204 protein-coding genes, 3 tRNA genes, 1 other RNA gene and 2 riboswitches (2 of these 210 only partly in view) are annotated in these 230,038 nt (G+C 65.1%); of the genes, 81 read left to right on the top strand and 127 right to left on the bottom strand.

The annotated features are described in order from the left end of the window. The 12 genes from FB478_RS05630 to FB478_RS05685 all read right to left on the bottom strand — a co-directional run. Positions 1–205, bottom strand: the 5' end (the start) of a protein-coding gene (locus tag FB478_RS05630) for a DUF2550 domain-containing protein (RefSeq protein ID WP_018768399.1). 227 nt of this gene lie to the left of the window's left edge; only the first 205 of its 432 coding nucleotides appear in the window; the start codon lies at positions 203–205; the stop codon falls past the left edge of the window. 10 nt (positions 206–215) lie between these two features. Continuing rightward, the gene (locus tag FB478_RS05635; RefSeq protein WP_018760117.1) at positions 216–500 is read right to left on the bottom strand and encodes a F0F1 ATP synthase subunit epsilon; all 285 of its coding nucleotides are present in this window, start codon (positions 498–500) and stop codon (positions 216–218) included. 1 nt (position 501) lies between these two features. Next, positions 502–1,956, bottom strand: a complete 1,455-nt coding sequence (gene atpD, locus FB478_RS05640) for a F0F1 ATP synthase subunit beta (protein WP_056387986.1) — start codon at positions 1,954–1,956, stop codon at positions 502–504. 83 nt (positions 1,957–2,039) lie between these two features. Further along, positions 2,040–2,930 carry a F0F1 ATP synthase subunit gamma gene (locus FB478_RS05645; protein ID WP_056387988.1) on the bottom strand — a complete coding sequence of 297 codons (891 nt, stop codon included), beginning with the start codon at positions 2,928–2,930 and terminating at the stop codon, positions 2,040–2,042. Between the two features lie 72 nt (positions 2,931–3,002). Then, positions 3,003–4,640, bottom strand: coding sequence for a F0F1 ATP synthase subunit alpha (atpA, locus tag FB478_RS05650; RefSeq protein WP_056387990.1), 1,638 nt, complete (start codon positions 4,638–4,640; stop codon positions 3,003–3,005). A gap of 78 nt (positions 4,641–4,718) precedes the next feature. Beyond that, positions 4,719–5,546 carry a F0F1 ATP synthase subunit delta gene (locus FB478_RS05655; protein ID WP_056387991.1) on the bottom strand — a complete coding sequence of 276 codons (828 nt, stop codon included), beginning with the start codon at positions 5,544–5,546 and terminating at the stop codon, positions 4,719–4,721. Continuing rightward, the gene (locus FB478_RS05660; protein ID WP_018768405.1) at positions 5,546–6,097 is read right to left on the bottom strand and encodes a F0F1 ATP synthase subunit B; all 552 of its coding nucleotides are present in this window, start codon (positions 6,095–6,097) and stop codon (positions 5,546–5,548) included. Before FB478_RS05660 ends, FB478_RS05655 begins: the two co-directional genes overlap by 1 nt. A 54-nt stretch (positions 6,098–6,151) precedes the next feature. After that, positions 6,152–6,370 (bottom strand): ATP synthase F0 subunit C, encoded by a 219-nt coding sequence (gene atpE / locus FB478_RS05665; protein WP_003804776.1) that lies wholly within the window; start codon positions 6,368–6,370, stop codon positions 6,152–6,154. A gap of 109 nt (positions 6,371–6,479) precedes the next feature. Next, complete coding sequence (gene atpB / locus FB478_RS05670; RefSeq protein ID WP_026265641.1) at positions 6,480–7,280, bottom strand: F0F1 ATP synthase subunit A; 801 nt, start codon at positions 7,278–7,280, stop codon at positions 6,480–6,482. 81 nt (positions 7,281–7,361) lie between these two features. Further along, a complete protein-coding gene (locus FB478_RS05675) occupies positions 7,362–7,700 on the bottom strand; it encodes an AtpZ/AtpI family protein (RefSeq protein WP_018768407.1) in 339 nt (112 codons plus the stop codon). Next, positions 7,693–8,175: a hypothetical protein gene (locus tag FB478_RS05680; RefSeq protein WP_144599863.1), complete on the bottom strand. Its 483-nt coding sequence runs from the start codon at positions 8,173–8,175 to the stop codon at positions 7,693–7,695. Before FB478_RS05680 ends, FB478_RS05675 begins: the two co-directional genes overlap by 8 nt. A gap of 111 nt (positions 8,176–8,286) precedes the next feature. Continuing rightward, positions 8,287–9,399 carry an MraY family glycosyltransferase gene (locus FB478_RS05685; protein WP_018768409.1) on the bottom strand — a complete coding sequence of 371 codons (1,113 nt, stop codon included), beginning with the start codon at positions 9,397–9,399 and terminating at the stop codon, positions 8,287–8,289. Positions 9,400–9,674: 275 nt separating this feature from the next. Here FB478_RS05685 and FB478_RS05690 point away from each other — a divergent pair, with 275 nt between their 5' ends. Then, the gene (locus tag FB478_RS05690; protein ID WP_144599865.1) at positions 9,675–10,571 is read left to right on the top strand and encodes a glycosyltransferase; all 897 of its coding nucleotides are present in this window, start codon (positions 9,675–9,677) and stop codon (positions 10,569–10,571) included. 40 nt (positions 10,572–10,611) lie between these two features. Here FB478_RS05690 and FB478_RS05695 read toward each other — a convergent pair whose 3' ends face one another. From FB478_RS05695 to argS, 10 genes are all read right to left on the bottom strand, one after another. Next, positions 10,612–11,370 (bottom strand): WecB/TagA/CpsF family glycosyltransferase, encoded by a 759-nt coding sequence (locus tag FB478_RS05695; RefSeq protein WP_144599867.1) that lies wholly within the window; start codon positions 11,368–11,370, stop codon positions 10,612–10,614. After that, positions 11,370–12,182, bottom strand: coding sequence for an L-threonylcarbamoyladenylate synthase (locus FB478_RS05700; RefSeq protein ID WP_144599868.1), 813 nt, complete (start codon positions 12,180–12,182; stop codon positions 11,370–11,372). Before FB478_RS05700 ends, FB478_RS05695 begins: the two co-directional genes overlap by 1 nt. Next, positions 12,179–13,066, bottom strand: coding sequence for a peptide chain release factor N(5)-glutamine methyltransferase (prmC, locus tag FB478_RS05705; RefSeq protein ID WP_144599869.1), 888 nt, complete (start codon positions 13,064–13,066; stop codon positions 12,179–12,181). The genes FB478_RS05700 and prmC overlap by 4 nt, the downstream gene beginning before the upstream one ends. A gap of 37 nt (positions 13,067–13,103) precedes the next feature. Further along, positions 13,104–14,177, bottom strand: a complete 1,074-nt coding sequence (gene prfA / locus FB478_RS05710; RefSeq protein WP_018768414.1) for a peptide chain release factor 1 — start codon at positions 14,175–14,177, stop codon at positions 13,104–13,106. Between the two features lie 106 nt (positions 14,178–14,283). Next, a complete protein-coding gene (rho, locus tag FB478_RS05715) occupies positions 14,284–16,455 on the bottom strand; it encodes a transcription termination factor Rho (RefSeq protein ID WP_144599871.1) in 2,172 nt (723 codons plus the stop codon). 293 nt (positions 16,456–16,748) lie between these two features. Then, a complete protein-coding gene (thrB, locus tag FB478_RS05720; RefSeq protein ID WP_018768416.1) occupies positions 16,749–17,723 on the bottom strand; it encodes a homoserine kinase in 975 nt (324 codons plus the stop codon). A 2-nt stretch (positions 17,724–17,725) separates the two neighbouring features. Then, positions 17,726–18,832 carry a threonine synthase gene (gene thrC, locus FB478_RS05725; RefSeq protein ID WP_144599872.1) on the bottom strand — a complete coding sequence of 369 codons (1,107 nt, stop codon included), beginning with the start codon at positions 18,830–18,832 and terminating at the stop codon, positions 17,726–17,728. Next, complete coding sequence (locus tag FB478_RS05730; protein WP_144599873.1) at positions 18,833–20,149, bottom strand: homoserine dehydrogenase; 1,317 nt, start codon at positions 20,147–20,149, stop codon at positions 18,833–18,835. It abuts the gene before it with no gap. Continuing rightward, a complete protein-coding gene (gene lysA / locus FB478_RS05735) occupies positions 20,150–21,622 on the bottom strand; it encodes a diaminopimelate decarboxylase (protein ID WP_144599874.1) in 1,473 nt (490 codons plus the stop codon). A gap of 4 nt (positions 21,623–21,626) precedes the next feature. Continuing rightward, complete coding sequence (gene argS, locus FB478_RS05740; protein WP_018768420.1) at positions 21,627–23,276, bottom strand: arginine--tRNA ligase; 1,650 nt, start codon at positions 23,274–23,276, stop codon at positions 21,627–21,629. A gap of 210 nt (positions 23,277–23,486) precedes the next feature. Here argS and FB478_RS05745 point away from each other — a divergent pair, with 210 nt between their 5' ends. From FB478_RS05745 to FB478_RS05760, 4 genes are all read left to right on the top strand, one after another. Further along, on the top strand, positions 23,487–23,978 hold the full coding sequence (locus FB478_RS05745) for an FMN-binding protein (RefSeq protein WP_051081309.1): 492 nt from the start codon (positions 23,487–23,489) through the stop codon (positions 23,976–23,978). A gap of 3 nt (positions 23,979–23,981) precedes the next feature. After that, positions 23,982–24,854, top strand: coding sequence for an FAD:protein FMN transferase (locus FB478_RS05750; RefSeq protein ID WP_144599875.1), 873 nt, complete (start codon positions 23,982–23,984; stop codon positions 24,852–24,854). Then, on the top strand, positions 24,851–26,401 hold the full coding sequence (locus tag FB478_RS05755; protein WP_144599876.1) for an FAD-dependent oxidoreductase: 1,551 nt from the start codon (positions 24,851–24,853) through the stop codon (positions 26,399–26,401). Before FB478_RS05750 ends, FB478_RS05755 begins: the two co-directional genes overlap by 4 nt. A 110-nt stretch (positions 26,402–26,511) precedes the next feature. Then, positions 26,512–26,584 (top strand) — tRNA-Arg (locus FB478_RS05760). A gap of 83 nt (positions 26,585–26,667) precedes the next feature. On the opposite strand, the gene FB478_RS05765 is transcribed toward FB478_RS05760, so the two are convergent. After that, positions 26,668–27,618, bottom strand: coding sequence for a cation diffusion facilitator family transporter (locus FB478_RS05765; RefSeq protein WP_056388010.1), 951 nt, complete (start codon positions 27,616–27,618; stop codon positions 26,668–26,670). 125 nt (positions 27,619–27,743) lie between these two features. Here FB478_RS05765 and FB478_RS05770 point away from each other — a divergent pair, with 125 nt between their 5' ends. After that, complete coding sequence (locus tag FB478_RS05770; protein ID WP_144599877.1) at positions 27,744–28,796, top strand: M4 family metallopeptidase; 1,053 nt, start codon at positions 27,744–27,746, stop codon at positions 28,794–28,796. A 57-nt stretch (positions 28,797–28,853) separates the two neighbouring features. Beyond that, the gene (locus tag FB478_RS05775) at positions 28,854–29,186 is read left to right on the top strand and encodes a protealysin inhibitor emfourin (protein WP_018768426.1); all 333 of its coding nucleotides are present in this window, start codon (positions 28,854–28,856) and stop codon (positions 29,184–29,186) included. 13 nt (positions 29,187–29,199) lie between these two features. On the opposite strand, the gene FB478_RS05780 is transcribed toward FB478_RS05775, so the two are convergent. Further along, positions 29,200–30,168 (bottom strand): GlxA family transcriptional regulator, encoded by a 969-nt coding sequence (locus FB478_RS05780; protein ID WP_018768427.1) that lies wholly within the window; start codon positions 30,166–30,168, stop codon positions 29,200–29,202. A gap of 81 nt (positions 30,169–30,249) precedes the next feature. Between FB478_RS05780 and FB478_RS21080 the strand changes: the two genes are divergently transcribed. The 3 genes from FB478_RS21080 (at position 30,250) to FB478_RS05790 (ending at position 35,466) form a co-directional block, all read left to right on the top strand. Continuing rightward, positions 30,250–30,405 carry a hypothetical protein gene (locus FB478_RS21080; protein ID WP_186447732.1) on the top strand — a complete coding sequence of 52 codons (156 nt, stop codon included), beginning with the start codon at positions 30,250–30,252 and terminating at the stop codon, positions 30,403–30,405. A gap of 78 nt (positions 30,406–30,483) precedes the next feature. Beyond that, on the top strand, positions 30,484–34,452 hold the full coding sequence (hrpA, locus tag FB478_RS05785; protein ID WP_144599878.1) for an ATP-dependent RNA helicase HrpA: 3,969 nt from the start codon (positions 30,484–30,486) through the stop codon (positions 34,450–34,452). A gap of 30 nt (positions 34,453–34,482) precedes the next feature. Then, the gene (locus tag FB478_RS05790) at positions 34,483–35,466 is read left to right on the top strand and encodes a beta-ketoacyl-ACP synthase III (RefSeq protein ID WP_134163838.1); all 984 of its coding nucleotides are present in this window, start codon (positions 34,483–34,485) and stop codon (positions 35,464–35,466) included. A gap of 25 nt (positions 35,467–35,491) precedes the next feature. Here FB478_RS05790 and FB478_RS05795 read toward each other — a convergent pair whose 3' ends face one another. From FB478_RS05795 to FB478_RS05805, 3 genes are read right to left on the bottom strand one after another with little or no spacing between them, the layout of a single operon-like run. Further along, positions 35,492–35,920, bottom strand: coding sequence for an HIT family protein (locus FB478_RS05795; protein ID WP_144599879.1), 429 nt, complete (start codon positions 35,918–35,920; stop codon positions 35,492–35,494). Further along, positions 35,917–37,110 (bottom strand): NAD(P)-dependent alcohol dehydrogenase, encoded by a 1,194-nt coding sequence (locus FB478_RS05800; protein WP_144599881.1) that lies wholly within the window; start codon positions 37,108–37,110, stop codon positions 35,917–35,919. Before FB478_RS05800 ends, FB478_RS05795 begins: the two co-directional genes overlap by 4 nt. Next, positions 37,107–38,021 carry a sulfurtransferase gene (locus tag FB478_RS05805; protein ID WP_144599883.1) on the bottom strand — a complete coding sequence of 305 codons (915 nt, stop codon included), beginning with the start codon at positions 38,019–38,021 and terminating at the stop codon, positions 37,107–37,109. The genes FB478_RS05800 and FB478_RS05805 overlap by 4 nt, the downstream gene beginning before the upstream one ends. 108 nt (positions 38,022–38,129) lie before the next feature. Between FB478_RS05805 and FB478_RS05810 the strand changes: the two genes are divergently transcribed. Continuing rightward, a complete protein-coding gene (locus tag FB478_RS05810; RefSeq protein ID WP_134163835.1) occupies positions 38,130–39,242 on the top strand; it encodes a PLP-dependent cysteine synthase family protein in 1,113 nt (370 codons plus the stop codon). Here FB478_RS05810 and FB478_RS05815 read toward each other — a convergent pair. After that, positions 39,239–39,895, bottom strand: a complete 657-nt coding sequence (locus FB478_RS05815) for an MBL fold metallo-hydrolase (RefSeq protein WP_018768435.1) — start codon at positions 39,893–39,895, stop codon at positions 39,239–39,241. The two genes, FB478_RS05810 and FB478_RS05815, sit on opposite strands and share 4 nt — an antisense overlap. 116 nt (positions 39,896–40,011) lie before the next feature. Between FB478_RS05815 and FB478_RS05820 the strand changes: the two genes are divergently transcribed. Continuing rightward, positions 40,012–40,473 (top strand): Fur family transcriptional regulator, encoded by a 462-nt coding sequence (locus FB478_RS05820; RefSeq protein WP_018768436.1) that lies wholly within the window; start codon positions 40,012–40,014, stop codon positions 40,471–40,473. Here the strand turns inward: FB478_RS05820 and FB478_RS05825 are convergent. The 5 genes from FB478_RS05825 to FB478_RS05845 all read right to left on the bottom strand — a co-directional run bounded on the left by FB478_RS05825 (position 40,451) and on the right by FB478_RS05845 (position 45,602). Further along, the gene (locus tag FB478_RS05825; protein ID WP_056388024.1) at positions 40,451–41,335 is read right to left on the bottom strand and encodes a metal ABC transporter permease; all 885 of its coding nucleotides are present in this window, start codon (positions 41,333–41,335) and stop codon (positions 40,451–40,453) included. The two genes, FB478_RS05820 and FB478_RS05825, sit on opposite strands and share 23 nt — an antisense overlap. Continuing rightward, entirely contained in the window at positions 41,335–42,150 is an 816-nt protein-coding gene (locus tag FB478_RS05830; protein ID WP_056388027.1) for a metal ABC transporter ATP-binding protein, read from the bottom strand. Before FB478_RS05830 ends, FB478_RS05825 begins: the two co-directional genes overlap by 1 nt. Beyond that, a complete protein-coding gene (locus FB478_RS05835; RefSeq protein ID WP_056388029.1) occupies positions 42,147–43,124 on the bottom strand; it encodes a metal ABC transporter solute-binding protein, Zn/Mn family in 978 nt (325 codons plus the stop codon). Before FB478_RS05835 ends, FB478_RS05830 begins: the two co-directional genes overlap by 4 nt. A 76-nt stretch (positions 43,125–43,200) precedes the next feature. Next, complete coding sequence (locus FB478_RS05840) at positions 43,201–44,271, bottom strand: hemolysin family protein (protein WP_056388031.1); 1,071 nt, start codon at positions 44,269–44,271, stop codon at positions 43,201–43,203. Beyond that, positions 44,268–45,602, bottom strand: coding sequence for a hemolysin family protein (locus tag FB478_RS05845; protein ID WP_144599885.1), 1,335 nt, complete (start codon positions 45,600–45,602; stop codon positions 44,268–44,270). The genes FB478_RS05840 and FB478_RS05845 overlap by 4 nt, the downstream gene beginning before the upstream one ends. 593 nt (positions 45,603–46,195) lie before the next feature. Between FB478_RS05845 and FB478_RS05850 the strand changes: the two genes are divergently transcribed. The 5 genes from FB478_RS05850 to FB478_RS21520 all read left to right on the top strand — a co-directional run bounded on the left by FB478_RS05850 (position 46,196) and on the right by FB478_RS21520 (position 52,345). After that, positions 46,196–50,014 carry a multifunctional oxoglutarate decarboxylase/oxoglutarate dehydrogenase thiamine pyrophosphate-binding subunit/dihydrolipoyllysine-residue succinyltransferase subunit gene (locus FB478_RS05850; RefSeq protein ID WP_056388033.1) on the top strand — a complete coding sequence of 1,273 codons (3,819 nt, stop codon included), beginning with the start codon at positions 46,196–46,198 and terminating at the stop codon, positions 50,012–50,014. Positions 50,015–50,169: 155 nt separating this feature from the next. Continuing rightward, on the top strand, positions 50,170–50,769 hold the full coding sequence (locus FB478_RS05855) for a GDSL-type esterase/lipase family protein (protein ID WP_056388034.1): 600 nt from the start codon (positions 50,170–50,172) through the stop codon (positions 50,767–50,769). 87 nt (positions 50,770–50,856) lie between these two features. Continuing rightward, positions 50,857–51,690 carry a DUF4097 family beta strand repeat-containing protein gene (locus tag FB478_RS05860; RefSeq protein WP_056388036.1) on the top strand — a complete coding sequence of 278 codons (834 nt, stop codon included), beginning with the start codon at positions 50,857–50,859 and terminating at the stop codon, positions 51,688–51,690. Beyond that, complete coding sequence (locus FB478_RS05865) at positions 51,690–52,151, top strand: PadR family transcriptional regulator (RefSeq protein WP_018768445.1); 462 nt, start codon at positions 51,690–51,692, stop codon at positions 52,149–52,151. Before FB478_RS05860 ends, FB478_RS05865 begins: the two co-directional genes overlap by 1 nt. 119 nt (positions 52,152–52,270) lie before the next feature. After that, the gene (locus FB478_RS21520) at positions 52,271–52,345 is read left to right on the top strand and encodes a 50S ribosomal protein bL37 (RefSeq protein ID WP_369299106.1); all 75 of its coding nucleotides are present in this window, start codon (positions 52,271–52,273) and stop codon (positions 52,343–52,345) included. A gap of 104 nt (positions 52,346–52,449) precedes the next feature. Here FB478_RS21520 and rsrA read toward each other — a convergent pair whose 3' ends face one another. Together rsrA and FB478_RS05875 are read right to left on the bottom strand one after the other, a co-directional pair. Further along, positions 52,450–52,710: a mycothiol system anti-sigma-R factor gene (gene rsrA / locus FB478_RS05870; RefSeq protein ID WP_018768446.1), complete on the bottom strand. Its 261-nt coding sequence runs from the start codon at positions 52,708–52,710 to the stop codon at positions 52,450–52,452. Then, a complete protein-coding gene (locus FB478_RS05875) occupies positions 52,707–53,480 on the bottom strand; it encodes a sigma-70 family RNA polymerase sigma factor (protein ID WP_235509705.1) in 774 nt (257 codons plus the stop codon). Before FB478_RS05875 ends, rsrA begins: the two co-directional genes overlap by 4 nt. 275 nt (positions 53,481–53,755) lie before the next feature. Here FB478_RS05875 and FB478_RS05880 point away from each other — a divergent pair, with 275 nt between their 5' ends. The 10 genes from FB478_RS05880 (at position 53,756) to FB478_RS05925 (ending at position 62,240) form a co-directional block, all read left to right on the top strand. Next, positions 53,756–54,304, top strand: a complete 549-nt coding sequence (locus FB478_RS05880; protein WP_018768448.1) for a DoxX family protein — start codon at positions 53,756–53,758, stop codon at positions 54,302–54,304. A 6-nt stretch (positions 54,305–54,310) separates the two neighbouring features. Then, positions 54,311–55,699: a 3-phosphoshikimate 1-carboxyvinyltransferase gene (gene aroA / locus FB478_RS05885; RefSeq protein WP_056388038.1), complete on the top strand. Its 1,389-nt coding sequence runs from the start codon at positions 54,311–54,313 to the stop codon at positions 55,697–55,699. Then, positions 55,683–56,798: a ribosome small subunit-dependent GTPase A gene (gene rsgA / locus FB478_RS05890; RefSeq protein WP_018768450.1), complete on the top strand. Its 1,116-nt coding sequence runs from the start codon at positions 55,683–55,685 to the stop codon at positions 56,796–56,798. Before aroA ends, rsgA begins: the two co-directional genes overlap by 17 nt. Positions 56,799–56,842: 44 nt before the next feature. After that, positions 56,843–57,655 (top strand): histidinol-phosphatase, encoded by an 813-nt coding sequence (gene hisN, locus FB478_RS05895; RefSeq protein WP_018768451.1) that lies wholly within the window; start codon positions 56,843–56,845, stop codon positions 57,653–57,655. 152 nt (positions 57,656–57,807) lie between these two features. After that, positions 57,808–57,921, top strand: a riboswitch (SAM riboswitch). 36 nt (positions 57,922–57,957) lie between these two features. Next, positions 57,958–59,376: an aminotransferase class V-fold PLP-dependent enzyme gene (locus tag FB478_RS05900; protein ID WP_056388039.1), complete on the top strand. Its 1,419-nt coding sequence runs from the start codon at positions 57,958–57,960 to the stop codon at positions 59,374–59,376. A 102-nt stretch (positions 59,377–59,478) separates the two neighbouring features. Next, entirely contained in the window at positions 59,479–60,237 is a 759-nt protein-coding gene (locus FB478_RS05905; RefSeq protein WP_018768453.1) for a class I SAM-dependent methyltransferase, read from the top strand. Positions 60,238–60,282: 45 nt separating this feature from the next. Continuing rightward, the gene (locus FB478_RS05910) at positions 60,283–60,996 is read left to right on the top strand and encodes a metal-dependent transcriptional regulator (RefSeq protein ID WP_018768454.1); all 714 of its coding nucleotides are present in this window, start codon (positions 60,283–60,285) and stop codon (positions 60,994–60,996) included. After that, the gene (locus FB478_RS05915) at positions 60,968–61,405 is read left to right on the top strand and encodes a CrcB family protein (protein WP_134163824.1); all 438 of its coding nucleotides are present in this window, start codon (positions 60,968–60,970) and stop codon (positions 61,403–61,405) included. The genes FB478_RS05910 and FB478_RS05915 overlap by 29 nt, the downstream gene beginning before the upstream one ends. Then, entirely contained in the window at positions 61,402–61,800 is a 399-nt protein-coding gene (locus tag FB478_RS05920; protein ID WP_144599887.1) for a CrcB family protein, read from the top strand. Before FB478_RS05915 ends, FB478_RS05920 begins: the two co-directional genes overlap by 4 nt. A gap of 62 nt (positions 61,801–61,862) precedes the next feature. After that, positions 61,863–62,240, top strand: coding sequence for a hypothetical protein (locus tag FB478_RS05925; RefSeq protein ID WP_018768457.1), 378 nt, complete (start codon positions 61,863–61,865; stop codon positions 62,238–62,240). Positions 62,241–62,288: 48 nt separating this feature from the next. Here FB478_RS05925 and FB478_RS05930 read toward each other — a convergent pair whose 3' ends face one another. Next, positions 62,289–63,272, bottom strand: coding sequence for a S1C family serine protease (locus tag FB478_RS05930; protein WP_056388045.1), 984 nt, complete (start codon positions 63,270–63,272; stop codon positions 62,289–62,291). Between the two features lie 162 nt (positions 63,273–63,434). Between FB478_RS05930 and FB478_RS05935 the strand changes: the two genes are divergently transcribed. Further along, a complete protein-coding gene (locus FB478_RS05935) occupies positions 63,435–63,899 on the top strand; it encodes a pyridoxamine 5'-phosphate oxidase family protein (RefSeq protein WP_018768459.1) in 465 nt (154 codons plus the stop codon). 12 nt (positions 63,900–63,911) lie between these two features. Here FB478_RS05935 and FB478_RS05940 read toward each other — a convergent pair whose 3' ends face one another. Both FB478_RS05940 and FB478_RS05945 read right to left on the bottom strand, forming a co-directional pair. Further along, a complete protein-coding gene (locus tag FB478_RS05940) occupies positions 63,912–64,967 on the bottom strand; it encodes a zinc-dependent alcohol dehydrogenase family protein (protein WP_134163822.1) in 1,056 nt (351 codons plus the stop codon). Between the two features lie 10 nt (positions 64,968–64,977). Continuing rightward, positions 64,978–65,856, bottom strand: a complete 879-nt coding sequence (locus tag FB478_RS05945; RefSeq protein ID WP_144599889.1) for a hypothetical protein — start codon at positions 65,854–65,856, stop codon at positions 64,978–64,980. A gap of 168 nt (positions 65,857–66,024) precedes the next feature. Between FB478_RS05945 and FB478_RS05950 the strand changes: the two genes are divergently transcribed. Both FB478_RS05950 and FB478_RS05955 read left to right on the top strand, forming a co-directional pair. Next, complete coding sequence (locus tag FB478_RS05950) at positions 66,025–66,495, top strand: pyridoxamine 5'-phosphate oxidase family protein (protein ID WP_018768462.1); 471 nt, start codon at positions 66,025–66,027, stop codon at positions 66,493–66,495. A gap of 21 nt (positions 66,496–66,516) precedes the next feature. Next, a complete protein-coding gene (locus FB478_RS05955; protein WP_144599891.1) occupies positions 66,517–67,527 on the top strand; it encodes a zinc-dependent alcohol dehydrogenase family protein in 1,011 nt (336 codons plus the stop codon). Between the two features lie 4 nt (positions 67,528–67,531). Here FB478_RS05955 and FB478_RS05960 read toward each other — a convergent pair whose 3' ends face one another. From FB478_RS05960 to FB478_RS06040, 17 genes are all read right to left on the bottom strand, one after another. Further along, positions 67,532–68,557: an ATP-dependent 6-phosphofructokinase gene (locus tag FB478_RS05960; RefSeq protein ID WP_018768464.1), complete on the bottom strand. Its 1,026-nt coding sequence runs from the start codon at positions 68,555–68,557 to the stop codon at positions 67,532–67,534. Next, on the bottom strand, positions 68,554–71,739 hold the full coding sequence (locus FB478_RS05965) for an HAD-IA family hydrolase (RefSeq protein ID WP_144599905.1): 3,186 nt from the start codon (positions 71,737–71,739) through the stop codon (positions 68,554–68,556). Before FB478_RS05965 ends, FB478_RS05960 begins: the two co-directional genes overlap by 4 nt. 87 nt (positions 71,740–71,826) lie before the next feature. Next, positions 71,827–72,288, bottom strand: a complete 462-nt coding sequence (locus FB478_RS05970) for a pyridoxamine 5'-phosphate oxidase family protein (RefSeq protein ID WP_144599907.1) — start codon at positions 72,286–72,288, stop codon at positions 71,827–71,829. A 116-nt stretch (positions 72,289–72,404) separates the two neighbouring features. Continuing rightward, positions 72,405–72,773: a transfer-messenger RNA gene (ssrA, locus tag FB478_RS05975) on the bottom strand. A 73-nt stretch (positions 72,774–72,846) separates the two neighbouring features. Next, entirely contained in the window at positions 72,847–73,320 is a 474-nt protein-coding gene (gene smpB, locus FB478_RS05980) for an SsrA-binding protein SmpB (RefSeq protein ID WP_009356865.1), read from the bottom strand. Positions 73,321–73,403: 83 nt separating this feature from the next. Beyond that, entirely contained in the window at positions 73,404–74,834 is a 1,431-nt protein-coding gene (locus tag FB478_RS05985; protein WP_018768468.1) for a M23 family metallopeptidase, read from the bottom strand. A 29-nt stretch (positions 74,835–74,863) separates the two neighbouring features. Then, positions 74,864–75,778 carry a permease-like cell division protein FtsX gene (ftsX, locus tag FB478_RS05990; RefSeq protein WP_018768469.1) on the bottom strand — a complete coding sequence of 305 codons (915 nt, stop codon included), beginning with the start codon at positions 75,776–75,778 and terminating at the stop codon, positions 74,864–74,866. Further along, positions 75,775–76,563, bottom strand: a complete 789-nt coding sequence (gene ftsE / locus FB478_RS05995; protein WP_018768470.1) for a cell division ATP-binding protein FtsE — start codon at positions 76,561–76,563, stop codon at positions 75,775–75,777. Before ftsE ends, ftsX begins: the two co-directional genes overlap by 4 nt. A 187-nt stretch (positions 76,564–76,750) precedes the next feature. Further along, positions 76,751–77,866: a peptide chain release factor 2 gene (gene prfB, locus FB478_RS06000; RefSeq protein ID WP_018768471.1), complete on the bottom strand. Its 1,116-nt coding sequence runs from the start codon at positions 77,864–77,866 to the stop codon at positions 76,751–76,753. A gap of 73 nt (positions 77,867–77,939) precedes the next feature. Next, on the bottom strand, positions 77,940–78,386 hold the full coding sequence (locus FB478_RS06005) for a pilus assembly protein TadG-related protein (RefSeq protein ID WP_018768472.1): 447 nt from the start codon (positions 78,384–78,386) through the stop codon (positions 77,940–77,942). Beyond that, positions 78,383–79,060, bottom strand: coding sequence for a hypothetical protein (locus FB478_RS21470; protein WP_056388055.1), 678 nt, complete (start codon positions 79,058–79,060; stop codon positions 78,383–78,385). Before FB478_RS21470 ends, FB478_RS06005 begins: the two co-directional genes overlap by 4 nt. After that, positions 79,041–79,454, bottom strand: a complete 414-nt coding sequence (locus tag FB478_RS06015; protein ID WP_018768474.1) for a TadE family protein — start codon at positions 79,452–79,454, stop codon at positions 79,041–79,043. The genes FB478_RS21470 and FB478_RS06015 overlap by 20 nt, the downstream gene beginning before the upstream one ends. Positions 79,455–79,457: 3 nt before the next feature. After that, a complete protein-coding gene (locus FB478_RS06020) occupies positions 79,458–79,754 on the bottom strand; it encodes a hypothetical protein (RefSeq protein ID WP_144599909.1) in 297 nt (98 codons plus the stop codon). Positions 79,755–79,830: 76 nt separating this feature from the next. After that, positions 79,831–80,772 (bottom strand): type II secretion system F family protein, encoded by a 942-nt coding sequence (locus FB478_RS06025; RefSeq protein ID WP_144599911.1) that lies wholly within the window; start codon positions 80,770–80,772, stop codon positions 79,831–79,833. Next, positions 80,769–81,626, bottom strand: coding sequence for a type II secretion system F family protein (locus FB478_RS06030; RefSeq protein WP_082581635.1), 858 nt, complete (start codon positions 81,624–81,626; stop codon positions 80,769–80,771). The genes FB478_RS06025 and FB478_RS06030 overlap by 4 nt, the downstream gene beginning before the upstream one ends. Then, positions 81,623–82,846 carry a CpaF family protein gene (locus FB478_RS06035; RefSeq protein WP_144599913.1) on the bottom strand — a complete coding sequence of 408 codons (1,224 nt, stop codon included), beginning with the start codon at positions 82,844–82,846 and terminating at the stop codon, positions 81,623–81,625. Before FB478_RS06035 ends, FB478_RS06030 begins: the two co-directional genes overlap by 4 nt. Before the next feature lie 346 nt (positions 82,847–83,192). Next, on the bottom strand, positions 83,193–83,549 hold the full coding sequence (locus tag FB478_RS06040) for a hypothetical protein (RefSeq protein ID WP_144599915.1): 357 nt from the start codon (positions 83,547–83,549) through the stop codon (positions 83,193–83,195). A gap of 4 nt (positions 83,550–83,553) precedes the next feature. Between FB478_RS06040 and FB478_RS06045 the strand changes: the two genes are divergently transcribed. Continuing rightward, positions 83,554–86,052: a GH25 family lysozyme gene (locus tag FB478_RS06045; RefSeq protein WP_144599916.1), complete on the top strand. Its 2,499-nt coding sequence runs from the start codon at positions 83,554–83,556 to the stop codon at positions 86,050–86,052. Between the two features lie 109 nt (positions 86,053–86,161). Here the strand turns inward: FB478_RS06045 and rfbA are convergent, their stop codons facing one another. After that, on the bottom strand, positions 86,162–87,028 hold the full coding sequence (gene rfbA / locus FB478_RS06050; protein ID WP_018768481.1) for a glucose-1-phosphate thymidylyltransferase RfbA: 867 nt from the start codon (positions 87,026–87,028) through the stop codon (positions 86,162–86,164). 55 nt (positions 87,029–87,083) lie between these two features. Here rfbA and rfbB point away from each other — a divergent pair, with 55 nt between their 5' ends. Genes rfbB through FB478_RS06070 form a run of 4 tightly spaced genes read left to right on the top strand, consistent with a single transcriptional unit; the run spans position 87,084 to position 90,657 of the window. Continuing rightward, the gene (gene rfbB / locus FB478_RS06055) at positions 87,084–88,082 is read left to right on the top strand and encodes a dTDP-glucose 4,6-dehydratase (RefSeq protein ID WP_134163811.1); all 999 of its coding nucleotides are present in this window, start codon (positions 87,084–87,086) and stop codon (positions 88,080–88,082) included. Positions 88,083–88,085: 3 nt separating this feature from the next. After that, the gene (locus tag FB478_RS06060) at positions 88,086–89,510 is read left to right on the top strand and encodes a bifunctional dTDP-4-dehydrorhamnose 3,5-epimerase family protein/NAD(P)-dependent oxidoreductase (RefSeq protein WP_018768483.1); all 1,425 of its coding nucleotides are present in this window, start codon (positions 88,086–88,088) and stop codon (positions 89,508–89,510) included. Continuing rightward, entirely contained in the window at positions 89,507–90,238 is a 732-nt protein-coding gene (locus FB478_RS06065) for a glycosyltransferase family 2 protein (RefSeq protein ID WP_144599918.1), read from the top strand. The genes FB478_RS06060 and FB478_RS06065 overlap by 4 nt, the downstream gene beginning before the upstream one ends. Positions 90,239–90,246: 8 nt before the next feature. Then, positions 90,247–90,657, top strand: a complete 411-nt coding sequence (locus FB478_RS06070; protein ID WP_144599921.1) for a DUF2304 domain-containing protein — start codon at positions 90,247–90,249, stop codon at positions 90,655–90,657. Positions 90,658–90,712: 55 nt separating this feature from the next. Here FB478_RS06070 and FB478_RS06075 read toward each other — a convergent pair whose 3' ends face one another. Further along, positions 90,713–91,594, bottom strand: coding sequence for a glycosyltransferase (locus FB478_RS06075; protein WP_018768486.1), 882 nt, complete (start codon positions 91,592–91,594; stop codon positions 90,713–90,715). A gap of 86 nt (positions 91,595–91,680) precedes the next feature. Further along, the gene (locus tag FB478_RS06080) at positions 91,681–92,151 is read right to left on the bottom strand and encodes a GtrA family protein (protein ID WP_223992078.1); all 471 of its coding nucleotides are present in this window, start codon (positions 92,149–92,151) and stop codon (positions 91,681–91,683) included. Positions 92,152–92,584: 433 nt separating this feature from the next. Here FB478_RS06080 and FB478_RS06085 point away from each other — a divergent pair, with 433 nt between their 5' ends. Further along, a complete protein-coding gene (locus tag FB478_RS06085; protein ID WP_144599923.1) occupies positions 92,585–94,540 on the top strand; it encodes a hypothetical protein in 1,956 nt (651 codons plus the stop codon). Between the two features lie 185 nt (positions 94,541–94,725). Here FB478_RS06085 and FB478_RS06090 read toward each other — a convergent pair whose 3' ends face one another. Then, positions 94,726–95,661 (bottom strand): glycosyltransferase family 2 protein, encoded by a 936-nt coding sequence (locus FB478_RS06090; protein WP_144599925.1) that lies wholly within the window; start codon positions 95,659–95,661, stop codon positions 94,726–94,728. A gap of 324 nt (positions 95,662–95,985) precedes the next feature. Between FB478_RS06090 and FB478_RS06095 the strand changes: the two genes are divergently transcribed. Both FB478_RS06095 and FB478_RS06100 read left to right on the top strand, forming a co-directional pair. Then, positions 95,986–96,747, top strand: coding sequence for a glycosyltransferase (locus FB478_RS06095; RefSeq protein ID WP_144599927.1), 762 nt, complete (start codon positions 95,986–95,988; stop codon positions 96,745–96,747). A gap of 45 nt (positions 96,748–96,792) precedes the next feature. Then, positions 96,793–97,719, top strand: a complete 927-nt coding sequence (locus FB478_RS06100) for a glycosyltransferase (RefSeq protein WP_144599930.1) — start codon at positions 96,793–96,795, stop codon at positions 97,717–97,719. A 22-nt stretch (positions 97,720–97,741) separates the two neighbouring features. Here FB478_RS06100 and FB478_RS06105 read toward each other — a convergent pair whose 3' ends face one another. Both FB478_RS06105 and FB478_RS06110 read right to left on the bottom strand, forming a co-directional pair. Then, positions 97,742–98,725, bottom strand: a complete 984-nt coding sequence (locus FB478_RS06105) for a glycosyltransferase (protein WP_186447733.1) — start codon at positions 98,723–98,725, stop codon at positions 97,742–97,744. A gap of 33 nt (positions 98,726–98,758) precedes the next feature. Further along, complete coding sequence (locus FB478_RS06110; protein WP_144599934.1) at positions 98,759–99,667, bottom strand: glycosyltransferase; 909 nt, start codon at positions 99,665–99,667, stop codon at positions 98,759–98,761. A gap of 594 nt (positions 99,668–100,261) precedes the next feature. Between FB478_RS06110 and FB478_RS06115 the strand changes: the two genes are divergently transcribed. Next, positions 100,262–101,479: a hypothetical protein gene (locus FB478_RS06115; protein WP_144599937.1), complete on the top strand. Its 1,218-nt coding sequence runs from the start codon at positions 100,262–100,264 to the stop codon at positions 101,477–101,479. A gap of 1,505 nt (positions 101,480–102,984) precedes the next feature. Then, the gene (locus FB478_RS21525; RefSeq protein ID WP_395858340.1) at positions 102,985–103,257 is read left to right on the top strand and encodes an integrase core domain-containing protein; all 273 of its coding nucleotides are present in this window, start codon (positions 102,985–102,987) and stop codon (positions 103,255–103,257) included. Here FB478_RS21525 and FB478_RS06125 read toward each other — a convergent pair. From FB478_RS06125 to glf, 5 genes are all read right to left on the bottom strand, one after another. Continuing rightward, the gene (locus FB478_RS06125; RefSeq protein ID WP_144599939.1) at positions 103,227–105,242 is read right to left on the bottom strand and encodes a DUF6541 family protein; all 2,016 of its coding nucleotides are present in this window, start codon (positions 105,240–105,242) and stop codon (positions 103,227–103,229) included. The two genes, FB478_RS21525 and FB478_RS06125, sit on opposite strands and share 31 nt — an antisense overlap. Positions 105,243–105,348: 106 nt before the next feature. Beyond that, positions 105,349–106,074 (bottom strand): ABC transporter ATP-binding protein, encoded by a 726-nt coding sequence (locus FB478_RS06130; RefSeq protein ID WP_144599941.1) that lies wholly within the window; start codon positions 106,072–106,074, stop codon positions 105,349–105,351. Further along, the gene (locus FB478_RS06135) at positions 106,075–106,956 is read right to left on the bottom strand and encodes an ABC transporter permease (protein WP_144599943.1); all 882 of its coding nucleotides are present in this window, start codon (positions 106,954–106,956) and stop codon (positions 106,075–106,077) included. Next, positions 106,953–108,977 (bottom strand): glycosyltransferase, encoded by a 2,025-nt coding sequence (locus tag FB478_RS06140; protein WP_144599945.1) that lies wholly within the window; start codon positions 108,975–108,977, stop codon positions 106,953–106,955. Before FB478_RS06140 ends, FB478_RS06135 begins: the two co-directional genes overlap by 4 nt. Beyond that, positions 108,974–110,161, bottom strand: coding sequence for a UDP-galactopyranose mutase (glf, locus tag FB478_RS06145; RefSeq protein WP_018768498.1), 1,188 nt, complete (start codon positions 110,159–110,161; stop codon positions 108,974–108,976). Before glf ends, FB478_RS06140 begins: the two co-directional genes overlap by 4 nt. Positions 110,162–110,403: 242 nt before the next feature. Between glf and FB478_RS06150 the strand changes: the two genes are divergently transcribed. Then, positions 110,404–114,489, top strand: coding sequence for an FtsK/SpoIIIE domain-containing protein (locus tag FB478_RS06150; protein ID WP_144599947.1), 4,086 nt, complete (start codon positions 110,404–110,406; stop codon positions 114,487–114,489). Between the two features lie 60 nt (positions 114,490–114,549). Here the strand turns inward: FB478_RS06150 and FB478_RS06155 are convergent, their stop codons facing one another. Further along, on the bottom strand, positions 114,550–114,942 hold the full coding sequence (locus FB478_RS06155) for a hypothetical protein (RefSeq protein WP_144600056.1): 393 nt from the start codon (positions 114,940–114,942) through the stop codon (positions 114,550–114,552). 325 nt (positions 114,943–115,267) lie between these two features. Between FB478_RS06155 and FB478_RS06160 the strand changes: the two genes are divergently transcribed. Continuing rightward, entirely contained in the window at positions 115,268–115,516 is a 249-nt protein-coding gene (locus FB478_RS06160; RefSeq protein ID WP_003804966.1) for a WhiB family transcriptional regulator, read from the top strand. Positions 115,517–115,673: 157 nt separating this feature from the next. Here FB478_RS06160 and FB478_RS06165 read toward each other — a convergent pair whose 3' ends face one another. Genes FB478_RS06165 through FB478_RS06180 form a run of 4 tightly spaced genes read right to left on the bottom strand, consistent with a single transcriptional unit; the run spans position 115,674 to position 124,019 of the window. Next, the gene (locus FB478_RS06165) at positions 115,674–117,140 is read right to left on the bottom strand and encodes a sensor histidine kinase (protein ID WP_018768501.1); all 1,467 of its coding nucleotides are present in this window, start codon (positions 117,138–117,140) and stop codon (positions 115,674–115,676) included. Positions 117,141–117,167: 27 nt separating this feature from the next. After that, a complete protein-coding gene (locus FB478_RS06170) occupies positions 117,168–122,021 on the bottom strand; it encodes an NAD-glutamate dehydrogenase (RefSeq protein ID WP_144599949.1) in 4,854 nt (1,617 codons plus the stop codon). Positions 122,022–122,076: 55 nt separating this feature from the next. Further along, positions 122,077–123,381: a P-loop NTPase gene (locus FB478_RS06175; protein ID WP_144599951.1), complete on the bottom strand. Its 1,305-nt coding sequence runs from the start codon at positions 123,379–123,381 to the stop codon at positions 122,077–122,079. Next, on the bottom strand, positions 123,378–124,019 hold the full coding sequence (locus FB478_RS06180; protein ID WP_018768504.1) for a hypothetical protein: 642 nt from the start codon (positions 124,017–124,019) through the stop codon (positions 123,378–123,380). Before FB478_RS06180 ends, FB478_RS06175 begins: the two co-directional genes overlap by 4 nt. Positions 124,020–124,171: 152 nt before the next feature. Between FB478_RS06180 and FB478_RS06185 the strand changes: the two genes are divergently transcribed. Further along, a complete protein-coding gene (locus FB478_RS06185) occupies positions 124,172–124,387 on the top strand; it encodes a helix-turn-helix domain-containing protein (RefSeq protein ID WP_018768505.1) in 216 nt (71 codons plus the stop codon). Between the two features lie 5 nt (positions 124,388–124,392). On the opposite strand, the gene FB478_RS06190 is transcribed toward FB478_RS06185, so the two are convergent. After that, the gene (locus tag FB478_RS06190) at positions 124,393–124,962 is read right to left on the bottom strand and encodes a hypothetical protein (protein ID WP_018768506.1); all 570 of its coding nucleotides are present in this window, start codon (positions 124,960–124,962) and stop codon (positions 124,393–124,395) included. A gap of 139 nt (positions 124,963–125,101) precedes the next feature. Here FB478_RS06190 and FB478_RS06195 point away from each other — a divergent pair, with 139 nt between their 5' ends. Together FB478_RS06195 and FB478_RS06200 are read left to right on the top strand one after the other, a co-directional pair. Next, entirely contained in the window at positions 125,102–126,004 is a 903-nt protein-coding gene (locus tag FB478_RS06195; protein ID WP_144599953.1) for a LysM peptidoglycan-binding domain-containing protein, read from the top strand. A 104-nt stretch (positions 126,005–126,108) separates the two neighbouring features. Next, a complete protein-coding gene (locus tag FB478_RS06200) occupies positions 126,109–126,612 on the top strand; it encodes an Rv3235 family protein (protein ID WP_144599955.1) in 504 nt (167 codons plus the stop codon). A gap of 116 nt (positions 126,613–126,728) precedes the next feature. Here the strand turns inward: FB478_RS06200 and secA are convergent, their stop codons facing one another. The 7 genes from secA to mtrA all read right to left on the bottom strand — a co-directional run bounded on the left by secA (position 126,729) and on the right by mtrA (position 137,057). Next, complete coding sequence (secA, locus tag FB478_RS06205) at positions 126,729–129,470, bottom strand: preprotein translocase subunit SecA (RefSeq protein ID WP_018768509.1); 2,742 nt, start codon at positions 129,468–129,470, stop codon at positions 126,729–126,731. Positions 129,471–129,570: 100 nt separating this feature from the next. Further along, positions 129,571–130,782, bottom strand: coding sequence for a winged helix-turn-helix domain-containing protein (locus tag FB478_RS06210; RefSeq protein WP_144599956.1), 1,212 nt, complete (start codon positions 130,780–130,782; stop codon positions 129,571–129,573). 32 nt (positions 130,783–130,814) lie between these two features. Continuing rightward, positions 130,815–131,540: a ribosome hibernation-promoting factor, HPF/YfiA family gene (gene hpf / locus FB478_RS06215; protein ID WP_144599958.1), complete on the bottom strand. Its 726-nt coding sequence runs from the start codon at positions 131,538–131,540 to the stop codon at positions 130,815–130,817. Between the two features lie 144 nt (positions 131,541–131,684). Then, complete coding sequence (locus FB478_RS06220) at positions 131,685–132,653, bottom strand: ComF family protein (RefSeq protein ID WP_144599960.1); 969 nt, start codon at positions 132,651–132,653, stop codon at positions 131,685–131,687. Between the two features lie 117 nt (positions 132,654–132,770). Continuing rightward, entirely contained in the window at positions 132,771–134,486 is a 1,716-nt protein-coding gene (locus FB478_RS06225; RefSeq protein ID WP_056388097.1) for an LpqB family beta-propeller domain-containing protein, read from the bottom strand. Continuing rightward, positions 134,483–136,255 (bottom strand): MtrAB system histidine kinase MtrB, encoded by a 1,773-nt coding sequence (gene mtrB, locus FB478_RS06230; protein ID WP_235509711.1) that lies wholly within the window; start codon positions 136,253–136,255, stop codon positions 134,483–134,485. Before mtrB ends, FB478_RS06225 begins: the two co-directional genes overlap by 4 nt. 127 nt (positions 136,256–136,382) lie before the next feature. Continuing rightward, positions 136,383–137,057 carry an MtrAB system response regulator MtrA gene (mtrA, locus tag FB478_RS06235; protein ID WP_018768515.1) on the bottom strand — a complete coding sequence of 225 codons (675 nt, stop codon included), beginning with the start codon at positions 137,055–137,057 and terminating at the stop codon, positions 136,383–136,385. Positions 137,058–137,683: 626 nt separating this feature from the next. Between mtrA and FB478_RS06240 the strand changes: the two genes are divergently transcribed. Genes FB478_RS06240 through FB478_RS06265 form a run of 6 tightly spaced genes read left to right on the top strand, consistent with a single transcriptional unit; the run spans position 137,684 to position 143,598 of the window. Then, entirely contained in the window at positions 137,684–138,706 is a 1,023-nt protein-coding gene (locus FB478_RS06240; protein ID WP_144599961.1) for a glycerophosphoryl diester phosphodiesterase membrane domain-containing protein, read from the top strand. Further along, positions 138,696–139,334: a DUF4129 domain-containing protein gene (locus FB478_RS06245; RefSeq protein WP_018768517.1), complete on the top strand. Its 639-nt coding sequence runs from the start codon at positions 138,696–138,698 to the stop codon at positions 139,332–139,334. Before FB478_RS06240 ends, FB478_RS06245 begins: the two co-directional genes overlap by 11 nt. After that, positions 139,331–140,557 carry a DUF4350 domain-containing protein gene (locus tag FB478_RS06250; RefSeq protein ID WP_144599962.1) on the top strand — a complete coding sequence of 409 codons (1,227 nt, stop codon included), beginning with the start codon at positions 139,331–139,333 and terminating at the stop codon, positions 140,555–140,557. The genes FB478_RS06245 and FB478_RS06250 overlap by 4 nt, the downstream gene beginning before the upstream one ends. Beyond that, on the top strand, positions 140,554–141,549 hold the full coding sequence (locus FB478_RS06255; protein WP_144599963.1) for a MoxR family ATPase: 996 nt from the start codon (positions 140,554–140,556) through the stop codon (positions 141,547–141,549). Before FB478_RS06250 ends, FB478_RS06255 begins: the two co-directional genes overlap by 4 nt. Further along, positions 141,549–142,841 (top strand): DUF58 domain-containing protein, encoded by a 1,293-nt coding sequence (locus FB478_RS06260; RefSeq protein WP_144599964.1) that lies wholly within the window; start codon positions 141,549–141,551, stop codon positions 142,839–142,841. The genes FB478_RS06255 and FB478_RS06260 overlap by 1 nt, the downstream gene beginning before the upstream one ends. 43 nt (positions 142,842–142,884) lie before the next feature. After that, positions 142,885–143,598 (top strand): DUF4166 domain-containing protein, encoded by a 714-nt coding sequence (locus FB478_RS06265; protein WP_056388107.1) that lies wholly within the window; start codon positions 142,885–142,887, stop codon positions 143,596–143,598. A 2-nt stretch (positions 143,599–143,600) separates the two neighbouring features. On the opposite strand, the gene FB478_RS06270 is transcribed toward FB478_RS06265, so the two are convergent. The 9 genes from FB478_RS06270 to FB478_RS06310 form a co-directional block, all read right to left on the bottom strand. After that, entirely contained in the window at positions 143,601–144,608 is a 1,008-nt protein-coding gene (locus FB478_RS06270) for a hypothetical protein (RefSeq protein ID WP_018768522.1), read from the bottom strand. A 74-nt stretch (positions 144,609–144,682) separates the two neighbouring features. Next, positions 144,683–145,090, bottom strand: a complete 408-nt coding sequence (locus tag FB478_RS06275; RefSeq protein WP_056388109.1) for a chorismate mutase — start codon at positions 145,088–145,090, stop codon at positions 144,683–144,685. 97 nt (positions 145,091–145,187) lie between these two features. Continuing rightward, positions 145,188–146,903, bottom strand: coding sequence for an ABC transporter ATP-binding protein (locus FB478_RS06280; protein ID WP_144599965.1), 1,716 nt, complete (start codon positions 146,901–146,903; stop codon positions 145,188–145,190). Continuing rightward, on the bottom strand, positions 146,900–147,901 hold the full coding sequence (locus FB478_RS06285) for an ABC transporter permease (protein WP_018768525.1): 1,002 nt from the start codon (positions 147,899–147,901) through the stop codon (positions 146,900–146,902). The genes FB478_RS06280 and FB478_RS06285 overlap by 4 nt, the downstream gene beginning before the upstream one ends. Next, complete coding sequence (locus FB478_RS06290; protein WP_018768526.1) at positions 147,901–148,983, bottom strand: ABC transporter permease; 1,083 nt, start codon at positions 148,981–148,983, stop codon at positions 147,901–147,903. Before FB478_RS06290 ends, FB478_RS06285 begins: the two co-directional genes overlap by 1 nt. A gap of 95 nt (positions 148,984–149,078) precedes the next feature. Further along, the gene (locus FB478_RS06295; RefSeq protein WP_056388114.1) at positions 149,079–150,713 is read right to left on the bottom strand and encodes an ABC transporter substrate-binding protein; all 1,635 of its coding nucleotides are present in this window, start codon (positions 150,711–150,713) and stop codon (positions 149,079–149,081) included. 268 nt (positions 150,714–150,981) lie between these two features. After that, positions 150,982–152,112 (bottom strand): tRNA 2-thiouridine(34) synthase MnmA, encoded by a 1,131-nt coding sequence (gene mnmA / locus FB478_RS06300; protein ID WP_056388115.1) that lies wholly within the window; start codon positions 152,110–152,112, stop codon positions 150,982–150,984. A 151-nt stretch (positions 152,113–152,263) separates the two neighbouring features. Further along, complete coding sequence (locus FB478_RS06305; protein WP_144599966.1) at positions 152,264–153,493, bottom strand: cysteine desulfurase family protein; 1,230 nt, start codon at positions 153,491–153,493, stop codon at positions 152,264–152,266. A 45-nt stretch (positions 153,494–153,538) separates the two neighbouring features. Then, on the bottom strand, positions 153,539–154,204 hold the full coding sequence (locus FB478_RS06310; RefSeq protein ID WP_056388119.1) for a metalloregulator ArsR/SmtB family transcription factor: 666 nt from the start codon (positions 154,202–154,204) through the stop codon (positions 153,539–153,541). Positions 154,205–154,292: 88 nt separating this feature from the next. Here FB478_RS06310 and FB478_RS06315 point away from each other — a divergent pair, with 88 nt between their 5' ends. Continuing rightward, positions 154,293–154,715, top strand: a complete 423-nt coding sequence (locus FB478_RS06315) for a hypothetical protein (protein WP_134163790.1) — start codon at positions 154,293–154,295, stop codon at positions 154,713–154,715. A 179-nt stretch (positions 154,716–154,894) separates the two neighbouring features. On the opposite strand, the gene FB478_RS06320 is transcribed toward FB478_RS06315, so the two are convergent. Further along, on the bottom strand, positions 154,895–155,584 hold the full coding sequence (locus tag FB478_RS06320; protein WP_261377349.1) for a hypothetical protein: 690 nt from the start codon (positions 155,582–155,584) through the stop codon (positions 154,895–154,897). Positions 155,585–155,783: 199 nt separating this feature from the next. Here FB478_RS06320 and FB478_RS06325 point away from each other — a divergent pair, with 199 nt between their 5' ends. The 4 genes from FB478_RS06325 to FB478_RS06340 all read left to right on the top strand — a co-directional run bounded on the left by FB478_RS06325 (position 155,784) and on the right by FB478_RS06340 (position 158,926). Then, on the top strand, positions 155,784–156,728 hold the full coding sequence (locus tag FB478_RS06325) for a DnaJ domain-containing protein (RefSeq protein WP_144599967.1): 945 nt from the start codon (positions 155,784–155,786) through the stop codon (positions 156,726–156,728). A gap of 23 nt (positions 156,729–156,751) precedes the next feature. Continuing rightward, entirely contained in the window at positions 156,752–157,219 is a 468-nt protein-coding gene (locus tag FB478_RS06330) for a tRNA (cytidine(34)-2'-O)-methyltransferase (RefSeq protein ID WP_134163788.1), read from the top strand. A gap of 215 nt (positions 157,220–157,434) precedes the next feature. After that, the gene (locus tag FB478_RS06335; protein WP_018768535.1) at positions 157,435–158,043 is read left to right on the top strand and encodes a sigma-70 family RNA polymerase sigma factor; all 609 of its coding nucleotides are present in this window, start codon (positions 157,435–157,437) and stop codon (positions 158,041–158,043) included. Positions 158,044–158,053: 10 nt separating this feature from the next. After that, positions 158,054–158,926 (top strand): anti-sigma factor, encoded by an 873-nt coding sequence (locus FB478_RS06340; RefSeq protein WP_134163902.1) that lies wholly within the window; start codon positions 158,054–158,056, stop codon positions 158,924–158,926. 81 nt (positions 158,927–159,007) lie between these two features. Here the strand turns inward: FB478_RS06340 and FB478_RS06345 are convergent, their stop codons facing one another. The 4 genes from FB478_RS06345 to FB478_RS06360 form a co-directional block, all read right to left on the bottom strand. After that, complete coding sequence (locus FB478_RS06345; RefSeq protein WP_134163787.1) at positions 159,008–159,787, bottom strand: PIG-L deacetylase family protein; 780 nt, start codon at positions 159,785–159,787, stop codon at positions 159,008–159,010. A gap of 4 nt (positions 159,788–159,791) precedes the next feature. Next, the gene (locus tag FB478_RS06350; RefSeq protein ID WP_018768538.1) at positions 159,792–160,739 is read right to left on the bottom strand and encodes an electron transfer flavoprotein subunit alpha/FixB family protein; all 948 of its coding nucleotides are present in this window, start codon (positions 160,737–160,739) and stop codon (positions 159,792–159,794) included. A gap of 13 nt (positions 160,740–160,752) precedes the next feature. Further along, complete coding sequence (locus FB478_RS06355; protein ID WP_018768539.1) at positions 160,753–161,544, bottom strand: electron transfer flavoprotein subunit beta/FixA family protein; 792 nt, start codon at positions 161,542–161,544, stop codon at positions 160,753–160,755. A gap of 239 nt (positions 161,545–161,783) precedes the next feature. Beyond that, positions 161,784–163,355, bottom strand: a complete 1,572-nt coding sequence (locus tag FB478_RS06360; RefSeq protein WP_056388129.1) for a S1C family serine protease — start codon at positions 163,353–163,355, stop codon at positions 161,784–161,786. Between the two features lie 283 nt (positions 163,356–163,638). On the opposite strand from FB478_RS06360, the gene FB478_RS06365 reads away from it, so the two are divergent. The 3 genes from FB478_RS06365 (at position 163,639) to FB478_RS06375 (ending at position 168,099) form a co-directional block, all read left to right on the top strand. After that, positions 163,639–165,687 (top strand): TPM domain-containing protein, encoded by a 2,049-nt coding sequence (locus FB478_RS06365; RefSeq protein ID WP_056388131.1) that lies wholly within the window; start codon positions 163,639–163,641, stop codon positions 165,685–165,687. 107 nt (positions 165,688–165,794) lie between these two features. Then, positions 165,795–166,583 carry a PspA/IM30 family protein gene (locus FB478_RS06370; protein WP_018768543.1) on the top strand — a complete coding sequence of 263 codons (789 nt, stop codon included), beginning with the start codon at positions 165,795–165,797 and terminating at the stop codon, positions 166,581–166,583. Positions 166,584–166,674: 91 nt separating this feature from the next. Beyond that, the gene (locus tag FB478_RS06375) at positions 166,675–168,099 is read left to right on the top strand and encodes a deoxyribodipyrimidine photo-lyase (RefSeq protein ID WP_144599968.1); all 1,425 of its coding nucleotides are present in this window, start codon (positions 166,675–166,677) and stop codon (positions 168,097–168,099) included. Positions 168,100–168,129: 30 nt separating this feature from the next. Here FB478_RS06375 and FB478_RS06380 read toward each other — a convergent pair whose 3' ends face one another. The 5 genes from FB478_RS06380 to FB478_RS06400 all read right to left on the bottom strand — a co-directional run bounded on the left by FB478_RS06380 (position 168,130) and on the right by FB478_RS06400 (position 173,988). Then, complete coding sequence (locus tag FB478_RS06380; protein WP_056388136.1) at positions 168,130–169,062, bottom strand: cytochrome b/b6 domain-containing protein; 933 nt, start codon at positions 169,060–169,062, stop codon at positions 168,130–168,132. Positions 169,063–169,200: 138 nt separating this feature from the next. Continuing rightward, positions 169,201–169,274, bottom strand: a tRNA-Met gene (locus FB478_RS06385). A gap of 146 nt (positions 169,275–169,420) precedes the next feature. Next, a tRNA-Met gene (locus FB478_RS06390) sits at positions 169,421–169,494 on the bottom strand. Between the two features lie 138 nt (positions 169,495–169,632). Beyond that, complete coding sequence (locus FB478_RS06395; protein ID WP_186447752.1) at positions 169,633–172,611, bottom strand: UPF0182 family protein; 2,979 nt, start codon at positions 172,609–172,611, stop codon at positions 169,633–169,635. A 162-nt stretch (positions 172,612–172,773) separates the two neighbouring features. Then, positions 172,774–173,988 carry a PDZ domain-containing protein gene (locus FB478_RS06400; RefSeq protein WP_144599969.1) on the bottom strand — a complete coding sequence of 405 codons (1,215 nt, stop codon included), beginning with the start codon at positions 173,986–173,988 and terminating at the stop codon, positions 172,774–172,776. A gap of 136 nt (positions 173,989–174,124) precedes the next feature. On the opposite strand from FB478_RS06400, the gene FB478_RS06405 reads away from it, so the two are divergent. Then, entirely contained in the window at positions 174,125–175,549 is a 1,425-nt protein-coding gene (locus FB478_RS06405) for a zinc-dependent metalloprotease (RefSeq protein ID WP_144599970.1), read from the top strand. A 64-nt stretch (positions 175,550–175,613) separates the two neighbouring features. Here FB478_RS06405 and FB478_RS21475 read toward each other — a convergent pair whose 3' ends face one another. Genes FB478_RS21475 through nudC form a run of 3 tightly spaced genes read right to left on the bottom strand, consistent with a single transcriptional unit; the run spans position 175,614 to position 179,456 of the window. Next, positions 175,614–176,246: a M48 family metallopeptidase gene (locus tag FB478_RS21475; protein ID WP_018768549.1), complete on the bottom strand. Its 633-nt coding sequence runs from the start codon at positions 176,244–176,246 to the stop codon at positions 175,614–175,616. Continuing rightward, entirely contained in the window at positions 176,243–178,378 is a 2,136-nt protein-coding gene (locus FB478_RS06415) for an ATP-dependent helicase (RefSeq protein WP_018768550.1), read from the bottom strand. Before FB478_RS06415 ends, FB478_RS21475 begins: the two co-directional genes overlap by 4 nt. A 55-nt stretch (positions 178,379–178,433) precedes the next feature. Beyond that, the gene (nudC, locus tag FB478_RS06420) at positions 178,434–179,456 is read right to left on the bottom strand and encodes an NAD(+) diphosphatase (protein ID WP_144599971.1); all 1,023 of its coding nucleotides are present in this window, start codon (positions 179,454–179,456) and stop codon (positions 178,434–178,436) included. Positions 179,457–179,599: 143 nt separating this feature from the next. On the opposite strand from nudC, the gene FB478_RS06425 reads away from it, so the two are divergent. Next, positions 179,600–180,859, top strand: coding sequence for a macrolide 2'-phosphotransferase (locus FB478_RS06425; RefSeq protein WP_144599972.1), 1,260 nt, complete (start codon positions 179,600–179,602; stop codon positions 180,857–180,859). A gap of 33 nt (positions 180,860–180,892) precedes the next feature. Here FB478_RS06425 and FB478_RS06430 read toward each other — a convergent pair whose 3' ends face one another. The 3 genes from FB478_RS06430 to FB478_RS06440 all read right to left on the bottom strand — a co-directional run bounded on the left by FB478_RS06430 (position 180,893) and on the right by FB478_RS06440 (position 188,159). Further along, a complete protein-coding gene (locus FB478_RS06430; RefSeq protein ID WP_144599973.1) occupies positions 180,893–184,372 on the bottom strand; it encodes an ATP-dependent DNA helicase in 3,480 nt (1,159 codons plus the stop codon). Next, the gene (locus FB478_RS06435; protein WP_134163901.1) at positions 184,369–187,620 is read right to left on the bottom strand and encodes an ATP-dependent DNA helicase; all 3,252 of its coding nucleotides are present in this window, start codon (positions 187,618–187,620) and stop codon (positions 184,369–184,371) included. Before FB478_RS06435 ends, FB478_RS06430 begins: the two co-directional genes overlap by 4 nt. Positions 187,621–187,742: 122 nt before the next feature. After that, positions 187,743–188,159 (bottom strand): MGMT family protein, encoded by a 417-nt coding sequence (locus tag FB478_RS06440; protein WP_144599974.1) that lies wholly within the window; start codon positions 188,157–188,159, stop codon positions 187,743–187,745. Positions 188,160–188,222: 63 nt separating this feature from the next. Between FB478_RS06440 and FB478_RS06445 the strand changes: the two genes are divergently transcribed. The 4 genes from FB478_RS06445 (at position 188,223) to FB478_RS06460 (ending at position 191,727) form a co-directional block, all read left to right on the top strand. Continuing rightward, a complete protein-coding gene (locus FB478_RS06445; protein WP_018768556.1) occupies positions 188,223–188,933 on the top strand; it encodes a 3'-5' exonuclease in 711 nt (236 codons plus the stop codon). Between the two features lie 329 nt (positions 188,934–189,262). Further along, positions 189,263–190,216, top strand: a complete 954-nt coding sequence (locus FB478_RS06450; protein WP_144599975.1) for an ABC transporter substrate-binding protein — start codon at positions 189,263–189,265, stop codon at positions 190,214–190,216. Positions 190,217–190,228: 12 nt separating this feature from the next. Further along, the gene (locus FB478_RS06455) at positions 190,229–190,993 is read left to right on the top strand and encodes an amino acid ABC transporter permease (protein ID WP_018768558.1); all 765 of its coding nucleotides are present in this window, start codon (positions 190,229–190,231) and stop codon (positions 190,991–190,993) included. Continuing rightward, positions 190,990–191,727: an amino acid ABC transporter ATP-binding protein gene (locus FB478_RS06460; RefSeq protein ID WP_134163775.1), complete on the top strand. Its 738-nt coding sequence runs from the start codon at positions 190,990–190,992 to the stop codon at positions 191,725–191,727. Before FB478_RS06455 ends, FB478_RS06460 begins: the two co-directional genes overlap by 4 nt. Before the next feature lie 136 nt (positions 191,728–191,863). Here FB478_RS06460 and hemL read toward each other — a convergent pair whose 3' ends face one another. From hemL to hemE, 10 genes are all read right to left on the bottom strand, one after another. Then, the gene (gene hemL / locus FB478_RS06465; RefSeq protein WP_144599976.1) at positions 191,864–193,195 is read right to left on the bottom strand and encodes a glutamate-1-semialdehyde 2,1-aminomutase; all 1,332 of its coding nucleotides are present in this window, start codon (positions 193,193–193,195) and stop codon (positions 191,864–191,866) included. Positions 193,196–193,228: 33 nt separating this feature from the next. Beyond that, a complete protein-coding gene (locus FB478_RS06470; RefSeq protein WP_144599977.1) occupies positions 193,229–194,305 on the bottom strand; it encodes an LLM class flavin-dependent oxidoreductase in 1,077 nt (358 codons plus the stop codon). Next, a complete protein-coding gene (hemB, locus tag FB478_RS06475; protein ID WP_018768562.1) occupies positions 194,302–195,285 on the bottom strand; it encodes a porphobilinogen synthase in 984 nt (327 codons plus the stop codon). Before hemB ends, FB478_RS06470 begins: the two co-directional genes overlap by 4 nt. A 57-nt stretch (positions 195,286–195,342) precedes the next feature. After that, positions 195,343–196,224: a uroporphyrinogen-III synthase gene (locus tag FB478_RS06480; protein ID WP_144599978.1), complete on the bottom strand. Its 882-nt coding sequence runs from the start codon at positions 196,222–196,224 to the stop codon at positions 195,343–195,345. A gap of 7 nt (positions 196,225–196,231) precedes the next feature. After that, positions 196,232–197,230: a hydroxymethylbilane synthase gene (hemC, locus tag FB478_RS06485; protein ID WP_144599979.1), complete on the bottom strand. Its 999-nt coding sequence runs from the start codon at positions 197,228–197,230 to the stop codon at positions 196,232–196,234. Beyond that, positions 197,227–198,474, bottom strand: a complete 1,248-nt coding sequence (locus tag FB478_RS06490) for a ferrochelatase (protein WP_144599980.1) — start codon at positions 198,472–198,474, stop codon at positions 197,227–197,229. Before FB478_RS06490 ends, hemC begins: the two co-directional genes overlap by 4 nt. After that, positions 198,471–199,172 (bottom strand): hydrogen peroxide-dependent heme synthase, encoded by a 702-nt coding sequence (gene hemQ, locus FB478_RS06495; protein ID WP_018768566.1) that lies wholly within the window; start codon positions 199,170–199,172, stop codon positions 198,471–198,473. The genes FB478_RS06490 and hemQ overlap by 4 nt, the downstream gene beginning before the upstream one ends. Positions 199,173–199,285: 113 nt before the next feature. Then, positions 199,286–200,212: a hypothetical protein gene (locus FB478_RS06500; protein ID WP_144599981.1), complete on the bottom strand. Its 927-nt coding sequence runs from the start codon at positions 200,210–200,212 to the stop codon at positions 199,286–199,288. Between the two features lie 112 nt (positions 200,213–200,324). After that, positions 200,325–201,806 carry a protoporphyrinogen oxidase gene (gene hemG / locus FB478_RS06505; protein ID WP_144599982.1) on the bottom strand — a complete coding sequence of 494 codons (1,482 nt, stop codon included), beginning with the start codon at positions 201,804–201,806 and terminating at the stop codon, positions 200,325–200,327. Positions 201,807–201,810: 4 nt separating this feature from the next. Continuing rightward, positions 201,811–202,905, bottom strand: a complete 1,095-nt coding sequence (gene hemE, locus FB478_RS06510; protein ID WP_043424792.1) for a uroporphyrinogen decarboxylase — start codon at positions 202,903–202,905, stop codon at positions 201,811–201,813. Between the two features lie 158 nt (positions 202,906–203,063). On the opposite strand from hemE, the gene FB478_RS06515 reads away from it, so the two are divergent. Then, positions 203,064–204,389: a glutamyl-tRNA reductase gene (locus FB478_RS06515; protein WP_144599983.1), complete on the top strand. Its 1,326-nt coding sequence runs from the start codon at positions 203,064–203,066 to the stop codon at positions 204,387–204,389. A 171-nt stretch (positions 204,390–204,560) separates the two neighbouring features. On the opposite strand, the gene moeB is transcribed toward FB478_RS06515, so the two are convergent. Beyond that, on the bottom strand, positions 204,561–205,760 hold the full coding sequence (gene moeB, locus FB478_RS06520) for a molybdopterin-synthase adenylyltransferase MoeB (RefSeq protein ID WP_144599984.1): 1,200 nt from the start codon (positions 205,758–205,760) through the stop codon (positions 204,561–204,563). Between the two features lie 84 nt (positions 205,761–205,844). Here moeB and FB478_RS06525 point away from each other — a divergent pair, with 84 nt between their 5' ends. Genes FB478_RS06525 through FB478_RS06535 form a run of 3 tightly spaced genes read left to right on the top strand, consistent with a single transcriptional unit; the run spans position 205,845 to position 207,107 of the window. Beyond that, on the top strand, positions 205,845–206,510 hold the full coding sequence (locus FB478_RS06525) for a TetR/AcrR family transcriptional regulator (protein WP_018768572.1): 666 nt from the start codon (positions 205,845–205,847) through the stop codon (positions 206,508–206,510). Between the two features lie 48 nt (positions 206,511–206,558). After that, positions 206,559–206,783, top strand: a complete 225-nt coding sequence (locus tag FB478_RS06530; protein WP_018768573.1) for a DUF3107 domain-containing protein — start codon at positions 206,559–206,561, stop codon at positions 206,781–206,783. A gap of 21 nt (positions 206,784–206,804) precedes the next feature. Further along, positions 206,805–207,107 carry a hypothetical protein gene (locus FB478_RS06535; RefSeq protein ID WP_018768574.1) on the top strand — a complete coding sequence of 101 codons (303 nt, stop codon included), beginning with the start codon at positions 206,805–206,807 and terminating at the stop codon, positions 207,105–207,107. Positions 207,108–207,194: 87 nt separating this feature from the next. Here the strand turns inward: FB478_RS06535 and FB478_RS06540 are convergent, their stop codons facing one another. The 3 genes from FB478_RS06540 to thiO all read right to left on the bottom strand — a co-directional run bounded on the left by FB478_RS06540 (position 207,195) and on the right by thiO (position 209,549). Then, complete coding sequence (locus FB478_RS06540) at positions 207,195–208,010, bottom strand: thiazole synthase (RefSeq protein WP_056394063.1); 816 nt, start codon at positions 208,008–208,010, stop codon at positions 207,195–207,197. 4 nt (positions 208,011–208,014) lie between these two features. Further along, positions 208,015–208,251, bottom strand: a complete 237-nt coding sequence (gene thiS / locus FB478_RS06545) for a sulfur carrier protein ThiS (RefSeq protein WP_056394066.1) — start codon at positions 208,249–208,251, stop codon at positions 208,015–208,017. Next, on the bottom strand, positions 208,248–209,549 hold the full coding sequence (gene thiO, locus FB478_RS06550) for a glycine oxidase ThiO (protein WP_134163765.1): 1,302 nt from the start codon (positions 209,547–209,549) through the stop codon (positions 208,248–208,250). Before thiO ends, thiS begins: the two co-directional genes overlap by 4 nt. After that, positions 209,542–209,661: riboswitch (TPP riboswitch) on the bottom strand. Its footprint overlaps the gene before it by 8 nt. 27 nt (positions 209,662–209,688) lie before the next feature. Between thiO and thiE the strand changes: the two genes are divergently transcribed. The 4 genes from thiE to FB478_RS06570 all read left to right on the top strand — a co-directional run bounded on the left by thiE (position 209,689) and on the right by FB478_RS06570 (position 214,833). Then, positions 209,689–210,420: a thiamine phosphate synthase gene (gene thiE / locus FB478_RS06555; protein WP_134163764.1), complete on the top strand. Its 732-nt coding sequence runs from the start codon at positions 209,689–209,691 to the stop codon at positions 210,418–210,420. A 36-nt stretch (positions 210,421–210,456) separates the two neighbouring features. Then, positions 210,457–211,962 (top strand): RNB domain-containing ribonuclease, encoded by a 1,506-nt coding sequence (locus tag FB478_RS06560; RefSeq protein WP_144599985.1) that lies wholly within the window; start codon positions 210,457–210,459, stop codon positions 211,960–211,962. Positions 211,963–212,251: 289 nt separating this feature from the next. Continuing rightward, positions 212,252–213,952, top strand: a complete 1,701-nt coding sequence (locus FB478_RS06565) for a DEAD/DEAH box helicase (protein WP_018768580.1) — start codon at positions 212,252–212,254, stop codon at positions 213,950–213,952. 8 nt (positions 213,953–213,960) lie between these two features. Further along, positions 213,961–214,833, top strand: coding sequence for a site-specific DNA-methyltransferase (locus FB478_RS06570; RefSeq protein WP_018768581.1), 873 nt, complete (start codon positions 213,961–213,963; stop codon positions 214,831–214,833). Here FB478_RS06570 and FB478_RS06575 read toward each other — a convergent pair. Then, a complete protein-coding gene (locus FB478_RS06575; RefSeq protein WP_018768582.1) occupies positions 214,830–215,678 on the bottom strand; it encodes a PHP domain-containing protein in 849 nt (282 codons plus the stop codon). The genes FB478_RS06570 and FB478_RS06575 overlap by 4 nt on opposite strands. Before the next feature lie 80 nt (positions 215,679–215,758). Here FB478_RS06575 and FB478_RS06580 point away from each other — a divergent pair, with 80 nt between their 5' ends. Further along, positions 215,759–217,333 carry an aminopeptidase P family protein gene (locus FB478_RS06580; RefSeq protein WP_056394082.1) on the top strand — a complete coding sequence of 525 codons (1,575 nt, stop codon included), beginning with the start codon at positions 215,759–215,761 and terminating at the stop codon, positions 217,331–217,333. A gap of 140 nt (positions 217,334–217,473) precedes the next feature. On the opposite strand, the gene FB478_RS06585 is transcribed toward FB478_RS06580, so the two are convergent. Next, positions 217,474–218,475, bottom strand: a complete 1,002-nt coding sequence (locus FB478_RS06585) for a general stress protein (RefSeq protein WP_144599986.1) — start codon at positions 218,473–218,475, stop codon at positions 217,474–217,476. Positions 218,476–218,552: 77 nt separating this feature from the next. On the opposite strand from FB478_RS06585, the gene FB478_RS06590 reads away from it, so the two are divergent. The 3 genes from FB478_RS06590 (at position 218,553) to FB478_RS06600 (ending at position 221,731) form a co-directional block, all read left to right on the top strand. Then, positions 218,553–219,836: a magnesium transporter MgtE N-terminal domain-containing protein gene (locus FB478_RS06590; protein ID WP_026265667.1), complete on the top strand. Its 1,284-nt coding sequence runs from the start codon at positions 218,553–218,555 to the stop codon at positions 219,834–219,836. Continuing rightward, on the top strand, positions 219,820–220,512 hold the full coding sequence (locus FB478_RS06595; RefSeq protein ID WP_018768586.1) for a DUF1003 domain-containing protein: 693 nt from the start codon (positions 219,820–219,822) through the stop codon (positions 220,510–220,512). Before FB478_RS06590 ends, FB478_RS06595 begins: the two co-directional genes overlap by 17 nt. Before the next feature lie 61 nt (positions 220,513–220,573). After that, entirely contained in the window at positions 220,574–221,731 is a 1,158-nt protein-coding gene (locus FB478_RS06600; RefSeq protein ID WP_144599987.1) for an Mrp/NBP35 family ATP-binding protein, read from the top strand. A 30-nt stretch (positions 221,732–221,761) separates the two neighbouring features. Here FB478_RS06600 and FB478_RS06605 read toward each other — a convergent pair whose 3' ends face one another. The 3 genes from FB478_RS06605 to sigE form a co-directional block, all read right to left on the bottom strand. Next, positions 221,762–222,166 carry a twin-arginine translocation protein subunit TatB gene (locus FB478_RS06605; RefSeq protein WP_018768588.1) on the bottom strand — a complete coding sequence of 135 codons (405 nt, stop codon included), beginning with the start codon at positions 222,164–222,166 and terminating at the stop codon, positions 221,762–221,764. Positions 222,167–222,235: 69 nt separating this feature from the next. After that, positions 222,236–223,135: an anti-sigma factor gene (locus FB478_RS06610; protein ID WP_144599988.1), complete on the bottom strand. Its 900-nt coding sequence runs from the start codon at positions 223,133–223,135 to the stop codon at positions 222,236–222,238. Between the two features lie 7 nt (positions 223,136–223,142). Continuing rightward, positions 223,143–223,757, bottom strand: coding sequence for an RNA polymerase sigma factor SigE (gene sigE, locus FB478_RS06615; RefSeq protein ID WP_026265669.1), 615 nt, complete (start codon positions 223,755–223,757; stop codon positions 223,143–223,145). Between the two features lie 229 nt (positions 223,758–223,986). Here sigE and FB478_RS06620 point away from each other — a divergent pair, with 229 nt between their 5' ends. After that, positions 223,987–224,619: an O-methyltransferase gene (locus FB478_RS06620; RefSeq protein WP_018768591.1), complete on the top strand. Its 633-nt coding sequence runs from the start codon at positions 223,987–223,989 to the stop codon at positions 224,617–224,619. 58 nt (positions 224,620–224,677) lie between these two features. On the opposite strand, the gene FB478_RS06625 is transcribed toward FB478_RS06620, so the two are convergent. The 4 genes from FB478_RS06625 to FB478_RS06640 form a co-directional block, all read right to left on the bottom strand. Further along, positions 224,678–224,845, bottom strand: a complete 168-nt coding sequence (locus tag FB478_RS06625; protein ID WP_009357720.1) for a DUF3117 domain-containing protein — start codon at positions 224,843–224,845, stop codon at positions 224,678–224,680. Positions 224,846–225,078: 233 nt separating this feature from the next. After that, complete coding sequence (locus FB478_RS06630) at positions 225,079–226,335, bottom strand: hypothetical protein (protein ID WP_144599989.1); 1,257 nt, start codon at positions 226,333–226,335, stop codon at positions 225,079–225,081. Further along, the gene (locus tag FB478_RS06635; RefSeq protein ID WP_056394094.1) at positions 226,332–226,787 is read right to left on the bottom strand and encodes a DivIVA domain-containing protein; all 456 of its coding nucleotides are present in this window, start codon (positions 226,785–226,787) and stop codon (positions 226,332–226,334) included. The genes FB478_RS06630 and FB478_RS06635 overlap by 4 nt, the downstream gene beginning before the upstream one ends. A 43-nt stretch (positions 226,788–226,830) precedes the next feature. Next, positions 226,831–227,613 (bottom strand): TIGR00730 family Rossman fold protein, encoded by a 783-nt coding sequence (locus FB478_RS06640; RefSeq protein ID WP_018768594.1) that lies wholly within the window; start codon positions 227,611–227,613, stop codon positions 226,831–226,833. Between the two features lie 104 nt (positions 227,614–227,717). Here FB478_RS06640 and FB478_RS06645 point away from each other — a divergent pair, with 104 nt between their 5' ends. From FB478_RS06645 to FB478_RS06655, 3 genes are all read left to right on the top strand, one after another. Then, complete coding sequence (locus FB478_RS06645; protein ID WP_026265670.1) at positions 227,718–228,473, top strand: amino acid ABC transporter ATP-binding protein; 756 nt, start codon at positions 227,718–227,720, stop codon at positions 228,471–228,473. Between the two features lie 70 nt (positions 228,474–228,543). Continuing rightward, positions 228,544–229,431 (top strand): glutamate ABC transporter substrate-binding protein, encoded by an 888-nt coding sequence (locus FB478_RS06650; RefSeq protein ID WP_144599990.1) that lies wholly within the window; start codon positions 228,544–228,546, stop codon positions 229,429–229,431. A gap of 85 nt (positions 229,432–229,516) precedes the next feature. After that, a protein-coding gene (locus FB478_RS06655; protein ID WP_018768597.1) for an amino acid ABC transporter permease crosses the window boundary here: on the top strand, positions 229,517–230,038 show its 5' portion. 129 nt of this gene lie beyond the right edge of the window; only the first 522 of its 651 coding nucleotides appear in the window; it begins with the start codon at positions 229,517–229,519; the stop codon falls past the right edge of the window.

Here is a 230,038-nt window from a genome sequence, read left to right on the forward strand (position 1 = left end):
AGATGAGCCTGAACCATTCAAGGTCGTTGTCCTGATAACGACAAACCCCCATCTGCCAGCTGTTTCCAGCAACGCAAATGGAGGCGTCCACCGTGCCGAGGGCACGCCGCAGGTTGAAGCGGCGCACCCCCGAAAGGCACAGTGCAATGATCAGCAATCCGAAGGCGATTGCCAGTGCGATGAACGGAATACCCGGTGCGTCCATCAAGGTCGTGCTAGCGGATCCCAGCGGTAGCCGAGCCGCCCAGCTGGGCGTTGTCAGCAACGATAACCACGCGGTTGTTGTCGACCGAGAAGAACCCGCCGTCGACGTCTACCGCAATACGGTCCCCGGACACCGGCTGGATGGCCAGTTCACCCTCGGCCAGGATCGCCAGCAGGGGCGAGTGGCCGGGCAGGATTCCGATTTCACCATCGCTGGTGCGGGCCTTGACCATCTTGGCCGCTCCGGACCACACGAAGTGGTCCGCTGCGACAATCTCAACCTCAAGCTCAGCCATATTACTTGGTCTGTTCCTGGATCTTGGCCCACTGGCGCTCGACGTCGTCGAGGCCGCCGACGTTGAAGAACGCCTGCTCCGCGACGTGGTCCAGCTCGCCGTCGCAGATGGCCGAGAAGCCTTCAACGGTGTCCTTGATGGAAACCGTGGAGCCCTCAACGCCGGTGAACTGCTTGGCGGTGTAGGTGTTCTGCGAGAGGAACTGCTGGATGCGGCGTGCACGGGAGACGACGATCTTGTCCTCTTCGGAGAGTTCATCGACACCGAGGATGGCGATGATGTCCTGGAGTTCCTTGTTCTTCTGCAGGATCTGCTTCACGCGGACTGCCGTGTTGTAGTGGTCCTTGCCGATGTACTGGGGATCCAGGATGCGGGACGTGGACGTCAGCGGGTCAACGGCCGGGTACAGACCACGGGAGGCGATTTCACGGGAAAGTTCCGTGGTCGCGTCGAGGTGTGCGAAGGTCGTGGCCGGAGCCGGGTCGGTGTAGTCATCTGCGGGGACGTAGATGGCCTGCATCGAGGTGATGGAGTGGCCCTTCGTGGAGGTGATGCGCTCCTGAAGGAGGCCCATCTCATCCGCCAGGTTGGGCTGGTAGCCCACGGCGGAAGGCATGCGGCCCAGCAGGGTCGATACCTCGGAGCCGGCCTGGGTGAAGCGGAAGATGTTGTCGATGAAGAGCAGCACGTCCTGGTTCTGCACATCGCGGAAGTACTCCGCCATGGTCAGCGCGGACAGGGCCACACGCAGACGCGTTCCCGGCGGCTCGTCCATCTGGCCGAATACAAGGGCAGTGTCCTTGAGGACCCCTGCCTCTTCCATTTCAACCCAGAGGTCGTTGCCCTCACGGGTACGCTCGCCAACACCGGCGAAGACCGAGGTACCACCGAAGTTGCGGGCAACACGGGTGATCATTTCCTGGATCAGCACGGTCTTGCCCACGCCGGCGCCGCCGAAGAGGCCGATCTTTCCACCCTTGATGTATGGGGTGAGGAGGTCGATGACCTTGATGCCGGTTTCCAGCATCTCGGTGGAACCTTCGAGGGAGGCGAAGCTGGGGGCCTTGCGGTGGATTGGCCAGCGCTCGGTGATCTCCAGTTCCGACTCGGCAACGTCCAGGGGCTGGCCCAGCACGTTGAAGATGTGTCCCTTGACGCCGTCACCGACGGGAACGGAGATCGGGGCGCCGGTGTCCACCACGGACGTGCCGCGGACGAGTCCATCGGTGGCCTGGAGGGAGATGGCGCGGACGAGGTTGTCACCCAGGTGCAGCGCAACTTCGAAGGTGATGGTCTTGGTTTCACCGTTGAGAGTGATCTCGGTGGTGAGGGCGTTGTAAATCGACGGGATTGCGTCAGCCGGGAATTCGACGTCGACAACCGGGCCGATTACGCGCGCAATACGGCCGGTTGCACCGGACGTTGCGGCTACGTGTTCGGTAGCAGTGGCAGTCATCTCTCTCACTTCATTCAGTAGATGGCGTGGGGTTAAGTCTATCTGTGGTGGTGCTGGTTACGCGGGAACCGAGGTGGTGGAGGCTAGGACGCAAGAGCGTCGGCACCGGCAACAATCTCGGAGAGTTCCTGCGTGATCTCGGCCTGGCGGGCCGTGTTGCGCAGACGCGTGTACTTCTTGATCAGGTCTGTCGCGTTGTCGCCTGCGGACTTCATCGCCCGCTGGCGGGCGGCGAGCTCGGAAGCTGCTGCCTGCAGCATGGCTGCGAAGATACGGGATTCGATGTAGCGCGGCAGCAGCGCGTCAAGAACCCGCTCGGCTTCCGGCTCAAACTCGTACAGCGGCAAGAGGTCCGATTCAGATGCAGCCTGTTCTTCCACAACTTCAAGCGGGAGCAGCCGGATGACCGTCGGCTCCTGGGTGACCATGGACTTGAAGCGGGTGTAGACGACGTGGATTTCCTCTACGCCGCCCTCTTCGAACTCCGTTGCGAATTCCGACAGCAGAGCTTCGCCGATCTCACGTGCGGTCGCGAACTCGGGCGCGTCGGTCCCCCCGGTCCAGACCCGCGCATACTCGCGGTTCCGGAAATCGAAGTAGGCCTGGGCCTTGCGTCCGACGACGTAGGTCTTGACTTCCTTGCCTTCTTCGTGAAGAAGCTCGACGAGGCCTTCCGCCTGCTTCAGCACGCTGGCAGAGTAAGAACCGGCCAGGCCGCGGTCCGAGGTGATTACCAGGACGGCGGCACGGCGGATCTGCTCCGGCTCGGTGGTCAGCGGGTGGTCGATCTCGCTCTGGCTGGCGACAGCAGAAACGGCGCGCGTAATCGCGTTCGCGTAAGGCAGTGAAGCTGCTACGCGCGCACGGGCCTTGCCGATGCGCGAGGTAGCGATCAGTTCCATCGCCTTGAAGATCTTGCGCATCGACGTGGTCGAGCTGATCTTCTGGCGGTAGACCCGGATCTGGGCTCCCATACTTATCCTTTCCTAGCGTTCCCTGCAGCGGGTGCGCCGGACCCGTGGGCCCGGCACACCCGGTCAGTGGAACTAGCGCTTCTGCCTGACGATTTTTTCCTGGTCAACCTGGGCCTCGTCGATGGGGGCGTGCTCTTCATGCCCGGCACCAACCAGCAGGTTGTCGCCCTCGCCGAAGAACCCCTTCTTGAAGTCGACAATCGAGGACTTCAGGGCCGCAACGGTGTCGTCGTCCAGCACGTTGGTCTGGGCCAGCGTGGTCAGGATCGAGGACTTGTGGCGCAGGTGCTCCAAGAACTCCGACTCAAAGCGGCTGATGTCTTCAACCGGAACGTCGTCCAGGTAGCCGTTGGTGCCGGCCCAGATGGACACAACCTGGTCCTCGACCGGGAACGGTGAGTACTGGCCCTGCTTCAGCAGTTCCATCAGGCGTGCACCACGGGTCAACTGCTGGCGGGATGCTGCGTCCAGGTCGGATGCGAACATCGCGAAGGCCTGCATATCGCGGTACTGGGCCAGGTCCAGCTTCAAGGTGCCGGATACCTTCTTCATGGATTTCACCTGGGCGGCACCGCCAACGCGGGACACCGAGACACCCACGTCAACAGCGGGACGCTGGTTGGCGTTGAAGAGGTCCGACTGCAGGAAGATCTGGCCGTCGGTGATGGAGATGACGTTGGTCGGGATGTAGGCGGACACGTCGTTCGCCTTCGTCTCGATCAGCGGCAGGCCCGTCATGGAACCGGCACCGAGCTCGTCGGAAAGCTTGGCACAACGTTCCAGCAGGCGGGAGTGCAGGTAGAAGACGTCGCCCGGGTAGGCTTCGCGTCCCGGCGGACGGCGGAGCAGCAGCGACACGGCGCGGTAGGCTTCGGCCTGCTTGGACAGGTCATCGAACACGATGAGGACGTGCTTGCCACCGTACATCCAGTGCTGGCCAATGGCCGAGCCTGCATACGGTGCCAGGTACTTGAAGCCTGCGGGGTCCGAAGCGGGAGAAGCCACAATGGTGGTGTATTCCAGCGCACCGTTGTCCTCGAGCGTCTGGCGGATGGCGGCGATGGTGGACGCCTTCTGCCCGATCGCCACATAGATGCAGCGGACCTGCTTGGTCACATCGCCGGAAGCCCAGTTGGCCTTCTGGTTGATGATCGTGTCGATGGCAATGGCAGACTTGCCGGTCTGGCGGTCACCAATGATGAGCTGGCGCTGGCCGCGGCCGATCGGGATCATGGCGTCGATCGCCTTGAGGCCGGTCTGCATCGGCTCGTGCACCGACTTGCGCTGGGTCACGCCGGGAGCCTGGAGCTCCAGGGCGCGGGTGGTCTCGGCCTTGATCTCGCCGAGGTCGTCGATGGGCATGCCCAGCGGGTCGACAACGCGGCCCAGGAAGGCGTCGCCCACGGGAACGGACAGAACCTGTCCGGTGCGGTGTACTTCCTGGCCTTCTTCGATGCCGGTGAAGTCACCGAGGATGATGACGCCGATTTCGCGGACGTCGAGGTTCTGGGCAAGGCCCAGGGTGCCGTCCTCAAAGCGCAGCAGCTCGTTCGCCATGACCGAGGGAAGGCCCTCAACACGGGCGATGCCGTCACCAGCGGTGGTTACGCGGCCGACCTCTACGCGCTCTGCGTTTCCGGGTTCGTAGGACGCCGCGAACTCGTTCAGCGCATTACGGACGTCGTCGGCGTTGATGGTCAATTCGGCCATCTGCAGTCCCTGCTCTCCTGTTTGTGATCACCGCAAGCGGTGACCGGGGTTTCTATCAGTTAGGTTGTGCTTGTCCGGCTAGCCGGCCAGCTGGCGCTGCAGCTCGCCCAGCTTGGTGAGGACCGAAGCGTCAAGCACTTCGTCACCAACCTGGACGCGGATGCCGCCAATGAGTGCCGGGTCAACATTGAGGTTGACCTTCAGTTCCCGCCCGTACATGGCATTCAGGCCAGCCTGCAGGCGGGCAAGCTGCGTCTGCGTCAAAGGACGGGTCACGCTGACCGTTGCAATCCAGCGCTGCTGCCGCTTGGCCGCAAGCTCGGCGAACCGCTGCACCAGCCGGGTGGGCTTGATGCCGCGGGGCTGGGTTACAGCCTGGACAATGAGGACTTTCGCTTCCTCACTGGCGCCGGGCACAAGCTTCTCCGCAAGTACAACCTTGGCTGCACCGCTGGCCTGTGGTTCGGACAGAGCACGTTGTACCTCATGGCTGGAGGCAACAGCCTGGTTGAAGGAGAACAGGTCGTTCTCCAGCTCTTCCAGGCCAGTGATTCCGGAGGCAGAAACGGCCGACTTGTTTTCAGCAACGGAAATGACCACCGTTGCGGCAAGAGTCTCGAGTGCATCGCCGATATCACGGGCGTTTGCCCAGCGTGAGCTGGCCAGTCCGCCTGCAATGTCTGCAGCATCAGCGGAGACTTTCCCGCCAACCAGCTGCTTGACCAGCGCCGACTTTTCGTCACCGTTGCGGGACGGGTCAGTCAGGGCGCGGCGCAAGCCAGCCGAGCTGTCCACCATTCCCAGAATTCCGAAGAGTTCCTTTGCCAGCTGCAGCGACGCGGTGGGAAGCTTTGCTTCCAACTCTGCCAGCGCTGTTGCCAGCGATTCGCTCGATACGCCTGCCATTACTTAGCTGCACCTGCGTTCTGGGACTCCAGATCTGCCAGGAAGCGGTCCACAACCCGCGCTGCACGCTCATCATCGTTGAGCGATTCGCCCACGATGCGGCCTGCCAGGGTGGTGGCCAGGGTGCCTACCTCAGAGCGCAGGGACACAACGGCCGCCTGGCGCTCGGATTCGATCTGTGCGTGGGCCTGCGCGGTGATGCGGGCAGACTCTGCTGCCGCCTTCTCCTTGAGATCCGCGAGGATCTGGGCACCTTCGGCGCGGGCTTCCTCACGGATGCGGTTGGCTTCGGTGCGGGCGTCGGTCAGCTGCTGCTTGTACTCTTCGAGTGCAGCAGACGCCTCAGCCTGGGCCTTTTCAGCCTTGGCGATACCGCCTTCGATGGCCTCGGCACGCTCTGCGAAGGTCTTCTCGAACATCGGGACAACAAACTTGACCACGATGAAGAAGAGGATGGCAAAGCCCACGAAGACAACCAGCATTTCCCAGGCATTGGGAATAAGTGGGTTGACGTCGCCTTCAGCGGCGGCTGAGATGATCAGCTGATGCATATTTCACCCGTCCTTATCTACTCGGTTCTGAATGTTCGCTGAAGTTCTGAAGGTTTACTTGAGAACGAAAGCGAAGACCAGGCCCAGGATGGCGAGTGCTTCGGTCAGCGCCAGGCCAAGGAATGCGATCGGCTGCAGGACGCGCTGGGCTTCCGGCTGACGTGCAACGCCGTTGATGTAGGCAGCGAACACGAGACCCACACCGATACCACCGCCGATAGCCGAGAGGCCATAGCCGATGAGGTTGAGGGAGCCGTTGATGGAGCCTTCCATTTTTTTTCCTTTCAAGATGCCACTTTGTGTGGCAGGTTGTTTGGGTTGCTTCATCCCCGCGAGGGGAAGACTGTGGTGGGCCGGCGGAGCGTCGCTCCCGGCAGGGTGCCTAGTGGCTGTCGGCGTGAAGGGCGCCTTCGATGTAGATCGCGGTCAGCAGCGTGAAGACGTAGGCCTGCAGGACCATGATCAGGGCTTCGAGCATGTACATGGCGATGGCACCTGCCAGCACCAGGACGGACGTTCCCTTCAGCAGCACGTTCTCCTGCATGATGAGGTATTCGATGCCGGAACCGGCGATCATCACGATCAGGTGGCCGGCCAGCATGGTCGCGAACAGACGGAGGCTGTGCGTGACGGGCCGGACAACGAAGTTGGAGATGATTTCGATCGGGATGACGATCGGCAGGATGTACCACGGCACGCCCGAGGGGACGGTGGCCAGCTTGAAGTAGCGCAGGCCGTTCTTCTTCACGCCGATGGCGATCCAGGTGACATAGACCAGGCCGGCCAGCACGTACGCTCCACCCACGTGCGAGAACGTGGGGAGCTGGAACACCGGGATGGCGCCGTAGATGTTGTTGACCAGGATGAAGAAGAACAGGCTGAACAGCAGGGGGACGTACTTCATGAAGTCCCTGCCGCCGATGATGTCCTTGGCAATGCCGTTGCGGACAAAGCCGTAGGCGGCCTCTCCGGCGAACTGGAGCTTGCCGGGTACCAGCTGCTGCTTGCGTGCGGCGAGCACGAAGAAGACGGCGATAAAGACGACAGAGAGGAGGACCAGCAGCATCTGCTTGGAGAATCCTTCTGCGGCACCCCACGGCAGGATTGCCGGCAAATGCATTTCGTTAATACCAGGAGGAGTGAACTCTCCTGAATCTTGGGCCGGGAGCGCAAGCGCGATCAACGCGTTTCCTCTCTGCAGTGTCCATCATTGGGCGTTGGGCGGGGTCCGGCAGCCTGACAGCCTGCTGTTCCCCCTGTGAAATTATTTGGCACTATCTTTTCCGTCCTGGGACGGTGCGCTGGGAGCATGGCGCTCATCAGCAATTTTTCGGGAACTGGTGAGGCCGTGCATGTGGGAAAGGTAGAAACCTCCGACGGCTCCGAGCAGAGCGCCTGCGAGCACAATCCAGCGCGTTCCCCACAGATAATCCAGTCCCCACCCTATCAAACTCCAGACGATGATTCCGCCAATGATGTAGCTGAATACAGCCATTCCAGCGTTGTAGCCGCCATCGGTGGAGGCGTCGGAATCGGTTGCTGCGGAGCCGTTGGATCCGCGTTTGCCATGTGCGGCAGCCGCGGGCTTCTTCTGGTCACGCATGGGTTGCTCCCTTGTCATCTGGATCGTTGTAGATCTGGAGGCGGGCCCTGCTGAATCCGTGGATCTCAGCGGCCTGCCACAGGACGACCGCCACCACGGCGCCGATGATGAACCAGCGGCCGTGGAGCCATTCAGGGGCGCCGAGGACGAACAGGACGACGGCGAAGCCAACTACCTTGATGAAATAGGTGGCTACGAACATCCCTATCGCGCCGGACGGGTTCCCGCGTCCCACGAAGTGGCCGATCAACAGGCTGATGCCGAAGAACAGCATGACCAGCAGGCCACCGAGCACGCTGGAGACCGCGCCGCTTGCTCCGTTGAGGAGTCCGGCGGGAATGGCACACAGGGCGAGCCCTGCACCGGCGGCGATCGAGCTGCGCTTAAGCAGGTTCAGCCACAGCGAGCGGGTGGGACCAGAGGCGCCAACGTGTCCGTTGCCGGAGGCAGGTCCGGACTCGGCGTTGGAGGTCATTCGATCCCAATCGTCGGCACCACATGGCAAATGGCCAGGAGGCAGGGGGTGGAGTGGCAGCTTGGGCTGCCCCTAAATTCTACATGAGATAGAAATAATTCAGAACCGGCGTTACGCCGCAGTTTCCCCGTTGCCGCGGGAAAGGTATGGCCATGCGGTCACCAGTCCCATCACCAGGGTGGCGAAGATGTCGACGGCGAGAACGACCTGCCAGGGGAAGACGGCAAAGGCCAGGCCGCCGAAGGACAGCACGGCGGTCCAGAGATACATCAGGATCACGGCGGTGCGGTGGGAGTAGCCGATGTCCAGCAGTTTGTGGTGCAGATGCCCGCGGTCGGCGGACCAGGGCGAACGCCCGCGGGCCGTGCGGCGGACCACTGCGAGGCCCAGGTCCAGCAGCGGAAGGAAGAGCACGGCGAAGGGAAGCAGGATGGGAATCACGGTGGAAATACCGTTGGCACGGTCATACAGGCCTGAGGAGATCTGTCCTGTGGACACGACGCCGGCCGAGGCCATGAGCAGCCCGATCAGCATGGCGCCGGAATCGCCCATGAAGATCTTCGACGGAAAGAAATTGTGTGGCAGGAACCCCAGGCACCCGCCCACCAGGACGGCCGTAATGAGGGTTGCCAGGTCCGAGTAGTCCAGCAGCACAGCGTTCCGGTGCACCCAGTAGGCGGTGAAGAAGAACGCCGTTCCGCCGATGATGGCCACGCCTGCAGCAAGGCCGTCCAGTCCGTCAATGAAGTTGAAGGCATTCATGGTGGTGACGATGAGTCCCGCCGTCAGCACCACGCGGAGTGTCCCGTCCTGGAGGTAGATGGGGTCGGGCACCCACGGGACGATGGTCATTTGGACACCCCAGATGGCCACGGTGAGTCCGGCGGCGCTTTGACCGATCAGCTTCACCCACCAGCGGATGTCCAGCAGGTCGTCCGCCACGCCCACCAGGACGATCACCGCTGCACCGGCGAGGACCCCCCAGGGGGAGAAATTGTTCCGGTAGATGTCCTTGACGAAGAAGGACTGGCTGGCGAGGACCAGTGCCACCATGACACCGAGGAAGATCGCCACGCCGCCAAGCCTGGAAACGGGGGTGGAATGCATGTCACGGCTGCGGATGGGCAGGTGCAGTTCAAGCCGGTGCCCCACGATGCGGGCGCCCCACGTGGCAGCGTAGGACACAATGGCAGCCACCAGCCCCATGAGCATGTACATGATCATGGGACTGGAGCCGTTTCAGGATTGGTGGTGTCGAAGCCGCTCGGCTGCCCTGGCAGCCGGTCCGTGGTCGGTGGGCTCACTGGCCGGGAATCTGTTCTTCGATAAATGAAACTTCTCCGTCGCCGAGCGCGCAGCAGGCAGTGTTCGGTGCCGTACAGGGCTGTATTACAGTGGACTCTAGTCAAAGATACTAGTGCCACCGGCACCATGGCTCCGCGCCACACGGGCGCATATCAGGCGGGGAACTCCCTGGCGGCCATGCTGAAAGGACCTCCATGACCCCCCGCATTGCGGTTGCCGCCGTGACGTTCGACCGGCCCAAGGAACTGTCTGTGCTGCTGGATTCGATCAACGCGCAGAGCCTGCGCGTGGACACCATTTGCCTGGTGGACAGTGGCACCACGCCTGCACGCGAGGTGGCCGAAAACCACCGCAATGTGGACTACGTCCGGTCCGAAGCCAACCTCGGGGGCGCGGGCGGGTTTGCGCTGGCCGCCCTCAAGGCAGTCGCCAGCGGTGCCCGCTGGATTTGGATGATGGACGACGACGCCGAGCCGGCTGATCCCGAATGCCTCGCCACGCTGCTGCGCGAGGCCGAGGCGCGCGACCTGGAGGCTGTGGTTCCCCTTGTCACGGCGCCGGGCCATCCCGACCGGCTGTCCTTTTTCTTCCGCCTGGACGGCAAGGTGACGCACGACCGGGCAGAGGTGGAGAAGCTCGGTTTCCTTCCGGACGACGGCCACTTCTTCAACGGCGCGCTGATCCGCTCGGACGTGTTCTTCAAAGTGGGCTTGCCGGATATGCGGCTGTTCATCCGCGGCGACGAGGTCGATTTCACCATCCGGCTCCGCAAGGCCGGTATACGGTTTGGGACGGTCACCACCACGGCCATCACGCATCCGCACGCCTTCACGGAAACGCAGCATGTCTACGGCGCCCGCTGGCATGTCATCGTCCCCGACTCCGCCTTCAAGCGCTATTACTACTACCGGAACCGCGGTTACCTCATCCGCCGGTACTTCCGGGTGCGCTCTTTTGTGGCCGACGCCGGCGGGTACCTGGGCTACTTCCTGCAGCGCCGCGACCTGCCGGGCTTTGTGGCCTGGGCGCGCGCCTTTGGCACGGGTCTGCGGGGCAAGGGCTTTGGCCCCCTGGAGGACCAGAAGTTCTAGCCAGCGCCCCTCTCCCGGTTTCAGACCAGCCGCGGCCGGTTCAGGCCCTGGTCCGCAGCCGGCGCGCGGCCAGGAGCCACAGCAGCACCCACGGCTCGCCCAGGACCCGGTACGCCACGCGGCGGGGATGCAGGAGCAGGCGCCAGGCCCACTCCAGCCCCATCCTGCCAAGCCACCGCGGCGCCAGCTTCTGGACCCCGGCCAACTGCTCGATGGCGCCGCCCACGGCACAGTAGACGGCCGGGGGCATGTCGCGCAGCCGCCGCTGCAGCACGTCCTCCTGCAGCGGCATTCCCAGGCCAAGCAGGACCATCTGGGGCTGTTCACGGTGCAGCCAAGCGACGGCGGCTTCCTCCAGGGCAGGACCCCAGCCTTCGCCGGGCAGGCCGGACACGCGGGCGCCCGGAACCATCGACTTCAGCCGGCTGACAGCTCCGGCGTTCGCGTCCGGACCGGCCCCGATCACGGCGATCCGTTCCAGTCCCCGGACCTGGTCCAGGGCCGGCAGCCAGTCGGTGGAGCCCAGCCGGTAGTCCATGACCGGGCCGTCGGCGTTGCCGGTCCTCCCCCAGAGCCACAGCACCGGCGCCCCGTCCAGGAGCACCACATCGCTTTCCTCGTAGAGGCGGCGGAACCCGGCGTCGGACAAGGCCAGCGTGACGCTGTGCAGGTTATGGCCCAGGACGGTGCGCGTGGAACCTTCCGCCACGTAGCTGCTCAGTTCCGCAACGAGCTCGGGCACGCGCAGCGGAGTGGCATGGACGTCCAGGACGGGAATGCGCTGGCGCTCCAGCGTCATCAAGGCTGCGGGTCTCCGGCCGGCGTGGCGGGTTCCGCTGCTGTACCCGTGACCGCGGAGGAGCCGGACGCAGCAGGCACGGACCCGGCGTCGTTCCCTTCCTCCCCTGCCGCGGGCTGCGCCGGTGCCGTTTCCTCCTCCGCCATGGGGATTTCACCCAGGCCCAGGACGCCCGGGACGTGCTCGCGCAACCGGTCCAGGCTCACAGCCCCGTTGCGCACCACGCGCAGGATGGGGCCGGTGGCATCCACGATGGTTGACGGCACGCCGGCTTCGCCTTCCAGTGGGCGCGGGCCGCCCTCCAGGTAAACCTCCACCGAGTCCGCCAGCTGTTCCCGCGCCGCTGCGGCAGTCTGCGCAGGGGCCTGGCCGGTGCGGTTGGCAGAGGAAACGGCCAGCGGGCCCGTCAGGGTCAGCAGTTCCAGGGCGACCTCGTCGGCGGGCATCCGGAGCGCCACCGTTCCCTTGGTTTCGCCCAGGTCCCAGTCAAGGGACGGCTGGGCGTGCAGGATCAGGGTCAGGCCGCCGGGCCAGAAGGCTTCTGCCAGCTTGCGGGCTTCGGCCGAAACCTCGGTGGCCAGGCCGTCCAGGGCGTTGATGCGGGGAATCAGGACAGGCGGGGGCATGGTGCGGCTGCGCCCCTTGGACACCAGCAGCATGGTGACGGCCTGCGGCGAGAACGCGTCTGCGCCGATGCCGTAGACGGTGTCCGTGGGCAGCACGACGCACTTCTTTTCGCTGATGGCGCGCTGGGCATGTTCCAGGCCGCGTGCCCGTTCGTCGTCAATGGTGCAGTCATAAGTAGTGGTCACTGGCCCATTCTTTCATTCCGTATGGCCTGGTCCGCGAGCACGGCACTTGTGGCGCGCTCCCTGCCGTTGAGGTCCAGGTGCGTCGTGATGGCTGTCCAGGATCCGGTCCTGGCAAGCATGGCGGCTATCCAGCCGGACTGGACTTCCGCGTGTTCCATGACGAAGTAGCCGCCGGGACGCAGCAGCCGGGCGGCGGAGGCGGCCGCCGCCGTCGGAAGTTCCATGCCGTCCGCTCCCCCGCCGTACAACGCCTCGGGCGGGTCGTGCAGGGCCACTTCCGGTTCGTTGGGGATGGCCTCGGCGGGGATGTAGGGCGGGTTGGAAACCACGACGTCGACTGTCCCGTTGAGTTCCGGAAAGGCGTCGCGCAGGTCCCCCAGGACCAGGTTGACGCCCAACGGTGCCAGGTTCTTGGCCGCCCAGGCGTGCGCAAACGGGCTGAATTCGACGGCGTGGACCTCGGCGCCCGGTACCTCGTGCGCAATGGATCCGGCAATGGCGCCGGAACCGGTCCCCAGGTCCACGATCCGGGGCCGTTGCATGTCCTTGACGTGGTCGATGGCCAGCTGGACCACGGATTCGGTCTCCGGCCTCGGGATGAACACCCCGGGCCCCACGGCCAGTTCAAGGTAGCGGAAGTGGGCGACGCCGGTGATGTGCTGCAGCGGAGTCCTGCCGGCGCGTTCGGCCACGAGGGCTTCGTAGCCTTCCGGTGCCGGCACATCGCCGAGCATCATGGCGCGAAGCCGGCCGAGCCCTACGTTCAGCAGGTGGTCCGCAAGCAGCTCCGCGTCCACGCGCGGACTGGGAACGCCGGCGTCCCGCAGGATGGCGGTGGCCTCGCTGACGGCATCAGCGAGCGACTGGCCTGGCCCGAATGTCATGTCCTGTATTTCGTGTCCTGATGGTGCGCCGGGCGGACTAGTCGCCGATGGCGTCCAGCCGCGCCTGCTCGTCCATCTCGATGGCGGACTGGATGACCGGCTCCAGGTCCCCGTTCATGACCTGGTCAAGGTTGTAGGCCTTATAGCCGGTGCGGTGGTCCGCGATCCGGTTTTCCGGGTAGTTGTAGGTGCGGATGCGCTCCGAACGGTCCATGGTGCGGATCTGCGACTTCCGCTGGGCCGAGTTCTCGGCGTCGATCTGCTCCTGCTGGTGCGCCAGGATGCGTGCCCGCAGGACGCGCATGCCGGCCTCGCGGTTCTGCAGTTGTGATTTCTCGTTCTGCATGGCCACCACAATGCCGGTGGGAAGGTGCGTGATGCGGACGGCGGAGTCGGTGGTGTTGACGGACTGCCCGCCGGGGCCCGAGGAACGGTAGACGTCGATCTTGAGGTCGTTGGGGCTGATCTCGAGTTCTTCGGGCTCGTCAACCTCGGGCAGGACCAGCACGCCGGCAGCGGAGGTGTGGATGCGGCCCTGGGATTCGGTGACGGGCACGCGCTGGACGCGGTGCACGCCGCCTTCGAACTTCAGCCGTGCGTACACGCCCTCGGCGGGGTCGTTGGAGTTGCCCTTGACCGCCACCTGGACGTCCTTGTACCCGCCGAGGTCCGATTCGGTGGCGGAGATGATTTCGGTCTTCCAGCCGCGCGACTCGGCGTACCGGGTGTACATGCGCAGCAGGTCGCCGGCGAACAGCGCGGCCTCGTCGCCGCCTTCACCGCCCTTGACCTCAAGGATCACGTTGCGGGCATCGTCAGGATCCCGGGGAATCAGCAGGCGGCGCAGCTTGGCCGCGGCAGTCTCCATCGCGGCTTCGAGTTCAGGCACCTCGGCGGCGAACTCGGGGTCCTCGGACGCCATCTCCTTGGCGGCGGCAAGGTCATCACGGATGCCTTCCCACTTGTGGTAGGCCTCGACAATGCCATTGAGCTGAGCCGACCGCCGCCCCAGTTTCCGGGCAAGCCGCTGGTCAGCATAGACAGCAGGATCCCCCAGCTGCGCCTGGATGGCATCATGCTCATCAAGCAGGCCCTGTACGGACTCAAACATTTAAAACCTCTTTCGACTTGTACAAGTCTAGTTTCGCCGGGTGGCTGGTAGGACACGCCAAAGGGCGGGGCCCGCAGATTATGCGACGGCCCCGCCCCTGACTCAGCTACTTGTCGTTATCCGACTTCGCACCAAGCGTCGTCTTCTGGACCTGCATGAGGAACTCGACGTTGCTCTGGGTTTCCCGGATCTTGTTGGTGAGCAGTTCAAGGCTCTGCTGGGTCTCGAGTCCGGAGAGGACGCGGCGCAGCTTCCACATGATCTTGACTTCCTCGGGGGAAAGCAGGTTTTCCTCGCGGCGGGTGCCGGACGCGTTGACGTCCACGGCGGGGAAGATGCGCTTGTCGGCCAGCTGGCGGGACAGGCGGAGCTCCATGTTGCCGGTGCCCTTGAACTCTTCGAAGATGACCTCGTCCATCTTGGATCCGGTCTCCACGAGGGCGGTGGCCAGGATGGTGAGCGAGCCGCCGTTTTCGATGTTGCGGGCGGCACCGAAGAAGCGCTTGGGCGGGTAGAGGGCTGCGGAGTCCACACCACCGGACAGGATGCGGCCGGAGGCCGGTGCTGCCAGGTTGTAGGCGCGGCCCAGGCGGGTCATGGAGTCCAGGAGGACCACCACGTCCATGCCCATCTCCACGAGGCGCTTGGCGCGTTCGATGGAGAGTTCGGCCACGGTGGTGTGGTCGTCGGCGGGACGGTCGAAGGTGGAGGCGATGACCTCACCCTTGACGGTGCGCTGCATGTCCGTGACTTCTTCGGGACGTTCGTCCACCAGCACCATCATGAGGTGGACCTCAGGGTTGTTGGTGGTGATGGCGTTGGCGATGGACTGCAGGATGAGCGTCTTGCCGGCCTTGGGCGGCGAAACAATCAGGCCGCGCTGGCCCTTGCCGATCGGGGCCACCAGGTCAATGACGCGGGGGCCGATCTTCTTGGGGTCCGTCTCGAGGCGCAGGCGCTCGGAGGGGTACAGCGGGACGAGCTTGGCGAATTCGACGCGGTCCTTGAGTTCCTCAGGCGTCTTGCCATTGACGGAAGTGACGCGGACAAGGGCGTTGAACTTCTGGCGGGCGGACTGCTGGCTGCGGTCCTCGCCGTCACGTGGTGCACGGATGGCGCCGACCACGGCGTCGCCCTTGCGCAGGTTGTACTTCTTGACCTGGGCGAGGGAGACGTAGACGTCGTTCGGGCCCGGCAGGTAGCCGGAGGTGCGGATGAACGCGTAGTTCTCCAGGACGTCCAGGATGCCGGCGACGGGCAGCAGCACGTCGTCTTCGGTGATTTCGACGTCGTCCACGTCCGGGCCCTGGTTGCGGCCACGGCGGCGGTCGTTGCGGTCGCGGAAGCGGTCGTTGCGGGAGTTGTCCCGGTCCTGGCCACCGGAGCGGTCGTTGCGGTCGTTTCGGTCGCGGCGGTTACGGCGGTTGCGGCGGCTTCCGCCGTCGCTGTCATCGTTGTCGCGGTTGTCCCGGGCACCTTCACGCTGGGCACCTTCACGCTGGCCGGCGTCGCGGCTGCCGCTGTTGTCACGGCCGCCGTCCGAGTCGCGGGAGGCGTTGTCACGGCCGCGGGTGCGGCCGCCTTCACGGCGTTCGGTGCGCTGGCCGGCGTCGCCTGCTTCGGTTGCGGGGGCTTCGGTGCGCTGCTCGGTTGAACGCTGCTCCGTGGTTGAACGCTGTTCCGTGGCGGGCTGTTCTGCCGGGGTTTCGGCCGGGGCTTCCTGGACGGCGGCAGCGGCTTCGCTGCGGCGGCGGTTGCGGGTGCGCGGCTGGCGGCGCTCAGGGGCGCCTTCAGTGGCCTCCGCAGTTTCCGCAGGGGCGGCCGACGGCGCCTCGACGGTGGCGCCGGCAGGTGCGGCGGGGGTTTCCACAAGGGGAGCTTCGGTTGCCGGGGAAACCACGCCGTCACTGACGGCGCGGCGGCTGCGGCCGCGTCCACGGGCACGGGTGCCTTCCGCGGCGGGAGCTTCGGCGGCCGGGGCCTCCGGAGCGGAAGCCGGTGCAGCTGCGGCCGGGGCCACGGCGGATTCCGTAGCCTTTGCCGCAGCCTTTGCGGGGGCCTTGGCAGTGAGTGTTCCGGCACGGTGGGCGGAAATGGCCGAGACCAGGTCCCCCTTGCGCATGCGGGATCCACCCGAGATACCGAGCTGGCTGGCGAGAGCCTGCAGCTGGGCGAGCTTCAGGCCGGCAAGGCCGCTGCTCTTGGCGGTTGCGGCCGGTGATTCGGCAGCAGAAGTTGAGTGTTCCACAGCTGGCGACAGCTCAGTGGTTTCGGTCACGAAGGATCCTTCCCCCTCGACGGCGTCCAGACTGGGAGCTGGGCGCGATGATTTGATCTGGGCTGCAGTTCAGATCTGCAGCCGGGATTTCGGCCTTGCCGGTTGGATTTCGGCCAGCAGGGCCGGATACTGATTCACCTTGCACTGCGCCCATGGCGCAACGCCGGACTGACGGTTCAGGGGCAGTTGAATGCTGCAGATTCCTGCGACAGACCAAGCAGGCGGCACCGGAATACATTCACAGTCGTAGATCAAATAGCAACTGAATGCAGGAGCAGATCAGATAGGCGGAATTACCGCCGGTGCAGTTCAACCTTAGCACCTTCAACGTCCACTGCGAGCTTCAGGACGCGCCAGCCGATGTCCGGCGTGTTCTCCGCCGTGTAGGCCTTGATGAAGGCGAGGGCCTTGCCTGCCTGGTCTTCACCGTTTGCCAGCACCAGGACGGTGGGCCCGGCACCGGAAACCACGGCCGCGTAGCCCGCTTTGCGGAGTGCGCCGATCAACGCGGCACTGGGCCGCATGGCGTCCGCGCGGTAGCTCTGGTGCAGGTAGTCCTCGGTGCCCGGCAGCAGGAATTCGGGGTTCTGCGTCAGCGCGTGGATCAGCAGCGCCGCCCGGCCGGAGTTCATGGCGGCAGCGTGGTGTCCCACAGATGCCGGCAACAGGGCGCGGGCTGCCTCGGTGGAGAGTTCGTAGTCAGGTACCGCCACGATGGGGATGACGGATGTGGCCACCGTGGCACTGGTGCTGCTGTACTGCTCACTGTCCTGCCATGACAGCGCCAGGCCGCCGAAGATGGCGGGTGCCACGTTGTCCGGATGGCCCTCCAGTTCACTGGTGAGCTGGAGGATCCAATCCTTTCCGCGCTGGTCCCCGGCCGGCACCATGGCATTTGCAGCCGAAACTGCGGCCACCACTGCTGACGCGGATGAGCCCAGCCCCCGGCCGTGCGGGTTGACGTTGTCCGCAACCACCCGCAGTCCGCCGTGCCGGTAGCCCAGCCGCTCGAAGGCCGCGTCCATGGCGCGGACCACCAGGTGGCTGGCATCCCGCGGCAAAGTGTCCGCGCCCTCGCCGCGGAGCTCAAACACGAGTTCATCCGTGTCGAGGCTTTCCACGGTGAGGGTGTCATGCAGGGCCAGAGCGAGCCCCAGGCTGTCGTAGCCCGGACCGAGGTTGGCGCTGGTGGCGGGCACCCGGACGCTGACGCGCTGCCCGGGCTCGATCAGGTGCAGTCCGACAGTGGCCTGCGAGGTGGTGTCCAAGGCTATTTTTCTTCCAGTCCCAGCTCAGCGGCGACAGTAACCACGTCATTCGGTACCTTGACGGGCTGGACTTCGCTGCCGTCTTCCGTGCGCAGGGCCCACTGGGGGTCCTTCAGGCCGTGCCCGGTGACGGTGATGACGATGGTCTTGCCGCTGGGAACCTCGCCGGCGGCGTGCTTCTTGAGCAGGCCCGCCACGCCGGCAGCGGAGCCGGGCTCCACGAACACGCCTTCCCTGGCCGACAGCCAGCGGTGGGCGTTCAGGATTTCCTCGTCGGTGACGGCATCGATGAGTCCACCGGATTCGTCACGTGCCCCTACGGCCCCGTCCCAGGAAGCGGGGTTTCCGATGCGGATGGCCGTGGCGATGGTGTCCGGCTCGGTGATCGGGTGGCCCGCCACGAACGGTGCTGCCCCGGCTGCCTGGAAGCCCCACATGGCGGGCGTCCTGGTGGCGACGGCGGGCAGGGTGCCGGCCGTGTCGGATTCGAAGGGGGCTGAATACTCCTTGTAGCCCTTCCAGTATGCCGTGATGTTGCCGGCATTGCCCACGGGCAGGACGTGGATGTCCGGTGCGTCGCCCAGGGCATCGACCACTTCGAAGGCGCCGGTCTTCTGGCCCTGGATGCGGGCAGGGTTGACGGAGTTGACCAGGAAGACGGGGTACGACTCCCCCAGCTTGCGGGCGATGTCCAGGCAGTTGTCGAAGTTGCCGTCCACCTGCAGGAGGGTGGCGCCATGGGCGATCGCCTGGCTCAGCTTGCCCATGGAGATCTTGCCCTCGGGCACCAGGACGGCGCACTTCAGGCCGGCGGCGGTTGCGTAGGCGGCGGCTGAAGCGGACGTGTTGCCGGTGGACGCACACACAACGGCCTTCGCACCGGAGGCTACCGCCGCGGTCATGGCCATGGTCATGCCCCGGTCCTTGAAGGACCCGGTGGGGTTCATCCCCTCCACTTTCAGGTAGACCGCGGAACCGGTGAGTTCTGAGAGCTTCTGCGCGTGGACCAGCGGGGTGCCGCCCTCCCCCAGGGTGATCACCCGGGTGGACTCCGTCACGGGCAGACGGTCAGCGTATTCGCGGATGACGCCGCGCCATTGGTGAGCCACTTAGACTCCTTCTACCCGCAGAACGGATGTAACTGAATTGATGACGTCCAGGCCCTTTACGGCCTGGACGGTGGCTGCAAGGGCAGCCTCTGATGCGCGGTGGGTGACAATCCGCAGTTCGGCCGACTCCACGTTGGATTCCGCATCCCGGTGGATGGTCTGCCGCATGATTTCGATGGAGACGCCGTGCTCGGCGAACAGCTGGGCGATCCGGGCAAGCACACCGGGCTGGTCTGCAACATCCAGGCCGATGTAGTAGCTGGTGGTGGCCGCTTCGATGGGCAGCGCCGGGACGTGGCCGGTGGTGGTTTCCGTGCGCTGGGGTCCACCCAGGACCAGCCGGCGGCCGGCCGACACGAGATCGCCCATAACGGCAGACGCCGTGGGGGTTCCCCCGGCGCCCTGGCCGTAGAACATCAGCTCGCCGGCGTTTTCCGCTTCGATGAACACGGCGTTGAAGGCTCCGCGGACCGCGGCCAGCGGGTGTTCGCGCGGCAGGAGGGTGGGGTGGACACGGACGGACACGCCTTCCTCACCATTGGCGTCGGTCAGCTTCTCCGCGATGGCCAGCAGCTTGATCACGAAGCCGGCGTCCTTCGCCGCGGCGATGTCGGCAGCGCTGACGTTGGTGATTCCCTCGCAGTGGACGTTCTCCAGGGCGAAGCGGGTGTGGAAGGAGAGCGAGGCCAGGATGGCGGCCTTGGCGGCGGCGTCGTGGCCTTCGACGTCGGCCGTGGGGTCGGCTTCCGCGTAGCCAAGGCGCTGGGCCTCGGCGAGGGCGTCCGCGAACTGGGCACCGGTGGAATCCATCTGGTCAAGGATGAAGTTGGTGGTGCCGTTGACGATGCCCAGCACCCGGGTGATCCGGTCGCCCGAGAGGCTGTCGCGGATGGGGCCGAGGATGGGAATGGCACCGGCCACGGCAGCTTCGTAGGAGAGCTGGACGTGGGCCTTGTCAGCCTCTTCGTAGAGGGTGGGGCCGTCCTGGGCCAGGAGCGCCTTGTTGCCCGTCACGACGCACGCGCCGTTGCGCAGCGCGGAGAGGATCAGGGTGCGGGCAGGTTCGATGCCGCCCATCAGTTCGATGACCAGGTCGGCGTCCTTGACCAGGGTGTCGGCGTCGGTGGTGAAGAGCTCCTGCGGCAGGTCAACGTCGCGCGGGGCGTTGACGTTGCGCACGGCGATGCCGCTGAGCTGCAGGCGGGCACCTGTCCGGGCGGCAAGGGCATCGGCGTCCTCAAGGAGGATCCGCGCAACCTGGGCCCCAACGTTGCCACAGCCCAGCAGGGCTACTTTCAGCGTTCGCATTTCCGTCATTCAGGCTCCCATGTCGCGGTTCAGCAGGTCTTCTTCGGTTTCCCCGCGGACAATCAGCCGGGAAGATCCGTCGCGCACCGCGACAACGCCCGGCCGGGCCAGATAGTTGTAGTTGCTCGAGAGGGCCCAGCAGTAGGCGCCGGTTCCCGGTACAGCAAGCAGATCACCGGCTGCCACGTCCTCGGGCAGATATACATCTCTAACAACTATGTCGCCGCTCTCGCAATGTTTGCCCACCACGCGGGACAGCTGCGGCGCCGCGCCGGACGTCCGCGAGGCCAGAACGGCCGAATAATCCGCGTCGTACAGCACTGGCCGGGCGTTATCGCTCATGCCACCGTCAACCGAAACATACCGGCGGGGATACGTAACGTTGTTGCCCGCGTCACCGTCCGCGGAAGCCGCAGGGGCATCCACGCGGACCGTCTTCACGGTGCCCACCTCGTAAAGGGTGAACGTGGTGCTGCCCACGATGGCGCGCCCGGGCTCGATGGAGATGCGGGGCGCGTCAATGCCCAGCTCGGCGCAGGTGGAACGCACGACGGCGGCCATCGCCGTGGCGATTTCAGCGGCGGGGCGCGGGGTGTCCACCGGGGTGTAGGCAATCCCGTATCCGCCCCCGAGGTCCAGTTCCGGCAGGGTGATGGAGTATTTTTCCTGCATGGCGGCCAGGAAGCGAAGGAGCTTCTCGGCGGCCAGCGCAAAACCGTCCGGTTCGAAGATCTGCGACCCAATGTGGCAGTGCAGGCCCAGCAGTTCGATGCCGGGATGGGCTGTGGCCGCCGCCACTGCTTCCTCGGCGGCCGAGATCCCGGCCTCGTCAGTGGTGTCGGCTGCCATGGAGAGGCCGAACTTCTGGTCCTCGTGGGCAGTGGCGATGAACTCGTGGGTGTGGGCGTGCACGCCGGGAGTCAGCCGAAGCATGACCTTGGCCTGTTCACCGCGGGCCTCGGCGATGGTGCCCACCCTGTGGAGTTCGGCCAGGCTGTCCACCACGATCCGGCCCAGTCCCATGTCCAGGGCCCGGTGGATTTCGCCGTCGGACTTGTTGTTGCCGTGCAGCGCGACGTCCGCGCCGGGAATTCCGGCCCGGTGGGCCACGGCGAGTTCGCCGCCCGAGGCGGTGTCCAGGCGCAGCCCTTCCTCCTCCACCCAGCGGACCACCGCGGTGCAGAGGAACGACTTTCCGGCGTAGTAGACGTCCACTCCCCCGCAAATATCGGCAAAGGCATCGTTAAAGGCGTCGCTGAATGCCCTGGCCCGGGCACGGAAGTCATTCTCGCTCATCACGAAAAGCGGGGTGCCGTACTGCCGCTGCAGCTCGCTGACGGGGATGCCGCCAATGCTGAGTTCGCCGTCCCCGTTGCGTGCCACGTCGCGGGCCCACATCGGTTCGTGGAGGGCATTGAGGTCGTCCGGAACAGTGAGCCACTCCGGGGCAAGCGGAGAAGCCTGGGCTGCTGTGTGCGTCACCGGGTCACATCCGTTCCGGCGCCGAAACGCCCAGCAGGTCGAGTCCGTTCGCCAGCACCTGGCTGGTGGCGTCGTTGAGCCACAGGCGGGTGCGGTTTAGGTCGGTCACGGGTTCGTCGCCCATGGGGGCAATGCGGCAGGCGTCGTACCAGCGGTGGTAGGCCCCGGCGATGGCCTCAAGGTGCCGTGCCACGCGGTGCGGTTCGCGCAGCTCTGCTGCCTTGGCCACGATGGACGGGTAGCTGCCCAGGTAGGACAGCAGCTCGTTTTCCGTGGCGTGGTCCAGCAGCGAGGCGTCGAACGCGGAACGGTCCACGCCCGCAGCAACGGCATTGCGTGCGGCGCCGCGCGAGCGGGCATGGGCGTACTGCACGTAGAACACCGGGTTCTCGTTGCTGTGCTTCTTCAACAGGTCCGGGTCAAGGGTCAGCGGTGAATCGGCGGGGAACCGGGCCAGCGAGTAGCGGACGGCGTCCTTGCCCAGCCACTCGATCAGGTCCTTGAGTTCGATGATGTTGCCGGCGCGCTTGGACAGCTTGGCACCGTTGACGGACACCAACTGGCCGATCAGGACCTCGATGTTGACCTCGGGGTCGTCACCGGCAGCGGCGGCAATGGCCTTGAGCCGGTTGATGTAGCCGTGGTGGTCGGCGCCCAGGAGGTAGATCTTCTCGGTGAAGCCGCGGTCCTTTTTGGACAGGTAGTAGGCGGCGTCAGCGGCAAAGTAGGTGGGCTCGCCGTTCGCCCGGACCATCACGCGGTCCTTGTCGTCGCCAAAGTCCGTGGTCCGCAGCCAGACCGCCCCGCCGTCGTCGAACACGTGGCCCTGTTCGCGAAGGCGGGCCACGGCACTTTCAATGGCGCCGGCGTCGTGCAGTTCCTGTTCGGAGAAGAAGACGTCGAACTCGACGCCGAAGTCCGCCAGGGTGGCCTTGATGTCCTTCATCTGCGCTTCATAGGCGGCGGCGCGGATGACCGGCAGGGCTGCCACTTCAGTGAGCTCGCGGATGTCCGGGTGGGCAGTGAGCACTTCGTGGCCCAGGTCCGCGATGTACTGTCCCGGGTAGCCGCCGTCCGGCACGGGAAGGCCGTGCAGCCGGTTGTAGACGGAGGTGGCGAAGGTGTTCATCTGCGAGCCGGCGTCATTGATGTAGTACTCGGCCGTGACGTCGGCGCCGGACGCCCGCAGCACGCGGGCGATGGAATCGCCCAGGGCGGCCCAGCGGGTGTGCCCGATGTGCAGCGGCCCGGTGGGGTTTGCGGACACGAACTCCATGTTGACGGTGTGCCCGGCGAGCGCCGTGTTGGTGCCGTAGTCCCCGCCGGCCTCGACAATGACCTTTGCCAGGGCGCCGGCGGCCGCGGCGTCCACCGTGATGTTCAGGAAGCCAGGGCCGGCGATGTCGACGGCGGAGACGCCGTCGATGGTCTTCAACCGGCTGCTGAGGAGGGTGGCGAATTCGCGCGGGTTGGTACCCGCCTGCTTGGCGAGTTGGAGGGCAATGTTGGTGGCCCAGTCGCCGTGGTCCCGGTTCTTGGGCCGCTCCACGCGCACCTCAGCCGGAATGGCTGACGCCGCAAGGTCAATATCACCGGCGGCGACGGCGTCTTTGAGGCAGGCGGATATGGCGAGGGAAAGTTCTTCGGGAGTCACCCCTCTAGACTACCGGGGGCCAGTGACAGCAAAGAATTTGGCGGCCTGGGCCGCCCTTCCGGCTCCATGGACGGGTGGGCCCGGCTCCGCGGTGAACCATTCCGGCCCATCCGGCGTTGACTAGACCGTAACCACTGCCGCACGGGATTGCGCAAAGACGGCATTGCGCAAAGAGACCGGTACAGCCCCAACAGTGAAACGAGAGCCTTCATGAGACCCTCCACCCCTCAAAGCCCCGCCATATCCAGCGCCGCGCTCCGCAAGGGTATCTTCGCCGGCCTTGCAGGCCTGTCCCTCGCAGGAACCGTGGCCGGCTGTGCACCATCCACGGCGGACAGCACCCCGGGCGCTGCGGGAAGCCCGTCCACTCCTTCTGCGGGTTCTTCCGCCCTGGCCGGCAGCGGCGGCAATTACAGAGACGGCACCTACAGCGCGGACGGGAACTACGTGTCACCCAACGGCACGGAAACGGTGGGCGTTCAGCTGACGCTCGCGGCGGGAAAGGTCACGGACGTGCAGATCACCCAGCACCCGTCCAATCCGAACACCCGCAAGTTCCAGGGCCAGTTCGCCGGTGGCATCGCTGCCCAGGTGGTGGGCAGGAACATCGATGAACTGAACGTTTCCAAGGTTGCAGGCTCCTCCCTGACCAGCGGAGGCTTCAACCAGGCCGTGGACAAGATCAAGGCGGAGGCGCAGTAGGCGGTGTCCGTCACGGACTGGGATGACTTCCTGTTCCAGGGGATCGGAACCGGCTGGGACATCACCACTCCCCTGCCGTTGCCCGCGTCCCTGCGCGCACGCGTGCTTAACACGGTCGAGAAGTTCGACGCCGACTGGTCCCGTTTCCGGGCCGACTCGCTGGTGTCGGACCTGGCACGGGAGCCGGGGCGTTATCAGTTTCCGGACGAGGCTGCTCCGCTGGGCGAGCTGTATAGCCTGCTCTACCGGGTGACCGGCGGCGCCATGACGCCGCTGATTGGCGGCAGCCTGGAGCGCCTGGGGTATGACGCAGCGTATTCGCTCCGGCCGGCCGGTCCGCCGCTGCCTGCGCCGGCCTGGGAATCGGTGCTCACGTGGTCCGGAACCGTCCTGACGGCCAGCGCCCCCGTGCTGCTGGACATCGGCGCCGCAGGCAAGGGCCTGCTGGTGGACCTCCTGGCCGCGGACCTGGCGGCCGCCGGCATCGGCGCCTTCGTCATCGACGCCAGTGGCGACCTGCTGGCCCGCGGGGCAGGACCCGTCAGCGTGGCGCTTGAACACCCCTACAACCCTGCACAGGCGATTGGGACGATCCACCTGGACGGCCGCGCCCTGTGTGCGTCGGCTGCCAACCGCCGCGCCTGGGGGGACGGACTCCACCACGTCCTGGACGGGACCACCGGGCAGCCGGTGCGGACCGCCGTCGCCACCTGGGCCTTGGCGGGGACTGCCATGGTGGCCGACGCACTCGCCACGGCCCTGTTCCTTGTTCCCGGCGCCACGCTTCAGGAAAGCTTTGATTTTTCGTGGCTGACCGTCTTTTCCGACGGCAGCGCCGCCTACTCCGCCGAATTCGAAGGGATGCTGTTCCCATGAGCCCCGTGGAAACACCGCACCCCCCGGCGCCGTCCCTGGCCGGCCGGATGGGGACCGCCGTGGGCAGGTTCACCATGTACCGGGTTGTCCTAACAGTCCTGGCGGTCCTGGCCGCCTACAGCATCCTGCTCAACATCCTGGGCTGGCTGACGTTCGGTATCCCGGAAATGCTCGCGCACCTGGCGCTGTGCCTGGGCTTGACCTACGCCTCCAACCGGGCGCTGGCGGCGCTTTTCCGGGTCAACCCCCACACGGAGTCCTCCCTCATCACGGGGCTGCTGCTGTATTTCCTGTTCTGGCCGTCCCTGCAGCCGCTGGACCTGGCCGGGGTGGCACTGGCATGCGTCCTGGCCTCCGCCTCCAAATATGCCTTGGCGTGGCGCGGCCGGCACATCTTCAATCCTGCCGCCGCCGGCGCCTTCGCCACCGGCCTCACCGGGCTGAATATCGCTACGTGGTGGGCGGCCACTCCTGCCATGCTGTGGCTGCTGGTGCCGGGCGTGCTGCTGGTCCTGTACCGGACCCGCAAAGTGCTGATGGCATCCATGTTCACGCTGGTGGCCACCGCCATCATCACCCTTGAACTGCTTCGATCGGGCATGACGGCGGGCATGGGCATCTACCAGGCCCTGGCGCAGCGGCCGGTCCTGTTCTTCGTGGGATTCATGCTGACCGAGCCCCTGACCCTGCCGCCCCGCCGCAGGCACCAGCTGGCGCTGGCCACCGTGGTGGGAGTGCTCTTCGCCGTCCCCTGGAACGTGGGCCTGTTCGCCAACTCGCCCGAGGCAGCCCTGCTGGCAGGCAACCTGCTGGCCTTCCTGGCAGGGCAGCGCGGGGCCGTGAAGCTCCGGTTCACCGGCACCCGGCAGCTGACGCCCGCCACCACCGAGTTCACGTTCAACCCGGCCCGGCCGGTGCGCTTCCTTCCGGGCCAGTACATGGAACTGGACCTGCCGCACGCCAGGCCGGACGGCAAGGGCCGACGCCGGGTGTTCAGCCTGACAAGCCCACCGCGGGAGCGGCTGGTGAAGTTCGCCGTGCGGACGGCCGGTCCCTTGTCTGCGGCAAAGGAGGCGCTGCTGGCCCTGCGGCCGGGCGACGAAGTGGCAGCCACGGCGGTGGGCGGCGACTTTATCCTGCCGCGCGATCCGCACCGGCCGGTCTTGCTCATCGCGGCGGGAATCGGCATCACGCCCTTCGTTTCATACCTGTCCTCCGGGGGCCTGCGGGAGCGGGACGCCGTGCTCCTGCTCCTGGCCCAAAGCGCAGGGGAAGTGGCCTACGCGGAGGAACTCCGGGACGCCGGCATCCGGGTGCTGGTGCGGTTGGCGGACGGTTCCCGGCCGCCAACCGGCCTGGCCTCCGCTGCCGCAAACACCGGCCCGGGAGCCCGGCTGGACGGAGGGGCCCTCGCGGCGCTCGTGCCGGACATCGCCGCCCGTGACGTCTATGTTTCGGGGTCCCCGGCAAGCGTTGCATCGCTCCGCCGGGCGGCGAAGAGCGCCGGTGCCCGCCGGGTCCGGACGGACTCCTTCGCCGGCTATTGAAAGCGCTTCTTTGCCTGTCCATTCCTGGCCGTGGTGTCGGTTTTCCCTTGCGGGCCACCTTCCTGCTAAGCTCTAGGACGTCCCGCCGGGAACGGCAGGAAATACGGATTGCCCTCGTAGCTCAGGGGATAGAGCGTCTGCCTCCGGAGCAGAAGGTCGTAGGTTCGAATCCTATCGAGGGCACAGAAAACCCCCGCCGCTTCACTGAAGCGGCGGGGGTTCTTTCGTTTTCCGGCCTTTCCTGCTGCGCTGCGGAAGCCGCAGGATCAAAAATGCAGGGCAACCTCGTCAAGCGTGGCCAGGGTCAGCACGGCTTCCTCGACAGTTTCATGGTCTTCCAGCTCACGCTCGATCCGGCGCAGGACCACCGCCACTTCATGTTCGGGATGGTCCCCCTGCAGGTCCACGGCCGCAACCAGGTACAGCTTGCGGGGACCGACGAATTCCAGGTGCAGGTACGTGAGCCGCGCGATCTCGGGGTGCGCCAGCACCCGTTGCGCCATGGACCGTTCAATGTCGGGGGTGACGCCCTGGCCCACCAGGAAGCGCCTGTTGCGGTCGATCAGGACGACGGCGACGACGGCCAGCAGCACGCCGACCGCGATCGAACCGATTGCATCGGGCAACGGCGATCCGGTGACCTGGTGCAGGAACACGCCCACGAAGGCTATGACAAGGCCGATCAGCGCGGCAGCGTCCTCGGCGAAGACGGCGCGCAGGGTGGGATCGGAGCTGATGAGCACCTGCTCCAGCGTGTGCCGGTCCAGCTCATGGGCCGCCTTCCTGGTCTGGCGGAAAGCCTGGACAAAGGAGATGCCTTCGAAGACGAAAGACACCGCCAGGACCACATAGGCCACCATGAAATCTGCGGCCGGCTCCGGCTCGATGATCTCCTGGATGCCATGCATGATGGACACCACCGCGCCGGCGGTAAAAAGTCCGAACGCGGCGAACATGGACCACACGTAGGCTTCACGGCCGTAGCCCATGGGATGGCTCTTGTCCCTGGGCCTGCCTGAACGGCGCTCGGCGAAGAACAGGAACACCTGGTTTCCTGTGTCCGCCCAGGAGTGGGCTGCCTCCGCTGCCATGGAGGCCGAGCCCGAAAGGACTGCGGCCACCGACTTCGCCACTGCCACGAGCGTATTGGCTACGAAGGCGATGATGACCGTGAGGAGGGTGGAGCCGGGCTTGTTGCGCTTTTCGGTGTCAGCCATGCGCCTACCGTACCCATCTGGGCCTGCTGCAGCACCCGGAAGCCAACCGAATTCGCGGCGGCCGCCTGCAGTCAATTGTCGGAGGCTCCTCTTAGGCTGAAACCACCTAGCTGAGGGAGTACGCCATGCAAGTTCAGTTCTGTTCCATCGTTCCGCCCTACCTGTTGCGCCGGCTGGCCCAACAGGACGCACCGGGATTCTCTTCGGCGGCAAGCGCGGCCCGGAAGGCCCTTGGCCACATCGAATCATTCCAGGCAGCACGTGCACAGGCCGTCCCGGTCCTCCCGCCCGGGCTGCGCCAGGTCAAGCCGGGCCCGGTGGACCGCACCATCTACGATGCCGGCGGCGAAGAAACGCTCCCCGGCAGGCTGGTCCGGGAAGAAGGCGGGCGCGCCACCGGCGACGCCGCCACCGATGAAGCCTACGACGGCCTGGGTCACACGCACCGGCTGTATGCCGACGCCTTCGGCCGGGATTCGGTTGACGGACGCGGCATGAAGCTCGATGCCACGGTGCACTTCGGCAACCTGTACGACAACGCTTTCTGGAACGGCACCCAGATGGTGTTCGGTGACGGCGACGGCGACGTCTTTGACCGGTTCACCAAGTCCCTCAGCGTTATTGGACACGAACTGGCGCACGGGGTCACCCAGTACTCGGCCGGGCTTGCGTACCGGAACCAGGCGGGCGCCCTTAATGAGTCGATGTCAGATGTCTTCGGCGCCCTCGTTGAGCAGTACGTCAAGAACCAGTCCGCTGCCCAGGCCAGCTGGCTGATCGGTGAAGGCCTCTTTACATCCAAGGTCCAGGGGCAGGCCCTTCGGTCCATGAAGGCGCCCGGAACGGCGTACGACGACGACGTGCTGGGCAAGGACCCGCAACCCGACTCCATGGACTCGTATGTCCGGACCAGCGCAGACAACGGCGGTGTCCACATCAACTCCGGCATCCCCAACCGCGCGTTCTACCTGGTGGCGGACGCCCTCGGCGGCAATGCCTGGGAGGCGCCCGGCCGCATCTGGTACGAGACCCTTACCAGCGGTTCGATGCCGCCGTCCGCAACCTTCACCGTCTTTGCCCGCGCCACGGCACGGGCCGCCGCAGACCTGTTCGGTTCGGGGTCCAAAGAGCATGACGCCGTAACGGGGGCGTGGGAAACTGTGAAGGTCAAGGTTTAACCACCCCGGCTGACCGTCACTGGCCGCCGGGCCGCAGGGAAGCCCAGGGGCCAGGCCATGAAGATCAAGGTGGAACGGAGCGGCGGGATAGCTGCGGTTACGCGGGTGTGGACGGTCGATGCGCAATCGGACAGCGACCTCAGCCAATGGCAGCCCCTGGTCGAGGCCTGCCCGTGGGATTCGGTACCCAAGACGCCAAGGGCAGCTGCCGAACAATTTGCGGAAGCCCAACCGGACAGGTTCATCTACTCGATCCGGGCAGGGCAACGCAGGGCAGCACTTCCCGAGCAGGCCGTCACCGGACCCTGGCGGATTCTTGTGGACAGCGCACGGGAAGCGGCCGAGGAACTCCGCGACCAGGAACGCCGCGACGAGCCCGCCCCGGGCTAGGGTGCAAAGGGTGCTACCCCGCCACAGCCAGTTGGCCGCGGAAAGCGCGGCGGTATGACTGCGGGCTGGTGTCCAGGACCTTGGCGAAGTGGTGCCGCAGCAGGACAGGGTGCCCGAAGCCGGACTCCCTGGCGATTTCTTCGATGTTCAGGTCCGTGGACTCAAGGAGTTCCTGGGCCCGGAGCACCCGCTGTGAATTGAGCCAGGCGGCAGGCGTCGCTCCGGTCTCGGACCGGAAGCGCCGGGCGAACGTCCTGGCCGACAGGTGCACGCGTGCCGCCAGTTCGCTTACCGTGTGCTCGCGGTCCAGGTTCTCCACCATCCAGCGCAGCAGCTCCTCCATGGGAGCTGAGCCGCAGGCCGGCATTGGCCGGTCAATGAACTGCGCCTGGCCGCCGTCGCGGTGCGGAGGAACCACCATGTCCCTGGCGATCGCGGCGGCCACCTTGGCCCCGAGTTCGACCCGCACAAGGTGGAGGCAGGCATCGATCCCGGCGGCGGTCCCTGCGGACGTAATGATGTTGCCGTCCTGCACGTAGAGTACGTTTTCGTCCACCTGCACGCCGGGATTTTCGGCAGCCAGTTGGCCGGAGTAGTGCCAGTGCGTGGTGCAGCGGCGCCCATCCAGCAATCCGGCGCGGGCCAAGGCAAAAGCGCCCGAGCAGATGGACATCACCCATGCCCCCCTTGCATCAGCAGCCCTCAGCGCCTCGACTACGGATTCATGCAACTCGTCGCCCCTCCCGTAGGGGGCCATGATGACCAGGTCCGCATCTTCGGTGGCTTCAAGTCCCAGGCCCACGTTGAGGGTCAGGCCTGACTTCAACCGGACGTCGCCAGGCTCCGGCGTGCAGACGCGGAAGTCGAAGGCCGGGACGCCGCTTCCCCGGCCGGATCTGTCGATGCCGAATACCTCGCAGGCAGTGCCGAACTCGAACATCGAGAAGTTGGGAACCACGATGACGGCCACTGATTTGAGCATGCTTCCATTGTGGCAGGAATTATGTCTTTTTGGTCATTTCTGCCACTTTTTCCCTGTTGCAGGATGGAGAAGCATGGAGGCATGGAAATCCTCATAACCCTCCTCATCCTCGTGGCCGCAGCAACCATTTCAGCGCTTTTGCGTGATGGCCGGGGGCACACGCCTCCTGCTGAATCCCACGAAGCCTGGTCCGCCCTGGACCTCCCAAGCATCAACTACACGCTCCGCGTTTTCTAGAGCAGAACCAAAGGCGCCGGACACCTGCCGGCAGTACAAACGGGAAGCCGGGGCTCCCGCAGTAGACTGTCTGCAGCCATGACTTTTCATATCTCCTATCCCGCCGAGCTGCCGGTTTCCGAGCGCCGCGAGGACTTGATGGCCGCGATCGCGGCCAACCAGGTGACCATCATCGCCGGCGAGACCGGCTCCGGAAAGACCACCCAGATCCCCAAGATGTGCCTGGAACTTGGCCTGGGCGAGAAGGGACTGATCGGCCACACGCAGCCCCGGCGGCTGGCAGCCCGGACCGTGGCCGAGCGCATTGCGGAAGAGCTTGGCGTGGACATCGGCCAGGAGGTGGGCTTCCAGGTCCGTTTCACCGGTGAGGTAAGCAAGGCAACCAAGGTCAAGCTGATGACCGACGGCATCCTGCTTGCCGAGATCCAGCGGGACAGACTGCTGCGCAGGTACAGCACCATCATCATTGACGAGGCACACGAACGAAGCCTCAACATCGACTTCATCCTGGGCTACCTCAAGCGGATCCTGCCGCAGCGGCCGGACCTGAAGGTGATCATCACCTCAGCCACCATCGACCCGGAACGGTTCGCCCACCACTTCGGGACCCCGGAACAACCCGCTCCCATCGTCGAAGTCTCCGGCCGGACCTATCCGGTGGAAATCCGCTACCGGCCGCTGTCCCAGCCCAAGGCCGACGACGACGACCCCTCGGACGATGAACTCGAGGAGGACCGCGATCCCCTGGATGCCGTCTGCGATGCGGTGGACGAGCTCGCGGCGGAAGCGCCCGGTGACATCCTGGTCTTCTTCTCCGGCGAGCGGGAGATCCGCGACGCCGCGGACGCACTCCAGGCCCGGATCCAGTCCAACCGAAGGCTGTCCAACACCGAGATCCTTCCCCTGTTCGCGCGCCTGAGCCTGCAGGAGCAGCACAAGGTATTCCACCCCGGCAGCAAGCGCCGGATCGTGCTTGCCACCAACGTGGCGGAAACGTCACTCACGGTGCCGGGCATCAAGTACGTCATCGACACGGGCACGGCCCGCATCTCCCGGTATTCGCACCGCACCAAGGTCCAGCGCCTGCCCATCGAACGCGTCTCGCAGGCATCGGCCAACCAGCGCTCCGGCCGCTGCGGCCGGGTGTCTGACGGCATCGCCATCCGGCTCTACTCGGAGGAGGACTACGAGTCCCGGCCCCGGTTCACGGATCCGGAGATCCTGCGCACCAACCTCGCCGCCGTCATCCTCCAGATGACCGCCATGGGCGTGGCAAAGGGCCCCAAGGACGTTGAGGAGTTCCCCTTTGTCGAGCCGCCGGAAACGCGGGCCATCAACGACGGCGTTACCCTCCTTCGCGAGCTCGGCGCCCTGGCTCCCCCACGCCCGCAAGACAACGGCGGTAAGCCCGGGGCAGGCGGCGGCCTCACCGCCGTCGGACAGAAACTCGCCCAGCTGCCCGTCGATCCCCGCCTGGGCCGAATGATCGTGGAGGCCGGAAAACGCGGCTGCGTCCGCGAAGTCATGGTCCTGGCGGCCGCGCTGACCATTCAGGACCCCCGCGAACGGCCCACAGACAAGCAGCAGCTGGCCGCGGAAAAGCACAACCGCTTCCGGGACGAAAACTCGGACTTCACCGGCTACCTCAACCTCTGGAACTACCTGCAGGAGAAACAGCAGGAACTGTCCTCGTCGGCCTTCCGCCGGTTGTGCCGGGCCGAATTCATCAACTACCTGCGGGTTCGCGAGTGGCAGGACCTCTTCGCGCAGTTGCGCCAGCTTGCGCGGCCGCTGGGGATCGCCCTGGACAACAAGCGCCTGGCCGATCCCGTGGGCAACCATGACGGGATCCACATCAGCCTGCTGTCCGGGCTCCTGAGCCACATCGGAATCCTGGATGAGCGCAAGCGCGAGTATGCAGGTGCCCGCGGCAGCCGGTTCGCGATCTTCCCCGGTTCCGCGCTGTTCAAGAAGTCCCCCACGTTCGTCATGGCAGCGGAGCTGGTGGAAACCAGCCGCCTGTGGGCCAGGGTGGCGGCCAAATTCGATCCCCTGTGGGCCGAGCAGGTGGCACCGGACCTGGTGAAGCGCACCTACAGTGAACCGCACTGGTCCACGCGGCAGGGCGCGGTCATGGCCTACGAAAAGGTCACCCTTTATGGCGTTCCCATCATTGCCCAGCGGCGGATTAACTACGGCAGGGTGGATCCGGTCGTGGCCCGGGAGCTGTTCATCCGGCATGCCCTGGTGGAGGGTGACTGGAAGACCCACCACAAGTTCTTCCACCGCAACCGGGCGCTCCTGCATGAGGTGGAGGAACTCGAGGCACGCATGCGCCGCCGCGACCTGTTGGTGGATGACGAGACGCTGTTCGAGTTCTATGACGCCAGGATCGGCCCCGACGTGGTTTCCGAACGGCACTTCGATAAATGGTGGAAGGATGCCCGCCGGGAGAATCCGGACCTCCTGGACTACGACAAATCGCTGCTCCTCAGTGACGACGCCGATGACCTGGATGAATCGGCCTACCCCAAGACCTGGTTGCACAAGGGCTTCGAGCTTCCGCTGACGTACGAGTTCCACCCCGTGGCTCCTGGTTCACCGCCCAACCCGTCCGACGGCGTCACGGCCGAAGTTCCCGTCCTGTTCCTCAACCAGCTGGACGATGCCCCGTTCCGCTGGCTGATCCCCGGCCAGCGCGTGGAGCTGGTGACCGCGTTGATCAAGTCGCTGCCCAAGCAGGTCCGCAAGAACTTCGTTCCTGCTCCCGATGTTGCCCGGCAGGCGGTGGCGGTCCTCGAAGCGGACTTCGATCCTGCCCGGGATGAGCTGGAGCCGTCGCTGGAACTCGCGCTGCGGCGGATCCGCGGCGCCATCATCCCGCCCGGTTCCTGGAACTGGGACGCCGTGCCTGCGCACCTGCGCGTGAGTTTCAAGGTGGTGGACAGCGGCGGCAAGGTGCTGGGCGAAGGAAAGGACCTGGCCGAACTGCAGGAGAGGCTGGCTCCTGCCACCCGGCGTGCGATTGCAGACTCGCTCGGCGCCACACCGGCCTCCACTGCGCCCGGCGCCGGCGGCAAGGCCCAGCAGCGCAGGAACGGCAAGGCGTCCGACGCCGGAGCAGCCACACGCCCGCAGGCTGCCGGGGTGCCGGGAACCTCCACCGCGGCCGGGTTCGTGGAGCAGGAAGGCCTGACGGAATGGAGTTTCGGCACCATCGAACGCCAGGTGAGCAGCATGGTCAAAGGCCACACCGTCACCGGGTACCCGGCCCTGGTGGACCAGGGAACCTCAGTGTCGCTGCGGGTCTTCCAGACACAGGAGGAACAGCTCGACGCGATGCGCGGCGGCGTGATCCGCCTGCTTGCCCTGCGGGTTCCGGCGCCGGACCGCTACGTCCTGGAGCACCTGAGCAACACGGAAAAGCTGACCTTCAGCCAGAACCCGCACGGCTCGGTATCCGCCCTCATCGCGGACTGCGCGCTGGCGGCCATCGACAAGCTCACCCCCGCAGACCTACCCTGGGACCGGAAGGCCTTTGACCAGCTGTATGAGCTGGTGCGTGCCGAACTGATCGACACCGTCTTCACGGTCACCGCCGTGGTGGAGCGCATCCTGGCCAGCACCCGCCGGATCGAGAAGCAGCTCAAGGGCACCACCAGCCTGGCCCTGATCAGCGCGCTCAACGACGTCAAGAGCCAACTGGAACAACTGGTGTATCCCGGTTTTGTGGCACGCACGGGCTACGCACAGCTCAGCCAGATGCCCCGGTACCTGGCGGCCATCGAGAAGCGGCTGGAGCGGCTGCCCGGCAACGTCCAGCGCGACGCCCTTAACATGGCTGTCGTCCAGCGGCTTGAGGACGACTACGACGATGCCGTCTCGGCGCTGCTGCCGGGACGGCGGGCAGGACGCGAGTTAACCCAGGTGCGCTGGATGATCGAGGAACTTCGGGTAAGCCTGTTCGCCGTCGAGCTCGGCACCGCGTATTCAGTGTCTGAGAAGCGGATCCGCGCCGTGCTCAACAAAGCACTGGCCCCCGCCTAGCGGCGGCCAGCCACCAAGGAGAGGAATCCAATGAAGCTCACGCTTGCCCAGGGCCCGGCAGGGACAGAGATTGCAGGGCTCGGCCACGCCCAGCCCGCGCGCATCATGGACAACCATGAGCTCGAGGGCATGATGGACACCAACGACGAGTGGATCCGCCAGCGCACCGGCATCGTCACAAGGCACATCGCCGGCGAGGGCGAGACAGTGGTGGACCTCGCGGTTCCGGCGGCACGGATGGCCCTGGCCGATTCGGGCGTCGCGGCCGCGGACGTCGACCTCGTGGTGGTGGCCACCACCACGGCCGCCGAACGTTCCCCCAACACCGCGGGCCGGGTGGCCGAGGCGCTGGGCCTGGGACGGGACGGCCGGGGACCGGCCATCATGGACGTCAATACGGCCTGTTCGGGCTTTGAGTACGCCCTCGGCGTGGCCGACCAGGCCATCCGCAGCGGCAGCGCCTCCCACGCGATCGTCGTTGGCGCGGAAACCCTCTCAGCCGTGACCGACTGGACGGACCGCGCGACGGCGGTGCTCACCGCGGACGGCGCCGGCGCCGCCGTCGTGCGTCCGTCGGAGACGCCCCGCATTGGCCCGGTGGTGTGGGGGTCCGAGGGCGGCATGGCCGATGCTGTCCGGATCTCCCCGCCGTCGGGCAGGTTTTCGCAGAACGGCCGCGAGGTGCTGCGGTGGGCCCTGACCAAAGCGCCGGAGCGTGCCCGCGAGACGGTGGCCAGGGCGGGGCTGGCAATGGACGACATCCAGGTCCTTGCCGCGCACCAGGCCAACCTCCGCATCATCGAACCGCTGGCCGAGGCCCTGGGGCTGTCGGACCGGATTGTCATCACCGACGTCACCGAGTCCGGGAACACGTCCGCTGCCAGCGTGCCGCTGGGGCTGAGCAAATGGTGGCACTCCGGAAGGATCCCGGCGGACGTCCCCGCACTGCTTTTCGGCTTCGGCGGCGGCTTCACCTATGCGGGCATGGTGGCGATGACGCCGCGCCGGGACTGATCTCCCTGCCAGCTTTCCCCGCGTCCTACCTGCCGGGCACGAACTCCCCGTACCCGGCGGCCCGGAGGCCGTCGCGCAGTTTCTCCGCGTTGGCGTCCAGGACTGCGGGGTCCGGGTTCTGGTCCGCCGATCCGAAGTCGAAGTCGGCCATGCTTTGCGATGGCCACACGTGGAGGTGCAGGTGGTTGATTTCGTAGCCCGCCACGATAAGGCCCGCCCGGCGTGCCCCGAAAATGTCCACCTGGACGGCACCGATGCGCCGTGCCACTTCCATGACCTTGGCCAGTGTTTCCGGCGACGCGTCCGTCCAGCGGTCCACTTCTTCGGTGGGAACCACCAGCGTGTGGCCGTCCGCGAGCGGGCCGGTGGTCAGGAACGCCGAAACGTCGTCCTCCCGCCACACAAACCGGCCGGGAATCTCACCCTTGATGATCTTCGTGAACAGTGTGCTCATGCGTCTGCCTCCTCAGCGGCTGCCTGCAGCGTGCCGGTATCCAGCACGAACCGGTACTTAACGTCTCCTGCGACCATCCGGTCGTAAGCTTCATTCAGCTGGGCGGCGGGCACCATCTCAATGTCGGCCACCACGCCGTGTTCAGCGCAGAAATCCAGCATCTCCTGGGTCTCGGCAATCCCGCCGATCAAGGACCCTGCATAGGCGATCCGGCGCCGGATCAGAGCACCCGGGTTGACCGGCGGCATCGCCTCGGAGGGCAGTCCCAGCTGGAACAATGCCCCGTCCACGCGCAGGGTGCGGAAGAAGGGGTTCAGGTCGTGCGGGGCGGCAACGGTATCGATGATGAGGTCCACCGTGCGGTCCGCGGCCGCCATCGCCTCCCCGTCCCGGGACAGGACAACCTCGTCCGCGCCAAGCTCCAGCGCGGCCGCCACCTTGGACTCTGACGTGGTGAATACCACCACCTTCGCCCCCATCGCCTTTGCCAGCTTGACGGCCATGTGGCCGAGCCCGCCCAGCCCGACGACGCCCACCACGTCCCCTTCCCCGACGTCGAAGTGCCGCAACGGCGAGAACGTGGTGACGCCGGCGCACAGCAGGGGCGCGACGGCGGCCGGGTCCAGCGACGCCGGGACACGCAGGACGTACCGGCGGTCCACCACGATGGACGAGGAATACCCGCCCTGGGTGATTGCGTCACCGTTCCGCCGGTCCTTGGCACCGTAAGTGCCGGTCATCCCGTTTTCGCAGTACTGCTCAAGGCCGTCAAGGCAACTGTCGCACTCGCGGCAGGAGTCCACCATGCAGCCCACGCCCACCCGGTCGCCTATGGCGAAGTCGGTAACGTCCGCGCCGATCCTGCTGACGGTTCCCACGATTTCGTGGCCGGGAACCAGGGGGTACGCCTGGCCGCCCCATTCTCCGCGGGTGGCGTGCACGTCGGAGTGGCAGAGCCCGCAGAACTCGATGGCGATCTCCACGTCGTCCGGCTTGGGCGCGCGCCGGGCCACGGTCAGCGGCACCAGTCCGCTCTCCCGGGAGACCGCACCCCAGGCGGCGGCAAGCGACCCGGCTTCAGCGGCGGGGGCAGCATCAGATACGGGATCCAGAGGGTTGGAGGGGTCGTTGGGTTGGGCTGGATCTATGGGTTTTGCTAGGGGCGGTGGTACCGGGCGTCCTGGTGTCATAGTGCGACGCTACCCCCGCCGCCTGCGGAGTTTCCAGCCGGCCTTCCGCCCTCCCGGGCCTCCGTTCCGCCGCCCCCGGGTTCCGGACCCACGGCCACCGGCAGCCCGGGCCGGTTGGACCACTCCGAAAAGGAGCCTGGGTACAGGGCTGCCGGAAACCCGGCGAGTTCCAGTGCAGCCACCTCGTGGGCGGCCGTGACGCCGGACCCGCAATAGACGGCCACCGGGAGGCCTGCCACCACGCCAAGGGATTCAAACCTCCGCCGCAGTTCTTCCCGCGGCAGGAACCGCCCGGCGTCGTCCACGTTCCCGGTGGTGGGGGCGCTCACCGCTCCCGGAATGTGTCCGGCACGGGGATCAACCGGTTCGACCTCGCCCCGGTACCTCTCCCCTGCCCTGGCATCGAACAGCAGCCCATCCCTCGGCCAGGCTGCGGCAGCACCGGCGTCGACCACTGGCATCTGCCCGCTGCCCAGCTCCACGTCGCCGCGCGCGGGATGGACCGGGCCCGGTTCGAGGGGCAGGCCGGCGGCACGCCAGGCGGCCAGGCCGCCGTCGAGCAGGTACACCTCATTGAGGCTGGCATCGCGGAGCATCCACCACACCCTTGCGGCCGCCATGTTCGCGCTGTCATCGTAGGCGACCACGACGTCGCCCTTCCTGATGCCCCAGCGCCGGGCCGACTCCTGGAACTGTCCGGAGGAGGGCAGGGGGTGCCGTCCCCGGTCCGGAACCGCCGGGTCGGACAGCTCGGAGGCCAGGTCCACGAAGACGGCACCCGGCAGGTGCCCTGCGAGATAGTGTTCGTGGCCGTGCGGATCGCCCAGGACCCAGCGCACGTCCAGCAGCACCGTCCGGCGCCCGGCGCCGAGCCTGGCCTGGAGGGCGGCAACGTCCATCAACGGTTTCATCGGTGCTCCTTCTGCAGCGTGCTGACGGCGGACGCGGGACATCCTGCCTGGACGGCCGCCGGTCCCACTCTAGACGGGGAGTTCCCGGCCCGCGGGTAGGCTGGACTGGTGACGATCGAGGGCAGCACCGGCAGGAACGATGGCGGAACGGACCGGGACTGGGCCGACCAGGCCATCCGCACCATCACCGCCGAAAACAACCGTTCCGCGGACACGCACCTGTACTCCGTGCCGCTGCCGGAACAGTGGGGCATCCGGCTGTACCTCAAGGACGAGTCCACGCACCGCTCCGGCAGCCTGAAGCACCGGCTGGCCAGGTCCCTGTTCCTGTTCGGGCTGGTCAACGGCTGGATCCGGGCGGACACCACCATCGTGGAGGCCTCAAGCGGCAGCACCGCGGTCTCGGAGGCCTACTTCGCCCAGTTGCTGGGTTTGCCCTTTGTCGCCGTGATGGCCCGCACCACCAGCCCGGAAAAGATCGCGCTGATCGAAAAGTTCGGCGGCTCCTGCCTGCTGGTGGAGAACGCCACGGATGTGTATTCGACAGCCGAAGAAGTAGCCGCCACCTGCAACGGGCATTACATGGACCAGTTCACGTTCGCGGAGCGGGCCACCGACTGGCGCGGGAACAACAACATCGCCGAATCGATCTTCGGACAGCTCAGCCTGGAGCCGCATCCGGTGCCGGAGTGGATCGTGGTTGGCGCCGGTACGGGCGGAACCAGCGCCACGATCGGCCGGTATCTGCGCTACCACAGCCATCCCACACGGTTGCTGGTGGTGGACCCGGAGAACTCGGCCTTCTATCCAGGCTGGCTGGGGGAAACAGCCGGACGGCCCACCGGCCTGCCCTCGCGCATCGAAGGCATTGGCCGGGCCCGAATGGAGCCGAGCTTCATCCCTACGGTGATCGACCGGATGGTCCAGGTGCCGGATGCCGCCTCGGTGGCAGCAATGCGGCACCTGAACTCATTCGCCGGCCTGCATGCAGGTCCCTCCACCGGAACCAACCTGTGGGGAGTCTGGCAGACGGTGGCCCAGATGCTGTCCGAGGGCCGCAAGGGCAGCATCGTGTCGTTGATGTGCGACGGCGGCGAACGGTATGCGGGCAACTACTGGAACCAGGACTGGCTGGCTTCCCAGGGGCTGGATCCGGCGCCCTACGAGGCCGTGATTTCGCGCTTCCTGGACACCGGGGAGTGGACCGGCGCGCCGGCCTAAACCTCCACGGACTCGCGGGCGGCCAGGTGCCTGTATTCGGTGCCGTACTTGGCGCCGATCCGCTTGACATGGCCTTCAACGATGCCCAGGCCGTTGTCGTTGAGCAGGCCGTCATGGATCTGGAAGGCGCGCGGCGCCCGCACACCGATGACGAAGTCAACAACCTCGGCGGACTTGCTCCACGGCGCGTGCAGCGGGACCAGGAGCGTCTGGACCTGGATTCCGTCCGGGATGATGAACGAGTCCCCCGGGTGGTACACGTTTCCGTCCACCAGGAAACCGATGTTGGCAACCACCGGGATCTGCGGGTGGATCAGGGCGTGCTGGCCGCCGAAGCTGCGGATGTCGAAGCCGGCTGCCTGGAAGGATTGGCCGGGTTCCACCGTATGGATGCGGTCTGCCGCGGCGGCGGCTTCCCGGCGCAGTTGCCCGGCCACGCCCCCGGGGGCATACAGCGCCAGGCCCGGATCTCCTTCGAGGGCGGCCACCACGGCCTTGCTGTCAAGATGGTCTGCGTGTTCGTGGGTTACCAGGACTGCCTGCGCCCCTGACAGCGCCTCGGCTGATTCGGAGAAGGTGCCGGGGTCCAGTACCAGGATGCGGCCTTCCTTCTCGAGCCGGATACAGGCGTGGGTGTACTTGGTCAGCTTCATAGCGCCAGCCTAGGGTCCGCCCCGGAAGCCTGTCCACGGACCCTGTCCTGCACTCCGGCCCATGAAGCTCCGGCTGGTAATCTTGGTGTTTGCCCCCCACGGAAGCGAGTTCGTCCATGCCGATCGGCGTCAAGGCTGATTCCGCCGCCCCATCCCCGGCAGGAGGCGGCAGGGAACAGCGCGTTACCAAGCAGCGCAAGGCCGTCAGTGCGGCCCTGGACCACCTGGACGACTTCGTCAGCACGCAGGAGCTGTACCGCATCCTGCAGAACCAGGGCGTGTCCGTGTCATTGGCCACTGCCTACCGGATCCTGCAGTCACTCGCCGATGAGGGACTGGTGGATGTGCTGCGCAATGGCGACGGCGAGGCCGTGTACCGGCGCTGTGCGGTGACCGCGCATCACCACCACCTGCTGTGCAGGAACTGCGGAAAGGCAGTGGAGGTGGAGGCACCCGCCGTCGAAACGTGGGCGGTGCGCACGGCCGCCGAGCATGGGTTTACCGAGGTGGACCATACCGTGGAGATTTTCGGCCTGTGCCCTGACTGCACCGCCCTTAAGGCTGCCGGGAAGCTGTAAGGACCCGCCCGTTGATGCCGCGCGCGGCGCGCACGGAGCTGATGGCGCGGCAGGCCACGTAGATCAGGAACGACAACGTGGTGACGTAGGGGCTGATGGGGATCCGTCCGCCCAGTGCCAGCAGGATTCCGCCCACCGTTGCGGTGACAGCAAAAACGACGCTCAGGACCACCGCCGCAACCGGCGACGACGTGACCCGCAGGGCCGCGGCCGCCGGCGTAATCAGCAGCGCAAGCACCAGCAGGGCGCCGACCACCTGGATGGACAAGGCCACACTGACGCCCAGGAGGACCATGAAGACGAGGGCCAGCGTGCGGACCGGGACTCCCCGCGCCTCGGCGAGTTCGGGATCCACGCTGGCGAAGGTGAGCGGCCGCCAGATGGCCACCAGCACCAGCATCACCACGACAGCGGTCCCGGCGAGGGCCTGGAGCTGGACGGTGTCCACGGAAACGATTTGCCCGGTGAGGAGCCCGAACTTGTTTGCGGCCCGGCCCTGGTACAGGGACAGGAACAGGATTCCGAGTCCCAGGCCGAACGGCATGATCACGCCGATGGTTGAGTTCTTGTCCCTGGCCCGGACACCCATCAGGCCCAGCAGCAGCGCTGCCGCCACCGATCCTATGAGCGAGCCAAAAACCACGTCCGCACCGACCAGCAGGGCGAAGGCGGCGCCGGCGAAGGAAAGTTCGGAGATGCCGTGGACCGCGAAAGCGAGGTCCCGCTTCATGACGAACGTGCCCACGAGGCCGCCAAGGAGCCCCAGGATGGCGCCCGCCCAGATTGAGTTCTGGACCAGGACCAGCAGTTCGCCGTAGTTGTCGAAGTTGAAGATGGCACCGAGGATGCTGTCGGCGTCCATTACGCTGCCTCCCCTGCCAGGGCGTCAGCCTCGGCGTGGTGGTGGGTGGTGGCATCGGGCAGGCCAACGACGACGATCCGGCCGTTGGCGTGGATCACCTCCACCTGGGTGCCGTAGAGGTCGGAGAGCACTTCCGTGGTCATGACCTCTTCCGGCGTCCCCACCCGGAACCGTCCCCCTGCCAGGTACAGGACCCGGTCCACGTAGTCGATGATGGGGTTGATTTCGTGGGTAACGAAGACAACGGCGCTGTTGTGTTCGCGGCTTTGTTTGTTGATCAGGGCGCTGACTGCCTGCTGGTGGTGCAGGTCAAGGGACAACAGCGGCTCATCGCAGAGCAGGACCTGCGGATCAGTTGCCAGTGCCTGCGCCACGCGGAGCCGCTGTTGCTCCCCGCCGGAGAGCTGGCCAACGGGGACCTTGGCGTAGTCGGAGGCGCCCACCAGTTCCAGGAGCTGGTCCACCCTGCGGTTTGTCTTGCCGGCCGACAACCGGATGCCCCACCGGTGCCCGTCGACTCCCAGGGCCACCAAATCGCGGGCACGCAGGGGCGTGTCCTGCGGAAACGACTTCTGTTGTGGAATGTAGCCGATCAGGTTGCTGCCGCGTTCCACGGGCCGGCCGCCCAGGAACGCTTGTCCGGAGTGCAGCTTCTGCAGGCCCAGGAGGACCTTCAGGAAACTGGTTTTGCCGCTGCCGTTGGGACCCAGCACGGCGAAGAACTCACCGGGCCTGATGTCCAGGTCCAGATCCTCCCAAAGCGTGCGCTGACCGAACCTGAGGCAGGCCCCGCTGAGGCTGACGACGGATTTCACCTGTTTGACTCCAGAATTTTGCTGACGTTGTTCACATTGTCCGTCATCCACTGCACGTAGGTCTTTCCCTCAGGCAGGGTTTCGGTGAAGTCCACCACCGGAACCCCGGCGGCTTCAGCAGCCTTCTTCAGCGCTTCCGTCTGCGGGCCCTCGGTCTGCGCGTTGTAGGCCAGCAGCCGCACTGTCCCGGAAGCCACCAGGTCTGTGGCCTCCTTCATGGCGGCGGGCGGGACGTCAGTGCCCTCCTCGATCGCGGCAGTGTAGGCCTCAGGTGTGGCGTTCTTCAGGCCCGCATCTTCGAGCAGGTAGAGGGGAACGGGTTCGGTGACCGCAACCTGTCCTCCGGCCGCCGCGCCTTTCCGGGCCTCCAGCTTGCCGTGCAGGTCTGAGAGGGAGGCCTTGAAGGCGTCGGCGTTGGCTGTGAACGTGGCGGCAGAACCGGGATCCAGCGTGCCGAGCTTCGCCGCAACACTGTCGGCCATCCGCTCCATGGCCGGCAGGCTGTACCAGACGTGCTCGTTGAAGTTGCCGTGATCGTGCCCGCCAGGGCCTTCGGCGGCCGGCCCGGTCGAGGCGGAAGCCTCCTCCTCCGGGTGGGCAAGGCCGGAGACTTCGACGGCGGTCAGCACCGAACCGCCGTCGAGCTTGCTGCTCTCCACCAGGGTATGAAGGAAGTCGTCGTAGCCGCCGCCGTTTTCGATGACCAGCTGCGCCTTCGAAACAGTGAGGCGGTCCTGGGCGGTTGCCTGATAGGAATGCGGATCCTGGCCGGCGTTGTTGATGATCGCGGTCACGCTGACCTTATCCCCACCGATGCTCCTGGCAATGTCGCCGTACACATTCGTCGAGGCCACGACGTTGATCCCCTGCGTGGAAGCGGGCGTCCCGGACTGCTGCGGGCTGCACGCACTGAGCAGAAGGCCAAGGCCCGTCAGGGCGGCAAGGAAAGAGCTGGCAGCGGCGGTACGGCGCACGGGAAACCTCAGTTCACGCAGATGGGGAGGACGACAGTGCAAGCCTATACCTAAATGCGAATGATTCCTATTTAGGTCAATTTCCGTTCGGCTGGCCCAACCGGCGGATTCCGGTGGCCTGCGTCGCGTCCCGGATTTCACCGACGAGCTGTTCGATGACGTCCTCAAGGAAGAGCACACCCCGCGTCTTGCCGTCCGGGCCGATCACGCGTGCAAGGTGGGATCCCGTGCGCTGCATGACGGACATGGCTTTTTCGATCTCGTCCCCCAGCGCCAGGTTGGCCAGCGAGCGGATGCGGCTCTCGGCAATCGGCAGTTCGTAGGCGGACTCCGGAATGGACAGCACATCCTTCACGTGGAGGTAGCCGTAGAGCATGTCGTCGTCATCCAGCATGGGAAACCGGGAGAACCCCGTACGGCTGACGGCCTTTTCAAATTCCACCGGAGTGGTGGAAGCCCCCAGCATGACCAGCTTCCCGAGCGGCACCATGATGTCCTCCGCCGTGTGCTCCGAGAACTCCAGGGCACCGGTAATGAGCCCGGCGTCGTCGTCCACCAGGCCGTGGCGGGTGGACTCCTGGACGATCGACTGCACCTCCTCCAGCGTGAAGGAGGACGTCACCTCATCCTTGGGCTCGATCCGCATCAGCTTAAGGATGTAGTTGGCGGACCAGTTGAGGACTGAAATCACCGGATGGACCAGCCGCGAGATGAACAGCAGCGGCGGGGCCAGGAGCAGCGCGGCCTTGTCCGCCACGGACACCGAGATGTTCTTGGGCACCATCTCGCCGAATGTGACGTGGAGGAAGGTCACCAGCATCAGGGCCACGGCGAAGGCCGCAACGTCCGCAGCTTCCGCCGGCAGGCCCACCGTCTCGATGGGGACGGCAAGCAGGTGGTGGATTGCCGGCTCGGCCACCAGCAGGATCAGCAGGGAGCAGACGGTGATGCCAAGCTGCGCGCAGGCCAGCATCAAGGACACGTTCTCCATGGCGCGCAGGGTTGTCTGGGCGCGCTTGGATCCGGTGTCGGACAAGGGCTCAATCTGGCTGCGGCGCGCGGACATGATGGCAAACTCAGCCGCCACGAAAAAGGCATTGCCCAGCAGGAGCAAGCCCAGCCAGAGGATGCCCGCCCAGTCACTCATGGCTTGCTCCTGTCATTGGCGTCCTGTGCAGCCGGTTGATCCGCCGGGTGGAAGCAGATGCGGTCGATTCTCCGGCCGTCCATCCTGGTAACGCTGAGCGTTCCGCCGCCCACCGGGACGGCGTCCCCCACCACGGCGATCCGGCCGAGTTTGCTCATGACGTAGCCGCCCACGGTCTCATAGGCCGCTTCGTCCGGAACACTCAGCCCCGGGATCTGTTCGGACAACTCGTCCGGACGGAGGAGCCCGGGAAAGTACCAGTCGCCGGAGGCGCTTTGCAGTAGCCCCGGACGGACCTTGTCGTGCTCGTCCGCCACCTCGCCCACGATTTCCTCCACCAGGTCCTCAAGGGTGGCGATGCCTGCCGTACCCCCGTATTCATCAAGCACGACGGCCAGCTGGAGGTTTCCCTCGCGGAGCTCGGCCAGGAGTGCATCAAGGTGGATGGTCTCGGGCACCCGCAGTACCTCGGTCATGATGGCGCCCGCTTCAAGGTTGCGGCGCCGGTCCCACGGAACAGCGACGGCCTTCTTGACGTGCACCAGTCCGCGGATGTCGTCGGCGGACTCGCCAATAACAGGGAACCGGGAGTACCCGGTCCTGCGTGCTGCGTCCACCACGTCGGAGACCGGCTGGTCGGCGTCGATTGTCTCGAGCCGGATGCGCGGCGTCATGACGTCCGCGGCCGTCCGCGTTGAGAAATTCAGGGTGCGGGCGATGAAGTTCGCAGTCCCGGCGTCGAGCGTTCCCATCGCAGCCGACCTGCGGACCAGCGAGGCAAGCTCCGCCGGAGTCCGCGCGCCGGAAATTTCTTCCTTGGCTTCCAGCCCGAAAACGTTCAGGACCTTGTTGGAAAAGCCGTTCAGGACCAGGATGGCCGGTTTGAAGATCGCCGTGAAGATCAGCTGTGGCCGGGCCAGCGCCCGGCCCACGGGGAACGACAGCGCGATCGCCATGTTCTTGGGCACCAGCTCACCCAGGAGCATGGACAGCAGCGTAGCCAGCACCATGGCGAGGATGAGGGAGATGGACTGCACGGCCACGGCGGGAAGTCCGACGGCGGCCAGCGGCGCCTCGAGGAGGTGGCCAGCCGAGGGTTCCATGACGTAGCCGGTGAGCAGCGTGGTCAGGGTGATGCCGAGTTGGCAGCTGGACAGCTGGGTTGACAGCGATTTGAGGCAGGTGAGCAACGGCACAGCGCCGCTGTCCCCGTCGTCAATGGCGCGCTGGACGGTGGATTGGTCCAAAGCGATGAGGGAAAACTCGACGGCCACAAAGAATCCGGTGCCGGCGATCAGCAGCAGGCCTGCTGCCAGGAGGAGCCACTCCATTCAGCATCCCGCCTGGAGCGGCAGGACCGCCGGGAGCGCAGCCGACCGGAAAAGGGAGGAGCTGCTTCGGCCCGGCGGAGGATGGTCGGCGGATCCCGAGGACTGGTCCGCACGGGATGCGGCAAGCTGGGCCGCTGGCTGGTGATGGGCGCGTTGTCGGGGTTTGCCGGCTCTGGGGGCGGACTGTGCGGCGCTCCTCGTGGAGCTCCGCTGACAGTGCCCAGGCCGGCACCTAGATTTACTGTCCATAAGAATTTCAGTCTACAGGAGCGGCCCCGGCCGGATGCGCGGCAGTCCGCCGCCGGGGCGGCCCGGCCTCCGGCCGCCCCAGCACTTTGCGGGGCTTCCCGGCGACCCTTGGCGCTCCAGGAGCCGGGCGTATCAGATGGCAATTCAGATGCAATTTTGGGCTCACATTCAGCCCCATGTTCGTCACTTCATGATTTGGGTCACCCTTATTGGCAGTTAACACAAGATGCTCACTAGACTTGCTAAGGGTCTGGGTTCAGAGGACGCAGAGACTGGTTCGATCGCAGTGCTGAAGCACCGGGGGGCCAAAGAGAAATCAAACTCATGGAAGAGGCGTATTTCAAGTGCCAGAGCAGCCAAGCCACCGTCTACCAGAGGAATTTGGCGGGAACGAGTGGCTCGTTGACGAACTGTACGAGCAGTACCAACAGGACAAGAACGCCGTGGACGCCAAGTGGTGGCCGCTGTTTGAATCTTTCGACTCGGGTAACGGTTCTTCCAACAATGGAAATTCCGCGCACGCTGCCAATCCTCCTACGCGCGAGCTGCCCGTGGTGAAGACGGCACCCGCTGCTTCGGCACCGTCGCCGGCCGCAGCCCCTGCCACTCCCCCGGCGGCACCCGCCGCCACCCCGGCCGCCGCTCCTGCAGCAGCCCCTGCGCCGGTCAAGAAGGCCCCCGCCACGGAGGCACGCGACGGCGGCAAGAAGACCGAAGCAGGCACCGGCTCGCAGCCCATTCCGGCGCAGCTGCCCAAGAACGTCAAGGCCCCCACCGCGCCGGAGGAGGACGTCGTCTCCGTCCTCCGCGGACCTGCCAAGGCCATCGCCACCAACATGGTCACCAGCCTTGAGGTGCCCACGGCCACCAGCGTCCGGGCGATTCCGGCCAAGCTGCTCATCGACAACCGCGTGGTCATCAACTCGAACCTGGCCCGCGCCCGCGGCGGCAAGGTCTCCTTCACGCACCTCATTGGCTACGCAGTCATCCGGGCCCTTTCCCAGTTCCCGTCGATGAACGTGTACTACGACGAGGTGGACGGCAAGCCCGTTGCGGTCCAGCCGGCCCACGTCAACTTCGGCATCGCCATCGACATGCCCAAGCCCGACGGCACCCGCCTGCTCATGGTCCCGAACATCAAGAAGGCCGAGACCCTCAACTTCGCCGAGTTCTGGCACACGTACGAGGACCTCATCAAGCGCGCCCGCAACGGCAAGCTCACCGCCGAGGACCATCAGGGCACCACTGTCTCCCTGACCAACCCCGGCGGCATCGGCACCGTGCACTCAGTGCCGCGCCTTTCCAAGGGCCAGGCGGCCATCATCGGCGTCGGCGCCCTTGACTACCCGGCCGAATTCCAGGGTGCCAGCGAAAAGATCATCGCCCACAACGCCATCAGCAAGGTCCTCACCCTGACCTCGACGTATGACCACCGCGTCATCCAGGGCGCCGGCAGCGGCGAGTTCCTCAAGCTGGTGCACCAGCTGCTGCTGGGCGCACAGAACTTCTACGACGAGATCTTCGAAGCCCTCCGCATCCCCTACGAGCCTGTCCGCTGGAGTGCGGACCTGCAGGTGGATCCGGCTGACGAGATCAACAAGGTTGCCCGGATCCAGCAGCTGATCCACTCCTTCCGCGTACGCGGCCACCTCATGGCGGATACCGATCCGCTGGAGTACGTGCAGCGCAAGCACCCGGACCTCGACGTCCTCACCTACGGCCTGACCCTCTGGGACCTGGACCGCGAATGGCCCACGGGCGGCTTCGGCGGCAAGCCGATGCTGAAGTTCCGCGACATCCTCGGAGTCCTGCGGGATGCCTACTGCCGCACCACCGGCATCGAATACATGCACATCCAGGAGCCTGCCGAGCGCAAGTGGTTCCAGGACCAGCTGGAACACCCCTACTCCAAGCCCAGCCGGGAAGAGCAGCTGCGGATCGTCTCCAAGCTGAACGCGGCCGAGGCCTTCGAAACCTTCCTGCAGACCAAGTTCGTGGGGCAGAAGCGCTTCTCGCTGGAAGGCGGCGAGTCCCTGATTCCGTTGCTGGACGCCATCATGTCCGATGCAGCCGATGACGGCCTGGACGAGGTTGCCATCGGCATGGCCCACCGCGGCCGCCTCAACGTCCTGACGAACATCGCCGGCAAGACCTACGCACAGGTGTTCCGCGAATTCGAAGGCACGCAGGATCCGCGCTCCGTCCAGGGCTCCGGCGACGTCAAGTACCACCTGGGCACCGAAGGTACCTTCACCTCGGACACCGGCAAGGAGACCAAGGTCTACCTCGCCGCCAACCCGTCCCACCTGGAAGCCGTGGACTCCGTCCTCGAGGGCATTGTCAGGGCCAAGCAGGACCGCCTTGACCAGGGCGAGTCGTTCCCCGTCCTGCCCATCATGGTCCACGGCGACGCTGCCTTCGCCGGCCAGGGCGTGGTTGCGGAAACGCTCAACCTGTCCCAGCTGCGCGGTTACCGCACCGGTGGAACCATCCACATCGTGGTCAACAACCAGGTCGGCTTCACCACCGCCCCGTCGTCGTCGCGCTCATCCACGTACTCCACGGACGTTGCCAAGATGATCCAGGCACCGGTCTTCCACGTGAACGGCGACGACCCCGAGGCTGTGGTCCGCATCGGCCAGCTCGCCTACGAATTCCGCCAGCGCTTCCACAAGGACGTCGTCATCGACATGGTGTGCTACCGCCGCCGGGGCCACAACGAGGGTGACGACCCCTCGATGACCCAGCCGCTGATGTACAACCTGATCGAGGCCAAGCGCTCCGTCCGCAAGTTGTACACGGAGTCGCTCATCGGCCGCGGGGACATTACCGAGGAAGAAGCCGAGCAGCTGCTCCGCGACTACCAGGAACGGCTGGAGCGGGTCTTCGCCGAGACCCACGCCGCCCAGACCTCCCCCATCCCGATCGTGACCGCGGATTCCGCTGCCGTGTCCGACATCGAGCGGCCCATGGCCCAGCAGTCCGATTCCAGCGTCAGCGCACCGGCCTCCACGGCCATCAGCGCCGACACCCTGGCCCGGATCGGCAAGGCTCACGTCGAGATCCCCGATGGCTTTACGGTCCACCCCAAGTTGAAGCAGCTGCTGGAAAAGCGCGAGCAGATGTCCCGCGAAGGCGGCATCGACTGGGGCTTCGGCGAGATCGCAGCCTTCGGCTCCCTGATCATGGAAGGCGTCCCCGTACGCCTTGCCGGCCAGGACTCCCGCCGCGGCACCTTCGTACAGCGCCACGCCGTCTTCCACGACCGTGCCAACGGCAAGGAATGGCTGCCGCTGGGCAACCTTTCCGACGACCAGGCCAAGCTGTGGATCTACGATTCACTGCTGTCCGAATACGCGGCCATGGGCTTCGAGTACGGCTACTCCGTGGAACGCCCGGACGCCCTGGTCCTCTGGGAGGCCCAGTTCGGCGACTTCGTCAACGGTGCGCAGACCATCATCGACGAATTCATCTCCTCCGCAGAGCAGAAGTGGGGCCAGCGGTCCTCGCTGGTCCTGATGCTCCCGCACGGCTACGAAGGCCAGGGCCCGGACCACTCCTCGGCGAGGATCGAGCGCTTCCTGCAGCTCTGCGCGGAAGACAACATGATCGTGGCCAACCCCACCACGGCGGCCTCGCACTTCCACTTGCTGCGGCGCCAGGCGTACAACCGGCCGCGCAAGCCGTTGATCATCTTCACGCCCAAGCAGCTGCTGCGCCTGAAGGCTGCCGCCTCGTCCGTGGAGGACTTCACCAGCGGCACCTTCCGTCCTGTCATTGGTGAGCATGAGCAGCTGCCGGCCACCGCCGTCGAACGCGTGCTTCTGGTCTCCGGCCGCCTGTACTACGATCTCCTGTCCACCCGGCAGAAGACCGGCGACAAGACCACCGCCATCATCCGCGTGGAGCAGCTCTACCCGCTGCCGCACCAGGAGATCGCGGCGGAGCTCGCCAAGTACCCCAACGCCGAAGTGGTCTGGGCACAGGATGAGCCTGCCAACCAGGGCCCCTGGCCATTCATCGGCCTGCACCTGCCCGAGGCCCTTGACCGGCGGGTCCGCCTTGTGTCCCGGCCGGCATCCGCCTCCACGGCAGCCGGCTCCATGAAGCGGCACGCTGCGGAACAGGATGTCCTCCTGAAGCAGGCATTTGCACGGAAGTAAGCAGTAAGGCTGCCCGGCCGGAGTCGAAATACCAGACTCCGGCCGGGCAGTTCTGTTTAATGGATGGACAGCGCCGCCCCGTACCCCCGCAGCCGCGGCGGCGACGATGCAGCGGCCGTACCGAAGTAAACCCGTACCGAAGTAAAGAGGAACGCGTGGAAGACAGGAAGCTGCGGATCGCAGCTGTAGGAGACGAACTGCTGGCCGGACTGGGGGATCCCCGGGCACTTGGCTGGCTGGGCCGCGTCCTGGCCCGCACTCCCCAGGACGGAATGCTCCTGGAAAGCTACGCCCTCCCCTGTCCGCAGGAAGGCACCGAGGGGCTTGCGGCACGTTGGCTGGAGGAAGCCGGCCGCCGTTTCAGCCCCGAGGCGGAGAACCGGCTGGTCATCGGCCTGTCCGGGCGGGACATTGAATTCGGTCTTTCCACCGCACGGAGCAGGCTGAACCTGGCCAATATCCTGGACTCGGCGTCACAGAACCGGATCGAGGTATTCGTCGTGGGGCCGCCTCCCACGCTGGACCCGGCCCAGAACCGGCGGCTTGACGAACTGAACACCGCCTTCGCCGATGTCACCACCCGCCGCAAGCACCTCTACGTCGACACGTTCTCGCCCCTGCTGAACCACGAACAGTGGCGCCAGGACCTTGCCGCAAACGGTGGAACGCCCGGCCAGGCAGGCTATGGCCTCATGGCATGGCTGGTGCTGCACCGCGGCTGGTTCCAGTGGCTGGGACTGGAAGCCCCCCAGTAGTAGCCCGCTCGAGATATATCTTGACCCTGCCCGCCTGCGGCGATACGTTGTAGGGGCTACGCGATATATCGTCTTTTGGAGGGGACCATGGCCGAGCAAAACTGGAGTGTGACAGACCCGCAAACCATGGACGTCGACGGCGTGACGGCCCTGAAGCTGGGCATGGTCCGTGGCAGGTTCAGGATCACGGCGCACGCGGGGTCCCAGGTGCGGCTGGAGTTCGCCGACGTGCACGGCGATCCGGTAGCCGTGTCACTGAACAGCGGCAGGCTCGAAGTGCGGCACCAGCTGCACGGAGCCCAGGGCTGGTTCAAGAACCTCATGGAGACGGTCAACCACAGCAGCGACAACTCCGCGCTCATCACCATCGCTGTTCCCCAGGGTGTGGAGGTGGAGGCCGGGACCGTCAGCGGGGACGGGCTGGTTTCGGGCGTCTCTGCCCGTGTCCGGCTGAACACCGTGTCAGGTTCCGTAGTGGCGGACAGTACCTCCGGCGAGCTTCAGGTCAATACCATCAGCGGCAGCGTGGAGGTCAGGAACCACCGCGGGGTACTCATGGCCAAGAGCGTCTCAGGCAGGGTTACCGCCTCCGGATACTTCACCAACGTGCGCACCAACACCGTCAGCGGGCACCTCGACGTTGAACTGCTCGATTTCACCCGGGACTTCGGCTCCAACTCGGTGTCCGGGGATCTGGCTATCAGGCTGCCGCACGACGTCGGCGTCGACATCGTGGCCAAGTCCGCCGGCGGAGCGGTGATCCTTGACGGCCGGCAGTGCCTCCTGGCCAACGGCAAAGTGGAGACCATTGCCGGGCCCGACGGCCAGCTGATGCTCGTCCGGACCAATTCGGTATCCGGCAGGACGTCCATATCCCACGCTCCTGCACCACTTGACGGCGACGGGGAAGCGCAAGGCTGATGCCGCCCGTCTTCGCACACGGTGCGTTGCGCCTCTACCTGCTGGCACTGCTGGAAAGCGGGCCCAAGCACGGGTACGAGCTCATCAAGGCGCTCAAGGAAAGGTTCGCGGGGACTTATTCGCCAAGCGCCGGAACCATCTACCCCCGGCTGGGCAAGCTCGAGGAGGATGGCCTGGTGGCCACCGAGCCGGCCGGGCGGCGCACCAACTACCGCATTACAGCCGCCGGCCTTGCCGAACTGAACCGGCGCCGCGACGATCTGGCGGGGGTCGAGAATGACATCGCCGTCTCCGTCCAACGGCTTGACGTGGAACTGATGGTGCAGAAGTTCCATGATGAGCTCTGCGCGGACCTGCGGCGGCAGGCCATGCGCCGCCCCATCAGCCCTGTGACGCTGGAAACCGTCAGGACAGCCCTCGACGACGCCCGCGCGGCCATCCGCAGCACCCTGCAGTCCTAAGGCGGCGCCTGCTGCCGCACTTCCACAGGTCATCCGCCCCTACCCGGTTCGCGGGCCGCCACATCATGTGGGAGACTTGAGGGCAGCTCTTTTGAGTACCAACAGTAAGGAGGCCAGCTATGAGCAAGCGTGCACGCAAGCGTCGTGACCGTAAGCGTGGCGGCGCGAACCACGGGAAGCGCCCCAACACCTAGGCAAATGCCAGGAACTACGGTTCAAGCGAAGGACCCCGCAAGCCAAACGGCTTCCGGGGTCCTTTGCTGTCTGCGGCCCTGACCGGCGCAACGCGTGCCTGTTCCTAGGCCTCCACGGGACGGATGGTGTGGATCCTGTCCAGGATGGCGTTCTTCAGGTTGTCCGGCGCGGACTCCGTGCAGGAGCGCTTGACCATATTGCGGATGACGCACTCCAGGTCATACTGTTCCGTGCACTCAGGGCAGTCATCAAGGTGGTTCTTGATTTCCGTGAGGTCCTCGCGGGTCAGCGCCCCGTCAAGGTATTCGTAGATGCGTTGCATCCTGGTGTCGTCGCAATCGCCCAATCCCTGGCAGTCGCTCATTTCCTGTTCTCCTGTGCTTTGCTTCCTGCCGCATCCGAGGCATCTGCGGCCGTCTTAAATCCCCGCTCGGCGGCGTATTCCGCGAGCATGTCCCGCAACATTCGCCGGCCGCGGTGGAGCCGGGACATCACAGTGCCGATGGGCGTGTTCATGATGTCCGAGATTTCCTTGTAGGCAAAGCCCTCAACGTCGGCGAAGTAGACCGCCAGCCGGAATTCTTCGGGGATGTCCTGCAGCGCCCGCTTCACGTCCGAATCCGGAAGATGATCCAGGGCTTCAGCCTCGGCTGAGCGCAGTCCGCTCGAGGTGTGCGACTCCGCCCGTGCCAGCTGCCAGTCCTCAATGCTGTCCGAGTTGGACTGCAGGGGCTCACGCTGCCTCTTGCGGTAGAGGTTGATGTACGTGTTGGTCAGGATCCGGTACAACCAGGCTTTCAGGTTTGTTCCCGGCTTGTACTGGTGGAAGGCCGAAAAAGCCTTGGTGTAGGCCTCCTGGACCAGATCCTCCGCGTCGGACGGGTTCCGGGCCATGCGCATGGCAGCGGAATACAGCTGGTCGACGTACTGCATGGCATCCCGCTCAAAGCGAAGGCGGCGCTCCTCCACGCTCTCCGTGGCGACGTCCAGCGTGGCATCCTCGGCATCCGCTTCTGCGGCCAATGATTCAGGGCCTGCCTGTCCGGCAGGCACAGGCGCGGTGCCGGCCCTGCCGTTTGCTTCGCCGGGGGTAGCCTCATACATGGCCGCAACGGCCGGATCCAGGGTGTTCATTGCCTTCAAGTCTACTGTCAGGCTCCCTGCCCGGGGCGTGCCGTATTCCGGCGGTTCCGAGGCCAGCTTGTCCACTGCCACCGGGCCCGCCTGCCTGGTTCCGTCCAACACCTTCCCCAAGGGCCAACTCCGCTCTGTTTCGGGTGAATGATTGTCAGGCCCCTGTTGCGGACCTGTTTGCCATAACCGCCTCCCACGGGCAAATATTCCCCAAAAGTGCAAGACTAGGACCGACTCCGCCGCTCGGCGCGGCTCGTCCATCCAGGAGGAAATCCATGTCCTTTGTCCGCACGCTCGCACGGCCCATGCTCGCCTCCAGTTTCGTTCTCGCCGGACTGGATAAGCTCAGGAACGCAGACGACACCGCACAGCAGCTCTCACCGCTGCTGCGCAAGGCTGCAGCCTCGCTTCCCTTCCAGGCGAACGAAACCACCCTCGCACGTGTGATTGGCGGAACCCAGGTAGGGGCCGGCGTCCTGTTCGGCCTTGGCAAGTTTTCCCGGCTCTCCGCGGGCCTGTTGACGGTGATTTCGCTCCTGAACACCTTCGTTGAATGGCGCAGCGCGGATATCAGCAGCAAGGAAGGCCGCGAAAGCCGCCGGAACCAGCTGCTCAAGAACCTCTCGCTGAGCGGCGGCGCCCTGCTCGCTTCCGTGGACACCGCCGGCAAGCCCGGCCTGGCCTGGCGCGCCGAGCACCTGGCGGCCGATGCCCGTCGTAACGCCTCGCACCTGGCCGCCGACGCGCGCAGGACCACCACCAAGAAGCTGAACAAGGCGGACAAGGCCGTGCGCCGCGCCGTCGAACACGCTACGGGAGCATAAACACGAATGACCGCAGCAGTTGCCACCCGGGACGGGTCCGGAACGCCTGTCCAGCACTGGGCCGCACCCCTTGCGTCCCGGCCCGTTAACGCCACCGTGACGGTGCCCGGATCGAAGTCCCTGACCAACAGGTACCTGGTCCTGGCAGCCCTCGCGGACGGCCCCTCCCGGCTGCGGGCCCCCCTGCATTCCAGGGACTCCGCACTCATGGTCGACGCACTGCGGCAGCTCGGTGCCGTCATCACCGAAGTGCCCGGGGACGGTGCCTTTGGGCCCGACCTGGAGGTGGTTCCGCTGCCGGCGGCAGCGGCCGCGTCCCACACCAGGATCGACTGCGGACTTGCCGGCACCGTCATGCGGTTCGTTCCGCCGCTGGCGGCGCTCCGCAACGGAGCCAGCGTGTTCGACGGCGATCCCCACGCCCGCAAGCGCCCCATGGGAACCATCATCGAAGCCCTCAAGGCCCTGGGCGTGGCCGTTTCCGCCGAAGACGGCAGCGCGCCGTCGTCGCTCCCTTTTGTGGTGGAAGGCAACGGCGCAGTCCGCGGCGGCCATCTGGTGATCGATGCCAGCGCCTCCTCGCAGTTCGTCTCCGCCCTCCTCCTGGTGGGCGCAAGGTTCGACGACGGCCTGCACCTGGAACACGTGGGCAAGCCGGTACCCAGCCTGGACCACATCAACATGACAGTGGCCGTCCTGCGCGGTGCCGGCGTTTCAGTGGACGACTCCGTCCCCAACCACTGGGTGGTGGCGCCGGGACCCATCCGCGCCTTCGACCAGCGGATTGAACAGGACCTTTCCAACGCCGGGCCCTTCCTGGCCGCGGCCCTGGCCACGCGGGGCACCGTACGGATTCCCAACTGGCCTGCTGAAACGCAGCAGGTGGGGGACCTGTGGCGCGGAATCCTGGCCAGCATGGGCGCCTCGGTCACCCTGGCTGACGGTGTCCTGACCGTCACCGGCGGCCCGGAGATCAAGGGCGGCAACTTCGCGGACACCAGTGAACTGGCTCCCACGGTCGCGGCCCTGTGTGCCCTTGCCACGGGGCCTTCCCGCCTCAGCGGCATCGCCCACCTGAGGGGACACGAGACGGACAGGCTCGCGGCCCTGGTATCGGAGATCAACCGGCTGGGCGGCGACGCCGAGGAAACCAGCGACGGCCTGGTGATCCGGCCCGCCCGGCTGCACGCCGGCGTCGTCCACAGCTACGCCGACCACCGCATGGCCACGGCCGGCGCAATCCTGGGACTCGCCGTCGAAGGCGTACAGGTGGAGGACATCGGCACCACGGCCAAGACCATGCCGGATTTCCCGCAGCTGTGGGCCGGCATGCTGGCCCAGGGAGAAGGGTCCGCCGCCGGACCGGAAGGGCGCGGCAGTGGCGCGGAGCACTGATTCCTGGGACGAATCGGACGTTCGGATCCGTCCCAGCAAGAAGGGCTCCCGGCCGCGCACCAAAGACCGCCCCAGCCACGACGACGCCGTGACCGGACGGATCATCACGGTGGACCGCGGGCGGTACACCGCGGTAGTGGACGAGGACTCGGAGAATGAGCGCGTTGTCATTGCCGCGCGCGCCCGGGAACTTCGGCGCTCGCCCGTTGTGGCAGGCGACTTCGTCTCGCTCGTGGGGGACGTCTCCGGCGCGCCGGACACGCTTGCCCGGCTGGTGAAGATCCAGGACCGCCACACCCTCCTGCGCCGCAGCGCCGACGACACCGACCCCGTTGAGCGCGCGGTGGTGGCCAACGCCGACCAACTGGTGATCGTGGTGGCTGCCGCCAACCCGGAACCCCGCACGGGGTTCATCGACCGCGCGCTCGTGGCCGCATACGACGCCGGAATCGAACCCATCCTGCTGGTCACCAAGGCCGACGTCAAAGACCCCGCGGACCTGCTTTCCAACTACACGCACCTGGACTTCCCGGTGATCATCAGCAAGACGGCGGATGCGCAGGCGTCGGGAATCGATGCCCGGTCCGATGACGGGCTCTCGGCGCGGCTGGACAGCGCCGCAGTGGCGGCGCTGCGGGACCATCTCGATGGCAAGGTCACCGTTATGCTGGGGCACTCCGGCGTCGGCAAGTCCACCATGGTGAACGCCCTGACCGGCGCCGAGCGGGCCACCGGCGGCGTGAATGCCGTGACCGGGCGCGGCCGCCACACGTCGTCGTCGGCCCTTGCCTTGCGGTTGGCGGACGCGCCTCCCGGCAGCTGGATCATCGATACCCCCGGCATCCGTTCCTTTGGCCTGGCGCACGTGGACCCTGACCGCATCCTGCGCTCCTTCCCGGACCTCTCCCCCGGCATCGAGAACTGCGAACGGGGCTGCAAGCACACCGCAACCGCAGTGAACTGCGGCCTCGACGACTGGGTGGCAGGCGGACACGCAGGTCCCACCGGCGCGGCCCGGCTGGCCTCGCTGCGGCGCCTGCTTGGCACGGACCCGAGGATGGAAGCACAGGAAACCAAGGAGCTCGGCAGCGTCAACTGACGCGTTCTCCCGGCAGAACCGTCCACAGACGGTAGTTTGGAACCATGATCCAACCCGCTTCGAGCTACAACGATGACCTGCGCCTGGCCCATGTCCTGGCCGACTCCGTGGATGACCAGACCATGAGCCGCTTCAAGGCCCTGGACCTCCACGTTGAGACCAAGCCGGACCTGACGCCGGTCACCGACGCGGACAAGGCCGCCGAGGAAGCCATCCGGGGCCAGCTCTCCCGTTCACGCCCCCGCGACGCCGTCCTGGGCGAGGAATTCGGCAGCACCGGCCACGGTTCCCGGCGCTGGATCATCGACCCCATTGACGGAACCAAAAACTTTGTCCGCGGCGTTCCCGTATGGGCCACGCTGATCGCCCTCGTGGATGAGGGCGAACCGGTGGTAGGCGTCGTCAGCGCCCCGGCCCTGGGCAAGCGCTGGTGGGCGGCGAAAGGCATGGGCGCGTACATGGGCAGGTCCCTTGCCGCCGCCACCCGCCTCCGCGTGTCCAACGTGTCGAAGCTTTCCGACGCCTCCCTCTCCTACTCCAGCCTGGGCGGGTGGAAGGAACGCGGAAACCTTGACGAGTTCCTCGGCCTTACCGAGGACGTTTGGCGGACCCGGGCCTACGGGGATTTCTGGTCGTATTGCATGGTGGCCGAGGGCTCCGTGGACATCGCCTGCGAACCCGAGCTGAACCTCTATGACATGGCTGCCCTGGTGCCGATCGTGGTGGAGGCCGGCGGCCGGTTCACATCCCTGGAAGGCGAGGACGGCCCGTTCGGCGGGAACGCCCTGGCCACGAACTCAATCCTGCACTCGGAGGTCCTGCACCGATTGAACCCGTACCTGGACGATCTGCTGTAACTCACGCGCTTTCCACGTTTGAACGAATAATGCGACGCCGGACACCTCCCAAGGCAGGTGCCCGGCGTCGTTTATTCGGCGGCGCGTAACAAAGCCCTTAACAATTGCCGCGGCTTCAGTCCTGGCCGCCCCATGTCCTACGCTTTTATGCAGGTCACGAGTGCCAGCGCAAAACCCCGGTTTGCTGGCCGGCAACCCTCCATTCGCGGTGGGGTGCCCCGGGTGACGACCAGGCCGGTCCGGAGCGGATGCGGCAAGCGCGGATTCCACTATGCCGGAGTCCTGTACCAAGTGAGGTCTCTGTGACAACTGCCACCGTCTCCCCCCAGCCCGTCATTGCCCAAGCTGCCGTCCCCCATGCACGCCACGCCGCAGCCGGCCGGCCGCTCGCTGCCGTCACCGGCGCCGAAATCCAGGCGCCCCTGATTTCGGGCGGCCACGTGCGGTACGCCAACCTCGATTACGGCGCCTCCGCCCCGGCACTGTCCGTAGTGTCCGCTTACCTGAATGAGATCCTCCCCTACTACGCCAGCGTCCACCGCGGGGCAGGATACGCATCCCAGATCAGCACCTCCGTGTACGAGAACGCGCGCAGCATCGTCAGGGATTTCGTGGGCGGCCGCCCGGATGATTCGGTCATCTTCACCCGCAACACGACGGATTCGCTGAACCTGCTGGCCGGCTGCCTTCCCGTGACCGATGGCCGCCACCACGGCGAAGTGCTGTACCTGGACATCGAACACCACGCCAATCTCCTGCCGTGGCAGGGCGTCCCGCACCGCAGCATCGTCGCCGCCGACACCATCACCGGCACCCTTGAGGCCGTACGTGCCGAGCTTGGACAGGGCGGTGTCAGCCTGGTCGCGGTCACCGGGGCCTCCAACGTGACCGGCGAAATCCTCCCCATCCGGGCGCTGGCCGCGCTGGCCCACGAACATGGCGCACGGATCGTGGTGGATGCGGCCCAGCTCGCGCCGCACCGCCGCATAGACATCAGCGCGGATGACGTCGACTACCTCGCCTTCTCCGGCCACAAGCTGTATGCGCCCTTCGGCGCCGGCGTCCTGGTGGGACGCCCGGACTGGCTGGACGCCGGCGTCCCGCACCTCGCCGGCGGCGGCGCCGTCAAGGAAGCCAGGCTCGACGGCGTCAGCTGGGCCACCGGCCCGGCCCGCCATGAGGGGGGCTCGCCGAACGTCCTGGGGGCCGCCACGCTGGCCCGCGCCAGCCAGGTCATTGCCGGCCTGGACCAGGAACGCTGGCACGCCCACGAGTCCGCCATCCGCTCCTTCCTGGTGGAGGGACTCCAGCGGATCGACGGCGTCACGGTTCACCAGATCTTCAAGGACACCAACCCCGAAACGGACACCATCGGGGTGGTCAACTTCTCCGTCGAGGGTTACGACGCAGGACTGGTGGCGGCGTACCTTTCGGCAGAGCATGGCGTGGGCCTGCGTGACGGGCGCTTCTGCGCCCATCCCCTGCTGAAGCGCCTGGGCCTGCCGTCCGGTTCCCTCCGCGCCAGCTTCGGCGTCGGTTCGCGCCTGGAAGATGCCGAGCGCCTGCTGGCCGGCATCCAGGCGCTCCGGAGCAACGGGCTGGGCTGGGACTACGTGGTGGACGCAGGCCGCTGGGTCCCTGCCAACGACACCCGCACCTACCCGCACTGGGCGCCCAACACCCCTGGAACAGCCGGCGCAGCGCCCTGCATCGACGACTGACGCCGGAGACCGGCCACTCCTGTTTCAGCCGGCTGACCGTGCGTCAGGGGAATGCGGTAAATTCGAAAGGTACCGCAGGACGTCAGCTGAAGGAGGCCACGCGTGGTTCGGGGTGGCCCCAAGCTTGATCACGGGCGGCGCAGGGAACTGGGCCGGAGCTTCCAGGACGGCGGCAGGCACTACCAGCGCGTCCGGCCCGGCTACCCTGAGGAGTCAGCCCGGTGGCTGGTGCCCGCCGACGCCCATGAAGCCCTCGACGTGGGTGCCGGTACCGGAAAGTTCACCGCGCTGCTGCTGGACATGGGGCTGGACGTCACGGCCGTGGACCCCTCGGCGGACATGCTCGCCCAGCTCACGGAACACTACCCGGCTGCCACGGCGATGCCGGGGACTGCCGAGGCGACAGGCCTGCCCGACGCCAGCTTCGACGTCGTCACCGTAGCCCAGGCGTGGCACTGGTGCGACGCCCTGGCGGCAAGCACCGAACTGGCCCGCGTGCTGCGCCCGCACGGAACCCTCGGCCTGGTGTGGAACCAGCTGGACACCTCAGTGCCCTGGGTGCACCGGCTCTCCCGGATCATGCACGCAGGCGACGTCTACCGGCCGGGGCACAAGCCCGTCATCGGCCCGGAGTTCCAGGGGCTCGAAGGGCATGTCACCCACTGGCAGGACACAGTGGACACCACGGACCTGATGGAACTCACTAAATCCCGCAGCTACTACCTCCGGGCCGGCGAGTCAACGCGGGCCAAGGTCCTGGCCAACCTGGACTGGTACCTGCACGAACACCTTGCCTACACCCCTGACCAGGAAATCGACCTTCCCTACCTCACCCTGGCTTGGCGGGCCGTCAAGGCATGACGGCGCATCCCGTATGGCGCCTGCAGAGCCGGTAGGCTTGGATTCGTGAAGACCAGCGCGCCCTCCTCCTCGATCGAGGATTACGTCAAGGTCATTTATTCCTTTACCGAATGGCAGGACAAGCCCATCACGTCCTCCCAGCTCGCACAGCGGCTGGGGGTGGCAAATTCCTCGGTTTCGGAAATGGTCCGCAAACTCAAGGACCAGGGCCTGGTGGACCACAAGCCCTACAGCGCCGTCACGCTGACCGAGGCCGGCCTGCGACTGGCGCTGTCCATGGTCCGGCGCCACCGGCTGATCGAGACATACCTTGTCCAGCGGCTCGGATACAGCTGGGACGAAGTCCACGATGAGGCTGAACAACTCGAACACGCCGTGTCGGACACGTTCATCGAACGGGTCGCCGCCAAGCTCGGGGACCCGAAGCGTGACCCGCACGGCGATCCAATCCCCACGGCGGACGGGCAGGTGCTGATGCCGCGCGCGCACCTCCTCGCCGAGCTGGACCAGGGACATACCGGCAGGATCACCCGGATCAGCGACGACAACCCGGAACTGCTGCGCTACCTGGCCGCCCAGGCCATCGACCTTGATGCGGACGTCGAGGTGGTGGGACGGCGGCCTTTCGGCGGAGCCCTGGTGGTGCGGATCGGTGGTCCCGGCGGCGCCCGTGAGTACGATTTCGCTGAGGAAATCGCCTCGGCGCTCTGGGTCTCCAGCGACGCGCCGCATGCCGGCTGCGCCCTGGACGGGCTCTGACGTGGCGTTGCCCACCGCCCGTGCCTGGCTGGCTGTCGCCGCCGGCGGACTGATCGGCAGTGAGCTGCGCTACGGGCTGGGCCTGGCGTTTCCGGACGCGCCCGGTTCGGTCCCGTGGGCCACGCTGGGCATCAACATCAGCGGCAGTTTCGTCCTCGCGGCTTTGACCACCGTCTGGATGGCACGCCCGCACACGGCCTTCTGGCTGCGCGCCGGCATCGGGCCGGGCCTGCTGGGTTCCTTCACCACCTTTTCCGCGGTCATTTTCGCCTCCGACCAGTTGGCACGCGCGGGTGAGCACCCCGTATGGCTCCTTTACCTGGGCTTGTCGCTGTTGCTCGGTCTTTCGGCGGCCGGCCTGGGCTGGCGCACCGGAAGGCTCATCGCCCGGAACCGGGGCCCGGCATGATCACGGCAGCCCTGGTGGGAGTGTTTGGCGTGGCCGGAGCGCTGCTGCGGTTCGGGATCGACAGCTGGTTCGCACACCACAGCAGCATCCGCAGCGTCCGCACCGATGGCCGTGCGGCGCTGCACTGGCCCTGGGCCACCCTGATGGTCAACGTCGTCGGCTGCTTCATCATCGGTCTGGCACACGGCCTGACCGCCGGGCTGGGACTGGGCGCGGAATGGCAGGTGGGTTTGGCCACCGGACTGGCCGGCGGACTTACCACCTTCAGTTCGTGGACCACCGCCACCATCCGCCTGCTCAGCGAAGCACGGTTCGGCGCCGCGGCCCTGAACGTGGCAGTCAACCTGGGCCTTGGCTTTGCTGCCGCGGCCGCTGGCAGTGCACTGGCTTCCTAGCGACGCTGTTCCCGTTGGGGGCCCGGCCGGCGATTTGGCGGCCTCCCGTATGGTGGAAGGTGATGATCAGCAGACGCGACGCCGCAATAACCCTTGATGTTCCCCTTGAGATGGCGCAGCGCCACGGCCTGCCGAAGTGGATGACGGAGGCCGAACTCCGCGCCATCCTCGACAATCCTCCGCCATGGCTGGTGCAGTCACGCGCCAACCGGACGGGCAAGCGGCCGGTGTGGGTGCACCTGGAATGCGCCGTCTGTGGCTATGAGGAGGCGGCCCGGCCCAAGAAGTGGTGGCCGGACTTCACCTACGTGGTATGCAGCCATCATGCGCCTTCCGATGTTCCCGCCGTCCGCCCCGGGTGCGTCCGCAGCGAGTACGACGGCGTGGGGACCCGTTTCGTGGGCATCGCGGACGTGGAAGCGCCTCCGGTCCGTCCCTAGGCCCGCCCAGGTGACGTGCCCCGGGGACCTTCGGGCCGGCGTCGGGCATTATCCTGCGCCGTTGCCTGTCATTTCTTCCGGGACGGCGGTGAGGTGCAACTCGGTGCCGTCGCGGAGTACCTTCACGTCCAGCGGCTCGCCGATGGCATCGGAAAACAGGAGCCGCTGCAGGCTTTCCGCGTTGCTGACGGGACGGCCTCCGGCGGTGACGATAATGTCACCCGCGGCAAGGCCTGCTTTGTCCGCCGGCGAGCCGGGCAGCACCTCCACGACGCGGAGCCCTTCGCGCAGCCCGCTGCGGATCACAGCGCTGGGGTTGAGCTGGATGGGCGTGCTGACAAGGCCCAGGTAGGCACGGCGTACCCTCCCGTCTGACAGGAGCGCGGAGATGATCCTGCGGGTGGTGGCATTGATTGGTATGGCGAGCCCCAGCCCGGCGCCCGCCACTGCGGTGTTGATGCCGACGATCCTGGAGTGCGTGTCCGCCAGCGCTCCACCGGAGTTGCCTGGGTTCAGCGCTGCGTCCGTCTGGATAACGTCCTCGATCACCCTCCTGTTGCCGCCCGCCCAGACTGGAATGGCCCGGCCCAAACCGCTGACCACGCCCGCGGTGACTGACCCCGCCAGGCCCAGTGGGTTTCCGACGGCAATCACAAGCTGGCCCACGCGCAGGGTCTCGGCCGCGCCGAACTGAGCAGGTGGCACCTTGGGCCGCGAACCGTGGACGACTGCTAGATCGGACAGGGGGTCGGCTCCCACCAGTTCCAGTTCCATCCGGCTCCCGTCTCCAAACACCGCAAAACCGTGCCGGGTGCCTGCCACGACGTGTGAGTTGGTGAGCAGGTATCCGTCCTCCGTGAAGAGAACGGCCGAGCCGGCGCCCACCCTCACCCTGCCGTTGCCCCTATTCGCGGTCATCTCGATGGCTGCCACGTGGGGCGTAACCGCTGCCGCGACACGCATGACCGTTTGCGAGTACGAGTCCAGGACGTCCTCGTCTCCGGTGGATATGGGTTCCCGCGCCTGTTCCATGACGCACCTCCGGTCTGGTGCCGCTTCCGGCAATCCATGCCCTTTACGGGTCCTTACGGGAGACAACAATGGCCGGGCACGGTCCACTCCCGGTGGAACTACGCCGTGGGTGAACGCGGGCATTGCGGTGCGGTGCGGCTGTCAAGGCTTTAGGATCGGAGCATGACTGACTCCCCTGCAGGGTCTCAAACGGAAATACTGAACGCTGAGGAGTGCTGGCGGTACCTTCGGTCCTCCTATATCGGGCGGCTGGCGGTCATCAACGGTGACGTTCCCGAGATTTTTCCCGTGAATTTTTCGGTCGCCGGTGACACCCTGCTGTTCCGCACGGCGCCGGGGACCAAGCTCCGTGCCCTGCTCAGCGGCTCGGTTGCCGCCTTGGAGGTGGACGGCCTCAACCCATACGCCACTCAGGTCTGGAGCGTTGTCGCCAAGGGCAGGCCGCAGCCATTCGATGAAGCCAGCATGAAGCTTCCGGAGGAAGACGCCGACAGGGAACCTTGGGAACCGGGGATCAAGGACCACCTGGTGGCCATTACCCCCACCGATATCACCGGCCGCCGTTTCGCTGTCACGCCGCGGACCCGCTGGTGGCCGCCGGTCGATTTTTCCGCCGACTGGCTGTAGCGGCCTGCGGTCTCACGCCGTGATGATCACTTTGAGGGCCTTGGTTTCGGCTGCCCGGGAAAACGTGTCGTAGGCGTCAAGGAACTGGTCGAAACTGAAATGGTGCGTGGCGAACTTCTCCGCCCTGATCTTTCCCTGGGCCACAAGCTTGAGCAGCATGGGCGTCGTGTTGGTATTCACCAGCCCCATGCTGATGTTGATGTTTTGGATCCACAGGTTTTCCAGGTGCAGCTCCACCGGTTTTCCGTGCACCCCAACGTTCGCCACCGATCCACCCGGCCGCACTATGTCGGTGCACATGCCAAATGTTGCCGGCACGCCAACAGCTTCGATGGCCACATCGACGCCCTGTCCGCCGGTCAGGGCCAGGACCTGTTCCTTCCAGTCACTGCTGCCGGAAAGGACAGTGTCCGTGGCGCCGAACTCCCTTGCCTTCGCCAGGCGGTTGGCGTCCAGGTCGATGGCCACCACAGTCGCTGCGCCGTACAGTCCTGCCGTGGTGATCGCCGCCAGGCCCACCGGCCCGGCACCAACAACGGCCACGGTGTCGCCGGGCTTCACCCGGCCGTACTGGACACCTATTTCGAATCCGGTGGGGAGGATATCGGAGAGCATGACGGCCTGTTCGTCGCTGACGCCCGAGGGCAGCAGGTGCAGCGAGTTTTCGGCGTACGGCACGCGGACATACTCCGCCTGGGTCCCGTCGATCAGGTGTCCGAAGATCCACCCGGTGCCTTCCTGGCCTTCGCCTCCCAGGCAGTGCGAATAGAGTCCGGTCTTGCAGTTGGCACAGTGGCCGCAGGATTTGATGCACGAGATGATGACACGGTCATTCACCTTCAGGCCGGTCACGGAAGGCCCGGTTTCCACGATGGTTCCCACCGCCTCATGTCCCAGGATCCGGCCCTTTTCGACGGCGGGTACGTCACCTTTGAGGATATGCAGGTCGGTGCCGCAGATCGTGGTGGTATCGACCTTGACGATGACGTCGCCGGGTTGCTGGATCCGGGGGTCGGGGACATCAGTCCATGACTTGTCACCCGGTCCGCCGTAGACGAGGGCTTTCATGTGTCTCTCCTTACTGTGTGGGACGGATTCTCCGACGTTCGCCGCCGGCTTGCGCGGACAGCTGATGGTTGGGCTGCGGGCCGGCGGGACTGGCTGCCGGCGGATCCACTGCCTGGAGTTTGGCTATGTGCAGGCTTCCGAGCACCAGGAAAAGCCCCGAGAGCCCAAGGGCGGGCAGCAAGGCGGCCAGGCTTGGTTCTGCACCGAACAGGGGTTTAACCAGTTCACCCACCGCCAGGGAGAAAATGAGGGTGAAACCCAGGACATACAGGGCCGGGAGAAGCAGCAGTCCCGTACGGTGGCCCCGGTACGTGAGGAAGGACAGGATCAGGAACCCGGGCATGATGAAGCAAAGGTCCAGGATGAAGATCGAGTAGAGGGAGTCAATCTGCTCGCCGCTCCGCATCAGGGGCAGGAGCATCCCGATCCACAGAGGGTAGAAGATCAGCGGCTGAAGGATGGCACCGGCCGCTGACACCAGCCTCAGTGCACGGGGAAGGGAGGCGGATGGCGCGTCGCGGTCCATGGTGGCCCCGGCGGTGACCATGGCCCAGAATGACACTGCGAAGACTGCCATGTAGAGCAGGTACAGGCCGTTGTACGTCCGCTCAATGACGTAGATCCCGTATGCGTAGAAGAGGTAGCCAAGGAGCCCCAGTGCCACGATCTGGTATTTGGCCCTGTGCGGGCCAACCGCGTAGGCCAGGTACAGCAACGCGAGCCCGGCCGCGACGGAGAGCAGGTCCTGGGAGTAGGCGCCGGGGATCATGTCAGCGGCAACCACCCTGTTGTAGATTCCGGGCCGCCAAAGCCCCGTTGCCGCAGCGGCGAGCGCCAGCAGTCCGGCAACAGCCCACAGCAGGCGGTTGAGGAACAGATGGGTCAGCATGGGCCACCTTTCACCGGAAGATGAGCGTTTCCCGGGCGTCCCCACAGCGTCCCATTGGGCCGGCCGGACCCCAAGTGCCATTGGTCCTTCCTTGGGCATTGGTCCTTCCTTGGAGGCCGGGCCTTTATGCCCTTACGGGAGGCGGGAGAGTTGCCTACGCTGTGGCCTATGACTGAGAAAACGAACGTGCCTGTGCCGGAAATCCTTGACGCGGACGAGTGCTGGACGCTCCTCGCCCAGACCGGGGTGGGGCGCCTGGCCGTCATCGCCGATGGCCATCCGGATGTCTTTCCCGTCAATTACAAGGTGGACGGCAGGACGCTGGTTTTCCGCACCGGCGGCGGTACCAAGCACCAGGCCCTCCAGTCGGAAGCCACCGTGGCCCTCGAAGCAGATGCGGTCAGCTCCCAATTCGGGCTCGCATGGAGCGTCGTGGTCAAAGGCACGGCTGTTGAAGCGACGCCCACGGGCCCTGACCTGGATGACGTCAAGCGGGCGCTGTTTCCATGGCAGGGCGTGGGGCAGGAGCACTTCATCCGCATCACGCCGGAGTCAATAACGGGGAGGCGCTTCACGGTGGACGCACCACTGCTGTGGCAAACCTCGCTGGACGACGCAACCCGCGCCGGTTTCGAGTAGGAATTACGGGCAGGAGACACCGTGCGCGCATGGTGGGTGAACGGGCCGGGCCCCATATCCACCCACCCGCTGGTTCAGGGACTCCGTGCCACTCCCACGCCTGCGGCCAACGAACTCCTGGTGGAAGTGACTGTCTGCGGTGTTTGCCGCACCGACCTCCACCTCGCTGAAGGAGACCTGGCACCGCACCGTGCGCAGACTGTGCCCGGGCATGAAGCAATCGGCGTGGTTGTTGAGGCAGGAGTTGCCTGCTCCCGGTTCAGGACTGGCGACAGGGTGGGTGTGGCGTGGCTTGGCGGGGTTTGCGGCAGGTGCGACTACTGCCGCCGGGGTGATGAAAATCTGTGCCAGTCGCCCGTCTTCACCGGCTGGGACAGGGATGGCGGCTATGCCGAGTACTTGACGGTTGCGGAGGACTTTGCCTACCCGGTACCTCCAGCCTTCCCGGATGAGCAGGCGGCACCACTGCTGTGTTCGGGCATCATCGGGTACCGCGCGCTGAAGCGCGCCGCCCTTCCCGTGGGTGGCCGCCTTGGCATTTACGGCTTTGGCAGCTCTGCCCACATCACCGCCCAGTTGGCGCTTAAACAGGGCGCCTCCGTGTATGTCATGACCCGGTCTGACGGCGCGCGGTCGCTCGCCCTGGAGTTGGGAGCTGATTATGCGGGGGACGCTTATGACCAGCCGCCGGTACCGCTCGATTCCGCCATTCTTTTCGCACCGGTTGGAGACCTTGTCCCGGCTGCGCTGCGCGCCCTGGACCGGGGCGGAACGCTTGCCATCGCCGGAATCCACCTAAGCGACATCCCGGCCCTCAATTACACCAGGGAGCTCTTTTTTGAACGGCAGGTGCGGAGCGTGACAGCCAATACCCGGGCTGACGGGCGTGAGTTCCTGGCTCTCGCAGCCAGGCTTTCGCTTACCCTCACCACCACGGCCTACCCGTTCCAGGCTGCGGACAAGGCACTTGAGGACCTGGCTGCCGACAGGATTACCGGTTCGGCAGTCCTGCGGGTCCGGCCGGAACAGTAGCCTCTCATCCAAACAGGACGGCGGCCTCCTGGTACCGCGCTTCAGGGACCACCTTCAGTTCCCCCAGCGCTTCTTCAAGGTCGACGTTGACAATGTCCGTGCCGCGCAGCGAAACCATGGTGCCCCACCTGCCGGCGGCTGCCGATTCGACGGCGGCCAGGCCCAGCCTGGTGGCAAGGACACGGTCGAAGGCCGTGGGTTCGCCGCCACGCTGGATGTGACCCAGGACGGTGGCGCGCGTTTCGATGCCGGTCCGCAGCTGCAGTTCTCCTTCAAGCAGCAGCCCGATGCCTCCCAGCCGCGGGCGCCCGAAAGTATCCAGGCCACGGGGCGCGTACGGTGCTTCGTGGCCTTCAGGAGCGAAGGCCTCGGCCACCACCACGAGCGGAGCCCTGCCCCGGTCACGGGCTGACAGCACCCACGAGCAAATTTGGTCCAGGGACACCGGATGTTCAGGTATCAGGATGGCGTGCGCGCCCGATGCCATCCCGGAATGCAGTGCTATCCAGCCCGCACTGCGGCCCATGACCTCGGCCACCATGCACCGGTGGTGCGACTCGCCGGTGGTCCGGAGCCGGTCGATGGCTTCGGTGGCGGTCTGCACCGCAGAATCAAAGCCGAAGGTGTAGTCGGTGGCGCCGAGGTCATTGTCAATGGTCTTGGGCACTCCCACCACGTTGATGCCCTGGGAGCAGAGTTCCCGGGCGGCTGCCAACGTTCCCTCTCCCCCAATGGCAATCAGGCCGTCCAGTTCGTTGTGCCGGACGCAGGCACGGACACCCTCGATTCCATTGCCCACCAGCGGGTTGGTCCGGGACGTGCCCAGGATGGTTCCACCCAGGCGGGCGATCCCACGGACACTCGTACGGGGCAAAGGGTAAATGTCCTGCTCCAACACACCCCGCCAACCGTCCCGGAACCCGATGAATCCATAGCCATGCGAAACGTGTCCGCCCAGCACGGCTCCCCGGATGACCGCGTTCACGCCCGGGCAGTCACCGCCACTGGTGAGGATCCCCAGCCGCTTCACCGGACCACCACCCCCGAAGCCCGGACAGGCAACGGAAAATGGAGGGTTTGCCCGGGAGGAAGGACCTCGTCATTGCCATGCACCTGCACCTTGATGGGGCCGGCGTCACCGGGAGCAGAGGCGATGCTCATGTCCCCGTCCTTGAGATGTATGCGGAGGCGGTGTCCCCGGTAGAGGACCTCAAAGGCAACGGCGCGCAGCCCGGTGGGGAGGTTGGGTGCAAACAGGATCGTGTCACCGCTGAACCGGAGCCCCGCAAAGCTGCGCTGGACCACGTCGATGGTTCCGGCCATCGCGCCCAAATGGATGCCCGCGCGCGTGGTGCCGTGCTGGGTATCGTCAAGATCGGCGTCGAGCGCTTCCCGGAAACTGTCCCACGCCCGGTCCGCGTCCAGGCCCGCAAGGACGGACGCGTGGGCAACCCTGCTCAGGGTGGAGCCGTGCGCCGTCCTGGCCAGGTAATACTCGATCGTCCTGTTAAGGTGTTCCGCCGTGAATGCATACTGAAGCCGCCGAAGGATACTGACCAGTCCGTCGTGCCCCAACAGGTACGGGAGCATCAGGACGTCGGCCTGCTTTGCCAGCTTGTAGCAGTTGGTACTGTCATCTTCGGCCTCGAGGATCAGGTCCAGCCGCTCAATGTCGCCGTACCTGTCCCGGTAGTGGTCCCAGTCAAGTTCCTTCAACGACCCGTAGCCCTCGAACTGGCTAATGACGCCGTCCTCGTGAAAGGGGACGTACATCGCCGATCCCACGTGCGCCCACCCGGCGGTTTCCTCCTCTGTGACACCCAGGCGTTCCATGAGTACGGCACGTTCGCTGCCGTGCAGGAAGGCCATGATTCCCCTTGCCGTGGAGCAGGCCCATGCCGCCATGACATTGGTGTAGGCATTGTCGTCCAGGCCGGGTCCGTCGCTGCCGGGATAGCCGGTGTGGTATTCGTCCGGTCCCACGACGCCGCGCAGGTGGTAACGGCCCTCCTGCTGGTCGTAGTCCGCCAGTGAGCGGAAGAAACGGGCAACCTCGATCACCAGTTCCGCCCCCTTTTGCAGGAGCCAGATCTTGTTACCAGTGGTCTGGAAGTACTGCCAGGCATTGAACGCGACAGCAAGTCCGGAGTGCACCTGCAGGTGCGAGTGGTCCTTGACCCACCTGCCGGACCTGTCGTTGTACAACCATTTGGGCGTTTCCTCGGTTCCGGCGCTGGCGCTTTGCCACGGAAATTTCGCCCCTGCCAGACCTTCCAGGGCCGCGGCATGCCGGGCGGCGGGAAGCCGCCGCCACCTGTAATCGATGACGGCACGCGCAACCTCAGGCGTCCTCGAGGCGAGTACCGGCAGGACGAACAGCTCATCCCAAAAGACGTGGCCCCGGTAGCCCTCGCCGTGGAGTCCACGCGCCGTCACGCCGGCATCCAGTTCGGTCGTATGGTGTGTCAGTGTCTGCAGCAGATGGAATATGTGCAGGTTCAGGACAAGGCGCACCTGGACCGGGGCATCGATCTCCACCATGAACGGCCGCAGCTCGCGCCGCCACGCTTCCTCGTGCGCCGTCAGCAGCGAATCGAAGTCCCCGGGGATACGCGCCAGGACCGCACGGGCGCCGGCTTCCGGAGAGGATATGGCACGGTCACGGGACGTCACCACTGCCACCGTCTTGGTGATCCGCACCGGGGCGCCGGCACTGAGGGACAGCAGAAGAGTCTGGAAATGGAAGGCCCCTTTCCTGCCCTCCTCAACTCCCTCCGCTACCGGGAATACCTGTGTTCGATAGGCCGCGGCGATGCGGATGAGGCTCTGGGTAGTTTCCACTTCGACGACGGAGGCAGCAAGCGCGGACGGCTCAGGGATGGAACGGTGGGAGGCTGTCCTGTCAGCGATGTGGACGTCCGAACCCTGGGCATGTTCGGGGAGGTTGGCGTTGCGGACCCCGGCGTTGACACCGCTGCGGACCTCCACCTGACCGCTCCAGCCCAGCGCGGTGATAACCGTCTCAAGGACCAGCAGATGGGGCTCGGCCAGAGACGCGAAACGGGTTTGCACTACTTCCAGCCTGCGGTGGTCGGCTGTCTCCAGCAGCAGCCGCCGCTCCAGTACCGCCCGTCTAAGGTCCAGGACCCTGTGCTCGCGGACCGAGGTCATTCCGCCCTCCGACCACCACTGCTGGCCCGGCAGGCGCAGGTCGAGCGGCAGGCAGTTGGGGGCGTTGACCATGTGTTCTTCCAGCAGCGTCTCGCCGCCGGCTTCCGCGCGGACACGGTTGTAGACGCCGGCGAGGTACATGCCCGCGTAGCTGAAGCTGCCGCCTTCGGGCGCCGCCCCGCGGACGCCCATGTAACCATTGCCCAGCGTGGTCAGGGCTTCCCGGTGTCCCTCGTGTGCGGCGTCGAAACCTTCATAGACGAGGTGCCAGGCGTTGCCGATGACCTGGCCCAGATCCAGCTCCCCCACGTCGTTGAGGACGGTATGGGCGCCGGCTGCCTCAAGCTGCCGGCGGTTGCCGGTCCGGTCGATTCCGACAACGAGGCCGAAGTCACCCCGGCGGCCGGCCTCAACCCCCGCCGCGGAGTCCTCGATCACCACCGCATGTGGCGGGGAGACCCCAAGCCGCGATGCGGCCGCAAGAAAGCCGTCCGGCGCCGGTTTTCCGCGCAGGCCGAGCCGGGCCGCCGTCGTTCCGTCCAGCACCACCCTGAAGAGATCCTGGATGCCCGCCGCTTCCAGGACCAACCCGGCGTTCCGGCTTGAGGTGACCACAGCAGTGGGCACTGCCGCGCCCGCTAGCCTCTGCAGCAAATCCAGGGTGCCTGGGTAACTCTGGACGCCGTCGGTCCGGAGGTGTTTCAGGAACAGTTCGTTCTTCCAGGCACCCAGGCCGAACCCGGTCCATGCGCCGGCTTCGTCCGTCTCGTTTCCCTTCTCAACCTGCACTCCCCTGGCAGCCAGGAACCGTACCACCCCCTCCTCCCGCGGCATCCCGTCGATGAACGTGAGGTAGTCATTCCTGCTGAGCGGGGCACGGTTGGCGCCGGCAGGGACTCTTGGGTCACGCAGGATCCGGTCGAACGCATCTTTCCAGGCAGCCTGGTGGACCAGCGCTGTATTGGTGACCACCCCGTCCAGGTCGAAGATGACGGCGTCAAACGGTGGCTTGGCAGCAGCGGCGGTGGGCGACCCGATCATAGGTCAGTGGTACCAGCAAAGCGGTCATTCCGGACAGGGCCCTAGGGCCCGGCGCGGCCGCCGGGTCACGACGCGGCCACTGGAACCCTATGTCTTTGCGCCGGCTGTGTGCCCCACGTGGCTCCACCAGGTCAACGGGGACGTGATGGAAAAACGCCTGCCCGTTACGGAGTTGGGAACGATCCGGACAAAGTGCTCCTTTTCACCGGCCTGCCAGGGAAACAGGGTAAGGCCTGCTCCCTTCATCAGTTCCTCCGATGGCTCGAGGATGACGGCCTTGCCTTTGACCAGGACGCTCCATGCTTTGGCGGCATCATGGCCGTCGGCTTCCAGGGCGACGGCGAGCGGCCCGCCTGCTGCGCGCAGTTTCGTTCCCTCCCCCGTCCGGAAGACCAGCGATTCGTGGTCCACTTTGTAGTTGACCGGGAACACCTCCGGGTATCCGTTCACCAGCACTGCCAAATGGCCGACGGATACTCCACGCAGGAGGTCCCAGCACGTTCCGGCGTCCAGGACTTCGGTAGGCGTTTGCGGTGGATCGTTGTGCATGCAGTCGAAGGTAACGGCTTGCGGGGCCAGCCCGGTAGAGCATTTAGGCCCGGGTCCCCTTGCCTTGACAGGCAAAGAAAAACACCCCGGTCCGAAGACCGGGGTGTTTTACCCGTGGGTGGAGATGGGGGGAATTGAACCCCCGTCCGATGTCGTGTTGTCAGGGCTTCTCCGGGCGCAGTTTGCGTCGGATTTTCTCGGCCCCAGCCATGCTGCAAACAGCTGGCTGATCCGGGCCCAGTCATCTAAAAGTCCCGTTTACTCCGATGACGGGAGCAAACAGCAGTGGCTATCTAAATGACGCCAGGATCCGGGGCGATAGCAACCCCGGGCTGACGGACTGTCTTACTGCTTAGGCAGCAAGAGCGAAGTCAGTGCGCTTAGATTCGGCACTTATTGGTTTGCAGAAAGCGTTTACGAGATAATTCTGCATCCTCGGCCCGCTTCACCTGTCGCGACTAACACCGTCGAAACCGATCATCCCCGTATTTTGTTACCAAACCGGCTGGCAAGCCTGCCGGACTATCCATACTAACGCATGACCCGTGGAAATAATTCCTACCGGCGCCGGTTGCGCTCGCGCATCTCACGCTGGGCTTCACGGTTGTCCTGCTGTTCCCGCAGCGTCTGCCGCTTGTCGTATTCGCGCTTGCCGCGGGCAACACCGATTTCCACCTTGGCCTTGCCGTCCACGAAGTACAGCTGGAGGGGAACAATGGTGTAGCCGGACTCCCGGACCTTGTGGGAGATCTTGATGAGTTCTTCCCGGTGCAGCAGCAGCTTGCGGCGCCGGCGTGCCGCGTGGTTGGTCCAACTGCCCTGGTTGTATTCGGGAATGTGGATGGCTTCCATCCACAGTTCGTCGTTATAGAACGTGCAGAATCCGTCCACCATGGAGGCGTGGCCCTCACGCAGGGACTTCACTTCGGTGCCCATCAGCGCGATGCCGGCCTCGTAAGTGTCCAGCACGTGGTAATCGTGCCGGGCCTTGCGGTTGGTGGCCACTACCTTACGGCCACTTTCTTTAGGCACGGGGAAACTCCTCGGGTTCAGGTCGGGTGCCTCCGGGCCTGCGGCGCGGAGCTATACCAGTCTACGGCAGCAGCGCTTCGCCCCTACAGCAATCCCATGGGGTCGACGGCGGCACCATTGAGCCAGGTTTCGAAGTGGGCGTGGCAACCCGTGGAGTTGCCGGTGCTGCCGGAGTAGGCAATGAGCTGGCCCTGGGAGACCCTCTGCCCATTCGAAACCACGATGCTGGAGTTGTGGTAGTAGATGGTGGTGAGCGTATTGCCCTGCACCACGCCGTGATCGATCTTGACGCGCCAACCGCCACCATCGGCGGAATTCCAGCCTGAGCTGAAGACCTCACCGGCAGCTGCCGCATACACGGGCGTGCCGCAGGCTGCGCCAAAGTCGATTCCGGTGTGCATGTATCCACCGGTGCCATAGAAGTCGATGGTTCCCGGCGGGGTGGTGCGGTAGCCAAAACCGGAGGTGATGGGGATGCTGCCGTCGAAGGGGTGGCGGAGGCCAAACGCCGACGGCGATCCCGCGGCGGGCGGGACGTACGGCTGCGCGGGCGGGGCCGGGCGGTTTGCGGCGGCCGCGGCCGCGGCCGCCGCAGCGGCAGCAGCAGCCGCCTGCCTGCGCTGCTCGGCTTCCCAAGCTTCACGGGCCCTGCGGTCGCGTTCGGCGATCTCGTTGGCCACCTGGTTCTGGTTGGCCTGGACGCCGGCCAACTGGGCCTGGATGCCGGGCTTTGCCGCCTGGAGTTCGGCATCGAGGCGGGTGGTGTCCGCAATGAGCTGGTCGACTTGGGCCTTCTTGGCCGCAGCCTCGTCGCGGGCGGCCTTCTCCCGCTCCAGGGCGGCGTCGGCCTTGGCCTTGAGGTCCTTGATCTCAGCTTCGACAGCTTGCAGGCGCGCTTCGGAGTTGACGTTGGTGGCGTTCTGCTGGCTGAGCTTGTCCATGGCTGCGTTCTGGCTGCGCATGGCCTGGTCCGCAAGGTCCATGGTCTCGGTCAGGCTGCTGCCGCTGTTGGAGCCGAAGAAGAGCGACAGGTTCGAAGGAACGCCGCCGGATTTGTAGGCCTGGGTGGCGATCTGCCCAATCAGTTTCTTGGTGTCCGCGATCTTTTGCTTGTCCGTCTCCAGCTGCTGGGTGATCTTGGCCTTGTTCTGCTGGGCCATGTCCACGCGGGCCGACAGCGCCTCTACCTCCTTGACAGCCCCGGCTACCCGCCCCTGTGCCTCAAGGAGTGCCTGCTGCGCACCGGGCAACTGTCCCTGGTAGATCACCAGGTCGCTGGCGGCCTTGGCGATCCGGGAATCGACGAATTCGAGGGATGCCTGGACGCGTGCGGCTTCGGCCTCGAGCGCGGCTTGGCGGTCTTCGAGGTCGTCGGCGAAAGCGACGGGTGTGGCAAGGGCCATCCCGGCCGAAAGGATGACGGTGAGCACGCCGCTGACGATCCCCAAACGGCGGGCAGCGGCCCGCCCTCGGCTGTGCCGGGGGCGGGGCAAGGTTTGGTGAATGAGGTTCATGGGCATTCCTAGGTCGCGGTGTGCACAGCCTAAACGCGCAAATATCTACGTAAGGTCAAGAGAGACGAAATTCCTGCCAAGGATCCGCCAAGGATTATCAGCGCCGGGGCGATGATCAGGGTCTGCCCGGATGAGATAAAGGCCGTATCCGGGTATTGCCGCGACATATAGTCGCCCAGGAAGTATTGCGCTACGGCCCACAGGGTGCCCGAGGCCAGGGCAGCGCCGATGACGGCTGCTATGACGCCTTCCAGGATGAACGGCAGCTGGATCACGGTTTTTGAGGCACCGACCAGGCGCATGATTCCGGTTTCGCGGCGCCGGCTGAACGCGGAGAGCCTGATGGTGGTGGCGATCAGCAGGATGGCGCAGACGATCATGACCCCTGCGATGCCGACCGCCACAAGGGACGCACCGTTCATCACCGAGAAGAGGCGTTCGAGGAGCTGGCGCTGGTCGATCACCGTTTCCACGCCTGGCTGGGAGGAAAACGTCTCGCTGATGATCTGGTACTTTTCCGGGTCCTTCATGTTGATCCGGAACGATGCGGGCAGCTGGTCCGGCGTCACGGAATCGACGATCGGAGAGTTCGAAAACTGGTCCTTGAAGTGCTTGTAGGCCTCATCCTTGGACTCGAACTGAAAGTCGTTGATGTACTGCGCCACGGCCGGGGACTCAAGGAGCGCGTTCAAGCCCTGTTGCTGCTCAGGGGTGACTGGCCCGGAAGCGCAACCCGGCGCCGTCGAACCTTCACTGCAAAGGAAGATCGCCACCTGGACCTTGTCGTACCAGTAGCCCTTCATTTGGTTGATCTGCATTTGCAGCATTCCGGCCGCACCCACGAAGGTGAGGGACACGAACGTCACCAGGATGACCGAGACCACCATGGAAAGGTTCCGGCGCAGCCCGCTGCCGATTTCCGAAAGGATGAATGCGAGCCTCACCGCTGGGCCTCGCCTTCAGCGCCATTGCCCGGCAGGCCGCCGTCGGGCGTTTCCCTGCCACTGGCGTCCTTAAGGCGCCTGGACTGGCCGACGACGGGAATCATCGAGGTGTACAGGGCCTTGGCTTCGTCGCGGATCACCACGCCGTTCCTGAGTTCGACCACCCGTTTGCGCATTTCGTTGACGATGTCGTCATCGTGGGTGGCCATCACCACGGTGGTTCCGTTCTGGTTGATCTTGTCCAGGACGCCCATGATTCCCATGGACGTGGTGGGGTCCAGGTTTCCGGTGGGTTCGTCCGCGAGGAGGATCCCGGGCCGGTTGACCACGGCACGCGCGATGGCCACGCGCTGCTGCTCGCCGCCGGACAGCTCGTGCGGCATGCGGTGTTCCTTGCCTTCGAGGCCGACGGTCTTCAGGACCTCCGGGACGGTGTCGCGGATGACGCTGCGGCTCTTGCCGATGACCTGCATGGCGAACGCCACGTTGGCGAAGACATTCTTTTGGGGCAGGAGGCGGAAGTCCTGGAACACGACGCCGATGCCCCGGCGGAGGCGCGGAACACGCCAACTGGAAATCTTCGCGACGTTTTGGCCCGCCACGTAAACAGCGCCGGAGGTGGCGCGGTCTTCCTTCAGCACCAGGCGGAGGAAGGTGGATTTTCCGGAGCCGGACGCACCGACAAGGAAGGCGAATTCGCCGCGGTCAATCTCAAGGGTGACAGAGTCCAGCGCCGGACGGGCTTTCTGGTCGTAAACCTTGGTGACATTTTCGAATCGGATCATGGCCCTAAGTACCCTGCAGGGCATGGCTGATTCTTGTGATGCAGCCCAGTTCTGCAGCCGGTGCACGGGTTTTCGTTTGGGGAAAGTAGGGCCCCGGCCCCTCGACTATACGCAGGGTCCCCCGTGCTTCGACCTGCTTTCGGGGGCGTGTCGCTGGATCAGCTGCAGGACGGCGGGGCCGGCAGGCCTACTTTTCGGCGTTGCGGTTGTCAGTACGCCAGCGGATGCCCGCATCGATGAAGTCGTCAATCTCGCCGTCGAACACTGCGGACGTGTTGCCCACTTCGTGCTCGGTGCGCAGGTCCTTCACCATTTGATACGGGTTCAGAACGTAGGAGCGCATCTGGTCACCCCACGAAGCTTTAACATCGCCGGCCAGCGCCTTCTTCTCCGCATCCTCCTGCTCCTTCTTCAGCAGCAGGAGCCGGGACTGCAGCACGCGCATGGCGGCGGCGCGGTTCTGCAGCTGCGATTTCTCGTTTTGCATGGAAACCACCGTGCCGGTCGGGATGTGGGTGAGGCGGACGGCGGAGTCCGTGGTGTTGACCGACTGGCCGCCGGGGCCCGACGAACGGAACACGTCCACCCTGATTTCGTTGTCCGGGATGTCGATGGAGTCCGTCTGCTCGATCAGCGGAATGACTTCCACGGCGGCAAAGGACGTCTGGCGGCGGCCCTGGTTGTCGAACGGGCTGATCCTGACGAGACGGTGGGTTCCGGCTTCCACGCTGAGCGTGCCGTACGCGTAGGGAGCCTTCACCTCGAAGGTGGCCGACTTGAGCCCGGCCTCCTCCGCGTAGGACGTGTCCATGACGGTGGTGGGGTAGCCGTGCCGCTCGGCCCACCGGAGGTACATGCGCATCAGCATCTCGGCGAAGTCTGCGGCGTCCACACCTCCCGCGCCGGCGCGGATGGAGACCACGGCTTCGCGTTCGTCGTACTCGCCGGACAGCAGGGTGACCACTTCCAGGTCCTTGAGGGCTTTCCTAATGGACTCAAGTTCTGTCGCGGCCTCCCCCATCGAGTCCGCGTCGTCCTCGTCCTGCCCAAGCTCAACGAGGACTTCAAGGTCGTCGATCCGGGATGCCAGGCTGGTGAGTCGCTCCAGTTCGGACTGGCGGTGGGAAAGCCGGGAGGTGATTTTCTGCGCGGCCGCGGGGTCGTCCCAAAGGTCCGGCTCCCCTGCCCGCTCGCTGAGTTCGGCGATGTCTTCCTTGAGTGTCTCCACGTCGCTGACGCGTTCAATGGACTCGTAGGTGGCGCGCAGCGCCCGGATTTCAGCGGAAAAATCAATATTGGCCATGGTTGTTTAAGCCTACGCTATGGAGCGGTACGGCCCGGCGCTGCCAGGATCATTGGCTCAGCGGGTGCATGACTCAGCGAGTCAGGCGTGAGCGGGCGGTGGACGTCGCTTCGATTCGGATGCCATCAGGGACAAGGAAGTTCACCACAGGTGGGTGCACGTCTGCCGTGAGGACCACGACGGCGGTGGAACCGTCAGGTGTACCCGTTGTAGCGGCGACGGCGAGGCCTGAGAAACGCTGCGAGGCTGGGCTCCTCGAGACGAAGTCGGCAGCTACATTGCGGACGCGCGCGGGATTAAGGACAGCCGAGGGGCTTCCACCCTGGGATGTGACTTCTCCCAGGGTGTAGCTGTCGGCCGCCGCAAGCGATGCCCCGTCTGCCAGGGACAGCAGGCGCTTGTGCTCCAGATAGACGGCAGATATGCCGACGACGACCGTCGCCACCAGAAGTGCCAGGGTGATGTAGCCGAGAATCATCACCATGACCTGGCCGCTCTGGTCCGATTCCCGGCGTTTCACCGGTACCGGCCTACCAATTGGGTGGAAGACGCCTCAACCTCCGTGGCTGATAATCCGTCGGCGAACGGAATGAACGGCAGCGGTACGCTCAGGCTTACGGTGACAGTCACCGTGGTTCCGGCGGCCTGGCAGTCAGCAGGGTTGCAGGTCGTGGCCATGCGGGCCCTGTCTGCCTGGTGCCCGAAGTCGGAAAGGGCGAGGGCCACGGCCTGCTCCGCAGCTGCCTGGGCTGTGGAGGAATCCGGCTGTGCCACATAAACCTTCGCCGCCTGGTCCGCGGCACCCACCACGGCGAAGGAACCGCCCTGGATTTGCCCGACGGTGATCACGAAGTACACCAGCGGGACCATCAGCAGAAGTGCAAGGAACGTGAACTCGACTACCGCACTTCCTTGCTCGTGTCCGCTCCCCTGCTCCTCATGCACAAAGCCCTGCTGCTGGTGCTCCCCGCGAGCAGGCCTGGGGCAGTGGGATGGGTCGCCCACGTGCGTGCCCCCGGCACGCTCCCTGCAGAGCACTTCTGCCACGCGGGCCGTGACCAGGAACAGACTGGAACCGGCCTGTGCGCTGGAGCGGGACTGGGCACTGGAACAGGACTGCGCACTGGCGCGGGGTGGTCCGTCGGGGTGGGGCAACGGGCTGGCGCTGAACGGATCAAGGCTGGACAGCCGCATGCCCTTTCACCTCCAGCAGGTCCCGGGGCCCAATCAGGCCGATGACCGGCATTGGGGACCGGACAGTCACTTCCAGGGTGCGCATCCCCTGGACAGTTACTTCCTGCGTACTGACCTGGTCAGCAAAGCCTTCGTTCAGGGCCATGCTGATGAGGCTGCGGGTCCGCTCTTGCGCGTCGGCGGCATTGCGGTCAGCGAGTGTGCCGTACCGGGCACCAGAGGCAGCAGCATCAATAAGTGTGTTCCGGACATGCAGAACCAGGGTCAGCTGAATAATCGCAAGGAAGAACATCGTCAGCAACCCGCCAACCAGGACGAAGTCCACCACGGCTGAACCCCGCTCGCCCGGCCTGGGCAGCACTGGCTGCACGGGTCCGTGAGCGGACGGCAGCATGGTTCAGTTCCCCACCTTGTCCATTGCCTGGTTGAACATGGCCTCCAAGGCGGGGCCCGCGAGCGCCAGCAGGGCTGCAACCAGGACCGCGGACATCAGGGTTATCATCACCCATCCCGGAACGTCACCTCGTTCAGGGTTATCGTTACCGGTGGTCGGAGGCACCTGAAGGTCTTCCCTGCCTTCGGTGTACTGTGCACCGATAGGGCGCCCCCTCCCGGCTGTCGCGGGCACCTTGAGCTGCAGTAAAGCGGCAAGGCCAAGAAGCAGCAGTGCACAGCGGGTTCCGATGGTTTTCATCTTGAGTCCTATTCCTGGTTCCTAAGGTGGGCTTTAACTAATGGCAGCCGGTCCGGGCTTCGGGTCTTTCTCCCCATCAGAAGCCCAGGTTGATGGCGGCCAGGCCGGGGAAAACAGCAAACACCACGGTCAGGGGAAGCACCCCGAAAACCAGGGGCACCATCATTGCAATTTCCTTTTTCCCGGCAGCTTCCATCAGGTCCCGCTTGGCCGAATCGCGCACGTCCTGCGCCTGCGCGCGAAGCACGTCCGCAAGGGGTGTTCCTCTTTCCACCGCAACGATGATGCCGTCAACAAACCTGACCAGCGGCGCAAGGTCGGTGCGCGCAGAGAACTCCTGCATTGCCAGAATCAGCGGCTTGCCGGCCCTGGTCTCCGCGAGGATCTTCGAAAATTCCTTGGACAGCTCACCGTTGGCACTCCTGCAGACGCGATCCAATGCGCCTGTTGCGCTCTCCCCTGCGCCGACGGCCAGGGCCATCAGTTCGGCAAGGCTGGGAAACTCGGCCATCATCCGCGCTTCCCGCCGGCGGACCTGGGCGCCAAGCCAGTAGTCCCGCAACACAAAACCCGCTGCAGTACTGCCGATAATTACCGCCGCTGCCAAGAGCGGGCTGAACCTGCCCGCTGCGGCTCCAATGAGCATGAAAGTCGCTGAAAGGACAAAACCCGCAGCAGCCCACAGCAACTGTTCAGCGCGGAAGTCGATGGCGGACTTGTTGATTCCTGCCTGGGCCAGCCGCCGGCCCGTGGCACCAGGCGTGGGGTTCAGTCTTCCCAATGCGGACAGCCAGTCCCGGAAGACGGGACGGAAAATTCGTTCGAGGGGGCCGAAAGGTGTCAGGTTCTGCTCGCCGGCGTGCAGGAGCCTCGACTCCAGGTTTTGCGACTTAAGTTGGGGCTCTATGCGTTGGGAAAGCGTCAGGGCGCGCATGGGAGGTGACCGGAAGATCACGAGCCACAAACCAAGGCCAAGGCCGATACCGCAGATTACTGCTGCAGGCGGGATGATGATCATCGGAGCACCCTTTCGTCCTGTGGCAGGGCCCCGATCTTCAACATCACCGTGTAGCAAACAAGCGAGACCACCAAGCCGCCGAGCAGGACTGCGGCGCCCATAGGCGTGTTGTAGGCCTGGATCGCCTCCGGCCTGCTGGCAAGCAGGATCATCACGATCCAGGGTGCCGCGACGGCAAGCCGGGCGGCATTGATGGTCCACGACTGCCGCGCCTCGAGCTCGCTGCGGGTCCGGGCATTCTCCCGCAGGAATTCCGCCAAGGTGCCCAGGAGCTTCCCCAGGTCCGAACCGCCTACCTCCCGGGTCAGCCGGAGCGCTTCGACGATGCGGTCGGCCACCGGGTCAGCCAATCGCTGCTTCAACTTGTTTAGAGACCCATCAAACTGGCCTCCGGCGCGATAGTCAGCGCCGAACTCACGAAAAATGGGCCGCAATTCCTCAGGTCCCTTTTCTCCAAGCTGAATGAGGGCCTCGGGCAGGGGCAGGCCCGCACGGATCGCAGAGCGCAGATGATCCACGACGTCAGGCCAGAGTTGGCGCAGCAGGGCCGTCCTCTTTTTGGCCCGCCACCTGAGGATGGTGATGGGAAGCCATGTGCCGAAAAGTCCGAAGCAGCCGGCAATGGGCCACGAATGGCTAAGCCCGTAGAACACCAGTGCTACAAAAACCCCGAGGCCCAAGCAAGTACCGGCCAAACCGCGGGCTGAGACCCTGTCGACCCCGGCAACCGCGAGCAGGTCAGCCAGGTGGCCGGGCTTTCGCACGCGGTTCCCGGGGTCCGGCGTTTCCCAACAGGACCACCAAATGAGGAAGAGGCCCATCCCTAGCGCCGCCCCCATCAGCGCCGGGATCATCGCGGATCCAGCAGCGTGGCGAGGTCGTATCCTGCCCGCGAAAACTTCTCAGCTGCCGGCATGGCGTTGGCCCGTGGTTGCAGGATTCCATTCTCCAGGGCGAAAACCAGTGACGACTCGATGATGCCGTTTTCCACGCGGCGCCCCAACGATAGGATTTGGGTCACTTGCCGACGCCCATCGGGATGCCTGCTGCAGTGCACTACAAGGTCGATGCAGGATGCAACGGTGGGGACCACGAACGCACTGGAGATGTTGTCCCCCGCCAGCAGCGGCAACGTGCAGATCTTGGTCACAGCATCGTGCGCCGAGTTCGCATGGACGGTGCACATTCCGGGCAGGCCACTGTTAAGGGCAATCAGCATGTCCAGGCTCTCGGCTTCCCGCACCTCCCCTACCACCAGCCGGTCCGGACGCATCCGCAACGCTTCCTTGACCAGGCGACGGAGTGGAATTTCGCCCTCACCTTCGAGGTTCGGCTGCCGGCACTGCAGACCCACCACGTCCCGGAGCGGAAACTGAAGTTCAAAGATCTCCTCGACCGTGATGACACGCTCCCGGCTACCTATGCTCGCCGCCAGACAGTTCAGCATGGTTGTCTTGCCTGCCTGGGTGGCCCCCGACACAAGGATGTTGAGGCCACTGGACACCGCTGCGCCGAGAAATCGTGCCGACTGCGGTGTCAGCGTTCCCAACTCGACCAGGTGTTCCAGTCGGCTGGCCTTCACGACGAATTTGCGGATGTTCACGGCCCAGTGCCGGCGGGTTACATCCGGAATGACTACGTGGAGCCTGGATCCGTCCGGCAGTGCCGCGTCCACAAAAGGGGACGACATGTCCAGCCGCCTGCCGGAGCTTTTGAGCATGCGTTCTACGAGGTCACGCACGTGTTGCTCGGAGAGGCTCAGCGAGGTCAGCTCTGACTCCCCGTTGCGTGCCACATATATTTCGTTTGGCGCGTTGAGCCAGATCTCTTCTATTGAAGAATCGTCGAGGAGTGGCTGGAGCACTCCAAAGCCGGCTACGGCATCGAACAGGAACCTACGGGCAGCATCCAACGGGCCAAGGGGTGGAAGAGGCCCCATAAGCGCGCGCTCGTCATAGTCAGTGACGGCTGCTTCCACCAGCCTACGGACCTCTCCTGCCTGCCTCAGTGGGTCCAGCCCACGACGGCGGATGAGCTCGCGGACTTCGTCCTCGACAATTCCCAGCGCGTCCATATGTTCCCCCATACAACTGCCGCCCCCAGCGGAGGCAGTTCGACTGGGTACAGCTTAAGTAGAGGGTCCTGCCGCAACAAGTCATGCAGCACTCCTGTGGATAACTGACGACCCTCAAGATTCCCCTTAGTAGGGCTCAAGATTTCGCTTCGAAGACCACAGGATTCACATAAGTAACACCAGAATCACTGGTTGCGCCAGTAACACTGGTGCTATGGTGAGCGCGTTATTTATCGAAATAGCACTATCAGGTGCCTTCCTGGGGGAAATCACCTGAGCAGTATCCAAAGAGGCGCTTGGGGGAGCGCCGCATTGTCTCCGGAGCACATATGAAGCGGAACCTGTCTCAGTCCCGTCGCCCAATCATGATGTCCCTTGGGGCCGGCTTATTAGCTGCCTCCTTGCTGACCGGCCCTGGCCTGATCGGAGCAGCTTCCGCTTTGGAGCCCAGTCCCACACCAACGCCTGCCCCGTCCCAAACTGCCACTACGCTGCCACAGGCGACGCCGGTACCAACAACCACAGCGTCGCCGCAGCCTTCCATCGCAGCCAGTTCGCCGACGTCGGCTACTCCCCAGTCAATGGCCCAGGCCATCGGCCCCGGCGGGGCGGAAATGGGGCAGAGGTCCAAGAGAGTGACCTCTGCTTCCCCGTCGCCCACCGCCCAGAAGCTCAGCGCCGAATCGCTCGCAACAGAGGGCACATGGATGCCCTCCTTTGGGATACAGGGGCTTGACGTCAGTGGACACCAAACCAGCGTCGACTGGCAGCAGCAGTGGAACATGGGTGCCAGGTTCGCGTATGTGAAAGCCTCTGAAGGCAATTACTTCACGAATGATCTGTTTGGCTCGCAGTACCAAGGCGCACGAAGCGTGGGGATGCTCCGGGGTGCATACCACTTCGCGATCCCCAACTGGTCTTCCGGCGCCGATCAGGCGCGCTATTTCGTGAACAACGGTGGCGGATGGTCCGGCGACGGCTATACGATGCCGCCGGTTCTCGACTTCGAGTTCAACCCCTACGAGGGTCGGACGATCAACGGCTTCTACTTTGGCAACACCTGCTATGGCATGTCCCAGGCGCAACTGACATCCTGGGTCCAGGACTTCGGAAACACGATGAGGTCCCTCACCGGCAGACTGCCGATGATCTATACGAATACAAATTGGTGGAACCAGTGCCTGGGCAATCCCACCGGTTTTGGGGACTATCCCTTGTGGGTTGCGGCCTACCCGTACTCGGCAACCAACGATGCGGGCGCCATTCCGACAGGGAGTTGGGACACCTACAGCATCTGGCAGTACAGCAGCACCGGGCCGTTTGCTGGGGACTCCAACGTTTGGAACGGGGACTATGCGGGACTCAAGGCATTCGCTGGGACCGCTATTCCGCTTGCAGCAAGTCAGGGTATTAGTGACGTCAGAGCCCGCACGCCGGAGCTGGGGGCCCAGACATCGGCAATAGTTTGTGGTCTGCGCGACGGCGGTTGCTACCAGAACTATCAAAATGGCGCTGTGATCTGGTCGCCTGCCAGCGGAGCACAGCCGAGCCCTACGGGCCCTATCCGTGGCGTCTGGCAAGCATCCGGTTTCGAAAACGGATTACTGGGCTACCCAACGTCTGCTGTCGTATGCGGCCTGAAGAATGGCGGTTGCTTTCAGGACTTCCAGAACGGGGCGATCATCTGGACATCGGGCACTGGCGCTCAAATCAGCGTGAGAGGCCCCATCCGAACGGCATGGGCAAACTCGGGATTTGAAAACGGACCCATGGGTTATCCACTGGGAGGCCAGGTATGTGGCCTTTCCGCTCAAGGTTGCTACCAGAATTTCCAGTCGGGTGCGATCTTGTGGTCGCCCGGCACCGGAGCCAACCTCAGCCTGAACGGTCCCATTCGAACGGCTTGGCAGAAGACCGGATTCGAGGCGGGACCCCTGGGATATCCCGCCAGCGACACGATTTGCGGGCTGCGGGACGGCGGCTGCTTCCAGCGCTTTCAAACAGGGAGCATCGCCAGTTCCACTGCCACCGGAACGCACATCGTTTGGGGCGACATGGAGTCGGCTTGGCGCACTTCCGGGCGGGAAGCTGGACCGCTCGGGTATCCCACTCAGGATGAATCCTGCGGACTGAAAAACGGGGGGTGCCGTCAACTGTTCGAAAAGGGTGCCACCGTCTGGTCACCCTCCACTGGAGCCCAATTGAGCCCCAACGGACCTATCCGCACGTTGTGGCTTCAGCAAGGGGGTGAGAGCGGTCTGATGGGATATCCCACCGGACCTCAAACATGCGGGCTCGTGAACGGCGGCTGCTTCCAGGAATTCGAAGGCGGGGCCATTATTTGGTCAGCGACCTCCGGTGCGCAGCTGAGCAAGGCTGGTCCCATCAGAAATGAATGGGCTCGAACCGGCTTTGAGAACGGTGCCATGGGCTACCCCACCGCAACCGAAGTTTGCGGGCTACCCGACGGAGGCTGCTCGCAGGATTTCCAGAACGGCTCACTTACGTGGACTTCCGGCAGAGGCGTCTTGCAGGTCATGTCCCCAATTTTTGCCTCATGGAAAGCTCAGGGGCGCGAGTCCGGAGTACTTGGCTACCCCAGCGCAACCCAAGTCTGCGGGCTTGTCGGAGGAGGCTGCTACCAGAACTTCCAGAATGGCGCCGTTCTCTGGTCGGCGGCCACGGGCGCCCAGCCGAGCCCTGCAGGGCCCATCCGCACACTCTGGGCTGCGACAGGATACGAAAACGGTTCTCTCGGATACCCCACCAGTAACCAGGTCTGCGGCCTGAAAGACGGTGGTTGCTACCAGAACTACCAAAACGGGGCTATTCTCTGGTCTCCCGCCACGGGCGCGCAGATAAGCCCCAACGGACCCATCAGATCCAAGTGGGGCTCCATGGGCTACGAGCTCAGCGAGTTGGGATACCCTACGGGCGGTGTGGTCTGCGGCATCAGGGACGGAGGCTGCTACCAGAATTTCCAAGGCGGAGCGATGCTGTGGTCGCAGGCAACGGGGGCTCAACCCAGCAGTGGAGCGATTCGTGCAAAATACGCCAGCCTTGGCTACGAGAACAGCTTCCTCGGCTATCCCATCGCAGCAACTTCCTGCACCTTGGCCAACGGAGGCTGCTTCCAGAACTACCAGGGCGGGTCCATCACCTGGAGCCCCACAACTGGGGCCAGCGCAAGCACAGTGCGTCGGTAACCGCTGTGGCTCCTGCTGCGGGCAGCAGGAGCCACAGCGGTTGAGCTCTTGGATTCAGAACAGAAAAGGGTTGAAGCAGCCGCTTCAACCCTTTTCTGTTTGTAGAAATCTACTTTTCGGCGAGGAGCTCGAGCAGGTATGAGCCGTAACCGCTCTTGACGAGGGGTTCGGCCCTTTCGCGGAGTTCATCGTCGGTCAGGAACCCCAGCCGCCACGAGATCTCTTCGGGCGCTCCAATCTTCAAGCCTTGCCGGTTCTCCACCGTCCGAATGAAATTGGACGCATCGTTTAGGTCGTTGAAGGTCCCGGTGTCGAGCCAAGCAGTTCCCCGGGGCAGGATCTCGACCTGCAGCTTACCGGCGTCCAGATAGACGCGGTTCACGTCGGTGATCTCGAGTTCACCGCGGGCGGACGGCTTGAGGTTCTTGGCGATGTCAACAACATCGTTGTCATAGAAATAGAGCCCTGGAACTGCGTAGTGGCTCTTGGGTGCCGCGGGCTTCTCTTCCAGGGACAAAGCCTTGCCATCGTCATCGAATTCCACCACCCCGTAAGCAGACGGATCCTTGACCCAGTATCCGAAGACTGCTCCCCCGTCGATGGTCTTGAACCTGCGCAGCTGAGTGCCCATGCCCTGGCCATAGAAGATGTTGTCACCCAGGACCAGAGCAACGCTGTCATCACCGATATGGTCCGCACCGAGCACAAATGCCTGGGCCAGTCCGTCAGGAGAAGGCTGCTGCTTGTAGGTGATGGAGACGCCGAACCGGGACCCATCCCCCAATAAGCGTTCAAACTGCTCCGCGTCGTGGGGAGTGGTAATGATGAGGATGTCCCGGATCCCAGCCAGGATCAGCGTGGACAGCGGGTAGTAGATCATCGGCTTGTCGTAGACCGGTACCAATTGCTTGCTGACACCCAGCGTGATGGGATGAAGCCTGGAGCCGGTTCCGCCGGCCAGTATTATTCCGCGCATGTCCCCATCTTTCCCTTCGCTAGGAGCAGCAGCAAATCCGGTAGTCTAGGGAATTATGCAGCGACTTCTCGTAACCGGCGGAGCCGGCTTTATTGGCTCGAACTTTGTCCACTACGTTTTGGAAAACACCGACGACCACGTAACGGTTCTGGACAAGCTGACCTACGCAGGTAACCTCGAGTCGTTGAAGGGCCTTCCGGAGGAACGTTTCACCTTCGTCCGGGGCGATATCGCGGACGCAGCCCTTGTAGATGGTCTTGTTGCCGATTCCGACGTCGTTGTTCACTACGCTGCCGAGTCGCACAACGACAACTCGTTGCACGACCCACGCCCTTTCCTGGACACCAACATCATCGGCACCTATACGCTCATTGAGGCAGCGCGCAAGCACAACAAACGCTTCCACCACATCTCCACGGACGAAGTTTACGGAGACCTGGAGCTGGATGACCCGGAGCGTTTCACCGAACAAACGCCTTACAACCCCTCAAGCCCGTACTCGTCAACCAAGGCCGGTTCCGATCTGCTGGTACGGGCATGGGTACGCTCCTTCGGCCTGCAGGCCACCATCAGCAACTGTTCCAATAACTATGGTCCGTACCAGCACGTGGAGAAGTTCATCCCCCGGCAGATCACCAATGTCATCGACGGCATTCGCCCCAAGCTCTACGGTAAGGGCGAGAACGTCAGGGACTGGATCCACGCCAACGACCATTCCTCCGCTGTGCTTGCAATCATCGCCGGGGGAAAGATTGGCGAGACCTATCTGATCGGCGCGGACGGCGAGAAGAACAACAAAGACGTCGTAGAGCTGATCCTCAAGCACATGGGACAGGCCCCGGATGCCTACGACCATGTGGTCGACCGGCCAGGTCACGACCTCCGCTACGCCATCGATTCCACCAAGTTGCGCGACGAACTCGGGTGGAAACCTCAGTTCTCCAACTTCGACGAGGGCATCGAAGACACAATCGCCTGGTACCGGGATAACGAAGACTGGTGGCGCCCGCAGAAGGCTGCCACCGAAGCAAAATACAAGGAACAGGGCCAGTAATCCATGTCGCTGGAGTTCTCGAAGAAGCTTGCTGCCCACCAAACCCCCATTCCCGGCGTCGTTCTCTACGACCTCCCGGTCCACGGCGACAACCGGGGATGGTTCAAGGAGAACTGGCAGCGGGAAAAGATGCTTGCTCTCGGGCTGCCTGACTTCCGGCCCGTGCAGAACAACATCTCCTACAACGAAAAGGCCGGAACCACCCGTGGGATCCATGCCGAGCCGTGGGACAAATTCATTTCGGTGGCCACCGGCCGCATCTTCGGGGCGTGGGTTGATCTTCGGGAGGGCCCCTCGTTCGGTGCGGTCTTCACGGCTGAACTCGACCCGAGCCAGGCAATCTTCATCCCCCGCGGAGTCGGCAATGCGTTCCAGACGCTGGAGGACAATACCGCCTACACGTACTTGGTGAACGACCACTGGTCCGCGGACGCTCAAGGTCAATACACCTTCCTTAACCTCGCCGATGAGACGGCTGCGATCCAGTGGCCGATTCCGCTCACCCAGGCGGAACTCTCTGACAAGGACAAAGCGCACCCGCGGATGGCCGACGTGGTCCCGATGGCAGCCAAGAAGATCCTTGTGGTAGGTGCCGGGGGGCAGCTGGGCAAGGCACTTCGTGCCCAGTACGACGGCGATACCTCGGTTGAGTTTGCAGGCCGCGCTGAGTTCGATCTCACCAACGCGAACAGTTTCAAAAGCAGGAACTGGAAGAACTACTCGACGATTATCAACGCCGCCGCCTACACTGCTGTCGACGCAGCGGAAAGCGCAGATGGGCGGGCCTCCGCCTGGTCCATCAACGTCGCGGCCGTAGCGCAACTGGCGCGCACCGCCGTCGAGAATGATCTCACTTTGGTCCATATTTCCTCGGACTATGTCTTTGACGGTAGCCGCGATATCCACGACGAGGACGAGCTCTGCTCTCCCTTGGGCGTTTATGGGCAGACCAAGGCCGCCGGAGACGCGGTAGTCAGCGTGGTTCCCCGCCACTACATTGTGCGGACCAGTTGGGTTATTGGAGAAGGAAATAACTTCGTCCGCACCATGGCCAGCCTGGCGCGAAAAGGGGTCAAGCCTTCCGTCGTGAATGACCAGACAGGCCGCCTGAGCTTCACCCAGGACATTGCGGCCTTCATTCGACATTTGCTGGAGTCGGATGCAACCTATGGTTTGTATAACTTCAGCAATGACGGGCCCGTCAGGAGCTGGGCGGATATTGCGCGGGATGTGTTCGAGCAGTGCGGGGCATCCGGCAGTGACGTCACTGGCATCACCACTGCCGAATATTTCAAGGACAAGGCAGCGGCCCCGCGGCCACTTTCCAGCACGCTCGACTTGGCAAAGACGCGCTCTACGGGTTTCGACATACCTGATGCCGACGAGCGGCTGGCAGCCTATCTGAAGTTGGAAAACGATAAGGCATGAGACCTGTAGATCAGACGCAGCACACCCTTGTGATCATGCCGGCCTGGAACGAATCGGAGGCCATCGGCAACACGATTCGTGAGGTCTTCGAGTTTGGCCCGGATTGCGATGTCCTGGTAGTTGACGACGGTTCACGGGACGACACGGCACAGGTAGCCCGTGATGCAGGCGCGCTGGTTGTGCAGCTACCGTTCAACATGGGCGTTGGCGGTGCCATGAGAACCGGGTTCAAATTCGCAAAGATGCACGGCTACACCCAGGTCATCCAAGTGGATTCGGATGGCCAGCACGATCCCCGGGATATAAAAGCCGTCCTCGATGGGCTCCAGGAAGCAGACATCGTCATCGGTGCCCGCTTCGCCGATAAGGGCAATTACACAGTCCGCGGGCCCCGTAAGTGGGCCATGAACGTCCTGGCGTGGACGATATCGAGGGTCGCAGGAACCCGGCTCACGGATGTCACGTCGGGGTTCCGCGCTGCGAACACAAAGGCCATCCGGCAATACGTTGACCACTACCCTGCGGAGTACCTCGGGGATACCATTGATTCCCTGGTTGTTGCGATCCGGTCCGGGTGCACCGTGCGCCAGGTTGGAGTGTCAATGCGGGAGCGGCAGGGCGGGACGCCGAGCCACGACCCATTGAAGGCAGCCATCTACCTCGGCCGGTCAGCTTTTGCCCTCCTCTTCGCTTTGACGCGCAAGAAAAACGTACCGTCATCCAACTAGGAGTTCACATGGCCACGCTTGTTGGCTTCATCTTTGTGCTGGTCATTCTGCTCATTATCTTCGAGATGCTCCGCCGGCGTCATCTGAGGGAAAAGTACGCAGTCCTCTGGATCATCATCGGTGTTGGAATGCTGGTCCTTGTTGCGTTCCCACAGCTACTTTTCTGGGCCAGCGGCGTGCTCGGCGTTCAAGTGCCTTCAAACCTCCTTTTCGCGATGGCATTGCTTTTGCTCGTCCTGGTCTGCCTTCATCTGTCTTTCGAGCAGTCCCAGGCTGAGGACGAGATCCGTGTCCTGGCCGAAGAAGTAGGAATTCTGCGGCTCAAAGTACAGGAACTGGAAAAAGGCCAAACACGCGATCAATCTGTACCGGGCAACGCGGTGCCAAGCGCGGGAAGGCCGCCCGAAACCACTGCTTAAACTATTCAGGTGGCTGCCGGTCAATGCCTGCAGCCACCTGAATTATTTAAGTCTCCTAAGAGATAACGTGTTTCAACAGCCGGGGCAGGGAATCGGTCTTCCCAATCGCCAGGGAACGCGCGACCAGGGTAGCGGCGTTCAGACGCGACGTCGTATGGAAAGCAGCCGCGCGAGCTGTCCTCTGCCAGCCGAGTTCGCGGAATCGGCGCGCCTGGCCCTCGAAGAAGGCCCGCTCCTCATCGAAGCGCCTCCCATCCAGAGCCTTAACTGATGAGTCTGAGGCTGAATGACGGCGATAAAGGAATGCCAAGGTTGGATCAACCACCATAGATCCGTTTTCAGCAGCAATATCCAGCAATAGTGCGAGGTCCTGGACGACGTGCAGCCCCTCGGTGAAACCGATGCGGCGAATCACGTCCGTGCGCCAAGCAAGGGACGGGAAGTAAGCCCAGTCTGCCCGCATAAGGCTGGTTGCCATTCTTTCGCCCTGCAGGAGGACCGGTTCCTTGACGCTCGGGGCATAGACCTTCTTGACGATGTCGACCAGAGGCGACGCGACTCGGCCCTTCTCGTCGATCACCTGGACCCCTGGCTGCACCACGCTGGCTTGTGGGTAGGCTTCGAAAGCCTTTGATACTACTGCCAGATAGTTCGGCAGCATGATGTCATCAGCGCCCATGACGACGACGATGGGGGCTTCAGCCAGGTCCAGGGCCTTGCGGTAGTTTCCGTTGGCACCCAGGTTCTTTTCGTTCTTTTGGTAGCTCACCCGAGGGTCGGAGATGGATTCGAACCAGCGCTGAGGTTCCGGGCTTGGAAACCCATCATCCACCACGATGAGCCGCCAGTCTTCGAACTGCTGGCTCATGACGCTCTGGGCAGCGAGTTTCATCAGGTCGACGTCCCCATAGTAGGGAAGCAATACATCAATGGCCATGTGCCAGGTAGATCCTTTTCTTGTCTTCCAGCGGATGCCCGCCAGCGGTTAGTCCGAACGTGAGCCAGATGGTCGTTTGAGGAGTGCTAGTCCGTGCCTTCAGCGGTCACAGTTCCTGCACGAGCAGGAACTTTTCCGGGCTCATGCCTGAAAATCCATACCTTATAGAGCCAAAAGTTCCAAGATGTGGTCAGTACAGTCGCGAACGCCTTGCCTATTCCGTAGGAAATTCCCCAGGCGTCGAAGCCGTTCACGATGACATCTATTGCCACGATGTTGAAAACCACCAGGGCCAGATACTTGAGCAGGCTCACATGGCTCCGGTTTCTGGCACGGAACGTAAAGGAGCGCTGGAGGGCGAAGTTGAACACCAAGCTGGCGACAAAAGCGATGGGCGTAGCAATCCAGAGGTCCACTCCGAAGACTTCATGCATGAGGGCCAGTAGAGCAAGATCTACTGCGAAGGAAGCGCCTCCAACGAGCAGGAACTTGATCAGGTGACTGCGCTCAACGATCCCTGAGATCCGGGAAGCGAGTTTCTGTGCTCGATGCTTCACTGATCGCGCACTGTCTGTTGTCTGCAAGCCACTCCCAGTTCCGTATACCCCCGCAGGTTGCAGTCGGGCTCAAGCCATCATACCGGGTGGCTGTCCATGGGGTGCTACCGGCAAAGAGGTCGAGGCGGCATTCGCGCCGACGGCTTCGACCGGTTCCATGACGTTATACTTGCGTTGCCGTTGCATACGTGGCGCCCTCGCCGGGGGCGCGGGGGTTAATTCGGCGCTTCAGAAATTTGGGGAGCAACAACACATCATTCTGCGGCATCGAGCCATAGCCGGTGATTCCACCTTTGGACCCCTTGGTCTGGGCGCCAGCCGCGATCTATGGGCGGCAGGGATCCCATGCAAGTCGGTCGAAATTGTCTGTGCAGCGTCGCGCCCGGGTTATGGCACAGGTAACAGCAGTCGTTAGGCAAGAAGGAAGAGCAGAATGTCACCCCAGATGTCGTCCAGACTTCAAAGCATCAGCTTGCATGCCTGGCGTTGGGTGTCAGCTTCCGACCGAATGGCGCGAATGGCCGTCATCGCTGTATATGCATTCCTGGTGATCACCGGCGCTACGACCTCTTCAGTTGGAGTGGCAGAACTCCGACAAGATCCCTCCCACCCCGAGGGATACCAAATAGGGTCAAGTTCCGTCATCCGCTCGGACGAGTTCAACGCGTTTTCTCCTATAGCGATTTCGATCATGGCTACGGGTGCAGCGCCAACGACAAGCTACCTTGCGGCCCCCGCCGATGTTGTTCACAGGTACCCATCTGGCGGCTTCTTTGAAACGTTCGTCTACTTTGATTCCACAATGCTTCGGGCGGCGGCGATACTTCCAGACGAGATGGTCTTCGCAGCCCATTGGTGGCTTCCTGCCGTCGCGCTCTTCCTCTTTCTCCCTAAATGGTTCGAACAGGTTGGATCGTCCCGCAATATGGGCTGGTTGGCAGCGTTCCTGATAGCGCTCTCCCCCGCCGCATCCTGGTGGACGATGATGCCTATTCAGCTCATTGCCTACACGGTTGCGGGCTCGAGTTTGCTTCTCTCCGCCTACTGCGGCTTCAAATCTAAACGGTCAGCTCTACCGCTTTTGCAGTCGGTTGTCGGCGGAATCCTCCTTGCCGGCATCCCTAGTTTCTACATTCCTTGGTCACTCGTTCTCGGTTTGCCCGTTCTTGCCGCAAGTGCTCTCTGGATCCTGTCCCGGAAGGACGGGTGGCTGCCAAAATTAAAAGCCGTTGGCTTCACCGCTGGTGTCGCACTGATCTTCGGCGTCGGCACGCTGCTGGAAAATGAAAAGGGCATCAATGGGCTGCTGAACACCGTCTATCCGGGTTCGAGACGGTCGACCGGTGAAGCCCAGCCATTCGGATTTCTTTTCGGCGCGCCAGCTCTCGGCGAACTCAAGGATGCAGTGCCTCTTGGCAGTAACCAGAGCGAGATGTCAACGGCCTTCACAGTGACGTTCGTCTGGGCTGTCGTGATATGGCTCGGCATCTCTGCCATGGGCAGGTGGCGCGACAATGTCGTGGCCCTGGTGCTTGCCTTCTCGGGTGGTTTATGGCTCTTATGGTGCTCTTTCAACTTCGGGCCCATGGGCGCGAAGATTCCCCTGCTGAACTACGTGCAGCCTGCCAGGGCAGCACAGGTTTGCGGAATCTTGGGGGCGCTGTTAGTCGGTGTGCTACTGTCCCGACTGCCGGACAATCGTCGCTGGCGCCTCTCGATAGCTTCGGCTCTGGCAACAGGATTGGTGACAGCGTATGCAGGATCCGAGCTTCAACTTTCTTACCTTCCTACCATGTCGAGGAAAGAAGTTCTGCTTGCCGCTGCTGGCGTCGCCGTCGTGGTCTTCATTGTGACCAGCTTTCCCAAGTCCGCCTTTTCTGTGGGTATTGCAGCAGCCCTGATGGCGATCCCTGTTTTTGGATCGAATCCCCTGATATTTGGGCTGGGTGACCTGCGTGCATCGACAACGGCTAAATATTTCTACTCTGAAGGCAAAGTAAGCCGCGCGGCAGGTTCGCTTTGGGCTTCTGACCGGCCCTCGGTCGACACGTTGCTGCTCGCTAACGGCGTACCGTCACTTACGGGAGTTCAACGTTCCGGCCCGGACGCTAGCAAGTGGACCGTCTTGGACCCCGAACAGCGCTTTGCCAACGACTGGAACAGAGGTGGCGGCTTTATCCAGTTCTTCTGGACGCCAGGGGCACCGCCGGCGTTTTCAAATAACGGTACGGACAGAACAATCGTCCACATCGATCCATGCGACCTCAAGGAGTCGTTTCCCTCCCTCACCCACATCACTGCGTCGCAAGAACTTTCCGGGTCCTGCTTGAGCCTGGAAAAGGAGCTGACATGGTCGGGACAAGAAACCCTTATCTACAAAGTTTCGTAGACAAGGCGAATGATCCACTTCTCACAGTTTCACCCTAGGGTTGAGATGACAGAGCCTACTCAGTCGCAGAGAGGATCAGCCTGTCCCACCGTTGTCCAGCCTTCACAGATAGGCCGAGAAACCTGCCTCGCTGAAGATGCCGGCCAGTCTTTGCATAGCTAGGCTGCCGGCGCCCACATACTCCACTAAACGTTCATACTTTTATGTTCGAGGGCTGTGTCGCGTTCTGTAGGGCTCAATTCATCCAACAAAGTGCCCGGAAGTTCCTTACGTGCGGATTTGACGAGGCCTTGGTATGCCCCGCGGACTACGCTTCGAATCCACAACTTCTTGTCTTCCGCGTGCGGCCCCTGGAGCAATGCGGCGCCGACATAACCCAGAATCTCAAATGCCTTTCGTTGGATGCTCATTTGGGGATCTGTCCGGATCAGCCAAAGCTTGTTTCGAAGGAAGTAGAACAGACGCCAGCCCATGTCTTTTGACCCTGACTTGCTGAGGGGATGCTTGATCCTGCTCTCCCGCACCATCACAGCCGGGGCTATACGAGACAAGCGAAGGGTGTACTCGGTGTCGTCAACCCAGATGAAATAATCCCTTTGCGGCAGGTGGGTTTGGCGGGCGACGTCAAGATTTACCAAAACGCCTACGAAAGTCGCTGCATCGATTGCGATCGCACCTTTGAGGTTCGCATTCACCTGGCGGCTGATGTCGTTGCTGAATACAGGCGGGTTCCCAGTGTTGATGGTGTTTCCACCCAGCGTGACCATAGATGCCAGGAAGGAGTAGGGCTCAGAAGCGCTTCCTGCAAGCTCGATCAGCGGTTCCAAGGCGTCCAGCTCCGGCTCGGCGTCATCGTCCATCAACCAGGCATACTCGTGTCCGTGCGCAATCGCCAACTCAACGCCCCACGCAAAGCCACCTGCTCCACCGACGTTGGAGCCCGTGTCAAAGAGTTTCACCTTTGGAAACAATTCCTTCACCAGTTCAGGAGCGCCGTCGGTGGACGAGTTGTCGATCACAATGATTTCGTCGAGTGCTCGTGTCTGCCCCTCGAGGGCAGCAAGACATTTTTCGAGGAGGTCTTTCCTGTTGTATGAGACGACCACAGCAGCAACGGTCATTGGACTTCCTGTCGAAAGGTGAAGATGAACCCATCAACCATAGCCCATCCGCCTCGGTAAGCTCCTGGGTCGGGACCCGGTGGCTTCCCACGCTTCTGATAGCGGAGAACGTATACAGCAGAGGCTCCTGCTGCCCCGGCAAGGATGGTGTATCGGACAGGCAGACAGCAGCAACGCCTCTTCGTGCAGGAACCCGGCCTGGCCTCTACCGTCGAAGACCCGCAGACGGAGTCTCGTCAGGAATACGGGTAAACTCTTATAGACCTCACGTATTTGCTACCGCGTGATTCTCCTGTCCGTGAGTTGAAGAAGGGCTTCCGACTAATGACAGAAAATGTCCGGGTCAGCGTCTGCATGGCCGCCTATAACGGCTCCGAATTCATCGCAGAGCAGATCGAGTCCATACTGCCGCAGCTCGGACCAAATGACGAACTGCTCATAGTAGATGATGAATCCACGGACGACACAGTCGCACGGATTGAGGCTGTTCAAGATTCGAGGGTAGTCCTTCATCGCAATAAGCAAAATCTTGGCTATGTGAGAACATTTGAAAAAGCGATATGGCTAAGCAGCGGAAATTATATTTTTCTATCCGATCAGGATGATATATGGGTCCCAGGCCGGCTGGACAAAATGCTCGCCGCTCTGGCCGACAAATCCATGGTGGTAACAAACTGCAAGCATTTTGGTGGTGAATCGGGTCGTTTTCATGACATTAGGCTTCGCAGCAGAGATTCCCAGAAACATTTTAGGAATCTCCTGGGAATTGTTATTGGGTATAGACTGCACTGGGGCTGCGCCATGGCTTTCAAGTCAAATTTGAAGGAGTTGGCGCTCCCTTTCCCGTCTCATATGTCTGAATCCCACGACCAGTGGTTGGCAATGTGCGGTAATTTTTCAAAGAGCATCGCCTATCTTGAGGATGACACGATACTTCACCGGCTGCACAATGAGAATCTGACCCCCAGAAAAATGCGCGGAATTAGTAAGATTGTCCGCGCCCGCGCCGCGTTCCTAGCCAACCTCGTCACTCTGGCGCTTCGAAGCAGGCGGCGGCGCACATCGCCCGCAACTGTCAAAGGTTGAGTTTGCTGCGCGCTAAATCCGCCACACATCGCGAAACGGATACCCATGTTTGAAGCAGGACCCCAGCATAAAGTTGCCGCCGTCGTCACCAGCTATAACCCCTCAGTTGACATCATCTCCCGTGTAACTCTCCTCCGGAATCTTGTACCCTACATATTGGTCGTGGACGACGGCTCCAATCAGGATGCGTCGCCCATTCTTAGCGTTCTGGAAGAAGACGGCATAACAGTTCTCCGCCAGCCGCGGAACTCAGGAATTGCCAGTGCGCTCAACGAGGGCATCCGGCAGGCGCGCACCCTATGGGAGCCCGACTGGATCCTTACTATGGACCAAGATTCGACACTCGGCGAGAACTACGTGGAAAATGCACTTCGCAGCTTCCGTAATGCGGCTGCCCAAGGAATGCGAGTTGGCCTGGTTTCACCGGAGTCGCACAACGCAAAGCCAGTCAAGAGGCTCCATGGAAACGAAGACGTAGTCCAGGCCTTTGACCCGATGCAGTCGGGTTGTCTTATTCCAGTCAGCGTATTGGACGACGTCGGGCTTTTCGATGAGAGCCTGTTCATAGACTGCGTTGATACCGACTTTAATCTCCGGATCCGTGCAGCAGGTTACTCAACCCCTGTCGGCGTCGGCTGCGACATCGAACACTCCCTTGGAGAAACACGGCCTATGTCTATAATGGGGCGCCCTTTGCGGGTTGACGGTCAGGATCTTCAGATTATCCATCACTCTCCTGTTCGCGTTTATTACATAACCCGAAATATCTGGCTCATGGTCGTCCGCTACTTTTCTACGAATCGTATTTGGATGTTGCGACGCCTTTGGATGGAAGTCGAGAGCAACATTGTCCGCGTCGCATTTGGGCCACGCCGCATCGCGTTCGTGCGCGCGTGGCTTACTGGTATCCGGGATGCAGTCGCCGGTCATTCTGGCCGCATTCGACCACATGATGCCGCGAAATTGAAATAGAAGCCAGCGATGACCAGCGGGGTTATCGCCGAAGTACCGATGCCACGGCAGCGCCTGCTGCAAACGTTATGGCTGAGGGTATCGAGACGTGCTTGCTTGAAACGGCGGACCATAGAACTGCCAGCTTCTTGATCCAGTATTTTCTGGGCGTCACAACTTCCAGGAGCGGCTCCAATACCTGGAGGCGTTGCGGCGCTCTCCCTCGAAGCTCAAGGACCATGGTACGAGACCAGCCGAACTTGATGTTCATCATCACGCGCAAAAGCGATGACAAATTACCCGCACCTTCGAATTTGTGACCCATTCTTCGGAAGTTATCGATCGAACGCTTTACATTGAAACTCCGGTCCGGCTCACCCAGAACGTTCCCTTCATGCTGCACATAGTCCTGTACTAATGCGTCAGCAATATAAGCCCCTTCAGCGACGGCCGCGCAAAGCCCAATCCAATGGTCGTGGTTCTCGGATGGATTGCTCAAACGAGGAAACGGAAGAACGGTAGCAAGTAGTTCCCTCCGGAAGACGGAAAGGCCCCCGGTTATCTGATTGTCAACGAGAAGATGCGCCGGCGGGACGTTGCATCGATTAGTGGATTCAGCGAGGACAGCACCCGTCTCGGTGACTACACGAGCTTGGCCAGTCGCCAGTGAATAGTGAGTAAGATAGGGAATCAACGTGTCCAACTTATTTGGATACCAAAAGTCGTCCTGATCCGATAGAGCAATCCACGTGGCATCCACCGGCACATGCTCTAGAACTCGTTCGAAATTTCCATAGAATCCCAAACGCTCATCAAATCCGATAACCTGGAACCGAGTGTCGCCCATAACAGTTTCATCGACGAAAGCCTTGATTTCATCACAGCCACCGTCAGCCGAAATTAAGCATAGGAACTCATCATGCGATTGATCGCGAATCGATTGCAGTTGACGCCGGAACAGGTTCCAGTCAGGTTTGTAGGCCGCTAGGGCGACAACACCAAAGCTCGTCCGAACCTGATCGTTCAATTTATTCCCCTTCACCCCACCAAAAAACACAGGCTAGCTCAACTTCTGCATGTCGCTGGCCCTAATAATACCATTTCGAAACATTGAGGCATCGCGGACTCCGAAGAGCATGGCCCGTAAAATTTCCTTCTTATTTTTACTAAAAAGAATCCTTCGAGAATGGTTGACCAGCTCGTAGTAGCTTTTACGCGCAACCCAAATTGGGTCCGCCAAGAAGTAACGGAAGAAAATTAATAAATTGTTTCGAGTGATGTAATAGACACGTACCGGCGAATGGTACGTATAGAGCCTCTTCTTTCCCCAAAAACTAACCGTACTTTGTTGTCCCAGAGAGTGCGCCATATTGCACCCACTGCCGCAAAGAACTGCAAGGCCGGCCTTCCGCACTCGTAGCGTAAATTCAGAGTCGACTGCGTCGATAACGAGCTTCTCATCCAAGCCCCCTACCGCGTTGAAGGTCGAGCGGGGTATTAACATTCCCGATTGCCATGGATCGAAGGGCTGCTCGAATCCGAGTAAGGTTCCGTTTCCGAGGACTGGGCTGTTGTTATATGTCGCAGCACTTACGAACCCCACTGGTATGTTCAGCTCACGCGCAAGCCTGTCCGTCTTCAAAGCATTGCTGACATAATCCTGGTCCGGTATGGAATCTTGGTCCAAGGTCAGATAATAGTCAAACCGGCCGATCGCTGCACACCTGCTTATACCTATATTGAGCGTTCTGGCTATGCCGGCGTTGTTTGGTGAATGAATTACTTCTGCACCCAAAGACCGTAATTCTTCAAAAACTGGCATTGTGGAGGAATCATTTGATCTGTCATCTACGACAACAACCAAATCCACCTGCCCAACAACGGCCCTAAAAACATCAATGACCTTCTTATCGGGATTATACGCCGCTATAATCGCGGCGACGCGAACGCTCTCCTCTCCCTGCGTCATGAAAATTTCCTCAATTCATCGTGTAGCTGTTTATCTTGCAGCGCCCGCCGCCGCAGTTGTCAGCATCCGAGCTGAAACTCGAGATATTCGGAAAGATGGGCTGCATACTCGGCAGCATTCATGCCCACCACGACAGCCCGAGTACGATCCGCAGGCAAAGCCGAACGCCCCGAACTTTCCCGCTCAAACGGCTCTGTCGTCAACCAATTCTAATGGACCATGACCCAAGCACCATGATGCTGGCACGTCTCACCGCCCCTGCAAGTACCACGAAGCAGACTTCCGGCCATTTTGTTGAGCCGTAATGTGGACTTCCCTATGTAGCTGACACAGAGCCTTGGACAGCACTAGCGGCTTCAGCGCCTCTTAGTGTGGCGAGATGTGCGGACATTCTGCGAAGCAGCAGCCCTCTGCTTCCATCCCGCGAGTCCACCAATCGGGGCTGTACAGCGCTGCCTCCGAAGGTGGGATTAGTATCACGTGGCCCATCAGGCAATCCTGGCCCCACCGCGTGGTGAACTATTATTGGGTACTTGGCCTGTTCAAACTCGAGGAACGCGAGAAATCTTGTCAGCGAAACCGATCATGGCCTCCTTGGCACGTCTTGCAAGTTTTTCCCTAACAGTTGGCGTCGGAACGATCGTTGGGCTTGTGTCAATTCCGGTGATAACCGGGATCGCCGGAGCACAGCTTTGGGCAGTTCAGGCAATGGCCCAATCTGTGTCGATCATGTTCGGCATCCTTGTTGCCTTCGGTTGGGGCACTACCGGTCCGTCGATGGTTGCCTCGATGAACAAGGCACTTCGACCCCAGCTCTTCGTTGATTCGCTTGTTAGTCGAGGCTACCTATATTTGATCGCGGCCCCGGCGATGGCAGCCGTCATGATCATCCTGCAACCTGAACATGTGCCTCTCGTTGTGCTGGCCTCGATCGCGTATTTGCTGCCGTTCCTTGGCGGAAACTGGTACTTCATAGGTGAAGCCAAGCCCAAGAGGCTATTTTTCCTCGATGCACTCCCGCAGTTTGGTGGGACTTTGATCGGCCTGGCAGTCCTGGCTCTAACCCGCGAGATCATCTGGCTGGTAGCGATACAATTGCTCTTCAATATTCTTGCTCTGGCCCTTACCTGCATGGTCATAGTTAAACCTGCGAAGGCAAGTATTACGGCAAACTTCAGGGTAAGGGAAGCCTTTAGCCGGTTGGCGCACCAGAGACACGGCGTCGTCACAGCCGCGACCGGAAGCTTATACGTGAACCTGCCACTAGTGGCGATCAATCTATTCCTGCCCGCGCAGCTGGGGGTCTACCTCATGGCGGATAGAATTTTTCGCTACGGCGTTTTGGCGCTTTCCCCGCTCCTTCAATTCATTCAGGGCTGGATCCCCGAAGGGGGTCCCGAAAACCTAAAGCATAGGCTCGTGCGGAGTGCTCAGGTTGCACCCTTGTTTGGATTTCTTGGCGGAATGGGCATCTTCCTACTAGGTCCGGTCGCAAGCGAGATATTGTCCAACGGTTTAGTTATTTTCCCGAGTTCACTGAGCGCTGCTGTGGGATTGATGTTCTTGTCAGTGGCAGTTTCCCAGATCCTTGGGTTGGCTTGCCTCGTGTCCGTGGGACAGGGAAGAATCCTTGTCCAATCAACCGTTCTCGGTGCCGTCTGCGGCGCGCCTGCTATTGTGTTGGCGGCGTTGTTCACCGACGTCACCGGAGTAGCGTGGGCAGTCGCGGTTTCTGAAATACTAGTTGCCGCGTATCAAGGCAGAGCCCTCCGACGATACTTCGTCAGGAACACGGCTCTCTCTTATCCCTAAATCCAGCCACCGACTTGGGCGTGCGACTTACGCAACCCAGTTCCAGGGTTAACCCAAAAGTCTCGCTGCCGGGCGGCGTGTAAAAGCCACGGGGCGTGGTTGTGCTGCAGACATACACGATGACACGGGCGACGATTTTATGAAATTGAGTGTAGCCAGCGCTGCAGACACGGATGTTGACCACGCCGGCCCAAAATGCGCCCCGGAAAATGTAGTTCATCCACTATGTTCGACTTCTCCGCTAGGCAGCGCGTCAGTATCCCGCAAGTGAAATCCACCGACGGCCGTTCCTACTCTCAGCAGCCTAGATGTACTGAGCAGAATGGTGGTTATCATGAATGGTTGAGGACCTCTTAGATCCGTACACTTGGCGGAAACCACGGTTCTGGGAATCTGCGCGATCGGCTGGCTCCTTCTATGAGCCCACTCCCGTAGCCATTCTTTGACGTGGGTTCAGGGGACTGAAAGGGCTTGCCACCAGAGTCTTACGCGGCAGACGCTGATTCCGATGCATTTCTGTGATCCAGCGACCCTCTGGCAGCACGGCTCAGGCGAGAATAGTGATGGCCTGCTCCGGCAGTACTTCCCGACAGGAACAGACTTCGACGTCCACAGCCCCAAACACCTCACGAAGGTCGCGGCCGAAATTAATCGCAGCCCCCGCGAAGTCCTGGGTTGGCAGAGTCCAATGGAGCACCTGGCTAGACGGACTTCACCGGCGACAGAACCATAAACCGTTGCATCGACCGCTGAACTCCGCCGCCGTCACAAAGGCTCGCCTATCGACCGTCACCGACAGGTAGACGCATCATCATGAAAGCGTGTTGTCACCGGACGCGCGGTCGCCCACGCGGCCAGGGGACTGGGCTTCTCAAGGGACCCGCTCCCACCACTGGACAAGCCGATACCGCTTCCACGGCTGGGAAGACCTTGAGGACCGGAGTTCCCGTCCAAAGTAGTGCCCTCTCGCCACCCGGGCCACATTCCTGTCAAGCGGGTGATGTATCGGGAGGGGCCGACGGCCTCGTCTTGCGCTGCGTGTCCCGTGCCCGGACGGTCTGTAGGATTCTGGCCCGCGCCGGCATGCCCCGGCTATGCGACCCGGATCCGAGCTTCTCCTGCCAAGGACCACCGCTATGAACGTGACATCCCGGACACATGATTCACATCCACGCCGAGGATAGTCGACCGTATTCCCGACAGCGGCGGTCAGCAGACAGACCTTTCCCAAAGCCGGGCCACCCACTGCCCTTCGGGCAGACCTGGATCTTACTACGTCCTCGCCGCGGTTGCTTGCTCCCCCGCTTCGCCTACGCCGGGTCCTGCCCGACGAGAAAAGCCCAACCGGCGCCAGATTCCTCGCCCGCTCAAGAGCCGCCAGACAGCCAACCCTGCTCCGGTAACACGCGTAATGACTGACAGCGCCTTCGCCTACCTGCTCGCTCGGGACTTCCACGACGCGCTGGCCGCGTTGGGGGCCAAGCACATCCTGAATAGATGCCGCCATCTCTGCAAAAGGCAAAGCAAAACGCTTCAACCGCACCTTCCAGAAAGGCCGGGAGCACCGAGAGACTTGCATCTCAAGCCAGGCCCGGACCGATGCGTTGCAGTCGTGGCTAAACTTCTACAACACTCACCGGGCCCACCGCAGCCTCGGAGCGAGTCCACCCACCAGCAGGTGTCAACTGTCAACTTACCGACTGGGCACACCGAGGCACCACGGACGCACTGCAAAGACCGCCCTAACTCAAACAGCAGGACATAAATCCAGCTTGTAGAGCTTCGCTTCACCCTGTGAGTCTTCGAGCGTAGCTAGCCCGGCACCTATCAGGGCGTCCAATCCTTTGTAGCCGCTGTCTCTTCCATGGACTTCCCGGTGCCCGAAGTCGAGGATGTACTCGATCTTAAGGCGCTCAACTGTGGGGCATACAGCGGGGTCGCCCTTGGCTGGTGTGGGACCGTTGAGCAATGGAGCTGCGCCTTGGGGAACAGCACTGAGGATGTGAAGTTGGACGAGCTTCCGGTCGGCAAAGGCATACGCAAGGGAACTTCCATTCCAAGGATTTCCCACCATAAGGGCGTTTTTAGGCACTTCGCCCGGCAAACGCTTGATAAGCGCCATTTCGTCGCTCGATATCAGCGGCGAATTCTCGGACAACCGGTAAGATCCAGCCATAGATGCCTCGGCTTGGCCGACATTGCCGCGTTGAGTACCCACAATCAAAGCAAAGACCATCGCGGTAGCCGCCAGGGCAACCAGTAGTTCCGGCTGTGATGTCCTTCCCCCCTTTGCAGGCGCCGTGCTTCGAACAGAACGACCCCTCAGCAATCCGGTAGAGCTTGCCAGGATGGTGGTCAGCTGAGTCCACACAAAGACGGCGCCTTGGCACGCGAGCGGGATGGTCACCACGGGTAGGAGTGCCGCCAGCCGGGGCGGGTCGTTGTACCAGATGCCAGTGAAAAAGAGCCGGAAGTCGTCGGCCGGAAAGGAGCTGACTACAACGAAGAGAAATGCTGCGACGGCATAGGATCCCAGTAGCCACAGCTGCCGGCTAGACCGGATGGTCAAATAAATGCCCATGAGCGTCAGAAGCATGATCACCCACGCTGCGGGGCGGCCGATAGCTGAGCTGGAGATCACCTCTCCAATTGCCTGGCCTGTAGACTCTACCGGCGGCCAAAAGGCGGTTTCCGCCGGAGGGCGTACCACATCCCACAGCATTTTGATCAAAGCGATGCCGGTAAGTAAAGCAATGGAGAATACCGTCGCCACCAGAATGCGTGCTCTGCCTCTCCTAAACTTCAGCGCATTGGCAAAAACGAGGGCATAGACGTAAAGGGCCGGCGGCAACATCAGCGCCAGCCACGCCATGGCGACACTCGGGTGGGCAAGCGCCATACCAGGAAGCACGGCAAGCAGCAGAAGAAGGCTCAACAGCTTGGATCGGTTCGAGATGGCGGACAAACCCATTGACTCGAGGCCTAGAGCAAACACCAAGGGCAAAAGCGCGAGCGCAAGGAAATTGGGGTAAAGAACGCCGAAATCCAGCAGAGAGATAGGAAAGGCACCAAAGGCAGCGGAGAGTACGCCGGCCGCGAAACTCACGGCAGGACGTCGCCCCCAGATAGCGTGCGAAAGATAAATGCAGCCTAAAGGCCATACGAAGGCAGCTATCAGAAGATTGATTACATTTACGGAGGAGGTTATCTCCCCTCCCCCGATGAGGACGACCAAGGATACCAAGTCGTGCCAGGCAGCAGGGTAGGAACTACCACCCGTCATTCCGCTCAAAGTAAGTGACGAACCGGAACCGGTGTCAAGAATGTACCGTATAGCGTTCAGATGAAAGACATTATCGAACGTCTGGGAGAACGATTCGGGGGATCCTATAGCGCGCAGCAGACGGCCACCTATGAGGACGGCTGCGACGGCCGCCGCCGCTACAGAAGCCACGATCCAGTGTCCCGGGTTGTCCTCCAATTTCGCATCGCCCGCGCCGGCCCGCTTCCTGAGCAGGAGGGACAGCGCAAAAGCTACGGCAGCCACCCCAATGGTTACGGCGATTACCGGCAGGAGCGACCATGCGATTCCAGCGAAGGGTGCTGCGATTGCAGCCACAGCAATTATTGAAACGCTTATCCCGGGAGCTGTGGCGGCGGCCCGGGCTGCGCCGAGCCGGGCCGCCATGCCGACGGCGAAACCGGGGATAGTCAGCAGGGCCACCGCGAGGACACACTGCGGTACTGCTTCAAACCAAGACAAGAGTCCTCCGTACGGCTACTGGAGCGCGGGTATTCTGCATGCCGCTGCTGCCCGTTGAAACATCGCGGCCGGTTAGGATGCTAACCGCGACATAAGGTTACTTGGCTCAATGACGCAACAGGCCGACGGCCTCGCGTATCGGGCCGTCGTAGATCATTTCTCCGTGTTTGAGGAGAACACCCCGCTGACAAATCCGGGAGACAAGGTCCAGGTCATGGCTTACCACGACCAGGGTCTTACCGTCCCGGGCCAGTTCCTGGATCTTGTCAATACATTTGCGCTGGAAAGGTTCGTCTCCGACCGCAAGGATCTCATCAATAAGAAAGACTTCCGGGTCTGTGTGGACAGCAACCGAAAACGCCAGCCGCAAGTACATGCCGGAGGAATAGAACTTAACCTCTGTATCGATGAATTGTCCGATCTCGGAAAACTCGACGATATCGTCGAACCGGTCCTTGATCTGCTGCTCAGTCATTCCCAGGATGGCGCCGTTAAGGAACACGTTGTCGCGTCCGGAGAGGTCCGGGTGGAAGCCCGCGCCGACTTCGATCAGTCCTGCGACCCTGCCCCTTGTCTTTACCGTTCCTGAATCAGGAAGCATGACTCCGGAAATGTGCTTGAGCAAAGTGGACTTGCCGGAGCCGTTCAGGCCCAGCAGCGCCACAGTTTCCCCCGCCTCGACGTTGAGAGAAACGTTCTTCAGTGCGTGGAACTTCTCCGAAAGATCCCCTTTGCGCCCTTTCACGAGCCAAACGACGGCTTCCTTGATGGATCGCGTATGACGAAGGACGAATTGCTTGCTGATGTCAGAAACTTCAATTGCGTTGACCACTTAGAGCTCCTGCGCGAAACGGCCCTCAAGGCGGCGGAAAGTGAATTGGCCCAAGACGAGGATCGCCAAGGCAACACCCAGCCCAACCAGCAGCCAAATACTAAACAGATTGGGGGGCATGGAGACGGAACCGTCAGTCGTCGGGAACCAAAACGCGTAGTGAAAAAGCTCTACGCCGATCGTGATCGGGTTCGCTTGGTAGACGGCGAACCATCCTGCTCCCAGCTTCTCCTGCACCATGGACCATGCATACATGACGGGCGATGCCCAGGTGGCAACCATCAGGAGCATGTCCACCAGGTTCTCGGAGTCACGGAAGTAGACGTTGGCCGCGCCGAACAGAAGACCCAGGCCCGTCGCAAGGAGGGCAACGATAGCAAAGCCGGCCACCGCAGCGAGCAATTGAAACACGTTGGGATGCCAACCGCCGAATAGGCAACCGACGATGAGCACCACCAGCTGCGGGAAGAAGTGCACAGCAGAAACCCACACTGACGCCACAGGAAAGAGCTCGCGCGGAAGATAGATCTTCTTGATGAGGTTTCCGTTATTGACGATGGACCTGGCCGCATTGCCCAGGGCCTCTGAGAAGAAGTTGATCAGGACAATTCCGGAAAACAGGTAGACCGCATAGTTTGTCAGCCCCTCCGGATTCCGTGAGCTTCGTTCCAGTCCGAGAAAGACTCCCAGGGCCACATAGAAGACGATGAACTGCACGCCGGGCTTCACATACGACCAGAGCAGGCCCAAGACCGACCCTCGGTAGCGCACTTTGAGTTCTTTCCGTACCAGCAGCTTAAGAAGGAAGCCTGACTGCCTGATGTCCCGCAGGCCACCCCCCAGTCCGGGAGTGGTCAACTCACCGGATGCGATTGCGCTCACTTGATCTCGTTCTGGGTATGTTGTTCGAACGTCTTCCTCCAGGACTCCATGGAGGTGAGGTCCGAGACTGCTGCTTTGTACTTCCTGCTTAGGGCCGGCCAGTCCTTGAGGAGGGCAGAGTGAAGACGGGCACTTTCGGCCAGCATCTTCCTCAGTTCCTTGGGATCCCGGCGGTACCAGGAGGCTCCGGTGCCTTCAGCGTTGGACACTACAGCGCTGTCGTACTGCGCCATGCGCCACCACCGGTTGTCTTGGTGGGCGATAGTTGTCTGCGGGCGCTCTGCGCTGGTGCCATGGACAGGGCTCGCCAATTGCCGAACGACGGTCTTGGCAGCCCAGGGCAGAAGTGTCAGCTTTCCCGGCTTCGAGGGACCGTGGCCCCGGCGGGGAGGCTTATCCATCTTGGGGGCCGGGAAGTCTTCCGGATTAGGACGGAAGACAGCATCCGAATGCGCGGACATCATCTCGCGGATCTGCGGCAGTTTCGCTGACAACAGCCCTGGCAAGGCTTCCGGCCCCTTCAACACATCCTCCAGGGCCCATTGCCGGCCCTGGGCCGTGGCGTACTGCATGGACACCAGATGCTTGACGTCAGCGTATTGCGACTCCTTGATGACCCTGCCGCCAAACTCGTAGGGGCTGTGAAGGAGGGCGGCCACCACCCTGTTGCGGGCGTGGAAGTAGGCCTGCCAGCCAACGAGGTCGTCCTTGTCAATCCAGGACACGTGCCAAACAGCTGAGCCCGGCAGCGACACCGTGGGGTATCCGGCCGCCTTGGCCCGCAGCCCATATTCGGAATCGTCCCACTTGATGAACAGCGGGAGTGAGAGTCCGATCTCCCGGATCACCTGGGTGGGGATCAGGCACATCCACCAGCCGTTGTAATCGACGTCGCAACGCCGATGCAGCCACGGGGTTTGGCGAAGGTTGGACGACAGGAAGTCGTGGCCCAGGATCATGTCCTCGCTGGGAAGCGAAGGCTGGAACCGGTAAGGGTTTACCACTTCGCCGAAGGTGTGCAGGACCGTCCGGTTGTAGAGGTCGAACATGTGCCCTCCGACGAGGGTCGGAGTCTTGCACCGGTCCGCGAACGTCAGAAGGCGAATGATGCTCTCAGGCTCAACAACGACGTCATCATCCATCAACAGGGCGTAGTCGCTGCCGTTCTCGACAGCCTCGAACATGCCCCGCGCAAACCCGCCCGAACCGCCCAGGTTGGACTGGTTGATGATGCGGAGCTTGCCCCTGAGGGAACGCTTGACGTCGTCGAACCCCTCAGCGTCGGAAAGTTTCTGTGTGCCCTGGTCAACAATCAGGATTTCCTGCACGTGGGCCAGCGCTTCTTCGCTGTCGGCAAGGAGCCGCAGGTTGTTGAGGCAGAAATCCGTTTTGTTCAGGGTGGTGATCTGGAGCGTGACGGACCCCGGCGTTGTTTCGACCGCCGGACCCTGCCATTCCGCGTCGAGCATGATCAAGGGCTCGGTTCCGGCCAGCAGGTCGAACCAGTACCACCCGCCGTCGCCGAAGGGCGCCAGTGAAAGTTCAAACGTGCTCTCCGCGTTGCCTTCAACCCGGCGGGTGTCCACCCGCTGCAGGGAACCGCGGGCGTTCGACTTGTAGACGATAACCGAGCCGGCGCCCTGGGTCCGGACCTGGAGCCGGATCTTGTCTACTGTCGTCCACCGACGCCAGTAGCTGGCGGGGAAAGCGTTGAAGTAGGTGCCGAAAGACACCCGTTCGCCGGAACGGACAGACGTTGAGTGCCGCGAAAGGAAGTCTTCAACGTGCGCTTCTTTGGTGGGGCTGCTGATGGTCCGGGGCTTCGCGGTCTTACCGTCGCGGTCGCCGGCGGTGGGCAACTGAATGCCCGTCGCGGTGCCCATGTCCATATAGAGGGGCACCGTGTCCATCTGGCTGGCACTGGGCAGGATCACACGCTGAAGCGTCTGCCACGCTCCCCGGTCCTTAACAGCGTCAGCCCTCACGGTGTTCTTCGTCTTGTTGTCGGTAGGGACGCTCATGCGTCGACTCCCCCGCTTTCAAGCTGTACGCCGCTTTCGAAGTGCGGCCGGATCTTGTTGTCAAACATGCTGAGAGCGGCGCCGATGGCCATGTGCATGTCGAGGTACTTGTAGGTGCCCAGCCTGCCGCCGAACAATACGTCCTTTTCGGCCGCAGCGAGGTCTCGGTACTTCAGGAGGCGTTCCCTGTCCGCGGAGGTGTTGACCGGGTAGTAAGGCTCATCGCCCTTTTCGGCAAAGCGCGAGAATTCGCGCATGATGACCGTCTTTTCGGTCTGGTAGTCGCGCTCCGGGTGGAAGTGGCGCGGTTCGATGATGCGGGTGTAGGGGACGTCTGCGTCGTTGTAGTTCACAACCGACGTGCCCTGGAAGTCGCCCATCTCAAGGACTTCTTCCTCGAAGTCGATGGTGCGCCAGGACAGGTCGCCCTCGGCATAGTCGAAGTACCGATCCACCGGGCCGGTGTAGACGACAGGAATGTTGCCCACGACCTTGTTCTTGCTGTACTCGTGGGACTCGTCGAAGAAGTCGGTATTGAGCCGCACCTCGATGTTGGGGTGCTCTGCCATCTTTTCGATCCAGGCGGTGTAGCCGTTGGTCGGCAGGCCCTCGTACTTGTCATTGAAGTACCGGTTGTCATAGTTGTAGCGCACAGGCAGCCGAGAAATGATACCGGCCGGCAGGTCCTTGGGATCTGTCTGCCACTGCTTGCCGGTGTAGTGCTTGATGAAGGCCTCGTACAAGGGGCGGCCGATCAGCTGGATGCCCTTGTCGTTCAGGTTCTGGGGGTCAGTTCCCGCCAGTTCCCCTGCCTGTTCCTGGATGAGGTCGCGGGCCTGGCCGGGGGTGAGATTGGCCCGGAAGAACTGGTTGATGGTGGCCAGGTTGATGGGAAGCGAATAGACCTCGCCCTTGTGGACGCCATAGACCTTGTGCACATAGTCAGTGAAGGTGGTGAACCGGTTGACGTACTCCCACACCCGCTCGTTCGAGGTATGGAAGAGGTGGGCGCCGTACCGGTGGATCTCGATCCCGGTCTGCTCTTCCTTTTCGCTGTACGCGTTTCCGCCGATGTGGTGGCGGCGGTCGATGACAACGACCTTCAGGCCGAGCTCAGTGGCGGCCTGTTCTGCGATTGTCAGGCCAAAAAAGCCGGACCCTACGATGACGAGGTCAGCGGTCACAAAATCTCCTGGTTCGAATGCGGGCAGCGCAATGGTGCGCAGTGTCTGCTGCTCTAGCCTACCCGAGTGACTGCAGGGCCCGTCGAATCAGCATTCCCGCTGTGACCCGGCACACGGAGTCCCGGTGGGCAGGCGAAGGACCCCGTTATCCCAGTGCGGTTTATCCACATAGGCGCAGAAGCCAATGCCCCGCACTGAGCCCGGTGGCTAGCGTGGATGCATGCACGAGGGACCAACTACCCATGACGCTTAATTGCACTCTGGTGGGCGGACCGGGATCACCGCGTCCCCAGCCACCCGTGGAACTGTCCATTGATGCACCGGCCGGCACGGCAGGGTACGTCATTCACGAACAGTTGGTCCGGAAGTACGGTGCGGGCTCAGTCAGAGTGGACGGGCAGGATCTGCGTTCCCTGGTCCTCGGCGTGCCGCCGCTCGTAGAGGCGGCAATCCTTGTCGACGGCGGCACCCCACCTTCGAGCAGGCGGCCACGGCGCCCGCCAATTGCCGATGCCGTCCCTCCCCTGGTCCTCGCCATCGACAGCGGAGCAGCAGCGGGAACCGTTGTGCCATTACGGCGTGGCACCTACACCATCGGTCGAAGCGGCACACGGATTGTCATCCCGGACCCGGAGTTGTCCCGTGAACATGCCAGTGTGGTGGTCACTGACACGGAGATCATATTGGTTGACCTGGACAGCGCCAACGGGACGTATGTCGACGGCCAAAGGATACGGAACACGGTTATCTCAACGGACTCAACCATCAGGTGCGGTCAATCGAACCTATCGCTGGTGTTTGCAGATGTGCCCCATAGAGTCCTCTCGGAAGCAGGAAAGTCGGTGGCGGAACCTATCGTGGTGTCCGGCCGCCCTGATCCAGGAAACCGCGCGGCACTCCTTCTGACCGCGATTCTCCCACTGGCACTTGGGGTACTGCTGGCCTTTCTCACCGGCATGTGGATGTTTCTGGCCTTTTCCGCGGTTTCGGTGTTTTCGGTCCTGGTGCCCGCGGTCAGCGGACGGCGGCACAGGCGGGACCTGTCCGCGGCCCTGAAGTCGGCTGTTGAAGATGACAGGGAACGCCGACGACGGTGCGCCCCTTCCCTGTCCATCGTTGCTCTTGCGGCCCGGCGGACTGAAGGGACGTCCAGCCCGGATTCACCCGGCGACGGGGTGTGGCTGCGGCTGGGACAGGCAGAACAGCCGGCCAATGTCAGGATCGAACCGCCCGGTGCTGCCGCGACCATCCCACGGGCAGGAATCGTCCCCGTCGTTCTGGACCCGGACGTCCCGCTCACCACGCTGGGCGGCCCGCGCTTTGCCACCGATGGCACCCTCCGCTCCCTTCTCATGCAACTTGCGGCATACCCGCGCACGGGCACGATGAATGTCGTCGTCCACGGGCTGCCGGAAGCCCTACCCCTCGCAGCCCGGTATCTCAGCAGAGTGACGCTCACTGCAACACTGCCCGCCGCCCTCAATGCAGTGGACGGCAGCGAGCAGCAGGGCTGCGGGCGGGGAGTCCTTTTGATCCGGGGGGATAACTCCGGAGCGGTGGTGGAAAAGTCGCTCCGGGAAGCAGCGCTCCAGCGGGGGTGGCAGGTTCTTCACTTCCTGCCCGAAGACGGCGATTGGCCTGCACCTGACGTCCTCCTGTCCGAGCGCGCATCAACCGTGGTGCAGAACCACCGCGGTACTGTGTTTGTCCCTGACCTGGTCCCGGACGAAGTCTTTACCGCTTTCTGCCGGCACCTCGCCGGTGCCCTGATTCGTGACAAGGAACAGGCCAAGACCGTTCCCGCTTCCTGCAGCCTTGACGAAGTCCTGCCACTGACGCTCGCGGCTACCGCAAGCAGATGGGACTGCAGCGCCCGAAACATCGGATTGCCCGTACCCTTGGGCGTTTGCAGGTCGGGAACGAAGACCTTCGACCTCCTGGCCGACGGTCCGCACCTCGTGGTGGCAGGCACCACAGGCTCAGGGAAGTCGGAACTGCTCCGGAGCATGGCCCTGGCGCTGGCCTTGTCCTATCCGCCGGACCGGGTCAACTTCTTCTTCATCGATTTCAAGGGCGGTTCAGGTCTTGGTCCGCTCAGCGGGCTCTTCCATTGCGTGGGACTGCAGACGGATCTTTCCGATTCCGAGATGGAGCGGACACTGACATCGCTTCGCGCCGAAGTGAGGCTGCGGGAGAGCTGCCTCGCCGCGGCCCGCGTCCCTGACGTCTCCACGTACCGCTCCGCACCGGCGGCCAAGGATTTTGTGCTCCCCCACCTCGTCATCGTCATCGATGAGTTCAGGATGCTGGTTGACGACGCGCCGGAAGTGCTTCGTGAGCTGCTGCGGATAGCATCGATCGGACGGTCACTGGGCATCCACTTGATCATGGCCACTCAGAGGCCGCAGGGAGCGTTGACAGCTGACATCCGTGCAAACGTCACCTCGAGCATTGCACTTCGCGTGCAGTCCGACATGGAATCTGTCGACATCGTCAATTCCAGGGACGCTTCGGCCATCAGTGTTAAGACCCCCGGCCGCGCCTTCCTGGCGCGCGGAACGGAGCCGGCCGAGGAGTTCCAGGCCGCGTCCCTGTCGTCAGTCTCCGATCGCAAACAGCCAAGTGCCGTTTCTGTCCAGCGGACAATGGACTATCTCGCCTGCCAGGCAGCCGAACCAGGCGACAGACGAGCCCCTGCACCCACCCCCGCACAGGCAGTGGAACCGCTGGCAGCCTTGGTGAGGAGCCTGTGCGCTGCCCAGCAGAGACCAGCACCGAGAAGGCCTGTCGCACCTCCACTGCCGACTGAACTGGAAAAGCCCGACCCGAACGCGCCATCCTCGGATTCGGGAACCGCTGACTCACTGGCCCTGGAACCCGTGGCTGTGGCGGGCCAGATCTGCCTCGGCCTGATGGATGTTCCCGAGCAACAAGAACTTCAGCCCCTTCTGTGGAGCCATGCCAAGCACGGTCACGCAGCCTTCATTGGCAGTCCAACTTCCGGGGCCGGATCGGCACTGGAATTAACTGTCCATGAACTAATGGCCAGTCCTGATGGAGCCCATTTCTATTTCCTGGACGCGGACGGGAGTCTTTGCCCGCTGGCAGGTGAAGCACGGGTGGGCGCCCACGCCGCCTTGCACGATCTGCGGCGTGGAGTGCGCATCCTGGAACGGCTCGTCCGTGAACTGGGGCAGCGGTTGAGTCAACCCGCCTCCAATCCGGAACCTCTCGTCCTCGTCATCATCGGCTGGGGATCCTGGGTTTCGGCATTCCGGTCCGGACCGCTGGCCTGGGCGGAAGATCTGGTTCTGGACCTCGTGCGCGACGGCGCCAGGGCAGGGATAACGCTCCTGGTCCATGGGGAGCGGGAGCTTGTCACCGCCAAGTTCTTTGGTGCACTTCCCAATCGTTTCTTTTTTCCAGCCTGCTCCACCGAGGAGAACCGCGCCCTGTGGCCGCGGATGCCTGCCGTCCCGGCCGTCAAGGGCAGGGCTGTAGCCTTCGGCCCTGTCTCGGGCGGCAACCCCGTTGCCTGCCAGTTCTACCGCACCCCCGATCTGCAGGCTGGCACAGGCCGGAGAGGCGCCGGATATCCGCCAGCCGCATCGACTCCATTCCGCATTGAACCCCTCCCGGCGAAAATCACGGTCCGGCAGGTCGCAGCGGTCATGTCGGCGGCGGGGACACCCCAACGAGCCCTGCGGTCCCCAGACCAGGACCCGCCTGGCGGTACGCACTGCTCCGAACTATCGGAACCGCCCCGCCGGCCACGCAACGTCCTCCTGGGTGTAGCCGGAGACGAACCCGCTCCAGCGTCCTTGCGGATGCCTGGCAGCGGAGTCACCGCCATTCTTGGCAACCCGGGAAGCGGCAAAAGCAATACCCTGCTCGCGCTGGCAGCACTCAACCCGGGACAGCAGTGGTGCACGTGTCCGGTACCGGCAGAAGGCGCAGAAGATTTTTGGCGGGACGTGCTTATGCAGGCGGAGAGCGGGGGGCTTTCGCGGGAGACCGTACTGCTGGTTGACGACGTTGATCTGCTGGCCCTTCCGGCGTTGAGGGCTTTGGAGCAGCTGGCCGCTTTGGGCCACTCACTGATGGTCACTGCTGCCTTCAGCCCAATGCTTTTCCAACGCGTTCCGCTGGTCATGAACGCAAGGGGCGCCGGCGCCGGACTTCTGCTGGGTCCACGTTCCCTGGCGGATGGCGACCTGTTTGGGATCAGGTTCGAAGTTGAGTCCAACGCTCCGCCGGGGCGTGGCGTCCTCATCTCCGGCGGGCGGTCCTGCCCCGTTCAGGTGGCCTGGGCGGGCGCGACAGGCTGAGCATGCCGGTGCCCGTCGAACGCCGTCCCGCGGAGAGGCGGCCAGGCCCCGCGCTGCAGGTCAAAGTGCGGGCGGAGCACTTCCGGTTCGGGAGGCATGGTTGATCACGTTGTTGGAGAAAAGGAGGACGATGGCGACAACAGCGGGTACCAGCATCGCCAACCCGGCAAGGACCAGGCCGCTGGTTATGGCGGGTACGCCTATGGTCAGGACGAACAGTTGGGCCACCAATGCGGCCGCCCGGGTCCAGCGATAGCCCCTGTACAAAAAGACGGACACGGCAAACAGCCACGTGGAGAAAGCAAGCAGGAGCCCCAAGGTGAAGACGGCACCCCAGAAGGACAGCACGGGGCTCCCGCTGAGCAGCTCGTAGGCGTACCACCCGGCGGCTGCCAGCAAAGCCGTCGCCTCTGCAGCAGAAACAATGGCCACCACCTTGGCCGCGGCCGGCACGGTTGCCGGACGATCGCCGGCCGAAGGGTCAGCACCGTCACGGGGCTCATCAGGAGAAGAGGGGGCGCCTGCTGGGTTTACCGGGGGTCTTGACACACTGGCACCCTACCGGACATAGTCGGACACTGGTGAGGGCGGGAGCCGACACTGTGATGCATCGCTCAGGTTTCAGCGGATATCAAGCGTTATTACCCCTTGTTTACACAGCGTTAACATGACAGGCTTGATGCAGATGACCAAGGGGGCCCTGAGGGCCCCTTTCCTTTGTAGCCACTAGTGAATAATTTCACAAAGGCATTTCCCAGAAATGGAGCAACTGATCAGCATGGATTGGCGTAACCGCGCAGCGTGCCTTGACAAGGACCCGGAACTGTTTTTCCCCGTTGGGAACACAGGACCTGCCCTCCTGCAGATCGAGGAAGCCAAGAGCGTCTGCCGCCGGTGCCCTGTCGTAGACACCTGCCTGCAGTGGGCCCTCGAGTCCGGCCAGGACGCCGGCGTATGGGGCGGCATGAGCGAAGACGAGCGCCGCGCGCTTAAACGGCGCGCCGCCCGCGCACGTCGCGCCTCCTAGGAAGGCACGGCACCGCAGGCCGGTCAGCATCGGGCCCAGCAACCGCAGAACAGAGGCCCCTGGACAATCCACATGGATCGTCCAGGGGCCTCTGTCTGTTCTACGGTGTCTGTATTACTCACCGTCCGGCCCTTGGATGTGGCCGGACCGGCACCCTCTACTTCCCGGCCAGGCTGAGCCGGATCTTGACCTCAGTCCCGCCGCCCTCGCGGCGCTCCCACGTGATGGTCCCGCCCAACTCGCTGGTGACAAGCGTGCGCACGATCTGAAGCCCGAGCCCCTCAACGTGCGGAGTCTGCGGAAGCCCCACCCCGTCATCGGCGATGGTCACAGTCAGTTCTTCGCCGTCGTCCCCTTCGGACCGGTCGGCAACAAGCCAGACTGTTCCTGCCCTTCCTTCAAGGCCATGCTCCACAGCGTTGGTCACCAGTTCGTTGATGACGAGGGCCAGCGGGGTGGCAAGATCGCTGGGAAGTTCACCGAAGGTCCCTGACCGTTCGGTCCGGACCTGCTGCGACGGGGAGGCCACCTCAGCAGACAGCCGGAACTGGCGCCCGATCAGTTCGTCGAAATCAACACTTTGCGTCAGGCCCTGCGACAATGTCTCGTGGACCAGCGCGATCGTGGCAACGCGCCGCATCGCCTGCTCCAGGCCCTGCTTCGCCTCATCGCTGACCATGCGCCTGGACTGCATCCGCAAGAGCGCAGCCACGGTCTGGAGATTGTTCTTGACCCGGTGGTGGATCTCCCGGATGGTGGCGTCCTTGGTCACCAGCTCCATTTCGCGTCGGCGCAACTCGGAGACGTCACGGCAGAGAACCAGGGCGCCGAACCGCTGCTGTTCGTCCCGGAGCGGAATGGCCCGCAGGGACAGGCTGACCCCGCGGGACTCGATCTCGCTGCGCCATGGCATGCGTCCGGTGACAACCAGCGGCAGGGTCTCATCGACCATGCGCCGGTCCTTGAGCAGGCCGGCGGTGACTTCGGCGAGCGAGCGCCCTTCCAGGGATTCGCCGTCACCCAGGCGCCGGAAGGCCGACACTCCGTTGGGACTGGCGTACTGGACCACGCCATCGGCATCCAGCCGGATGAGGCCGTCCCCTACGCGGGGCGCGCCCCGGCGGGAGCCGGTAGGTGAGGCGAAGTCGGGCCACAACCCAAGCGTGCCCATCCGCAGGAGGTCGTAGGCGCACTGGCGGTAGGTCAACTCCAGCCGTGACGGCATGCGTGAACTGGAGAGGTCCATATGGGTGGTGACTACCGCAAGGGTCCGGCCGTTGCGGACCATGGGGACGGCCTCCACCCGCAGCGCCATCTCGCTGTTCCAGTTCGTCTCGCTGGAGCGCTCAATGGACCGGGAGTTCCAGGCTTTGTCCACGAGCGGTTGCAGGTCTGACCGGATTCCCTCGCCGACAAAGTCGCTGTGGAACGCCGTGTGCGTGGTGGACGGGCGTACGTGCGCCAAAGCGATGTAGCCAAGCTCCGGGTGGGGGAACCAGAGCGCCAGGTCGGCGAACGCCAAGTCCGCGACCATCTGCCAGTCCCCCACCAGGAGGTGCAGCCATTCGGCATCGCCCGGCCCGAAATCAGCATGTTCCCTGATAGGGTCCGTAAAGATTGCCACTGCACCTCCATTTGCGACGCCGGATTGCTAGCGTCGGACGATTGACCTCAAGAGCCTCAATGCTACCGACAGCGAGGCCATGTCGTCGGCCTCGAGTGCATTCACCTCGTCGAACATGCTCTTTGCCCTGCCCAGCTGCTCGGCATTTTGTGCCTCCCAGTCCTTGAGCCGTGCATCGGGGGCGTCGGCGGCAGACGTAGCGTCCAGCACCGCCGTCGTCATGTCCGACACCGTTGAGTACAGATCGTCGCGCAGGGCAGCCCTTGCCAGCGCCTGCCACCGGTCCTGTCGGGGCAGGCTGCTGATCCGCTCCAGCAGCGAGTCGGCATGGAACCGGTTGAACACCGTGTAGTAGACGGCGGCGATCTGCTCCACCGGGTCTTTCCGGGTCCGGGCGATCTTTGCGATGTCCAGCAGCACGAAGCTCTCGAACAGTTCTGCCCAGCGCAGGGCAAGGCCTTCGGGCAGTTGCCACTCGCGGCCCTTCGCCAGCCATTCCGCCACCCGCTCGCGGTCGTCGCCGCGCAGGTAGTCCAGCAGCCGGGCCCGCATGGGATCCATGAGCGGCTTGAACTCGGCCACCACGTCGGCGATGGGGCGTGAAACGCTCTCCTGGCTCAGCAGCCACCGGACAGCCCGGTCCAGAAGCCGGCGGATGTCCAGGTGGACGGTGCTCCAGTGCTCCGTGGGGAACGAGGCAGGCAGGCTGTTCAGCTCGCCCACCATCGCATCCAGTTCGTACACCTCGCGCAGCGCCACGAATGCCTTGGCCACGGCCACTTCACTGGCCGAGGTTTCCTCCATGACGCGGAAGGCGAAGGTGATGCCGCCCAGGTTGATCATGTCGTTCGCCACCACGGTGGCGATAATCTCGCGGCGCAGGGGGTGGGTGTCCAGTTCCGCGTCGAAGCGTTCGCGCACCTGGTGCGGGAAGTAGGAACGCAGCGTCTGCCGGAACCACGGGTCATCGGCAAGGTCGCTGTCCCGCAGCGCCGAGGCAAGCTCGATCTTGGCGTAGGCGGCCAGCACCGAAAGCTCGGGAGAAGTCAGGCCCTGGCCTTGCTGCAGCCGGTCCCGGAGCATTGCCGTGCTGGGCAGCGCTTCCAGGTCGCGATTCAAGTCGGCGCTCTTCTCCAGCCAGTCCATGAGCCGCTCGTAGCTCGGGCTCCACTCCGCGACGCGGGTCCTGTCGTTCAGCAGCAGGATGTTCTGGTCGATGTTGTCTTCGAGGACCAGCCGGCCCACCTCATCGGTCATGGAGGCGAGGAAGTCGGCCCGCTCACCGGCCGGCAGTTTGCCAGCCGCAACCATCCGGTCAACGAAGATCTTGATGTTCACTTCGTGGTCCGAGCAGTCCACGCCGGCGGAGTTGTCGATCGCGTCCGTGTTGAGAATGACGCCCTGCAACGCTGCCTCGATACGTCCGCGCTGGGTCATGCCCAGGTTTCCGCCTTCACCCACCACCTTGACGCGCAGGTCCCGGCCGTTGACGCGGATGGCATCGTTGGCTTTGTCCCCCACGGATGCGTTGGATTCGGAACTCGCCTTGACGTAGGTACCGATACCGCCGTTGTAGAGAAGGTCGGCAGGCGCCAGCAGGATGGCACGCAGCAGCTCGGGAGGGCTGAGTTCAGTGGTGTCCGCCGGGAGCCCCAGCGCGGTCCGAACCTGCGTGGACACGGGAATGGACTTGGCCTGCCGGGCGAAGACCCCGCCGCCCTCACTGATCAGCGACTTGTCGTAGTCGTCCCACGAGGACCGGGGCAGCTCGAAAAGTCTCTGCCGCTCCGCAAACGAGGACTCCTCGTCCGGCTCCGGGTCCAGGAAGATGTGCCGGTGGTCGAAGGCAGCCAGAAGGCGGATGTGCCGGGACAGGAGCATCCCATTGCCAAACACGTCACCGGACATGTCCCCCACACCCACCACCGTGAACGGCTCGGTCTGGGTATCCAGGTCCAGCTCGCTGAAGTGCCGCTTGACCGATTCCCAGGCGCCGCGGGCCGTGATGCCCATGGCCTTGTGGTCGTACCCCACGGAGCCGCCGGAGGCGAAGGCGTCGCCAAGCCAGAAGCCGTACTCCGCGGAAAGGCTGTTGGCAATGTCTGAGAAAGTAGCCGTTCCCTTGTCCGCCGCGACCACCAGGTAGGAGTCGTCGTCGTCATGCCTGACAACGTTCGACGGCGGCACGAGCCGTTCGCCGCCGCCTTCCGTGAGAAGGTTGTCAGTTAGATCCAGCAGCCCACGGATGAACGTTTTGTAGCTTTCGACGCCCTCGGCCATCCAGGCGGCGCGGTCCGTGGCGGGATCGGGAAGCTGCTTGGCGAAGAAGCCGCCCTTGGCACCGGTTGGCACGATGACGGCGTTCTTGACCGTCTGCGCCTTCACCAGGCCCAGGACCTCCGTCCGGAAATCCTCCCGCCGGTCAGACCAGCGCAATCCGCCACGCGCCACCTTGCCGAACCGAAGATGCACACCCTCAACTCGTGGGGAGTAAACCCAAATTTCAAACATAGGCCGCGGGAAGGGCAGTCCTTCGATCCGCGCGGGATCCAGCTTGAAGCTCAGGTGCGGCTTGTCCTGGTAGAAGTTGGTGCGAAGCGTGGCCTCAATGAGGTTGACGAAGGTGCGCAGCACGCGGTCGGCGTCCAGCGTTGCCACCTTTTCGATGGATGCTGCCAGGTCCCGTCCCACGGAGGCCTGTGCCTCGGACCGGTCTCCGTCAGTCAAGGCCGGGTCAAAGCGGGCGGCAAAGAGCGCCGTGAGGCCCCTTGTCACGTTGGGGTTCGCGAGGAGCGTGTCCGCCATGAAGCCGAAGGAGCTGCTGTTGCCCATCTGGCGCATGTAACGGGCATAGGCGCGCAGTACGGTGATCTGCCGCCAGTGCAGGCCCTCCCTCAGCACCAGCCGGTCAAAGCTGTCCGATTCCGCAGCGCCCGTGACAGCCGCCCCGAAGGATTCCGCGAGAAGCTCTCCCGTTGACATCGGGTCCACGCCGGCCGGGTATTTCAAACCCAGGTCGTACAGGAAGAAGTCGCGGTGGTCTGCTGTTTCGATTTCAAACGGCCGTTCATCCAGGACCTCGAGTCCGAGATTATGGAAGTACGGCAAAATCTGGCTCAGGCTCTTGGGCTCCAGCATGTAGAGCTTGACCCTTGCATCCTCTTCCAGGGTGGCGCCGGCCCCTTCTGGAAGGTACACGTGGACGCCGGGCCTTTCCTGCCGCGCGCCGGTGCTCCGCTCCGCGGCGGCCCCGTACTTTTCGAAACGCGCAATGTCCTCAAGCGCGTCCTCTACTTCGTAGTCCACGCGGTAGCTGGCCGGGAATGCTTCGGCCCAGATAGCGGCGAGTTCCTTGGCTTCGGTCGCATCCCGCCCTTCACGCAGGACTTCCGCGATGCCTTCACTCCATGACCTTGCGGCCCGGACCAGCCGCTTTTCCAGCTCATCGCTGTTGACGTGGCTGACATCGGCATCCTTGGGCAGCCGAATACGGAAGAACAGCCTGGCGAGGGCGGACTCCGTCATACGGGCTTCGTAATCAATCGAGACCGCCTGGAACGTTTCCCGCAGTTCCTGTTCTATGCGAAGCCGGACGTTGGTGGTGTAACGGTCGCGCGGCAGGTAAACGACGGCGGACATGAACCGGCCGTAGATGTCCGGCCTCAGGAACAGGCGGGTACGCCGCCGTTCCTGCAGCTTCTGGATTCCCAGCGCGGTGGCGGCAAGGTCGGGAATTTCGATCTGGAAAAGTTCATCCCGGGGGTAGGTTTCGAGGATTCCCAGGAGGTCCTTGCCCGAGTGCGAGTCCGGCGGGAAACCCGCGCTCTGCAGCACGGCATCCACTTTCTCCCGGACAATGGGAATATCGCGGACGGAGCCGGCGTAGGCGCTGGTGGCGAAAAGACCGATGAAACGGCGCTCCCCGTTGACGTTGCCCGCGGCGTCGAAGCTTTTGATGCCGATGTAGTCCAGGTAGGCCGAGCGGTGGACGGTGGACCGTGAATTGGCCTTCGTGATGACCAGTGCACGCTTTTCGCGGGCCTTCTTACGGCCGGTATCAGTGAGGTGCTGGATGTGCGGGGAGTCGGCGGCCGCGCGCAGCAGCCCGAGGCCGCTGTCCTCGCGCAGTTCGAGGACGTCTTCGCCGTCCACGTTGAGAAGGTCGTACTCACGGTAGCCGAGGAACGTGAAGTTCCCTTCGTCAAGCCACCGCAGCAGGTCCTTGGCCTGCCGCAGTTCGGCAATCTGGGCGGGATTGGCCACCCGGTCCAGGCTTTCGGCGATTTCCAGGGCCTTTTGGCGCATTTTGGGCCAGTCTTCAACGGCGGCGCGCACATCTTTCAGCACGCGGGTCAGGCCGGCGAGCAGGGACGCCTTCACGTCGTCGGAGACGCGTTGGATTTCGACGGCGATCCACGACTCCATGTGCGACGCGTTCTCACCCTGCGCGATGAGGTGGGAGAGGTTTGGCATTGCCGCGGTATCCCCACTTGATATGCCCAAGTGCGCGGGGACCCTGTTGACCTTGACCAGCTCGCCCGTTTCCCGGTTCCTGGTGGCCACGAAAAGCGGGTGGACCACAAGCTTGATGGCGGCGTGCTGCCGGACCAGTTCTGAGTTCACTGAGTCGACAAGAAACGGCATGTCGTCGGTGACGACAAAGATGACGCTGCTGTCCTCTTCGTCGATGATCGAGATCTTCGCCTGCCCGGGCTGCCGTACTGATGCTGTCCGGCGGTGTTCCTCGGCCCGGGACTCCAGTACGTCGCGGGGGTAGCTTCGGGCATCCTCCTCAGCCAGGTGCTGGTAGTAGTCCCCCATGAAGCCTTCAAGGCTTTCAATGGAGAGGGGCTGATCCTCCACACTGGATCCAGACGACATCGACAACGCCTCCATCAGAGATTCTCGCCGCACCTTTGCAGCTCTTATGGCGAGCCTAGTCCTTTGCCCTTCGCCGCGGTGTGGAAGAAAATACAGATGATTTGGACTTTCGCTGGTCGGGTGCACAAACCAGTTCCCGGATAGCGCGCCGGAGGGTCGATTCGGGCGACGCTTCGATCAGCAGTGATCCCGCCAGGAGTGCGGCGTCGGCGGCGACAGGGTCGTAAGGCAGGAATGCCTTGAGGCTGGACGCGGGGCCGTACCGTTCCCACGCATCCCGCAGTTGGCGCTCGGGGGCCCTTCCCACGGACGACGAACGCACCTTGTTCATTACGACCGTGGGCGATGCCTGCGGGACTGCGCCCTCCAGCTCGGCAAGTGCACGGACCAGCCGTGGAACACCCACGGGATCAGCAGCGCCGACGGCATACACAGTGTCCGCCAGTTCCAGCGGACGCAGTGTCGCCGCGTTCCGTCGAGGCGCCGTGGTGTCAAAGCTCAGTTCCTCATCCGCCTCAAGGCAAAACCCGGTGTCCACCACCACAACATCGGCAATCTGCCGGGCCCGCTCAAGGACCAGTCCCAGGGCAGGGGCGCGGAGTTCCGTCCACCGATCGGCCCGGGTTATGCCGGTCAGCACCCGGAACGTCCCGGCCGTGGTGGCGACCGTGGCGGCCACCTTCCGCAGTGCCTCGGCGTCCAGCAGGCCCTGGTCTGCAAGCCTGCACGCCTGGGCAAGCCCGGCTGACTCATCCAGGAGTCCCAGCACTGCCGCCACGCTGGCGCCGTACGTGTCGGCGTCGACCAGCAGGACTGACCGGCCGTCGGCGGCCATCTCACCGGCGATGTTCACAGCAACCGTTGTACGTCCCGGAGATCCGGCGGGACCCCAAACAACGATCAGCTGCCCGGCCCCGCGCCCCTCCTCGTCCACCGCCGGCACAACGGGATCCGTTGCCAGTGCAGCAGCGGTATCGGCGGGCGCGCTGAGGTTCGCCGGACGAAGCGCGCCGGTCAGCTGGGCGACGGCGTCCGCGATCCTTTCCGAAAGCTCCGCGGACTCAACGCCCGACAGCGCCGAAGCGACACCTATCGTGCGGAGTCTGGCTGCCTCCTCCGCGTTATCGGTCAGCGCGACGATCGCCACGCCAACAGCTCCAAGACGGTCAACCAGGGACGCGGTCAGCCCCTCTGAACCCTCTGCCACGACTGCCGCCCTCGCCAGCCCGCTCTGGCAGGCAGCAAGCAGTTCGGGAAGTTCAGCGCACCTGCGAACCACCGTGACCGGGCCGTGGAGTCTTTCGAGCCCGCCCACCAGGTCCTCGCGGCTCTGGCCGACGGTGACAACGGGAATGTTCATCGGGCGCCGCCCGGATTCCACACCACGGAGATCTTGGCCTCGTTTGCCTGGGCCCCCAGCAACGCAGGCATCTGCTTGTCCTCCACCAGGACCATCAGCACAGTGGTCTTTGACGATCCAAGAGCGGTGGATCCCGTGGAGACCTCTGCAATTTCCGCTCCGGGAAGGATCAGCCTGGGCTCGCTGAATCCATTCTTCGCATCCGGCTGTGCCACCCAGACGTCCACGCGGGCACCGGCAACTGCCTGTGACGGCAAGGTCTGCTCAACGCTGAGGGCGACGGGCTTCCGGTCCAGCCGATCCACCGTGCCGAGGCTTGCCCTGGGAACCAGTTGGTCTTTTGCGATTCTTTGCAACGCGACCACGTCCTGGGGCAGGCCGGCCTCGACAGTGATGTAGTGCTGTTCGGCATCGCCCAGCCGGACCTTGGCGCGGACTACATTGTCGGGCGTCAGGCGCTCACCAACGGCTATGCCGTCCCGTGCGGCGTAGACCTCGGTGGTGCGGTCTGCACTTCCGACAAGGAAGACGACTCCGGCGACGGACACCAGGACCAGGAGAACGCCAACCAGCAGCCGGGGGTCCTTCCACGATGGACGCTTAAGCCGCGCTGCAGTTGCACTTGAATCAGGAACCATACCGTTCTCCCCCCAGGTATACCGAACCTGTCCGCTCTGGCCGGACTCCTCATTGTTACCGCATGGCCCGGTGAACAAAAGTCATTTGTCTAAATGGCGCCAATCTGTGGATAACAGCCACAAAATGAGCCACTTGATGGCAAAATGGATACATGCCCAGGTTCCTCACACTCGCCGACGTCGCGGAGCAGCTCCAGATCAATTCCCCTGCCGCCTACGCCCTGGTCCGCAGCGGTGAGCTGAAGGCTATCCAGGTGGGTGGCCGCGGGCAATGGCGGGTCGAAGAGAAGATGCTGGAGCAGTACATCGAGGAACGCTACGCCGAGGCCAGCCGCATGATCCAGGAATCGCGCTCGAAGTCCGTCTGACGCCGCTAGCTCCCCCCGGGTTTGTATGACCTGATCATGGCCAGGGCCGTGAAAGGTATTGCTGAAACCTGGCCTACACTGTGACCCCTCCGGGGCTCCCCGGTATTGACCATGGCCAGGTCGATGTAGTCCCTGCCAACACGGTCGATCACGCCTGCCAGCCTGCTGGTCCCGGCTCCACCACCAATCGTTACCGAGAGCTCCGCCCGGTCGCGCGCCAGGCCACGCAGGGCATGCGCCAATCCGATCGACCGGCGGACCGGTGAAGTCTCCGCCAATGCGTGCCTGCCCAGGCCAACGTAGCGTGCCGCCGCCGCATAGGGGATGAGCACCTGGTGCTGGCCTTCATCCAGGACCAGTGCATCCGCTCCAGCATGCGTCAGTTCCCCGTGCACCGTTTCGCCGCAAATGAGCTGAACACCGATCCGGTACCCAACAGCGGCGCGCAACCTGCCTTCAAGGGGCAGGCTCACCATTTCTGCCCGCGCGCGCTCGTTGACCTCACTGTCCAGCGCCAGCCGCTCAGCCTCCGCAAGCTGGCTTTCCATGTCATTGAAGAGTGCATCCCAGCGCATTCCGCCAGCGTAGGGTCCCCCTGTCCGGCCCGTCAATGCGCCGTCTTTTTCATTCCAACGTATGGACAAATACTTTGATCGCGGTCCAAACTGATTCAAACATCAATAAACAGCATCAACCGCTATCAAAGGAGTACTAATGGGCCGGGGAGACAGAATCCAATGGTCGGATGCCTGCATGGTCCTGGCCCTGTTAGTACTCGGCATTCTGCTCTGCTTCCTCGGAACGGGCCTGTTGTCCCAGTGGCAGGAATCCATGGCCCGGCACCAGGGCGAATCCGTGGACCTCCTCCTGGGTGGGACCACAGCGGCCACCGGCATTGGCCTTCTCCTCTGGTGGGGTGTCTCGATCCTGACCGCCGGGGCATCCGTTCTGCTGGAACGCCTGGGACGACGGCGGGCCGCAGCGGCCGCGCGGAGGCTCTCGCCCGCTTTCATGCGGAGGGCAGTTGTCGCGGCACTCTCAATACAACTTGCGTCAGGTGTCGCCGCACATGCGGCGGTCCTAAGCGCTCCCGGGCCCGAGTGGACGCCTACACAGGCACACGTGGCGTCGTCGGCTCCGTCAGACCCGGCGGCTCCCCAAGATGGTCCGCTGCCCACGGTCAGCGACAGCCCGGGCGGTGTGCGCGTTAAAAACCCGCCTCTCCCTGTTGCAGCAGCGCCAACCGGCCGGGAAGGGCCGTCGCCGGCATGGAATTCCATGACACCGCCCACCGTCACTCCGATCGACCCCGGTTGGCAGCCCGCTCCCCCTGTGGTGGAGCCCGGCCTGCTGGCCGGACCGGAAACCAGGACCGCGCCGGAGTGGGGCGGCAGTGGCCCTGGTGCCAATGGCAGGGGTGGCCCGGCAAAGGCAGTGACGGTCCTCGCGGGCGACACGCTGTGGGACATCGTAGCCACCCATTTGGGTCCGGAGGCATCGGATGTGGACATCGCTCTTGAATGGCCGCGCTGGTACGCCGCGAACCGTGCACTGATCGGTGGAAGCCCGGATGTCCTGCTTCCAGGCCAGATACTCCAGGCGCCGGCAGCGTCGTAGCCGCTGTCAGTGACCCACTCGCACCAATAACCGGTCAAAGCACCAACATCACGTCGAACCAGAAGCAAGCCTAATCACCAGTCACACCAACCAAGGGGAATGCCATGACCGCAGTGACACCTATCCGGGCCGTTGAAGGTCCGGCCACCGAGTCCAGGCAGGGAGGGGCCGGACCCGCAAAGCCGCTGCCTGTGTCGACGCCAACCCGCTCCGGCCAATCCACCGGGGCAACCCCTCCATCGCTGCGGCCAGTTAGCGAGGCTGCGGAGGTCAGGGCCATTACCCGCGGGACAGTTCAGGCTTCCATGGAGGTCCTGGCCGGAATCCGCCCCATCCAGCAGTTGGCGCGGCGCCTGGACCCGCGCTGCCTGGCATCGCTGCAGCACCGGGCAGCGCTGATCAGGCGCGAGCTCACCAGGACCGGCAATCCTGCATTGGCCCGGCTCCACCGGAATTCAACAGTCCGCTCCGTGCGGGTCTGTGAAGTGGCCGACGGAATCTACGAGGCCAGTGCTGTAGTGGTGGATGATGTGCGGGCCCGTGCCGTAGCTGTCCGGCTTGAGCGCAGCAAGCAGGTGTGGCGGGTTGTTGAACTTGTCATCGGCTGACCCGTCGAAATACCTGGGGCGTGCGGTGGTACGGAACAGGCGACGCGCAAACAGGGCAGGGACGCGTCCGTCCCTGCCCTGTTTGCCGCCGCCGGCGGGTACCTGCAGCTGTCCTGCTAGCGCTTCTTCTTTTTCGCGGGGCGTTTGGCTGCATCCTGGGCAGCTGCCTTGGCAGGATTGCCGGAGCGACCGCTTCCGGCGCGCGTTTCCACGCGTGTCTGGGTTCCTCCACTTTCCGAGGGAGCCGTGTACTGCAGCTGCGCAGGCTTCTCGGGGGCTTCGAGGCCGGCGGCGTGAACCTGGGGGTCAACGTGCTCGGTATGCCCGCCGGCGGCATCCTGTACTACTACATCCTGGGCGGGGGTTACTTCCACCTCAAGGTTGTAGAGGAATCCAACGCTTTCCTCGCGGATGGCTTCCATCATGCTTTGGAACATGGCGAAGCCCTCGCGCTGGTACTCCACCAGCGGATCGCGCTGTGCCATGGCGCGCAGGCCAATCCCTTCCTTCAGGTAGTCCATCTCGTAGAGGTGTTCCTGCCATTTGCGTCCGATGACGGACAGGACCACCCTGCGCTCGAGCTCGCGCATGCTTTCGGAGCCGATGACCTCCTCGCGGGCCTGGTACACCAGGCGGGCGTCAGAGAGGATTTCCTCCTTCAGCAGCTCCACGGTGACCCTGGACTTGCCCCCGGCTTCCTCGATGATGTCTTCCGCCGAAACGCTGACCGGGTAGAGCGTCTTGAGGTTGGTCCACAGCTGGTGGAAGTCCCAGTCGTCACCGTTCCCCTCCGCCGTTGCGGCGTCGATCAGCGCCGTAATGGTGTCTTCGATGAAGAACTGCACCTTCTCGTGCAGGTCATCGCCCTCAAGGATGCGCCGGCGGTCGCTGTAAATCGCTTCGCGCTGACGGTTCAGGACGTCGTCGTACTTCAGCACGTTCTTGCGCTGCTCGGCGTTCCGGCCTTCCACCTGGCCCTGCGCGGACGCGATGGCACGCGAGACAAGCTTGGATTCGAGCGCGACGTCGTCCGGGACCGAGCTGTTCATCAGACGTTCCGCGGCTCCCGAGTTGAAGAGCCGCATAAGGTCGTCTGTCAGCGAGAGGTAGAACCGGGATTCCCCGGGATCGCCCTGGCGGCCGGAACGGCCGCGGAGCTGGTTGTCGATGCGGCGTGACTCATGGCGCTCGGTGCCCAGGACATAGAGACCGCCGAGGTCCAGGACTTCCTCGTGTTCGTCCTTCACGGACTGCTTGGCAGCTTCAAGTGCCGCAGGCCAGGCTGCCTCGTATTCTTCCGAGTTCTCCTCGGGGTCCAGCCCGCGCTTGGCAAGCTCGGCCACGGCGGTGAACTCCGCGTTGCCGCCGAGCATGATGTCGGTGCCGCGGCCGGCCATGTTGGTGGCCACGGTGACTGCGCCCTTCCGGCCCGCCTGGGCGACAATGGCGGCTTCGCGGGCGTGGTTCTTGGCGTTCAGGACTTCGTGCCGGATGCCTTCCTTGGCGAGCAGCTTGGACAGGTACTCGCTCTTCTCCACGCTGGTGGTGCCCACGAGGACAGGCTGGCCTTTTTCGTGGCGTTCGGCGATGTCCCGCACTACGGCGTCGAACTTGACAACCTCATTCTTGAACACGAGGTCCGGCTGGTCTATCCGCTGCATGTCCCGGTTGGTGGGGATGGCCACCACGCCGAGCTTGTAGGTGCTCATGAACTCGGCCGCCTCAGTCTCGGCGGTGCCGGTCATGCCGGAAAGCTTGTCATACATGCGGAAGTAGTTCTGCAGGGTGACTGTGGCCAGGGTCTGGTTTTCCGCTTTGATCTCGACGCCTTCCTTGGCCTCGATCGCCTGGTGCATGCCTTCGTTGTAGCGTCGCCCGGCCAGGATGCGGCCGGTGTGCTCGTCAACGATCAGGACTTCGCCGTCCAGGATGACGTAGTCCTTGTCCCGTTTGAACAGTTCCTTGGCCTTGATGGCGTTATTCAGGAACCCGATCAGCGGGGTGTTTGCGGATTCGTACAGGTTGGAGATGCCAAGGTAGTCCTCGACCTTTTCGATTCCGCTCTCCAGGACGCCGACGGTGCGCTTCTTTTCATCGACTTCGTAGTCTTTGTCCGGCTGCAGCCGGAGCACCACTTTGGCGAACTCGCTGTACCAGCGGTTGGTGTCCCCCTGGGCAGGGCCGGAGATGATGAGCGGCGTACGCGCTTCATCGATAAGGATGGAGTCGACTTCGTCGACGATGGCGAAGTTGTGGCCGCGCTGGACCAGTTCGTTCCGGTCCCAGGCCATGTTGTCGCGCAGGTAGTCGAACCCGAACTCGTTGTTGGTTCCATAGGTGATGTCCGCGGCGTACTGCTGGCGGCGCACGGCAGGATCCTGGTTGGCGAGGATGACGCCGCTGGTGAGGCCGAGGAAGCGGTAGACACGGCCCATGAGTTCGGACTGGTATTCGGCCAGGTAATCGTTGACGGTGACCACGTGGACACCCTTGCCGGTGAGGGCGTTCAGGTAGGCGGGAGCGGTCGCCACCAGGGTCTTGCCTTCACCGGTTTTCATTTCAGCGATGTTCCCCAAATGCAGGGCAGCGCCGCCCATCAGTTGGACATCGAAGTGGCGCATCCCCAGGGTCCGCGAGGACGCTTCGCGCACGGCGGCAAAAGCCTCCGGAAGCAGGTCTTCGAGCTTTTCACCGTCCTGGTGGCGTTCGCGGAGACGGTCAGTCTCCTCACGCAACTCTGCGTCGGTAAAGGTCTTGAATGAGTCTTCGAGGGCGTTGATGGAATCGGCATAGTTCCGCAGCTGCCGGAGTGTTTTCTTGTCACCCGTGCGGAGAATTTTTTCGATAAGTGATGCCACGTGAAGATGCTCCCAGTCTGATGCCGCCGAATTCTGGCGTGTTCAGTCTACGGGAGAGACACGCGGCCGGTGCCCCCTTTTCCCTGAGAGCGGATACTCCTTACAGCCGTGCCAGCTCATGGGCAAGCCTTGCAGCGAGGTCTCCTGCCGGCCCCACTTCCACATCCGGCAGGCCAAGCCACTGGCTCATCAGCCTCAGCTCGGCAGCGAGTTCGACGGCGGTGTCCGCGGGTTCGTCCGGCTCGGCAAAGGCGGCTCTCACCAGCAGACGGCCGCCCGACCGGTCCGCCTTCAAGTCGACCCTGGCCACCATCCTGTCGCGCAGCAGGAACGGCAGGACGTAATAGCCGTAGCGCCGTTTGGGCTCCGGGGTGTAGATCTCGATCCGGTAATGGAAGCCGAACAGTTCCAGCAGGCGCCGGCGTTCAAAGACCATGGAATCAAACGGGCTCAACAGGGCCCGGCCGGTGGCACGCCGCGGCAGTACAGCCTCGACATGCCGGAACACGTCCCTCCCCCACCCCGGCACGTTGACCGGTTCCAGCCTGCCCTGCTCCACCAAGTGCGCCACGGCGAGCGCCGTTGCCTTGACGGGCGTCCGGAAGTAGTCGGCGAAGCAGCGGATGCTTCCGATCCCGTGCGCCCGGGCCGCCGCTTCGGTCAGCCGGCGGAGCGCAGCTGTTGGGTCGACTTCCCCTCCTGCTTCGGCAGGGCGTGGGAGGACTTTGGCTGTCAGCGTGTATCTGCGCTCGAATTGCCCGGTCCTCGAGGCTGCCGATACCAGCCCTTCTTCGAAGAGGTGTTCAAGGACCCGTTTCACCGCGTTCCAGTTCCACCCCCAGTCGACTGTCTGTTTTTCCTCAACGTGGCCAATCCGGGCGGTCAGTTCGGAGGCCGTCATGGGCCGGGACCTGGCCAGGACCGCCAGGATCCGGTCTGCGACGTCGTTGCGGAGCCCGGGATCCAGCCGGGAGGCGCCCACCCAGGAGCGCTTTTGCCACAGCAGCAGATCCTGGTAATGCTCCGGCCGGATGTAGCTCGCTTCGTGTGCCCAGTACTCCAGCATCCGGCGGGGGTGGCTGGCAGACATGCGCTGCAGGATGTCCCGGTCATAGTTGCCAAGGCGGGAATAGAAGGGCAGGAAATGGCTGCGGACCAGGACGTTCACGGAGTCGATCTGGACGAGCTGGAGGCGGGCAAAAGTACGGCCCACCGCCCGTGCTGTCACGGGGCCGGTGGGCCGTACTTTATGGAGTCCCTGCGCTGCCAATGCGATCCGCCGTGCCTGGTGAAGGCTCAGCGTTGCTGACAATTCAGTCCTCTCTGCTGGTGGTTTGGTCCACCCTAAGCGTTGGCGGCGGCGTCGTCGGAGCGGTAGGCAAGAATCTTTTCCTCCACCACGGTGTCTCCCGGCTCGCATTCATGGTCCAGCGTAATGACCCCATAGGTCCAGCCACGGCGGCGGTACACGACGGAGGGCGTGTTGGTCGCTTTGTCCACGAAGAGATAGAAGTCGTGGCCCACAAGCTCCATATTGTCTACGGCGTCGTCGAGGGAGAGTGATGCGGCGGGAAAGACCTTGCGCCGGATCAGCACCGGTGAGTTTCCGGCCGGGATGTCGTTGTCAACATCGTACGGCGATTTGTCTTCGGGGGCTGTCACCGCTTCATTCCGGTGGTTGGCCTCAAGATACAGCGGTTCATGGGCACTGGCGGGCTCGAGTGAGGCGGTGGCCTCACGGACAGCCTTGGGAGTGTGGCGGCCGTGGTGGACCTTCTTGCGGTCCTTGGCCCGCCGGAGCCGCTCAAGCAGTTTGTTGTAGGCGAGGTCAAAGGCGGCAAACTTGTCTGCGGCGCTTGCTTCGGCACGGATTACGGGTCCGCGGCCCAGGACTGTCACCTCGACGGTCAGCTGGTCGCCGGTCTGCCGGGCATTGGTCTCCTTGGAGACTTTCGCGTCGACCCGCTGGACTTTGTCGCCCAGCGATTCAATTTTCGCGATCTTTTCCCCGGCATACTCGCGGAACCGGTCTGAAACTGTCAGATTTCGTCCGCTGATCATAAACTCCATGGTGCCCTCCAAATGACTTCGGTGACACGACGGCGGCGCTTCCCTGGGCCGGGCTGTGTGACAGTCGAGCCCCTCTCCGAGCCGCCATCGAAAGGTACATTCTGTTCTTGGTACCCACCTCAGACGTTAGTTCATAGCCACCCGTTATTCATCCTTTCCCGGTTTATTTTTTTCTAAGTCATGCGGGCTTTCACGCGGCGCGGCGGCCCGGCAGCCCGGCTGCTGGGTATCGGGCGGGCGTGTCGCGGCAAGCACGACGGCGCCCCTCACCACAGCGCCGGCCAGGTGCAGTGCGCGGGCTGCTTCGCCCACCGTGGCACCGGTTGTGAGGACGTCATCAACGATGATGCAGGGGCGCCCTGCCACCTTTGCCCGGGCCCCGGGCTTGACCCGCATGGACCCCCGGACGCGCTGGGAACGGGCTCCCCTCCCCAGGCCTTTTTGGCCGGCCACACCTCTTCCGCTGCCGGATCCGCGGGTGCCGGGGAGGACGGGGCCAGGCCTTGGAGTCTTGCCCAGCACATCCGCGACGTCGAGCCCTGGATGCTGCCGTGCCGCCGACTTCAGGATCAGGTGGACCGGGCTGAAGCCCCGGCTGACGTAGGCCGGCGTGCTGGTGGGCACGGGGACCAGGAGGCATCGGCTGGGGCCAGGGACGGCGGCCCTGACTGCACCTGCGAGCGCCCGGCCAAGGCTTCTGCCAAGCTGAGGCTGGCCGTGCCGTTTGAACGACAGCAGTCCCTGCGCCAGCTCGTCCCGGTACACCCCCGCTGCCACGACGGGAAGCACGACGGAGCCGGCGACATCCATAAGGGCCGGAGCTCCGCTTTCGGCCCGGAATGGCTGCCTGGTCAGCTGGCGGATGCGGCTGGCACAGGATGGGCACAGGGTGCTGTCTTCGGCCCCGCAGCAGACACAGTCCACAGGGACGGCCAGGGCGAGCAGATCCGCCACGGCGCCGGCCAGCCAGTCGGCAAGGCGAAGGAGGGCGGCCGCGTGTTCACCCCGGTGCAGCGCCGCCCATGGCGGGGGCGGTTGAAGGTCCGGATCCACCCTCCGGGTCCCCCGGTGGCCGGAACCGGCCGCGCCGTTCCTGCGGATGAGCCGTTTCATGGTTCCACTGTCGCCTGAAGCCCAGTCACAGTTGGAGGGCCAGCCCGGGCTATGTGCATAAGGCAGGCCCCATCGGGACGGCGGAGGCAGAACCTGGCGATGCCGCCAACAGGGGTGTCAGCCGGGAAACGCGGGGTCGATAGGGCCCTTGATCTGCGGGGACCAGCCATTGCCGAGGCGCTGGAAGATCCCTTCCCCGGACTGGACATAAATGTCGTCGGCGCCATTCCCGGCACTGATGGCTACCAGGCCCGGCCACGGGGCAAGCTGCTGCGGCTGGCCGGAGGTGAGGGACAGCAGCTCCGGTGTGACGTTGGAACCCGAAGCCCCCTTCATCACGGCAACGGTAATGCCATTCACCCACACCCCTTGATCAGGGTCGGTGCCGGATACCAGGGTGACGGGCGCGGTCAGTTCGCGCGGCGTACCGTCGGCGGCGCGGATCATGCCTGTCACCTGCACCTTGGACTTCCCGTTCTGTTCGGATATGACCAGGGCGCGCACACCGTCGCGTGAGACGCGGAATTCCTTGACCGTGCGGCCGGCAAGCCAGGAGGGTGCCAGCGTCACGGACGGAACGGCGGCGCCCTCTGCCACTCCGGTGGGATGGAAAGCCACTACTTCCGTGGCTCCGGTGGCACCGGGTCCGGCCGTCCATACCCAGTCGGAGACACTGAAGGACGGGCGGGTGAGGGTGCTCCGGGTAGTCAAGGCGCGCGCAGGCTGGCCGGGATTGATGCTGTACAGCGTGGTGCGGCCTTCATTGAGGAAGGCAGCCGTCTGTGACACCGGGGATTCCGCCGGATAGCGGGGGTTGAGCGCAGACACCGGCTGCATGTCAGGCAACGGCGAGACGCGGTTGTTTTCATAGCGCACCAGTTCGTTGCCGCTGATGGCGATCTGGCGTGAGGGCACGGTCCTGTCCAGCACCGGAGGAAGAACGGACCCGTTGTCCTCCACCCGGACCAGGTCCTGGTTGGCACGGAGTTCAACATTGACCACGTCAGGCTGGCTGCGGAACGTCAGGGTCAGCTGCATCTGCATGCGGAGCCGGTCCTCCGCCGATGTTTCCGTCAGCTCCTTGGCTGTCAGGTCCACCTGTGCGGCCCCGGACACCACCGGCACGGATTCCCGGGCGAGCTTGATCCCGGAAGGGAAGGCACTGGCGACGGCGCCGCGCAGGTACGGGGCGGGCCCGGCCAGCAGGGCACTGGTCATTGCTTTGACCGTCTTGTTCTTCAGGAACCAGCGGACGTCCGGGATGGCATAGGTGAAGGTGGGGTCGTAAAAGTAGATGGGGTAGGCACCGTAGATCACCTTGAACGTTTCCTCGGCAATGGCGGTCCCGTCGGGAATCGCCGAAATCCGCCACTCTCCATCCACCTGGGTCACCGTCACCGGGATGCGCTCCACGGTTCCCGGCGGCGACTGGGTGGCTATGCCGTCGGCGTCCACCGTGTAGGACACATCGAGCTCGTAGTTGAAGACGTTTTCCGTGCCCGTGGGCACAACGCGCGCCTCCCGGTATACCAGCGCGCGTTTGTCCGGTTTCCAGGACACAGCCGAGGCCTGCGTCAGGTACTGGCGGGCCACCGCATAGTCGTCCTCGTAGCCACTGCCTGCCCGGTAGAAGTAGTCGATGATGGTCTCGGGTGATGCGCCGGGCTGCGGCGCTGCCGGGAGGAACACGGGAGCGCTGACGTTGCCGGCGCTGCTTTCGCTGCTTTTTCCCACCGGACCGGACGTGGGGATCCGTGCGCAGCCGGACAAGAGGACGATCAGCAGGGCAAGCAGTGCCGCCGGGTACTTCGCCAGGCGCACGGTGGCCCTCATGGTGTCTCCTCGGGCGCGCGCACCGGAGCAGGCCGGGCCGCTCCCGCCTGCAGCACCAGCATGTTTTTGTAGTCCTGTTCCGCGGGAACGCTCCCCGGCGCTCCGGGATTGGTGACGTCCTTTGGCTCCAGCTGGACGGGCGACTCGCTGATGCCACCGTCCTGGCGCAAGGGAAGGGTCAAACGGAAGTTGGCGCCGTCGCCTTTCCTGCCCCAGGCCTGCAGCCAGCCGTGGTGCAGCTTCGTATCCTCCATGGCGATGGACAATCCCAGCCCGCTGCCGCCCGTGGTGCGTGCGCGGGCAGGGTCGGCTCGCCAGAACCTGTCGAAAACCCTGGCGGCCTGTGCCTGGTCCATCCCGATCCCGTGGTCGCGGACAGCAACGCCCACGGCAGTTTCATTGACCGCGACCGTGACGGCCACCGGCTTGCCCTCACCGTGCTCCACCGCGTTCAGGATCAGGTTCCGCAGGATCCTGTCGATGCGCCGGGCGTCCATCTCCACCACCACGGCGCCCTCGGGAGCGGTCAGGACAATCTCCGAACCGTATTCAGCCGCCACCGGCGCGGCGCCTTCAATGACGTGGGAGATCACTTGGAGAAGGTCCTCGGGTTCAGCATCCAGCACGGCCACGCCGGCGTCGAAGCGGCTGATTTCGAGGAGGTCGGAGAGGAGGGACTGGAACCGCTCCACCTGGTTGTACAGGAGCTCTGCGGACCGCTTGTTGATGGGGTCGAAGTCATCGCGGGCGTCGTACAGGACCTCTGCCGCCATGCGCACGGTTGTGAGCGGCGTCCGGAGCTCGTGCGACACATCGGACACGAAGCGCTGCTGCATCTGGGAGAGCGTCGCCAGCTGGGTGATCTGCTCCTGCAGGCTGGCGGCCATGTGGTTAAAGGAAGCGCCGAGGCGGGCCACCTCGTCCTCCCCCTTGACCACCATGCGCTCCTGCAGCTGCCCGGCGGCGAGCTTCTCCGAGACCATCGCGGCATGGCTGACCGGGCTCACCACGTTGCGGGTGACGTACCAGGCGACAGCGCCAATCAGGAGGACCAGCACCGCACCGCCGGCCCACAGGACGCTTTGGATCTCGTTAAGCGTCTGCTGCGCTGTGTTCAGGTCGTAGATCAGGTAAAGCTCGTAGACAGTGCCGTTGAAGGTCACCTTGTTGCCGACCGCGATCCCCGGCCGGTCCTCGGTGCCCACGGGGATGACGGTGGAAGCCCAGTACTGGTCCTTCCCCGACTGCTGGACGGCCTTGCGCAGCTCAGGGGGAATGACGCTGACCGTCAGTTGGTCGGATGCCCGCGACTCAACCCACCGGTTGCGGGGCTTGGTCTGCTCCGGCATCGCCTCGAAGACGTACCGGCGCTGGATCACTGAGCCCCGGCCCTCCACCGCGTTCAGGGTGTCGTAGACCAGGGTGATGACGCTGGACTGGTCGGTGACCTGGGCGCCGTCGAACGTTTCCTGGACCTGCTTGACGTTGTAGCGGGTCTCGGACTCCGCCTGCGTCAGCCGCTCCTGGAACAGGTTGTTGGCAATCTGGTTGGACAGATAGGCACCGACCACGGCGAACGAGGTCACGGCGAGCATCAGGGTGGTGAGAACGGTGCGGAATTGAATGGACCGGCGCCAGCGCCGCTGCAAGGCCCGCCCAAGGTACCGCAGACCGGGAAGGAAGCGCCGGACTCCCGTCCGGACGAGCCGGGCGACGCGGAGCGCCACAATCAGGGCACGCCGCTGCCAGATCCTTGCCCGGAACGCCATGTGCCGCAGCCCGGGAGTGGCGGCGTCGCCGGCTTCCGGCACGTCCTGGACGGCGCCGTCCTGTTTCACGGCATCCGCGGAGTCCGGTGTTGGGCGCTGATCCGGTTCCCCGTCCTGCGCGGCGGGGTCAGACCCCTGCTTTATAGCCGACACCACGCACCGTCAATACGACTTCCGGAGCTTCCGGGTCCTGCTCGATCTTGGACCGCAGGCGCTGGACATGGACGTTGACAAGCCGGGTGTCAGCGGCGTGGCGGTAGCCCCAGACCTGCTCCAGCAGCAGTTCCCGGGTAAAGACCTGCCAAGGCTTGCGGGCCAGCGCCACCAGGAGGTCGAACTCCAGCGGCGTCAGGGAGATCCGCTCATTGCCCCGGCTGACCGTGTGCCCGGCGACGTCGATGGTGATGTCCGCGATGCGCAGCGTTTCGGGCGCTTTCTGGTCCCCCGGGCGAAGGCGGGCACGCACGCGTGCCACCAGCTCGGCAGGCTTGAACGGCTTAGGCACGTAGTCGTCAGCCCCGGATTCCAGCCCGCGGACGACGTCTGAGGTATCGGACTTGGCGGTCAGCATGACGATGGGGACGTCCGACTCGCCGCGGATCTGGCGGCAGACCTCGATGCCATCCATACCGGGAAGCATGAGATCGAGCAGGACCAGGTCCGGCCGCGATGACCGGAACACGTCCAGGGCCTGGGCGCCGTCGGCGCAAAAGACCGGCTCGAAGCCGTCATTACGGAGGACAATTCCAATCATCTCGGCCAGCGCTTCGTCATCATCTACCACCAGAATGCGTGCCTTCATAGCTATATATTCCCTTATCGGGATGGGTTTGTCCTGTTGAGCGGCTTCCGGCATGGCGGGGCACTAGGCCGTCCGGCGCCGGAACTATAGTCTTGGGGTCATGCCCCGCGTGGCCGGTGCGCCCTTTTGCCGGGTGCATTTCCGGCGCAGGAGCAGGCGGACTGGTATTGGGGGAGGAATCAGTGTCACCACAGGAGTCGGGGCCCGGGGAGCCGGCGCAGGAGCAGCCAGGCGTTGGACACGACGACGTCGGGCCGGCTTCCGCAGGCGGGCCCGGGCCGGTGCCGCCCGCCCGGGAACAGCAGTGGGACCAGCCCTGGACGCCGCCCGAGGGCCGGCAAGCAGGCCCCTGGCCGGGAACCGAGCCGCGGCAGCAACCGCAGTGGCAACAGCAGCCCGGACAGCACCCGCCCCGAAATGCCCCGTACCCTGAAGCCCCGTACCCTGGCGCCCCGTCCCCCGGAGCTTTCCCATCCGGCGGCCAGTCCTACGGGACCCCGGGATACAGCGGCCAGCCTTACGGCGGACCCCCAGATATCCGGTCGCCGTATTCCGGCGGTTCCTACGGCGCCTGGCCCTCAGCGCAGCCCAGGTATGCAGCCCCGCCCAAACCCGGGATCATTCCGTTGCGGCCGTTGTTGTTCGGGGAGGTCCTGGACGGTTCCTTCCAGGCCATCAGGCGCAACGCCAAGGCGATGCTCGGCGCCGGCCTCCTGGCGCAGTCCCTGTCAGCCATCCTCGCGGCGGTGCTAACGGGAGTTTTCGCGACGTCGTCAGGGTCCATCGAAGCCTGGGCCCGGACGGCGAGCAACACCGATATCGCTTCCCTGGGATTCGGGCTGATGGCCACCTTCGTCCTGCTGTCCATCCTGTCCGTCTTCATCACCGTTGTCCTCCAAGGTGGCATGGTGGTCCCGGTGGCCCGGTCCGTCCTTAACCAGCCCACCGGCTTCCGGCGCATGCTGTCGTTGGCGCGTCCAAGGTTTGGGTCACTGATCAGGTTGGCGGCGCTGCTGGTTGCAGCCGTGCTGGCCACGGCGATCGTTTTCGTCGCCGTCGTCGTGCTCCTGTTCTCCAACGTGCGTGGCGCGGGAGCCCTGCTGGTCATCCCCCTGATGCTGGCCTTCGGCGCCGGGTTCCTCTGGGTGGCGGTCAAGCTCATGGTGGCGCCCGCCGCCGTCGTTATCGAAGAACTCGGGGCGTTTGCCGGCCTTCGCCGGTCCTGGAAACTGACCAGGGGCAACTGGTGGCGGATCTTTGGCATCACCCTGGTGGTGGGGATCCTGGTGGCCGTCATCACCCAGGTGGTCCTGATCCCGGCCAGCATCCTGCCAACGGTCCTCTCCGGGGTGGTCTCGCCGCACGGCGGCAGCGGGCAGGAAGCAACGCTCGCCGTGGCCGTCGGCATCTTCACCGCGGTGGTCGGTGCCCTGGTGGGCGCGGTCGGTTACGCCTTCCAGACGTCAGTCATGGCGTTGCTCTACATGGACCTGCGGATGCGCCGGGACGGCCTGGACATTGCGCTGCTGCACCAATTGGAGAACGGCGCTGATCCTGACGGCATCCCGGGCCGGGGCGCGCACCCCGGCAACAACCGCCCGTATCCCGGATATGGAGCCCCGCCTGGAGCCTGGCCTTATGGCGGCTGAGCCACCCGTGCGTCCGGGTGCCGGGGAGGCACGGCGCTGGGCGGAGGAGGAATTGGCCAAACGGGAGTACCGTGATGCCGCCCCCTCATGGCTCGGCACCCTGTGGCGGAACTTCCTGGACTGGCTGCAGTCCCTGGACGGCTCCCAGGGAGACGCTGCCCCGGTGCCAAGCCCCGTCATCGCCCTCGTTATTGCCGCCATCATCGCGGCTGCCGTCATCCTGGCCCGCCCCCGCCTGCACGCCCGGTCCCGGCAGGCCAGGGACGTCTTCGAACGGGAACCCACCCTTGGTGCCACCGACTACCGGGCCCGTGCGGAAGCGGCGGCCGCCGCCGGAAAGTGGGGGGACGCCGTCGTCGACCGCTTCCGCGCGGTGGTCCGGAGTGCGGAGGACCGGGCCATCCTGGACCCGCAGCCCGGCCGCACTGCCGACGAAGCGGCCCGGGCCTTGTCCGTTCCGTTCAACAGCCAGTCCGGGCGCCTTGCCCGGGCAGCGGCCACTTTCGACGGGGTCCGCTACGGAAACAGGGCGGCCGACAGCGGGGACTACCGGCAGATGGTGGAGCTTGATACCGCCTTGGACGCCATGAAGCCCGCCACCGCCGGCACTGCGGCGGTGACGCCGTGACCGGCCTTCCCGCCATCGGCGAGAAACCCCGGGACGCGGGCAGGGAACCGGACGGTGGCAAGCAACCGGCCACCGGATCCGTGGCTGACAACCGGAGGATTCGGGGTTGGCTGCGGCGGCACCGCGGCCTGACCGCGGCGGCAATGGTGGTGGCTGCGGGGCTGGCACTTGTCGTGGGCACGCAACTCGCTCCGAAGGGTGACGCCGTTCCCCTCTCGGTCCACAATGCCGCGCCGGAAGGGGCCAGGGCGCTGGCGCAGATCCTGGGCCGGCACGGGGTTTCCGTTCACACACCGGGCCGGTTCGATGCAGCGCTGGCGGACCTGCGCTCCGGCTCCTCCCCCACCCTCCTGCTCTACGACAGGAACGGCATCCTGGGTGCGCAGCAGCTGGCCGACCTGAGAGCGGAGGCAGACCGGGTGGTGGTGCTCTCCCCACGGCTGGAGACGCTCACCGCCCTTGACAGCGGCATCCACCAGGCCGGCGTTGTTCCCGATGCCTTCCCGATCCTTGATGCCGGGTGTTCCCACCCTGACGCGGAAGCTGCGGGACAGATCACGGGACAGGGAGGATTTGTGTACGACGGCAGCACGTCCTGTTTCCGGACAGCAGGAACCGCCGGAATGCTTGCCATCAGCGGCGATGGCCGCCTGGCCGTGCTGGGCAGCACGGCCGTCCTGGGCAACGGGAGGCTGGACGAACTGGGAAACGCCGCGCTTGCCACCAGGTTGCTCGGCGCGTCGCCTGACCTGGTCTGGTACTTGCCCTCGATTGAGGACGCAGCATCCAACGGATCCGGGAAAACCCTCGATGACATTGCTCCGGCCTGGGCCCGCTTCCTGGGCCCCTGGCTGCTCCTGGTGGCGGTGACGGCCGTCGTGTGGCGGGGCCGGCGGCACGGGCCGCTCGTATTCGAGCCGTTGCCGGTGGTGGTCAAGGCTGTTGAGACGGCCGAGGGACGTGCCCGGCTCTACCAGGACGCGCGCGCCATCGACCAGGCACGGGACAACCTCCGGGCCGGCCTGCTGGTCCGGTTGTCCGGGAAGCTGCGGATGGGACCAGGCGCCACCGCCGAGGACACGATTTCGGCAGCAGCCCGGATCCTGAACCGGGACGCCACTGAAGTCCGCACGCTGATCAACGAACGCCCCGCAACCGAGGCCCGGCTGGTTGCCTGGTCGCAGGCCTTGGACAAACTCGAGAAAGAGGTCAAGATCCGATGAGCGAACAGAGCAGTGGCCAGCGGGTCCTTAATACGGTTGACGACGACGGCGCTCGGCAGGCGCTGCTTGCGGTCCGCCGGGAGGTGGCCAAGGCGGTGGTGGGGCAGGATGCCACCGTCACCGGCCTCCTGATTGCACTGCTTTCCCAGGGGCATGTGCTGCTGGAGGGCGTCCCCGGGGTTGCAAAGACCCTGCTGGTCCGGGCGTTGTCCTCCGCGCTGAGCCTGGACACCAAGCGGGTGCAGTTCACCCCCGACCTCATGCCGGGTGACGTCACCGGTTCCCTGGTCTACGACTCGCACACCTCCGAGTTCAGCTTCCGGGAAGGACCGGTCTTCACCAACCTCCTGCTGGCGGACGAGATCAACCGGACTCCTCCAAAGACCCAGGCTTCACTCCTCGAAGCCATGGAAGAGCGGCAGGTGTCTGTGGACGGCGTCTCCCGGCGGCTGCCCTCGCCATTCCTGGTGGCGGCCACCCAGAACCCCGTGGAGTACGAGGGGACCTATTCCCTGCCTGAGGCACAGCTGGACCGGTTCCTGCTGAAGCTCACCATGCCGCTGCCTGAACGCAGGGATGAGATAGAAGTCATCCGCCGCCACGCCGCCGGGTTCGATCCGCGGGACCTGGCTGCGGCCGGCGTCCGGGCGGTGGCCGGCGCGGAGGACCTTGAACGGGCTCGGGAGGCAGTGGGCCGGGTGGCGGTGGAACCGGAAATTATCGGCTACATCGTTGACCTGGTGCGCGCCACCCGGTCAGCGCCTTCGTTCCAGCTTGGCGTCTCACCGCGTGGCGCCACCGCCCTGCTGAACACGTCGAGGTCGTGGGCGTGGCTCTCCGGCCGTCCTTTCGTGACCCCGGACGACGTCAAGGCGCTGGCTTTGCCCTGTTTGCGGCACCGGGTGGCGCTGCAGCCCGAAGCGCAGATGGACGGGGTCCGGGTGGACGACGTCCTGGGCAGCATCCTGGCCGCCGTCCCCGTTCCGCGCTGATGGCCATCTCCGGGCGCTTCGTGGCAGTGGCGCTGGTGGGACTTGTACCGGTACTGCTGTTCCCGGAATGGCTGACGGTCCTGGCCACGATCGCGGTGCTTGTGGGACTGCTGGGGGCCGACCTGCTGGTGGCGGCGCCACTCCGGCAGGTCAATCTGGTGCGTGCCGAACCGGAGAACGTAACCCTGAACAATACGGTGGAGGCGGCGCTCACCATCCGTAACGGCGGCAGCAGGCGGCTTCGGGGATCGTTCCGGGACGGGTGGCAACCTTCCGCCGGTGCCCGGAACCCCGTCCAGGATATTGATGTCCCGGCCGGGGAAGGCAGGCGGTTCGCGGTTCGGCTCCGGCCGGTCCGGCGGGGTGACCTCTCAGCGCCGCATGTGACGCTTCGGTCTTTTGGTCCGCTGCACCTGGCAGCCCGCCAGCGGACCATTGACTGTCCGGGCTCGGTGCGGGTGCTGCCGCCCTTCCATTCCCGACGCCACCTGCCGTCAAAGCTGCGGAAGCTGCGTGAACTTGATGGGAAGGCGGCAGTCCAGGTCCGGGGCGCGGGCACCGAGTTCGATTCCCTGCGGGACTATGTCCGCGGTGACGACGTACGCTCCATCGACTGGCGCGCCACTGCCCGGCGCTCCTCCGTGGTGGTCCGGACCTGGCGCCCGGAACGGGACCGGCGCGTGGTGATGGTCCTGGATACGTCCCGTACCGCCGCAGCAAGGATCGTGGACGAATCGCGCCTGGACACCGGGATAGAGGCTGCGCTCCTTCTGGGTGTCCTGGCCGAACGGGGTGGCGACCGGGTGGACTTGGTAGCCTTCGACCGCAGGGTCCGGGCGCGGGCGGGCTCTGCCGGGCAGGGCAATATCCTGGGCCGGCTGGTCCAGGCCATGGCTCCGCTTGAGGCCGAGCTGATTGAGATGGATTGGCCTGCGGTCCCGGCCCAGGTCCGTGCTGTTTCGGCGCACCGGTCGCTGGTGGTGCTGTTGACGTCGCTGGACAGCGGGGCGCCGGAGGAGGGCCTGCTTCCCGTGGCGGAGCGGCTGGCGAGCCAGCATGTCGTGGTGGTGGCGGCTGTCCGCGACCCGCAGCTGGGCGCCATGCTCCGGGAACGGAACGATGCCACGGCGGTGTTCCGCGCGGCCGCGGCCGAGCGCGCCCTCCTGCAGCGGGCGGCGGTCTCAGCCGAGCTGCGCCGCTACGGGGTGGAAGTGGTGGACGCCGAGCCCCACGAGTTGCCGCCCCGGCTGGCGGACATGTACATCCGGCTCAAGGCTGCCGGTAGATTGTGAATCCGGAGGCTATCGTCTCCCCCGGCAACAGGAGGTCCACTTCATGAACGTCCCGATCTACCAGCAGGCCCTGGGCCGGGAATTCTCCCGGCTGCAGCCCGAGCTCCAGGAGTACTTCTCGCTGGTCCCGGGATCCGGCCAGTACGGCGTAGGGGAAGGAACGTTCGACGTCGTGGGGTGCCGCCAGCGGTGGCTGCGCCCTTTGCTGCGGGTCACCGGGGGCGAAGAGGCCTTCTTCCCCGAGTACGGGGAGAACGTTCCGTTCCGGATCGAGAACCACGCCCACCAGGATCCGTTCGGCCGTTCCAGCCTTACCGCCCGGCGCGAGATCCGGTTCCCGGCGCGCACCCGGCTTTTCCAGGACACCACGAGCGTCACCAACCGGGGTGGCACCACCCAGCTGGTGGACTACGTGGGCAGGTACCGGCGCCTGGTGACCGACCTGAACCTGAGCGTCACCGCTGCCGGAAGGCTGCGCGGTGTCTCAGAGGCGTCGCGGCTCTTCCTGGGCCCGCTCCGGGTCCCGCTTCCGGCAGGCCTGGACGCCAAGGCGTACGCCGAACAGTGGTGGGATCCCGCGGAAGGAAGCAACGGGCGGCACCGCATCCAGGTGAAGGTCATCCAGCCGCAGATCGGCCTGGTGCTGGTGTACGCGGGCGCCTTCGATTACCGGCTGCGGCCCTACACTGGCGGCAGTTCCGCCCAAAGCTTCCTGCCCCGCTACGCCCAGCCGGACCGCTGGGAGAACAGGGTGTAGCCCTATCCCAGTGCCTGCTGGTTCAGGCCGTCGGCCACCTGGATCAGCCGGCCCAGGACGGCGGTGGCCTGCGCAGGTGTGTGGCCTGCCAGTCCTGCTGAAGGCGTCACCCGGATGGCGCCAAGCAGCGACGGCGGAAGACCCAGCTGGCGCCACGGACGCCATACTGACTCCACGCAGTCGGCGACCCTGGGCAGCGGGGCGCCGGCGGGGACGTCCAGCGCACCGGCCCAGAACTGTTTCCCTGACTCCAGTGCTGCGGCAAGCTGTTCCCACTGGCGGTTGGTCAGTGCCTTGAGCGGCAGGGCGACGCCGTCCGCACCGGCCGCCAGGACCAGCTCGATCGGCGCTTCGATTTCAGGACATGAGACAACAACCTCAGCGGCACCGGCCGAGCGGAGGGCGTCCAGGACCAGGCGCCAGGATTCGCGCGCTTCCGATGCCGGCACTGCGCGGAGGGTGCGGTAACCGCTCGCCGTGGGTATGGTTCCGGCCAGCACGGCGGCGATGGCGGGCTCGTCCACCTGCACCACCAGGCGTGCACCCGGTACGGCCGCAGCAACCCGGCGAAGGTAACCGCCGACGCCCGCGGCAAGGGACGCGGCCACGTCCCGGCGGGCTCCGTAGTCCAGGAGGGCGCGCTCCCCGTTATGCAAGTGCAGGCCGGCGGCAAGGCTGAGCGGCCCCACCAGCTGCACCTTGAGTTCACCCGCCGACACGTCCTCGCCCCCGGCGACGTCGGCGAGGACATTCAGGTCGGTGGACAGCGCCGACACGGCACGCTGCATGTCCTTGCCGGGGCGGTCAACAAGCCGCCATCCGTAGGGCTGGACGTCCACCGCCAGCTCTTCCAGGAACGAGGCCGTACGGCCCAGGGCGTCTGAGCCGACACCGCGGTCGGGCAGTTCGGCGAGGAATGGCAGGTGCGGGCTGCCGAGCTCGCCGCGGATGATCCGGGCGGCTTCCAGCGGGTCCTCGCCCGGCCACGGTCCCAGTCCGGTGGCCGTCACTTCCCTGGCTGTGACCTCCTGGAAGGGAGCCGCGGCCGGACGCGGGGCTGGGCCCCTTTGGTGCTGTTCCCGGCTCACGCCAGTGCGGAAGTCTGCGGCTGCTGGCCCGACGAGGCCTGGTGGTCCTCGGCGATGGCCTCGTGATGGCGGATCACCTCGCCGATGATGAAGTTGAGGAACTTCTCTGCGAATGCCGGGTCAAGGTGGGCGTCCTCGGCGAGGCGTCGCAGCCTCGCGATCTGGGCTGCTTCACGTCCTGGGTCGCCGGCCGGAAGGCGGTGTGTTGCCTTCAGGAAGCCCACTTTTTGCGTGGCCTTGAATCGCTCGGCCAGGAGGTACACCAGGGTGGCATCAATGTTGTCGATGCTGGAGCGGATGGACAGCAGTTCAGCCATCACCGAATCGTCCACGTGGCCAGCCAGTGAGCTGGCGGAGGGATCAAAATCGTCGGAGCCAGGAGTGCTGGGGTTGTGCTGCGTCATGGCTCCAGTCTATGGGAGCCGACGGAATCGACGCGGGTGTGAAGCGCCGGTGCCGCCGTCCGCCGGCATCGGCGCCCCACACTGCGGGCCTGGAGGGTCAGATGCCCAGGAGCGCCCGGTGCTCCTCCCGGCGTTTGGCCTGTTCGGCCGGGTCCGGCACGGGCAGGGAGGCGATCAGCCGGCGCGTGTAGTCATGCTGGGGGTTCCCCATGACCTGGCTTCCGATCCCCTGCTCCACCAGCTTGCCCTTGTACAGCACGCCCACCCACGAGGACAGGATGTCCACTACAGCCAGGTCATGGCTGATGAACAGGCAGCCGAAGCCGAACTCCTCCTGGATGTCCCTGAACAGCTCCAGGACCTTTGCCTGCACCGAAACGTCCAGGGCCGACGTCGGCTCATCCGCTATCAGCAGCCGCGGGTTCAGGCTCAGCGCCCGCGCCAGTGATGCCCGCTGCCGCTGGCCGCCGGACAGTTCGTGCGGGTAACGGGCCGCGTACGACGCCGGCAGCTGGACTGATTCGAGCAGCTCACCGACGCGTTTCCGCGCCTGGGCCGGGCTTGGATTTGTGTGGATGACCATAGGTTCGGCGATGCATTCCCCGATGGTCAGCTGCGGGTTGAAGGAGGCGGCGGGGTCCTGGAACACGAAGCCGATGTCCTTGCGGAGCGGCTTGAAAGTGCGTTCGCGAAGGTTGAGCATCTCATAGCCCAGCACCTTCAGGCTGCCGCCGGTGGTCCGGTTGAGCCCGGCGATGGCCCGCCCGATGGTGGTCTTGCCGGACCCCGATTCGCCCACCAGGCCGAAAACCTCACCCCTGGACAGGGTGAAGCTGACGCCGTCCACGGCCTTGAAAGCGGGGGTGCCGAGCCGCCCCGGATACTCGATGACCAGGTTGTCCGCAGCCACAAGGACTTCCTCATCCTGGTGGCGCCGTTCGGTAAGGCCTGCGGACGCGGAATTCCGGCCCAGGTGCGGGACTGCAGCCAGCAGCTTGCGGGTGTAGTCCTGGCGGGGTTCAGCGAACAACGTCTTCGCCGGGGCTTCCTCCACAACGTCGCCCTGGTACATCACCACCACGCGGTCCGCCAGGTCAGCCACCACGCCCATGTTGTGCGTGATCAGCACTATGGACGTGCCGTACTTGTCGCGAAGGTCTCGCAGCAGCTCCAGGATCTCGGCCTGGACGGTGACGTCGAGGGCGGTGGTGGGCTCGTCGGCGACAATCAGTCCGGGGTTCAGCGCCAGCGCGGCGGCGATCACCACGCGCTGCTTCTGCCCTCCGGAGAACTGGTGCGGGTAATAGTTGACGCGGTGTTCCGGGTCAGGGATGCCCACCTTGCGGAGCGCCTCGATTGCCCGTGTTTTGGCCTCCTTTGCCGAGACGCGGCCTCCGCCATCCACGGCGGCGTGGGCGCGAATCCCCTCGGCGATCTGCCAGCCCACTGTGAATACGGGGTTCAGGGCCGTGGACGGCTCCTGGAACACCATGGCCACATCCCGGCCGCGGATCTGCCGCAGCCGGTGCGGACTGAGGCTGATGATGTTGGTGCCGTTGATCAGGACCGCGCCGGAACTCGTGGCGGTTTCCGGGAGCAGGCCCAGGATGGTTTTGGCCGTGACGGTCTTGCCGGAGCCGGACTCCCCCACGATGGCAAGGACCTCACCCTTCCTGACGTTGAGGCTCACGTCCTTGACTGCGTGGACGTCGCCTGCGTCCGTGGCGAACGTGACCTGCAGGTGGTCGATGTCGAGCACGTGCTGGCCGGCGTCGGGCTGGTGTACCGGCGACGGGTCGATGTTGCCTGTCATGAATTCCTCACTTCTGCAGCGATGGCCTCATTGGCCACCGGGGCCGGCGCCGTGCCGCCGGCACGCTTGCGTCCGCGCAGGCGCGGGTCGTTCAGGTCATTAATGCTCTCCCCGACCAAGGTAAGTCCGACGACCGTCAGGACTATGGCCAAGCCAGGGAAGACACCGGTCCACCAGATGCCCGAGGAGGCATCGGAAAGTGCCTTGTTCAGGTCAAATCCCCATTCCGCAGCGGAGCTCGGCTCAATGCCAAAGCCCAGGAAGCCCAGCCCTGCCAAAGTCAGGATGGCTTCCGATGCGTTGAGGGTGAAGATCAATGGCAGGGTCCTGGTGGCGTTGGCGAAAATGTGCCGGCCGATGATCCTGGCGCTGGAGGCGCCTACCACCTGGGCGGATTCCACGAACGGTTCGGCTTTCAGCCGTATGGTTTCGGCACGTATCACCCGGAAGTACTGCGGGACAAACACTGCGGTGATTGCCAGCCCGCAGGCGAGGATTCCACCCCAGAATCCGGACTGCCCCTTATTGATCGCGATGGACATAACGATCGCTACGAGGAGGGTCGGAAAGGCATAGATGGCATCAGCAACCACCACAAGAACCCGGTCCAGCCAGCCACCAATGTAGCCACTGACGAGCCCCAGAAATACCCCGAGGAAGATTGACATCACGACAGCGGCCACAAGCACCGCTGCGGCTGTCTGTGATCCCCAGATCACGCGTGACAGGACGTCGTAGCCTCCAACAGTCGTCCCCCATGGGTGCTTGCCACCCGGTTCCGCCTGGGCCGGAAACGAGCCTGCTTCATCGGAAATCTGGGAGAAACCATAGGGCGCCAGCAGCGGCGCGAAAACAGCAGCCACCACAAAAACAACACAAAGCACGACGCCGATCAGCAGCATCGTGCGCTGCAGGCCAACGCTTTGGCGGATGTGGGACGCCACCGGCAGGCGGTCGAGCAGCGGCTTTTTGGGATGGGGCAGGGCTTCGTTATTCATCAGTACCTCACCCGCGGATCAATCAGGGCGGCCGCAATATCCACCACGAAATTGGTGACCGCAACGATGACGGCCAGAAGCATGACTATCCCCTGGACCGCAACAAAGTCACGCGCCGTCAGGTACTGCGCCAGCTGATACCCAAGGCCTTTCCACTCAAAAGTGGTTTCCGTCAGCACTGCGCCGCCGAGCATCAAGGCGATCTGCAGGCCCATAACGGTGATGATGGGGATCAGGGCCGGCTTGTAGGCATGCTTTGTCACAAGCCGGAATTCGCTGACTCCACGGGAGCGGCCGGCCTCAACATAATCCTTGCCCAGGGTGCCAATGACGTTGGTGCGGACCAGGCGCAGGAAAACACCGGCTGTAAGCAGGCCGAGGGCGACGGCAGGCAGAACCGCGTGGTGGACGATGTCGCCAAAAGCTGCCAGGTCACCGCTGCGCAGGGCGTCCAGCCAGTAGATCCGGCTGGGCGCTGCCAGCCTGCCCATCGCCAGTTCCGTTGTGGTGGATGCACGGCCCGCGACGGGGAACCAGCCCAAGCCTACGGAAAAGACCAGCTTCAGCAGCAGACCTGCGAAGAAGACAGGAGTGGCGTAGCAAAGAATGGCAAACAACCGCAGGAGGGCGTCCGGAACCTTATCGCGTTTGTGGGCGGCAAACATCCCCAGCGGAATCCCCACCAGCAGCGCCACGATCAAGGCATTGATGCTCAGTTCCAGCGTGGCGGCCCCGAAAGTGGTCAGCATCTCGATGACGGGCCGCCCGTCTGAGATGGTCCTTCCGAAGTTGCCTGTGGCGATGTTGCCAAGGTACTCGACGTACTGAATGAACAGGCTCCGGTCATAACCAGCCTGGTGGATCAACGCATCAATCTGCTCCTGCGGCAGGCGTCCGCCTTGGGATGCGGTGATGGGATCGCCAGTGATCCGCATCAGGAAGAAGACCAGGGTGACGAGGATGAAGATCGTCGGAAAGATAAGCAGGAAGCGGATCAGGATGTATCTCCCGAGGCCACCTCCCGCGGATTTGGATTTGGGCGGCGCTACCGTTGGCGGCGGCGCATCGATCATTGTGGCCATGCTGTCCCTGCTTGGTAAGAAAACGAAAGATATGGGGCCAACAGTTAGGAGGCGGAGCCGCGCAGGCCCCACCTCCTAAGCTGGCGGATTGGTGATTACTTGGAAACGGTCCCGAGCCTGAACTTGAAGGATGCGTCCAATGTGGAATCCACGCCCTTCACGTTTTTCCCTGAAACGGCCACCTGGGCTCCCTGCAGCAGCGGCAGGGTGGAAATGTCCTTGGCCAGTTGGTTTTGAATGTCCTGGATAGTCTTAACACGCTCCGATTTGTCGGCAGTGACCAACTGCTTGGCAATCAGCGCTTCGACGTCGGTGTTGGAGTAGTGGTTGTTGAAGAAGCCGCCCTTAGGGAAGAAGGGGGTCAGGTAGTTGTCCGCATCACTGAAGTCCGGGAACCAGCCAAGCTGGAAGACGGGGTAGCTGTCCTTCTTCGATGCCGAGTTGTAGGTGACCCACTCGGTGGACTGCAGATCTACGGTAAAGAGGCCGCTCTTCTCCAATTGGTCCTTGACCATGGCATATTCGTCACCCGAGGACTTGCCATAGTGGTCCGGGTTGTACTGCAGTTTGAGATTGACCGGACCGCTGATGCCGGCGTCGCTGAGGACCTTCTTCGCCTTGTCCAGGCTCGGCTTGCCGCTTCCGTCGCCGTACGCCTGCTTGAAGGATTCGTTGGCGCCGAGGAAACCGGACGGAACATTGGACCACATGGGCAGATAGGTGCCCTTGTAGACCTGGTCGGAAATGGCCTGGCGGTCAACGAGGTTGGCCATGGCCTGCCGCACGGCCAGCGCCTTCTTAGGATCTGCTTCGGGAGTCTTGGCACCAAAGGGCATGGTGTCGAAGTTGAAGACGATGTACCGCATCTCGCCGCCGGGGCCGACGTTGACCTTGACGTTGGAGTCCTTTTTGAGGTCGTCAATGTCCGTGGCGCTGAGGCTGCGGTTGGCAACGTCGATCTGCCCACCCTTGACTTCCAGCTTCATGTTGGTCTGGTCGGTGTAGTACTTAATGGTGGCGCCGGAATTGGCCGGTTTGCCGAGGACACCGTTGTAATCGGGCCAAGCCGTGAGGCTCACCAGCGTGTTCTTGTTGTAGGAGTCGATAACGTACTGGCCGTGGAAGGCCTTGGCCTTGACGATCTCCTCGTCACTGAGGAGTTTGTCCGCCGGGAAGACTTCATCGTCGACAATGGGGGCCGCGGGACTTTGCAGGATCTGGGTGAAGGTCTGATCGTTGGCCTGCTTGAGGGTGAACACCACTGTGGTGGCATCCGGGGTGGCAATGGACTGGATGTTGGTCAGCAGGGATGCAGGCCCATTGGGATCAGCGATCTTGACCTGGCGGTCGAACGAAAACTTCACGTCTTTGGAGTCCAGTACGTGCCCATTGGCCCATTTAAGGCCGCTCTTCATCTTGACCGTGAATTCCGTGGGTTTAGTAAAGGAACCCGATTCGGCCAGGTCCGGTGCAGGTTCGGCGCCGCCGGGCTTGGAGTTCATCAGGAAGGAGTAGATCTGGTTCATCACCATGAACGAACCGTTGTCGTACGACCCCGCCGGGTCCAGGGCAGTGACTTTGTCGGTGGTGCCGTAAGCAATGATGCTGCCTGCACTTCCCGATGCTGTGCTGCTTCCGCCTCCGGACGGGCCTGTGCAGGCCGTCATTGCCAGCGCGGAAATGCCTGCCAGCGCGATCGCGCCATGCAGGGCTTTGTTGCTCTTCGTCATCTGTGAGCTTTCTGTCCGATGAGAACGTGCGCTCCGGGCACATGGGCGTGTGTGCCCCTGCCCCGGAGCACAGGGCTGATCCCTAGATTCAATCAGAGAGTCAGCCCTCGGGACGGCCAATTTGTGAGTTGAAACACAAAATTTATCTCATTGGTACCCCTGCCCACTGGTCGGACTGCGGATGCAGGCGCCTGAGGGACAGGAATCGGCCGGAAACGCCAAAGCACCGCCCCGGCGACAACCGGGACGGTGCTTTGGGATCGTGTGGCTAGAGCGCGGCGCGCTGCAGCGACCGGGCGGTGTCGATGGTGGCCTGGCCCAGTACCCGGCTGCCCTGGTAGAGCACCACTGTCTGGCCGGGGGCCACCCCCCTCAGGGGCGTCACCAGCCGGACCACCAGCTGGCCTCCGGCTCCGTCCGTGGCAGGCTCCATCCTGGCAGTGGCCGGCACCGGGTCCCCGTGCGCCCGGACCTGGGCGTAGCAGTCGAACTCAGCTCCCGTTTCCACCTCGGCGATCGGAAGTCCCGCCCAGGACACCTTGATGCCGCGGATCTCGTCGATCGCCAGCAGCGCCTCGGGACCCACCACCACCTTGTTTTCCTTGGGCCGGATTTCCAGGACGAAGCGGGGCTTGCCGTCGGCAGCGGGAGTTCCGAGTTTTAGTCCGCGCCGCTGGCCGACCGTGAACGCGTTGGCTCCTGGGTGCTCCCCCACCTTCGCGCCGGTCTCGTCGACAATGTCGCCGGTGGTCATGTCGATTTTTTCCGCAAGCCAACCCGCCGTGTCGCCGTCGGGAATGAAGCAAATGTCATGGCTGTCCGGCTTGTTGGCGACAGACAGGCCCCGCCGCTCCGCTTCGGCACGCACCTCGGCCTTGGACGGGGTGTCGGCCAGCGGGAACATGGAGTGCTTGAGCTGTTCGTGGGTGAGGACGCCAAGGACGTAGCTCTGGTCCTTGGCCCAGTCCGCGGCGCGGTGCAGTTCCCGGTTACCGTGGGCGTCTTCGATCACCTTGGCGTAGTGGCCGGTGCACACGGCATCAAAGCCCAGGGCGATGGCCTTTTCCAGCAGGGCCGCGAACTTGATGCGTTCGTTGCAGCGCATGCAGGGGTTGGGCGTCCTGCCGGCCGCGTATTCATCGATGAAGTCCTGGACGACGTCTTCCTTGAAGCGCTCCGAGAAATCCCACACGTAATAGGGAATGCCCAAAACGTCGCAGGCGCGCCAGGCATCCCGGGAGTCCTCAATGGTGCAGCAGCCTCGGCTGCCCGTGCGCAGGGTGCCGGGCATGCGCGAGAGGGCCAGGTGGACGCCGACGACGTCGTGCCCGGCCTCCACCGCGCGGGCGGCGGCAACAGCGGAGTCCACTCCGCCGCTCATGGCTGCTAGTACTCGCATGCTGGCCTTCTGTTGAGGGATATGTTTTTCCGGGCCGGGATGGGACCCACCGGCAGCGGAAACGATCTTCGCCTATCTATTCTACGGTGGCAGGCAAATCGGCCGGCACGATCCAGGCCGGTATGGGCACGAAGAACGTCGGGTGGCGCGTTCACACGCCGCGCAGCGCCTGCCGCGCCACGGTTCCTGCTGTCTGGATGGAGGACTCGTGCCCGGCCATGCCGGCCTGGCGGGCCCGCGCATAAGCCTCCGGAAGCGCCCTCAGCAAAGCATCAACGTCGGCCTCGGTGGACGCGTGCCCCAGGCTGAAACGCTGGGCTCCGCGTGCCGTTTCCTCGTCCAGGCCCATGGCGAGCAGCACGTGGGATGGCCGCGGCACGCCGGCGGTGCACGCCGAGCCGGTGGATGATTCGACGCCGGCCAGGTCAAGAAGGAACAGCAGCGAGTCACCTTCGCAGCCGGGGAACGTGAAATGGGCGTTGCCTGGCAGCCGGCCGCCGTGGGGTGCCCCGCGGAGGACGGCCTCCGGAACGCTTTCCCGGACGCCCTCGATCAGGCGGTCACGCAGTGCGGCAATCCGCGCCGCTTCCGCCGGCAGCCCGGCGGTGACGGCCTCCGCGGCGGCAGCGAAGGCAGCGATGGAGGCGGTGTCCAGCGTGCCGGAGCGGACGTCACGTTCCTGGCCGCCGCCGTGCTGTACCGGCGTCAGTTTGACAGCGCGGCCCAGCAGGAGTGCGCCCACGCCCACCGGGCCGCCGATCTTGTGTCCGGAGATGGACATCGCGTCCAGGCCCGATTCCTTGAAGTGCACCGGGACGGAGCCGAATGCCTGGACGGCGTCCGAGTGCACGGGGACGCCGGCGGCATGGGCCAGCTCAACCACCCGGTGGATGGGCTGGATGGTGCCCACCTCGTTGTTCGCCCACATCACGGTCACCAGGGCCACGGCGGCGGGGTCGCGCGCGAGCTCGGCTTCGAGGACGTCGAGGTCCAGGACACCCTTGCCGTCCACCGGCAGCCATGTCACGTCGGCACCCTCGTGGCGTTCGAGCCATTCGACGGTGTCCAGCACCGCATGATGTTCGACGGCGGAGCAAAGGATGCGGCGCCGGCGTGGGTCCTCTGCCACGCGGGACCAGTACATGCCCTTCACTGCGAGGTTGTCCGATTCGGTGCCTCCGGAGGTGAAAATTACCTCGGAGGGGTGGGCTCCCGCGGCCGCTGCGATCACCTCGCGCGCATCCTCAACGGCACGGCGCGCCCGGCGTCCCGATCCATGAAGCGACGACGGGTTCCCGGTCCGGGCCAGTTCACGCGTCAGGGCGGCGAGCGCCGCTGCGGACAGCGGAGTGGTGGCGGCATGGTCGAGGTAGGCGGGCATCCTCCAATTCTATCGTGGCCTGCCGCCGCATCCCCGGGGAGCCGGTCAGTCCCCGCCGGTAATCCTCGCGCAGCAATGGCCGGCGCCGGCAGCCGGGGCAACGCGCTCTTCCGGACTGCCACACCCCACCGCGGCCCCGCGCAGGAAGGCGCCGTTCATATCGCACACCACTGCCGCATGTGCCCGCGACAGGCGGTGGAACGGGCAGTTGGGAAGCAGGTAACCGCCCTCGCCGTCGTGCTCTGGCTGGTAGCCCGATTCGGTCAGGAACTCTTCCAGGTCCCCCGCCGCTTCCGCCAGTTCCCGGCCCTTCAGGAAGGCGGCCGCGCGGAGCGACTCAGCCACAGGCGCGCCGTCGGCCTGGGAGGCTTCGATTGCGGCCGCCATGAGTTCCCCGGCAAGGTCATAGTTCCGGTCCGGCACCGACGCACCGATTTCACTCCCCACTGTCCGGTACATCTTGGCGGGGCGGCCGGAGCCCGGCCCCGTCCTTCCTGCGGGCTTGTGGAACTCCACGGCCAGCAAACCGTCCTGGACCAGCCTGTCCAGGTGGAATGACACTGTGCTGCGGGCCATGCCTGCGGCCTCGGCAACATCGTCGCGCCCCAGCGGCCGTGGTGATGATGCCACGAGCTCGAAAAGATGCAGCCTCTTGGCGTCCGTCAGCGAGGCAACGGCAGCAATCCTGTCAGCCCAGGGAAGTCGGTACATAATGCCCACCAATCCAAAGTCAAGATCTATTGATTATAGAACGTGCGCTTTCTAAAATGGGAATACCTACTTTTAGAAGGAGAACACCATGAAATCAGCATCGGCAGTGCGGGCCCAGCACGCATCAACCACCATGCCGGCGGCCCGGCAGGCGTTCGTGCTGCTGCGTACCGTCTTCACCGTTGCCCCGGTCCTTTTCGGCCTGGACAAGTTCACGAACATCCTGACTGACTGGACCATCTACCTGGCGCCCCAGGCAACAGCGGTGGTGCCGCTGCCGCCCCAGACCTTCATGTACATCGTCGGCGCAGTGGAGATCATCGCGGGCATCGTCGTGGCTGTCCGGCCGAAGTATGGTTCGCTGCTCGTGGCGGCGTGGCTGGCAGGGATCATCATCAACCTGCTCCTGCTGGGAAGTTTCTACGACGTGGCCCTCCGGGACTTCGGGCTGCTGGTCGGCGCGCTGGCCCTTAACCGGCTGTCGATGGGGACCAGCCGAACTGCTGCCTGACGCCGCTGGCGCCGGCCAGGCGCAAGCACTACAGACAGCGCACAGCATTACTCACGGCGCGGAGCGTTGTGCACACCCAAAGCCGCCGGCAGCTGAGCCCTCCAGCCGCCGGCGGTTTTACGAGCCGGACCCCGCGCCCCAGCCCTGCAACAGGGCCCATGCATGCACGCTGTCCGGGCTCAAGCAGACGGAGGCAGCAACGGCAGGTAGCGGACCACCTCGTCGCGCGCCGTGGCCAAGGTGGCCGGATCCGGGCAGGACACGGATATATAGGCCGAGGAGCCTGCGGTGCCGAAGACCCTCGCCAGCACGGCGGTGGACCTTCCGCCGGGAGCCGTCTGCTCCAGCGCCAGCACTTCCACATTCTTGCCGGGAGCCTCGGGGGTACCACCCCACCGCAAAGTCCCGGTCTTCAGGTACGAGGGCTGGATGGTGGCGTCCAGGTACTGGAAAAGGGCGACAGACGATTCACGGTCATCGCCGCGGACCAGCGGCCCCTGGCCTGTACTGACCCGTGCGGCGACAACGCACCCATCCGCCTTGACGTATTCGCTGGCGTCCGACACGTTGTCCTTGGTGACCTTCCAGCCGGGCACGTCCTTCAGCCCGTCAGAAATTCCCACCGGCACCCCGGGCGCCAAGGTGCCACCGGCGGCAAAGGGCAGGTCCCGTCCCGCCACTGCAGCGGCGTCGTGGCCCGGGGTGATGGTTGGCGTGGACAGAACGGGCGTGCTGGCAGGGGCAGCAGGCACGGAAGGATCCCGGACGTCCACGCTGCAGCCGCCAAGAAGCACCGCAACCAGGCCTGCAATGGCGGGCCGCACTCCCCGGTTCCATGCCCTGCCGGCCCGTCCCGCCGTCGTCGGCATATCCGTCTCCAGTCCGTCGCATCCCCTTCGGCCGGTGTCCGGCCGCGCAGGCAAGAGTCTAGACGCCGTCCGCCGGGAACCTGGAAGCCCCGGACATTCGTTGTTACGGCAGGCCCATCAACCGTGCTGGCTAGACTGGGCGGGCACTTTGCTTTCCCTGCGGAGAATTAAGACGCCGCGCATCAAGAAAAGGAAGATCTTGACCGAGAGCAGCAGCTCCCACTACCAGGTCCTTCGCGTGGCCGTCACCGCCACCGAAAAGGAAATCAAGGTGGCGTACCGGCGCGCTGCCAGGGCGGCACACCCGGACCACGGGGGTGACGCCGCAACCTTCCGCCGGGTGACCGCCGCGTACGAGACCCTCATCGATCCGCAGCGCCGGAAAGCCTACGACCGCACCTATGGCGCGGGTGCGGTCCGTGACACGTCCGACGGCGGCGCCCACTTTGATGCGCCCGCCGCCGGAAGCCGGGCCTCTGCCACCGTCCGCAGGCCGGACAACGGCAGGAACACCGCAGGCGACCCGCCGGTCTACGTTCCGCCGTACGAGGCAGCCGGCTCCACGGTCCCGCTCATTCCCCTTGCCCAGGCCCGCCAACAGGTACACGGGATGCCGCGGAAACGGGGTATCTTCGGTGCCGAGGCCCGCATCCAGCGAGAGATGCGCACCGTTCAGCTCATGACCCGGCAGGTGCTTCCGGCCATCCCGGCCGCCCGGCTCATCAACGGCCTGCAGTCGCCCGCGGACAACAGCCACATCGACCACGCGGTCCTGTCCGGCTACCGGCTGGCCCTGGTCAACTCCATGCTGCTGCCCAAGGGCGCCTATGCATGGGACGGCCGGACCCTCAACCACGGCGGCCGCGCGGTGGCACCACCGCAGCTCGCCCGCGTGGTGTGGGCCATGCAGGACATCTTTCCCGAGCTCAACGTCACCGGATGGACCGTGGTGCACAGCCCGGACGGCAACCTCCACGAACCCGTGATCGACCACCACCGGCGCCCCGCGGGCGCCCTGGAGACCGTCCAGATCGTCAATGCCGCCGGCATGGTGCGCGGCCTGAAGGAGTTCCTGGCATCGGGCCCTGCCCCGAACACCGTCAACGTTCCGGTCCTCGCAAGGCTGCTGCGGGGAATGCACTAAGAACGGATCGCTAGGATGGGGAGGTGTTCCGCATCCTTTTCCATGCCCCAGAAATCCCCGGCAATACCGGCAACGCCATCCGCCTTGCCGCAATCACCGGCGCAGAGCTGCACCTTGTGGAACCCCTGGGGTTCGACTTCTCTGACGCAAAACTCCGCCGGGCGGGCCTCGACTACCACGACCTCGCCGTCGTCACTGTGCACAAGTCGATCGAAGCCGCCTGGGAGCACCTTCAGCCCGGGAACGTTTACGCCTTCACCTCTGACGGCACCACCAGCTACACGGACATCACCTACCGTCCCGGTGATGTACTGATGTTCGGCCGTGAATCCGTGGGACTGCCGGCGGAACTGAAGACCGACCCCCATGTAACGGCCACCGTGCGCCTGCCCATGCTGCCGGCCCTGCGTTCCCTGAACCTCGCAAACGCCGCCTCGATTGCCGTGTATGAGGCCTGGCGCCAGCAAGGTTTTGCGGGGGCCAGGCTGTAGCAGTCGTCCGGACCGGCGTCCCCTCCCAGGAGCCATGCAAATTCTTCAGCCGCCGTCCCATCCGCCCCGCCTCCGGCCTCGAATGACTCTTGACGACATTCGAGCGGAGCAAGGAGCGGCAGGTGACACTACTGGAGTCAGGATCCAGGCAGGCAAGCCGCAACCGGCACGGCAGTGCTCAGGATTCGCCGCCCGGAGACTTATGCTTGGACTTAATGGAAACTCCCAACGCGCCAAATTCCGAGGGCTCCGCCGCGGTGACTGACCCGCCGGCAGACCTCAGCCAACGCCTGTCAATCCTGCTCGCGGGCATCGCCCGCGGAGACCAGGCGGCGTTCGCCGAGTTCTACCAGTTGACGTCCCGCAGGGTCTTCGGCATGGCACGGCGCGTCCTGATCGATCCCGAACTCAGCGAGGACACCACCCAGGAAGTCTTCCTGCAGGTCTGGCAGAACGCGGCGAAGTTCGATCCGCAGGCAGGGAGCCCGCTTTCCTGGCTGATGACCATCTCGCACCGGCGGGCCGTGGACAAGGTGCGCTCGTCGCAGTCTTCCACCGACAGGGAAGCCAGGTACGGGGCCAGCACGCAGGACATCGACCACGACAGTGTTTCCGACGAAGTGGGCAGCCGGCTTGAGGCTGAGGCGGTGGTCCGCTGCCTGGGGACGCTGACCGAAACACAGCAGGAATCCGTGCGCCTTGCCTACTACGGCGGCCTCACCTACCGGGAGGTCGCCGAACGGCTGAACGCAGCCGTGCCCACCATCAAGTCCCGCATCCGCGATGGACTGATCCGATTGAAGACCTGTTTGGGGGTGAGTTGAGATGAGCGGTATGGACGAAGGGCGCAGTGGACGTTCGGGTTCCTTCGGCGACACTGTCGCCATGGACCTTGCGTCAGGCCGCGCCGTTGACCTGGCCGAGCTCTACGCCCTGGATGCGGTCACGGAGCAGGAACGCGACGCCATTGACCAGTACATCTCCACGGCCCCGGCAGCGGAGCGCCTGGCCTTCCTGGACCGCGTCCGGCAGTCCCGCGAGGCGCTGGCGCGCACTTTCCGGGTGGAGGAAGAACCCCCGTCGGACCTCTTCGAGCGGATCATTGCGCAGCTTCCTGCCCAATTCCCCGGGCAGGAGGGGCTGCCCGGTGGAGCCGTACCGGCCGCAGGCACCCCGCCCACCCCATTTGAAGGCAAGCCTGCAGGGCCGGACGCACGCGATGAGCTGGCGCAGGCCCGCAAGCGCCGGGAGGACCGGCGCGGCGCTTCCGGCGCCCGGCGCTGGCTGGTCGGCGTGGCAGCTGCAGCAGCCATTGCCCTGGGCGGCGTGGGCGTTGGCGCCTACATTGCCGACCAAAACGATCCGGTCAACCAGGTGGCCAGGGCCGGGGACCTTCGCGAAGCTTCCGTGAACGTGGTGGGCGGCGGCAAGGCCACCCTCCTGATTTCAGCATCGGAGGACGCGGCCGTAGTGAAGATGAGCGGCGTGCCCGCTCCCCCGGCGGGCAAGGTCTACCAGATGTGGCTGATCCCCAAGGACGGCTCCGCACCGGTGTCGCAGGGCCTCATGGACGAACAGGCCCTGTCCAAGCCTGCGGTGGTCCAGGGCATCCACTCGGCCGCTTCACTGGGAATCACTGTTGAGCCGGCGGGCGGGTCCAAGGCCCCCACCCTGCCCACGGTGGCGGCAGCCCCGCTGGGAGCCTGACCCGGCCCCGGCATCAGCCGTCAAACAGTAAAGCGCCCCCGGTTTCCTTCCTGAGGAAGGAACCGGGGGCGCTTTACCAACTCAAAAGCCTGCGATGGTCCCGGGCCCGTTGATTGCCACCACGTGGAAGGCTTCCGCGCTGCGCCCCTCCGGCAGCCCGGCCCGTGCGGCATTGAGCCGCATACCCTGCCGGACGGCGGCTTCCATGGCAGCCACGTCAGGATGCTGGCTGACGTGGACATGGATGGCGGCCAGCTTGGCGTCCACCTGGGCGGTGACGTCCACGAAGTGGTTCTCCCGTTCCTCGGGTCCGGCGTAAAGCCACAGCCACGGCAGCTTGTAGGCTGCCAGGCCGGCTTCGGCCAGTTCCGGGTAGGCGAACGGGTTCTCGAGCGCGGGATACACGGCACGTGTTACCGCTTCCCCCACGGCCAGGTGGTCGGGATGGCTCTTTTGGATCCGCTGCCAGTTCCGTTCCGGATGCATGGCGAGGACGACGTCGGGACGGAGTTCCCGGATCAGCCGCACCACCCCTTTCATCACCTCGTGCGACGGCTCGAGGTACCCGTCCCGCTGGTGAAGGTAGTGGATGTCGGTGACGCCCACCAGTTCCGCGGCACGGCGCTGCTCGGCGTCGCGCATGGCGATGATGTCCGCGCGGTGCGCCGGGTCGAAGCCGCCGGCGTCGCCGTCGGTCATGATGCAGTAGCTGACCTCCACGCCGGCCGCCGTCCAGGCGGCAACGGTGCCGGCTGCGCCAAAATCGATGTCGTCAGGGTGGGCCGCAAAACAGAGCACCCGCCCAACCCGGTGTATGTCCGGGTTGAACGGGCTCCCTGCCTGCCCGTGGGAGGCAGTCAACGATTCAGCCTTTTCGCTTCTTGATCTCGGCGGTGGCCTGCGGGAGGACTTCGAACACATCGCCGATGATGCCGAAATCCGCAATCTCGAAGACCGGGGACTCGGCATCCTTGTTCACGGCAACGATGACCTTGGACGTCTGCATTCCGGCTTTTTGCTGGATGGCGCCGGAGATGCCTGCGGAGATGTACAGCTGCGGGGAAACTGTCTTGCCGGTCTGCCCCACCTGGGCATCGTGGCTGATCCAGCCCGCGTCCGTGGCGGCACGGGAGGCGCCCACGGCGGCACCGAGGGCATCGGCCAGCTCTTCCACCGGGCCGAAGTCGCCGTCCATGCCGCGTCCGCCGGCAACCACGATCCGTGCGTCCGTGAGGTCGGGCCGGCCGCTGGCCACCTTCTGCTCACGGGCCGTGATCCGGGCGGCTGCAGCCACCGCGGGGACCTCAACCGTCGCTGTTTCGGGCGTTGTGGGTGCAGGGGCAGGTTCCGGGGTGACGTTGTTGGCCTTCAGGGTCAGCACGGAAACCGGGGTGGTGGCTTTGCAGTCCGTGTTGTACGAGCCGGCCAGGACGGACTTGTGGGCAGTGCCGTCCGGGTCCACGGCCACCACGTCAGTAATGACCCCGGCGTTCAACCGGATAGCCGCCCGCGCCGCGATCTCCTTGCCTTCGGGCGAGTTGTCCAGCAGCACGATGCCGGCGCCGCTGGCTTCAGCCGCGGCGGCCACGTAGGCGGCCTTGGGTGCCACCAGGAAGTCATCCAGGTCCTGGGCAGACGGGCGCAGGATGCTTTCCACGCCGTATTCGGCGAAGGTGGCTGCGGCGCCGTCGGAAAGGTCTCCGTTGAGCGCCACGGCGCCCCCGCCCAGGGAACGGGCCAGGGTCAGCAGCTCAAGGCTGCTCTTCTTGAGCGATTCGCCGGGGTTGTCGATGAATACGAGTACTTTTGCCATGTCGATGTCCCTCTTAGAGCAGCTTCTGGGCGGCCAGGAAGTCAACCAGCTTGATGCCGGCGTCGCCCTCGTCGGTGATGATGGTCCCTGCAGTCCGGGGCGGCCGCTGTTCCGCGCTGGCCACGCTGGTCCAGGAACCGGCGAAGCCGACCTGGGCGGGGTCCACACCGATGTCGGCCAGGGACAGTGTGGTGATGCTCTTGCGCTTGGCTGCGATGATTCCCTTGAAGTTGGGGTACCGGGGCTCGTTGATCTGGTCCGTCACGGATACGACGGCGGGCAGCGGCGCCTCTACGGTCTCCGAGGAGGTGTCGGCGTCGCGGCGGGCCGTCAGCCGGCCGCCGTCGACCTCCAGCGTGGAGGCAAAGGTCACCTGGGGCAGCCCGAGCCGCTCCGCCAGCTGCGCCGGGACAAGCGAGGTTTCACCGTCGGTGGAGGCCATGCCGGTGATGACCAGGTCCACGTCGCCCAGGTGGCGGACGGCCGCTGCGAGCGCAAGCGACGTGGCCGCGGCGTCCGAGCCGGCCAGGGCGTCGTCCGTCAGATGAACGCCCTCGGTGGCGCCCATCTGCAGCGACTTCTTGACGGCGTTGACGGCTCCGGAGGGTCCCATGCTCAGGGCGATGACCTGGTTGCCCGCTTTGCTCCCGCCCCTCGCCTCGGCCAGCTGCAGCGCTGCCTCGAGGGCGTACTCGTCAAGCTCGGACAGAATGCTTTCGTCGCGGTCCACCGTGTTGCCCTCACCGTTGAGATGACGGTCGAACTGGGCGTCCGGTACATGTTTGACCAGGACTACGATCTTCAATGTCTCTTCCACTGTGTTTACAGCAGCCTTCCATGCTTGTGGACAGCCAGCCGGGTGGGTCATGGCCGCGGAATGCCCGGCAGGCGGGTAGCTCCTAGCTAACCATATCGGCGCGCCCCTGCGCCCTCTTCCGTTAACGCCTGTGTCAGGCCCTCACCGTGGCTCAGCATGACGACGGCGGCGCCCCCTTGGATGGGAACGCCGCCGTCGTCATTGCTGCACGATGTTGCTGCCTGGCCTCAGCTGGCTGCGGCACCCAGCGTGACGTCGAATGTCTGTTCCTTGCCGCTGCGCTGGACCGTGATCTTCACGGTGGAGCCCGCCGGCTGTTCGCGGACGGCCGCGGTCAGCTGGTTCGGTTCGCCGATGGTGAGGTCGTTGAACTTGGTGATGACGTCACCGACCTTGATACCGGCTTTTCCTGCGGCAGAGTTGGGGTCAACGGTTGCCACGTCGGCCCCCACCGAGAATTCGGAGGAGGCACCCGACGTCTTGGCCTTGACGCTGACACCCAGCTGGCCGTGCGAGGCCTTGCCGGTGTCGATGATTTCCTGGGCGACGCGCTTGGCGTTGTTGATCGGGATGCTGAACCCCACGCCGATGTTGCCGCTCTGGGAAGTGGACGTCCCGGAGCCCGCGGAAGCAATGGCGACGTTGACGCCGATGATCTCGCCCTTGCTGTTCACCAGGGCGCCGCCGGAGTTGCCAGGGTTGATGGCAGCATCAGTCTGGATGACGTTGATGGCGATGGATCCCTCGCCCGCGCTTTGCTGGCTCTGGCCGCCGCCCGGAGGGGCGAACTGGAAGCCCTGGTCGCCGCCCTGGCTGTTGTCGCCGCCCTTCGGGGCTGCGGACGATGCAACGCTGATGGTCCGGTTGAGCGTGGACACGATGCCGTCCGTGACCGTTCCGGTCAGCCCCAGCGGGGAACCGATGGCGATGGCCGTATCACCCACGTTCAGCTTGGAGGAATCACCGAGGGTGGCAGGGGTCAGGCTTGACGTGTCGTCCACCTTGATGACGGCGAGGTCGGACAGGGGGTCGGTGCCCACCAGCTTTGCCGGCAGGACCTTTCCGTCACTGGTCCGGATTTCGAGGGTGGCATTGGCAGTCTGGCCATCGAGGGTCACCACGTGGGTGTTGGTCAGGATGTGGCCTTGGTCGTCAAGGACGATGCCCGAACCCGTGCCCCCTGAGCTGCCGCTGGTGGCACTGATGGTGACGACGCTGGGCGAGGCCTTCACGGCAGCCGCGGTAATGGCGTTGACGTCGTCCTTGTTGTTGACGATGACCGTGCCGGGCTGGCTGTTGCTGCCGACGGTTGAAGTGCTGGACCCGGTGTTCCCAAACAGTTCGCCGGCACCCACCGTAGCCACGCCGCCTCCCACAAGGCCTGCTGCCAGGATGCTGGCCACGAGGGTACCGACGCCAAAGGTTGCCTTCCGGCGCGGCGCGTCCTTGGGATTGGGGGTGTAGCCGGCGTTGCCGTTCGGCGTGCCGGGGCCCCCGCCGTGAACGGGCTGGCCTTCGTGGTGCTGCTGCTGGCCATAGTATCCGGACTGGCCGTAAAACGGCTGGCGCTGCGGATACACCGGACGTGGAGCTCCGGGCAACTCCTGGGTGTGGTCGCGCTGCTCCGCACCGCTGTAGCCGCCGGGCTCCTGGTCCGCGGTCCCGTTCCCATACTGAGTGGCCACCTGCCGGTCACCGGGCTGCTGCGCGTCCTGCTGCTGGCCCTGCCGCTGCCACGGGTTCCGGTTGCCCGCGTGGCTGTCCTCCGGGACCGGTCCTGGGGTTTGATTCTCAGTCATGGGACTTCCTTTCATCCTCGTCTGCCATTAACTATGGACCGTCCCGCTGGAACAAGCTCGGATGTTTGCTGAGAGCTTCCTGAACGTTCCGGTCATGTCCTTCTGGAGGGCGGGGCGTTTCGCTGGGGGCATATTCGCCGTCATGGACTGGCTGTGGGGTGCACCATAGAATCAAAGATGAATTGCCACAGCGACCTGCGGCTTCACACCAAGCGTGGGGGCGCTGTTGGATTCGACGACTGATTCGTCCCGAATCGGTGTCAGGCGTGCTGAAGGGTTGCACATGCGGTCAAAGTTCAAACGTTTCCTCGCCGTGATCGGCCTTGCCGGGCTGCTGGCGGTACCCGCCGGCGCCGCCTGGGCCGAAAACCCGGTCACCATCCCCTCCGGCACCAACATTGTTGATGACGCGAACGTCCTGGGCAGCCGGAAGGGCGAGGTCCAGGACGCCATCCAGAAGCTGCTGAAGGACCACAAGTACAACCTGTACGTGGTCACGGTTAAGTCGTTCGAGAACCCCACTGATCCCGCAGCCTGGAGCAATGCGGTGGCGCAGGCCAAGGGAATGGGCAAAGCAGACGCCATTCTTGCCATCGCCACCGAGCAGGGCAAGTACTACTTCTCGCCCAATTCCGCCAGTTCCATTTACTCAAAGCGCAGCAACATCACCCAGAACGCTGTCGCCGCCAACCTCGGGGCGGGCAAGCGCGACTTCGCGCAGGCTGCCATCGATACCGCCTCAGCCATCGGCGATGCTGCCGGCGGCGGCAGCGGCAATGTGTCATCCGGTGACGGGGCCGGCGCGGGCATCCTGGTGGGTGCCGGCGTGGTGGTGGCCGGCGGCGGTGCGTACCTGTATTACCGGAACCGGCGAAAGAAGGCCGCCGGCAAGGATGCGTCCACTGGAAGTTACGGCCCCCAGGGCGCAGAACTGGACCCGCTGGCGTCACTGAGCGTGGAGGAACTCCGCCGGAAGAGCGGATCCCTGCTCATCGAAGCGGATGACGCCATCAAGTCCAGCGAGCAGGAACTCGGCTTTGCCCAGGCACAGTACGGTGATGCCGCCGTCGGAAACTTCACCAAAGCTTTGGCGGAAGCGAAGGCCCACATGACGGAGTCCTTCAAGCTTCAGCAGCAGCTGGACGACCACATTCCGGACACCGAGGAGCAGCAGCGGACCTGGCTGGGCGAGATCATCCGGCGCTCGGAAGCCGCCCTCGCCTCCCTGCAGGAGCAGAAGGCGGACTTTGACTCCCTGCGTGAGCTGGAGAAGAACGCACCGCAGGCCCTTGCGGCGGTCAACACCGGAGCCCGCGAAGCGGACGCCAAGATCGCCAGCGCGGAGCAGTCCCTTGCCGCCATGCGGTCAAAGTACGCCGACAGTGCGCTGACCCAGGTCTCGGACAACATCGTGCAGGCCAAGGAACGGCTGGCGTTCGTCCAGAACGCCTCCGAAACCGCGCAGCAGAAGCTCGGCGAGGGCGAGAGCAGCCTGGCGGCAGTGGCCGTTCGCGCAGCCGAAGAAAGCCTGCACCAGACCAACGTCCTGCTGGATGCCATCGCCAAGGTCGCCGCCAATCTCGACCAGGCCCGCAACGGCCTCGAAGCGGCGGTGGTGGATACGTCCCAGGACCTGGCCCAGGCAAAGGCCATGATCCAGTCCGGCACCCACGCCGAACTGGCCGGTCCAGTGGCAGCGGTGGAGGCCGCCCTTGCCCAGGTGAAGACCGAAATCCAGGGTGGAAAGATTGACCCCATCGCCACCCTGCAGAGGGTGGAAACCGCGCACCAGTCCCTGGACCAGGCCCTGACCGGGATCCGGGACCAGCAGGAGCAGGCCCGCCGCGCACAGGCGTCGCTGCAGCAGACCATCATGTCCGCCCAGGCCCAGATCAGTGCCACCTCCGATTACATCACCGCGCGCCGCGGCGGGGTGGGCACCGAGGCACGCACCAGGCTTGCGGAGTCGCAGCGGAACCTCGACTACGCACTCTCCATTGCCCGCACCGACCCCGTCACCGCGCTTACCTACGCGCAGCAGGCCCACGCCCTGGCAGCACAGGCCGCACAGCTGGCCCAGGCCGACGTCGAGCATTTTGACGGCTATGCCAACCAGGGCTTCGGCCGTGGCGGCATGTTCGGCGGCGGAGGCGGCGGCGGACTGGGCGGCGCCATCCTGGGCGGCATCCTGATCAACTCAATCCTCAACGGTGGCCACGGCGGCTGGGGCGGCGGCGGCGGCTGGGGTGATGGCGGTGGAGGCGGCGGCTTCGGCGGGGACGGCGGCTTTGGCGGCGGTGATTTCGGCGGCGGAGACTCCGGCAGTTTCTAAACACTTCCGTCGGAACACGCTGGAGAACCCGGCGGGCGGACAGAAGCACGACACCACTGTTCACGGACGTCAGTGGTCAACACAGAGCAGGACGAAAGGCAAACACCATGGTTAAGCAGTCCATTTTCGGCCGGATCGCGCAGCTGGCAAAGGCCAATATCAACTCCTTGCTGGACAACGCCGAGGATCCGCAGCGGATGCTGGACCAGATGGTCCGCGACTACACCAACAACATCGCCGAAGCCGAGTCCGCCGTGGCGCAAACCATCGGCAACCTCCGCATGCTGGAAGACGACTACAACGAAGACGTCAAGAACGCCCGCGACTGGGGGAACAAGGCACTGGCCGCCTCCCGCAAGGCTGACGAGTTCCGCGCCGCCGGCGACGTCGCCGACGCCGAGAAGTTCGACAACCTGGCAAAGGTCGCCCTGCAGCGGCAGATGGCGGCCGAGAACGAAGCCAAGGGCGCAGAGCCGAGCATCGCCTCCCAGCGCGAGGTGGTGGACAAGCTGAAGACCGGCCTGGACCAGATGAAGAACAAGCTCAACCAGCTGACCAGCAAGCGCAACGAACTGGTGGCCAGGTCCAAGACGGCAGAGGCGCAGTCCCAGGTGCACGACGCCATCAAGAGCATCGACATCATGGACCCCACCAGCGAAGTGGGACGCTTCGAAGAAAAGATCCGCCGCGAAGAGGCCAGGGTCCGCGGCCAGGAGGAACTGGCAGCGTCCAGCCTGGATGCCCAGTTCAACCAGCTGGAGGACCTTGGCGAGCAGACGGAGATCGAGGCCCGGCTGGCCGCTTTGAAGGCCGGCGGCGCCAAACCTGCCCTCGGCGCCGCCAACGCCGCGGAGTCCGAGGCAACCGTGGAGGAAGCGGACTTCGACAAGCTCTAAGGCCAGCCAGCACCACACAGTCGAAACCAGGCGGTGGCCGGGACCCCGTGGTCCCGGACACCGGCATGTCCGCAGTGTGTAGCGTGGAGCCATGACCTCCTCTGAAGAGACCGCCCTGGTCTGGCTGCGCGATGACCTTCGCCTGGATGACAACCCCGCCCTCAACTCCGCCGCCGCGCTGGGCCTGCCGGTGACAGTGGTGTACGTCCTGGATGAAGAATCTGCGGGCATCCGGCCGCTGGGCGGTGCAACCCGGTGGTGGCTGCACCACTCACTGGCACGATTGGCTTCCTCCCTCGAGGCCCGCGGCTCGCGGCTGCTCCTTCGCCGGGGGCCGGCCGGGCGGGTGATTAAGGAAGTGGCTGTGCACGCCGGAGCAACGCACTTGTTCTGGAACCGGCGGTACGGTCAACCCGAGCGCAGCATCGACGCCGCGGTCAAGGAGTGGGCCGGGGAGAACGGCCTGGAGGCGTCAAGCTTCCAGGCAAACCTCCTGTTCGAGCCCTGGACGGTCAAGACCGGCTCCGGCGGCCCCTACAAGGTGTTCACTCCTTTCTGGCGGGCATGCCTTGCCGGCCAGGAGGTCCGGGACCCCCAGGAGCCTCCGGCCCGGATCCCGGGACCCCCGCAGGGCGGCCGTCTCCAGGCCGGCGACGACCTCGACAGCTGGCGGCTGCTCCCCTCCTCCCCCGACTGGAGCGGCGGCCTCTCCGCCACCTGGATTCCCGGCGAGGAAGGCGCGCGCCACCGGCTGGCGGACTTCCTGGACGGCCCTGCCGAGGAATATGGAACCGGACGGAACCTGCCCGGCATCGAGGGAACCAGCCGCCTGTCACCCCACCTGCGTTTCGGCGAAGTCAGCCCGTTCCGGGTGTGGCGTGAGATCCGCCAACGTTTCCCGCATAAGGTGCCGGCCGACGTCGGAATTTTCCGCTCGGAGCTTGGCTGGCGGGAATTCTGCTGGCAGCTGCTGTACAACAACCCGGACCTGGCCACCCGCAACTACCGGCCCGAATTCGACCGGTTCGCCTGGCAGCAGCCGGGCAGGAGTGAGCTCGCGGCCTGGCAGCAGGGACGCACGGGTTACCCCCTGGTGGACGCCGGGATGCGGCAGCTCTGGCAGACCGGCTGGATGCACAACCGGGTGCGGATGGCCGCGGCCTCGTTCCTGGTGAAGAATCTGCTGGCCGACTGGCGGATTGGAGAGCAATGGTTCTGGGACACGCTGGTGGACGCCGACGCCGCCAGCAATCCGGCCAACTGGCAGTGGGTGGCCGGTTCCGGCGCGGACGCGTCGCCGTACTACCGGATCTTCAATCCCGTCACCCAAAGCAGGAAATTCGACGCCGGCGGCCGGTACCTGCGCGAGTTCGTTCCGGAGCTCGCGGACCTGGACAGCAAGTCCATCCACGAGCCCTGGAAGACCGGGGTCCCGGACTACCCGGAGCCCCTTGTGGAGCTTCCTCAGTCCCGGGAACGGGCGCTGGCTGCCTACCAGCAGCTCAAGGACGGCTGAGCCGCCCCGGCTGTGGGGTGCCGGGTGGCCTTAGCGGCTGACCTTGCCCATGAGGGAGGCGATGGGCCGCAGGAAGACCGGGCGGGCCAGGAACCACGCGGCCGCCATGACGGCCACGGAGGCCAGGAACACCCAGAAGCCGAACCAGCCGTCGTCGTCCCGGACCCCGTACATGTGGTTCAGGTTCCGCAGTGCACCCGTGGTGAGCACCAGGAAGACGTGGACCACGATGAAGGCCACGAAGTAGATCATCACCGGGAAGTGGACGGCGCGGGCCCATTCGATCGGGTAGGCCTTGTTCAGGCCGGCAGCCTTCTTTGGCCAGGCGGAGGACATCCGCAGGCCCGTGATGAACGCCAGCGGAGCGGCGAGGAAGACCGTCACGAAGTAAGCCAGGAGCTGCAGCGCGTTGTAGTTGATCCAGCCGTCTTCCGTGGGCCAGTCCAGCGAGGCGTATTGCAGCGCGGCCGACAGGGCGTTGGGGAAGACGTCCCAGCTGGTGGGGACGATGCGCATCCATTGCCCGGTGGCGAACAGCAGCACGGCAAAGACGAGCCCGTTCAGGATCCACAGGGCGTCCAGCGTCAGGTGGAACCACAGTTCAAGGCTGATCTTGGTGGGCGCGTTCCTGGTGCGGATCAGGCCCTTGTTGTTCCGGGTCCAGTGCCCGCTGGGCCGTGTGGTGGTCCGCACCTGCCATCCGGTGCGGATGATCAGGAGCAGGAAGAAGGCGTTGAGGAAGTGCTGCCAGGCGAGCCACGCGGGGAATCCCACCGGGGCGCCGGCCGGCAGTGCCGACTGGCCCGGGTAGTCGGTGACAAAGGACGCGACGGCGGGCAGTCCCACGACCAGCCTGGCCGCCAGAACCACCAGGACCAGCGCCACGAGGACAGCAGGAACCGCCCAGTAGAGCCGGGACCGCTTACCCGTCGCGGCGCCGGGTTTCTTCGTGGGTGTGGCCATCGAACAACATACCTCTCAAGAATGACTGGGGCAGCCCGCAGATCGCGGGACCCTTCGAAAGAGAATACTAGGAACTGTGCGCATCCAAGGAAAAGAAAGACCCCGGCCGGCGTAACTGCCGGTCGGGGCCTTCATAAGTTGCGGGGACAGGATTTGAACCTGTGACCTCTGGGTTATGAGCCCAGCGAGCTACCGAACTGCTCCACCCCGCGTCGCTTGATCAACACTACCCTACTTTCACGGCCGGCCTGACCACACATCCACCAGGCCCCCTTGGGGTTCGACGACGGTCCCGGCGGCTCCAGCGGAGAAAGCAAAAGACCCGGACATTGTTTCCAATGTCCGGGCCTTTCCTCAGTTGCGGGGACAGGATTTGAACCTGTGACCTCTGGGTTATGAGCCCAGCGAGCTACCGAACTGCTCCACCCCGCGTCGCAATAACTACTTTACCGGGAGGTGAACCGCAGGCCAAATCGAAGCGGCGTGACGTCCGTTACGCCGGCCCGGCACCTTGGCCCCCATGGGGCTCGGATGCCGGGCCGCCGCCGTCGTGCTGCTGTGCCCGTCCTGCTACCGGCCCGCTGACGGGGACGGCGTTGCCGAGGGTGAGCTGGAAGCAGCGGGGGCCGGGCTTGCCTCCGGAGCGGTGACCGGGATCTTGGCCTCTGCATCCATCGCCTTCTTCAGCGCGGCCGCCACCTTCTTCTGCGCCTCGCCATAGGCAGCGAAGTCGCCTGCCGCCAGTGCCGACTGGCCGGACTGGATGGCCGCATTCGCCTCGTCCAGGGCCGCCTTCAGCTGGGCCTTCGCGTCCGCTGCGGCCGGTGTCGCAGGCGCTGCCGGGCCGGCCGGCACCTGGCCGTTGTTGGCGGAGTCACCCGCTGCTGCACCGGAGTCACCACCGAATAGCTGCTTGAGGGCCGCGTCAAGCGTTGGCGCGAAGCCCACCTTGTCCCCGAAGGCCACCAGCACGCGTTGCAGGGTGGGATAGGACGTCTCACCGGTGGACTTGAGGTAGACAGGCTGGACGTAAAGGATGCCGCCGCCGACGGGCAGGGTGAGCAGGTTGCCGTTCAGCACGTCCGACGCACCCTGCCGCAGCAGGTTCAGTGCCTGCGAAACAGTGGGATCGGAGTTGAACTTGTTCTGCGCCTGGCCCGGACCGGGCACCTGCGTTTCCGGCGGGATCTGCAGCAGCCGGAGCTTGCCGTAGCCGTCCGCCTTCACACCGGCCTGGTTCCCGGCATCCGAGTCAGCGGCGAGGAACCCGTACAGGACGTTGCGGGCATTGCCGTTGACGATCTGCGGGATGAACGAGGACGTCAGCTGGAACGCAGGCTTCTGCTGGTCCGGCATCTGCAGCGACATGTAGAACGGCGGCTGCTTCACGTCCGTATCCACCGTGGGATCGGCAGGTACGCTCCATGCGTCATTGTTCTTGTAGAAGCTGGTGGGATCCGTCACGTGGTACTGCCCCAGCAGCTCACGCTGGACCTTGAAGAGGTCCTCCGGGTAGCGGACGTGGCTCATCACCGCGCCGGACATCTCCGAGTACGGCTTCAGGGATGAGGGGAAAACCTTCTGCCAGGCCTTGAGGACCGGGTCCGTGTCGTCCCAGGCATAGAGGGTGACCGAGCCGTCGTAGGCATCCACAGTGGCCTTGACCGAGTTGCGGATGTAGTTCACCGTGCTGTTGGGCAGGGCCACGGCGCGGCCGGAGCTGGTCTGCGAATCAGTGGTGGCATCCGAGAGCTGCTTCTGCTGCGAGTACGGGTAGTACTGGCTGGTGGTGTAGCCGTCCACGATCCATTTGACCCGGCCGTCCACCACGGCCGGGTAAGCGCCGCCGTCAACGGTCAGGTAGGGTGCCACCTTCTGGACACGCTCGCGGGGGCTGCGGTCATACAGGATCTGCGACGCCGGGTTCACGCCGTCCGAAAGCAGCAGGTCCGAGGACTGGAACTTGATGGCGTAAAGGATCTTGTTGAAGAAGGATCCAACATTGGGCCCGCCGTTCCCCTTGAACGTGTACTGGGTTTCGCCCTCCCCTTCCTTGCCGGAAGGGCGGTCCTGCTCGCGCGGGGTGGCGCCGTCGGGTGCGCCGACGATCGAGTACTCGGGCGAGGACTCGCCGAAGTAGATCCGCGGCTCGTAGGTTGTATCGTTGCCCAACACGCCGGTGGACGGAATGCCGGACTGGAGGAATTCAGGCTTGCCGTCAACCGTGAACTTGTTGCCCTTGGCAGCCACAACCCCATAGCCGTGGGTGTACACCACATGCTGGTTCAGCCAGCCCTGCTGGTTGGTTGCCACGTTCGTGGGATTCAGTTCCCGCACGGCGATCACGGTGTCCTGGATCTTGCCGTCCACCTCGTAGCGGTCCACATTGAGGGCCTTGGGGAACTGGTAGTACGGGCGGTACTGCTCCAGCTGAGCAAACGCGTCCGAAATCAGGTTCGGGTCCAGGAGGCGGATGTTGGCAGTGGTCTGGGCGTCCGGCGCCAACGCGCCGGTACTGGCCGTGTTGGTGGCGTCGTACCGGGTTTCCTGGATGCCGTCCAGGCCGTAGGCCTTGCGTGTGTTCTCGATGTTGCGCTGGATGTACTTGCTTTCCAGCGTCTGCTCGGACGGGCGGACCTGGAACTGCTGGATCACCCAGGGATAGACGCCCCCGGCCAGGATGGAGGTGATGATCAGCATGGCGGTACCGATCACCGGAAGGCGCCAGCGGCCAATCACGGCGGCCACGATGAACAGGATGGCCACCAGCACGGCAGCCACGGCGAGGATGGCCTTGGTGGGGATGACGGCGTTGACATCCGTGTAGAGGGCGCCGGCCCAGCGGCCGCCGTTGCTCTGGACGGAAGAGTAGCGGTCCAGCCAGAAGTTGACGCCGAGGAGCACCAGGAAGGCGGCGCCGGTCACGGCGATGTGGATCTGTGCCGCGCGGCTGGTGAACACGCCGCGCTCCATCAGCCGGATGCTGCCGTACAGGTAGTGCGTGAGGATGCCGGCGATGCCCGCAATCACCACCACGCTGATCAGGAACCCGGTCACAAAACCGAGGAACGGCAGGGTCATCAGGTAGAAGCTGATGTCCATGTTGAACTGCGGATCGGCCTCGCCGAAGCCAACCTGGTTGAAGAACAGCAGGACCTTCTGCCACTGGCTCGCCGCAGCGCTGCCCGCAAACAGGCCGAAGAGGACCGGCAGGCCCACCATGACGATGCGCCGGACCGGCTCCAGCTGCGCCTGGTACCGGTTGAGGTTGTCCCTGATTTCGGAGTCCGGCGCGTAGACCGGCCGGGCGTTGTAGGCAATGCGGATCGAAAAGAAGACAGCCGCGAACATGATGGCGAAGCCGGCCACGAAGGTGGCGATCTTGGCGAGGTTCTCGGTGACGAAGACTTCGATGAAGCCCAGTTGCCGGTACCAGAGGACGTCGGTCCAGACGTTGGCGAAGAAAATGAAGCCCACTACCACCAGGGCGACAATAATCAGGGTGGGCGTCAGCACGCCGCGTCGTGAAGGGGGCCTGCCGGTGGACATGGTGCTGGCGGGACGGGACAAACTGGGTACCTCATAGCTGGTCGTCGAAATATTCGAAGCGTGCGAGCGACGTACGGTACCGGTCAAACGGCTGGTTTCGTCCGTCAACTGTGCCACGAGTGGCGGTAAAGCTTAGTTCCTGTGAGTCTAGTTGCGCCCAGTCTATTTGCTGGAGCAGGCCGGGAGCGCGGATGTGTCCTGGCCGCTTCCGGCCAGTTCCACGGCATGCCGGGCTTCCGAGAGGTTTTCCACGCGGACCACCTGGAGGCCGTCGGGAACGTGGCCGGCCACTTCGTTGCAGTTGCCGGCGGGCGCCAGGAAAAGGGTGGCACCGGACGAACGCGCACCCCGCATCTTTTGCCCGATGCCGCCGATGGGTCCCACCTTGCCGTCAGGCGAGATGGTGCCGGTACCCGCGATATGTTTTCCGCCGGTGAGGTCCCCCGGCGTAACCGTATCGATGATGCCCAGCGAGAACATGAGCCCGGCACTGGGCCCGCCCACCTTGTCCAGGGAGATCTGGACCTGGAAGGGGAAGCTGAAGAGGTACTTCAACATGACACCGAGGATGAAACGGCCCTGGCCGTTGTCCTTGGGCGTGACCTGGACGGTGACGGGCTGGCCGGCGCGTTCCACCGTTACCGATACCGGGGCACCCTTGCCCGAGGCCAGCTCATCCTGGATCACACTGAGGGCGGTGATGTCCCTGCCGTTAATGGATTTGAGGATGTCCCCTTGCTGGATCCTGCCGGCGGACGCGGAATCCTTGGACAGGTCCGCGGCCTGGAGCTGTTGGCTGAAGGGAATCCCGAGTTCATTCAGGGCGGAGGCCACCGCGTTCTCCTGGGACGTGGCCATGGCCACCGCACTCTGTTCCTGGGCCTCTTCCTTCGTTGTGCCCGTGGGATAGATCAGCTCCACCGGGTACACGGCTTTGGAGTTGTCCAGCCATGCCGAGAATGCGTTGAGGATGCTGACCGGGCCATTGGGGCCACCGTCAACGTACACGGTGGTCAGGTCGAGGCTCCCGGCAGCCGGATACGTTTCGCGGCCGCTGACGTTGATGACCGGATGTCCCTGGCTCTCCCCCAGCGTGTTGTAGGTGGGCCCGGGCGATTCAATGACATACGGCACCGGAAGCGAACCCACGGCAATTCCCAGCCCCAACGCCGCCAGCCCGGCAACCATCATGGTGGAAAGCCGCCTGCCCGTGCCGCCGCCGTCGGACGCGCCGGGGCCGCTGCGTTCAACTGCCTGGCCGCCACCGGCCCCGGAGCCTTCGGGCGGGCTGCCGGCACCAAACGGACCGGGCTTGGAGAAAGGGGGAAGATCGGGAACGTGGTCCTCTGAAGGGTGGCCGCCACGGGTTGTAGTCACCCCACCAACAGTACGCGGTGGTGGTGCGACGGGGCGCTTTGCCTAGAGCGAACGACGGCGGCGGGCGGCAGACAGCCGACCCCCACCGGGGTACCGTGAAGGTTGATCAACAGTCACACCATCGATCGGCGGGACCATGACCTCCAACCCACTCAATCCGTCCAACGGCGACGACACCCCCAAGGATCCGTTGACCGAAATGCTGCAGAACCTAATGGGCGGCAAGGGGATGGAAAACTTCGATCCCGCCGAGCTGGCCAAGGCGGCCGGCCTGCCGGACGACCCCAACCTGCTGGCCCAGATGTTCTCCCAGGTTCAGGCGATGATGAGCGCACCGTCCGAAGGGCCCGTCAACTGGACACTGGCCCACGACAATGCCCGGCGGGTTGCGGCCGGCAGCGCGGACCCGTCCGTCACTGCCCAGCAGTCCCGGGAGGTGGATGAAGCCCTCCGCCTCGCCGAGATGTGGCTGGACCCCGTCACCGACCTGCCCGCCACCGGTCTGATCGGCAAGGCATGGTCCCGCGCGGAATGGGTGGAGGCCACCCTGGGCACCTGGAAGCGGCTGACAGAACCCGTGGCCAACAGCATCGCCAATGCGCTCTCCTCCGCCATGACGGAGCAGATGCCCGAGGAAATGAAGTCCATGATGGGCGGCGCCTCCTCGATGCTGCAGAACATGGGCGGCGCCATCTTCGGTATGCAGCTGGGGCAGGCCATCGGCGCCCTGTCCAAGGACGTGGTGAGCTCCACCGACATCGGCGTCCCGCTGGCCGACCTTGAGATGGCACTCCTGCCGGCCAATGTCGCCGCGTTCGGCGAGGGCCTGTCCCTGCCCGAGAACGACATCCGGCTGTTCCTGGCCGTGCGGGAAGCCGCGCACGCCCGGCTGTTCGTACAGGTTCCCTGGCTGCGCGGACACCTGCTGGGCGCCATCGAGGCATACGCCCGCGGCATCCACATCGACACCTCACGCATCGAGGAACTCGCCCGCGACCTTGACCCCAGCAACCCGGAAGGCATCCAGGATGCCCTGTCGCAGGGCGTGTTCATGCCACAGCGGACTCCCGCCCAGGAACAGGCACTGGAAAAGCTCGAGACCGCGCTGGCCCTCGTGGAGGGCTGGGTGGATGAACTGACCGCGGCCGCCACGGAGAAGGTCCTGCCGTCCGCCGGGGCACTGCGCGAAACAGTGCGGCGCCGGCGGGCAACGGGCGGTCCCGCCGAACACGCCTTCGCTTCACTGGTGGGACTCGAGCTGCGTCCGCGCAGGCTGCGGGACGCGGCCACCCTGTGGGCCACGTTGAAGGAGGAACGCGGGATCGAGGGCCGTGACGCCATCTGGCACCACCCCGACCTGCTGCCCACGGCCGAGGACCTGGATGATCCGAAGGGTTTCAGCTCCCGCCGCAAGCTTGCCGAGGCAAGCGACAGCGAGGTGGATGACGCGCTGCAGAAACTGCTGGACGGCGGTTTCGACGACACCTCCGGTGATCAGGGCGGCGCCGGGGACACCGGCAGCAAAGACGACGACGGCGGAACGGACCAGCCCAAGGGCTGAGACATTGCTGGCGGGCCAGGGCTTCCTGGCCCGCCAGACTGCTTTTCGCCGGATTTAATGCCCGCTATTGGACCACGTCAGCGTCAAGCGGGCCGACGTCAGGCTGGTCGGCATCTTTGTCCATTCCCCGCGACGTGGCGAAGGAAACACCCTCGAGGAAGGCCTTGGCCCGCTGGGTTTCGGGGTAGGCCTCCAGCAGCTGCCAGAAGGCAGCGTTGTGTGAGGCCACCAGAAGGTGGGCCAGCTCGTGGAGCAGCACGTAGTCGATGACCCACTGGGGCATGGGCCGCAGCTTGTCAGACAGGCGGATGGTCCCCTCGGCCGGCGTGGCCGAACCCCACCGGGAATTCTGGTTGCTGACCCAACGGACGGATGTGGGCACTGACCGGCCACCGAGGTATTGCGTGGACAGCGTGGCCGCATGGGCTGCGAGGGCCTCATCTGTGGCAGGACGCCGCCGCCCGGCTGCCGCCTGCCGCTGCCCCTGCGTGTGCAGTTTGGCCAGCATTTTGTGGACCCACTCGCGCTCCTGCGCCGCAGTGAAGCGGGCCGGAATGGCAACCACCGCCGTCCCGTCTTCCCAGAACGCCGCCACGGTGCGGGTGCGCCGGGCAGAGCGCCGCACCTCCACCGGAGAACCGTTCGAGGTGGTCAGCACTGACGCCTGCCGGGCACCGCCGCTGGCTCCGCGTTTCACAGGACCGAGCTTTCGACGAGGACCCGGAGGACGTCCTCCCCGTACTTTTCCAGCTTGGATGGGCCAACGCCGGCCAGGCCGGCAAGTTCCTCCAGCGACGCCGGCCTCGCCTCCGCGATGGCAGTGAGGGTGGCGTCGGTAAAGACGACGAAGGCCGGGACGTCCGCGGATTGGGCCACCTCGCGGCGCCAGTTGCGGAGCGCATCAAAGGTCTGCTCCTCGTAGCTGGGGGGACACGCGTTGCAGCGGCCAACCTTGCGTTCCGCCCCGGTGGCAAGCATGCTCCCGCAGACCCGGCACACGGCGGGGGCGGCAGCCTTGCGGCGCGGAAGCGCGCCCTTCCCCCGGGTGCTTGAGCTTGCCACCGAGTCCGGCCGCAGGCCGTCGAGGAACCGGGACGGCTTCCGGTTGGCCCGGCCCCCGGGGGTCCTCGCGGTGCTCCACGAGAGGGAAAGGTGTTCACGGGCGCGGGTGATGCCGACATAGAGGAGGCGGCGCTCCTCATCCACCGATTCCGGTGAATCGGCGAAGGAAATGGGCATCAGGCCTTCGCTGAGCCCCACCAGGAAGACGGCATCCCATTCCAGGCCCTTGGCCGCGTGGAGCGAGGCGAGCGTAACGCCCTGCACGGTAGGCGCGTGCTGGGCGAGGGAACGTTCCTGGAGTTCGTTGACGAAATCAGCCAGGCCAAACTGGGGGCCGCGGGACTGCACCAGTTCGTCGGCGAGCGCCACCAGTGCCGCGAGGGACTCCCAGCGTTCGCGCAGGGCACCCCCGCTGTGCGGTGCCGAATCGGTGTAGCCGAGGGAGGAGACGATGTCCCGGACCAGTTGACCCAGGGGTTCCGGTGTGTCCGATTCGGAAACCGCCCGGGTGGCGGCGCGCAGCTGGAGGATCGCGTCCCTTACCTCCTTGCGGGCGAAGAAGCGCTCGCCGCCACGCAGCTGGTAGCCGATGCCTGCCGCGGCCAGCGCCTGCTCGTAAGCCTCGGACTGGCCGTTGGTGCGGAAAAGGATGGCCACCTCGCTGGCTGGAGTGCCGGCGTCGAGCAGTGCCTTGATCTTCTGCGCCACCGTGGCGGCTTCAGCTTCGTCGTCCGTGCACTCGGTGAACTGGGGCGCGGGCCCGGCGGGGCGCTGCGCCACGAGCTGGAGGGGCGATGCCCACGCGGCGTCGGCGGTGGGCCCGCCGCTGCGGCGGGCGGCCAGCAGGTCATTGGCCAGTTTCACCACCTGCGGGGTGGAGCGGTAGTCCCTGATGAGCTTGACCACGTTGGCCTGGGGGTATCGGGTCTTGAAGTCCAGGAGGTGCCGGGGCGATGCGCCGGTAAAGGAATAGATGGTCTGGCTTGCGTCACCCACCACGCAGAGTTCGTCACGGCCGCCGAGCCACAGGTCCAGGAGCCGCTGCTGCAGCGGGGAGACGTCCTGGTATTCGTCCACCACAAAGTGCCGGTACTGTTCCCGGACCGTGGCGGCCACCTTCTCGTCCTCCTGCAGGATGCCCACCGTGATCAGCAGGACGTCCTCAAAGTCGATCACGTTGCGGTCCGTCTTGACGTCCTCGTAGGACTGGAAGACCCGGGCGACCGTGGTGAGGTCGAACCCGCCGGGCGCGCCCCTCCCCTGGGCGTTCTCCAGGTAATTGGCCGGTGTCAGCATGGACACTTTGGCCCATTCGATTTCCGAGGCAAGGTCGCGGATGGAGGCCCGGTCCGTGCTGAGCCTGAGCCGCCGGGCGGCCTCTGCCAGCATCTGGGCCTTGTGGTCCAGCAGGTTGGGCAGTGTTCCACCCACCGCCTGTGGCCAGAAGAACTGCAGCTGGCGCAGGGCAGCGGCGTGGAAGGTACGGGCCTGCACGTTGCCGGCGCCGAGGTCCCGCAGGCGGCTGCGCATCTCTGCCGCAGCCCGGGCCGTGAACGTTACGGCGAGCAGGCGCTGCGGAGTGTAAACCCCCGAGTGCACGCCGTAGGCGATGCGGTGGGTGATGGCACGGGTCTTTCCGGTGCCCGCGCCGGCCAGGACGCACAACGGGCCATTCAAGGTGCTGGCCACCTCACGCTGTTCGGCGTCCAGTCCGCCGAGGATCCGGTCCTCCAGCGAGGCTGCTCCGTCAAAATTCTCTGTAGTCACTTCTGCTGCTTTGTTTCTCGACTACCGCGTGCTGGAGTCTGGTGGATGGAATAACTTAGGCGCCAGTGAGGTCCTGGATCCGGCCGCCGTACCAGTGCTCAATAAGCGAGCGGGCAATGGAGAGCCTGGTGGAGATGGTGATCTCCCCGCTGAGCACCGCTTCCTGGAGTTGCTCCCGGCTGAACCAGCGGGCCCTGGTGACCTCCACGCCGTCGGGCGTTGCCTGGGCGTCCTCGGTGACGGCGGTGAATCCAAGCATAAGGGAGGCGGGGAACGGCCACGACTGGGAGCCGAGGTACTGGCAGGCGGTGACCCGCACGCCCACCTCCTCCTGGATCTCGCGCACCACGGCCTCTTCAAGGGATTCGCCAGGCTCAACGAACCCGGCGAGGGTGGAGTAGTTCCGGGCGTCCACGGGGCCGCCGCCGCCCAGGAGCAGCCGGCCGTCCGGGCCGACGACAGTGACGATGATGGCGGGGTCCGTGCGGGGGAAGTGTTCGGAACTGTCCGCCGGGCACCGGCGCACCCAGCCGCCGGCCACCACTTCCGTGGGGGTGCCGCAGCGCGGGCAATGCGTGTGGGCAGCGTGCCAGTTTGCGATGGCGCTGGCTTCCACGAACAAGGCTGTGGAGGTGGCCGTCAAGCCTGCGGCGACGTCGCGGAATCCAGCCCACTCAGCATCCGCGGGGATACCGGCGGTCCCGGGTTCCGGGGGCTCAGGAAGGACGAACAGCAGCAGCTCGGTCCCGGCCGGAAGGTGTGAGTCAGGCAGCGCCGAGCCCAGGTACACCACGAGTTCCGGCGCGGCTCCTGCTGCTTTCAGCTGTGCCAGGAGTTCCCTGGCCCCGGTCAGCATCATGTCGCCGCCCTGCACCAGCCCCTGGCGCCTCGACAGGACCGCAGCCAGCGCATCCGGGCCGGACAGAAGATCATCGATCATGCCGGGCCTGGCGCGCGCGGCCGATCCGCGGTCCACCAAGGCCGGCCTTACGGGGAGCAGGGTATCCACCAGATGGTTCGCCGGCAGCCGTTCCGGCGCCGCCTGGTGGACGGGTATGACAGACTCCGCATGGCTCATGGTTCCACCGTACTGACTGCTTCCGACATTTCACATTTCGGGAGGTACCGCCCCGCCGCAGGGAAGCCCCCTATTTGCAGCTATCTCAAGACTCGCCGCGGCCGGACCGCTGTCTGGGAGGGCGGGCAATCTACCGTGGAACGGTGAGAAGAAAACCGATTGAACTGGCGGCAATAGCAACCGCGGCAGTCCCCGGACTGACCCCGACGGCCGTTAGCTCCGCGCCGGATGACCCCGCGGACTTCGATTCGGCCCTGCTCCTCGATTCCGAAGGAAAGCGCTGGCGGGTCCGGTCGCCGCGCCACGCGGAAGCCAGCGCGCGGCTGGAAACGGAATTCCTGGTACTCCGGGCTTTTGCTCCCGCCGTGCGCGCCGAACTGCCGTTCCTGATGCCGACGGTGGCCGGCAGCGTCCGGCTGGGAACGCTGACCACCTTCGTTTACTCGCACCTGTCCGGCACCACACGCAGCGTCGAGGAGCTGACGTCGGGGCCTGCCGGCCTGGCCCGGGAGATCGGCTCCGCCTTGGCCGCGGTCCACGACCTGCCCCGCTCACTGGTCAGCAACGCCGACCTGCCCAGCTACACCCCCAATGAGTTCCGCCAGCGGCGGCTGAACGAACTGGACCAGGCGGCCACCACCGGCAAGATCCCGGCCGCACTGCTGCGCCGCTGGGAACACGCCATGGAGGATGTGTCCCTGTGGCGGTTCAACCCCTGCGTGGTCCACGGCGACCTGCATGAGGACAACCTGCTGGTGGAGGCGGGCAGGGTGACCGCAGTAACGGGTTGGACCGACCTGCGCATCGGGGACCCGGCCGATGACTTCGCCTGGCTGGTGGCTTCCAATGAACAGGACTTCATTGACGCCGTGCTGAAGGCGTACACATCCAGCCGACGCGACGTGCCGGACCAGCACCTCCTGCGCCGGGCCGCCCTGTCCGCCGAATTCGCCCTGGCTCAGTACCTGGTCAAGGGCCTCGCCACCGGTGACCAGGACATGGTCACCGAGGCGGAAGACATGCTGGAGAGCCTGGCCAGCGACATCGCCGAGTACGGCGGCCAGCCGATCAGCGTGGAGCCGCTTCCGGTCAAGGGCAGCCCGGACGCTGCAGGCGCATCCGTTCCCGCAGCCGCCACCGGATCCGGAACAGGCGCGGCTTCCGGGAGCGGCAGTTCCGCCGTCACTCCCGCCGTTACGGTGGTTCCGGTCCCCGCCGGGTCCACTACGCCAGCGGAGCCGGCAGTCTCCATCCAACCTGCAGTGCACGTTGCCCCCATCCCGGCGGAGCAGCCCACTGCAGCCGGTTCCGCGGAGGCCACGGGCGCCGAAACCCCCGGAACCAAGGGTCCGGACGATACATCCACCGCCGCCATCTCGGTCATTAACGTCAAACAGGGCTGAGCCTGGCCAGGCCTGGTTACGTGGCAGTCCCACTCAAGGCCGGCTAAGCGCAGCGGCAACGATTCCTTCCAGCTCGTCGGCCGACCCCAAATCGTGCGGCCGCACCACAGCGTTGTCAGCCACGTAGAAGAATGCAGCCCGCACGTCCTCCAGGGGAACATCCTTCAGGCGTGCCCACGCCAGCCGGTACACCGCCAACTGGATCGAACGGGTCTTCAGCTGCTCCGGGGACGGCCGGCGGCCGGTTTTCCAGTCCACCAGGTCCCAGCGGCCATCGGCGTCACGGAATACGGCGTCCACCCGGCCCCGCACCACAACCTCCCCAACCCTGGTTTCCACCGGGACCTCGACGAAGGCCGGGTTCCGCTCAGCCCAAGGGGAAGCCTTGAACGTAGCCACCATCTCATCCAAATCGTAGGCAGCATCGATATGGTCGTCCGAACCGGGCGCTTCGCCGAGGTCAAGCATTCCGGCCCTGCCAAAATATTCCTCCACCCAAGCATGGAAAGCGGTGCCCTTCCGGGCCGACATGCCCGGTTCCCGGGGCACCGGCCGGCGCAGGCGCCCCAGCACCGCCTCAGGGTCATCCCCGAGGTCAACCAGGGTGGAAGCAGAGATGTGGGTAGGCAGGTGCACATCCTGCCCACTGGATCTTCTGGCCCTGCGCTCCAGCAGCAACGCGGCTTCGCGTGCCCAGCCGGCCGCTGCTCCCGTCAGGCCGGGCTGCGGCCCGGACCGCTCCGCGGGCACCAGCGCTCCCCCGCCGGTGGACAGGATCCCGAGCACCCGTTGGGCCGCCGACTCCATGGCCGTCCTTCGCCCGCGGGCCAACCGAAGGCGCTCACCGCTGCGTGGGTCCACGGGCCCTTCAAGGGGGTCGTACGGCCAGGTTGCTTCTTCTGTTTCCAGTGTCAACGGACTCTGCAGGGGCAGCGCTGCCTCCTCCAGCGACAGCGGGTGGACCACAGCCTCCCGACTTCCCGCGCCGTCAGCCGGTTGCGCCAGGACTTCCAGCTCCGCAAGGAATGGAGACATCTCCGCCCGCCCCGCCCGTGAGCCCACCCAGGCGGCACTGGACACCCACAGGACATGCTTGGCCCTGGTGTAGGCGACGTACGCCAGCCGCCGTTCCTCCGATTCGCCGTGGGCCTGCACCCCGGCCTTGTAGTCCTTCTCCGCGTCCAGCCAGCCTTTCTGGTCCGGTTGGTCGAGGTCCCACTGCGGAAGGTCGGCCCGGTCCCCGCGCAGCGGCCAGGGCAGCGCGGCGGAACCGCTGCTCCAGCGGGAGTCCCTGTCGCTGGGGAAGGCGCCGGCATTCATCCCGGGGACAAACACAACATCCCATTCCAGGCCCTTGGAAGCGTGGACCGTCAACAGCTGCACGGCCTCCCGGTTCACGTCACTGGCAGGCGCTTCCAACCCGTTTTCTTCCGCTGAAGCAGCCTCCAGCCAGGACAGGAAAGCGAGGATATCCACTCTCTGGGAGGTGCGCAGGAACCCGGCGGCGGCATCCTGGAACGCATCGAGGTTGCGGCGGGCCTGGTGGATGCTGATCCCCGGGCGCGCTGCCACTTCGATGTCCAGCAGCATGGCCCTCTCCACCTCGCCCAGGAGCGTGGTGAGGTCATCGCCGAGGTATCCGCGCAGTTGCCGCAACTCGGCAGACAGCCGGGCCAGCCTGCTGCGGGCCGCAGCGCTGAGGATGCGGCCATTCTGCGACGTCCACCCGTCACGCGGCAGGAAGTCCAGGGCCTCCACCAGGCTGGCGCCGTCGGTAAGGTCACCCTCGAGGACGGGGACGCCTGCTTCATCGCTGTCACCGTCCCGGGTGTCGGCGTCGAACTCCTGCGCAGCCCGCCCCCGCCTCCTTGCCAGCTGGCTCGACCAATCGCGCAGGGCCATGAGGTCGGCAGGACCTATCCGCCATCGGGCACCCGCGAGCAGCCGCATCAGGGCATCAGACCGCCCCGGATCGGCAAGCACGCGGAGGGTGGCCACCAGGTCAACAATCTCCGGGGTGTCCAGGAGTCCGCCAAGACCGACGATTTCGTAAGGGATCCCCCGGGCCTCGAACTGCCGCCGGACGGTTTCCATCTGAGCGCGCCTGCGGCACAGCACGGCGAGGGCCGGCGGCTCGGGCACACCGTCAGGTTTCAGTTCGAAGTCTGTCACCCGGTATTTCAGGACATCGTCAGCCAGGGCTGCAGCTTCCTCCACGTCGCTGGCGAAACGGCCCAGCACCACCGTTCCGTCCACGGCATGGGGGCTCGGCTGCAGCGGGGGCACGTCCGCAGCTGCTGCCCTGTCCCCGGCAGGTCCCTTGTGGGCCGCTGACCGGCCGAGGGATTGCGACATGACGTTTGCTGCGGCCAGGATCGACCGGCCGTTCCGCCAGGCCGTTGTGAGGTATGAGGTGGGGGCAGGCGCCCAGCCCGGTGCCTCGTCCGGTGCGCTGGTCCGGACGGGAAATTCGCGGACGAAGTGGAACAACTGGCCCGCGGAAGCGCCACGGAAACCATAGATTGACTGGTTGGGGTCCCCGACCGCTGTCACGGCGTGGCCGCCGCCGAACAGACGGGAAAACAGCACCAACTGCGCGTATGAGGTGTCCTGGAACTCGTCGAGCAGGACCACTTTGTACCGCTGGCGCTCCATCTGGGCAGCCAGCGGGACCTCCTGCGCCACCTTGGCGGCGAGGGCCACCAGGTCGCCGAAATCGAGTGCGCCGCGGGCCCGTTTGGCTGCGGCGTAGCGGCCCACCATGTCAGCGACGCTTGCCCTGGTCCGCAGCATTCCACCCAGGTCCAGTGCCGCCTTGGGCGGGTTCCTTTTCTTTCCGGCCACGTAGGGCAGTGAATCAAACTCCGAAAGGCGGGCCATGAGCCACGCTTCGACGTCCTCAGGCTCCTGAAGGTGTTCCGCGCATTCCCCCGCCAGCTGAATGACGGCCTTCACCAATGTGGACTTGGCGGCCCGGAAGTGGGCGTATTCGCCGTCGTAGGCCTCAACCACCTCACTGGCCAGCTGCCAGGCCTGCGCGCCGCCCAGCAGAACCACGTCCCGCTCCACCCCGAGCCGCAGCCCGTAGTCGGAGACGATGCCGCTGGCGAACGAATGGTAGGTGGACACTTTGGGCTCAAGGGCGTCACTGCTGCCCAAGGCCTCCGGAAAGACGCCTTTCCCGGCCTCCTTCGCCGCAAGACGCTGCAGGGCCAGGAGCTTTGACCGGATCCGGCTGGCAAGTTCGCCGGCCGCCTTCCGGGTGAAGGTCACGCCCAGGACCTCCTCAGGGGTGACCCACCCGTTGGCCACGAGCCAGACCACCCGGTCCGCCATGGTGGCGGTTTTTCCCGATCCGGCTCCCGCGATGACCAGCCGCGGAGCAAGCGGCGAGGAGATGATCGCTGATTGCTCAGGCGTTGGGGTATTTCTTTCTCCGAGCAGCGCAGACAGTTCTTCGGGGCTGAAGCGCACCGCCGGAGCGGCTTCCGCGGCTGCCGGCACCCCACTCATTCGGTCACCTGCCTTCCGCGCGCGCACAGGGGGCACACCTCAGGGAGCCGGCAGCCATGGCCGCCATGGCTGCCCTTGGCAGGGTCATGCCGTGCAACGAACTCCTTGCCGGCCATCACGGCGGCCGCCTCCTCCACCATGTCCAATGCCCAGTTCTCCTGCGGGTCGAGTGGTTCCTGCTGCTGGATGGCTGGATTGATGGCTCCAGTCCCCAGCTGTGCCAGCACGGCCCCGCCGGACCTGGGGCGGTCCCCGTCAGCGCCGGCATCGAAACCGCCCGCCAGTACTGCCGCCTGGTATGCGCCGAGCTGTGGGTGGCGGGACAGATCGTCCTTGCCTGGCTGCCGCTTCCCGGTCTTGAGGTCCACCACCACCAGCCGCCCTTCGGCGTCGATCTCCAAACGGTCCACCTGGCCGCGGAGCACCGCTTCACGCGGCGGAGCATCGTCCACTGCCACCTGGCCAAGGGCCACTTCAAAGTCCTTTTCCACGCCCAGCAGGCTGCGGTTTCCGCTCCTCATCGAAAGCACGTACTGCGCAAGCTTGCGCACCATGGCTTCAGCACGCTGGAAGTCCAGCTTTCCCTCCCAGTTGTCCTTCATACCCAGCGCAGGCCAGCGCCGCACGAGTTCAGCAACGTACTCTGATCCGGACGCGTCCGGCATGTCCTGCGCGATCGCGTGCACCAGGGTGCCCAGGCTCCGGGCGAAGTCCGTTGCTGCTTCCCCGCCGGCTGCCTGGACGAACCAGTCCAACGGCGACTTTTGGACGGTCTCCACCTTTGAGGGGGAAACGGACACCGTCCCGCCGGGCGGGACCACCGCCTCCGAGGAGGTCAAAGGGGCAAGTCCCCACCAGCTGTCCGGGTGCGCTCCGGCCACGGCAGGGTCCTGCGCAGCGAGATGCGCCAGAACCCTCGCGGCTTCCGCTGCCTGGGCTGTCCCCTCCAGCTGGACATGTTGCCGGAGCTCGGCGACCAGGGCGCGCAGCGTCATGGGCCGTTCCACCTGGGTGAACGCCCGCCCCTCCTCCCCCGGGTCCAGGGGCGCAACGAAGTCCAGGAAGGATGACGGCTGGCAGTCCTCCGACGAGACTGCCGTACAGACCAGCAGCTCCCGTGCCCTGGACACCGCCGTGGAGAAACTCCGGAGTTCGTCGTAGCGGATGTCCCGGAGGCGGCTCAAGGGGTCCCGCTGGAGGGCATACTCCGGACCATGTTCCACGGCATCCGCATACAGCGTGCTGCCGAGCAGTTCACCGCGGAGCCTTGTGTTGGGCCACACCCCCTCCTGCAGCCCCGCAACGATCACGACGGGCCATTCCCGCCCGGCGGCACTGGCGGGGGTCATCAACTCCACGGCATCATCCACCTGGGCGCGGGCGGCGAGGGTGTCCATGGGAAGCTCCTGGTTCAGGAGGTACTCCAGGAACTGTTCGGGGCCCGCGCCGGGCATCTGGTCCACGTAGCGCTCCGCTGTGTGGAACAGCGCCATCATGGCGTCCAGGTCGCGGTCAGCCCGGGCCCCGTGCGGGCCGCCCGACAAAGCGGTGGCCGTCCACACCGAGGAGAGCCCCGTGGAGTTCCAGAGCGCCCACAGCACCGACTCGGCGTTGGCACCGGGCAGGTGGGCGGCTTCCCGCCCGGCCTGGATCATCCGGGCAGTCCGGCGGGCGGCGCGGCCCTCGATACCGAGTGCACCCAGCGCGCCGGGCTCAAGCAGTGCCTCGACCAGCAGCACATCGCTGGCGCGGCCCCCGCCGCCCAGGAGTTCCTCGCGCCGCAGCGATTGCCGGAGCCTGCGCAGTTCGATGGAGGTGGCACCACCGATGCGGGAGGTGAGAAGTGACACTGCGGCCTCGGGTGTCAGCAGCTTGGGATCCAACGCGATGGCGAAAGCATCCAGCAGGGGCCGGACAGCCACCTCGTCCCGGACCGCCGATTCGGCCACAGGCACCCGCACCGGAATGCCCTGCCCGGAGAGATAACGCTGCAACTCGCTGACCTGGCCGCCGTTGCGGACGATGACCGCAATATCCGCGAGACCGCGGTTGTGGTTGATGTGCTGGTCCAGGATCCGCTGTGCAACATACCGGAGCTCATGCACCGGAGTGGGGACCAGATGGGCCTCGACGTTCCCGGGAACGGCAGGTCCGGGGCGCGCGGGGCCTTCGGCCTGTCCAGGCCACACCGGCGGTTCAAGGCGCCGTGCCAGCTGGCCGCCTGCGCGCTGCGAAATGCGGCCCGCGACGTTTTGCCACGCCTCGGCCAGGCTGGGCGCCAGGCCGTGGGCGTGCCACAGCGGGCGCTCCAGGACAGGCGTCCGGGTTGACAGCAGCCGGGGCAGCTCCGCCACCAGGTCGGGACGGGCTCCCCGGAAACCCTGGACCACCGTGTCCGGGGACGATGTCACGTAGCAGTCCTTGCCGGCGGCGATATCTGCCAGCAGCTCAAAGATAGCGGGGTTTGCTTCCTGGATATCGTCCACCAGGACAACCTGCAGCCGGGCACGTTCCGCGGCGAGGAAATCCGGGGCGTCCTGGAAGATCTGCCGGGCGGCCGTGATGATCCCGGCGGGATCGAAGGCCTCGGGCATCCGCAGGTCAAGGACGTCGCGGTACTCGGCATACAGCGCAGCTGCGGCTTTCCAATCGGGCCGGTTGCATTCATCCGCCAACCGGACAAGGTCCCCGGCCGTGCGGCCGGATTCGATGATGCGGTCAAAGAGCTGCCGCACTTCCTGGCGGAAGCCGCGGGTTTCCAGTGCCCCCTCAAGATCGGCGGGCCAGGGCAGTTCAAGGCCGGGAAGCCTGTGGCCTTCGAGGAGTTCCCTGATGATGAGGTCCTGCTCCGGGCCGGACAGCAGCCGCGGCGGCCTGGAAAGCGGGATGACGCCCTCGGCCTTGGCACGGCGGATCAGGTCGAAGGCGTAGGAGGCCCACGTCCTGGCGGGGGTGGTGCTGAGGCTCCTGTCCAGCCGGGCGGTAAAACGGTCGCGCAGGAAATCGGCAGCAAGGCGGGTGGGCGCGAGAATCAGCATGCGCTCGGGGTCGACGCCGTCACGGAAGACCCGCTGGACGGCGGCCTCGACCAGGACGGTGGTCTTTCCCGTGCCCGGTGCGCCCGGGACCAGGACGGGCCCGGAACCCTGTGCCACGTCAACTGCGGCCTGCTGGTCCGGCGTGAGCCGGAGGGCTTCCACGTGCACCCGTCGCGGGGGCAGCAACCGGAGGGCAGGGACAGCAGGCAGGCCACTGCCGCTGTCCGGGGTCCCTGCGTCGGGAAAAGCCTGCTCCTGCCCCGTGTGGGGCTGGCCTGTCCCCGGCGCCTGCCGCTGCGGGTCCCAGGGGCCGGTCAAAGGAATTGTTACGGTCACAAAATCATTCCATCATCAGCCACCGACAATCTGTGGAGGCTGCGCTCCATTTGCCCGGCAATTGCGTCGATACTGTCAAAATCACTCTCCGTGGGTGCCCAGCGGGCGGCCGCCAGGTCAACCCGCCACCGGCCCTCCCCGGTCCGGAGGTACGAACTGAAGTCGCCAAGGAGCGCGGTGCCCTCTTCAAGGTAAAGGAGGAGGGCCTCGGCCTCATGCCCCTCGGGCGCGTGGCCGCTGGCCTTCAGGACGCGCCACCAGGGAACGCCGCCGCCATGGTGGCTCATGACGGAACCGATCTGGCGCGGTCCGCCCGAACCCAGGAGCTCGGCCACATCCCCGTACGACACTGCGGACCCTGGCGGTACAAGCCTTACGACGGCAAGGACCGCTTGGACGTACTCATTCCGCATTGATCCAATCTAGCCGCAGTGGCGTTCCACGGATTTGTCAGTGGGTCCCTTTAGCGTTGAAGCATGAGTTCCTGGAACACCCTTCCCCGCGCAGCCTTCGACCTGGAAACCACCGGCCGCAATTCGCGGGCGGCAAGAATCGTCACCGCATCAATCACCGTGGTGGACCACCAAGGCCAGGTCATCAAGGAACACGAGTGGCTGGCTGATCCCGGCGTGGAAATCCCCACCGAGGCAAGTGACGTCCATGGCATCACCACCGAACAGGCCAGGCGGGACGGCCGCCCGGCACACGAGGTCACCCGTGAAGTCGCCGCGGTGCTCCAGGAGCTCTTCGATTCCGCCATCCCGGTGATCGCGTTCAACGCGAGCTACGATTTCACGGTCCTTGCCGCTGAATCCGCCCGCTATGGGATTCCCCAGCTCAGCCGCTTCCCGGTCCTTGACCCCTACATCATGAACAAGCAGGTTGACCGGTTCCGCAAGGGCAAGCGCACGCTCACCGCGTTGTGCGAGGAGTACGGCGTGGTCCTGGACAATGCCCACACTTCGGCCGCGGATGCGCTTGCCACCCTGCGGGTCCTCGATGCGATGGCGGGCAAGTTCCCCAAGCTGGTGATGCCGGCAAGCCAGCTGCACCAACTGCAGGTGGACTGGGCGGTCAGCCAGGCGGCGGACTTCCAGGGGTACCTCCGAAAGACAAAGCCGGCCGCCGTGATCGAGGGTGACTGGCCGGTGCTGCCGCCGCAGGATGCAACCGCAGGTGGCTTCTAGGCGCAGCCGCGCCACTCCAAACTGGGAGGCATGTCACAGTCATGCTGCTTCACAAACCGCGAAGTCTCTGCACCTGCATCCTTCACCGGAAGAGGGTAACCGCGCGCAAGCTGCTCCAACTTCCTCATAAAGGGCAGAATTTCATTTCGCAGAACCGAGACTGGGCTCGCGCTTCTTCGGCAAGGACCCCCACTTCACGCTAGTGAGACAATAAAGTTTTGCGGTCACCCCTGCCCCGGACGGCTCGACCAGCACCGGGCAGGTGCCAGGCGCCACAGCGCTGCCTTGCGGCCCGGTCGACTTATGACTCATATGAAAGTGACAACCTGATGAAAATCAAAGCGATGAAGTGGCTCACTACCGCTCCCGTTGCACTTGCCCTCGCGGTTTCCCTCGCAGCCTGCGGCGGCGGGTCTTCCCAGCCCAGCGGCACCCCCACCGATGCCCTCGCCGGCAGCGACCAGCAGACGCTGGACAAGTACACCACCGCCAACGTCACCCCGGTGAACAAGATCGACAAGACCAAGCTGGGCCTCATCACCGAGGGCACCCTGCGCGTGGGAACCCTCTCGGACGCCCCGCCCAACATCTTCATCGACCCTTCGGGCAAGTTCACCGGCTACGACAACGAGCTGCTGCGCGCCATTGCCGACAAGCTGGGCCTCAAGGTTGAGTTCGCCTCCACCGACTTCTCGGCCCTGCTGTCCCAGGTGGCCAACAAGCAGTTCGACGTCGGATCCTCCTCGATCTCCACCACCGACGCCCGCCGCAAGACCGTTGGCTTCACCAACGGCTACGACTTCGGCTACATGGCTGTGGTGACCAAGAACGGCTCCAAGGTCAACGGCTTCGCCGACCTCAAGGAAGGCGTCCGGATCGGCGTCGTCCAGGGCACCGTCCAGGACGACTACGTCACCAACACCCTCAAGCTGGAGCCGGTCCGTTTCCCGGACTACAACACCGTGTACGGCAACGTGAAGAACGGCCAGATCGACGCCTGGGTGGCACCCTCCCAGCAGGCAACCGGCCAGGTCAAGGAAGGCGACAACACCAAGATCGCCGAGAAGGTTGTGAACACCCAGAACTTCACCGCCTACGCCGTCAACAAGGACAACCAGCCCCTGATCGACGCCCTGAACTCCGGCCTGGACGCGGTCATCGCGGACGGTACCTGGGCCAAGCTGACGTCCGAGTGGTACAGGGACCGCCCCACCGCCGCTGAACAGACCCCGCAGGGCTGGAAGCCGGGCAGCAAGGCCGTCCAGATCCCGGCCGCCAAGTAACCAGGGCGTTCCATGGATATCCTCAAGCAACTCGCTGACACCTTCCTTGACTGGAAGGCGATGGGCGAAGTCATCCCCAAGATGTTCGCCGTCGGCCTGCCGAATACCCTCGTGCTGGCCATCATCTCGGGCATCATCGGGACAGCCCTGGGGATGCTGCTCGCCCTGATGGGGATCTCCCGGAACGCAGCAGCGCGCTGGGTCGCGCGGATCTACACGGACATCCTGCGCGGCCTCCCGCCGGTCCTGACCATCCTGGTCATCGGCTTCGGGTTCGGGCCGATCGTCCGCGAATTCACGGGTTCCACGAGCCCCTACCCGATGGCTGTCGCGGCGCTTTCGCTGATGTCCGGCGCCTACATCGGCGAGATCTTCCGCTCCGGCATCCAGAGCGTCGACAAGGGACAACTCGAGGCTTCCCGCGCCCTGGGGTTCGGCTACGGTGCGTCCATGCGCCTTGTAGTGGTGCCCCAGGGCATCCGGCGGGTGCTTCCGGCCCTGGTCAACCAGTTCATTGCGCTGATCAAGGAATCATCCCTTGTCTTCCTCCTGGGACTGCTGGCAAGTGAGCGCGAGATCTTCCAAATCGGCAAGGATGCGGCGGCCACCACCGGCAACCTGTCGCCCTACGTGGCGGCAGCCGTCTTCTACCTGGCGCTGACCATCCCGCTGACCCACTTCGTGAACTGGATCGATGCCCGGCTGCGCACCGGCAGGCCCGAAAAGAAAGAACCGGACGAGGCCGCAGCGGTCGTTGGAAAGGGAGCCCAGGCATGAGCGAATTTGCGTCGGGAACACTGAGCGCCAAGAACATCCACCTTTCCTTCGGCAGCAACCACGTCCTGCGGGGCATCGACCTGCACGTTCCCCAGGGCACCACGGCGTCCGTCATTGGACCGTCGGGTTCGGGCAAGTCCACGCTGTTGCGCGTCATGAACCGCCTGATCGAACCGGACCAGGGGGACATCCTGCTGGACGGGCGGTCCGTCCTGAAGGACAACCCGGACGAGCTGCGGCGCCGGATCGGCATGGTGTTCCAGCAGTTCAACCTGTTCCCGCACAAGACGGTGGAGGAAAACGTTTCACTGGCCCTGCGGAAGCTGCGCAAGCTCTCCAAGGAGGAGGCGCGCAGTGAGGCACTGGAGCAGCTGGACCTGGTGGGCCTGAGGCATAAGGCCGAATCCCGCCCGGCCAACCTCTCCGGCGGCCAGCAGCAGCGCGTGGCCATCGCCCGTGCGCTGGCCATGAAGCCGGAGGTCATGTTCTTCGACGAGGCAACCTCTGCCCTGGACCCGGAGCTGGTCAAGGGCGTGCTGTCGCTGATGGCGGACCTCGCCAAGGGCGGCATGACCATGGTGGTGGTAACCCACGAAATGGGCTTCTCCCGCAACGTGTCCGACGCCGTGACGTTCATGGACGCCGGTGTTGTGGTGGAGTCCGGTCCGCCGGAGCAGCTCTTCACCGACCCGAAGACGGACCGGCTCAAGGGCTTCCTCTCGGACGTCCTCTAGGGCCGAAGGCACGCACAGACAGAAAATCCCCGCTTCCCGGACTTTCCCCTCGCATGCAGTGGGATTTGTCCGGAAGGCGGGGATTTTTCGTCCCGGCGGCAGGTTCACGACGCCGGGACGCGCCATTTCGCTGTTCCTACCCCTGGGCGGCGGCTGCGGCCCTGGCTGCCGCGGGAAGGGCGTCGTAGATCCGGTTCATGGCATCATCGTCGTGCGCGGCGGAGAGGAACCAGGCCTCGAAGACCGACGGCGGCAGGTATACGCCGGACTCCAGCATGGAGTGGAAGAACGGCGCGTAGCGGAACGCCTCCTGGGCCTGGGCGTCGGCGTAGTTGTGGACGCCGTGGGCCGAGGTTCCGAAGGCCACCGAGAACAGGTTGCCGGCGAACTGGATGGAGTGGTCCACCCCGGCGGCATCCAGGGCGTTGGACAGCGCGGAGGACAGTTCGAGGGACCGGACGTCGATGAAGGCATAAACGTCCCGCGTGGCGTGCGTCAGGGTTGCCACCCCTGCCGCCATGGCCACCGGGTTCCCGGAAAGCGTTCCGGCCTGGTAGACCGGGCCGGTGGGGGCCAGGTAGTCCATGACGTCGGCACGTCCGCCCAGTGCCGCCGTCGGCATTCCGCCGCCGATGACCTTGCCGAAGGTGAGCAGGTCCGGAGTCCAGGGGTCCTCGGCATCCGGCGCGCCTCCGGTGAGGCCCCAGTAGCCGGAGTAGCCGGTGCGGAAACCGGTCAGGACCTCGTCGACGATGAGCAGCGCGCCATGCTCGCGGGTGATCCGGGAAAGCCCTGCATTGAACCCTTCGGCGGGGGTGACCACACCCATGTTGGCGGGCGCCGCTTCGGTGATGACGGCCGCGATATTGGATCCGTGCGTGGCGAAGGCTTCCTTGACGGCCTGGAGGTCGTTGTAGGGCAGCACCAGGGTTTCGGCGGCGGTGGCTTCCGTGACGCCGGCGGAACCGGGCAGGGCGAGGGTTGCCACGCCGGAGCCTGCAGCGGCCAGGAGTCCATCGAGGTGGCCGTGGTAGCAGCCGGCGAACTTGATGATGAGGTTGCGGCCGGTGAACCCGCGGGCCAGCCGGACCGCCGTCATGGTGGCTTCGGTGCCGGTGGAGACCATGCGGAGGCGCTCGACGGCGGGGACGCGCTCCTTCACGATTTCGGCCAGGTTCGCTTCGTCCGGGGTGGAAGCGCCGAAGGAGAGGCCGCGGTCGACGGCGGCGTGGACGGCATCCAGCACGGCCGGGTGGGCGTGCCCCAGCAGCGCCGGGCCCCAGGAGCAGACCAGGTCCACGTATTCCTTGCCGTCGGCGTCGGTCAGGTAGGGCCCCTTGGCGGAGACCATGAAGCGCGGCGTCCCGCCGACGGAGCCGAAGGCCCGGACCGGCGAATTGACTCCGCCCGGCATCAGCTGGCGGGCGCGGTCGAAGAGTGCCTCGTTGCGAGGATTGCTGGAAGTCATGGTTTCTATTCTCTCAGTTAGCCGGAAGCGCAGTCAGCCGGCGAGCAGCTCTGCCACCCGGGGCGCCACCGCGGTGCCCATCAGTTCGATTGAACGCATCATGGCCGCGTGCGGCAGCGGTCCGTTGCTGTATTTCAAGTCGAAGCGGTCCACACCCAGGTTCCGCTTCAGCCGGACGATTTTTTGGGCCACCGTTTCCGGCGATCCGACGTAGAGGGCGCCTTCCGCGGAGCACAGGGCGTCGAACTCTCCCCGGCCGGCCGGTCCCCATCCGCGTTCGGCGCCGAGCTTGTTGCGCAGCTTCAGCCAGTGCGGGAACAGTTCTTCCCGGGCCTGCTCATCGGTGTCGGCCACGTGCCCGGGCGAGTGCGTGGCCATCTGCTGCATGGGGTGCCCGTACTTGGCCATCGCCTCCCGGTAGAGGTCGGCAAGCGGCCGGAAGCCGCGCGGCTGGCCGCCGATGATGGCAAAGATGATGGGATAGCCGTACTGGGCGCAGCGCAGCACCGATTCTGGTGTTCCGCCCACCCCGATCCACGTGGGCAGCAGGTGGTGCTCCAGGGGCGGATAGACGCTCAGGCCGTGCAGCGCGGGCCGGGTGCGGCCTTCCCAGTGCACGGGCTTTTGCGCGCGGACCTTGTCGAACAACTCGAGTTTCTCTTCGAACAGGACCTCATAGTCGGCCAGGTCCAGGCCGAACAGGGGGAAGGATTCGATGAAGGATCCGCGCCCCAGCATCACTTCGGCGCGGCCGCTCGAAATGGCGTCCACAGTGGAAAAGCGCTGGAAGACACGGATGGGGTCATCCGAGCTCAGGACTGTTACGGCGGAGCCCAGCCGGATGCGGGTTGTGCGGGCGGCAGCGGCGGCCAGGAAGACTTCCGGCGCTGACACCGCGTAGTCCTTGCGGTGGTGCTCCCCCACGCCAAAGGCATGGAGCCCGACGGCGTCGGCAAGTTCCGCCTGTTCCAGCAGTTGGCGCAGGACCTGGGCGTGCGGCTGCTGGCTGCCGTCCGGAGCCTCGCCAACGTCACCGAAGGTGTTCAGGCCGAGGAGGATGCGGTCCTCCCCCACCGGCGCGGTGGGTTCCGCGGCCTGCCCGGCTGTCACCGGGCTTCCTTCAGCCAGCCGGCCAGTTCGGCGGCCCAGTACGTGAGGACCATGTGGGCCCCGGCCCGCCGGATGCCCAGGACGGACTCGGTGATGGCTGCGCGGCGGTCGATCCAGCCGTTGGCGGCGGCGGCCTCGATCATGGCGTATTCACCGGAAATCTGGTAGGCGGACACCGGGACGGGACTCATCGCGGCAACGTCGGCCACGATGTCCAGGTAGCTCATGGCCGGTTTGACCATGATGATGTCCGCGCCCTCGGCGAGGTCCAGTTCAACCTCGCGGAGGGCTTCGGTGCGGTTACCGGCATCCATTTGGTAGGTCCGCCGGTCGCCCTTGAGCTGTGAGTCCACCGCTTCGCGGAACGGCCCGTAGAACGCCGAGGCGTACTTGGCGGCGTAGGCGATGACGGAGGTGTTGGCATATCCGGCTTGATCCAGGGCCGACCGGATGGCGGCGATCTGGCCGTCCATCATGCCGGAGGGGCCCAGCATGTGCGCGCCGGCCTCCGCCTGTGCAACGGCCATCCTGGCGTAGATCTCCACGGTGCGGTCGTTGTCCACGTACCCGTCGGCGTCGAGGACTCCGCAGTGGCCGTGGTCGGTGAATTCGTCCAGGCACACATCGCTCATGACCACCAGGTCATCGCCCACTTCGGCGCGGACGTCCCGGATGGCCTTGTTCAGCACTCCCTCCGGGTCGAGTGATGCCGAGCCTTCGGCGTCACGGGTTTCCGGGATGCCGAAGAGCATGATGCCGCCCAGGCCGAGCTCAACGGCCTCCGCCGCGGCCCGCTTGAGCGTGTCGGTGGTGTGCTGGACCACCCCCGGCATGGAAGTGATGGGGTTGGGTTCGGTCAGTCCCTCGCGGATGAAGGCCGGAAGGATGAGTTCCGCCGGCGAGAGGCGGGTTTCGGCGGTCAGCCGGCGCATGGCGGGGGTGGTGCGCAGGCGGCGGGGGCGTTGGTTGGGGAAAGTCATGGGTCCTGTCCTTCGCGTTGTTCTTGAAGCTTGAGGGGGCATACCGGGGCGGGACGGTCAGGGCGGGTTGAGGGCCTTCGCGACGGCCGCCACCAGCCCGTCCGGTGTGGGCTCAGCCGCCACCGCAGCCACGTCCAGGCCCAGGGCAGCAGCCTGGTCCGCCGTCGAACGGCCGATCACCACCAGCCGGCAGCCGCCCAGGGGACCAAGGGCGGAAATACGGCGTACGGAGCTCGGCGAGGCGGCGATCACGGCCGCTATGCGCCCTTCGGCGATGTCCGCGGCGGCCGTTTCGGGCGTCAGGAGGGAGTACGACGGCGGGTGCTGGCCGGCGTCGCCGTCTTCCGGCTGCACGGCGAGCCTGCGGTCGGCTGCCGCCGGATAGTCGACGGTGCGGTAGGCCGTTACGGCGGTGACGGCGCTGCCTGCGGCAGCGAGGCCCTCTGCCAGTGTGCCGGCTGCGATGTCCGCCTGCGGCAGCAGGATCCTGCCGCCGCCGGGCCATACCGCGAGGAGGCCGGCGGCCGACTGTTCGCCGGCGGGGGTGAGGGCGGCATCCAGCCCGCCCGCCGACAGCAGCCTCCGCGTGGCGGGGCCGATCGCGGCGATCCGGGTACCTGAGGGGACCAACTGGCCCAGGCCAAGGCCACGCTCGGCGGCCTTTTCCATCAGGACATGCACGGTAGTGGCACTGCTGACCACCAGCCAGTCGAAGGCCCCTGCCGCCAGGGCGTCGCAGGCGACGTCGAGCGCGTGCTGGTCCGGGGCCCGTTCGAAGTCGATGAGCGGCAGTAGCACCGGCATCGCGCCGGCTCCGGCCAGGGCCTCCATCAGGGCACCGGACCGCTCCGGGCTGCGCGTGACGAGGACGCGGGCTCCGCCCAGCAGGGATTGGCTGGGTGGAATCTGCGGTCCGGACCTGCGGGAAGGCTGCGTCATCGCCGGGTCAGGACGCCTGCAGGTCTGCGATGTCGGCGGCTCCGGCGGCAAGCAGCGCTTCGGCCAGTTCGATGCCCAGCAGGGTGGCCCCGACTTCCGTGAGTCCGTCCGTGGCGCGCTTGTCCCGGACCGTTGCGGTGCCGTCGACGGCGCACACCACGGCTTCCAGGTGCAGCATGCTGCCCTTCCGGTAGGCATAGGCGCCTACCGGGGCTGCACAGCCTGCTTCGAGCCGGGCCAGCAGGGCGCGCTCTGCCGTCACGGCAAGGCGGGTGTCGAGGTGATCCAGGGCAGCGAGGGCTTGGGCCAGGACCTCACGGGATCCTTCATCCGATCCCGGTTTGGGCGGCGCGTCGGCAGTACGGCACTCGATGGCTAGTGATCCCTGTCCGGCCGCGGGCAGCATCACGTCCGTTTCGAGGTACTCGGTGACGGCGTCCAGCCGGCCAATGCGCTCAAGGCCGGCGGCAGCAAGAACCACGGCGTCCAGGTCGCAGGATTTCCCGGGGACCACTTGGTCAGTGGAGTTGCCTGGCAGGCCGGGAACACGGCCCAGGCGGGTGTCCACGTTGCCGCGGATGTCGACAATGTCCAGGTCGGCGCGGGCCGCCCGCAGCTGTGCAGCGCGGCGGGGCGACCCGGTGCCGACCCGGGCTCCGGCAGGCAGGTCGGCCAGCTTGAACCCATCGCGGGCGCACAGGACGTCGCGGACGTCCACCCGGCGCGGCGTGGCGGCAAGGCTGAGTCCTACGGCCGCACCGGTGGGCAGGTCCTTGAGCGAATGGACGGCGACGTCGCACTCACTGCGCAGCAGCGCGTCGCGCAGGGCCGCAACAAAGACGCCCGTGCCGCCCATCTGGGACAGCGACCCGGTGAGGACGTCACCGTCAGTGCGGATGTGCACCAGTTCCACCGGGAAACCCCCGACGGCGGCGAGCTGGTCCGCGGTCTGCTGGGTCTGGGTGAGCGCCAGTTTGCTGGCGCGGGTTCCAATCCGGACCGTCACGGCTGCGCCGTCTCGCCGGCATCCCCCGAGGGATAAGGGTCATGCCCCGTGCCCACGGTGGTGTCGGCTCCTGCAATCGTGGGTTTTTCGCCGCGGAAGTTGGCGCAGCAGCCCGGGCGGCAGACGTCGTACCAGGGGCCAAGATCCGTCAGGGCGGGACGGTCGCTGATGTTGTTGGCCACCGTCCGCTCGCAGATGAGGTCCACAAGTCCATTAACGAACGTGCGGTGGGTACCGGGGGTGGAGACGCGGGTGGCCGCAAGGCCGAGGTTTGCGCACGTTTCCATGGCCTCGGTGTCCAGGTCCCAGACAACTTCCATGTGGTCGCTGACAAAGCCCAGGGGGACGATGACGATGCCCTTGACGCCCTGCCCGGCGAGTTCCTCGATGGCGTCATTGATGTCCGGTTCCAGCCACGGCACGTGCGGGGCGCCCGAACGGGACTGGTACACCAGGGACCACGGTGCGGTCAGGCCGGTTTCATCCTGGACCCGCCCGATGACGGCCGCGGCGTTGGCCAGGTGCTGCGCCACGTAGGCGGACCCTTCCTCGAACTCACGCGGCTCACCCTCGGACCGCCCCGCGGCCTCAGCATCCCGGGTAGGGATGGAGTGGGTGGCAAACAGGATGTGGACGGGCGCGTCGGGGCTTCCGGCGTCGGCAAGCTTGGCGCGGACATCGGCCAGTCCTGCGGCAGTTCCCTCGACGAACGGCTCCACGAAACCGGGGTGGTCGAAGTACTGGCGGACCTTGTCCACTTCCAGCCGGCCGTCCAGGCCGGTCTCCGTCAGGGCCATGCCGATGTCCTCGCGGTACTGGCGGCAGCTGGAGTAGCAGGAGTAGGCACTCGTGGTGAGCATCAGCACCCGGCGGTGGCCGGCGTCGTACGCTTCCTGCAGGGTCTGGGGGATGTACGGCGCCCAGTTCCGGTTGCCCCACAGCACGGGCAGGTCGATGCCGCGGGCAGCCAGTTCGGCTTCCAGCGCTGCCTTGAGTTCCCGGTTCTGCTGGTTGATGGGGCTCACGCCGCCGTTGGCGCGGTAATGGTGCGAGACTTCCTCGAGCCGCTCGTCCGGGATCCCCCGGCCGCGCGTGACGTTGCGGAGGAACGGGATGACGTCCTCCTGGCCTTCCGGACCGCCGAAGGAGGCGAGCAGGACGGCGTCGTAATTCTTGGGGGCCATGCGCCCGGCCTCGGTGACGGGGTTCACGGCGGTGGCAAGTGTGGGGTCGAGCGGGTTCATGCGAGCACCTCTGCTACTTCTTCGGCGGTGATCCGGCGTCCGGTGTAGAACGGAACTTCCTCGCGGACATGGTTGCGGGCCTCCGTGGCGCGCAGGTGGCGCATCAGGTCCACGAGGTCCACCAGTTCGGGTGCTTCCAGGCCGAGGATCCATTCCCAGTCCCCCAGGGCGAAGGAGGAGACGGTGTTGGAGATGACCTGGGGGAAGTCCCTGCCCAGCAGGCCGTGGTCGCGGAGCATCTTGCCGCGCTCGGCCTCCGGCAGGATGTACCACTCGTAGGAGCGCACGAACGGGTAGACGCACAGCCACTCGGCCGGAGCGACGCCCCGCGAGTAGGCGGGCGTGTGGTTCTTGGCGAACTCCGCCTCGCGGTGGACGCCCATGGCGGACCACACGATCTCCGTGCCCGCGAAGAGGGGGCTGCGGCGGATGTCGCGGATGGCCTGCTGCAGCGCCTCGGGCTTGGGGCCGTGGAGCCACACCATGACGTCGGCGTCGGCGCGCATGGCCGAGACGTCGTAGCTGCCCCGGTGCGTGACGCCGGCCGCGGCGAGCCGCTCCAGCAGCGCTTCGAAGTCGGCGGCGGCATCGGCGCTGCGGACCACTGACTCTGACCGCTTGAATACCGTCCAGAGGGTAAAGAACTGCTCGGCTGATTCTTCGGTTTTAGTGACAGATTCGGCAGAAGTGTGGCTCATGGTTACAAGTTTGCCCCTTCGCTGCCCCCAAGGCGAAACCGAAGAGTTCTACGACTCGTAGAAGTGAGCAAAGTCACGTTTGCCTGCCGTGGAGGGCTTCCGGCGCCGCATCCTCAGGGGCGGCGCATGCGCAGGAAGACCAACCCGGCGGCGGCACCCACGCCAACCAGTCCGGCGCCCAGCCACACCATGGCATCCGGCATGTCCGGCAGGGGGCCGGTGGAGGAAACGGCGCGGCCCGGGCCCGCGGGTGCAGCGGCAGCCTGCGGCACCCGGGTGGGCTGGGACTGGCGTGCATTGATGGACAGCGCGGTGGGCAGCGACGTGGGCAGGGTGGGAGAAGGCGCAACCGCTCCCCCACTCGCGGCCGGGCCGGCCGCTTCTCCACCGGCCCCTCCACCGGTGGCGGTACCTGCCGCCCCGCCGGGGGCTGCTACGGCATCCTGTGAACCGGACGCCTGGCCTGCCGCTTCTGTTCCAGGCGAGGGAGGCGTCGGGGCCGGGGCGCCCCCCGCCGGGGAGGTACCGGCCGCGGGGGCAACCCCTGGCGCGGTGGCTGAGGTGGGCCCCGGCTGGGTGCCGGATCCTGGTCGGGTTGCCGTGGAGGATGCTCCGCCGGCCGGCGCCGCAGTCGAGGTGGTCGGGCCGCCGGTCACCAAAGGCGTTCCGGAGACTGCGGGCAGCGGGACGTCCGGAAGCGGCAGTCCCGTCATCGAAGCCTGCGCTGTGGTCTGTGCCGTCGCCGTCGTCGAACCGGGTGCGAGCGAAGCCTTCACGGCCGGCAGCAATGCTCCCGGCACGGCAGGGATGGCCGGAACCTTGCCACGAGGGGTGGCAGTTGCACCGTCCGCGGCCGTTCCGGCCGGGGACGCCTGCGCTGGGGAGTCTTGGGGAGGGGGAACCGCGTCGTCAGCCAAGGACGCCTGCACGCCGGTGGAAAGAACCAGTACCGCTCCGAACGCAGCGGCTGCAGTACCGCGTCGGAGTCCCCCATGGATACCGGTCCGGGACATGGAAAGCTCGGACCTGTGTTGAACCATAGTCATCGACCCTAACCAGAACGGATGGCCGATTGAAAACCGGGAAGGGCCGCGGGGCGTGCGGGTGGATACTGCCAAGAACCCGACGCGCCGGGCTGACCAGCACCGATGCCTAGGCGGCGGTTAACTGGCCGATTTGCTCACGTGTGTCGGCAACGACGGCGGCGAGGCCGTTTCCGGCCACCCAGCCGCCCACGATTGCCAGGCCACCGGCGGCGGTGCAGGCCTGGCGGATCTCTGCTGCCCGGGCGCGGTGCCCCACGGCTGCGAACGGCAGCGAGCCGCGCCATCGGACAACGTCCCATCCGCGCACGTCCCCGCCGGCGATCTGGACGCCCAGGAGAGCGGAAGCGTCCCGCAGGGCGGCTGCGAAGAGCTCGTCATCGGTTTCCGGTCCGGCAGGCTGGTGCACCGAAGCGCCGTCCACCCGGCCGTAGGAAAGGCGCACCACGTGGCGTCCCTGGCCGGCAGCAGCCGCCAGCCAGTCCCATTTGCCCGTTGCATGCGTCAGCGCCTTTGCCTCGATGCCCGGCGTTTGCGGGGCCACCAGGATTCCTGTCCCCCGGGGCCGCCGGTCAAGGTCCGGTTTGTCCAGGACCACGGTGACCAGCTTGACGTCAGGTCCGGACGCAGGCTTCTTCCCTGCGATCAGTGGGACGGCATGTTCCAGCAGTCCGACGGCGGCCGGGCCATCCACGGCCACCACCAGCAGGGCGGTGCGGAAGGCTGCACCGCCGGCCTCCACCAGCCAGCCTTCAGGGGTGCGGGATACAGAGGTGGCAGCGGTGTTCGCCAGCAGGGCGACGCCCCGTCGCCGGAGATCTTCCACCAGTGCATCCACCAGGGTGTGCATGCCGCCTTCGAGGCCCGCGACGGCGGAACCGGCCTTGGCAGGTTTTCCTGCTTGGCCGGGCTGGAGTGGGGTGCCGGCGCCGGCTGCCCCGGAATTCTCACCGGCCCGGCGCCGCTGGGCCGAAACCGCGGCAGCGAGGGAACCGTGCCGGCGCAGCCCTGCCCGCAGCCCTGGAGCCACCATGTCGACGTCGAGCAGCCCGGGATCTGCGGAGTGGACGCCGCCCACCACCGGCGAGACCAGGCGCTCCAGGACCCGCGAACCCATCCGGGCCCTGACCAGCGCGGAGACGCTGGTGACTCCCGCACCGGCGCCCACGGAAGCGGGCAGCAGCCTGTCCAGGGAGGCCCGCAGCGAGCCCAGGGTACCCAGGGTGCGCCGGACTTCAGGATCCCAGGGGTTGGCGGGGATGCCCAGGACGCCGGTCCTGGGAAGTTCGCGGGCACCATCCGGAAGCTGCACCCACGCACCTCCGGGGCGGGGCGGAACGATCCTTGCGCCCAGGCCAAGTTCTGCGCACAGCCGCGCGACGGCGTCGGACCGCGTGGCGAACGACTCGGCGCCACTGTCCAGCGTGAGGCCCGCTACCGTGTGGCTGCCCACGCAGCCACCCCACGCCGGGCCCGCCTCCAGGACCGTCACCTCGTGGCCGGCCGCGGCGAGTTCCCGGGCGGACAGCAGGCCGGAGATTCCGCCGCCCACCACCAGTGCCGTACGTGGCTTCGCCGCAGAACTGCCCATGTGGCTACTCCGGCGAGATGGAGTGGATGAGCTCCACCACCCGGGTCAGGACGTCCGGATCGGTTTCGGGCGGCACTCCATGTCCCAGGTTCAGGACGTGGCCGGGGGCGGCGGAACCGGCGGCGATGACCTCGCGGACATGGGCCTCGAGGATGTCCCAAGGAGCCGCCAGCAGTGCGGGGTCGATGTTTCCCTGCAGCGGGACGGTTCCGCCCAGCCGGCGGTTGGCCTCATCGAGCGGCAGCCGGTAGTCGACGCCCACCACATCCACACCCACGTCGCGCATGGCAACGAGAAGTTCGGAGGTGCCGGTGCCGAAGTGGATGAGCGGAGCCCCGAGGTGGCGGACATGGTCCAGGGCGCGGGCCGACGCCGGTGCAACGTACTTGGTGTAATCGGCCAGTCCCAGCGAACCCGCCCAGGAGTCAAAGAGCTGGGCGGCGGATGCGCCTGCCTCCAGCTGGGCCTGGAGGAACATGCCCGAGGCATCGGCAGCCCAGTTGGCCAGGGCGGTCCACGTCTCCGGATCCGCATGCATCATGGTCCGCGGGCCGAGGTGGTCACGGCTGGGTTTTCCTTCCACCATGTACGCGGCCAGGGTGAACGGTGCGCCGGCAAACCCGATCAGCGGCGTCTTGCCCAGTTCGGCCACGGTCAGGCGGACGGCTTCGCGGATGGGTTCCAGGGCTTCCCAGGTGAGCTGGGGCAGGGCGGCAACGTCGGCCGCCGTACGCACCGGCATGTCAAGGACCGGGCCCACCCCGGGCACGATGTCCACGCCCACGCCGGCGAGCTTCAGCGGGATGACGATGTCCGAGAAGAAGATGCCCGCGTCCACATCGTGGCGGCGTACGGGCTGCAGCGTGATTTCGGAGGCCAGCTCCGGCCGGAGGCAGGAGTCCAGCATGGCGATGCCCTCGCGCACCTTGAGGTATTCCGGCAGCGACCGGCCCGCCTGCCGCATGAACCAGACGGGACGGCGGGACGGCTTGCCTCCGCGGTAGGCCGTGATCAGCGGTGAATCCGCTGTGCGGCCGTCCATCAGTGGATGGTCTGCGGCAAGGGCGCCGGCAGCGGAGACGGCAGGGCTAGGAGTCATGCTTTTGATTGTGCCGAAAAAGAGCTGCAAAAGATAACGACAACCTGTCGCTGGCAACACGGGCCAAGGGAAGGTGGCGCGGATCACGGTGGAATGTGGCGGTTATCCTGTCCGGTGGTTGTTCTACCAGGCAACGAAAAAGCTATGATTGGTCTGCTGTGGTTCTTTTCTCATTGGTGGCTACACACGCCGACATCGACCTTGAAACCGTTGCTCAGTTGAGCAACGGTTCCTCCGGGATTGCCGCATCCGCGCTCACCGAATCCCCCGCCGTGGCAGGGGCAGTGGTGCTGGCCACCTGCAACCGCTACGAAATCTACGGCGAAGCTGCCAACCCCAACGACGTCGAAGCAGCCCGGGCGGCACTCGTGGCCCGGATCAGCGAGGCCAGCGGACTGGCTGAACCCCTCGTCTCACGTTCCTTCAGCACACGCACCGGACCCGAGGTGACCCAGCACCTGTTCGCCGTCAGCGCGGGACTGGACTCCGCCGTCGTGGGTGAACGCGAAATCGCCGGCCAGGTGCGGCGGGCACTGATTACCGCCCAGCACGACGGCACTGCCAGCGCCGGCCTCATCCGGCTTTTCCAGGCCGCCTCCAAGACAGCCAAGGATGTTGGCGCGCAGACGGCCCTCGGTTCCCGCGGCCTGTCCATCGTCTCGGTGGCACTGGACCTTGCCACCGATCTTTCCGAAAACCCGGACTGGACAACCAAGAAGGTTGTGCTGTTCGGGACCGGCGCCTACGCCGGGGCCACCATGGCACTGCTGCGTGAACGCGGCTGCACGGACATCTCCGTTTACTCCTCGTCCGGCCGGGCCGAAGGATTTGTCGCCTCGCGCGGCGGGACCGCCCTGGACGTGGACTCGCTGCGGTCCGCAGTGGCGGCTGCGGACGTCATGATCGGGTGCAGTGGGTCGGACACCCGGGTCGAAGCCGATGAGCTCGCCCAGGTGCGCGCCGATTCGCCGCAGCCCCTGATCGCCATCGACCTTGCCCTCACCCACGACTTCGACCCCGCCGTCGGCGAGCTGGACGGCGTGGAGCTGCTCACCCTGGAATCAGTCCGCCTGGCCGCGCCGCAGGAACAGGCGGAATCGCTGGCCCAGGCCAGCGGAATCGTGAAGGGTGCCGCCAAGGCCTTCGAGCAGGAGCGTGAAGCCCGCTCCGTCGATTCAGCCATTGTTGCCCTGCGGCGCCACACCATGAACGTCCTGGACGCGGAGATGGAAAAGGTCCGTGCCCGCCACGGCTGCACCGCCGCCGCCGAGGAAGTCGAGTTCGCCCTCCGCCGCATGGTCAAGCAGCTGCTGCACGTACCCACGGTCCGCGCCCGCGAACTCGCTGCGAACGGCCAGCAGGACGACTACGTTGCAGCGCTGGAGGCCCTGTACGGCATCACTGTCGAACAGCCCGCCACCGCCGCCCCTGCCGCCGTCGAGGCCGAATGCCCGGTGGACCACCAGGGCCGCGAAACCGCCTGACCACGCCCCAGCACTTCCTGCACCATCTACAAGGACGCCCCATCACTTCCGGCACTATTTACGGCAACGCCCCATCACTTTCTGCACTACTTACGGCAACGCCCCATCACTTTCTTCTGGAAAGTGATGGGGCGTACTCCAAAAAGGCGCGGGAAGTGATGGAGCGTCCCGTCAGTAGACGGGCTTCTGGGGTTCCACCTCACGCACCCAGGCCAGGATCCCGCCGTCAAGGTGGCTGACCCGCTGGTAGCCGGCCTGCCGTGCCGCTGCCAGCACGTTCGCGGACCGGGTGCCGGCCTTGCAGTGGAACACGATGTCCCGGTCCTGCGGAAGTTCGTCCCACGCCTCCCCGGCAAGGATCCGTCCCTGCGGGATCAGTTTGGCCCCGTCGATCTGGACGATGTCGTATTCCCCGGCTTCGCGGACATCTACCAGCTCGAAATCCTTGAGCCCGGCTTTCCGCGACGCCAGCATGGTGGCCAGCTGAGTAGCGGTGACCGTATGTTCCGTGTCCGCCTGCGAGGCGGGAGCGATGCCGCAGAAAGCCTCGTAGTCAGTGAGTTCGGTGATGGGTTCCGCCGCGGGGTCCTTCGACACCCGGATCTCCCGCCAGCTGCCGCCCAAGGCGTCAAAGAGGGCCACGCGGCCCAGCAGGGAACGCCCGACGCCGGTGATCAGCTTCACTGCCTCGGTCACCATGAGCGATCCCACGGCAGCGCAGAGCATGCCGAACACACCGCCCTCGCCGCAGGACGGCACGGACCCCGCGGGGGGAGCCTCCGGATACAGGTCGCGGTAGGTGGGCCCGTGCTTCTCCCAGAACACGCTGACCTGGCCGTCGAACCGGAAGATGGAACCCCACACGTAGGGCTTGCCCAGGATGGCCGCGGCGTCGTTCACCAGGTACCTGGTGGCGAAGTTGTCGGCCCCGTCAAGGATGAGGTCGTACCCCCGGAACAACTCCAGGGCGTTGGACGCGTCAAGGCGCAGGTTGTGCAGCCGGACATCCACCAGCGGATTCAGCTCCGCGATGGCATCGCGTGCCGACTCGATCTTGGGCCGGCCCACGTCGCTGACGCCGTGGATCACCTGCCGCTGCAGGTTGCTCAGGTCCACCACGTCGTCGTCGACGATTCCAATGGTTCCAACGCCTGCCGCGGCCAGGTACAGCAGGGCCGGGGCGCCCAGGCCGCCGGCACCGATCACCAGCACCTTGGCGTTCTTGAGCCGCCGCTGGCCCAGGGCACCGATCTCGGGAATGATCAGGTGCCGGGAGTACCGTTCAACCTCGGCAGGGGTGAGGCCGGCGGCCGGTTCCACCAGCGGATCCAGGGAATGGGTTGAAACATTTGCGGTGAAAGACGAAGCCATACTTCAATGTATGCCCCGGGATACCGCCGGGTCATATTACCCCGCAGTAAAGTGAAGGTAACTGCAATGGAAAGAAGGACAACTGTGGTCCCTGAAGCACGGGCTGACCGCCCGCCCGCCGCCGAACCGCAAACTCCCTCCCGCCCCGCAGGCCATCGGTCCGCCCGGCTGCCCCGGGATGAGCGCCGCGCACAGCTGCTTGCCGCCGCCCAGGAGGTGTTCGTGGCCAACGGCTACCACGGCGCGGCCATGGATGAAATTGCAGAGACCGCCCATGTCAGCAAACCGGTGCTGTACCAGCACTTTCCGTCAAAGCGGGAACTCTACCTCGCACTGCTCGAGAGCCACCTTGCGTCCCTGACCGAGTTGATGCTGGGTGCCCTGAATTCCACCACGGACAACGATGAACGGGTCCAGGCCGTCATGCGCGCCTACTTCCATTTCATCGCCAGCGACGACCAGGCCCACCGCCTGGTGTTCGAGTCCGACCTGATCAACGACCCCGACGTCAGCTCCAGGCTGGAAACCTTCAACCGGACCTTCGCCGACGCCATCGCCAGGGTCATTGCCGAGGACACCAAGCTCCCCCACCTCGAGGCCGAACTCCTTGGCCGCGGACTGGCCGGAATGGCGCAGGTCAGCGCGCGGTACTGGCTGGAAACGGACGGCAACCTGGACCTCAACGTGGCCAGTGACCTCATCTACCGTTTAGCTTGGCGCGGAATCTCTCGCTTCCCCAAAGAGTCCTAGACTACAAATAAGACATCATCGACGAACTTCACAGGCTGGGAGGCCCCCTTGGAAATTAAGATCGGCGTTCAAAACGTTGGCCGCGAGATCGTGCTGGAATCGGACCAGGACGCGGAGACTGTGGCCAAGGTTGTTGGCGAAGCCATCACCGGAGGCAACGAACTTCGCCTGAAGGATGAAAAAGGACGCCTGATCATTGTTCCGGGCAACGCTCTTGCCTATGTGGAAATCGGTGCCGAAGAGGTTCGGCGCGTAGGTTTCGGCCAGTTCTAGTCCCCGGTTCCAAGGAGATCCATGCTTTCGCTGTCCATCGTGGTGCTGGCCACTGTCGCCGGCGGCTTCGTCGTCTGGGCCAATGACAAGCGGCACGCCAAGTACGGTGCGGCGCTTCCGGCCGGCGTCGCCGCGGGTGCTGCGGCGCTGGTGTGGATCATTCTGATGGCGGCCGGTTTCGGCTACCTGCCCGGGCTGACCTGGCTTCCCTGGGTCCTGCCCATCGTGCTGGGCATTGCTGCCGCCATCGCCGCCGTCGCCTATTTTGGCCGTACGCGGGCGCGCCATGATGCGGAACGGCTCACAGCGATCCTGCGGCGCTGAGCCGTCGCTGGCAGGCTCCCAGGCATATGGCTGTGGCCACCACCCAGGCGGGTGGTGGCCACAGCCCTTTAAGCGAATGGCCGATGCCTAGAGGAACTCGGCCCGGCCTTCCATGGCGGATGAGGCGAGGGCATGCTCCCGGCGCGGGATGCGCCCGGCCGCCCGGGCCATCCTGCCCGCGATCACCGCGTGCTTGAAGGCTTCTCCCATGAGGGTGGGGTTCTGGGCGCGGGTCACGGCCGTGGCCAGCAGCACGGCGTCGCAGCCCAGCTCCATGGCAAGGGAGGCGTCGGATGCCGTGCCGATGCCGGCATCCAGGACCACGGGCACGGAGGCCCGGGAAACGATGAGCTCAATGTTGTGCGGGTTCAGGATCCCCAGGCCGGTGCCGATCGGGGCACCCAGCGGCATGACGGCGGTGGCTCCAAGGTTCTCCAGCCGCAGGGCCAGCACGGGATCGTCGTTGGTGTAGGCGAAGACCTTGAAGCCGCGGTTGACCAGCTGCTCGGTGGCCTCGACCAGTTCCACGGCGTCCGGCAGGAGGGTTTGTTCATCGGCGATGACCTCCAGTTTCACCCAGTCTGTTTCCAGGGCCTCCCGGGCCAGTTCCGCGGTAAGGACCGCGTCCCTGGCCGTGAAGCAGCCGGCCGTATTGGGCAGGACCCGGATTCCATGATCCACCAGCAGCTGGAACAGCGAGCCGGTTTCAGCCGTGGAGTAGCGCCGCATGGCCACGGTGGTCAGTGCGGTGCCGGAGGCAAGGAGCGCCGCGCCCAGGCCATCGAGGCTGGGCGCTCCCCCGGTGCCCATGATGAGCCTGGAACCCAGCGCGACGCCGTCGATCACCAGGGCGTCGCCGGCACCGGCGTTTCCTGCAGGGTTGATGGTGCTGGTTTCGGTCATGGCGTCAGCCTCCCTGTACTGCTGTAACAAGTTCGATGTCGTCGCCGTCGGCGAGCGCGGTGGCGAACCATTGGCTGCGCGGCACCACCTGGGCATTGTGCGCGACGGCGACGCCGAGTTTCCCGCCGTCGGTCGCCTGTCCGTTGTCCGCCAGCGGGCGTCCGGTGACCTCGCTGACCAGCGTGGTGATCGAAGCTCCGTCGGCCACCGTGTGCGGGTTTCCGTTAAGGGTGATGTTCAAGCAGTCTCCTTGATGTGGGGGCTTGTTGCTGCCGTTGCCGGCCTGGAAAACCGGTCCGGGCTGAAGGGACCCCAGCGGGGATCGGCCCTGCCGTCCAGCAGTTCCCTGCAGATGGCCGCCGCGGCGGGAGTGAGCAGGACTCCGTGCCGGAAGAACCCGGTGGCGATGATGAGTCCGGGGACGTGCCCGGCCTGTCCTCCCCCGGCGCCCGGAGCGGCCGGCACCCGGCCCAGGAGCGGCGCGTTGTCAGGGGTACCGGGGCGGGCGCGGGCGGTGCATTCCAGGAGTTCGAGTTCAGCGACGGCGGGCACCAGAGCCTGCGCATCCCGCAGCAGCTGGTAGACGCCGCCGGCACTCACGGCATCGGAGAGGGCGTCCTCCCGCTGCGTAGCTCCGATCACCACGGTCCCGTCCTGCCTGGGAACGATGTACACGGGGATGCCGTGGACCAGGCCGCGCACCGTTGACGTCACCAAGGGCTGAAGGTGGCGGGGAACGGCAAGGCGCAGGATATCCCCGTGCACGGGCCGCAGCGGCAGCTCAAGGCCGTCCGGCAGGCCGTCAAGCGCCCCCGCCTGCAGGCCATTGGCCACCACGGTCTCCGTTGCCAGCACCGTGCCGCCGCCGGCCAGGCGGACCCCGGAAACCGTTCCGCCCTCCCACAGCAGCCCGGCTGCCCGCTCCGGCACGGCAAAACCTTCCACTGCCCCGGCAACCGCCAGCTGGGGCTGCTCCTGCGCCGCGCCGGCCAGGGCCAGCCGCAAGGCGGCCACCAGGCGCCGGGGATCCACCTGGTGGTCCGCCGGGGTATCAAGTGCGCACGCAATGGCCGGGCTGAGCAGCGGCTCACGCTTCCGGGCCTCCCGCACGGTCAGGGGTTCCACCGCCAGCCCGTTGGCCTGCTGGACTGTGCGCAGGTCCATCAGCGCCCGGCGGTCGGCCGCGTCGGCACCCACGGCGAGGGTCGGCGTCGTCAGGTATCCGGAATCCGCGCCCGTTGCCCTGCCCAGCCCGGCGGCGAACCCGGGCCAGCGCGATGATGCGTCAAGCATCAGTTCCAGGAGCTCTTCCTCCTGGTAATGCAGTTCGCTGACGGGAGCCAGCATGCCGGCCGCCGCCCAGCTGGCGCCGGTACCGGGCGCGTCATCAATGAGGACCACCGAGCGCCCGGAACGCTGCGCCTCCCAGGCAATGCCGTGCCCCACCACTCCCCCGCCGATGACGGCAACGTCGGCCCGGAGGGTGGAGGGAATGGAGCTGCGGGCGGACCCGGGGTGATGGGTGAAGGGGGTACGCATGTGGGTTCCTTCCCTACGCCGGCATTAACCGGATCAGGTCAAGCGGTCGGCTCTGACGCCCTCTCAGCCCGGCGCTTTGTGACAGCCGCCGCGGGCTCCCGCAGTACCAGCCCAGTTTAGAGGAACTAGGCTTGCACGCATGAATGTGTCCACCCCATCCTTTCCCGCCGGCCACCACGCTCCAGCCACCGAAGTCGTCAATTCACGGGACAACGACGCCCTGAAGGCAGCCCGCCTGTACCTCTGCACCGATGCGCGCCGGGACCGCGGCGACTTCGCGGAGTTCGTTGACGCCGCGTTCGCCGGTGGCGTGGACATCATCCAGCTGCGCGACAAGACCATCGAGGCGGCCGAGGAACTGGACCTCCTGGCGGTGCTGAAGGAATCCGCGGTACGGCACGGAAAGCTGTGGGCGGTCAATGACCGTGCGGACATCGCCGTCCTCTCCGGGGCACCGGTGTTCCACATCGGCCAGAAGGACCTGCCGCTGGCGGCGGCGCGCACGCTGGTCAACGGCAACGCCGCCATCGGGCTCTCCAGCCACACCACCGGGCAGGTGGACGCCGCCCTGGCAGCAACTGCCGGACCAGCCGGGCTGGACTACTTCTGCGTGGGTCCGGTCTGGGCAACCCCCACCAAACCCGGCAGGTCCGCCGTGGGCACTGACCTGGTGAAGTATGCCGCCGAGGCCTCACGGCAGGCGGCGGACCCCGTGCCCTGGTTCGCCATTGGCGGCATTGACCACGGAAACGTCCACCAGGTGGCGGAAGCCGGTGCGCGCAGGATCGTGGTGGTGCGCGCCATCACCGAGGCCTCCGATCCCGCCGCCGCTGCCGCCTCCCTCCTCGACGCATTGGACGCCGCCGCCTGATGCCATATCGGCGGACTTGGAGCTACGCTGACTTTTGTGTCACATCATCGGCTGGCTCCAAACGTCCATGACCACAGGAACGCCCTGGAAGAGGCGTTGGGCCTGCTGCGCACCGAACTTGAACTGCCGGGACCGTACCCGGCTGAGGCAGTGGCGGATGCCCGGGCCGCTGTGGCAGCGCTGAAGCTTCCGTCCTACGACCTGACCGCCGTCCAGTTCGTGACCATCGATCCGGCCTCCTCCACGGACCTGGACCAGGCGGTGTTCATCGAACCGGACGGGAACGGCTACCGGGTAATGTACGCGATCGCCGATGTGCCGGCGTTTGTTGCGCCGGGAGGTCCCCTGGACGCCGAGACCCGGCGCCGCGGCCAGACGTTCTACGCTCCGGACGGCCGGATTCCGCTGCACCCGGAAGTGATCAGCGAGGGGGCAGGAAGCCTGCTGCCGGGCCAGGATTGTTCGGCTTTCGTATGGGACTTCACGCTCGACGGCGACGCAACGGTTGTGTCGGTGGGCGTCAGGCGGGCGCGGGTCCGCAGCCGCGACAAGCTCAGCTACAAGGGTGCGCAGGAAGACCTCGACGCCGGGACGGCCTCGCCGGTGCTGCGGCTCCTCCGCGAGGTGGGCCTGAAGCGGGTGGCCCTGGAGCGGGAACGCGGCGGGGCCAGCCTCAACATGCCCGAGCAGGAAATTGTCCAGCTGCCCGACGGCGGCTACCGCATTGCTGCCGTACCGCAGCTTCCCGTGGAGGACTGGAACGCGCAGATTTCCCTGATGACCGGGATGGCCGCCGCGCAGCTCATGCTGGAGGGCAAGGTGGGAATCCTGCGCACCATGCCCGCCCCGGACGAACGGTCGCTGAAGCATTTCCGGCTGCAGACCGAGGTGCTGGGCAGGCCCTGGGACGGTGAAGTCAGCTACGGCGAATACCTGCGTTCCCTGGATCCCACCGATCCCCGCCAGCTGGCCATCATGCATTCCGCCGGCATGCTGTTCCGGGGCGCCTCCTATACCGCCTTTGACGGAACGGTCCCCGAGGACGGCGTGCAGTCTGCCATCGGCGCGGCCTATGCCCACACCACCGCGCCGCTCCGCCGCCTGGTGGACCGCTTTGTGCTGGTGATCTGCGAGGCCCTCAGCAATGGCGGGGATGTTCCGGACTGGGCGCGGGAAGCCCTGCCGCTCCTGCCGGGCATCATGGCCGGATCGGACCAGCTCGCGTCCAGGATGGAACGACTGGCCCTGGACACCGTTGAGGCCGCGCTGCTGCTGAACCACATCGGGCAGGAGTTCGATGCGATCGTGATTTCCGGCTCCCGGCCGCAAAACGGAAACGGGAATGGAAACGGGACCGGGACGGTGAAAAACGGCAACGGGAAGAACGGAAACGGCAGCGGAAGTTCGGGCATTATCCAGATTGCCGAGCCCGCGGTCACTGCCCGGTGTGCCGGCGAGCTGGAGTCGGGTACCAAGGTCCGGGTCCGGCTGGTTTCCTCGGACATCACCACCCGCGAGATCCATTTCGAGCTCATCCCGTAAGCGGCGGCGGCCGCGGCAGGCGGGCCGAAACGTGTTTCTGCGACCTTGCAGCTAGACTGAGAGGGTAGAAATGGATGCCCGGTCGTTGATTTCCTTGATTTGAAACCAACAAGCCCGCCCCTACGCGATCTTGAGATTTGCCCGTTGGTCACCAGTGCCAGCATTAGATAGCCCGCGATCGGCTTCCACTGGAATCGCTTGCGCGCCTGAGCGTGCTCCGGAACGGCCAGTCCTGGCCGGCCCGTTGAGCAGGCAGCGCCATTGCCCAAATGAATAAGGAAACTCCCCCGTGAGTGAATTGCATACCCACCAGCTCCTGAGCGATGAGACCGGCACGGAAACCATCGAGCCGGAAGAAACCATCATCTCCGACGAGACCCCGCACGAGATCGCGGAGAAGTCCTTTGCCGACTACAACGTCCGCGAGGACATCGTGGAATCCCTGGCTGACGCCGGAATCACCCACCCGTTCCCCATCCAGGCCATGACCCTTCCGGTGGCGCTGGGCGGCCACGACATCATCGGCCAGGCCAAGACGGGCACCGGCAAGACCCTGGGCTTCGGCATCCCCGCACTGCAGCGGGTCATCGGGCAGGACGACCCCGGCTACGCCAAGCTGGCCGTCCCGGGAGCCCCGCAGGCCCTGGTCATCGTCCCCACCCGCGAACTGGCGGTGCAGGTGGCCGGTGACCTGGTGACCGCTTCCCGGAAGCGCAACGCGAGGATCGCCACCATTTACGGCGGCCGCGCCTACGAGCCCCAGGTGGAGGCCCTCAAGCAGGGCGTCGAGGTTGTGGTGGGTACCCCCGGCCGGCTGATCGACCTTTTCAAGCAAAAGCACCTGAGCCTGAAGAACGTCAAGATCGTGGTGCTGGACGAAGCTGACGAGATGCTGGACCTTGGCTTCCTGCCGGATGTCGAGACCCTCATCGCGGCAACTCCCGCAGTTCGCCAGACGCTCTTGTTCTCCGCCACCATGCCCGGTCCGGTCATCGCCATGGCCCGCCGCTACATGACCCAGCCCACGCACATCCGCGCCGCGGACCCTGAGGACGAGGGCCTTACCAAGCGCGATATCCGCCAGCTGATCTACCGTGCGCACAGCATGGACAAGATCGAAGTGGTGGCACGCATCCTGCAGGCCCGCGGCCGCGGACGGACCATCATCTTCACCAAGACCAAGCGCACCGCCGCAAAGGTGGCCGAGGAACTGGTGGACCGCGGCTTCGCTGCCGCTGCCATCCACGGTGACCTGGGGCAGGGCGCCCGTGAACAGGCACTGCGGGCATTCCGCAACAACAAAGTGGACGTCCTGGTGGCCACCGATGTCGCGGCGCGCGGCATCGACGTCGAGGACGTCACCCACGTGATCAACTACCAGTGCGTGGAAGACGAAAAGATCTACCTGCACCGGGTGGGCCGCACCGGCCGCGCGGGCAACAAGGGCACCGCTGTCACGTTCGTGGACTGGGACGATGTTCCCCGCTGGGTGCTGATCAACAAGGCGCTGGGCCTCAACGTGCCCGAACCTGTCGAAACCTACTCCTCCTCGCCGCACCTCTTCGCGGACCTCGACATCCCCGTGGGGACCAAGGGCCGGCTGCCGCGTGACAAGCGGACCCTGGCTGGCGTCGACGCCGAGGTGCTTGAGGACCTGGGCGAAACCGGCAAGAAGAACAGCCGCAGCGGCAGCCGCGACGGCGGCCGGTCCCGGGAACGGGACGGCCGTGGGCGGGAAAGCCGCACTGGCAGCCGCGAAGGTTCCCGCAGCGAAGGAAGCCGCAGCGGCGGCGACACCGCGCGCAGCGGCGAGCGCCGCCGTCGGACGCCGGACTCCGCCGCCGCTCCCGCGGCCGAGGCTGCCGCACCCGCAACGGGCGGCGAACAGCCTTCACGCACCCGCAGGCCCCGGACCCGCACCCGCCGCCGCAACGGCGAAGTGGTGGCAGGCGCCGACACGGGCACGCAGCCTGGCACGTCAGAGGGCTAACTGCCCCGATGACTGACACTGTTTGGGCGCCGGACGGCGGCAGCCTGGTGGTACACGCTGACAACGCGGAGTACCTCCCCACGCTGCCGGACGGCGCCTTCACACTGATTTACGTGGACCCGCCCTTCAACACGGGCAGGCCGCAGCTGCGCCAGGAAACCAGGATGGTGGTTAACGCCGGCGGCAGCGGGGACCGCGTGGGCTTCAAGGGCCGCTCCTACGACACCATCAAGGGCGCCCTGCACCGCTACGATGACGCGTTCAGCGACTACTGGTCCTTCCTGGAACCCCGGCTGGTGGAGGCATGGCGCCTGCTGGCCGACGACGGAACCCTCTACCTGCACCTGGACTACCGCGAGGTGCACTACGCCAAAGTGATGCTTGATGCGATCTTTGGCCGCGAATGCTTCCTGAACGAGATCATCTGGGCCTACGACTACGGCGCGCGGGCCAAAAACCGGTGGCCCACCAAGCACGACAACATCCTGGTGTACGTCAAGAACCCGGCGAAGTACCACTTCGACAGCGCCGAGGTGGACCGCGAGCCGTACATGGCGCCTGGATTGGTAACGCCTGCCAAGCGCGAGCTGGGAAAGCTGCCCACCGACGTCTGGTGGCACACCATCGTCTCACCCACGGGCAAGGAGAAGACCGGTTACCCCACGCAGAAGCCGGAGGGCCTGGTCAGGCGGGTGGTGGCCGCCTCGAGCCGGCCCGGTGACTGGTGCCTGGACTTCTTCGCCGGCTCCGGAACGCTGGGGGCCGTTGCCGCCAAGCTTGGCCGGAAGTTCGTGTGCGTGGACCAGAATCAGCCCGCCATTGACATCATGGCCAAGCGGCTGGGCGCGCACGCCACCCTTGCCTCGTTCCAGCCCAGCTAGGGCCGGACGACGGCGGCTCCCGTGCCGAGTGCCTCGATCCGCGCGAGCATGTCGGGTGCCGTGAGGTTTTCGCCGAGCAGGTTGGGCTTGCCGGTGCCGTGGTAGTCGGAGGAACCGGTAATCAGCAGGCCGTGTTTGGCCGCGAGCCTGCGCAGGAAGTCCCGGCCCTCTTCCGGGTTGTCCCGGTGGTCGATCTCCAGGCCGGCCAGCCCGGCGTCGATCATGTCGCGGTAGGTCCGCTCCCCCACGATCCGTCCCCGTGCGGACGCCACAGGGTGGGCGAACACGGGCACGCCGCCGGCGGCACGGACAAGTTCGACGGCGGTGGCCGGGTCCGGAGCATAGTGCGGGATGAAGTACCGGGACCGGGAGGTGAGGATGGAGGCGAAGGCTTCCGAACGGTCCTCCACCACGCCCGCCGCGACGAGGGCGTCTGCGATGTGCGGCCGTCCGAGGGTGGCGCCGGGTGCCACGTGGTGGATCACGTCATCCCACGTCAGCGGGTAGTCCTCCGCCAGGATGGTGACCATCCGTTCGGCCCTGGTGAGGCGGGAATCCTTGGCCTTGGTGATTTCCTCCAGGAGGCCGGGATGGGTGGGATCATGCAGATAGCTCAGCAGGTGGACGCTGATGCCCTCCTCCGTCCGGCATGAAACCTCCATGCCCGGTACCAGTGCCACCCCGCAGGTTGCTGCGGCCGCTGCCGCCTCCGCCCAGCCTGCCGTGGAGTCGTGGTCGGTCAGGGCCACCACATCAAGGCCGGCACGCGCGGCGGACGCCATGACATCGGCGGGCGTTTCGGTACCGTCGGAAACATTGGAGTGGGCATGCAGGTCAATCCTCACTGGTCCAGCGTAGTGGACCACGGCCCCGGGACCCGGCTGTCCTGTTCGCTTAGCCGGGATGCTGGTGAGACGATGGTGCCGTGAACGATGCCGAAAACACCCAAAACTCTGCTTCCCAGCCGTTGGAGGAGCGCGTCAACAACCGCTCGCAGCGGCCCAGTTCCAACGCTTTCAAGGCCTTCATGGCCAGCAACTGGGCGCCGTCCAGCCAGGAGCTTCCGCAGCGGGACGCCGTCGCCGGATACGCCGCTGCCCGGCGCAAGGCGATCTCCGCCCTGTTCAACGGCGAACGCCTGATCATCCCCGCGGGGCCCCTGAAAGTCCGTTCCAACGACTGCGACTACCGCTTCCGCCCGCACTCCGGCTTCGCCCACCTGACCGGGCTGGGCCTGGACCACGAACCGGATGCCGTCCTGATCCTGGAACCCGTGGCAGAAGGAACGGGCGACGACGGCGGGAACCACCGCGCGACGCTGTACTTCCGGCCGCTGGCCGGCAGGGACACCGAACAGTTCTACGCCGATTCCCGCTCCGGCGAGTTCTGGATTGGGGCCCGCCCCACCCTGGAGGAATTCGAGGCCCGCCTGGGACTGGCCACCGCGCACATCGACCAACTGGAAACGGCCATCACCAAGGATGTGGGCGCCCCGGAGATCGGCGGAATCTCCATCCGCCTGGTCCGCAAAGTGGACGAGAACATTGACGCACTGGTGGACACGGCCCGGTACAACACGGCCAGGGACCCTGAGAACCTGGACCTTGGCGTCCTTGATGCCCTGGACGAAAAGCTCAGTGAGGCCCTTTCCGAACTGCGCCTGCTCAAGGATGAGTGGGAAATCGAGGAAATGAAGATCGCGGTGGCGGCCACCGTCGAAGGCTTCGAAGAAGTGGTCAAGGCACTTCCGCGGGCACTGACGCATGCCCGCGGCGAGCGGGTGGTGGAGGGAGCCTTCTTCGCCCGCGCCCGCGAAGTGGGCAACGAACTGGGTTACGACACCATCGCAGCATCCGGCAACAACGCCACCGTGCTGCACTGGACCCGCAACACCGGACGCATCCACGCCGGCGAGCTCCTGCTCCTGGACGCCGGTGTCGAGGCCGACTCGCTCTACACTGCAGACATCACCCGGACGCTTCCGGCCAGCGGCTCCTTCAGCGACATTCAGCGCAAGGTCTACCAGGCAGTCCTCGATGCTGCCGACGCCGGGTTCGCCGCTGCCCGGCCGGGAACCAAGTTCCGTGACATCCACACCGCCGCCACCACCGTGCTGGCAGAACGCCTGGCCGAATGGGACATCCTGCCGGTCAGCGTGGAGGAGGCCATCAGCCCCGAGGGGCAGCAGCACCGCCGGTGGATGCCGCACGGCACCAGCCACCACCTGGGACTGGACGTGCACGACTGCGCGCAGGCCAAACGCGAACTCTACCTGGACGGCATCCTCACCGAAGGCATGGTCTTCACCATCGAACCGGGCCTGTACTTCAAGAAGGAAGACCTGGCGATTCCCGAGGAATACCGCGGCATCGGCATCAGGATCGAGGACGACATCCTCATGACCGCTGACGGCCCCGTGAACCTCAGTGCCGCCCTGCCGCGGAAACCGGAAGACGTGGAGGACTGGATGGCCGGCATCTACCGAACCGAAGAAGCCTGACCCCGGCCGGAAACAGCAAAGAGCGGGGCCGCCGGATTCGTTCCGGCGGCCCCGCTCTTTGCGTTGGCGCTCCCAGGTTTCCTTGGCTTTCAGGTTTCCTTGGCTTTCAGGCTTCCTGGACCTTGGCTGCTCCGGCCGTCCTACTCCCGGTGGTCGCCGTGGTGCTGGTCCCCGTCCTGGCCATGCCGGGCGTCGGGTTGGTGTTCCGCGTTCTGTCCTGGCGCAGGCTGTCGGGGATCTGGCTGTCCTGGCCCTGGCTGTCCGGCGCCGGGACCCTGCGGCAGGCGCACGCCGTACTGCGGGCGGCCATCCGGCAGGTCCGGGTAGCGGACGGCCCGGGCCGGGCTTGCCGGCTGCGCCGGCTGGTGCTGGCCGCCGTCGTATTGCTGCCCGCCGTGCTGCTGCCCACTGTGCTGCTGGCCACTGTGCTGCTGGCTGGCGTCGCCTGCGTAGCCACTTCCGTCCTGGGCTGATCCATCCTCGGCGGCTGTGCCGGCGGACCGCTGGCCGTAGGGATCGTTCCATCCGGCGGGACGGGCAGGGCCCTGCTGCTGCCCCGGCTGCTGCTGGTGCTGGTACGGCTGGTTGTAGTAGTCGTGCTGTGTGTACGGCCGCTGGCCCGCTGCCGCGTCCGAACGCGTCATGGGCAGCTGCTGCAGCAGGCGCCGCGCCTCGTGGGCGGCCTCCGGCGCAACGATCACGTCATAGCTCGTTGCCACCACCTGGCTGGTGGACGTGAAGTCCCGCTTGCCGCGCTGCATGGCGTACGTGACGATGCCGAAGAGCATGAAGAACGCCGCACCCATCAGCACCGACGTCATGATCGAGAAGTAGCCGGGCGAGGGTGCGAAGAAGGACAGCATGACGCCGACGAACAGGCCGAACCACATGCCGCTCAACGCCCCCGACAGCGCCACCCGGGGGTAGCTGAGACGCCCGGTGACCCGCTCCACCATCTTCAGTTCATTGCCCACGATGGAGACCATCTGGACCGGGAACTGCTGGTCCGCCAGGTAGTCAACCGCTTTTTGGGCGTCGAGGTAGGAAGTGTAGGAGCCAACGGTGTCGCCGGTGGGAACAGCCCGGGCATCGTCCGGTCCGTTCGCGGCGCCGGCCCTGGGAGGACCAAAAATGTTCGACATAACCCCATTCTTGCCCATCAAGGTGGGTGCTGCCTGTAAATTCAGCTAAAAGAGAGCAGACTCGGTAGCCTGTAGTGGTGAGCACAACACCTACTCGCGTCTTCGTGGCGCGCCTCCTGGGCCTCGATGTCTTCGACCCGCTGGGCGACCGGCTGGGCCGGCTGCGCGATGTTGTTGTGCTGTCCCGCGGAACCCAGGGAGCCCCCCACGTGGTGGGCATCGTGGTGGAAGTACCGGGAAAGAAGCGCGTCTTCGTGCCCATGACGCGCATTACCTCGATCGACCAGACCCAGATCATCTGCACGGGCCTGGTCAACCTGCGCCGGTTTGAACAGCGCGGAGCCGAAACGCTGGTGGTGGCGGAGATGTTCGACCGCAGGGTCACCCTCCGTGACGGCAGCGGGGACGCCACCATCGAGGACATCGCCATCGACCAGCACCGGTCCCGCGACTGGTTCGTCAGCAAGCTCTTTGTCCGGCGCGGCCACTCACTGTCCCCTTTGAGCCGGCTGCGCCGCAACGAAACACTGATCATTGACTGGGCGGACGCCCAGCAGGGGCCACGCACCGAGCCGCAGGCAGCCACACAGTTCGTGGCCAACCACGAGGACCTCAAGCCCGCTGACTTCGCCGAGGCACTGCAGGAGATGAGCGACAAGCGCCGGTTCGAAGTGGCCAGCGAACTGCAGGACGAGCGGCTGGCCGACGTCCTCCAGGAGCTTCCCGAGGACGACCAGGTGGAAATCCTCTCCGCGCTGGATGTCCAGCGCGCCGCCGACGTCCTCGAGGAGATGGACCCCGACGACGCCGCCGACCTCCTCGGCGAACTCCCCTCCGCCCAGGCAGAGGAACTCCTCCAGCTGATGGAACCCGAAGGCGCGGAGGACGTCCGCCGCCTGCTTGAATACGACGAGGACACCGCCGGCGGCCTGATGACTCCGGTACCGGTCATCCTGCCGCCGGAAGCCACGGTTGCCGAAGCCCTGGCCCACGTCCGGCGGGAGGAGCTCTCCCCTGCGCTGGCGTCGTCGATCTTTATTGCCCGGCCGCCGCTGGAAACCCCCACCGGCCGCTTCCTGGGTGTGGTGCACATCCAGCAGCTGCTGCGCTTCCCGCCGTTCGAGGCTCTGGGAAACCTGGTGGACAAGAACCTCGAGCCGTTGTCCGACCAGGCCCACATCAGCGAAGTGGCACGGACCCTGGCCACCTACAACCTCAACTCCCTCCCGGTGGTCAACGACGCCGGCCGGCTTGTGGGGGCGGTGACTGTTGATGACGTATTGGATCACTTGTTGCCGGACGACTGGCGCGCCCATGATGGCGAAGCCCCGATAAGAAAGCTCGGTGGCCGCATTGGCTGATAACAGCGCCCCGAAGAACCCCAGCCAGCGGAACCTGGCCAACGCGGAATCAAAAGGCAGTCTCGATACTCCCTTGAGCGCCCGGCAGCGGATCCTGCCCAAGTTCTCCCCGGATCCGGACGCATTCGGCCACGCCACCGAGGGCTTTGCCCGGTTCATGGGCACCCCGCAGTTCCTGGTCTACATGACGGTGTTCTGTATTTTCTGGCTGGGCTGGAACACGTGGGCGCCCGTCGAGTGGCAGTTCGATTCAAGGGACCTTGGCTTCACCCTGCTGACCCTGATGCTGTCGCTGCAGGCTTCCTACGCCGCGCCCCTGCTGCTGCTGGCGCAGAACCGGCAGGATGACCGCGACCGCGTCTCGGTGCAGCAGGACCGCCAGCGCGCCGAACGCAACCTGTCCGACACCGAGTACCTGACCCGGGAACTGGCCTCCCTGCGGATCGCCCTGCGCGAGGTAGCCACCCGCGACTACGTCCGCGCCGAGCTGCGCTCACTCCTTGAAGACCTGCTGGAAGCCCAGGAGGAACTGCGGACCCACGATGACACGGGCCCCGGTTCGCACGAATCCCCACGGGACAAGGTCAAGGACAAGCTGCGCGAACAGCGGGACCGGCAACGCAGCCCGCGCACCCAGCAGATCCCCCGGGTGAAACCGGGCCACTCTGCCCAATGACCGCCAGGCCGCCCTCCGGCAGGCCTGCCGCCGCATCCGTACGAAAGCCGAGGCTCCTCCCATGAGCGCCCCCATCGATCCCGCTGACTCCACCCAACCGGCACTGGCACAGGTCGTCAACAGCGCCCTCGCCACCGTGATCGATCCCGAACTCCGGCGCCCCATCACCGAACTGGGCATGGTGGACTCCGTCCAGGTTTCCGACGACGGCAAGGTGAGCGTGGCGGTCCTGCTCACCATTGCCGGCTGCCCGCTGCGGGACACCATCACCGCCGATGCGCAAAAGGCCCTTTTCGCAGTCCCCGGCGTCACCGCCGTCGACGTCGAGCTCAAGGTGATGGACCAGGCCCAGCGCGATGCCCTCAAGGAGAAGCTGCGCGGCGCCGGCGGCCAGCGCAAAATCCCCTTCAATGAGCCCGATTCCCTCACCAGGGTCTACGCCGTGGCCAGCGGCAAGGGCGGAGTGGGCAAGTCCTCGGTCACCGTCAACCTGGCCACGGCCCTGGCTGCCCAAGGCCTGCGTGTGGGCATCGTGGATGCAGACGTCTACGGCTTCTCCGTCCCTGCGCTGATGGGCATCACCCAGAAACCCACCCAGGTGGACGACATGATCCTGCCCCCGGTTGCGTACGGCGTGAAGGTGATCTCCATTGGCATGTTCGTCACCGGCAACCAGCCGGTTGCCTGGCGGGGACCCATGCTGCACCGGGCCCTGGAACAGTTCCTCACCGACGTCTACTTCGGCGACCTGGACGCCCTGTTCCTGGATCTCCCGCCGGGTACGGGTGACATCGCCATTTCCGTGGCCCAACTCCTGCCCAAGGCCGAAATCCTGGTGGTCACCACGCCCCAGGCGGCGGCGGCGGACGTTGCCGAACGCGCTGGCGCCATCGCCACCCAGACGGGTCAGAAGATCGCGGGCGTCATCGAGAACATGTCCTACCTGGAGATGCCCGACGGCGGCCGGATGGAACTGTTTGGAAGCGGCGGCGGGGCGGTCCTCACCGAACGCCTCAGCGCCACGGTCGGGGCGGAGGTACCGTTGCTGGGCCAGATTCCCCTGGACATCCAGCTGCGCGAAGGCGGGGACTCGGGGGTTCCGATCGTGCTGGGCCAACCTGCTTCGGCGGGCGCTGTGGCGCTGGCCGGCATCGCAGGGCAGTTGGCCGCAAAACCCCGTGGCCTTGCAGGGATGAAGCTGGGACTGCAGCCGCGCTGACCGGGCCGGAACTGGCGGGGCGCGAAAACCCTAGGTGGCTTCGGTGTCGAAAGGGGCTGCATCGCCAGGGGCCAGCCTCTGCACGACTCTTTCAGGCCGCTGCGGGGCTGCATCCGCCACGGCCGCGGCGCCGGAAACTGCTGCCACGGCGGCCGGAGCATTTGCGCTGACGGGCTTGGTGTCGTCGTCGAGCAGTGCTTCCTTGATGATGCGGCGGGGGTCGTACTGGCGGGGGTCGTACTTCTTCCAGTCGACATCGTCAATGTCGATGCCCACTTCTTCCTTGATTTGTTCACGCGCCCCGGAAGCCATGCGGCGGAGTTCCTTGACCAGGTTTGCCAGCTTCTGGGTATATTCCGGCAGCCGCTGGGGGCCGATCACCAGCACGCCGATGATCAGCAGAAGGATGAACTCCGGGCCGTTGATTCCAAACACTTTAGGAAGATTACCCTCTCCGGGCTGCGAGTGACGATTCCCGTCCGGCGGACGGGAAAACAGTCTGCATTACTGGGTGAACAGGGCAGCTATCTTGTTGATCCCGCGCTCCAGCCGCGACTCCAGGGGCTCCGGTGCCGGCGTCACTGTGGTGTCGGGCACGGCGGCGGCAACCCCTTCCGCCGCGGTATCGGCGTACTGCTTGAGCATGGGCAGGGCATCATCTGCCTGCTCGGGGGGCAGATCGGAGCGGTAAGTGATGGTGAGGCCGGCTGCCCGGTAGGTGGCGGACCAGGGAGAGGTGCTCGAAACCTGCATTGGACCACGTTGGCCGGCGGTGCCCTCCCCCGCCGGGCCGCCCGGAGCCGGTGTGGCGTTGCCGGCCGGTTGATGATCAACCGGGTGCTGTTCCGTGACGGTGGCGTGATGGGTACCGTCGGTGAGCCGCAGCTCCACTGCAGGTTGCCCGTCAACCACCAGCGCCCTGGCCGCTTCCACATGGAATCCCATGGCCTGCAGTTCGGGGCAGGCCCACCCCTCGGAGCGCAACGTGGCCAGCTGCGCGGCGGTCAAGGTCCGGCCGTCCGCAGGGGTCTGGGACGAGACGTGCGAAAAGGCTGCTTCGGTCCCCGCCCGTTCCCCGGCCGCAGGGTCTCCCGCTGCCGTGAAGGCCCCTACGGCCAGCACTCCGGCCGCTGCCATGGTTCCGCCCGCGGTGAATGCAAGTGCCCGGGCGGCCACACGGGAGGTCCCGCCCTGATGGGCAGGGGCGGGCGGCTGGGCTGCCAATTCGTGGGTGCGGGTCAGCAGCCGCGCCGTCAGGTCCTGGCTGGCGGGCGGAATGGGAGCATCGCGCAGACGCTCAAGGTACTGCCGTTCCCGGCGCACGGCCGCAGCACACTCCTGGCAGGCCTCAAGGTGGCTGCCGCTGCGCTGATGCCTGCCGCCGAAAGGAAACTGGGACTTCATGTGCCGTTCAGAGGATGCCGGCGATGCGTGGCATCGCAAGCTTGCGGCGGGACTGCTGCGGGCGGGGGTCGCGGTGGGCCAGCTTTTCACGGAGCATGGTCCTGCCGCGGTGGATGCGTGAGCGGACGGTGCCCAGCTTCACGCCCAGGGCCTCGGCGACTTCGTCGTAGGACAGCCCCTCGAGGTCGCACAGGACCACGGCGGCACGGAAGTCCGGCGGCAGTTCCTCCAGCGCGGCCTGTACGTCCAGGTCCAGGTTGTTCAGCTCGAAGCTCTGCTCCGGCCCCGGCTCACGGCCGGGCAGCCGGGACTCGGCGTCCTCCGCGAGGGCGTCGAAACGGATGCGGGTCCTGCGCCGGGCCTGGTCAAGGAACAGGTTGGTGGTGATGCGGTGCAGCCAGCCATCGAGTGTTCCTGGCTTGAAGTTCTCCAGCGACCGGAAGACGCGGACAAACACCTCCTGGGTGAGGTCCTCGGCGTCGTACTTGTTTCCGGTCAGGCGGTACGCCAGCCGGTACACCTTTGCGGAATGGTTGGTGACCACTTCTTCCCAGGTGGGACGGACCCACTCATCATCGGGATTGTTTACTGCAGGGACAGGTGCCACAACTGAAGATGACATCGTCCACTCCCCTCGTGGAATGCTAACGCCCGGATACTGTTGACATCTCTGATTCGGCGCCGGTCACCTTTTGGATGAGCGGATATCAATCATGTCAAACTTGGCTGGGAATTTCCTGACCATTGGCAAACTTCAGCCTTCGGCGCAACGGCCGCTTTCCCGGCCGGCCGGCCCGAACACAGTAGGCTTGAGGAGACATTCCCCCCTTACGCCCAGAAAGCGATAATTCATGAGCGCCGACAAATCCAGCAGCTGGTCCTATGCAGAAGATCTGCCCGCTGAGGATGAGGTTATGCTTCGGGCCCGGGAACGTTCATTTGAATTGGGAGTAAGCGCCATCAGCCCGGGCGTGGGGGCCGTCCTGACGGTGCTGGCCGCCGCCTCCAAAGCCCAGACCGCCGTGGAGATCGGCACCGGCGCCGGCGTCTCCGGCGTCTGCCTGCTGCGGGGCCTGGGACCGCACGCAGTCCTGACCACCATCGACGTGGATGTGGAGCACCTGAGGGCCGCCCGCGAAGCGTTTGCGGAGGCCGGCAGTCCCGCCAACCGCACCCGCACCATTTCCGGCCGTGCGGGCGACGTCCTGCCACGGCTGACCGATGGCGCCTACGACCTCGTCTTCATCGACGCGGACAAGCCGGGCCTTCCGGGCTATGTGGAGCAGGCCATCCGGCTGCTGAAGCCCGCGGGGCTGCTGGTCATCAATGACGCGCTGGACAAGGACAAGGTTGCCAACCCGGCGGGCCGGGAGGCCACCACGGTGGTCCTGCGGCAGGTGGGCAGGGCAATCCGCGACGACGACAGGCTGGCGTCGGCAATGCTCCCCACCGGCGATGGCCTGCTGGTGGCAGTCAAGAAGTAAGCCTCCCAAAAAAGGACAGGGTGCGCAGCCCGCGGGCCGCGCACCCTGTCCGGTACGACTATTCGGTAACGCCTACCAGGCATTCCTTGAGGTTGGCCGCCTCGGCAGCGTTCAGTTCGACCACCAGGCGCCCGCCGCCTTCGAGCGGGACGCGCATGATCAGGCTGCGGCCCTCCTTGGTGACTTCCATTGGGCCGTCGCCGGTGCGTGGTTTCATAGCCGCCATGAGGAATTCCCCTCCATTTTGTCCCAGGACTGATCAGCCCGGGCGGGCTGTGTCCGCATGTCGATCAGGCCGCTATGGCGGGGTGGTGGTGCCACCGCCAAGGCTGCGCGTTTTCTGAATGCTTTTGTCCTTGCTTACCTATCATTATCGCGGAATTACCCGTACGTAGCTAATCGATGGACATTTTCCGGCAACTGTTATTTCCCGGCTGACCTGCGCGGAAGCCTGATTTGTCAGGGCGGATAATCCCCTCCGCCGGGAAGCTGCGCCCAGGCCCAGAGCCAGACGATCCAGACCATCTGAAGCAGCAGGAACATCACCACCACCGTGCCCCGGTAAGCCCTGGAACGGGACAGGAACGCCGCCCCCAGGGCCAGTGGAAACAGCGGCAGCAGCATCCTGAAGGTGCTGGTTTGCGGATGGAGGAACATCAGCAGGTAACCCATGTAGCAGGCGCACCAGAGCCGCAGTTCGACGCCGAGCCGCACCACCGGGGGAAGGAACAGCATGGCAATGAACAGTGCCACGAAAACCACGGGGGCCAGTAGGCCCAGCACGGGGCCGAAGAGTTCGACGCCGGTGTCGAACCACGGCTGGAACGGGACCAGGTCCTGGCCCCGCCACACCGTCTCGGTTTTGGTATAGGCCTGCGGGTCGCCCGTCGCTGCCCAGGCGGCGGCGGGCCACGCCAGCGCGGAAACGCCTGCGACGGCGGTGAGCCCCGTCAGTGCCGCCAGGTCCCGGAGGGAATGGGCTGCTTCATCCGCGCCGCGCTGCCGCCCCTTCCGGACGTGCGCGGCGGCGCGGAAGACCAGCAGCAGCCCCGCCATGGCGGCGAAGGGGACGCCCACCGGCCGGGACAGGCACAGCAGCAACACCACGGGGATGGCCCAGAGGTACTGCCGGCGTACTACCAACAGCAGGGCCGCGGCCAGCAGCAGGAGTGACAGCGGCTCGGCATACGGGACCTGCAGCACGGCGGAGACGGGAAAAGTCGAAAAGAACGCTACCCCCCACATGGCCGGCACGTGTGCGGCCTTCTGCCGGAAGAGCGTGTAGACCACCAGGGCGGCCGCCCAGCCGGCCAGCATGGCGATGAGGGTCAGCGAGGCGGCAGGGTTCAAGCCGGTGAGGCGGCTAAGTCCACCGGCCAGTGCAGGATAGAGCGGGTAGAAAGCCCACGTATTTTCCTGCACATTGCCGGCGGCATCCGTGGGAAGGATTGACGGGTAGCCGTTGGCGATGACCTGGGCGTACCAGCGGGCGTCCCAGATGTTGATGAAGTTCCAGTAATCCGGCTTGGGCGGGAACCAGGGGTTGACGCCCTGGTGGAGCGCCGCGGCCATGAAGATGCAGGCCGAAACGAGGCGTGCGGCGGCATACAGGCCGGTGACCTGGAGCCACCACGGCCAGTTGCGGACGGCTGAGGCCAGGCGTCGGGCCAGGGTGCCGGCAGAGGGCGGAGCGTTGCGGGGGGCCACCGTGCTCACAGGCCGCCCTGTCCCGGCACGGCAACCTCGTCGGCCTCCCCACTCCCGGCGTTCCCGCTGCCTGGCACTTCAGGTGCCCTCCCGCCGGGTGCCGCGGGTCCGCCGTCGGAAGCCTGCTCCCCCGCCTGCTCCATGGCAGCCAGCCGGATACGCAGCTCCGCCAGCTCGGTGTCCCTTGCGGTCAACTGGTCCCGCAGCTCGTCCAGGACCTGGTCCACCTGGTCCATCCGGTAGCCGCGCAGGCCAAGCGAAAAGCGGATCTGCTCAACGTCTTCCGGAGCGGCACGCTCCGGAAGCAGCACGGGCGGCAGGTTGGCGGGCGGCTCGTCGAATCCCCCGTCCAAAAGGGCGGGCAGCGCAGCCCCGCCGGTCTTGCGGGCGCGCCGGCCCAGGCCGGCCCAAAGGACGGCCGCCACCAGCACGACGGCCAGGAAAACGAGGAAGAAGCTCACGGTTCCATCGTGCCAGACCGGCGGCCCGGACTTTGGCCTGCAGCTACTCCGGCCGCTGTTCCCCGTTCAGGGACGGTGTCACGCCTGCATGCAGGACCCGGTCCACTGCCTCCGCGGGATCGTCCACGAGCTGGATCAGGTCCAGGTCCTTTTCCGAGACCATGCCTTCGGCCACCAGGGTGCCCCTGATCCAGTCGATCATCGGTCCCCAGAATTCGACGCCGAGGAGCACGATGGGAAACGAGGTCACCTTGCGCGTCTGGACCAGGACCATGGCCTCGAACAGCTCATCCAGGGTGCCCAGCCCGCCGGGGAGCACAATGAAGCCCTGCGCGTATTTGACGAACATCGTCTTGCGGGCAAAGAAGTACCGGAAGTTGATGCCCAGGTCCACCCACTGGTTCAGGCCCTGCTCGAACGGCAACTCGATGCCAAGGCCAACCGATACGCCGTTGCCCTCCACCGTCCCCCGGTTGGCCGCCTCCATGGAGCCCGGCCCGCCACCGGTAATTACCGCGACTCCGGCTTCGGCGAGCTTGCGGCCCACCTCCACACCCATCTCGTAGTACTGGCTGCCCGGTTTGGTCCGCGCCGAGCCGAAAACGCTGACCGCTTTTCCAATGTCCGCCAGGGCACCGAAACCTTCGACGAATTCACTTTGGATCCGCAGGACCCGCCACGGATCGGTGTGGACAAACTGGCCCGGACCCTTGGTATCAAGCAGGTGCTGGTCCGACATCTCCACGGCCGCCTGCTTGCGCCGCAGCTCAAGGGGCCCCTTACGGCGGGGCTGGGAATTCTTGGCCGGATCTGCGTTGATACTCATTCCCCTAGGCTAACCTCCCACTCCAGGTATCTCTTGAATCACGATCAGCAGGAACTTGGGGTGATTGGCGTCATAACGCACGGTTCTTCGCTAGATTCGTTCCTATGACTACTCATGTGCCCGGCGATGCCCTCGTCTCCCTGAACGCCGTAAACAAGCATTACGGCCAGCTGCACGTTTTGAAGGACATCAACCTGCAGGTCCGCAAGGGCGAGGTTGTTGTGGTCATCGGACCCTCGGGATCCGGTAAGTCCACCCTCTGCCGGGCCATCAACCGCCTGGAAACCATTGAGGGCGGAACCATCAGCATCGACGGGAAAGTCCTCCCCGAGGAAGGCAAGGAGCTCGCGCAGCTCCGTGCCGACGTCGGAATGGTTTTCCAGTCCTTCAACCTCTTCGCCCACAAGACGATCCTCGAGAACGTGACCCTGGGACCCATCAAGGTCAAGGGCGTGTCCAAGGCGGCCGCGGAAAAGGACGCCATGGCCCTGCTCGAACGGGTGGGCGTGGGCCACCAGGCGCCCAAGCTGCCGGCCCAGCTCTCCGGCGGCCAGCAGCAGCGTGTGGCGATTGCCCGCGCCCTGGCAATGAAGCCGAAGGTCATGCTGTTCGATGAGCCCACATCCGCACTGGACCCCGAAATGATCAACGAGGTCCTGGACGTCATGGTCCAGTTGGCCAAGGAAGGCATGACCATGATTGTGGTCACGCACGAGATGGGCTTCGCCCGCAAGGCCGCCGACCGCGTGGTCTTCATGGCGGACGGCCAGATCGTCGAGGACGCCACCCCGGAGGAATTCTTCACCAACCCGAAGAGCGACCGCGCCAAGGACTTCCTGTCCAAGCTCCTCACCCACTGAGTTATTCGAACCATCACACGTCAGTTCGCATCCAGGCCGGAAACCCACGGCCACCAATGAAAGGAATGTCATGAAGGCATTTATGTCCAGGCGGAAATCCTTCGTCGTGGCGGCCACCGCTGCCCTCGCCCTGTCCCTCAGCGCCTGTGGCGGCGGAGACTCGGGTGGCTCCAGCAACCCCAGCCCCGTTGAGAAGCCGTCGTTCGCTGCCGGAACCACCATGGCAAAGCTGTCCTCCGCCGGCACCATCAAGATCGGCACCAAGTTCGACCAGCCACTGTTCGGCCAGGTTGGCCTGGACGGCAAGCCCGTCGGTTTCGACGTTGAAATCGGCAAGCTGATCGCCGCCAAGCTGGGCATCGCCGCGGACAAGATCGAATGGTCCGAGACCGTTTCGGCCAACCGCGAGCCCTTCATTGAGCAGGGCAAGGTGGATCTGGTCATTGCCACCTACACCATCAGCGACAAGCGCAAGCAGGTTGTCGACTTCGCCGGCCCGTACTACGAAGCCGGCCAGGCCCTCATGGTGAACAAGGACAACGACTCCATCAAGAAGCCCGAGGACGTCAAGGGCAAGAAGGTCTGCTCCGTGACGGGCTCCACCCCGGCCGCCACCATCGTGGACAAGTACGGCGCGGAACTGGTTCCGGCCGCCACCTACTCCGCCTGCCTGGAGCCGCTTCGCAACAAGCAGGTTGAAGCCGTCACCACGGACAACGTGATCCTCGCCGGTTTCGTTGACAAGGAGCCGGATGCCTTCAAGCTCGCCTCAGAGGAAACCTTCACCAAGGAGCCTTACGGCATCGGCCTGAAGAAGGGTGATACCGAGTTCCGCAACTGGATCAACGACCAGCTGGAAGCCTTCGGGAAGGACGGCTCGTACAAGAAGGCGTGGGAAGCCACCGCAGGTTCGGTTATCAAGACCGCGCCCAGCCTCCCGGCCATCAACCGTTACTAAGTAGCGTCCGCCATGCTGCCGGGGCCCCTCAACGGCCCCGGCAGCACAGCCTTCAATCCGTCCACGCTTACAGCCGAAGGATCTTATGGACGTCATCTTTGAAAACCTGCCCCTGTACTGGGAGGGTTTTCTCCGCACTCTTTTCCTTTCCGTCGTCTCCGGTATCTTCGCGTTGATCCTTGGCACTTTGCTGGCCGCGGCACGCGTCTCCCCGGTTGCGGCACTCCGCGGTTTCAGCACCGTCTACGTGGAAGTCCTCCGCAACACCCCGCTGACCATCGCGTTCTTCTTTGCAGCAGTCGTGCTCCCCCGTATCGGAGTCAAGTTCGAACAGTTCGAGATCGCCGCGATCATCGCCCTCAGCACCTACACCGCCGCGTTCATCGCCGAAGCTGTCCGCTCAGGTGTCAACAGCGTGCCTGTCGGCCAGGCCGAGGCAGCGCGCAGCATCGGCATGAAGTTCGGCCAGGTGCTCTCGCTCATCATCCTCCCCCAGGCCCTGCGGACGGTGATCCCGCCGCTGATCAACATCCTGATCGCGCTCGTCAAGAATTCTTCGGTGGCCGGCGCCTTCTTCGTCCTGGAGCTGTTCGGCTACGGCCGCCAG

The organism is Arthrobacter sp. AG367 (assembly GCF_007828995.1).
Taxonomy (GTDB): domain Bacteria; phylum Actinomycetota; class Actinomycetes; order Actinomycetales; family Micrococcaceae; genus Arthrobacter.

Excerpts from the sequence above, each read along its gene's own strand:
- FB478_RS05635 (WP_018760117.1), bottom strand. The coding sequence starts at position 500 with ATGGCTGAGCTTGAGGTTGAGATTGTCGCAGCGGACCACTTCGTGTGG.
- atpD (WP_056387986.1), bottom strand. The coding sequence starts at position 1,956 with ATGACTGCCACTGCTACCGAACACGTAGCCGCAACGTCCGGTGCAACC.
- FB478_RS05645 (WP_056387988.1), bottom strand. The coding sequence starts at position 2,930 with ATGGGAGCCCAGATCCGGGTCTACCGCCAGAAGATCAGCTCGACCACG.
- atpA (WP_056387990.1), bottom strand. The coding sequence starts at position 4,640 with ATGGCCGAATTGACCATCAACGCCGACGACGTCCGTAATGCGCTGAAC.
- FB478_RS05655 (WP_056387991.1), bottom strand. The coding sequence starts at position 5,546 with ATGGCAGGCGTATCGAGCGAATCGCTGGCAACAGCGCTGGCAGAGTTG.
- FB478_RS05660 (WP_018768405.1), bottom strand. The coding sequence starts at position 6,097 with ATGCATCAGCTGATCATCTCAGCCGCCGCTGAAGGCGACGTCAACCCA.
- atpE (WP_003804776.1), bottom strand. The coding sequence starts at position 6,370 with ATGGAAGGCTCCATCAACGGCTCCCTCAACCTCATCGGCTATGGCCTC.
- FB478_RS05675 (WP_018768407.1), bottom strand. The coding sequence starts at position 7,700 with ATGCGTGACCAGAAGAAGCCCGCGGCTGCCGCACATGGCAAACGCGGA.
- FB478_RS05680 (WP_144599863.1), bottom strand. The coding sequence starts at position 8,175 with ATGACCTCCAACGCCGAGTCCGGACCTGCCTCCGGCAACGGACACGTT.
- FB478_RS05685 (WP_018768409.1), bottom strand. The coding sequence starts at position 9,399 with ATGATCATGTACATGCTCATGGGGCTGGTGGCTGCCATTGTGTCCTAC.
- FB478_RS05690 (WP_144599865.1), top strand. The coding sequence starts at position 9,675 with ATGACCCCCCGCATTGCGGTTGCCGCCGTGACGTTCGACCGGCCCAAG.
- FB478_RS05695 (WP_144599867.1), bottom strand. The coding sequence starts at position 11,370 with ATGACGCTGGAGCGCCAGCGCATTCCCGTCCTGGACGTCCATGCCACT.
- prmC (WP_144599869.1), bottom strand. The coding sequence starts at position 13,066 with ATGACATTCGGGCCAGGCCAGTCGCTCGCTGATGCCGTCAGCGAGGCC.
- prfA (WP_018768414.1), bottom strand. The coding sequence starts at position 14,177 with ATGTTTGAGTCCGTACAGGGCCTGCTTGATGAGCATGATGCCATCCAG.
- FB478_RS05730 (WP_144599873.1), bottom strand. The coding sequence starts at position 20,149 with ATGACGGAAATGCGAACGCTGAAAGTAGCCCTGCTGGGCTGTGGCAAC.
- FB478_RS05745 (WP_051081309.1), top strand. The coding sequence starts at position 23,487 with ATGAGACCCTCCACCCCTCAAAGCCCCGCCATATCCAGCGCCGCGCTC.
- FB478_RS05755 (WP_144599876.1), top strand. The coding sequence starts at position 24,851 with ATGAGCCCCGTGGAAACACCGCACCCCCCGGCGCCGTCCCTGGCCGGC.
- FB478_RS05765 (WP_056388010.1), bottom strand. The coding sequence starts at position 27,618 with ATGGCTGACACCGAAAAGCGCAACAAGCCCGGCTCCACCCTCCTCACG.
- FB478_RS05770 (WP_144599877.1), top strand. The coding sequence starts at position 27,744 with ATGCAAGTTCAGTTCTGTTCCATCGTTCCGCCCTACCTGTTGCGCCGG.
- FB478_RS05775 (WP_018768426.1), top strand. The coding sequence starts at position 28,854 with ATGAAGATCAAGGTGGAACGGAGCGGCGGGATAGCTGCGGTTACGCGG.
- FB478_RS05780 (WP_018768427.1), bottom strand. The coding sequence starts at position 30,168 with ATGCTCAAATCAGTGGCCGTCATCGTGGTTCCCAACTTCTCGATGTTC.
- FB478_RS21080 (WP_186447732.1), top strand. The coding sequence starts at position 30,250 with ATGGAAATCCTCATAACCCTCCTCATCCTCGTGGCCGCAGCAACCATT.
- hrpA (WP_144599878.1), top strand. The coding sequence starts at position 30,484 with ATGACTTTTCATATCTCCTATCCCGCCGAGCTGCCGGTTTCCGAGCGC.
- FB478_RS05790 (WP_134163838.1), top strand. The coding sequence starts at position 34,483 with ATGAAGCTCACGCTTGCCCAGGGCCCGGCAGGGACAGAGATTGCAGGG.
- FB478_RS05795 (WP_144599879.1), bottom strand. The coding sequence starts at position 35,920 with ATGAGCACACTGTTCACGAAGATCATCAAGGGTGAGATTCCCGGCCGG.
- FB478_RS05800 (WP_144599881.1), bottom strand. The coding sequence starts at position 37,110 with ATGACACCAGGACGCCCGGTACCACCGCCCCTAGCAAAACCCATAGAT.
- FB478_RS05805 (WP_144599883.1), bottom strand. The coding sequence starts at position 38,021 with ATGAAACCGTTGATGGACGTTGCCGCCCTCCAGGCCAGGCTCGGCGCC.
- FB478_RS05815 (WP_018768435.1), bottom strand. The coding sequence starts at position 39,895 with ATGAAGCTGACCAAGTACACCCACGCCTGTATCCGGCTCGAGAAGGAA.
- FB478_RS05820 (WP_018768436.1), top strand. The coding sequence starts at position 40,012 with ATGCCGATCGGCGTCAAGGCTGATTCCGCCGCCCCATCCCCGGCAGGA.
- FB478_RS05825 (WP_056388024.1), bottom strand. The coding sequence starts at position 41,335 with ATGGACGCCGACAGCATCCTCGGTGCCATCTTCAACTTCGACAACTAC.
- FB478_RS05840 (WP_056388031.1), bottom strand. The coding sequence starts at position 44,271 with ATGAGTGACTGGGCGGGCATCCTCTGGCTGGGCTTGCTCCTGCTGGGC.
- FB478_RS05845 (WP_144599885.1), bottom strand. The coding sequence starts at position 45,602 with ATGGAGTGGCTCCTCCTGGCAGCAGGCCTGCTGCTGATCGCCGGCACC.
- FB478_RS05860 (WP_056388036.1), top strand. The coding sequence starts at position 50,857 with ATGGCCGAGCAAAACTGGAGTGTGACAGACCCGCAAACCATGGACGTC.
- FB478_RS05865 (WP_018768445.1), top strand. The coding sequence starts at position 51,690 with ATGCCGCCCGTCTTCGCACACGGTGCGTTGCGCCTCTACCTGCTGGCA.
- rsrA (WP_018768446.1), bottom strand. The coding sequence starts at position 52,710 with ATGAGCGACTGCCAGGGATTGGGCGATTGCGACGACACCAGGATGCAA.
- FB478_RS05875 (WP_235509705.1), bottom strand. The coding sequence starts at position 53,480 with ATGAACACCCTGGATCCGGCCGTTGCGGCCATGTATGAGGCTACCCCC.
- FB478_RS05880 (WP_018768448.1), top strand. The coding sequence starts at position 53,756 with ATGTCCTTTGTCCGCACGCTCGCACGGCCCATGCTCGCCTCCAGTTTC.
- aroA (WP_056388038.1), top strand. The coding sequence starts at position 54,311 with ATGACCGCAGCAGTTGCCACCCGGGACGGGTCCGGAACGCCTGTCCAG.
- hisN (WP_018768451.1), top strand. The coding sequence starts at position 56,843 with ATGATCCAACCCGCTTCGAGCTACAACGATGACCTGCGCCTGGCCCAT.
- FB478_RS05915 (WP_134163824.1), top strand. The coding sequence starts at position 60,968 with ATGCCGGCTGCGCCCTGGACGGGCTCTGACGTGGCGTTGCCCACCGCC.
- FB478_RS05920 (WP_144599887.1), top strand. The coding sequence starts at position 61,402 with ATGATCACGGCAGCCCTGGTGGGAGTGTTTGGCGTGGCCGGAGCGCTG.
- FB478_RS05925 (WP_018768457.1), top strand. The coding sequence starts at position 61,863 with ATGATCAGCAGACGCGACGCCGCAATAACCCTTGATGTTCCCCTTGAG.
- FB478_RS05930 (WP_056388045.1), bottom strand. The coding sequence starts at position 63,272 with ATGGAACAGGCGCGGGAACCCATATCCACCGGAGACGAGGACGTCCTG.
- FB478_RS05935 (WP_018768459.1), top strand. The coding sequence starts at position 63,435 with ATGACTGACTCCCCTGCAGGGTCTCAAACGGAAATACTGAACGCTGAG.
- FB478_RS05940 (WP_134163822.1), bottom strand. The coding sequence starts at position 64,967 with ATGAAAGCCCTCGTCTACGGCGGACCGGGTGACAAGTCATGGACTGAT.
- FB478_RS05945 (WP_144599889.1), bottom strand. The coding sequence starts at position 65,856 with ATGCTGACCCATCTGTTCCTCAACCGCCTGCTGTGGGCTGTTGCCGGA.
- FB478_RS05950 (WP_018768462.1), top strand. The coding sequence starts at position 66,025 with ATGACTGAGAAAACGAACGTGCCTGTGCCGGAAATCCTTGACGCGGAC.
- FB478_RS05965 (WP_144599905.1), bottom strand. The coding sequence starts at position 71,739 with ATGATCGGGTCGCCCACCGCCGCTGCTGCCAAGCCACCGTTTGACGCC.
- FB478_RS05970 (WP_144599907.1), bottom strand. The coding sequence starts at position 72,288 with ATGCACAACGATCCACCGCAAACGCCTACCGAAGTCCTGGACGCCGGA.
- FB478_RS05985 (WP_018768468.1), bottom strand. The coding sequence starts at position 74,834 with ATGAACCTCATTCACCAAACCTTGCCCCGCCCCCGGCACAGCCGAGGG.
- ftsE (WP_018768470.1), bottom strand. The coding sequence starts at position 76,563 with ATGATCCGATTCGAAAATGTCACCAAGGTTTACGACCAGAAAGCCCGT.
- prfB (WP_018768471.1), bottom strand. The coding sequence starts at position 77,866 with ATGGCCAATATTGATTTTTCCGCTGAAATCCGGGCGCTGCGCGCCACC.
- FB478_RS21470 (WP_056388055.1), bottom strand. The coding sequence starts at position 79,060 with ATGCGGCTGTCCAGCCTTGATCCGTTCAGCGCCAGCCCGTTGCCCCAC.
- FB478_RS06015 (WP_018768474.1), bottom strand. The coding sequence starts at position 79,454 with ATGCTGCCGTCCGCTCACGGACCCGTGCAGCCAGTGCTGCCCAGGCCG.
- FB478_RS06020 (WP_144599909.1), bottom strand. The coding sequence starts at position 79,754 with ATGAAAACCATCGGAACCCGCTGTGCACTGCTGCTTCTTGGCCTTGCC.
- FB478_RS06025 (WP_144599911.1), bottom strand. The coding sequence starts at position 80,772 with ATGATCATCATCCCGCCTGCAGCAGTAATCTGCGGTATCGGCCTTGGC.
- FB478_RS06030 (WP_082581635.1), bottom strand. The coding sequence starts at position 81,626 with ATGATCCCGGCGCTGATGGGGGCGGCGCTAGGGATGGGCCTCTTCCTC.
- FB478_RS06035 (WP_144599913.1), bottom strand. The coding sequence starts at position 82,846 with ATGGACGCGCTGGGAATTGTCGAGGACGAAGTCCGCGAGCTCATCCGC.
- FB478_RS06045 (WP_144599916.1), top strand. The coding sequence starts at position 83,554 with ATGCCCTCCTTTGGGATACAGGGGCTTGACGTCAGTGGACACCAAACC.
- rfbA (WP_018768481.1), bottom strand. The coding sequence starts at position 87,028 with ATGCGCGGAATAATACTGGCCGGCGGAACCGGCTCCAGGCTTCATCCC.
- rfbB (WP_134163811.1), top strand. The coding sequence starts at position 87,084 with ATGCAGCGACTTCTCGTAACCGGCGGAGCCGGCTTTATTGGCTCGAAC.
- FB478_RS06060 (WP_018768483.1), top strand. The coding sequence starts at position 88,086 with ATGTCGCTGGAGTTCTCGAAGAAGCTTGCTGCCCACCAAACCCCCATT.
- FB478_RS06065 (WP_144599918.1), top strand. The coding sequence starts at position 89,507 with ATGAGACCTGTAGATCAGACGCAGCACACCCTTGTGATCATGCCGGCC.
- FB478_RS06070 (WP_144599921.1), top strand. The coding sequence starts at position 90,247 with ATGGCCACGCTTGTTGGCTTCATCTTTGTGCTGGTCATTCTGCTCATT.
- FB478_RS06075 (WP_018768486.1), bottom strand. The coding sequence starts at position 91,594 with ATGGCCATTGATGTATTGCTTCCCTACTATGGGGACGTCGACCTGATG.
- FB478_RS06085 (WP_144599923.1), top strand. The coding sequence starts at position 92,585 with ATGTCACCCCAGATGTCGTCCAGACTTCAAAGCATCAGCTTGCATGCC.
- FB478_RS06090 (WP_144599925.1), bottom strand. The coding sequence starts at position 95,661 with ATGACCGTTGCTGCTGTGGTCGTCTCATACAACAGGAAAGACCTCCTC.
- FB478_RS06095 (WP_144599927.1), top strand. The coding sequence starts at position 95,986 with ATGACAGAAAATGTCCGGGTCAGCGTCTGCATGGCCGCCTATAACGGC.
- FB478_RS06100 (WP_144599930.1), top strand. The coding sequence starts at position 96,793 with ATGTTTGAAGCAGGACCCCAGCATAAAGTTGCCGCCGTCGTCACCAGC.
- FB478_RS06110 (WP_144599934.1), bottom strand. The coding sequence starts at position 99,667 with ATGACGCAGGGAGAGGAGAGCGTTCGCGTCGCCGCGATTATAGCGGCG.
- FB478_RS06140 (WP_144599945.1), bottom strand. The coding sequence starts at position 108,977 with ATGAGCGTCCCTACCGACAACAAGACGAAGAACACCGTGAGGGCTGAC.
- FB478_RS06150 (WP_144599947.1), top strand. The coding sequence starts at position 110,404 with ATGACGCTTAATTGCACTCTGGTGGGCGGACCGGGATCACCGCGTCCC.
- FB478_RS06160 (WP_003804966.1), top strand. The coding sequence starts at position 115,268 with ATGGATTGGCGTAACCGCGCAGCGTGCCTTGACAAGGACCCGGAACTG.
- FB478_RS06170 (WP_144599949.1), bottom strand. The coding sequence starts at position 122,021 with ATGTCGTCTGGATCCAGTGTGGAGGATCAGCCCCTCTCCATTGAAAGC.
- FB478_RS06175 (WP_144599951.1), bottom strand. The coding sequence starts at position 123,381 with ATGAACATTCCCGTTGTCACCGTCGGCCAGAGCCGCGAGGACCTGGTG.
- FB478_RS06180 (WP_018768504.1), bottom strand. The coding sequence starts at position 124,019 with ATGGTTCCTGATTCAAGTGCAACTGCAGCGCGGCTTAAGCGTCCATCG.
- FB478_RS06185 (WP_018768505.1), top strand. The coding sequence starts at position 124,172 with ATGCCCAGGTTCCTCACACTCGCCGACGTCGCGGAGCAGCTCCAGATC.
- FB478_RS06190 (WP_018768506.1), bottom strand. The coding sequence starts at position 124,962 with ATGCGCTGGGATGCACTCTTCAATGACATGGAAAGCCAGCTTGCGGAG.
- FB478_RS06195 (WP_144599953.1), top strand. The coding sequence starts at position 125,102 with ATGGGCCGGGGAGACAGAATCCAATGGTCGGATGCCTGCATGGTCCTG.
- FB478_RS06200 (WP_144599955.1), top strand. The coding sequence starts at position 126,109 with ATGACCGCAGTGACACCTATCCGGGCCGTTGAAGGTCCGGCCACCGAG.
- hpf (WP_144599958.1), bottom strand. The coding sequence starts at position 131,540 with ATGGAGTTTATGATCAGCGGACGAAATCTGACAGTTTCAGACCGGTTC.
- FB478_RS06220 (WP_144599960.1), bottom strand. The coding sequence starts at position 132,653 with ATGAAACGGCTCATCCGCAGGAACGGCGCGGCCGGTTCCGGCCACCGG.
- FB478_RS06225 (WP_056388097.1), bottom strand. The coding sequence starts at position 134,486 with ATGAGGGCCACCGTGCGCCTGGCGAAGTACCCGGCGGCACTGCTTGCC.
- mtrB (WP_235509711.1), bottom strand. The coding sequence starts at position 136,255 with ATGGCGTTCCGGGCAAGGATCTGGCAGCGGCGTGCCCTGATTGTGGCG.
- mtrA (WP_018768515.1), bottom strand. The coding sequence starts at position 137,057 with ATGAAGGCACGCATTCTGGTGGTAGATGATGACGAAGCGCTGGCCGAG.
- FB478_RS06245 (WP_018768517.1), top strand. The coding sequence starts at position 138,696 with ATGGCGGCTGAGCCACCCGTGCGTCCGGGTGCCGGGGAGGCACGGCGC.
- FB478_RS06255 (WP_144599963.1), top strand. The coding sequence starts at position 140,554 with ATGAGCGAACAGAGCAGTGGCCAGCGGGTCCTTAATACGGTTGACGAC.
- FB478_RS06260 (WP_144599964.1), top strand. The coding sequence starts at position 141,549 with ATGGCCATCTCCGGGCGCTTCGTGGCAGTGGCGCTGGTGGGACTTGTA.
- FB478_RS06265 (WP_056388107.1), top strand. The coding sequence starts at position 142,885 with ATGAACGTCCCGATCTACCAGCAGGCCCTGGGCCGGGAATTCTCCCGG.
- FB478_RS06275 (WP_056388109.1), bottom strand. The coding sequence starts at position 145,090 with ATGACGCAGCACAACCCCAGCACTCCTGGCTCCGACGATTTTGATCCC.
- FB478_RS06280 (WP_144599965.1), bottom strand. The coding sequence starts at position 146,903 with ATGACAGGCAACATCGACCCGTCGCCGGTACACCAGCCCGACGCCGGC.
- FB478_RS06285 (WP_018768525.1), bottom strand. The coding sequence starts at position 147,901 with ATGAATAACGAAGCCCTGCCCCATCCCAAAAAGCCGCTGCTCGACCGC.
- FB478_RS06290 (WP_018768526.1), bottom strand. The coding sequence starts at position 148,983 with ATGGCCACAATGATCGATGCGCCGCCGCCAACGGTAGCGCCGCCCAAA.
- FB478_RS06295 (WP_056388114.1), bottom strand. The coding sequence starts at position 150,713 with ATGACGAAGAGCAACAAAGCCCTGCATGGCGCGATCGCGCTGGCAGGC.
- mnmA (WP_056388115.1), bottom strand. The coding sequence starts at position 152,112 with ATGCGAGTACTAGCAGCCATGAGCGGCGGAGTGGACTCCGCTGTTGCC.
- FB478_RS06305 (WP_144599966.1), bottom strand. The coding sequence starts at position 153,493 with ATGCCCGCCTACCTCGACCATGCCGCCACCACTCCGCTGTCCGCAGCG.
- FB478_RS06310 (WP_056388119.1), bottom strand. The coding sequence starts at position 154,204 with ATGTACCGACTTCCCTGGGCTGACAGGATTGCTGCCGTTGCCTCGCTG.
- FB478_RS06315 (WP_134163790.1), top strand. The coding sequence starts at position 154,293 with ATGAAATCAGCATCGGCAGTGCGGGCCCAGCACGCATCAACCACCATG.
- FB478_RS06320 (WP_261377349.1), bottom strand. The coding sequence starts at position 155,584 with ATGCCGACGACGGCGGGACGGGCCGGCAGGGCATGGAACCGGGGAGTG.
- FB478_RS06335 (WP_018768535.1), top strand. The coding sequence starts at position 157,435 with ATGGAAACTCCCAACGCGCCAAATTCCGAGGGCTCCGCCGCGGTGACT.
- FB478_RS06340 (WP_134163902.1), top strand. The coding sequence starts at position 158,054 with ATGGACGAAGGGCGCAGTGGACGTTCGGGTTCCTTCGGCGACACTGTC.
- FB478_RS06350 (WP_018768538.1), bottom strand. The coding sequence starts at position 160,739 with ATGGCAAAAGTACTCGTATTCATCGACAACCCCGGCGAATCGCTCAAG.
- FB478_RS06360 (WP_056388129.1), bottom strand. The coding sequence starts at position 163,355 with ATGACTGAGAATCAAACCCCAGGACCGGTCCCGGAGGACAGCCACGCG.
- FB478_RS06365 (WP_056388131.1), top strand. The coding sequence starts at position 163,639 with ATGCGGTCAAAGTTCAAACGTTTCCTCGCCGTGATCGGCCTTGCCGGG.
- FB478_RS06370 (WP_018768543.1), top strand. The coding sequence starts at position 165,795 with ATGGTTAAGCAGTCCATTTTCGGCCGGATCGCGCAGCTGGCAAAGGCC.
- FB478_RS06375 (WP_144599968.1), top strand. The coding sequence starts at position 166,675 with ATGACCTCCTCTGAAGAGACCGCCCTGGTCTGGCTGCGCGATGACCTT.
- FB478_RS06380 (WP_056388136.1), bottom strand. The coding sequence starts at position 169,062 with ATGGCCACACCCACGAAGAAACCCGGCGCCGCGACGGGTAAGCGGTCC.
- FB478_RS06395 (WP_186447752.1), bottom strand. The coding sequence starts at position 172,611 with ATGTCCACCGGCAGGCCCCCTTCACGACGCGGCGTGCTGACGCCCACC.
- FB478_RS06405 (WP_144599970.1), top strand. The coding sequence starts at position 174,125 with ATGACCTCCAACCCACTCAATCCGTCCAACGGCGACGACACCCCCAAG.
- nudC (WP_144599971.1), bottom strand. The coding sequence starts at position 179,456 with ATGAGCCATGCGGAGTCTGTCATACCCGTCCACCAGGCGGCGCCGGAA.
- FB478_RS06430 (WP_144599973.1), bottom strand. The coding sequence starts at position 184,372 with ATGAGTGGGGTGCCGGCAGCCGCGGAAGCCGCTCCGGCGGTGCGCTTC.
- FB478_RS06440 (WP_144599974.1), bottom strand. The coding sequence starts at position 188,159 with ATGCGGAATGAGTACGTCCAAGCGGTCCTTGCCGTCGTAAGGCTTGTA.
- FB478_RS06445 (WP_018768556.1), top strand. The coding sequence starts at position 188,223 with ATGAGTTCCTGGAACACCCTTCCCCGCGCAGCCTTCGACCTGGAAACC.
- FB478_RS06450 (WP_144599975.1), top strand. The coding sequence starts at position 189,263 with ATGAAAATCAAAGCGATGAAGTGGCTCACTACCGCTCCCGTTGCACTT.
- FB478_RS06455 (WP_018768558.1), top strand. The coding sequence starts at position 190,229 with ATGGATATCCTCAAGCAACTCGCTGACACCTTCCTTGACTGGAAGGCG.
- FB478_RS06460 (WP_134163775.1), top strand. The coding sequence starts at position 190,990 with ATGAGCGAATTTGCGTCGGGAACACTGAGCGCCAAGAACATCCACCTT.
- hemL (WP_144599976.1), bottom strand. The coding sequence starts at position 193,195 with ATGACTTCCAGCAATCCTCGCAACGAGGCACTCTTCGACCGCGCCCGC.
- hemB (WP_018768562.1), bottom strand. The coding sequence starts at position 195,285 with ATGACTTTCCCCAACCAACGCCCCCGCCGCCTGCGCACCACCCCCGCC.
- FB478_RS06480 (WP_144599978.1), bottom strand. The coding sequence starts at position 196,224 with ATGACGCAGCCTTCCCGCAGGTCCGGACCGCAGATTCCACCCAGCCAA.
- FB478_RS06490 (WP_144599980.1), bottom strand. The coding sequence starts at position 198,474 with ATGAACCCGCTCGACCCCACACTTGCCACCGCCGTGAACCCCGTCACC.
- hemQ (WP_018768566.1), bottom strand. The coding sequence starts at position 199,172 with ATGAGCCACACTTCTGCCGAATCTGTCACTAAAACCGAAGAATCAGCC.
- FB478_RS06500 (WP_144599981.1), bottom strand. The coding sequence starts at position 200,212 with ATGGTTCAACACAGGTCCGAGCTTTCCATGTCCCGGACCGGTATCCAT.
- hemG (WP_144599982.1), bottom strand. The coding sequence starts at position 201,806 with ATGGGCAGTTCTGCGGCGAAGCCACGTACGGCACTGGTGGTGGGCGGC.
- hemE (WP_043424792.1), bottom strand. The coding sequence starts at position 202,905 with ATGACTCCTAGCCCTGCCGTCTCCGCTGCCGGCGCCCTTGCCGCAGAC.
- moeB (WP_144599984.1), bottom strand. The coding sequence starts at position 205,760 with ATGGCTTCGTCTTTCACCGCAAATGTTTCAACCCATTCCCTGGATCCG.
- FB478_RS06535 (WP_018768574.1), top strand. The coding sequence starts at position 206,805 with ATGCTTTCGCTGTCCATCGTGGTGCTGGCCACTGTCGCCGGCGGCTTC.
- FB478_RS06540 (WP_056394063.1), bottom strand. The coding sequence starts at position 208,010 with ATGACCGAAACCAGCACCATCAACCCTGCAGGAAACGCCGGTGCCGGC.
- thiO (WP_134163765.1), bottom strand. The coding sequence starts at position 209,549 with ATGCGTACCCCCTTCACCCATCACCCCGGGTCCGCCCGCAGCTCCATT.
- thiE (WP_134163764.1), top strand. The coding sequence starts at position 209,689 with ATGAATGTGTCCACCCCATCCTTTCCCGCCGGCCACCACGCTCCAGCC.
- FB478_RS06570 (WP_018768581.1), top strand. The coding sequence starts at position 213,961 with ATGACTGACACTGTTTGGGCGCCGGACGGCGGCAGCCTGGTGGTACAC.
- FB478_RS06585 (WP_144599986.1), bottom strand. The coding sequence starts at position 218,475 with ATGTCGAACATTTTTGGTCCTCCCAGGGCCGGCGCCGCGAACGGACCG.
- FB478_RS06600 (WP_144599987.1), top strand. The coding sequence starts at position 220,574 with ATGAGCGCCCCCATCGATCCCGCTGACTCCACCCAACCGGCACTGGCA.
- FB478_RS06610 (WP_144599988.1), bottom strand. The coding sequence starts at position 223,135 with ATGAAGTCCCAGTTTCCTTTCGGCGGCAGGCATCAGCGCAGCGGCAGC.
- sigE (WP_026265669.1), bottom strand. The coding sequence starts at position 223,757 with ATGTCATCTTCAGTTGTGGCACCTGTCCCTGCAGTAAACAATCCCGAT.
- FB478_RS06620 (WP_018768591.1), top strand. The coding sequence starts at position 223,987 with ATGAGCGCCGACAAATCCAGCAGCTGGTCCTATGCAGAAGATCTGCCC.
- FB478_RS06625 (WP_009357720.1), bottom strand. The coding sequence starts at position 224,845 with ATGGCGGCTATGAAACCACGCACCGGCGACGGCCCAATGGAAGTCACC.
- FB478_RS06640 (WP_018768594.1), bottom strand. The coding sequence starts at position 227,613 with ATGAGTATCAACGCAGATCCGGCCAAGAATTCCCAGCCCCGCCGTAAG.
- FB478_RS06645 (WP_026265670.1), top strand. The coding sequence starts at position 227,718 with ATGACTACTCATGTGCCCGGCGATGCCCTCGTCTCCCTGAACGCCGTA.
- FB478_RS06650 (WP_144599990.1), top strand. The coding sequence starts at position 228,544 with ATGAAGGCATTTATGTCCAGGCGGAAATCCTTCGTCGTGGCGGCCACC.